Genomic DNA, 230,686 nt, shown 5'->3' with positions numbered 1-230,686 from the left:
TGGTAATGAATTGGTATTTAAAAGTTCTTAAAAACTACTCTGGGTTCCGCGGCCGTGCTCGTCGTAAAGAGTACTGGATGTTCGCCCTGTTCAGCACCATTATTACCCTGGTGCTAAGCGTTATCGATAGCGCCGCAGGATTTACTTTTTCGGAAGATGCCGGCGTGCTGTCCACTATTTATGGTCTTCTGATATTAGTGCCGACCATCGCAGTTATGGCGCGCCGCCTGCACGATACAAACCGTTCAGCCTGGTGGATACTGATAGGTCTTGTCCCGCTAATTGGCGCACTGGTGCTGCTGGTGTTCTTCTGCCTGAAAGGCTCCGATGGTGAAAACCGTTTCGGCCCCGATCCGCTGGCGGAAGACGCACAGATGACCACAGTTGCCTAATTTTCCCGACGTTTCGCAAACAGTTTAGGGATTTCACGCAGGCACCACGCTTTGGCCTCGCCCATGCTGTCCCGGCGCCAGGCCATAATAATATCGATATCGGCGGTTGACTCCGGGCTAACTACCCGCAGCCGCCCTGTCGCAATATCCTGCTCTACCAGCGAATAGGGTATCGTCGCCACACCTAGTCCGGCCAGTAGCGCCTGGCGCTTTTCTTCCATACTACTGACCGTTAAGCGCGGCTGTTTATCTAATAACTGTACCGTTAATACCGGGCGTTCACGGGCGGTATCCGCCACCGCTACCCCGCGATATTTTACCCGCGTTGCTTCGGATAATGGCTCTGGTTCCTGGTGAATCGGATGATCAGGGGCTGCGACGTAAACATTTTTAAGGGTATATAATTTGCGGAAGTTAATTTCTGTCGATGTGCGAAAGTGCATATCCGGCGCAATCACAATATCCGCTCGCCCCTGTTCCAGCCGCTCCCACGCGCCGGCTAAGACTTCAGTGATAATTGAAAGCTGAGTATCGGCTTTTTCCGCCAACCGCTCTATCAGAGGAAACAGCGCCGACGCCGGCACCAGCGCCTCAGCAACCAGCGTAAGGTGAGTTTCCCAGCCGCGCGCCAGCGCCTGCGCATCGGTAGAAAGTTTGTCGGCCGCTTCAAGCAGCAGGCGCCCGCGCTCCAATAGCATTCTGCCTACATTGGTAAATTTTGTCCGATGGCCGGAACGGTCAAACAATACCACGTCCAGTTCGTCTTCCAGCTTTTGCATGGTATAGCTCAGCGCTGACGGCACGCGCCCCAGCTCGTCCGCCGCTGCGGCGAAACTCCCGCGCCGATCGATTGCATCCATTACTCGCAAAGCTTCCAGCGTCAGGGCGCGTTCTCTGGCCATCGTTTTCTCATTCAGTAAATTTGAATATAGCGAGCAGATTAACTGGCTAACAATATCACGTCCAGATTCTTACCATAAGATGAGTAAAAAAGAAGGCTGAATGTATGATAATTCCCAGAACGGCGGGCCAGTGTGGCAAGGCCGATTACGGTTGGTTAAAAGCGCGTTATGCCTTTTCGTTTGGCCACTATTTTGATCCAAACCTTATGGGCTATTCCGTCCTGCGCGCGCTGAATCAAGAGGTGCTGGCACCCGGCGCATCGCTACAGCCTCGCACCTTTCCCCGGGTCGATATTTTGAATCTGGTGCTGGATGGCGATGCCACCTATCGCGATAGCGAAGGGCGACATACCCAAGCCGGCGCCGGTGAAGCGCTGCTGCTGACTACGCGGCCAGGCGTGAGTTACAGTGAATATAATTGCAACGCCGGTGCGCCGTTAACCCGCCTGCAGCTTTGGCTGGACGCCAGCGCCGGGCGTGAGGCACCTTCAATCCAGAAATGCCCGTTAACTGCCCACGGCTGCCAGCTTCTCGCCTCCCCGGACGGCAACCCGAATTGCCTAATGCTACGCCAGCAGGTTTGGATTTATCATTTAGCCTTCACACAGGGAGAAACGTTGGATATCGCGCTGCACGGGCCGCGCGCCTGGTTGCAGTCCATTCACGGCACCTTTCGGGTAAGCGCCGGGGAAAATAGCGCTCGGGAGGTGCTTACCTGCGGCGACGGCGCGTTTATTCACGACGAGTCGTTGTTAACCCTGACGGCAGAAACGGCTTTTCAAGGGCTGTTAATCGATCTGCCCTCCTGACATCGTCCTCCAGAAACGAGAACAGGAAAAAACCGCAGTGAAAACGCTGTCACAGCCGGTGCTTTCATACGTTGACGCTGACCTGTAAGCCGCGTTCTTTCATCGAAAGCGGAGTGGACAGTCATTCATCCGTACTTCCGCTACGCCTGAAAGCAAAAACCCGCCGCAGCGGGTTTTTTAATGAGTTGAAGCTGACCGATAAGCCGCGTTCTTTCATCGAAAGCGGAGTGGACAGTCATTCTCCGTACTCCTGCTACGCCTGAAAGCAAAAACCCGCCGCAGCGGGTTCTTTAATAAGTTGAAGCTGACCGATAAGCCGCGTTCTTTCATCGAAAGCGGAGTGGACAGTCATTCTCCGTACTTCCGCTACGCCTGAAAGCAAAAACCCGCCGCAGCGGGTTTTTTAATGAGTTGAAGCTGACCGATAAGCCGCGTTCTTTCATCGAAAGCGGAGTGGACATTCATTCTCCGTACTTCCGCTACGCCTGAAAGCAAAAAACCGCCGCAGCGGGTTTTTTAATGAGTTGAAGCTGACCGATAAGCCGCGTTCTTTCATCGAAAGCGGAGTGGACAGTCATTCTCCGTACTTCCGCTACGCCTGAAAGTAAAAACCCGCCGCAGCGGGTTTTTTAATGAGTTGAAGCTGACCTGTAAGCCGCGTTCTTTCATCGAAAGCGGAGTGGACAGTCATTCATCCGTACTCCCGCTTTGCCAGAAAGCAAAAACCCGCCGCAGCGGGTTTTTTAATGAGTTGAAGCTGACCTGTAAGCCGCGTTCTTTCATCGAAAGCGGAGTGGACAGTCATTCATCCGTACTCCCGCTTTGCCAGAAAGCAAAAACCCGCCGCAGCGGGTTCTTTAATAAGTTGAAGCTGACCGATAAGCCGCGTTCTTTCATCGAAAGCGGAGTGGACAGTCATTCTCCGTACTCCTGCTACGCCTGAAAGCAAAAACCCGCCGCAGCGGGTTCTTTAATAAGTTGAAGCTGACCGATAAGCCGCGTTCTTTCATCGAAAGCGGAGTGGACAGTCATTCTCCGTACTTCCGCTACGCCTGAAAGCAAAAACCCGCCGCAGCGGGTTTTTTAATGAGTTGAAGCTGACCGATAAGCCGGGTTCTGTCGTGGACAGTCATTCATCTGGGCCAGCAATCGCTCACTGGCTCAAGCAGCCTACCCGGGTTCAGTACGGGCCGTACCATGTGAACCCCTATTTGGCCTTGCTCCGGGTGGAGTTTACCGTGCCACGGACTGTTGCCAGCCGCGCGGTGCGCTCTTACCGCACCCTTTCACCCTTACCTGTGCCCGCAAGCGAGCCATCGGCGGTTTGCTCTCTGTTGCACTGGTCGTAGGCTTACGCCCCCCAGGCGTTACCTGGCACCCTGCCCTATGGAGCCCGGACTTTCCTCCACTCCGCCCGTCTCCCCGAAGGGACGACGACGAAGCAGCGACTGTCTGGTCAGCTTCAGCGCGAGAGTATAGAGGGTTTCGGCGTGGCTGTCACCCGGCGCTTTCAGTGCAAATTAGCTTTCCGCCTGGTGTTCGAGCGCATACTTATACAGCGCATTTTTCTTTACGCCATGGATTTCAGCCGCCAGCGCCGCCGCTTTCTTTAAGGGCAGCTCCGCCTGCAATAGGGTTAACGTCCGCAGCGCTTCCGGCGGCAGCGCATTCTCCTCGGCGCGGTAGCCTTCAACGATCAGTACCATCTCGCCTTTGCGCCGATTCTCATCCTCCTGCACCCAAGCCAGCAGCGCGGCAACGGGCGCGCCGTAAATCGTTTCCCAGGTTTTTGTCAGCTCACGCGCCAGCACCACGTAGCGGGCATCGCCCCAAACGGCGCACATATCCGCCAGGCTCTCAATCAAACGGTGAGTGGATTCGTAGAAAATAAGCGTGCGAGGCTCCTGCTCCAGCGCCTTCAGCACGTCGCGCCGCCCCTTCGATTTCGCAGGTAAAAAACCCTCATAGCAAAAGCGATCTGATGGCAGACCGGCGGCGCTAAGCGCGGTTATGGCCGCGCACGCCCCCGGCAGAGGGACCACGCGCACGTTCGCCTCGCGGCAGGCGCGAACCAAATGGTAACCAGGGTCGTTAATCAGCGGGGTTCCGGCATCGGATACCAGCGCAATGCTCGCTCCTTCCCGCAGTTTCGCCAGTAGCGTTTCCGCCTTTTGCTGTTCATTATGATCGTGAAGCGCAAAGAGGCGCGCTTTGATAGCAAAGTGCTGGAGCAACAGGCCGGTATGTCGGGTATCCTCGGCGGCGATAAGGTCAACGGATTGCAATACAGAAAGCGCACGCTGCGTAATATCTTCCAGATTTCCTATAGGCGTTGGCACAATATATAGCACGCCACTTAAAATAGCCGCTGAATCGTGTTGTTTCATTGTTTCATCCGTTTTACCGATTTAATATTGATAACTGCGTAAAAAAGAACACTGGATACAGTATGGTACCGTCTAAATTTATTCGTTCGAATGCCGGACGCTGCTTGCCCGTATTACTGGCAGCGCTGATTTTCTCCGGCTGTAGCCTGCAGCCGCCAGATAAGAGCGGCACTCTGCTTCAGGGTAAAATGCAGGCAAACTCTGCGTATTACCTGCAGCAGATGCAGCAAAACGCTGATGATAGCAAGACCACCTGGCAATTACTCGCCGTGCGTGCGCTGTTAAAAGAGGGGCAAATTCAGAAGGCCGACGAAATTTATCGTCAGTTGCCCGGGCAGTTAACGCAGGCGCAGCACCAAGAAGCGCTGTTGCTCAGCGCCGAATTTGCCGTTATTAACCGCGATCCGGTGACCGTTGAAGACCGCCTTGGCAAACTGGATCCCGAGTCGCTTTCTCCCGAGCAGCGCGCGCGTTACTGGCAGGCCCGCATCAACGCGGCCCAGGGTAAACCCTCGCTGGCGCTGCTGCGCGCGCTAATCGCGCAGGAGCCGCTTCTGCCCGCAGCCGACAGGCAAAAAAACATCGATGCCACATGGAACACGCTGGCGACCATGACGCCTGCCCAGGTTAACGCACTGGTCATTAACGCCGATGAAAATATCCTTCAGGGTTGGATAGATCTCCAGCAAACCTGGAGCAGCCAGCGCGGCGAGCCGCAGCAGTTAAAATTCGCTATTACCGACTGGCGCACTCGCTATCCGAATAATCCCGGTGCAAAAATGCTGCCCACTGCGCTGAAAAATATTCAGAATTTCACGCCATCCTCAACGGACAAAATCGCACTTATGCTGCCGCTAAACGGCCAGGCGGCGGTATTTGGCCGGGCTATCCAGCAGGGTTTTGAAGCGGCGAAAAATATGGGTGTGGTGCCGGTGGTACCGGCCGGCGGAGCCGCCGCACCTGCGCAGGAAGGACAAGCGACAGATATAGATAACGCTGCCGGTACGGATAGCAACGACGGCGCGGCCACGCCCAATGACGATATCGTCAGCCCATCCAGCGCCGATACCGATGCGCTGACCGGTGAGCAAAAAGCCGCGGCCACGCAGGAAACCGTTGCCCAGCCGCAACCTCAGCCCGCAGCGCCGATTGCGGATGCCGCACAGGCCAAACCAGCGGCCCAAATTACGGTTTACGATACCAGCACGCAGCCTATCGAACAGCTATTAGCGAAAGCGCAACAGGAAGGCGCATCTATCGTCGTCGGTCCACTGCTAAAGAACAATGTCGATGGCATGTTAGGCAGCGGCACGCCGCTTAACGTACTGGCTCTGAATCAGCCGGAACACATTAGCGGTCGCGCTAATGTTTGTTACTTCGCACTTTCCCCGGAGGATGAAGCACGCGATGCCGCTGCACATATCTGGCAGGAAGGGCATCGCGCGCCGCTGCTGCTGGTACCGCGCAGCGCGCTGGGCGATCGCGTCACTAAGGCCTTTAGCGAAGCCTGGCGTGACCAGGGCGGCGGAGCCGTATTGCAGCAAAAATTCGGTTCTGAAAATGAACTACGCCAGGGTATTAACGGCGGCGGTATCGCCTTAAGCGGAACGCCGGTGAATGATATGCCTGCTCAAAGCGCCGATAACGGCCTCGATCAGCAGTCACCTGACGCTATCGCTCAAAATCAGGGCGGCGTCGACGCCGTTTATATTTTGGCGACGCGCGCGGAAATCGCGCTCATTAAGCCAATGATCGCAATGCGCGCAGGCAGCCGGGGGAGTGCCGCACTGTATGCCAGTTCGCGCAGCGCGCAGGGCAGTGGCGGTACCGATTTCCGTCTGGAAATGGAAGGGCTGCAGTTCAGTGAAATACCGATGCTGGCAGGCGGTAACCCACAGCTTATGCAGCAGGCGCTCGGGGCATCGCACAATGATTATACGCTGGCCAGACTGTACGCGATGGGCGTAGATGCCTGGGCGCTGGCGAGCCACTTTACGCAGATGCGTCAGGAGCCGGGCTATCAAATTAGCGGTAATACCGGCACGCTCACGGCATCTCCCGACTGCGTCATTAGCCGGAAAATGTCATGGCTGAAATACCAGCAGGGCCAGGTAGTTCCCGTGATGTAACGCCGCAGGGGCGAGGCCGGCATTATGAAATGCTGGCCCGCCGCTGGCTGGAAAAAAAAGGCCTGCGTTTTATCGCCGCTAACGTGCGCTTTCCCTCCGGCGAAATCGATCTCATTATGTCGCACGGTGAGATTATCGTTTTTGTTGAAGTCCGTTATCGCAATAATGCGCGCTACGGCGCGGCGGCGGCCTCTATTACCTACAGCAAGCAGCGTAAAATATTACGCGCGGCCCAGCGTTGGCTCGCCGGCCACAATGGGAGTTTTGATACTGTGGATTGTCGATGCGATGTGGTAGCCTTCACCGGCAATGAGGCTGAGTGGATAATAGATGCCTTTTCCCTTAATGAATAATTTTGCAATTCAGTGAAAGGATAATCGTGCTCGAACGAATCAAAGCCTGCTTTACGGAAAGCATTCAAACTCAGATAGCCGCCGCCGAGGCGCTGCCAGACGCCATCGCGCGCGCTGCGGATACGCTGGTGCAGTCCTTACTGAACGGCAATAAAATTCTGTGCTGCGGCAACGGGGCTTCTGCGGCGAACGCGCAGCATTTTGCCGCCAGCATGATCAATCGCTTTGAAACCGAGCGTCCGGGCCTGCCGGCTATCGCCTTGAATGCAGATAATGTCGTGCTAACCGCTATCGGGAATGACAGGCTGCATGAAGAAATGTACGCCAAACAGGTACGGGCTTTGGGCCACGCCGGCGATGTGCTGCTGGCTATCTCGACCAGCGGCAATAGCCGGGATATTGTTAAAGCGGTAGAAGCTGCCGTTACCCGGGACATGACCATTGTTGCGCTCACCGGCTATGACGGCGGCGAGCTGGCCGGGCTGCTGGGGCCCCAGGATGTGGAAATTCGCATTCCCGCCCATCGCGGCGCCCGCATTCAGGAGGTCCACATGCTTACGGTCAACTGTCTGTGCGATCTGATTGATAATACGCTTTTTCCAATACCAGGATAATGAAAGGAGCAACCATGAAGGCGATGACGCCACTGGCAGTCCTGTTGGCTGCATTATTACTGCAAGGCTGTGTCGGCGCTGTTGTCGCCGGCAGCGCCGCCGTTGCCACCAAAACGGCCACCGACCCCCGCACTGTGGGTACCCAGGTAGATGACGGTACGCTGGAACTGCGCGTGAGCAACGCGCTGGCCAAAGATGAGCAACTGAAAAAAGAGGCGCGCGTCAGCGTTACCGCCTGGCAGGGTAAAGTTCTGCTTACCGGGCAGGCTCCTTCTTCGGCACTCTCAGCCCAGGCAAAACAAATCGCTATGGGCGTTGACGGCGCGCGTGAAGTCTATAACGAGATCCGCCAGGGGCAGCCGGTCACGATGGGCACGGCGTCTTCCGATACCTGGATTACCACTAAGGTGCGCTCCCAACTGTTGACCAGCGACCAGGTGAAATCGTCGCGCGTGAAGGTAACGACTGAAAACAGCGAAGTTTTTCTACTGGGCCTGGTGACCGAAAGAGAAGGTAAAGCAGCGTCTGAAATCGCCAGCCGCGTCAGCGGCGTGAAGCACGTTACTACGGCATTCACCTATTTGAAATAACGTTGCTTTCCATGTGCGCAGGCAATGGCAGAGGCGTAAAACTCGCGTATTGTGAACATTTTATTCGCGTCTGGCGTTCAGTATAAGCCCCTTTAGGGGGCTTAAATACGCCCTTCTAATGCTGGCCGCATTTACCTTTTCTCTTCCTCTTTCGCCATTCCGTCCTGGCGTCGCGCATAGCTGCGAATTATTTCTTCGTTTGTGCCTGCCGAGTCCACACTATACCCAGCTGGCCAAAAGTAATTGCCCCCAAAGTTTGTGCTTTCTGAGATAAGGAAATGTCGCAAATAATCCAATCGCTGTTCGTTCTTTCACAAATCCTACTAGTTCCGAGACATTTAAGCCGGGCGGCGCTCCACTCTTACTATCAGACATATATGATCTAACTGCACATTTAGCACAACTACTTTGCATATTGCCGTAAATATTGATGCTAAGGTAAAACTCTTTACCGAGGTTGCCTTTGAGCATTTTGTATCTGCACTGCGGTGACCCATACGAGATGATACTGACAGCGATAAAATGCGTAGGACGCGAATTTATATCTGCCCCTGCTATTAATTCATTAATTTACTAGTGAAATACCAAGGCGTTACTTAGTACAGGCATTCTTCATGCTACAGCCCCACAGGATCCATCGCCACCTCCCAGGAGATGGTTTAGGTTTAGAGATAGCAGTAAAAACGACGGTCGGCAGACGTAGTTATCATTGGCCTGTGGTTCTGACTTATTGTCTTAAGATTTAATGCCCCACAGGGCTGACCGTGAATTTTTTAAAAGGTTTATAACGCCAGCGACGGAGTTGGGGGTTTATCGTCTATGCCTGAGAAGAGGATATTTTACTCCAGCACTAATGCATTCATTTTTCCGTCACTCAGGTTTACTCAGGCCCCCTTATCATGCGATTTAAAGAAATCAATCTGGCGCTATTGATTGAACGCTCCGTCATCCAGCGGCGCTAACGCGCGTTGGGCAAACAGTCATTGCTGCAATCCAGTGATTCCTCCCGCTGCGGGGCACGCGAGCAATTGATTAGCAAAAGAACCACAGGATCGCTGGAAGTAGACGTATCAGGAAACTTTATTTAACACTTGGTTAATCATGGATGACAGTTCGTTAGCCTCAAATTTAGCGACATAACCATCCGCCTCGACTTTTTGAACGTGCGCTTCATTAGCACTTCCGGATAATGAAGAATGGATTACAACGGGAAGCCGTCGCAGCTTTTCATTGCTCTTCACCAGACGAGTTAACGTAAATCCGTCCATTTCCGGCATTTCCAAATCCGTGAGAATAAACGAAATTTTATGGTTTATCGGCACACCTTCGCTTTCCGCTTCGCTGGCAAGATCCTGGATCTTCACCCATGCTTCCTGCCCGGTGGTGCACATTTGGTGGGGAATTTGTAGGTTATTCAACATATTTTCCAGCATGCTGCGGGCAACCCGGGAATCTTCAGCCACAATCGCCGTTGTGCCAGGGCGAACATTAACGTGACCGGAAGGTAAATCATTGGTCCGTAAATCATGCTGCGGAGATGAAATATCATACAGGATTTGTTCCACATCCAGTACCATCGCCAAATTGTTGGTATCGGCGTTCTCATCCAGGCAGGCGATGCTGGTGATGTAATTGCTATTGACCGCTTTTTCCGCCGTATGCACTTGCTTCCAGTCCAGGCGCGTAATGTTTTCCACGGACTCAATGGCAAAAGCCTGCACGCTGCGTGCAAACTCCGTAATCAGTAATATATTTAAGTCCGTGGTGGGTTTGTAGCCCATTACGGCCGGCAGGTCGATAACGGGCATGACCTGATCGCGAATATTAATAACGCCCAACAGAGGAGATTTCATTCCTGCAGGTTTCGTGAACTCTTTCATTGGCAGAATTTCACGAAGCTTAAAAACATTAATTCCAAAGAGTTCCTGTTTATCATCAAGCTCAGATTTTCCCAAACGGAACAATAGCAATTCGAAGCGGTTCGAGTTGGTTAAATTAGCTCTGTCATCAATATCTTTATTAAAATTATCCATCTGAACCTCAATCTAAAAATAGCTATCTGACTTATCGGCACAGCGCGCCAAATTCTGAATAGCAATGTATGGCCAGAAGTGCGGATAACTTGGCGTCAACGGCTGCGTAACCGGGTATTATCGCCCCTCTGGCTGGAACAATCTGTGCGACTTACGGAGCATCTTTAACCACCACACTCTCATGCCTTGCGCAAAAGTGACCGGTGTTAGTGACATAAATATTTAGGTAATCGCGGCCATCCCCGCGTCGTAATAAAAAAACGCAAAGAAATTTCACCAGTGACGCCTGAACGAAAAGAAACGAAAATTATCAGTAATTCTTTGAAAAGGATAAAATTTAAAAAGATTTCCAGGTAAATTATCAACCTAATAAACTAGCCAGCATGACTGCTTATTCCGATATTATCATAAAGTGCTTTTTTATATATCACTAAAATATATATAAATAAAAATACTTTAATTTCAAATACATACTCAACAACAACAACAAAATAACGCCCCACTTCGCACTCGTATGACACCCTTCATAGATAAAGTTTTATTAATGTTTTGCAGGAATAGTCCGATATAACCACATCGTAGTTAACGTTATACGTCGGAGCATGCATCAAGTATGAAGAAGTTCACCATTAAAAGAATTTTGCTTTCCATTAATTTCATTTTCATCCTGATGTTCGCCGTATCATCCTTCATCTCGATGCATACTATTTCAGGAAATATGGATGGTCTTATTAAAGGGTTTTATCAATATAAATCTTTGTCAGATACCGTATTTATCCTTAAAGAAATAGAATTAAAACAAGAAAAAGATCCCACATTGCATATCGATCAGGCGAATGCCAGTTTCGCCAGATTCATGGAGGTCGCTCCGATAACAACCGCTGCCGGCGTTGAAAAAACAAAACAGCTAAAATTAGGGCTGGAACAGGCAATAGCAGAAATACAGCGCGGTGAGAATGCCACGGGAGCCGTCGCAAATTTGGAGAAGCTGGTTTCCGATTTTACCGGATTAATTGTGGAATATGACGTTGCGGGGAGTGCCACCTATTTACAGCAATTTAACCTTCAAAAGAATATTTTGATCGCCATTATTTTGGCGCTGTCATGCGGGCTGATTTTTGTTTCCAGCCTGGTTATCAAAAACACCATTACCTCACGTATCTTTGCAATAAATAAAGTATTGCAGGCCATGAGTCGCGGCGATTTTACAGTAAAAATGACGCAGCAGCGCAACGATGAAATTGGTGAAATGACGCTGGCGCTTAACAACGTCGCCCAGGAATTAAATACCACGATTGCCGCTATTAAGCGCAATGCCAATATTATTGATGCGAAATCAAGCGAAATCGCAGACGGAAATACTGATTTAGCCTCGCGTACCGAGGAGCAAGCCAGCGCGCTGCAGGAAACTGCCGCCAGTATGGAAGAGATCAAAACCACTGTTGCCAATAATACGGAAAACGCTCAGCGCGCCAATCAGCTGGCCTTCTCGGCGAAAGACACCGCCAGCAAAGGAGCCGAAGTGATGCAGGATGTCGCTGTGACGATGCGTCATATAGAAGAAAGTACGCAAAAAGTTTCTGATATCACGAGCGTCATTAATGGGATCGCCAGTCAAACCAATATCCTGGCTCTTAACGCTGCCGTAGAAGCCGCACGCGCCGGTGAACAGGGGCGCGGTTTCGCCGTGGTTGCCGCTGAAGTGCGAAACCTGGCCTCTCGCAGCGGCGATGCTGCAAAAGAAATTCAGGCGCTAATTAACGACGCCGTCAGAAATATCAGCCACGGTTCCACGCTGGTGGTCAATGCCGGAAACACTATGGATGGCATTGTGACGTCGGTCGATCGTGTGAGTAATATTATGCAGGAGATTACTACTGCTTCTGAGGAACAGAATACCGGAATCACACAAATTGCCGTCGCGATTAATCAAATGGATGCGATGACCCAGCAGAATTCCGCGCTGGTAGAATCGTCAGCCCTTAATACGCGCACGTTGAGCACTCAGGCGAATGAACTTGCCGCTTCTGTGGCTATCTTCAATGTTGACGAGCCAGCGCCGGTAGCCGTATTAACCACGCCAGCCGAAGTGCAAAACCGTCCTCCTGTTCTGACCTCGCCAAAGGCGAAGGATAAAGAGAGCGAGTGGAAAACGTTCTAACCGCCAGGCAGCATAGTGTTCCGGTAATGCTCCGCTTTCTGTGAAGGCGGGGCGTTGCTTATGCTGTGCGCACAGAACGCAGAAAATACTGCCTGAAAACCGGCCCCATCAATCTATCTCAAACGTCGAGCCCTCTGAGCAGCCTTAACGCCATTTACGTACCAGAGCATCAGCGCCGCGCCGGATATCATCACGCCGCTTCACGGCCTGCGAGTACCCCTCACAACCCTTTGCTACGGCAGCATTAGACAGCAAAAACCGTCATTTACGTACCACCGGAGCCATCAGCGCCGCGCCGGATATCCTCACGCCGCTTCACGGCCTGCGAGTACCCCTCACAACCCTCTGCTACGGCAGTAGCAAAAACCGTCATTTACGTGCCACCGAAGCTATCAGCGCCGACGTTAAATAAACAAAGGGGAGCATAGCTCCCCTCAATAATATTTACCCTGCTACCGAACGGCGGGCTTAGAACGCTACGCCACCGGAAATGTACAGCCCATCATACAAATTATGTCCCGGATGACCGTCTTTTCCATCTACGCCCGCATAGCGATAACCCGCCTTGAGCGTCACCAGAGGAATCGGCGCCCAACTAACCCCGGCGTTCGCTTCAGCATAATTTTTAACGCTATTATTTAAGCCTTCAGGCGCGGCATAACCTTCGCCAAAAATGGCCATGCTATCGGTGAAGTTGTAAGCGAGGCCGCCGCCAATGGGAAACGCAACGCCGTTATCGCCTTTTTTTGGCCCTAAATAGAGCGCTTTCGCCCCGGCAGAAACGGTCAATGGCCCCAGCCCCAAATTATATCCCGCGCCAACGCCACCGGCCTGTGCGCCGCTGTCCGTATTTTTCAACCAGTTACCCTGAACATACAAACCGTTAGAGGTTTTCCCCATTTCGGCTTCCATATTAGTCCAGTTTTTCCCCTGCTCCAGCGTTACACCCATCGCCAGCGCGGACCCGGATACCAGCAGCGCGGCAAGCGCAGCAACATTCATCATTTTTTTCATACAAATAACCACGTTTAGCAAATTAACAGGCCGCCATTCCCTGTATCAGACGGCCCGACATTAAAATACAGCCCCTCCAACAACCTATCCCGGGCAGGGAGGAACCAAACGGCGCCGATTTATGTCGGCGCAATTGCAGGGGGAATGTAAAAGTTTTTTGGCGGCCGGGCAACTTAAGCGTCTATCTATTTACCGCACGTTTATTTAATGCACGCCCGTGTACGATATGTCGAAGCTCGCCGGAATGCAGTACAGTTACAGGTCGCTCTGAGGCAGAAAAAGCGAGCGTTAATAGCGCCAGCGCCACGTCACGCGCCCGGATCGCATGCCAGCGACCGGGTAACAGGCGGAATAGCGGCGCAAACAGAGACTCATTCAGGCGCCGCTTATCGCGATGCCCCAATAGCATTGACGGCCGAACTATGGTCAAACGCGGCCACTCCTGGGCAATAAGCGCCTGCTCCATTTCGCCTTTAACCCGGCTATAAAAAAACGGCGAATGTGGATTCGCTCCCAGCGCGCTGACTACCAGCATGTGCTTCGCGCCCCATTTTTGCCCCACCAGTGCGGTATCCACCACCAGACTGTAGTCGGCCAGCACAAACTCCTGCTTACTGCCCGCCTCGCGACGCGTTGTTCCCAGACAGCAAAAAACAATATCGATAGGCTCATTAATTTGGCCAAGCGCATCGGTAAGTTGAGGGTCGCAGGGATTCACCAGTTTCTGCGCCGGTGGTAACGGGCGTCGGGTGGGCGCGATAAGCTGTGTAACACGCGGTTCTTCCAGCAGCAAACGTAACAATTCTCCGCCGACTAACCCCGTTGCTCCGGTCAATAAAATCCGACTCATTATCGCCTCCATGGATAGTTACCGCCTGGAAAAAATCGCAAAATGCGCCAGGCTTATCGATTCAGAAATAAGTATTTGCCATAACGCTGGCGTTTCGCCAGTTTTCTCCTCTTTTCGCTCAGTTTTCAAGGAGGCCGCATGAGCAAGAAAGTCGCCGTACTCATTACCGATGAATTTGAAGATAGTGAATTCACTTCACCCGCAGATGCACTGCGCCAGGCGGGCCATGAGGTTGTCACCATCGACACCGAACGCGGAAAAACCATTACCGGGAAACAGGGCAAGGCCACCGTGACCATTGACGCCGCTATTGATGAAAGTCGCTCTGAAGATTTCGATGCGCTGCTACTGCCGGGCGGTCATTCACCGGACAGCCTGCGCGCCGACGAGCGGTTTGTTGAGTTCACTCGTGAAATGGTTAACGCTCACAAACCGGTATTTGCCATCTGTCACGGCCCGCAGTTACTTATCAGCGCAGACGTGGTTTGTAACCGAAAAATGACATCTGTAAACGCAATTGCCGTGGATTTGAAAAATGCGGGCGTTGATTTTTACGACCGGGAAGTAGTGGTCGATGACGGGCAGATAGTGACTAGCCGCACGCCGGACGATTTACCTGCGTTTAACCGGGAAATGCTAAAACTACTCTCCTGATACCCGCGCCCAGATAAGCTTTTTACCAAAGCCTAACGTGTTATCGGTAAATTTTAGCTCATCGATTCGCAGTTCCCACACCGGCGCCGACATCGCCCGGGCCGCAGGAAAGCGGCGATACCAGGCGGCAAGCCTCATTGCCGCTTCATTGCCGCTAAGTAAACGTAGTTCGCCGCTAAACTGAACGCCGCGAATTAATGCGATGGTTTTCGGCTGCCCGTTTACCGTGCCGGCGGCAGGTGCCCGTATCCCCGCCATTTTGCCATGCCGCGTGCCGGGATCGCTGAGGAAATAAAAAGCGACGCTCTGCGCATCGTAGAGGTAAAACGCATTCGCGCACCACGGCGTATTATCCTGCGTAACGCAGTAGGTGACGACATGCTGGCGTTTTAGCCAGCGACTAATACGGTTTAAGGTATCCATCGTAGCGGCTCGCTATTCAATGTCGACGACAACGCTCGGGCAGCCCCATAAAAAGCAAGTGTGATAAAGTACCGTTTTCACACACTGGCCGCTCTCTTTGTTATGTCCAACTGGTCTCTCTATATCCTTCACACCGCAGGCAACCGGCTATATACCGGTATTACCACCGACGTTGCGCGTCGGCTACGGGAGCACCAAACCGGAAAAGGCGCTAAAGCGCTGCGCGGTCAGGGCATGCTACGCCTGGTATTCTCTCACCCGATTGGCGATCGCGCACTGGCGCTGCGCGTGGAATATCGTATTAAGCAGCTCACTCGCGTGCAAAAAGAGCGACTAATCGCCGATGAAAAATACTTCAGCGCCGTGCTGGCAGCGGTTAAAAGCGGTTAAAATGTTCAGCGTATTCTACCCGGCCGCTTACACCTTCCAGTGCATCATCCGCCAGACGATGCACCTGAAAACGCGTTTCACAATCGGGCCAGCGACAGCTTAAACCATAGCGCAATGCGGGTTCGAACCCGAGCCGGGCGTATAGCGCAGGGTCGCCAAGGACTACCACCGCGCCGTAGCCAAATTCATTTAATGAATCCAGGCCGTCGTAAACAAGCTGACGACCGATGCCCTGCCCCCGCCAGCGTTCATCAACTGCCAGCGGCGCTAAGCCCACCCACTGTCGGTCTTCACCCGCAACGCTCACGGGGCTAAATGCGACATAGCCGATAATTTGCCCTTCGTCGTCCGTTGCGACAGCGCCCAGCGTTAACTGACCGTCTTCGCGCAAGTCATGAATTAACTGCGCTTCATCGACGCGGTTAAACGCCCGGCGCAGCAAAGCGTCAATGCCGGGCGCATCAATAGGAATTTCCACACGAATCAGCATATCTCACCTACCGAGGTTTGATGTCTGTCGGGCGCTGTTTTAAGGCCCGCCTCGACAAAACCCGCAAGCTGCATCAACAGCGCGCGCAGCGGTGCGGGCATGGTATCCAGATCGATAGCATCCATCAGGTTTTTTACATATAGCCCCAATTCCGTATCACCCTCGATAACCAGGCGACGCTGGAAAAAAAGCGTATCGGGATCCTGTTTACGCGCGGCGATAAGCAGTAGATCGTTGGCATCAGCGCTGAAGCTGACATCCGCCTGCGCCGATTCGCACACTACCAGCCGGTTATTTTGTACGGAGGTGAACCAACTTAACCCAATATCACGGACATCGATATGCAGCCAGTGTCCTTCCAGAAAGTCCAGTTCGCCATCTTCCAGAGCCTGACGAAACTGCCATCCCAATACTTGCTCCAGTAACTGACGCTTGATCCCAAAGGGGGTAAGGCGCACCGGGGTTTTTATCAGCGACGGCCCTGTACGCACCAGACGAGAACGCAGTTTATCCAACACGGGCTTTACTCCTTGAGAAAATTAGTGCCGCTATTGTGCCATATCATGCGGCAGGCATAGCAGTTCAAATCAACAATTACGCTTCCAGTGCCATGAGTAACACCAATACGCGATTAACTGCCTTAAATCAAAAAGTACAGACGAATGGTTAACTAAAATCACGCTTCATTAACAATTTCGCGCCGCGCTACGGCGCACACCCTTCCCGAGAATTCAGGATACATTATGGAATTGCTTTGCCCTGCCGGAAATCTTCCGGCGTTAAAGGCGGCCATTGAAAACGGCGCTGATGCGGTATATATCGGCCTGAAAGACGATACCAACGCCCGCCATTTTGCCGGCCTGAACTTCAACGAAAAGCGCCTGCAGGAAGCCGTTAGCTTCGTGCATCAGCATCGCCGTAAATTGCATATTGCGATTAACACCTTCGCACACCCGGATGGCTATGCGCGCTGGCAGCGCGCCATCGATATGGCTGCGCAACTGGGCGCCGATGCGTTAATTCTTGCCGATCTCGCCATGCTGGAATACGCGGCAGAACGTTACCCTAATCTGGAGCGCCACGTTTCCGTGCAGGCCTCTACCACCAATGAAGAAGCCATTCGTTTCTATAAAAATCATTTTGACGTCGCGCGCGTTGTGCTGCCGCGCGTGTTATCGATTCATCAGGTGAAGCAACTGGCGCGCGTCACGCCGGTTCCGCTGGAAGTATTCGCTTTCGGCAGCCTGTGCATTATGGCGGAAGGGCGCTGCTATCTGTCATCTTATCTTACCGGTGAGTCGCCGAATACCGTCGGCGCCTGCTCCCCGGCGCGCTTTGTGCGCTGGCAGCAAACGGGTGATGGTCTGGAATCACGCCTGAATGATGTGCTTATCGATCGCTACCGAGAAGGGGAGAATGCAGGCTACCCCACGCTATGTAAAGGTCGCTATCTGGTGGACGACACGCCCTATCATGCGCTGGAAGAACCCACCAGCCTGAACACGCTGGAACTGCTGCCGGAGCTTCTTAACGCCGGCATTGCTTCGGTAAAAATTGAAGGGCGCCAGCGCAGCCCGGCTTATGTAAGCCAGGTTGCAAAAGTCTGGCGCCAGGCTATCGATCGCTGTATTGCCGATCCCCAGCGCTTTACGCCACAGCCGGCCTGGATGGAAGCGCTTGGCGCTATGGCTGAAGGCACCCAAACAACTCTTGGCGCATATCACCGAAAATGGCAGTAGGAGATCTCATGAAATACTCTATGGGGCCGGTGCTCTGGTACTGGTCGAAAGAGACGCTATCCGATTTCTATAGCGCCGCAGCGCGCAGCAGCGCCGACATTATCTATCTGGGCGAAACTGTGTGCAGCAAGCGTCGTGCGACAAAAACCGGCGACTGGCTGGAAATGGCCGCAGCGCTGGCGGCGGCCGGTAAGCAGGTAGCCCTTTCCACGCTGGCGCTGGTGCAGGCATCTTCGGAGCTCGGCGAGCTAAAGCGCTATGTTGAAAACGGTGAGTTTTTGATTGAAGCGAACGATCTTGGCGTCGTGAATATGGCCGCCGAACGCCACCTACCCTTTGTCGCCGGCCCCGCGCTAAATTGTTATAACGCAGTGACGCTGCGCCTGTTGCTCAAACAGGGAATGACGCGCTGGTGCATGCCGGTAGAATTATCTCGCGACTGGCTGGCCAATATGCTCGCACAGTGCGATGAATTAGGCATCCGCAATCAATTTGAGGTGGAAGTCTTCAGCTATGGGCACCTACCGCTGGCCTACTCCGCGCGCTGTTTTACCGCACGCTCGGAAAATCGGGCCAAGGATGAATGCGAAACCTGCTGCATCAACTATCCCAACGGGCGCCCTATGCGCTCTCAGGAACAGCAGCAAGTTTTTACCCTCAACGGCGTTCAGACCATGAGCGGCTACATTTACAATTTGGGCAATGAATTAACTTCAATGCAGGGGCTGGTGGATATCGTTCGCATTTCGCCGCAGGGGAAAGAGAGCCTGGCCGTTATTGACGCATTTCGCGCCAATGAGGCCGGTCAGGCTCCGCTACCGCTCACCGCTCAGTCGGAATGTAATGGCTACTGGCGGCGCGTGCCGGGGCTGGAGCTGCAGCAGGCGTAATCTGCGGGAAAGCGCCCTATCTCTCACGGGCACTTTCTCTGTCGATATCAGCGTATTGTTACGCCCGGCGCATAATTTTTTCTAACGCGCATCGCCCGGTGCGCTAAAGGAAAATGACTGCGCCGGGCGCTTGAAGGCTGAAGCGTAAAGGCTCGCCCTGTTAACGTTATTCCCTGCCATTTCATGCACTATGGTCTATTCTGCCAGGCGAGCCTGGAAAAATGACTCGGTTGAATCCACAGGGAGCCACTATGCCTAACACCACCGCCATTCCCTTTTCCGTGCTGGATCTCGCCCCGATCCCGCAAAACGCTGACGTACAGCACGCCTTTCAGCGCTCGCGCGATTTGGCGCAGCGGGCGGAAAAACTCGGTTATCACCGCTACTGGCTGGCGGAGCACCACAACATGACGGGAATTGCCAGCGCGGCGACGTCTGTGCTTATCGGCCATTTAGCCGCTCATACGCAAACGCTGCGCCTCGGCGCAGGTGGTATCATGTTACCCAACCACGCGCCGCTTATTATCGCCGAACAGTTTGGTACCCTGGAAGCGCTGTATCCGGGGCGTATCGATCTGGGCATTGGCCGTGCGCCAGGCAGCGATCGCCGCACCATGATGGCGCTACGCCGGCACATGCATCAGCCGGAAGCGGACAATTTTCCGCATGATGTCGCACAGCTGGTGGAATGGTTCGATGCCCTGGATCCCCAGCCTGCGGTGCGCCCGGTGCCGGGTTACGGCGCGCGGGTTCCCGTCTGGCTGTTGGGATCAAGCCTGTATAGCGCTCAACTAGCCGCGCAAATGGGTTTACCCTTCGCCTTTGCCTCGCACTTTGCTCCGGATATGCTACTTCAGGCGCTGGCGATGTATCGCAGCCAGTTCCGCCCTTCCGAGCGTCTCGAAAAACCCTATGCCACGGTGTGTATCAATATTGTCGCCGCGGATACCCGCCGTGAAGCTGAGTATTTGTTTACCTCAATGCAGCAGGCCTTCGTTAAGCTGCGCCGAGGGGAAAATAATCAGCTGCCGCCGCCGTGCGGCAATATGGCCGATATCTGGAGCCATGCCGAACAGTATGGCGTTGAGCAAGCGCTGAGCATGTCGCTGGTGGGTGATAAAGTACAAATCGCGCACGGCCTGCAGGCGGTGCTGAATGAAACCGCCGCCGACGAGATTATGGTCAACGGGCAAATATTCGATGATGAAGCGCGCCTGCGCTCGTTTGAACTGGCCATGCAGGCGCGAGAGATGCTGTTAGATTAATCAACCCGCAGCGCCCTGCCCGCCGCTCTGTCCCTGGCGCCGCGCGATAAAATACCGGCCGGAGATAGCCTTTCTCCGGTCAGTTCACGGCTTCGCGAATTTAGCAATCCCGACAGAGGGCGTAACGTTTCCCTGCCCCACTCGCAGCGTTTTCCTGCTAACGGGCTTTTTGGCGTTCATTAATGCAAGGCGCGTCGCGTCGGTGTCTAAAAGCGGCTCAGAGAGTCCATCGCCACCGTTTTAAACTCCGCAAAATCGCGGCAGTCGCGCAGGCGCGCGGTGGCTCGCTCACGTAAAAAGGTAACGAACAGATCGTAGATAGCAATCGCCTCTTCATACTCGCTTTTACTGATCGCCAGCAGGAAAATGACGTGCGCAATTTCGTCGCCCCAGGCAATGCCCTGCGGCGCAAGTACGGTGTAAACCACCGTGCGCTGTGCCAGCAACCCCAGCGAGTGAGGCAGCGCAATGCCTTCACCCAGCATGGTGCTGACGATGGCTTCGCGCTCCACGACGGAAGGTAAAAAGGCGTCATCCACGTAGCCTTCGGCTTTAAGCTGCGCGCACAGTTCACTAAATAGCGCTTCCTGGGTTATTGGCTGGTTGATGATGCGAAAATGCTGGGCATCGAAGTACTTTTCCAGCATCCACGGGCGCGTGCGATCCACCAACACCAGGCGCCCGATTTGCTCCAGCTGATACTCCGTTGGAAACGGAGACATGATAACCACCGGTTTATCTTTTTCAGACACCCGCGCCGTTGAAATCACAAAATCTTCTTCTACGCTCGTCAGTTGTTCATAGTCGCGCAGGGAGATAATGCGGGTAACTTCAAGCTGAGGATATTTGCGCAGCAGCATTGCCTGTATCATTCGCACCGTCGAGTTACCGGTGTCGCACACCAGCACCACGTGCGGCTGACGCTGATAACCAATATTGTAATGGCGCTCCAGCCCCACGCCGATGTGCAACACCAGAAATCCCACTTCATTTTCATTAATGGTGTACGGCGTATATTTACCCCAGCTTGAAACGGCGGCCAGCGTCATATCCCAGGCCAGTGGATAATGCTGTTTGATATTGTCGAGCAGCGGATTGGGCAAATTAATTTGATAGCGAACCCGGGTAATCATCGTTTTAATATGGGTCAGCAGATCCGCCCGCAGTTGTTCATCGGTCAATAAATTGTAGTTATAGTGGGTATTGATATAGTTCAGGATGTACTCCACCAGCGCTTCATCGTCATCCGCATTTATCGCACTGGGTGCTACTTCCTGAATTTGACGCGCGGCGATATGCACGCACAGCCAGTTTTTCTCCGATTTTGAAATCGGTTTCCCGGCCATATCCTGAATGACGCCCGCAATGGCATAGGCGGCATCCCGCACCGATGGCTCTACTTCATCGGCTTTAAAGCCGGAAAGCGGATAGCCTTCGCTGATTCTACGCACCGCAACCGCGCAGTAAAGGCAGATAAATTGCTCTCCCTCATCGGTCATGCGGATATGATAGCGGCTAAAATTCTCCTGTACCGACAGCGCTACCTGTGCCAGCGCGCCCGGCGTTAGCGCCTCTTCCGTCAGCAGCGTATTGGCGTTGTCTAGCTGCCAAATTTGCCACAGCAAATCAGTCAGGCAGGCGCGGATCGCCATTTCGCTGCCAAATAGCTTCATTCCGTGTCGCGGGCGCGTCTCAATGGTCAAATTGTAGCGGTTGAAGTGCTCACGAACCTCCGCCATATCATTCTGCAACGTGGCGCGGCTGACGAACCAGGCTTCGGCCAAATCTTCCAGCTTGAGCGAAAAGGCCGAGGTTAAAAAGCGCACCAGCAGATGCTGAACCCGCTCGGATGCCGTGCGAGGGATACGCTGCTGCCGGGCAGGCGCGGCCCGCAGCGCAGCGAAGCGCTGTTCATCCTCAACGTTGAGTCGATAACCTTCGCCACGGCTTAGGATGAATTGCGCACCGTGATGCTGCAACAGCGCGTTCAGGGCAGTGATATCCGCACGCACGGTTCGGGTAGACACGCCGAGCCGACGAGCCAGCTCGTCCTGAGGCAGGGGCTCATTTTGCAGCAGCTCAAACAGGTGAGCCAGGCGTTGATTCGGGAATCGCACTTCTGTTTCCTCTGATAAAAACCTCTTAGCGCAGCGGCGTTATCACCATCTGAGAGGGGCCTCCGACAGGCGTATAATCGTTAATAAAGCGGAGTTTGCCGCTCTCCGGCAGAACCCGAAAACGCGTAATGTTGTCACTGCGCTGATTCATGGCATATAGCCAGCGCCCGCCGGGAGCCAATGTTATCGTGCGCGGGTAGTCGCCACGCGTCCATATTTCTTCCTGATAGACTAGCTTATCGCCGTTAACGCGAAAATGCGCAATGCTATTGTGTAATCGATTAGCAACATAGAGCTGTTTTCCATCGTCACTCAGCGCCAGGCCGGCGGCAAAGCTGGTGCCTTTGAAGCGCGCCGGCAGGGTATTCCAGCTTTGCTCTTCATGCAGCTTTCCCGTCGCTCTGTCCAGGCGATATCCCGTCAGCGTTGATGCTTCCTCATTAACCAGCCAGAGTCGGTCGCCCTGCGATGAGAATACAAAGTGGCGCGGGCCAGCTCCCGCCGATGAGGCCGGGATCCACGGCGGCGAGTTTGGAATAAGTTTGCCGGCGGTATCGTCCAGACGATATTGATAAATACGATCCAGGCCTAAATTAGTGGCAAACACATATTTTCCCTGCGGGTCGGCGGCTATCATGTGCGCATGCGGCCCGTTATGATCGCTAACGGCAAAGCTGCCTTCAGCCGCCGCTGCGGGTTTCGCCGCGCCGGGTTCGCCCTGATGCTGCTGTACGTCGGTCGCGTCACCCAAACTGCCATCCGCCTTCACCGGCAAAACCGTAACGGAGCCGCTGATATAGTTGGCGACCAGTAGATGACGGCCATTCGGCGTTAATGTGAGATATACCGGACCATCGCCTTTGGAAGAGACCTGATTCAATGCGCTAAGCGCGCCGTCTGCGCCGATACGCCACGCCTGAATAATGCCTGGTTTGGCCTCGCTGCCTGCGTAAAGTGTGCGCCCGTCGGCAGAGGCGGTTAGCTGCGCGGCGTTAGGAAGTTGACTGACCAGCGTGCGATGGCTTAGCGCGCCGGTTTTTGCATCCCACTGAAAGCGGTAAACGCCTTCGCCGTTAGGTTGATATGTTCCTACCCAGGCAAATTGCGTTTGCGCCATAAGCGGCGCGCTGGCTGCCAGCGCCGCAGTCAGCAATACTGTTTTTAATAGCATCGTCAGTCTCCTTCCCGGGCTGGAGGCTCGGGTAGCATAGGGTGAAGAAGCGAGTAGCCCGCCTGATTCAGGCAGCAGCACGGCGCTCAGCGTTAGAGTAAACGGCGGAATATCAAGAAGTCGGTCGGTTAGCCTGACACAGTTTGCCAATCGATTATTGATCTATACTGGATTTTTTACTTTCTGCAAAGAGAGGAACGCTGCGCTATCTCACACAACCGTTCCTCTTCCGTTTTTAACGCAGGCCACTTTCCCCACGGAAGATGGCCTTTAAACACCGCGTTTAGCCTACCAGTTGTTTGGTGATAGCCAGTAGTTTACGTACATCTTCCGGGCGCGTATCGCCGCTCGCTTTATCAATGATAGAGCTATAGATATGCGGGATCACTTTGCTTACGCCAGCATCAAGCGCGATCTTCAGAATCTCACCAAAGTTTTCCAGATCGATACCGCCGGTCGGCTCCAGCCAGAAATCGTGTTTTGCACACGCCTGCGCTACGGCGACGTACTCATCACGATGCTTCAGACCACCCATTGGGAAATATTTAATTGAGCTGCCGCCCATGTCTTTCAGCAGCGCAATCGCAGTCTCGACAGGCACGATGCCGTCCGGCGCGCCAGAGCTTAATGGACCCGTGGAGATTTTCACCATACCCACGGTGCCGGTCGGTGAAACCAGGCCGTTAACCACGGACTCATTCTGGCCAAGCAGCGCGCGGCTCGGACCCACGCCGGTGAACACCTGATTCACGTGCTGCGGCTGCACCTGACGTGAGATTTCGCTAACCATCGCAGACTGATTCGGATCGCCGGCACCCAGCCCTACGGACAGCGCGTTATCGATAAGTTTGGCATATTCGCGCATATCGGTCACCGCGCTCGGCACGTCCGGATAGCTTTTCGATAACACGCCAACCAGCACGTGACCTTCCGCTGCTTCATAAACGGCCTGAGCATTGGCTTTAGAACCTGCCAGTACGTTAAGGCATACGCGATCGCGATAAAAATTAGGGGTCAGTTTCATGCTGTTTCTCCTGCAGTCAGTTCTTTAATACGGCGATAGATAATGTCCAGTTGCTGCGCGCTAACGCTGCGCACGTCCGCTTCAATAATGCCTTCATTGGCCTTATAGCCGCGGAAATAGATGGCGTACTCGCCCTGTTTCAGCGCCTGAACCAGATCGCCGGTCGCAATGCCGGTCGCCGCTTCATCAAATTTAATTTCGGTACGCGCAATATCGCGCCCTGCCGCATCCCAAACTACCCGAGCGCTGACGCCTTTCAGAGTATTTAGTGATTCAATAAACGGCGTCATTTTATCGACCATCTGCTGACCGCTCTCTTTCGTCGCAGTCAAATAATGCTCGATAGCGCAAGTCAGACCAAGGATCCCCTCTTTGCCCACTTTCATTGCGCGCCCGATGCCATACGCCTGACGTTTTACCCACTCGACGTACTGTTTCTTACCGATAACCAGCCCGCTGGTCGGCCCTTCGATGGCTTTCGCGCCGCTGTATATCACCAGGTCGCCGCCGTCGTGATAATAACGCTGCAGATCTTCTTCCGCCGCCGCATCAACAATCAGCGGTAGATTATGGCTACGCGCCACTTCTGCCGCCTGTTTCACATTAAGCATGCTTTTCTGCACGCAGTGGTGAGATTTAATGTACAGAATCGCCGCCGTGCGCGGCGTAATTGCCGCAGCTAGCTGTTCAGGAGAACATTCATTGGCATAGCCCGCTTCTACCAGTTTGCCGCCGCCCAGCGCCACCATCGTGCCAACCGGCGCGCCAAAATTCACGTTGTGCCCTTTCGGCAGCACAATTTCATTATTTTCTACCGGCGTAACGTGCAGGTTTTCCAGCAGCCAGTCATCGTCTTTTACCAGTACTGCCGCGATAGACTGGGCAATGCCTGCCGAGGCGCAGGCGACCACGGTCGCGCCTTCTACGCCCAGTAATTTTGCGATGTACTCACCGGTTTTATTGACCAGATCTTTCATTTCGAAATAGTGGTTCATGCCGGTATTCACCGCTTCCACCACCTCAGGGCGCGGCGTAGAGACGCCGAGGATCGTCATACGTCCGGATGCGTTAATAACCTGTTTTAAATTATATTTCTCATAGATTGAAGACATGTTCGGCTTTTCCTTGTTCGGTTGTAAACCACTTCCCGGCACGCATGGCAGCCAGCGGCAGGATCTGCTGCTCTGCCTGCAGCGTCTGGTTTTCCGCGTCGGTCATCAGCACCGGTTGATGCTGCAGCGTGAAGAGCGTCAGATCGGCATCCGCGCCAACTTCCAGGCGGCCTTTGTGCGACAAATGCAGCCCTTCAGCGGCATGCAGCGTAACGCAATCAATAATTTGCGGCAGCGTCATCCCTACGACGAGGAACTTCGACATGACGGCAGCCAGGCTGTGTACCGGCCCGTTAATACGGTTCTTACAATAAATGTCAGAACTGATGGTCTGCGGCAGGATGCCCATGGCGATCGCTTTTTCCGCCACGGCAAAGCTAAAGCTGGCGGTACCGTGCCCAACATCAAGCCGAACGCCGCGCGCCAGAGCCTGTTTTACCGTCGCGCGCAGTTGGCCTTCCGGCGTAAGAATGCGGTTAGGCTTGCCATTGTAACAGTGGGTAATAATATCGCCCGAGGTTAACAGCTCGGCGATTTCATCCAGGTTGGGCGGATTATTGCCAATATGCACCATCAGCGGTAATCCGCCGGTTTCTTTCTGGATGGCTTTCGCACGCGCCAGCGGCGCCACGCCGTTTTCGCCCACCACGCTGCTGCTCATCCGCGCTTTTAAGCCCACGATAAAATCGGGGAAACGCTTCACCGCCGCTGCGGCGGCTTCAGCATCAATATGCGACATATCGGCGAGTTCATTTTGCGCGATGAGCCCGACGCGAGAAATATTAAGCAACGCATAAACCTGCGTTGTCGCAGCACGGGTTAATTGATAAAAATCATCCACATCGTCGGCGCCGGTGCTGCCGGCATCAATAACCGTGGTCACACCGCTGGCTACGCCCACGCTGTCTGGTTCGTCGTGATAAATCGGCGATTTAGGATAGCAGTGGACGTGAGAATCAATCCAACCCGCGCTGATATAGCCTTTATTGGCAAGGCTTATCTCTTCACGAGCCGGTCCCGTTACCTCACCCAACGCGGCGATTTTCCCGTCCTGGATAGCGATATCGACGATACGCTCATCCACCAGGCGGGCCTGACGAAGGATTAAATCAAACATGGGTTACTCCTGAATTAACCGGGCGCCGAAGCGCCCGTGATACTTAGATAGCGACTGGGAAGAAATAACCGAAGAGCATTGCGCCCAGAATAGCGCCGCCGGTGATAGGCTTCTGCCAGATATAGAACACCAGTGCGCCAAACAGCGATCCCAGCCCGATAGGAATAGATGCCGTCATCGCGCTCAGAATAATCAACGGCCCCAGGAAACGCCCGGAAGCATTACCCGCGCCCATCATTACGTCGGCACCGTAGGTAGTGCCGCCTTGGTTAACCGTAAATTTACGCGCCAGAATGATGATATAACCGGTGGCCAATCCCAGGATTAAGCCGGTCACCAGCGAGGCCGCAAAATTCGCAACGGGGAAAACAAATCCTGCTCCCAGCAGCAGCGCTGGAACGCCCAGCCCGATACCGGTTTGAATAGCACCGCCGATATCCAGAATCCCAACCAGTGAACCTTCAATGATACGAGCAAACAGGAAGCTTGCCCCAAATGCCGCAACGGCACCGTAAACGCCGGTATCAATACCGGATTTCAGCATGGCGACGAAAGCCACCTCGTTAAACGCCCCGATCCCATAGAGGTAGTACATATGGGTACCGGCAAAAATCCCGGCTGACAGCAGGCCGACAAAGAACGGAAACGACCAGTCGGCATACCAGAAACCTTTTTTCTCTTCCATTTCTCAGCTCCTTATTTGCCGCTCATCGCGTTATGAATCAGGTCAAGCCAGTTCGGCACGCCCATATGGAACGATTCCAGCATTTTCATATCGAAACCGCGGAAGAAGGCGCTCAGCACAAACAGCGCAATAATTGCACCCATCATGATTTTGGTGACGCGATTCCAGCCGCTCTCTTCGACGCCTTTACCGATGAGGATCCCCAGCACCAGGCCCGGTACGGCGTTCCCCATAATGAGTTGCGCAAGGCCGCCAAAAATAGTGCCCCAGAAGCCAGAACGTTTACCCGCATCAATCGCCGCCAGCCAGAAAATCACCGGCATCACCGTGTTGACCAGCAGGTTCGCCGCAGGTACCAGCACTTTTACCGCCGTCACCTGAAGTGCTTCAGGAACGGATGAAGCGGTCATATTCAGGAAGGTCACGACTATCATGCCGATAATGCCGCCAGCCAGCGCCATTTTTCTCGGATCGTGCAGGGTTTCCGCTACGTTGCGATTTTTAATCATCAGAACCGCAGCCGCCCAGTGCGGAATTACGCGGTGATCGACATCCTGCGTGAATGCGCCGGCAGCAACGGAAGAAGCCCAGGCATTAAAGAAGAAACCTAGGCCGAAAGAGAAGTGAGAAGCGGGATCGCCTTCACAGGAATTAAGTTCCCCAAGTGTACGAAATGCGCCCATACCCTGGGTCGTCGGGGCATGGAACATACGTGCCGCCCCTGCGCCCACACCTACGCCGACCAGCGCGCCGATGATGAGCGATTTTATTAAAATTATTAAGAACATCACTCTGCCCTTGTATGAATGTTATATGGTTACTGTGCGACAAAATCCACGCTGTCGAGGTTAATGGCCGTTACCTGTACGGTAACATCCAGTTCGACGCGGTATGCTCGTCGCTCCCGGCGTAAAAAGAAGAAAAGAAAGGCTTCTTTACGCACCGCTACGTGCGCATGAACAACCGCCACATCCTGTGGCTCGATGCGCAGTAAAATATGGGGAGAGGCTTTCATCACCGCGCCCTGTACGTGGCTCAGGGCATCGGCAAAGGCTTTCGCTTTCGAATCACCTTTGCCAGAGACTCTCACCGTCTTGGTGAAGTGCTCTTTCATTATGCGCTGCCGTACTTCTTCTTCCAGGCTTCAACCAGGCGCTCGCCCAGCTCTTCTTTGTCCATAAAGCCAAAGCCCATAACATTACAGCCTTCGTTGATGGCCGTTACGCCTTCATCTACTGAGCGCATACCGTATTTAGCTTTGTAGCCGTATTTAGTCTGAGCGGTGATAGCGCCCGCGCCGCCGCTACCGCAGAAAGAGATCCCGAAAGTCGCGTTTTCTGCTTTCATGACATCGCCCAGTTTCATATCTGCTGCTACGCCCGGGATAACAATGGCGCGGCCGCCCGCTTTTTCTACGCCTTCAGCCACTTTCTGACCTTTACCCAGACGGTCACCAATCACGACTAAAATCTGTTCCATTTTTTCACTCCTTCACTTAAATATTGTCTTTTGCTACTTCGAAATGCACCGATAGCAGCCAGGATTCTTCAACGGGAAGGTTGCCGAATTTCGCCACAACCTGCTTCGCCAGATTCATTGAATCTTGTGAAATTTCTTCAAACAGGCTGGCATCCACTTCAGGTAACGGCTCACCGGTGATAGAGCGAAGCGCCATAGCCCGCACGTGGGAACTCAGCATTTGCTCTTGAACGGCGTTAGGGACAATGTCGTGCTGCTTGAGCAAATCTTTCGTCCAGGCCAGCATCTTTTCGCCTAACTCCGCGATTTCCGCTGTCCGATCGACGGTATCGTTGTTTGTTACTGTTCCGTTTTCCACGCTACATACCTTGTTATCTTGGGATGGCTATAAAACTATCGGGAACCGATAAAGGTTTGTAGCGAGTTGTTTTCCACTTCAAAGTGGAAATGGGGCGGCTAAGAGTGATCTAGTCCACATAATTCACAGGTATTAACCGTAAATACGCCTTTTGTGTGAAGTTGATCACGCTGAATCGAGAAAACAGACCGCACGAGTCGCTAAAAAGCGCAAAGCAGGTTTTGCGACCCGGCGCACTTTTCCTGCTACCATGAGCGCCAAATTACCGGTGTGTATCCCTGATGATGCAGATAACTAACGACATTACGTTTCGAAAACTGGCGGTATTTACGCTTTTTATGGAAAAAGGCAATATCGCGCGCACGGCAGAAGCGCTGGGAATAAGCGGCGTCAGCGTACATCGCGCGCTTCACTCTCTGGAAGAAGAGGTTCGTTGTCCTTTATTTCATCATAAGGGGCGAAATTTGGTACCGCTACCTGCCGCCCACACGCTGCTGGAATATGTCAACGAGATTACAGAAACGCTGGCGCGCGGGCTGGAAGAAACCCGACGCATCGCAGGCATTGACCAGGGGCGCTTACGTATCGGCACGCTCTATTCGCTTACGCTCGAAACCATCCCTCAACTCATCATGGGAATGAAGCTGCGCCGCCCCCAGTTAGAGCTGGATTTAACAATGGGCTCTAACCAAATACTTCTCAGTATGTTAGATGAAGGCTCTCTTGACGCAGTATTAATCTCTCTGCAGGAAAACGATGTCGATCGCGCCCATCTGGAAGTTCTGCCGCTATTTGAAGACGATATTTGCCTCGCAGCGCCGGCGAGTCTGACGCTGGATACCAGTGAGCCCGCCGATTTGCGGAAATTTAACCGCCATAAATTTGTTTCTCTGGCGGAAGGTTTCGCCACGTATGCGGGGTTTCAGGAAGCTTTTCACATCGCCGGTTTTGAACCGGATATCGTGATGCGGGTGAATGATATATTTTCAATGCTAAGCCTGGTGCAGGCTGGCGTGGGGCTGGCGCTAATGCCGGGAAGGATGAAAAAAGTGTATGAAAGCGATGTTCAGCTTTTGCCACTGGCTCAGCCTTATCAAATGCGCCAGCGCATTGCGATTGTGTTTGCACGTAACCGCGAACACGATCCTAATTTGCTGGCACTGGCGGCAGAAGGGCGAATGTACGCACGCAGAAGGCTTGCCGCTGATAAAGCATAACGCTGGCAGACCCGCGCAGGTTGCCACCATTACTGAGCCAGGCGGCTGGCAACTTACACCATATCTTGTAACAACCATACTGTAATAGTCAGTAAAACTTCTTTATTAAATTATTCATCTAAAACAATTGACGTGAGATTTTTGCACGTTTTATTACGCACCCTAAAATCATGAATCTTGTACTATGTGAATTTAATTCATAATGCCTAACATATGAACGTAAGCATATTTATCACACAAGTATTGATATTGCAGACCTGTCAATCAGGTATTAACCCAATTTGGATATCGAAAAACAGCAATTAATATATTATACAAACATAAACCCAGCGTTCATTAATATCATCTATAATAGTTAACTCCTATCATGCAGATTCTATCGATCGATATAAACATTATACGCACCGTTTGACCAGGGAGAAACAAATCCATATACTCCCGGTGGTTTTTTAACCTAGAAATGCTTCTGTTTTTCCTACATAAAATTATTACAGGCATAATAATGTTGAATATACAACTCATCTCTGATGATCAATATTTTTTGATGGGCATAAATGCACTACTGCACAAGGAATACAATTTATATAATTTTATATTAACCAAACCCCAAGATATAGATTCATTATCTATACCTGCCACCACCGATTTAATCATTGTTATTATTGATAATTCAGCACACCTTTCAGAACTATTCAAACTTGTTAACTCAACAAATATAAAAACACTTTCTATATCCAGGAATGATATTGATGGTGATATTGTTCTTAGAAAGAATTCATTATTCTTTTCTAATAAACGCCAGTCGCAGAATAATATAAAAAATAACATCCAAAGAATTATTAACAATGAAAACATAATAAATATAAAAATAACACCTGCCCAGAAGGTAATTATCAACTATATACTACAGGGGAGAGATATAAACTTCATTGCACGAAGGCTTGGGTTATGCCATAAAACCGTCAGTTCACATAAATGTTTATTCCTTAATCAGTTCAGGGTAGACAATATCTACCAAATATTAAGCATACTCATGTTAATATTCACTGAAAGAAATAAAGTTATCACTCATAAAAGACAAATAATGAATCTCCAACACCGATATTAAAAACGTGCCAACCAGCAACAGCGGTTATCCTTCTTCAGGAAGGCCCCTGAAATTTCACCATCAATTTATGATTGTTGCCAATAGCTCCCACACGTAATCATCCACTTATTTTTTTATGAACCGGCTTATTCAACGAAGAATGGTACTGACGCGGCGATTAACGCCACGTCGGAGCAGGAAGGAATCAGCGCCGGGCGCGAAGCTGACGCGCGAGATGGACCGCGACATCACAGCCGCTGCGTTCCAGGGAGATAGACTCTTCGCCACGCACTATGGCCTGGCGCGTCAGGCAAGTAAGCACGCCGCCGGGCGGCATCTCAATCGACAGCCCGACATCGCGCTCTTCCGCCGCAGCCATCGCATCATGCCAGTGCACGGTACGCGCCATATTAAAGGCCAGATCGTCGGCGATACGTTCGGGCTGCCAGAGCACGCGCGCAGTGCTCCCGCTGAGATATGCACAGCGCGGACGCATCAGCGTGACCGAGGAAAAGGCCTCGTTAAGCCGCTGCGCGGGCGCATCGAGCAGCGCGCAGTGCGACGGCACGCTAACCGCAAGACGGCGAACTTTATTCGCCCCTTTCACCAGCGCACGTTCGCCGACCTTCGCCATTAATTCATCACGCCCGGCGATAACAATCTGGCGCTCGGCATTAAGATTGGCAATGAAGGTTTCCGGCTCCAGCAGCGGCTCTACCTGCTCGCGCGATAATCCCATGATAGCGGTTAACCCGTAACCTTCGGGATACGCCTGTTCCATTAAATCGCCGCGCAGCGCCACCAGACGCAGCGCATCGTCAAAGCCCAGCGCGCCAGCCACCACGGCGGCAGGAAACGCGCCTATCGATAATCCACTCACCATATCCGGCGTGACGTCACGTTTAATTAGCTCTCGCGCCCATGCAACGCCGGCAATTAATAGTGAGAGCTGTACCGCGCGCGTATGATGCAGGGCCGATTCCGTATCCAGCCGCTCTACGTCTGCATCACCTAATACCGCACGCGCCTGCGCCAGGGTTTCATCACCAGCGGGCAACTGATGCAGCATGCCCGGATACTGAGTTCCCTGCCCGGGAAAAGTAAAAAGAATCTTCATTATTATTCCGCCTCCTGCACCCACGGATCGGCGACAAGACGCGGTCCGCGTGCGGTTTTCAGTAGCGCGCGCCCTTCCCGAAGCCATTCAGTCAGCGCGAATCCGCCGAGCGGCGTTTCAATCTGTGTGTCCGCACGACAGGGGAGTTGCGTTACCATCGCCTGCCAGCGCGCCAGTTCACTCGCTTCAGGGCGCTGGGGGGCGCGTATCAGTAAATCGAGATCGCTATCAGCGTGTATTACGGGAATCTCCGTCGCCAGCGCATAGCCTACGCTACCGGCGATCCCCCAGCGCCACGGCCATGCGCGCTGTATCAACTGAATCGCCGCCTGTAACGGCGGCGAGGAAACAAAAGCCGAGCGCTGTAGCGTTTGCATATCCACCAGCATTTCTGGCGTTACGCTACGCAAAATACGCGCCGGGTTAACCCAACCTGCGGCGCGCTCTGAGCGCCGCAGGCCGCGAACCCCAACCGGCACCAGCCCCTGAGGGTGAACATCGCGACGCACCACCACCGGCAGCGCAGGACGCCACTGTTGGGCGACCCAGGGGGCATTGATTCCCTGTAGCGCATCGTTATCATCCAGCCAAAGCAGCGTGTGCGGTTGAGGCAATTTCATGGCATTACATTCCTGACGTCAGCGAAATAAACAGCGGCAGCGTCAGAATACAAAGCACGGAGCTTATCAACAATACGGCTTCCGCATCCGGTGACTGCACGCCAAAACGGTTTCCAAATACCACCCCAAAGAAACCGGCTGACAGCGCTACCATCAGTACAGCGGTAATTGCCACCGAACCGTGCAGACCCAGAATGGCAACCACGCCCCAGGCGATCAGCGGCTGTACCAGCATGGTAGCGATGCTCGCGATGATAACCATCGTGTTGATTTTCAGGCGACGCGCAGACAGGATGACCCCGGTCAGGAACAGCGCGGCGGCGGTTGCTGCCAGGCCGAGCGGCTTGATTGAGGCCAGCAGCAGATCCGGCATTTTGATTCCGCAGGCTGACAGAACAACCCCTAACAGCGGTCCGAGAACAATCGGTTTTTTCACGGAGCGCCACATCAAAACGGGTAGCATCGCCAGAGAAGAACCGCTGTTTCCCCCTGCGGCGCGCGCTTTCTCACGCTCCAGCACCAGCAGGCAGAAAGGCGTCATTAATACGGAACCACAGGCAATAGATACCGCGACGGAAAGCGACGTAGACGGCCCTTCACCCAATACGCTACCGAGGATTGGCAGACCGAGCGCGGCGTAGTTCGGCAGTGCCACGGTCAGCGTTAATACCGCGGCGTCCTGCGGTGATTTATGGAATACACGGGTCGCCAGGAAATAAATTGCGCCCCAGGTAATCCACATGGAAAGCGCCAGCACGATGATCAGCGGAGACTGATGCACAATACCGGCCCATGGAGTCTGCACTGTCGCACTAAACAACGCCGCGGGCAGCGCAAAATCCATCACAAAAATATTCAGTAAGGAGACATTTTGGTTATCAACCATTTTCGCCTTACCCGCCCAGAAGCCCAACAGCATAATGACAAAAATAGGCGCGAGGGCATGAACAATCACATAAGTCATATATTCACCTGTAATGTAGAAAAATCAGCACCAGAACGATGATTATTATTTTCAGTATCAGTACGCCGCCGGCGTGCGCTACGCGGCGGCTTTCCCGGCAGTGCCGGGAAACCATCGCAGAGTGCGCGCCTAAAACACGGGCAACGGCGTACTGTCTGGCAGGTCTGTCTTAGTCTTTTTGAGTTTTACCAGCTGGCGCGCATGCGTTCGCGCACCAGGGCAGAACTGCGTCGATTGTCTGCGCCGAGACGGTTTTTCAACATCTTGTCCTGGCGCGCCTCGCCAATCGCCTGCTGCAGCGTGCGATTAACCAGCGCTAAGTCATCCGATGACGGCGCATCTGGGTTAGTGATATCCAGCAGGCTGGACAGCAATCCCAGCGTTTTATAGTTCTCGATGTCATACGCCATTGGCGGGATAGTAGAGGCCAGTTTCTCCAGTTCCTCTACGCTGCGCAGCGTAATACGCGCCGCCGATTCTTTCCCCATCGCATGGATCTGCACGCCGCTATCGTTGAACGCGATAAGCTGATTTGCCTGATAGCCGTGCGCCAGGAAAGCACCGGACATCGCCTTACCGACAATTAGCCCAATAACCGGATGCCCGGCCAGCCGCGCATTGGCATAAGCGGCAGCGGCGCCTGCCAGCGCCTGGTGAATACCAAACGCTTCTTCGCGGCGGCCATAGGCCTGGCTCGGTACATCAATGACGGCAATGATGGCGCGCTTATGCACGTTATCTTTGTCTTCGGCGATAGTTTCACTGACTACTTTTGCCAGCGTCCAGCCTTCCAGTAGCCCTACCTCGCCCTGCGCTGCGCGAGGATAGTGGTTGTGGGCATCCGGTACGACGGCGATGAAGCGCGCGCTTTCGCCCGCGATGTCACCATCCGCCACCTGGACAGAGGGACACAGGCCACTCATACGCTGCGCGCCTGGCACCAGTTTTTCTAGCCATAAGGCACCGCGGCTTTGTGTCTGGCTCATGATTTCACCTCCCCAAAAAGCTGTTTAATCTGCTCGCTGTCGGCCTGCTTACGCGTATCGAACTGGCTCAAACGCTCCAGATACCACGCGTAGTTATCAGTGCGCACGCGCTCCGGCACGCCTTTCGCCAGTGCATCGTTCACCGCCTGTTTCACCGCGTTAATGCCATCCGGTACCAGTGCGTCAACCAAACCACTGGCGTAGCGTACTTCGCCGCCGGTCATGCTCCAGATAAACGGACGATTGCGAGAGTCATATTCTTCAATGCCGGCTTCCTGTTCGATAACCTGAGGTCCATTGAGCCCCAAACGCGCTTCGCGAGTCACGATGAGATGACTGCAAAGAGCGGCGGCAATGGACATTCCGCCGAAACAGCCTACTGTCCCGGTCACAATGCCGATAACCGGCGTGTAGCGGCGTAAATCGACAATAGCTGCGTGGATATCAGCGATAGCCGCCAACCCCAGGTTCGCTTCCTGCAGGCGCACCCCACCCGTTTCGAGGCTTAATACCGCCTGAGTTGGAATTCCGTTACGGTTATCCTCCGCCGCCAGCTCCAGCGCTGCCGCCATTTTGGCACCGGACACTTCACCCATACTGCCGCCCTGGAAGGCACCTTCGATGGCAACGACAACAGCCGGTTTACCGTTGATAGTGCCTTTTGCTACTACCATACCGTCATCCGCCTGAGGAACAATGCCCTGCGGCCCTAACCACGGAGAGATAATGCCTTCAAAAGGGTCGAGAAGTTCACGATAGCTACCGTCATCCAGCAGCGCGTGGGCGCGCTCACGCGCTTTTAGCTCGATAAAACTACGATCGTCACGCATGGCTGACCTCCTCAAACACCTGTTCGATGCGAATACGCGCCACGCCCGGCGTCGCGCCAAAATCGTGGATTTGCATATGCCCGGCGGGCAGATTGCCCGTCAAAGCGATTCGGTCAAACAGCGCCTGCCAGCGCACTTTGCTGTTATCCACTGAGGTGATGATATCGACGGTCAGAGATTTCCCCTGGTCGGCGGTAAACAGCACCTCCATATCACCGGAACCCACAACGCCTGCCAGCGATTTTCCGCTAACGGTGCGGGTTGCCGGGAATGACAAACTCATCTGTTCCATAACACCCTCTTAATCGTGTAAATGTGGCTCTGAGATACGCTCCAGCAGCAGCGTGGCTGCCAGCAGGTCGGCAGCGCCGCCCGGCGACGCGTTAAGCGCCAGCATTCGCGTATCCAGTTGTGCAAGCGCGGCTTTACCCTGCGGGCAGCGACAGCCGCCAGCCAGCAGTACCGCGCGCGCGCCGTTTTGCATCGTCTCCAGCCCCGGCAGACCGGCCCGTGAAAGTACGCAGGTGTCGCTCAGCGAAGTCATAATTGCCATTAGTGCGTCGATCCGGGCTTCGTCTTCGCTCGCCCCCTGACGGCGACTGCGCAGAAGCTGCGGCAGCGCGAGACGCATAATGTGCGGGAAACCGTTTTGCGCTTCTTCCCGCGCGCCGGGAACCTGATAACGCCGCGTCGCCCGCAGACCTTTACTGAATACTTTCGGAGCCGCCGTATCCGGCAGCGCCGCCAGACTTGCCGCCGCATCAGCGATAGCCTGTGCGTTCGCAGCGCCGCCCAGCATCGCGACAGCACTAACTAACAGCCCCAGCGCCCAGATAGCGCCGCGGTGCGTATTCACACCGCCGGTGGCCGCCATCATCTGCTGCTCACCTTCGCGCCCCAGACGCCCGATGGTCTGACGCAGAGCGATATCTGCCGGACGCTGCCAGCTTTGCAGCGCCAGCGCCTGAAAGGTGGAGGTCAGGCTATGTGCCGAACGCTCCATCAGGGCGAGTGATAAATCGAGATGCGCGCCGTTGCCACGGCTATCCACCAACCCCGGTTTCGGGCTTAAGCGCGCTTCGTCTATCAGGCTCTGCGTAGCCATCTGCGCCAATATACGCGCGCGGGCCAGGCTCTCTGTCTGCGGCTGGAGTCTCATTACCAGCTCCGGAATTTTGCCGGTGGGTTATACAAACCGCCCGACCATTCCACCAGATCGGCGACGCTGCTGGCGGCCAGCAGCGAGCGACTGGCGTCAGTGCGGCGGATGCCCATATCTTCCGGATACACAACTTTGCCGCTGCGGCGCAGGTCTGCGACGCGTTTAGCGTCTACGCCCAGCCCGATATCGGTGATCCCGGCGACTGCAGCAACCATGGCGCGGCGCTCTTCGAGATCTTTGGCGCGATACAGGTAGGCAATCCCTTCTTCCGTCAGTACGTGGGTAACGTCATCGCCATAAATCATGACCGGCGCCAGCGGCATTTTGGAGGCTTTCGCCACGTCTACCGCATCCAGTTTTTCGACGAAGGTTGGTTTTACGCCGGCCTGGAAGGTTTCCACCATTTGAACGACCAGTTTGCGCCCACGCTGCATTGGATCCGGCTCGGTTATCATGTCAAGCCAGGCTGGCGTAGCGTGACGGCGCCCGTGCGGGTCATGCCCCATGTTCGGTGCGCCACCGAAGCCGGATAAACGGCTGCGGGTTACCGTTGAGGAGTTAGCGAGGCCGTCTACCTGCAGCGTCGAGCCGATGAACATATCTACCGCATATTGCCCAGCCATCTGGCAGAATGCGCGGTTCGAGCGCATAGAGCCGTCTGCACCGGTAAAAAAGACATCGGGGCGCGCGCGGATATACTCTTCCATCCCCAGCTCACCGCCAAAGCAGTGCACGCTTTCGACCCAGCCGCTTTCAATCGCTGGAATCAGGGTTGGATGCGGGTTCAGCGTCCAGTGTTTACAGATTTTGCCTTTCAGGCCCAGTTTCTCGCCGTAGGTCGGCAGCAGCAGCTCAATCGCGGCCGTATTAAAACCGATGCCGTGGTTCAGGGATTGCACCTGATGTTCAGCATAAATCCCTTTAATCGCCATCATCGCCATCAGGATATGTTCCTGTTTGATCAGGCGCGGATCGCGGGTAAACAGCGGTTCAATAAAGAATGGCTTGTCTGCGACAACAACGTAATCAATCCACGAGCCGGGGATATCAACGCGCGGCAGGTCGCACTCATCGTCAACCAGTTCGTTAACCTGCGCGATAACGATGCCGTCGTGGAAAGCCGCGGCTTCAACCAGCGCAGGGGTGTCCTCGGTGCTCGGCCCGGTATAGAGATTGCCTTTACGGTCAGCTTTATAACCCGCGATCAGCGCGATATTTGGCACCAGGTCAACATACAGGCGGGAATACAGCTCGATATAGGTATGGATTGCACCAATTTCCAGAACGTTATCTTCCAGAAGCTGGGCAATACGCAGGCTTTGCGGGCCAGAAAATGAGAAGTCGAGTTTCCGCGCGATCCCTTTTTCAAAAATATCCAGGTGTTCACTACGTCCTACGCTCGGCATGATCATATGCAGATCGTGGACCTTTTGCGGGTTCACTTCCGCCAGCATGCGCGAAAGAAAATCCGCCTGTTTCTGGTTGTTTCCTTCCAGAACTACCCGATCGCCGGGCGCAATTAGTTTTTCCAGCATTTCGACAAGGTGTTCTGTCGGAATCACCTTACCTTCAACCGGGACGGACGCCACTCGCCGCTGTTTTTCCGTGCGGCGCGTGTTCCAGACCCTTGCTGGCGTTTGGCAAGTCGTCATTATTAACCTCCAGATTCAGCAAACCAATGTGAGTTGCTTAGCACTGCAATAAGTCTGGACCAACCAGTGAACGCTATCAATTAACTACCCGGGTAAATCATTAGCCTGAAAGTAATAATCAATGTAAGGTTTTGTGAGCTCACTCGCAGGCAGCATGCCGAAATTAAGTGCGGAAGTTTTTTGGCGGTTAGCGTCACAAAAGGCGGCACGACTGCTAAGCATTGGGTGCGTTTTATTCACCCGTGCCACTTTTGGCTTCTTTTCAGAAAGGCATATCTCTTGTTAATTGAAACGTAATATTTCTGTTAACAATAGCCAACTATAAACGTTGCAGAAGATTGTCTGTAACAGGTACAAAATAGTTATTCTGTGCTGTTTTTCTGCGTGACGAATGCCCGCAGAAGGCGATACTGACTGCCCATCCGGGCAAAAACAAAAAATAGCGTTAATCTGAAGCCATTAATACAGAAATAAGACCGTTTGATGTGATGACTCAATCAGCAGGACGTCATTATTTATTGGCAATCAATCATCGTCTTTTCTGGAAGAGGTTAAGGAAGAATAGTAAATATTCGCCTTCATAGAAGGCGGCCTTAATTTCACCCCGCAGGGGCGAACCAACGTCCCTGAAAAGAAGTCCCTGCAGCCTATAAATTTTAAATCCCCGGACAATAATCAGGCAGAGCCAAAAACTGTTGATGACCATGCCCACAGAACGTAGTGCAATAAAAAACGCCGGGCTTTGTTGCACGACGTTTTTAAGCGGCGCGGCGTTCTCGCGCTAATGGAATCTGTTATTGACCAGCAATTTTCATTTCAGGCAGCAGCACAGAACCGCACTGAATATTGCTGCGGGTTTCAATATCGTCGCCCACGGTAACAATATCGCGCCACATTTCTTTCAGGTTGCCGGCAATGGTTATCTCGCTGACCGGATACTGGATTTCACCGTTTTCTACCCAGAACCCGGCAGCGCCGCGTGAATAATCTCCGGTGATACCGCTGACGCCCTGCCCCATCAGTTCAGTGACCACCAGCCCGCGCCCCATTTTTTTCAGCATCCCGGCAAAGTCCAGCCCCTGACCGGCAATACGCCAGTTATGAATGCCGCCCGCATGACCGGTGCTTTGTAGCCCAAGCTTACGCGCAGAGTAGCTGGTTAACAGCCACTGCTGAAGAATGCCGTCTTTGACAATATCACGCCGCGCGGTGGCAACGCCTTCGCTGTCAAATGGCGTTGAGGCCAGCCCTTTTAAAAGATGTGGATGCTCTTCGATAGTGAGCCACGAGGGCAGGATTTGCTGCCCCAAGGCATCAAGAAGAAACGTGGATTTCCGGTATACCGCACCGCCGCTGATGGCACCAACCAGATGGCCGAACAGCCCGGTTGCCGCTTCTGCTGCAAAAATTACCGGCGCTTTCATGGTTGACAGCTTGCGCGGCGCGAGGCGCGCCAGCGTACGCCGCGCACACTCTTCGCCGACCTGTTCCGGGCTTTGCAGTGCATCCAGTTCGCGGGAGATAGTGTACGCGTAATCCCGCTCCATGCTGCCGTTCTGCTCGCCGATAACGCAGCTTGATAAGGAGTGGCGCGATGAGCAATAGCTCTGCAGCATGCCGTGGCTATTACCAAACACCTTAATGCCGTAGTGACTGTTAAAACTGCCGCCTTCGGTATTGGTAATGCGCTTATCTACGCCTAAAGCCGCCATTTCCGCCCGCGCGGCCAGCTCTATCGCCTGCTCCGGATCGATTTCAGCCGGATGGAACAGTGAAAGATCGGGTGCATCAAAGGCCAGCAGATCTTTCTCCGCCACGCCGGCGCACGGGTCAGGAGAGGTATAGCGGGCGATATCCACTGCCGCCTGCACGGTACGCGCAATCGCCTCCGGGCTGAGATCGGTGGAAGACGCGCTGCCTTTACGGTTCTGCTGATAGACGGTGATACCCAGCGCGCCGTCGCTATTAAATTCAACGTTTTCAACGTCGCCGTTGCGTGTGCTAACGCCAATACCGGTGGTGCGCGTTACCGCAACCTCCGCACCGTCAGTGTGCCGTTTTGCCAGCTCCAGCGCCGTCGCGACGGCCTGTTCCAGCGTTTTGCGCTGTTGTTCAACTTGTGTCATTACTTTCATTGCGATGCCATAATGTCTGGTATGGATGAAACGCCAGCGCCGTATACGGCCTGCCTGGACCACCCAACGGTAAGAAAAAGAACGCAGCCTGGAGTGAGTCTAACAGAGAATCCTTTCTCCGCGCGCGCCTGAACTGCTAGTATTAGCCTCTTTTTTGAGGAGCCTGAGATGATAAAGCAGCCTGAAGAAGACTGGCTCGATGATACGCCCGAGAATGTTACCGACGATGATGATGAAATCATCTGGGTCAGCAAAAGTGAAATTAAGCGCGACGCCGAAGAGCTAAAGCGCCTTGGCGCCGAGCTGGTTGCGCTGGGTAAAAACGCGCTGGATAAAATTCCGCTGGATGAAGAACTGCGCGATGCCGTCGAGCTGGCGCAGCGAATAAAGAAAGAGGGACGCCGGCGCCAGTTGCAGCTTATCGGAAAAATGCTGCGTAGCCGCGATGTCGATCCGCTGCGCCAGGCGCTGGATAAACTTAAAAATCGCCACAATCAGCAGGTTTCTCTGTTTCATAAGTTGGAAGCACTGCGCGACAGGCTTATTGAGCAGGGCGATGATGCGATGCCAGAGGTGCTTACACTGTGGCCAAATGCGGACAGGCAGCAGCTACGCGCGCTGATCCGCAACGCTAAAAAAGAGCAGGCAGGCAATAAGCCGCCGAAATCCGCGCGGCAGATTTTCCAGTATCTGCGCGAACTGGCCGAAGCCCAGTAAATTGAGTTAGCCTGAGCGCCCTGAATATTCCGGGGCGTTTCCTTTTCTGCCCCGCGCCATAGCGCGTTGTGGCCAGTTTATCCAGATTCAATTACACGAAAAATAGCGGCAATGCCGCCCTATTCCGCCGACTCCGCCCGGCAAAAGCGGTGAAGAATAGCCGCTACCGATACGCGCCGCGACAAACCCGCCGCCAGTTTATGGAATGCAAATTTAAAGACAGTCAGGCGGGGTGAAAGCCCATAATGGCCGCCTCCGGAAGATATGGTTTTTAGCAGGCAGCAAATATTGGCCGGAGCACCGCGCCGGCCTAATAACAGTTTTATGCCTGAGATTTTCTTGCCGCCAGCGCGTCCAGCAGTTTTTGGTGGATGCCCCCAAAGCCGCCATTGCTCATCACCAGGATATAATCCCCCGGCTGCGCGGTTTTCATCACCATCTCCACCAGCGCATCAACGTCAGCGCTCCAGTGCGCCGGCTGTACGCAGGCGTCCGCTACCTCTGATACCTGCCAGGAGATATGCGGCGGTTGGAACAGAAACACCTCATCGGCTCGCCCCAGCGCCGGCGCCAGATCCTCTTTGCTGATCCCCATTTTCATGGTGTTAGAACGAGGCTCCAGTACCGCCAGAATGCGCGCGGTACCGCCAACTTTGCCGCGCAAAGCCGCTAGCGTAGACAGAATCGCCGTAGGATGATGCGCAAAATCGTCGTACACGCTAACGCCAGAAACTTCACCGCGTAGTTCCAGACGCCGACGGGCGTTAATAAAGGAATCCAACGCCTGCGCCGCCTCCGCAGGCAACACGCCAACGTGGCGCGCGGCGGCGATAGCCATCAGGCCATTATGCATATTATGCTCGCCCACCAGGTTCCAGTTCACTTCGCCCACGCGCTGATCGTCGAGATAAATTTCCCAGCGGGCGGCATCCGGCGTCAGTTTTTTCGCCTGCCAGCGCCCGTGCTCACCGGTCAGTTCCTGTTCGCTCCAGCAGCCCATGCTCAGAACCTGCTTCAGGTTAATGTCATGTTCCGGGGAGATAATGCGCCCTTTACCAGGCACGATGCGCACTAAATGATGGAACTGTTTCTGGATGGCTTTGAGATCGTCAAAAATATCCGCATGATCGAATTCAAGATTATTCAGGACGAGCGTACGCGGGCAATAGTGTACAAACTTAGAGCGTTTATCGAAGAACGCACAGTCATATTCATCCGCCTCAATCACGAAGAAATTGCTGTCACCCAGGCGCGCAGATACGTCGAAATTGCCAGGCACGCCGCCGATAACAAAGCCCGGCTGATAGCCACAGCGTTCGAGAATCCAGGCCAGCATCCCCGCAGTGGTGGTTTTCCCATGCGTTCCCGCCACGGCCAGTACCCAGCGATCGCGCAGTACAAAATCGTGCAGCCACTGCGGACCTGACATATACGGAATATTATCTTCCAGCACCGCTTCAACGCAGGGGTTACCGCGCGTCATCGCATTGCCGATAATCACTAAATCGGGGCGCGGATCGAGCTGAGCCGGATCGTAGCCTTCTGTAAGAGAGATACCCTGTTCGCTGAGCAGCGTGCTCATCGGCGGATAGACGTTATCGTCTGAACCGGTGACTTCATGCCCTAACGAACGCGCCAACATCGCCAGCCCGCCCATAAAGGTGCCGCAGATCCCCAGAATATGAATGCGCATAATTTCTACCCTTTAAAATCCCGGCGTTCATTCTACCTATATGTCCGCCGGCAAGGTAACACCCTTTCATCTTTTTCTGTATTTTGCTGGCGCGATTCACCTGAGCGCGGCGTTTTGAATGTTTGTTAATATTGCCGTAACTTTTTTAATAGGTAACGGCAGGGACTGGTTTATGAAGACGTTAGGTGAATTTATTGTCGAAAAGCAGCATGAATTTTCCCAGGCTACCGGGGAACTGACCGCGCTGATTTCAGCCATTAAGCTTGGCGCGAAGATTATCCATCGCGATATTAATAAAGCCGGTCTGGTTGACATTCTGGGTGCCAGCGGCACGGAAAACGTCCAGGGTGAAGAGCAGCAAAAACTCGATTTATTCGCCAACGAAAAACTTAAAGCTGCCCTCAAAGCGCGCGACATCGTTGCCGGCATAGCCTCGGAAGAAGAAGATGAAATCGTGGTGTTTGAAGGCTGCGAGCACGCAAAATATGTGGTTCTGATGGACCCGCTCGACGGTTCATCAAACATTGACGTTAATGTCTCGGTCGGCACTATTTTTTCTATTTATCGGCGCGTTACGCCTGTGGGCACCCCGGTGACGATGGAAGATTTCCTGCAGCCGGGCAATAAACAAGTGGCGGCAGGCTATGTGGTTTACGGTTCATCAACCATGCTGGTTTATACTACCGGCTGCGGCGTCCACGCTTTTACTTACGATCCTTCTCTTGGTGTATTCTGCCTGAGCCAGGAGCGCATGCGCTTTCCGGCGCGGGGAAAAATGTATTCAATCAATGAAGGGAATTACATCAAATTCCCAATGGGCGTGAAAAAATACATTAAATATTGCCAGGAAGAGGATGCGCAAACCGATCGCCCGTACACTTCCCGCTATATTGGTTCGCTGGTCGCTGATTTTCATCGCAATTTGCTCAAAGGCGGTATCTATCTGTATCCGCGTACCGCCAGCCACCCGGACGGTAAGCTGCGTTTACTCTATGAATGCAATCCGATGGCCTTTTTAGCGGAGCAGGCGGGCGGCAAAGCCAGCGACGGGAGCCAGCGCATTCTGGATATTATTCCTGATAACCTGCATCAGCGCCGTTCATTCTTTGTCGGCTCCGATCATATGGTCGATGACGTTGAACGTTTTATCCGCGAAAACCCGGATAACTAACCAAAACCGCGATGCTTCGCGTTTGCCCGGTGCTGTTTTCCTGGTTTCAGGCGCCGGGGCCGTTTAGCCGGCCAATAAGCCCCCGCACAGGCGCTTACTCAAAGCGTGCTCTGCTTTACCCCATCTAGCGCCATTTACGGTCTATTTGTTCAGCCCTGAGCGAGTAAAATCAGGCGAAGACTTTCCGCCCAACTCCCGGCTATAATGTCCGGCACTTGTTTGCCACACAGTTAAAGGAAACAAACATGAGCTTACTTAACGTTCCTGCGGGTAAAGATCTGCCGGAAGATATCTACGTTGTTATTGAAATCCCGGCGAACGCTGACCCTATCAAATATGAAGTTGATAAAGAAAGCGGCGCGCTGTTTGTGGATCGCTTTATGTCCAGCGCCATGTTCTATCCGTGCAATTACGGCTACATCAATCATACGCTCTCTCTGGATGGCGATCCTGTTGATGTGCTGGTCCCGACGCCCTATCCGCTGCAGCCCGGTGCCGTTATTCGCTGCCGCCCGGTTGGCGTGCTGAAAATGACCGATGAATCCGGTGAAGATGCCAAACTGGTCGCCGTTCCGCACACCAAGCTGAGCAAAGAATACGATCACATCAAAGATGTGAACGATCTACCGGAATTGCTGAAAGCTCAAATTACCCATTTCTTTGAACACTACAAGGATTTGGAAAAAGGAAAATGGGTGAAAGTAGACGGTTGGGATAACGCAGAAGCCGCAAAAGCTGAGATCGTGGCTTCTTTTGAGCGCGCAGCAAAGAAATAAATCATCGCCGCCAATGTATTTAACCGCACCGCCAAAACCGGCGGTGCGTTTTTTACATGCGCTTATTAGCCTATCATCAGGCTGCATCCCCGCCCCTTCACGGCATCATCATCGGCGTTTAACCCCGTTTTATTGCCAGAACGGGATTAAACGCCGGAAACCACGTTGTATACCTAATGCGTAAAGATGTTAAACCTCACTGGCGTCAAATAGCGGGTAGACTTATCCCGGACTAAACCGAACCCAGTGTTAATCTTTAGGCTCTACCCATCTTTCATTTGCAGCATTTCTGGTATTGGCGCTGCGCGCCGCTGAAGAAAATCACTGAATCATTTCAGCATTGGCACAGCAAAGCATCCGCCCTTACCTGGCGCGAGGCCAATACGTTTCAAATGATAGCGAGCAAATACGTCTTTTCTCATATCCAGCCGGTGCCGGTAACGCTGTGATAAAGCCACGCAAAGGAAAGAGCTTTATCGTAAACTTAGGCGATAAATTATCTGAAAGCGACTAACTTTTAGAATAAACGACAAAATATGAGGATTCTCAAATTTATTACGTCTCCAACTTTAAATAAAGAAATAAAACGTCATTTCTCAGCCAAGACAGCGTTATATTATTTCTGTGAATGATGTTTTATCAGCAAATAATTCCTTTCCTGGAAATATAAACAAAACTTCATCCAATTATTATAATAAATAAAACAGCTAGTGTCGCTAACCTTATCCCTTTATACTACAAGAACTCTTTATTCTGCTATAAGAACGCATGCAGCGTTAAATCATAATAATCAATCATAAACAATTGTAACAAGTAAACTGGTAACATAATGCGTAGATTTCTTTTATTTTCGTTTATAAACATACTATTTTCGGCCATTATATCTGTGAAATTCTTTATCGTTCCCGGAACGGCCATTACTCCTCCCGGCGCCTTTTTCTCTTTCTTTGCGATATTAGGTAACTTTTTCTTAATATATTTGCTACTTTTTCTTCTCTGTCTCCCGCTGCTGCTGCTACGGGAAAAAACCAGAAACATACTACTCGCATTGATCTTCAGCTGCGCACAGATAGCGCTATATGTAGATATACTCGTCTTTGAGCAGTACCGCTTCCATATTAATGAATCCGTTCTGTCCATGGTACTTTTTGGCCAGGTCGTCGATTTCTCCTGGGCGACCTGCGCCATTATGGCCTTGACGGCGCTGATAGTTTTTGCCTTAGAATACCTTATTATTAACCTAATAAGAAAACTGTCGCAGCACCGGGAAAAAGCGTCAAGCGGACTTTGGTATGCCAGTTTATTTTTCGTTTTTACGATACTGGTTAATAATATTGGCTATATGGTGGCATTTTATTACTCATATTCCCCTATCATGGTGGTTAAAGAGTATTTGCCAATGTACTATCCACTCACTTCAAAGAAAATTATGGGGTTCTTTGATAAAGATGGGCAAAAAAGAAATATTTATGCGAACAGTGCGAAGAAAAGCCATGTCACTTATCCGCTAAAAGAGCTGGAAATTACGCAATCAAATAAGAAACCCTACGATATTCTCTTTTTAGTTATCGACTCATGGCGCTATGATACTTTTAATGAAGAGGTATCCCCTAATACCTGGCGCTTTGTAAAACAGCATAGCGGTGTGGCTTTTCACCAGCATTATTCCACAGGCAATGCAACCCGCACCGGGATTTTTGGGTTGTTTTACGGGATTCCTGGCACATACTGGGAATCATTTCTGAATAACTCACTGCCTTCTCCGCTTATCACTACTATGCAGAAAGAAGATTACAATATTGGTATATTCTCCTCTGCAAAAATCACGTTTCCGGAATTCGATCGCACAGTATTCGCTACCGTAAAAGATCTGAGAATTAAAAGTGAAGGCGCGTCAGCACCAGAACGCGACGCTAACCTGACCAAAGACTGGATCCAATGGTATAAACAGCGGGACGTTAGCCGCCCTAGCTTCTCATTTTTGTTTTACGATTCGGCTCACGCCTATGATTTCCCACCCGATTTCGAGGTTAAGTTTAAGCCCGTGGGAGATATCAACTATATGACGTTGAAAAATAATACCGATCCCACGCCGATGTTTAATCGCTATAAACAAAGCATTTACTTTATCGATCGCGTTTTACAAAACGTCTATGACACACTGCAAGCGTCTAATAACCTTGAAAACACGCTTATCGTCATCACCGGCGATCATGCACAAGAGATGAACGATAATCGCCTCGGCTTTTGGGGCCACAATGGCAACTTTACCGACGCACAAACAAAAGTACCTTTTATTATTATTGGCGCAAAAGACGCACCGCTGCTGGCAGATAATGTGGATAAAATCACCAGCCATGAAGATGTACTGCCAACGCTAATGAAGCATTATCTCAATGTTGCTAATAACGCCCGCGATTACTCCACGGGATACGATTTATTTAGCAATATGCCGCAGCGGAATTGGCTGCTGCTTTCAAACTACAGCTCCTGGGCGCTGCGCACGCCTGAAAACATCTATATGGTTAATGGTGTGGGAATCAGCCACTACATGGATAGCCATAATCGTGAAACGCGCGAGAAACCCAATTATCTCTATCTGCGTGAAGCGATGGAGCAAATGACCCATTTTGTGAAAACACAGTAGTCCCTCTTGCCAGGCGGAGCGGAGCGCTTTTCGCCTGGCGAATAATTTTCATTAATCACCACCTGAGACATCGCTATCAACTGTAATGTATTTCAAGTGCACTCTCCTGGTCACGGCAATTCTTTTGGAGTTTTTATAACTTCTACTTGATTATTCGCCAATTCCTTTTTTTAAACTTCTAAACCCCACATTTAAAATTAAAAAAATTATTAAAATTAGAATTAACCATATTGCGTGCTTATTCACATCCATAAGCCATCCAAATAGGACTGGTGATAGTGTCATCCCCAGAGACCATGTCATTTGAAAAGCCGCCATATAACTTCCATTATTTTTCACAGGCGCTAAATTGATACAAAGCATATTCATGGTGGGGATAGATAGCGTTTCTGCCAGACTATATATAATCATGGCGCCTACCAATACCGCTCCGGTAATCATCTGATTCTCGACTGTTATACTAGCGCACCAAAAAAGAGTAAATGCTAAAATATTTAAAAGATAAGAGCATTTTATAGTAGATAAAGAATTGTACTTCTTGGCCCAGGATGCCATATGAATACTTAATATCGCTATAATAGCTGTATTAAGTATTACTAACCCGCCAGAAAATAATGGGGGTAAACCAAGTTGCTCGGTAGCATAGATAATAATCACAAGAGGTATTACCATCGCCGCCAGCACCAATCCAAAATTAACTATAAGTAGCTCACGATAACGGTTATTCAGAAGAACATCTTTTAACCCTTTATTTTCTTTACTATTTACATCATCTATCTCATCGCATATTTTTTTAGGTTGCCAAACAAATAAAGCAATGCAAGATAGAAAAAAAAGTAACGCTGAAAAAGCAATAGTATAATTTAAACCGGTAGTATCATTTATTGTTAGCGCTAGCGATGTGAAAATAGCACCAATTCCTAAACCTATATTTCTTATAGACGCGATTAGGCCAAACCAGGTTTGTGTTCCTTTTACTTCTGATGCTAATAATACCAGTCCACGATTACTCGTCCAATAAATATGGGAGCCAGCCTGTATTAGAAATTGAGTAAACATTATTGTGAAAGGATCTCTGGCGAAAAGGCATATGATAAAACCGATGCCGCTTATAAAATCTCCATAAATTGATAACTTTCCAGGCCCAAGCTTATCTAATAGCTTCCCAATAAAAATTGGTATTAATGATGAGGTGGCGCGGCCTATCGTAATAGCTAAACCGATAACTGATAAGCTTATAGTTGTCATTCTGGTGAAATAGACCATCATAAAAGCCATAGTTAAACCGCTACCTGTGGCATTAAGAATCGTTGATATTAAAAAAGTTTTGATTGTTTTATATTCGGCACTTTAACTCTGAATATATTATTCACATAGACACCATTTAATAGCATATAAATAACTCAAAGTTTAATTCACCATGAGTGATAACAACCTAAAAGTAGGAAAAATTCATTATCAGCATAATATAGATATTATTATCCCTCATTAAAATAAGTCACAACCAATTCATCATTACGCCCTGCTAAATAACATTAAAAATATAGGGCAGAATATATCTAAAAAATTTTCTCAACACACCTAAATTAATATAATAACTATAATATTAAAATATATCTTTGATATTTAATTATTCACCCTATAATCCTATCTAATAAACGACAGGCCCTGAACATTAATTAACACCACTATTTCCGATAAGAGTAAAACACCAACTTCTCGTTGTAAATATAGGTCTGGCTACTTACACTAAAGAAAAAAATTCATCAATAAGGTAATGACATGGAAAGTTTCCGGAGTATCAATGCCTTTGTACATGCAGTTGAACTTTGTAGCTATGCGGCGGCTGCCAGAGTATTGGGCGTATCCCCATCTGCTATTGCCAAAAGCGTAGCGAAACTTGAAGACGATCTCGGGGTTAGACTGTTTCATCGAACTACTCGTAGTATATGCCTGACTAAAAAAGATGATATTTTTTACGAAAGGTGTAAGTTCATTTTAGGCGAAATTAGAGATACAAAAGCCTTACTTGCAGAAATGCGCACCAACCCTAAAGGGAAATTGCATATAAGCGTACCACAGATTTTTGGTCATTCTATCCTAATACCTTTACTTCCTAAATTTTTAGATAAATATCCCGATATTCAGCTTGATGTGGATTTCGAAGATAGAGTTGTTGATCTTATTGCTGAGGGTATTGATCTTGCTGTTAGAAGTGGTGAACTTGCCGATAATCGACTTGTTGGAAGAAAATTAGGTGAACAACATTTTGTCGTCTGCGCAAACCCTAACTACTTAAACATGAAGGGAATTCCTTCTCATCCGAGCGAATTAGTAAACCACCATTGCATTCATTTCAAATATCCCACAAGTGGGCGAATTGCTTCATGGTCTTTTGTTAAGCCCTATGAAAATCTGGACCTTCCTAAAAATATTATATTTAATAACACTTATGCAGGATTACGTACTGCAATAGCCGGTTTGGGCATTGCACATCTCCCAATATATGTGGCAGAGGAGGCTTTTAAGAATAAGTTACTTATTCCAGTATTAACTCAATATATGTCGCCTTTAGGATCTCTGTCATTAATCTGGCCTTCAAATCGGCATTTATCGCCAAAAGTTAAAGCATTTGCGGACTTTTTGAATAACGAGTTAGCTACTGGAAAATTCCTTTTTAATAAACTTCAATAAGCCCGGATTAATCATTGGAAAGATCATATGCAATAGCTGATGCAAATCCGCGTTTATTAGAGATGAGTACCTGAAGAACCATTCTTATAAATTCTATTTTAGAAATAGATAGATATATACAGTTGCTTAATACACAGTGCATTGTATCTATTTTAAAGTGAGACATTTAACCTCCTTCCAATCTATTGCACTAATAATCACGCTGAATGATTATTTACCTGTTTCAGAGGTATCGTCTTCTGGTGGCCAACAAAAAAAGCAGCCGCAATAATTTGCGGCTGCTGTAGGGTGAGAATTGACTCCAAAGAGAAAAACAGTGCGTTATCCTTTCTCCCTGTCGCTCCAGTCACCGCTGGTGATAAGCGTCAGCAAATCAACCGGGCGCTGGTAAACATACATCCAGGCGCCGCCATAGGGGGTTTGTATCAAGCGCCGCTGATACTCTCCGCCTTTTGTACGCAGCGCGTCCAGCTCAGCAAGCGTCGACGCGTCGATTCGGTAAACCTCTCCATAGACCGAACCCGCGCCCGGCACCGCGCCTGGGTAATGACCAAGACTATATAACTGATAGCCTTCTTCACGGTGGTCCCCCAGTAACTGAGCGTTCGTCATCCAGTGGCTGTTGCCCTGTTTGCGCCGTAAACTGCCATAGACAAATATTCGCATTGCTAAAACTCAAACTGATAGAGCAAATCGAGTGCCTGATCGATACCAGACACCGCTTCCAGGTACAGTTTAGGCATTAAACGATAGCGTAGCGTTAACGTTGCCAGCGAATCAAAAATACCCATCCCATATTTTACCTGGAGACCAGGCAGTACGTATCCGCTGACCACAACCTGAGATGAATCCCCCACCCCTTCGGTGTCCAGGGCCAGATTACTTACGCCAAATGTCTCGCCGATTTTACCCACAACCTGCCCACTTTGCGCAACCCCCAAGCCAATTAACATGGAAGTCATCGCCTGGCTATCTGAGCCACCCGCATCCAGCCCCTGCCCACGCAGTAAATAAGACAGCGCCTCCTGCTGCGATAGCACCGGATCGGAGAACACTTCAACCTTCGGCTCATCGGCCTGACCCGTTACGCGCACGCCGGCGGTAACGTCATCCTCAGTAGCGTCCGGATTGCGTATTGCTTCGATGTTGAGTAAAGGCTGGTCCGGCGGACCGGAGAACAACAGTTCCCCTTTGCGCACCAGAAGATCCTGCCCATAAGCGTGGAAGCGGCCCTGTGGGATATTAATCTGCCCGTTTAACCCCAGCCCCTGCTTATCTTGGGCTACTTTAAGGTCGCCGTTTAGCTTCGCCTTCAGGCCAAATGCCTCCATACGCACATTGTTGCCGATATGGATGTTCAAATTGCTGTTGATGGGAATAGCCGCCGTTTTCTTTTCTTTTGGCTGTAGGTTCTCATCCAGCATCACTTCGTCGCTGGAGACGCCCACCGCGCTTTCAGGTAGATCATGCACAATGATCCGCGCCCAGGGCACATCGACATTACCATCCAGCGAAAATAACGACGGCGTCGCTTCAAAGGTGACATCCGGAGACACGTCGAGACGCACCATCGGCGGCACGGTAACGCGCACGCGGTTGCCTTTTGCCGCAATACGCGCACGCCAGTTATCCAACTGGCGCCAGTCTGCATCACCATTCAGGTTAATCTGCCCATGTAGCGTTCGTACCACGCCCTGTAGCTGCGAAGTCATACCATTAAATGCCAGGCCCAGCTCGCTCGGCTGCATATCAAACGGCATAAAGTTTCCGTCAATATCCAGCCCTGTGAGTTTCAAGTCGCCAAAGAGCTGCGGGCTTGCGGCGTCGCCGCCCAGACGCAGATTAGCGTTAAGCAGACCTGCCGCCTTTTCCCCGCGAGAGAAAATCGCGTTTGCGATGGCCAGCGAGAAATTATGAATATTCACATTTCCGGCCAGTCCGCGCCGCCCCTGCGGATCGCTGATCTGCAACTTACCGTCAAGCTGCCCGTTATTGGCAACTCGGATAAGCCATCCCAACTGCGCGCGATTATTGCGTAATTCCGCCTCCAGATTCAGGGCGTCAAACGCAACCGGCAGCGTATTACGATTAATCACCTGCGATACTTTTACGCCCCGCCCCTGCAGTGCTACTTTTCCCTGAGGTAGGCCGCCATCGCTGGTCCAGCTCACGTCCGCGTTGCCGGTAAACACACCGCTGGCTTTCGTTTCTGCCGGTAAGAATGATTTCAACATTGCCAGGTCAAACCGCTTCAAATTGATCTGCGCATGCCCGCTGGCACCGGCATCAATAGGCTGCGGGACACACAATTCGGCGTCAGGGTTGGTCCAGCAGTGTGGACCGATTGCGATGCGCTGTTCCGTATTCCGATAGTACAGTGATACGGGACGCGAAAGCGTCACCGGACCGACCGGTGTTTCAAAACGAGTGTCGCTAAGCTGCCCGCGCCAGCGCTCCGCGCTACGATCGAAGCTACCGCTTAATGCGAGGTGGCCAGCGACCGGTTTACCCTGGATACGTAACTGGAGCTGATGCTGTTTTTCGCTGCCTTTCGCATCCAGCAATATATCGCGGATATCCACGCCGGGCTGTCTGATACTCTCTACGCGAAGAGCCAGGTTGCCTGCAATTTGCTCGCCGGATTTTACGTCGCCCTTTAACAGTACTTTCGCAATGGTAAGTTCCTGCCAGCGTAGCCCATTGGCGCTGAGATCGGCCGTCAACTGCGGCGCTTTCAGGTCGCCGCGCAGGTTAATCACCCCCTTCGCGGCTCCGCCCAAACCCGGCAGCGCGTTGTCGAGGTTTGGCGCATCGATATTGGCATCCAGCGCCAGCGATTTTTCTCCCAGCTCGCCTTTCACTTCGATGTGATTGCGGCCCAGGGCCAGGTTCAAACCGGGAATAGTCCACTGCATGTAGCTATTGCCTTTCAGCGAACCTTTCACGTCCAGCGCGTTTTGTTTCACTCTGCCGTTGATGTTCAGCGTCGGCACATCCATCTGCCAGCTGCCGCCATACAGGCTACCGCGCGTTTTTATCACACCATCAAGTTTCGCCGGCCAGTCGGGGGTTTGCTGGGCGGTATTGATTCCGTCCAGCGTCAACTCACTGCGCCAGCTAATCGCTTTTTCCCAGTCCAGCAGCGCTTTCAGGCCGATAGTTCCCTGAAGCGCAGCGACGCGCAGGGCGTCCAGATTTATTTGCCGCTCATTGCCTTTCGCATTCAGCGTAATGCTGGCGGCAGGAATTTGTTCCCCTTTCACCGCGGTGCGAAATGCCAGCGCGTAATCCGTTGCTTTACCGCCAAGCGATAACTGTAAATTATCGGCCTGATACTGTTTTTTGCCGCTTAATGGCCAATAGAGCTGCTGGCTTTTTACATCCAGGTTAAACGGCAGCCCCGCCTGCGCCAACTGCGCCCGGGCATCAAGCGTTATGCCTACCGGCCCGGAGAGATTAACGCCCAGCGTTAGCGTATCGCGCAGCGCACCGCCGATGCTAAGGCGGATCTTTTCGCCTTTCAGCGGTTCGATGTTCAGCGCACCGTTGAGGGTGAGGTTAACCGGCCATTTATCTTTAAGCTGCGCGGCTCCCGTCGCCTTAAGCTGCCCGCGATCGGTGTCGACGTCTAGCGCGTCGATTTTCATTTGCCCATCATCGCTGCGGACCTTCAAAAGTAAGCTACGCACCATCAGTTCAGTATCGCCAGCCAGGCGCAGCCGCTCGCCGCGAAATTCTTCAATGTTTAAGTTGACCGGCAAATGAACGTCGGCCATCTCCGGCAACAGCGGTTTAGCAAAAAGCTGATGTAAGGTTTCCCCTAGCGATGGCGCATTGGGATCCGGTTTCTCTATCTTCGGTTCAACGACTTGCTTCTGCGCGATGTCAGCCGCTTTCGGTAGCGCGACTAATACCCCCTGAAGTTGGGTCGGCGTAAGCGTTAAATTACGCTCTTTCCAGTCCAAACCCGATGAGAAATGCATGAGAGAAACGGTGGTGTCATCGATTTTAACGCTGACGTTATCAATGGCGACATGCCGCAGAATAAGGGGATAAGGCGTGCTTAAATTGAGCGGCGCACTCTCTTTTTTCTCCGGCTCTGGCGAAGACGGCGGCATTTTTTCCGAATCCACCGTGACGCTGACATCCTTGAGAGAAAGATCGTTAACGCACAGTCTACTGTCGCGCAGGCAGCTTAATTGCACGGCGAGATGAAATTCGCCGGCCCTGACATTGACGCCCGGCTGGGCGTAGGTAAGCCCTTTTACGCGCAGATCGCGCCAGCCGCCGGTCACCTGTTCAATATGCAGCCCGGGCACCCACCGATTCGCCCCCTTGAACATTAAATGCAGACCAGTGGTGGTCCCGATTAAAAAACCTAGCGCGCCGATGAGTAAAATTACCAGAGCGAGTATAATCAGGCTTATTTTCTTCCAGCGGCTCATAGCTCTGGCCCCAGACCGATATAGAACTGCAAACCGTGCTCCTCGTCGTCGCCCACCGGTACCGCAAAGTCAAGTTTGATCGGGCCTACCGGTGATTCCCAGCGCACGCCAACGCCTGCGCCAGTTTTGAGATTACTTTGTTTGATATCACTTACCGCCTCACCGGAGTCGATAAAGACCGCGCCCCACCATTTGCCGGTCACATTGTATTGATATTCCAGCGAACCGGTGGCCAGTTTCGAGGCACCGGTCAGTTTGCCTTCACGGTCTTCAGGTGAGATGGATTTGTAGTCATAGCCGCGAATACTGCGATCGCCCCCGGCAAAGAAACGCAGGTCGGGCGGTACTTTTTTAAAGTCGTTGGTTTCGATCCACCCCAAATTACCGCGCATAACAAAGCGGTGGCGATCGAAGAGCGTGCGGATCCAGACGTTTTGTGCCTGTAATACAACAAAATCTACGTCCGAACCCCAGACAGTATTCGAGTAATCAATAGAGTAGCGCTGCGAATCCCCCCAGTTCGGCATCAGACCACCGCGAGAACGGGTGCGGCTCAAACTGGCACCCGGGTACAGCAGCATTGTGGTGTGCGTTTCGATGCCCTGGGTAAAGTGGTCGAGACTCCAGCGTAAATTCAGCGCCCGCTGCCAGCCGCTGGACATATCCCAGTTGCGCGACAGAGCAAGCGTGGTGGAATCCGCTTCCGTATCGTTAAGGTCGGTGCGTTTAAAGCCGCCCTGAACGGTGTAGTATTGCTCAATAGGGTTTTTGAGCAGCGGTATTTTATAGCTGAAATCAAGCTGCTGCTCGGGTGATGAAATGCTGGCGCTGCTGGTAAAGCTATGCCCCCACGCATTCACCCACGGCTTCTTCCAGGTCGCTTTTACGCGCGGCCCTACGTCAGTGGAATACCCCACCCCGGTTTCAATCGTATTCGGCGTACGCGGCGATACCACGCCATGTAACGGTAATATCTTACTTTGCCGCGACTTTTCAAATTCTGGCGCAACGACAACGGAATTAAACCATCCGGTTGCTGCCAGCCTGCGGTTTAACTCAGCCAGGTCGGAAGAATAGTAATAATCGCCTTTTTCAAAAGGCACCAGCGCGTACAGATACTCTTCCCGTATTTGCGAACCTTCAAAGCTAACATCGCCGAAACGATAGCGCGGCCCACTATCGTAATCGATATCCCAAAACGCCTGGCGTCGCTCCAGGGAGACGCCTAATTGACTCTTTTTAAATTCACTGTCGAAATAACCCTTACGCAGCGCAACGCTGGTCAGGCCTTTTTTAAAGCTTTCATAATCACTGTGATTCAGGATAGTGCCTACCTTCGGCCGCTTCCCAAGAAGCGCCAGATAGTCACTATCGGTACGTGCACCGCCGCGTAAAATAACGTCGGTACCTCCAAGCCGCACCGGTGGACCGGCCTGGACCTGGGCGTGCAGAACCTGCCGCCCTTTACCTGCGGGAGGAGGCTGAAGCGTAAAATCAATTTTTGGTTCGTAGTAGCCGAGTGGTTTTAGCCCTTCACGAATGGCATCATCCACCCGAGCCTGAAAGCGCCGGTCAGGAGTAACTTCGTCGCTTTCGATAGTAGAAAGCTGAGCGCGCACGTTTTTCTCCAGCGCTCCCGTAAGTCCGTCAACTTTTAATCTTACGCTGGCCGCCGCGGCCATTTCGCTTACCAGCCAGAGGCTGGCCAGACAATAAATTCGGATTCGTGGCACGTATTCTCCTGATATCCCTAGATTATCCTCCCCTGGAAGGAAACATTCGCCGCTTCGCGATAAACAACCCACAAATAACAGGGTTGAAAAATAAAAGTTGCTCCAAATAATTCTTATCGTTAAATCTGATCTTTATTGGCGCCCGTATTGTCCGCAAATACGCCCGCCGTGACAACCTCGTAACGGCTTAACCGGCCAATTCTGGATAATTTGGGAGAATACGTCGTGAAATTTTTTGATAAATCCCACCTGGTCACTGCCGTTGACGCCCTGCCGGGCCGCAGCACGCCTATGCCAGTCGCAACATTGCATGCCGTAAATGGCCATTCTATGACGAATGTCCCGCCGGGTATGTGCGTCGCGCTATTTGCGATGGGCTGCTTCTGGGGCGTCGAGCGGCTATTCTGGCAGCTACCGGGCGTATACAGTACTGCGGCAGGCTACACGGGCGGATATACGCCTAACCCAACTTACCGGGAAGTTTGCACCGGTGAAACGGCGCACGCCGAGGCAGTGCGGGTGGTATACGATCCTAAAACGGTTGGCTATGACCGTCTGTTGCAGGTGTTCTGGGAAAATCACGATCCGGCACAGGGAATGCAGCAGGGTAACGATCGCGGCACACAATATCGCTCTGCGATTTATCCCCTTACGCCAGAGCAGGAAAAAGCCGCAATCACGAGCCGGGACAATTACCAGGCAGCGATGAATAACGCCGGCGATCATCGAGAAATTACCACTGAAATCGCCAGCGCCACGCCGTTTTATTATGCTGAAGATGAGCATCAGCAATATCTCCACAAAAACCCATATGGCTATTGTGGCATCGGCGGTATCGGAGTTTGTCTGCCTCCGGCCGGGTGATAAGCGATAGTTTTAGCGCTCGCTTTAAAGTGAGCGCTACTCTTTATTAATAGCAGTGAAGCTCATTGAGAACGGCGGATAGCATTAGGCTAACAGCATAATAAATAGGCAGTTATATTCCCTTACCTTTAGTTTCATTTCACATCAAAATCATCACGCTATTAAATAGCACCCTAATATATTCTGTTGTTTCACTTACTCTTTGAAGGGATATCAGATGGAATGTAAACGCCTGCCCGCAGTCATTATCGCCTGCATGTCGCTATATGTTGCCGGGGCCAGCGCTGCCAGCGCGCCTGGATTTCTAACGCCACAAAGCGCACCAGACAGCCTGGCGATTCTACCGCCGCCGCCGCCGGAAAATAGCGTAACGTTTCTTGCCGATAAGGCGCAGTATGAAACCGGGAGGACATTAATAGATAAGTTCCGCCAGCAGCTTGCCGCCAGCGATGCCGACTATAAAAATTTTGCAACGGCGTTTTCCAGCGCGTTTGGCGTTCCTATCTCGGAAACACAGACTCCGGCACTTTACCATTTGCTACAGAATGTGCTGCAGGATAGCCACGACTTCGCCATGCGTGCGGCAAAAGATCACTATCAGCGCGTGCGCCCATTCGTCATGTATAAAGACAGCACCTGCACACCGGCTAAAGATAAAAAAATGGCGAAAACCGGTTCTTACCCCTCAGGCCACGCCTCTTTCGGCTGGGCGACAGCGCTGGTGCTGGCGGAAATCAACCCGGCTCGCCAAACCGCGATTCTACGCCGGGGGTATGAATTCGGGCAAAGCCGCGTCGTGTGCGGAGCGCACTGGCAAAGCGACGTCGATAGTGGCCGTATTATGGGAGCAGCGGTGGTGGCCGCCCTTCACGCCAATGAAAAATTTGCTCAGGAGATGGCGGCGGCAAAACGCGAATTTGCTTCCCTGAATAGGGGGACAGGGGCGGTGTCTGGTTCATCGCTGCCCCGCCAGTAAATATTCGCTTTCAAAAATAGCCAATAGCGTTAGCTTCTCACTCGGGGCGTTATTTGTCCCGTATAGCTTTCGCGGCCCTGCCCGCTCGCTTTAACGCACGGGCAGGATAAAGATGAGTTACAGGCTGGCGTTTACTGCATTTACTTATCGCCGTGTTCAAATTGCCGTCACGGTAAAATACCGGCGCGGGCGGGAACGTTTTATTACGCTTAATAATATCCAGCCCAGCTAATTTCCACCTAAGACAAAGCGTTATTCAGCCGTAGCACTAATGCGCCAGACGCTCCCTTTCTGGCTTAGTTATCTCTTAAGAAGCTATTGTTTTACTCTCCCTATACGTGCCACTGGCAGCCCGTAGGGAGCTTACGCTATACTGACGGCGAATTTATCGGCCTAACGTCTTCGGGCCGGTTTTAGCGTATTCCACGCAAGTTATCCACTTCCCTTCCGAGGATCTGGCCTCCGGCCGGATAAGATATGTTAAACAGTATTTTGATAATACTTTTGCTGATAGCCATCAGTGCCTTCTTTTCAACTTCAGAGATCTCACTGGCGGCCTCGCGCAAAATCAAACTTAAACTGCTCGCCGATGAGGGCAATATCAACGCCGAGCGCGTACTTAAAATGCAGGAAAACCCGGGGATGTTCTTTACCGTGGTGCAAATTGGGCTCAACGCAGTAGCTATCCTCGGCGGTATCGTTGGAGATGCAGCGTTTTCTCCCGCATTTAAGAACCTGCTTTCTAACATTATGCCCGCACCGCTTGCAGAACAAATCAGTTTTATCCTGTCGTTTACGTTGGTCACCGGCCTGTTCATTCTATTTGCCGATTTGACCCCGAAACGCATCGGTATGGTCGCTCCGGAAACCATCGCGTTACGGATAATCAACCCGATGCGCTTCTGCCTCGTTGTGTTTCGCCCACTGGTCTGGCTATTCAATGGAATGGCTAATGCGATTTTTCGTTTGTTTAAATTGCCCATGGTGCGTAAGGACGATATCACCTCGGATGATATTTATGCCGTGGTGGAGGCAGGCGCGCTGGCGGGCGTACTGCGTAAGCAAGAGCATGAGTTGATTGAAAATGTGTTTGAGCTGGAATCCCGCACCGTTCCGTCGTCGATGACGTCGCGTGAAAATATTGTCTGGTTTGATTTGCATGAAGATGAGCAAAGCCTGAAAAGTCAGATAGCGGAACACCCTCACTCCAAATTTCTGGTTTGTAACGATGATATTGACCATATTATCGGCTACGTCGACTCCAAAGAACTGCTGAACCGCGTGCTTGGGAACCAAAGTTTGGCGCTAACCAGCGGGGTACAAATTCGTAACGCGCTCATCGTGCCTGATACGCTGACGCTTTCTGAAGCGCTAGAAAGCTTTAAAAGCGCTGGCGAAGATTTCGCCGTCATCATGAACGAATACGCGCTGGTCGTCGGGTTAATTACCCTGAACGATGTGATGACGACACTGATGGGGGATTTAGTCGGCCAGGGCATGGAAGAACAAATTGTAGCCCGCGATGAAAACTCATGGCTGGTAGAGGGTGGAACACCTATCGATGACGTAATGCGCGTGCTGGATATCAGCGCATTTCCACATTCTGACAATTATGAAACCATCGGCGGCTTTATGATGTATATGCTGCGAAAAATTCCGAAGCGGACGGATTCAGTGAAATATTCTGGCTATAAGTTCGAAGTAGTTGATATTGATAATTACCGTATAGATCAACTCTTGGTCACCCGGCTGGTTGAGAAACCTTCTCCGCTAATCCCCAAACTGCCGGATAGCGACACCGACGAAGCTTAATTGCCGGCCCTGAAACGCCAACGGCCCCGAATGGGGCCGTTTTTGCTATTCCGAATTATGCAATCTCTGTTTGCAGACGCATAACCTGTCGGTTGACCTCGGACATCACGGATAAATGCTGCTTATCTTTCACTTTCGGGATCAGGATTTTTCCTTTATCAAACTCGAAAGCGCCAACGTCCTTGATATACAACCGTCCACGGAACAGGATCTTCACGTACTTCGCCACCTGAAGCGGGTTGTAACGTTGGAAAATTTTCATTCTCAATCTTCTCCTGCTAAGTGATTACGCCCTACAGCCCTACATTTAGGCTCGTAAAATAGGCGTAAAATATGTTGCCAGAAAACTATAGACCAGAAATCCAGGAATCCCCACCCCTTGCAACTTTATTTACGTTTTTCTTACAATCTTTCAGAGCTTTCTTTTAAGTTCTCCATACTAGTTAGTATAAGTATTCAAAATTGTGTGGATATGTGCACCGGCCCACAAACTGGCATTAACATTGCGTGAAAGCGCGACTAACTCTGCATAAGCTGTAGATGAGACAGGATTTACATCAGCCCATAAGCTCAAACACTTAAGGAGTTTTCATGACTTTACGCGCCATACTGGCAGGCTTGTGTCTGCTATCGCTCCCCGTCTTCGCGCATAACCTGATTTCTGGCCAACGCGTTGCCCCGGTTGGCATATCTGACCGGGGCGAACTGGAGCTAGTACAGGATACGTTTAGCTATAAAAACTGGAATAGCGCCCGGCTTGAGGGAAAAGTGCGCGTATTACAGCACATCGCCGGCCGCGCATCGGCAAAAGAGAAAAATGCTGCGCTGATTGAGGCGATCAAGACAGCAGATTTGCCTCGTCAGCTTTACCAGACCACTACGATTGTGAATACCGACGATGCCATTCCCGGTACCGGCATGTTTGTCCGCACCAGTATTGAGAGTAATAAAAAGCAGTATCCCTGGTCGCAGTTCATTGTCGACGACAAAGGCCTGGCGTCTAAAGCCTGGCAGCTTGATGCCGGTGGCTCTGCCATTGTCGTGCTGGATAAAGACGGCCGCGTACGCTTTGCTAAAGACGGCGCGCTCACTCAGGAAGAGGTGCAGCAGGTCATTGCCCTACTGCACGAGCTGGTTAAAAAATAGAGACGCGAAAACCGGGATTAAGAAACGACTCTCTGGGCGTGTAGTCCAGCGTGCGCCCCTGCCAGTCATGGACCCGTGCGCCAGCGGCTGCGGCTACCGCGTGCCCGGCGGCGGTGTCCCACACATTGGTTGGCCCAAAGCGCGGGTATAATTGCGCTTTGCCTTCGGCCACCAGACAAAATTTAAGGGAAGACCCTATCGACGTTGTCTGGTGTTCGCCAAGTTGATGCAGGTACTCCACCAATTCAGGATCGTCGCCGTAAGAACGGCTAATCACAACCAGCGGAGGGCGGGCATCCAGAATATGAATTTCGTGGCGCGTACCCCCCTCTTCTTTCCACGCTTTTCCTTCGCTGGCACCGTACATGACCTTCAGTGCAGGAGCATACACTACGCCCAATACAGGTTTGCCATCATCTATCAGCGCAATATTGACGGTAAATTCATCGTTACGTTTAAGGAACTCTTTAGTGCCATCCAGCGGATCGACCAACCAGTAGCGCCGCCAGTGCTGCCGCTCACTCCAGGAGGGAGGATCTTCTTCTGATAATACGGGAATATCCGGAGTGAGGCCGTGCAGCCCTTGCGCAATAATTTTATGCGCCGCGATATCCGCTGCCGTTACCGGAGAGTTATCCACTTTCTGATAGGTCTCAACCGGACTCTTGCCGTTGTAGGCTTGCATAATGGCCTCACCGGCCGTCATGGCAAGCTGGCAAATATTTTCTATCATGGTCCACCTCATTATGTCGTGCCGAACGACAGACTCATCCGTCTTCCTGAGTGTATTGTTCTGGCTGTCGCTCAAAGCGCAGCGGCTTCAGGTGCTACTGCACATTTGTGACGTGCGCACTAAATACGATGCAATCAAGTTTAGCGTAACGCAGGCAACCTCTGAGATAAACAGCCCGGATACCCTAAATCAGAGAAACCAGCTCAGGCTGACAGGCGCTATTTCCTGTTTATAGTCAGGCATACATGACATCGTTAAACATTAAAATCGCAGCGGCCTATCACCCTAAGCGCCGTATACAGCAGCACCTCAGGTTTTACGCCTTAACATACTCCTGAAGGGTTATATCACCCACAAAAAGATGCATCTAAAATGCATCTTAAATTTTATCGATAAGGACACACATGATGCTGTATCGCAATCAACCGTTAGGCGAACTGGCTTTAACAATCCCTCGGGCATCCGCGTTGTTCCGTAAGTACGACCTCGATTTTTGCTGCGGCGGACGGCAAACTTTGGAACGTGCGGCGGCTCGCCGCGAGCTGTGTCTGGATACCATTGAAGCAGAACTGGCCCTATTAGCGCAGGAAGCGCCTGAAAAAGAATGGCGCACCGCCCCGCTATCCGAGATTATCGACCATATTATCGTGCGCTACCATGACAGACACCGCGAACAATTGCCTGAACTCATCTTACAGGCCACCAAAGTTGAACGCGTTCACGCCGAAAAATCGAGCGTTCCGCGCGGTCTGGCAAAATACCTTACGCAGCTCAATGAGGAACTTTCCAGCCATATGATGAAGGAAGAGCAGATCTTGTTCCCCATGATCAAGCAGGGTTTAGGTACTCAAACAGCAGGGCCTATCAGCGTTATGGAAAGCGAGCACGATGAGGCTGGCGAGCTGCTGGAAGTGATTAAGCACATCACTAATAACGTTACGCCCCCTGCCGAGGCGTGCACCACCTGGCGCGCGATGTATAACGGCATTAACGATATGATTGACGATCTTATGAATCACATCAGTCTGGAGAACAATGTGCTGTTCCCACGCGCGCTGGCGGGCGATCGGTAAGCACGGCGATACAGCAGAGATTACCCCGGTTATTCGCCCTGCTACCGCTGCTATGTTCGGGTGTGACAGGCTCAAAACGCCACGATAGCTATCGATTCACGACGCAATAGCTATCGCTGGCGGAAAACCCGTTGTACCAATGTTTTGGCACAGGCTTCCGGCCGTTTTCCCTAACGTCGTGATATATCCTACGGCACGCGGCTATTGTTTTAAAAACAGATAAAAAACCGGCCACTTTTACATGGCCGGTACTGAAAACACGGCAAATTATCATCACCCGGTTAACGTTTATTAAGCGTTCGCCTTTTCCCAATGAATATCCAGCATATCCCCAGCAGAATAAACCACACTGGCGTCACAATAAGCGCCTGGCGCGTATCAGCTTCCAGCGTTAGTAGCACCACTACAAAAGCAAAGAACGCCATACATACCCAGCACATCGCTTTACCAAGCGGCATTTTATAGACGGATTGCGCATGTAATTGTGGGCGTTTGTTACGATAAACCAGATAAGAACACAGAATAATAGTCCAGACGAACATGAACAAAATCGCCGATACGGTAGTAATCATCGTAAAGGCGGCAATTACGCTGGGGTTAATATAAAGCATCACCACACCGCCCAGCAGGCACATACAGGAGAAAGTTAACCCTTTCGCCGGCACGGAGCGTTTTGACAGTTTGGCAAACGCCTGCGGGGCAACCCGGTCCTGCGCCAGGCCATACAGCATGCGGCTGGTTGAGAATACGCCGCTGTTCGCTGAAGAGGCGGCGGAGGTTAATACCACAAAGTTGATAATGCTGGCGGCAGCGGGTAAACCCACCAGCATAAACAGCTCAACAAACGGGCTTTTATCCGGCACCACCGACGCCCATGGCGTCACGGACATAATCACTATCAGTGCAAAAACGTAAAACATAATGATGCGGATGGGAATTGAGTTAATTGCCCGCGGCAGCGATTTCTCAGGATCTTTCGTTTCTGCCGCCGCAGTGCCCACCAATTCAATGCCTACAAACGCAAAGACGGCTATCTGGAACCCGGCAAAAAAGCCGCTAACGCCTTTTGGAAACCAGCCACCATTATTCCAAAGGTGAGTAAATGAGGCTTCGACGCCGCCCGGCGACTGGAAGTGCATGAGCACCATCCCTAACCCAATAACAATTAGCGCAACGATGGCGACGATTTTTATCATCGCAAACCAGAATTCCATCTCGCCAAACATTTTTACCGTCGCCAAATTCAGGCTGAGCAGTAATACAATCACCGCAAGCGCAACCACCCAGTCAGACAGGCCGGGAAACCAAAACTGTGCGTAAGCGCTAATCGCCACGACGTCCGCCATACCGGTGACAACCCAACAAAACCAGTAAGTCCATCCGGTAAAATAGCCTGCCCACGGGCCGAGTAAATCGGCGGCGAAATCACTAAAAGATTTGTATTCCAGATTAGAGAGCAACAGCTCCCCCATCGCCCGCATAACAAAGAACAGCATGAAGCCAATTATCATGTAGACGAAGATAATTGAAGGCCCGGCAAGGCTAATGGTTTTCCCCGATCCCATAAACAAACCGGTGCCAATGGCGCCGCCAATGGCGATCAGCTGAATATGACGATTGGTTAAATTGCGCCGCAGCGAGCGCTCGGCGGGCACCTCAACCTCCTGCGTGACTTTTATCTGGTCTACCATATTTTTATCCTGTAAGCGTGTTGTGTTGTTTGCAGGCTCTGTTGGCCTTTTTCGCGTGTGTTTGCGCCTGCGGCGAGGCGGAGACTGCCCGGCAAACCGCTGGATATGAAAATGTTCATATCCTATCTTGAATGAAATGTTAATTAATTGTTTTATTAAAGTGTCATCTAATTCGTAAACCGAGAATCGACTCACAAAAATACCCTTCCTTCTTCTCTTTGCAAGATAAAGTTATTTATTGGATTACTTTTGCAGAGAATTATTACTGAACTTAATGACTCTGTTGATATTCCTGCCGATTATGACTTAAGAAGCGGTGTATCAGGCATTAATGACGCTTCGAGCCCGCAGGGTAATCGGCGGGTTTTGCAAATGTAGCGGTCGCGTGAATATCAACGGCGTATCGGAAAAAATAAAAACCACCATTGGGAGAAGTAAAACGACTCAGCGATGAATACGACGCCACGCTCGGCCAGACAGGGAAAATCGACGCCTTAAAAATCGAGCACCAGGCTTATGTATCTAATTTCACACGGCGGGCTTCGCCAAAATGCATCTGTGGGAAGGCAGGCTTAAGCAGGTAATAAAGGAGCGAACAAAACAGCATTGCAGCGCTCCTTTCTTTCAACTATCGATTACAGAATATCCAGCAGTTCCACTTCAAAAACCAGCGTGCTGAATGGAGGAATAGACGCGCCCGCGCCGCGCTCTCCGTAGGCCAGCTGGTAAGGGATTGTTAATTCCCACTTGGAGCCAACCGGCATCAGCGTCAGCGCTTCGATCCAGCCGGCGATAACGCCACTTACCGGGAATTCTGCTGGCTCACCGCGCGCCACAGAACTGTCAAACACCGTGCCGTCAATTAGCTTACCGGTATAGTGAACGCGCACGCGGTCCTGGCGTGAAGGAATTGCGCCTTCGCCTTGGGTAATAACGCGAAATTGCAGACCAGATTCCGTACTGCTAACGCCGTCTTTTTTCAGGTTTTCTTCCAGATATTTCTCGCCTTCCGCCGCCAGCGTTTTTTGACTCTCGCGACGCACAGCCTCTGCGCGCTCATGCACTTCACGCAGCGCGCGATGCAGAACGTCAACCGGCACAGCCGGGGCATTCCCTTCCAGCGCATCGCGCAACCCTGCCAGCAGCGCCTCAGGCTGAAGCCCTTCCAGGCCAGATTCACTTAGCTGCTGACCGACCTGTAAACCGATCCCGTAGCTTGCCTGCGCCTCAATGCTATCAAAAGAAGGGGTTGTCATGGATTTTCCTTACATTGCTTTTAAGAGTAATGGGCAGCATAACAGCCCCGATACGTCAGGTACAATGCTCATCGCGGTGGTAAACCGGCGTGAAAAGAAAACCATAGCGTGTTAACGTTTCATATGCCGGGAACGCCACATTCATCAAGATGTTAGCGTCTATACTAAACAGGATATCGCGTGTATCGCCCGCCCCGGCTGCGTGCAGCTATACACACGATAACGATGATGGGGGTTCCCCATTTTAAATGGAGCAGGAGGAATGCATGCCAACGCGGTTCGTAATGACACCTTTACTGGCGCGGATTTGGCACGCGCCGGCCAATATTCGGTTAATGGATCCTTTACCAATTATGCACCGCCGGGGGATTATACTGGGCGCTTTGCTGATTGTTATTGGTGTGTTACTGCCTTCTGACGAAGATACCCGCCACTCCAGAGCACCCGTGAACGCGCCCGCCCGCTCAGCAGCTACGCCTGATACTCCACAACAATCTCACCAGGCTCCCGTTCCTTTTCAGGATAATGATATTCAGGCTCAGTGGCGAGCCTATCAGGTTGAACCGGGGAAAACTCTTGCGCAGATTTTCCGCGATCACAATCTTCCGCCTGCTGATGCCTACGAAATGGCGAAAATCGATGGTACAGGAAACCCGCTCAGCCATCTGCAAACCGGGCAGTGGGTGAAAATTCGTCAAAATGCCAGCGGCATAATAACAGGGCTAACGCTGGAAGGCAGCGGCGAAAATGCGCTGTTTACCCGCCAGCCGGAAGGGCATTTTCTGCGCGTGCATTAATTTTCTGTCTAATGCTTTCTTTTGCTTTATGCGCCGAACCCTGTTCGGCGGCAGGATATCTTTGAAACCCTATATCGCAATCGGAGTATTGCCCCCATCCGTTGACGAGCTCATGCCAATACCTTTGCACGCTGTTCCGCTATGTTGAAATAACAGCGGTGTTTCTCTATTAGCTCAACGCTGGCTCCGGCGTTAATGATGCGGTTTGATACGTTGCATATTCCGCTGGCGCATATCCGGCTATGAAGGGAAATGGCGCAATATTACGGCACCGTATGCAAATAGACCGCTGAGGTTTTGAGGTTTTGAGGTTTTGAGGTTTTGAGGTTTTGAGGTTTAGCGGTTTAGCGGTTTAGCGGTTTAGCGGTTTAGCGGTTTAGCGGTTTTGCAGTTTTGCAGTTTTGCAGTTTTGCAGTTTTGCAGTTTTGCAGTTTTGCAGTTTTGCGGTAGCTCATTAGAGCAGAACACGCGGGCGAATAGCGAATAGCGAATAGCGAATAGCGAATAGCGAATAGCGAATAGCGAATAGCGAATAGCGAATAGCGAATAGCGATGATAAACCATAATACTCCGCGCCATTTGTAAGATTTCGCCACGATAAGCTCAGTCTAATAGCGATTATCCATGTATTACGGCAATAAAAAAACCGGCCCAAAGGCCGGTTTTTTCTCAATCCAAACGTAGTTACTTACTGAGGAACAACGTTTACGATCAGTTTTGCGAATACTTCGCTGTGAACCTGGAAGTCCACTTCGTGTTCACCGGTAGTACGCAGAACGCCGTTCGGCAGGCGAACTTCGCTCTTCGCTACGTCAACGCCTGCTGCAGTAACAGCATCAGCGATGTCACGAGTACCGATTGAACCAAACAGTTTACCTTCATCGCCTGCTTTAGACGCGATAGTAACGCTGTTCAGCGCGTTGATTTTCTCAGCGCGGGCTTCAGCGGCTGCCAGAACGTCTGCCAGTTTGGCTTCAAGCTCTGCGCGGCGCGCTTCGAAATATTCAATATTTTTCTTGGTTGCCGGCACAGCTTTGCCCTGCGGAACCAGGAAGTTACGAGCATAACCCGCTTTAACGTTTACCTGGTCGCCCAGGCTACCCAGGTTTGCTACTTTATCAAGCAGAATAACTTGCATTACCTTATCCTCTCAAAGTCGTATTAATGGACCGTGGCCGATTACTGATGACGATCAGTGTACGGCAGCAGAGACAGGTAGCGCGCGCGCTTGATAGCACGGGCCAGCTGACGCTGATATTTTGCACGAGTACCGGTAATACGGCTCGGGACAATTTTACCGCTCTCGGTGATGTAGTTTTTCAGCGTAGCGATATCTTTATAGTCGATCTCTTGAACGCCTTCTGCGGTGAAACGGCAGAATTTGCGACGACGGAAGTAACGTGCCATTTGGCTAGTCTCCAGAATCTATCAATTCAATCTGTTCGGCATGCAATACCAGTTTCGTCAGCCCGTTTCGCGCCTGATGGCTACTCACGAACCCCTGAACTTCAATATGCGCACCGACCGTTATACTGTGAGTAACGGCCTGGTTTTCATGCCCGCTAATGATAACCGGCATTCTGCACCACGCCTGCCGGTGAAAACCGGCCTCCTCCTGCACTGAACGATGCTCAAGCACGAACTGGCAGTGAGGAATTCCCGATGGACTGACCTTTCGCAGCGGCGTCTTGCATACAATGCCGGACAGCGCCAGACGGTTGGCCATCAGTGATTACTCTTCAGAATCCCCAGCATTGTTGGAGGAATCAGCACTATCGCTGGATGCGAAATCGTCACGACGCTCGCGGCGCTCGTCTTTCGCTTTCACCATCGGAGAGGCTTCAGTTACTGCGTGTTTAGTACGCATAACCATGCTGCGGATAACGGCGTCGTTGAAACGGAAGCTGGTTTCCAGTTCATCGATCGCTTCCTGCGGCGCTTCTACGTTCAGCAGAACATAATGCGCTTTATGCAGTTTGTTGATCGGGTATGCCAACTGACGGCGGCCCCAGTCTTCCAGACGATGGATCGTACCTTCCGCACCAGTGATGATGCCGGTATAACGCTCGATCATGCCCGGAACCTGTTCGCTCTGGTCAGGATGGACCATAAAAACGATTTCGTAATGACGCATCGATTTGCTCCTTACGGATTATTCAGCCTCCTGTCTGGGTCAGCCGGGCCCGGGGAGGCAAGGAACGTGTTTAAGACGGCTGAAAAATTGACGCGCCATTCTACGGCCAGGGGACGGTAAACACAATCATTAATGTACGTTAAACGCGGTAGCCGAGGGGGATTCTGGCAGGATGCTGCCAAAAATTATCCTTAATATACGGGCGCAGCGGTGAACTGATGTTGCATGCGTCACAATCAGATAGAGTAAAAAGCGGCTAATTGTGGCAAAGAGATACCCATTTGCCACGAAAAAGAGCGACAGGAAGTATATCCTGGCACGGCGTGAGTTTCACGCAACCGGTTCGTTCTTTCCGCTCAATAAGAAAGTAGAAAATACCAAGAATTTTCAGATGCGAGCACGCCATCTCAACGATAAAAGCAACCTCGCTCACCTCCCCTCAGACTGCCTGATAAAAGAATTAATCGGTATCCCTTCTATTATCGGACACATTCGCTTTGAGGAATCGACTGAAAAAGCGGCAGGTTGCCGCCAGCGCGTCGGGCGTAATGCGGTGCCTTACGCCCGCTTCCTGCCGCCAGGTGAGGTTCTCGTCAAGCCCCTGCGTCCGCAGCGCCTGCTGCAGGCGCTGACTTTCTGCCGCCGGAACCACATCATCATCTTCACCGTGCCACAATAGAAGCGGTCTATCGGCAATATCGGCTACCCGATGCGTAATGTCATACTCTTTCAAAGGAGCCAGATATGCATCGATTTGCGCTCCCTGCTGCGCACTGGACATACCGGCAGGAGGAAAAAGCGTGTGGCCTAACGTCAAATAATATCCTGACCCCATCAAACTTGCCGCACAGCGGATATTGGTATGACGCGCCATCAACCCCAGCGCCGTCATTCCGCCCATCGAGGCACCGCCAACGCCAAATTGCTTATCCTTAATCCAACCCCGCTCGGCTATCGCCCGGGATAACACAGGGAATTCCTCAAAATTTTGGCGCAGAATTTCCCAAAAGCGCCGCAAACGCCCAGCAGCATCCCCTGTAAAACGCGCGCCATGTTCCGCAATGTCAGGCATAACAACCCGCATCCCATTTTGCGCCAGCGCAACGGCAAAATAGCTATAAACCAATTTCGATGAGGTAAACCCGTGGTAAAACAGCACTGTTGGCAAAGGGACCTCGCGTAATGCTGCCGGCGTGGCGTGCAGGATCTCAATACCGTCAAGCATTTGCGTTTCGATTTCTATCATATTTATCCTTATCTGACCTTCTGCAAAACCCGGCAAATAATAAATAGCGCTCCCGGAATAACACGATATTTGAGCAACCCCACACTTTTTACGCGCATAACGTTATAAAAGCGCGGCGTGCGTAACAAAATAAAAAGTTTTCCACGCCCAGGACCGCCGCGCTGACTACACTGTCCCTTACAGAAAAATCGCAATGCAAGCGGAATAAGCACACCTAATTGAAGCCGTGTGTGCCCGTAGCAAGCGTCAGGCTGAAGACCGTATATTAGCGTAATCGCCCATATTTGAAGCCCATAGAAAATACGCCGTCTTTATTTCTGAAAAATAAATACCCGCGCTATTTTCTTTGCTGGCCTAAGGAAAAACCCAGACGATTCTGTATATATAAAGAAGGGCTGATTGTTATTTTCTTGATATTTATATGTCTTTGCGCACGCCGGTCATTTCGTGTGCAGAATGGATGCAATACCAGCGCTAAACGGATGAGGTAATGCAACGGACGCCCTAATAACTGGTGGGGTATATTGTAAAGGAGCTGCTTATGACACAGATGATCGCGCTTTCCTCTTCTTTATTGTTATCTGAACAATTCGCCACGCCTGCTGCCCGCCCGGCAGAAGAGGTAGCGGCAGATTGTGTCACTGGCTTAAACGAGATGGATTTTCTGTCTTTTACTATGCCGGATAGGGAGATTCAGGATCTCGACCGGGTAGTTGCCTGTAAGGCCGACGAACAGGGCGCGGCCTACTATCGCATTATTCGCGTCCAGGAAAATACACCTCCCACAGGCTGGCACGTGCAGGCAATTATTTATGCGCAGACTTTAATTGCCTAAATTGCTTAACCTCATTAGGGCAATAGGCACTATTGCCCTCCAGAATGTTAGCGCGTGCATGTTCCCCGGCTAATGCACGCCGCCTGAAGCCCGAAGAAAAAGCGTCTCAAGCACACGTTCATTCAGCACCACATCCCCCCGAGGATCCAGCATTAAACGGCACCACGCCTCGGCAAGCGGCGGCGTCAAATTCAGTAATAGCTCCGCCCCCGCTGCCAGCAAAGCAAGCTGAGAGGTTATCTCCATTCCCAGCGCTTCCTGCGGCTTGCATAAACGCCGCTGGAGCTGTCGCCAGGCGCGATCAAAGTGACGGTTACGCCCTTTCACCGCATCAAAACGCGTATTTAGTAACTCAATCGCCGCCGGGAATTTGGTTAGTGCGCGTAGAACATCCAGGCACATGATGTTCCCCGCCCCTTCCCAAATGCTGTTTACCGGCGCTTCACGATATAAACGAGGCAATTCGCTCTCCTCACAGTAACCAATTCCCCCCAGCGCCTCCATCGCCTGGCCGACAAAAGGCGTGCCGGCACGGCATATGGTAAATTTTGCGGCGGGCGTCATCAGGCGCTGCCACAGGCGTTCTTCTTCATTGCGATGTCCTTCGCATGCCCGGGCCAGACGTAATAAAAATGCGGTTTGCCCTTCCAGACACAGTGCCATTCTTCCCAATTGTTGGCGCATCAGGGGCTGTTCAATGAGCGTTTTACCGAATGCCTGCCTGCGCCAGGCGTGATAGAGCGCGATGGAAAATGCCCGGCGCATTAATCCGTGGCTGCCTAGCGCGCAGTCCACGCGGGTTAAACTGCCCATTTTCAAGATTTGACGTACACCTTCACCCTCATCGCCTATCAGCCACCCGACGGCGTCCTGAAATTCAACTTCACCGCTGGCATTCGAGCGATTTCCTAACTTATCTTTTAGGCGTTCAATGCGTATCGCATTTCGCTGGCCGTCGGGTAAAAAGCGCGGTAGGAAAAAACAGGCAATGCCGCCTTCTGTCTGTGCCAATACCATATGCGCATCGCTTTGCGGCACGGAGTAAAACCATTTATGCCCCACTAACCGGTAAGGCTCGCCCGGCCCCCGGCGCCCAAGAGCCCTGGCGCGCGTAGTATTGCTTAATACATCAGACCCTCCCTGTTTTTCAGTCATCCCCATCCCAATGAGCAATCCGCGCTTCTCGCTTCCCGGTACCAGGCGAGCATCATAGCGATCGCTTAACAAAGCCGGCATCCAGTTTGAAAAAGAGGAAGGTAATGATTGTGCAAGTAACGGGATAGCGGCAAAGGTCATCGTTGGCGGGCACAGCGTACCGGACTCGACCTGCGCATGCAGAATAAAGCGCGCCGCCCGTGCTACAAAAGCACCTTTCCGCGATTCTTCCTGCCAGGGGAGATTATGCAAACGGCTGGCGCAAACGCCCTGCATCAGGAGGTGCCAGGCAGGATGAAAGCGGATATCATCCAGCCGCTGTCCTACGGCGTCGTAGCGTAATAATTCCGGGGAGTTGATATTCGCCAGCCGCCCAAGCTCCAGCGACTCGGCGGATCCCAACTGCTGCCCGATACTGGAGAGAAAATCGAGATCCCATTCGGCGCCTTCACGCCGGACGGCTTCGCAGAGCGCACCGTCCGAGAGAAGTAAATTACTATTATTTAACGGAAGTGGTTGATTAAAAACGGTGTGGGTTTGCCAGTGCATAAGCCCGCGTCCCTCTCTTAATGACAACGCATCTAAGTATGGACGCTGACGAGCACTTTACACGGCAACAGCGCACAAAACCGCATTCTCATCGAAAAAGAGTTACAGATTATCAGCGAACCAGACAAGCTGTTGCGCAATCACCGCTTCAAAATGTGTGCCACGATACACGTCATAATGCCGCGCGCCCTCCTCGCGGTATAGCCGCTTATTGGCGGCTCCCACGGCCTGGAACAGCGCCTCGCCCTGCGCTGGCGGATTCACGGTATCTTCGCCGGCTACCACAATCAGAGTTGGGCAGGTCACCTGACGGGCATTTTCCTGCGGCTTATATAGCAGCGTCTCGCGCACCGTCAGGAATGGAATTTTTATATCCATGGCCGGCCAGTCCGCTTTGTGTGAGTCAAAAAAGGCTCGCGATTCTTCATCGTTCAATACTCGCGTGATTGAAACAAACATCTCTTTACCTGTCGCGGCTTTTTTCTGCGCCATTTTATCCAGCGACTCCACAAACCCCCGCTTCTCTTCATCGGTCATAGCACCGGTGACTATCGCTTCACCATCGGCAAACGCCAACTGGCTAATAATGCATTTTACCTGGGGATAAAGCCGCGCCGCCCCGAAAACGTGAGCGCCGCCCAGCGATGTTCCCCATAAGCCAATACGCGACTCATCCACCTCCGGGCGTGCGCTAACCCACTGAAGCACACTGACAATATCGTCAATTTGCAGCGCCGGAACTAAACGCCCACGTTCGCCTTCGCTGGCGCCAAACCCGTGATAATCAAAAGTTACGGATAAATAACCGGCCTGCGCAAAAGCCTGAGCAAACGCCGGCAGAAGTAACCCCTGAATCCCGCAGAATCCATGGCATAAAACTACGGCCGGCTGCGGCGTATCGCACGGTGCCGGGTGATATACGGTCAGGGAAATTCCATTATCTAATTGATGAGTCGTCGTGGTCATAGCGCATCCTTTTTGATTTTTCTTAGAAAGATCATCAGTAACGGCTGTGTTTATACTGCGCGGACGCATTAAGGAAAAGAGAATAATTACATTATGTAACTATTTAGCTAAGTGAAAGAAACTTTGCCAGCTTACTTCCGCTAATGGATCGCTTGCCGCGTGGATGGCACCGCGTCAATAGGGGCCAAAGCGTATCTTTACCGTTAGCGTGCGGGTTTAGTCATAAATAAATCCGCAGTTACGCGAACAAGAAAAAACTCAAAAAGCGTGAGAGGGTAATCCAGGCAGGCCGGGCGGCCTGCCGGTGGCTCGCGGGTACGAGCAGGATAAAATGCTTAGCTGCGCTGACGCACTGCTTCAAACAGGCAAATACCGGTCGCGACAGAAACGTTCAGCGATGAAACGCTGCCAGCCATAGGAATGCCAATTAATTCATCGCAGTGCTCTCGCGTCAGGCGTCGCATACCTTCGCCTTCTGCCCCCATAACCAGCGCCAGCGCACCGTTAAGCTTGCTTTGATATAACGTATGATCGGCTTCCCCCGCCGTCCCGACAATCCAAATATTATAATCCTGCTGCAGCATGCGCAGCGTGCGCGCAAGATTCGTCACGCGCACCAGCGGCACCGTTTCCGCAGCGCCGCACGCCACTTTTTTTGCCGTCGCGTTCAACTGCGCCGATTTGTCGCGCGGCACAATTACCGCATGAACGCCCGCCGCATCGGCCGTACGCAGGCAGGCTCCCAGATTGTGGGGATCGGTAACGCCGTCAAGGATTAGCAGGAATGGCTGCGCGTGTTGTTCCAGCAGCGCCGGTAAATCGTTTTCCTGATACTGTCGACCGGGCTTCACCCGGGCGATGATCCCTTGATGCACCGCACCTTCACTTTTCTCATCAAGAAACTGGCGGCTGGCGACCTGGATCACCACGCCCTGGGCTTCCAGCGCATGAATGAGTGGCACCAGACGTTTGTCTTCACGCCCTTTAAGAACAAAAACATCCTGAAAACGCTCGGGCGCACGCTCTAACAGGGCCTGTACAGCATGGATGCCGTAAATCATTTCACTCATTTTTTTACTCGTTTTATCAGGTTACGCCGTTCTCCCCCGGCTCCGTGCCCACAAGAGAATAAGAACGCTCGTTACACTTTATTGCTGATTGAATATACATCCTGCGGGCAGGAGCACCCATCGCCTCGGCGCTCTATGATTATCGTTAACGCCGGTTTCATCGCGCAAAGTAAAAACGCGTTAGCATTTAAGCCTGCCCCTGCGGGGCAGACTTCGTGCCACCTGCCAAAAAAGGGTTTAACCTCCTTCAGGCCAGCACAGGCTCTCATGCTATTACTGACACTATTGAGCACTTTTTTTCGCAGCGCGCTTCGCCTTGGTTGCTGCCGCTATTTTCTGGGTCTTCTCAGAGGGTGGCTTCGCTTTTTTCGGCTTCTTCGCAGGCTTATCGGTTTTAGCACTCCCCTTTTCCTGCGCTTTGGCTTTTGCGCCTTTTGCCGGGCGGAAAGCGCTGTCAGGCTCGAAATTCACGCGCTTACCCGCCTGTCGGCGACGCCCGCCTTTCGGTGCTGACTTATCCTTTTTCCCTTTAGCTTTATCGCGCGCAGTTTTACCTGCTCCACGAGGCGCTCTCTCACTAGAGATTAGGGAAAAATCTATTTTGCGCTCATCCATATTAACGGCTTCAACGCGTACCGCGACTTTATCGCCTAACCGATAAGTCTGCCCGCTGGATTCGCCCGTCAGCCGCTGGCCTACCTGATCGAAGCGATAATAGTCATTATCGAGCGAGGATACGTGTACCAGCCCATCGATAAATAGCTCATTAAGACGGACAAAGAAACCAAACCCGGTTACGCTCGCAATAACGCCGCTAAACGTCTGCCCAACCTGGTCAAGCATAAAGTCGCACTTCAGCCAGTCCGTCACTTCCCGCGTGGCTTCATCTGCCCGACGCTCCGCCATTGAGCAACGCGAACCTAATTGCAGCATCTCTTCCATGCTGTAATGCCAGCCGCCGTTACCTTTAATCTGCGTTTCGTCGCCCGCCTGCTTCGCCAGCAAATATTTAATGGCGCGATGCAGCAGTAAATCAGGATAACGGCGGATTGGTGAGGTAAAGTGGGCGTAAGACGCCAGCGACAGGCCAAAATGACCGCGATTTTCCGGATCGTAGATAGCCTGCTTCATTGAACGCAGCAGCATAGTTTGCAGCATCTCGCTATCCGGGCGATCGGCAATGGAACTCAGCAGCGCGGCATAGTCCCGAGGCTGTGGTTTATTGCCACCGGGCAGCTCAAGCCCCAGTTCTGCCAGTACCGAGCGAAAAGCGGTTATCGCTTCCGTAGTCGGTCTGTCATGCACGCGGAACAGCGCTGGCTCATCGTGCTTTTCAACAAAACGTGCCGCTGAGACATTCGCCAGAATCATGCACTCTTCAATCAGCTTATGCGCCTCATTGCGCTCCGTTTGTTCGATACGCTCAATGCGCCGCTCCGCGTTAAAGATAAATTTCGCTTCTTCGCTTTCAAAAGAAATACCGCCGCGCTCGCTGCGCGCCTGTTCCAGCGCTTTGTATAAACGCTGCAGCTCTTCAATCGGCTTCACCAGCGGCTGATAGTGCTCCCGCAGTTCCCTGTCGCCCTGCAGCATATGCCATACTTTAGTGTAGGTCAGGCGCGCATGTGAGCGCATGACTGCTTCATAGAACTTCCACGTTGAAAGATTACCGCGCGCGGAGATGGTCATCTCACACACCATACACAGGCGATCGACCTGTGGATTAAGCGAACAAAGCCCGTTCGATAATACTTCCGGCAGCATTGGCACTACCTGGGAAGGGAAATAGACCGAAGTACCGCGGTTTAACGCTTCTTTGTCCAGCGGCGTGCCTGGACGCACGTAATAGCTAACGTCAGCAATCGCAACCCATAAACGCCAGCCGCCACCGCGTTTCTTTTCGCAGTAGACTGCATCGTCAAAATCTCGGGCGTCTTCACCATCAATCGTCACCAGCGGCAGTGCACGTAAATCAACGCGCCCGGTCTTAGCCGATTCGGGCACTTCCTCGCTCAGCCCCTCAACCTGCGTTTCGACTTCAGGCGGCCAGACGTAAGGAATTTCATGGGTGCGCAGCGCGATATCTACCGCCATACCTGTTCCCATATTGTCGCCCAGCACCTCGACAATTTTTCCCACCGCTTTGCTTCGCCGAGTTGGGCGTTGCGTTAGCTCAACCACCACCACAAAGCCCATACGCGCGCCGAGCGTCTCTTCCGGCGGAATCAAAATATCAAAACTTAACCGGCTATCGTCAGGCACTACGAAACCAACGCCGGCGTCAGTAAAGTAGCGGCCAACGATTTGGCTGGTTTTAGGCACCAGCACGCGCACAATACGCGCCTCGCGCCGCCCTTTGCGATCCGCGCCCAGCGGCTGCGCCAGCACTTCATCGCCGTGGATGCAGGTTTTCATCTGCTCGGAAGAGAGGTAGAGATCGTCTTTTTTACCTTCAGCGCGCAGGAAGCCGAAGCCGTCGCGATGCCCGATCACTATACCTTTAACCAGATCCAGCCGTTCCGGCAGCGCGTAGCATTGCCTGCGCGTGAAGACTAATTGCCCGTCACGCTCCATTGCCCGCAGCCGACGGCGCAGCGCTTCATGCTGTTCCTCGCCGTCAATCTGTAACGCCTGCGCTAATTCATCGCGGCTGGCGGGTTTTTCCCGCTTTGACAGTAGGTCGAGAATAAACTCCCGGCTGGGGATCGGATTTGAATATTTCTCCGCCTCTCGCGTCAGGAAAGGATCTTTTGACATGACGGTTCCTCCGTTGTCACCCGCTGGCGCTACACGCGTTCTTCCACCAGCAGCAATTTGTAGAGTGGCTGATTATCTTCCACTAAGTCCGCAAGGGTATAGTTATCCAGCTCTTCAAGGAAAAGGCGTACCGCTTTAGATAACGCGGACTTTAACCGGCAGGCAGGAGTAATATGGCAAAACTCGCTGCTACAGTTAACCAGCGTTAGCGGTTCTAGCTCACGCACCACATCACCAATACGCACTGACTCCGCCGGTTTACCTAAGCGAATACCGCCGTTTTTACCGCGGATAGCGGTAACAAAACCGGCCCGGCTCAGTTGATTGATTATTTTCACCATGTGATTACGGGAAACGCCATAAACCTGGGTTACTTCGGTAATATTGGTCATCTCGCCTTCGGGTAAAGACGCCATATAGATTAAAGCCCGCAGACCATAATCTGTAAAACTCGTTAACTGCACATCAACCTCGGATAAAAAGGAGGGGAAAAGCCGTTCGCCGTAAAGCGAGAATATACTGATGATAAACCAGCCACCCGTCAGGCGGCTAATTAATTTGATTAAGGCGGGGGATCGGGCGCCTTAACGCGCCCGATAAGTGCAGCTTAAGCGTCGTAAGGATCGCGCAGGATCATTGTTTCACTACGATCCGGTCCCGTAGAAATAATATCCACTGGAATACCCGTTACTTCTTCAATGCGCTTGATATAGTTCAGCGCAGCCTGAGGCAACTTACTGCGTTCCTTCACACCAAACGTCGTTTCTGACCAGCCCGGCAGGGTCTCATAAATCGGCTCGATACCTTCCCAGCTATCCGCCGCCAGCGGAGTAGTTGTAACTTCACGGCCATCTGGCATGCGGTAAGCGATACAAATCTTAACCTCTTTCAGGCCGTCCAGAACGTCCAGTTTGGTCAGGCAGAAGCCAGATAAAGAGTTAATCTGCACCGCGCGACGCACGGCAACGGCGTCCAGCCAGCCGGTGCGGCGGCGACGTCCAGTAGTGGCACCGAATTCATTCCCCTGCTTACACAGATACTCACCGGTTTCATCAAACAGTTCGGTAGGGAACGGGCCAGCGCCGACGCGCGTTGAATAAGCTTTGAGGATCCCCAGAACATAGTCGATATAGCGCGGGCCTACGCCAGAGCCGGTAGAAACACCGCCAGCGGTAGTATTGGAAGACGTGACGTAAGGATAAGTACCGTGATCGATATCCAGTAGCGTCCCCTGAGCGCCTTCGAACATAATGAAATCGCCGCGCAGGCGCGCCTGGTCTAAAAGCTCAGAGACATCCACCACCATGCTGGTCAGTAGATCGGCAACGGCCATCGCGTCGTCCAACACCGTCTGATAATCCACGGCGTCGGCTTTATAGAAATTCACTAGCTGGAAGTTGTGATATTCCATCACTTCTTTCAGTTTCTCAGCGAAAGCTGCTTTATCAAAGAGATCGCCCACGCGCAGGCCGCGACGCGCGACTTTATCTTCATACGCCGGCCCAATGCCGCGGCCAGTGGTGCCAATTGCTTTCGCACCGCGCGCTTTTTCACGAGCAGCGTCTAATGCTACATGATAATCCAGGATAAGCGGGCAGGCTTCAGAGAGGAGTAGACGCTCGCGCACTGGAATGCCGCGATCTTCAAGCTCTTTCATCTCTTTCAACAGCGCGGCCGGAGAGAGCACCACGCCGTTGCCGATGACGCTGATGACGTTCTCACGAAGAATACCTGAGGGGATTAAGTGCAGTACGGTCTTTTCACCGTTGATTACCAGCGTGTGGCCCGCGTTGTGCCCACCCTGATAGCGCACAACATATTTGGCCCGTTCAGTCAGAAGATCGACAATCTTCCCTTTCCCTTCGTCACCCCATTGGGTGCCCAGTACGACGACGTTGTTACCCATTTTCAAAATCACCGTTTGCTTAAAAATGGATTCTACCACCGGTTTTTGAGATATTCAGCCCTTTCAGGCGACAAAAATGCGCGCTTCTCGCCTGATTTATCTTTAACTTAGCCCTTTATGCAGCATGTAGTAAATGACAATGCCAGCCACCACAAGCCCTCCGCCGTAGCGACGCAGTGCTTTTTCTGGCAGCAGTATCATGGCACCAATCATACGACGCCAGAGCGTAGGAAAGAGCATTGGCCCAAGGCCTTCCAGTACCAGCACCAGCGCCAGCGCGCTCCAAATTGTTGTATTCATTTTCTATCCAGTTGTTTTTTACTCGGCCAGGCAGCACCAGCAACCACCGGCCACGCGCGAGCTTCTTAAAGATAAAAAAAGCCGGTCATCATTCATTCTGACCGGCATAGTTTTTCGAATGCCGATACTTCATCTATCGGCATGCACCAGGGAAACGTTAACGAGCGCTGCTGTTTGGCGCTTTCATATAACGGAAAAAGTCATTTTCCGGGCTAAGCACCATAACATCCTGTTTTGAGTTAAAGCTCTGCTCGTAGGCGCGCAGGCTGCGAATAAATGCATAGAAGTTAGGATCCTGACTAAACGCGTCAGCAAATAGCTTCGCCGCCTCTGCATCTCCTTCACCGCGAACTATACGCGCCTGCCGCTCTGCTTCCGCCAGCGTACGAGTCACCTGATAATCCGCCGCCGCGCGCAGCTTCTCGGCCTCTTCCTGACCCTGAGAACGATGGCGACGTGCTACTGCGCTGCGTTCCGCGCGCATACGGTTATAAATAGCTTCAGAGACTTCCGCAGGCAGGTTAATTTGTTTAATCCGCACATCCACGACTTCAATACCTAACGCCGCCATACTGTTTGGATTAATAACCGGCACTTTCCCGTTAGTTTCCTCTGTGATCCTCTCTGCGGCTTTCGCTATCGCATCGTCCGCCGCCGGCGTTTCCACTTCGTCCTCCGTCCCGGCAGAGCCTGAGTTCAGCGCTTCACGAACTTCAAGCGTCAAGCGCCCGCGCGAATCAGTAACGATATCTTTAACATCCAGACGTCCAATCTCCGAACGCAGACGGTCGCTGAATTTACGTTTCAGCAGTACCTCAGCCTGTGAAACATCGCCACCGCCGGTCGCCAGGTAATAGCGACTAAAATCGCTGATGCGCCACTTAATGTACGAATCGACGATCAGGTCTTTCTTTTCTTTAGTAACAAACCGGTCAGCCTGGTTGTCCATCGTTTGAATACGGGCATCCAGAGTTTTAACGGTTTCAATAAACGGCACTTTGAAGTGCAGACCCGGTACATACACCTTTGGTTTATTGTCATCGTCACGAACCACTTTGCCAAAGCGCAGCGTAATACCGCGCTCGCCTTCTTTAACCACAAAGACTGAGGCATATAGCGCGACCAGCACGATAATAATTACTGCAATGACTGATTTACGCATTGTTATTCACTCCCCCGGCGCTGTGCATTCGCGCGACGTTGATCCATGATATCGCCGCGGCTGGACGTCGTTGAACCGCTGGCGCGATCGTCTGACGGCGACGCGGGTGGCAGGCGCAGAAGATGTTCATTATCAGCAGTAGTGCTGGTATTAGCTGGCGCCGGAGTACCGCCTTTTAACATTTGCTCTAAAGGCAGCACCATCAAATTATTGCCGCCCTTATCATTCACCAGGACTTTACGGGTATGACTCAGCACTTTTTCCATCGTTTCAATATACAGGCGCTCGCGCGTAATTTCCGGCGCGGCTTTGTATTCAGGCAGGATCTTCGCAAAACGCGCTACCTCCCCTTGAGCCTCCAGTACGGTCTGAGTCTTGTAGGCGCGAGCCTCTTCAAGAATACGCTGCGCCTGACCGTTCGCGCGCGGCTGTACTTCGTTCGCGTAGGCTTCCGCTTCGCGGATATACTGCTGCTCGTTTTCACGTGCGGCAATCGCATCGTCAAATGAGGATTTTACTTCCTCCGGAGGGCGCGCGGCCTGGAAGTTAACGTCTAACAGAGTAATCCCCATGTTGTAGGGCTTAATCGTCTCTTCCAGTTCACGCTGAGTATCGCTACGGATAACCGTACGCCCCTCGGTCAGGATTTTATCCATCGTATATTTACCGATAACGCCACGCAGTGCGCTATCTGTCGCCTGCCGCAGACTATCGTCGGCGCTGGTGACACTAAATAGATAACGACGTGGATCGGTTACCCGATATTGCACGTTCATTTCAACGCGCACGACGTTTTCATCCGATGTCAGCATAACCCCGGATGCCGCCAGTTCACGCACGGACTCTACGTTCACAGCACGCACGCTATCAATGAAGGTCGGTTTCCAGTTAAGGCCGGGCTCTACCATGTGGCTAAATTTACCAAACCGCGTTACTACGCCGCGCTCGGCCTCTTTGATAGTATAAAAACCGCTAGCGGCCCATATCACCACCGCGATTACCGCCACTACGCCAACGGCACGACCGCCCATATGCGCCCGAGGCCCCTGGCCGCCGTTCTTACCGCCGCCGAAGCCTCCGAGCTTTTTGCTCAATTTACGGAAAATATCGTCCAAATCCGGTGGCCCCTGATTGCGGCCGCCTTTATTGCCCCCAGAGTCGCCGCCGGGCTTATTGCTTCCCCACGGGTCGCGGTCCTGTCCGTTATTACCGGGCTGATTCCACGCCATGTTTTTGCTCCATATTGGTTGTGCAGTGATCCCCACAGCAGGGGAAAATCTTCAGGCGAACCTACCGGCATCAGATTAAATAATCCAATACGGCTGGATCTTGCTTACAAAGGCGACGCCAGTCTACTACAGGCATACGCACCTGCAATCCAACGAAGCCGTCTTCATCCATCCACTCTTTTTCTATCGACTGAAGCTGATAAAAACGGCTCCGTAATCGCCCTGCCTGGGGAGGAAGGCGCAGCGTATGCTGCACAATCTCGCCAGACAAACGCTCCGTTAGCGCCTGAAAAAGGAGTGGTAAACCGGCCCCCGTCTGCGCAGACAGCCAGACACGCACCGGAACATTTTCTTCGTCTCTGTCGATACGCGGGGTAAATTCATCCAGCATATCGATTTTATTCATTACCTGCAGCGTCGGCAGTTCCCTGGCATCAATTTCCTCAAGAACCGACTCTACGGCGTCAATATTTTCCTGTATCCGCAAATCGGACGCATCAATAACATGTAACAGCAATGTCGCCTGCCGGGTTTCCAGCAGTGTTGCTTTAAACGCCGCGACTAAATCATGCGGCAAATGGCGGATAAAACCTACCGTGTCCGCCAGCACGGTCTCGCCGACATCCGCCACGTCGATGCGACGCAGCGTAGGATCCAGTGTCGCAAAAAGCTGATCCGCAGCATACACATTTGCCGCCGTCATGCGATTAAATAAAGTGGATTTTCCCGCATTGGTATAACCGACAAGCGAAACGGTGGGTACATCAGCGCGCGTGCGGGCGCGTCTGCTTTGTTCACGCTGCTTTTCAACTTTCTCAAGGCGCGAAAGAATCTGCATGATACGATTGCGCAATAAGCGCCGGTCCGTTTCTAGCTGCGTTTCACCCGGTCCGCGCAGGCCTATGCCCCCTTTTTGTCGTTCAAGGTGGGTCCAACCGCGAACCAGCCGCGTGGCTAAATGCCGTAGCTGCGCCAGCTCAACCTGCAATTTCCCTTCATGGGTACGCGCACGTTGCGCAAAAATATCGAGAATTAAACCTGTTCGGTCAATAACGCGGCATTCGCAAAGCCGCTCCAAGTTACGTTCCTGAGCCGGCGTTAGCGCATGATCAAATAGCACGACGGAGGCCCCGACGGCCCTCACCGCGTCAGCGATTTCGACAGCCTTACCTTCGCCTACAAAATACTTAGGGTGCGGCGCCTTACGGGAACCAGTCACCACCTGCAGCGCTTCGACACCTGCGGAAGAGACCAGGGATTCAAACTCCTGGAGATCCTCCATGTCTTTATCCTGCTCAAACCAGATGTGGACCAGCACCGCCTGCTCACCGGCGTCATAACGGTCAAACAAGCGTATAACCTCTCAAAACGATCGGCGGGGAACACAGTTAGCCTGGTTCCCCGTCATAAACCTACAGCCATCAACCTTATTCAGCGCTATCGCTTTCTTGCTGGGTTGAAGTGGCCGGCGCGTTACTGCTTCCGTGATGATAGTTACCCGTACCGCCAGCGTTATTGCTATGATGAGAAACTGGACGAGACGGTACAACGGTAGAGATCGCGTGCTTATATACCATTTGGCTGACTGTGTTCTTCAGCAGAATGACGAACTGATCGAAAGATTCGATTTGACCTTGCAGCTTAATACCATTCACCAAATAAATAGAAACCGGAACACGCTCCCTACGCAGCGCATTCAGGAACGGATCTTGCAAAGATTGCCCCTTAGCCATTCTATCTTTTCCTTATAGCTTGTTGTTTATACTTAGAACCCTTAGGTCCTGAAATTACGTCTAAAAAAATGCATACGAGACGTTGTAATTGTACACATTCAGGGGTGCAACGCACCAGGAACCTGTACTTCTTGTAGAATCTTCCTTAAGGCTTGCTGTGGCGCGTCACTATCCAGCCACGTCACGCCGTTCCAACCCCGTAACCAGGTCATTTGGCGCTTAGCAAGCTGCCTTGTTGCGCAAATTCCCCGATAAACCATCTCATCGTACGTTATCTCTCCAGACAAATATGCCCACATCTGGCGATATCCTACGCAGCGAATCGAAGGCATATCCGTATGCAAGTCACCGCGAGCAAAAAGCGCCCGCGTTTCAGCTTCAAAGCCTGAAGCTAACATCTGATGAAAACGCTGCTCTATTCGCTGATGAATCAGTTCACGACTCGCCGGAGCGATGGCAAACTGATGCACCCGATACGGTAGAGCCTCTCCTGCCGTTTGCGTCAACTCTGTTAAAGTTTTACCCGAAATAAAAAAAACTTCCAGTGCCCGAGAAAGCCTCTGCGGATCATTCGGATGGATACGCATAGCCGCTACGGGATCGATTTCCTGGAGGCGGAGATGCATTGACTCCCAGCCCAATTGCGCCGCCTGCTGTTCTATCGATTCCCGCACCTCGGGAGAAGCCGGCGGCAGCGGCGATAGCCCCTCCAACAGAGCTTTAAAATAAAGCATCGTGCCGCCCACTAATAGCGGAATCCGCCCTGCGGCAACGATATCCGCCATCTCAGCAAGAGCATCACGCCGAAAATCGGCTGCAGAATAAGCCTGGGCTGGGTCCAGTATATCTAATAACCTGTGCGGCGCCTGAGCCTGTTCACGGGCATCCGGCTTTGCCGTTCCGATATCCATGCCCCGGTAAATAAGCGCTGAGTCAACGCTGATGAGTTCGACCGGTAACACGCGACGGAGCTCAATAGCTAAAGCCGTCTTGCCCGATGCGGTAGGCCCCATTAGAAAAATGGCCGACGGCAGGCCGGTATTATTATAAGAATAGCTCACGTCATTCATGCTTCAGGGCGCTTATCGCTGATTGTAAATCAATGTATTGTAACAGACCGGGCGGTGGATTTTTTATCAGCTTAGGGCATAGCCGCTCAAGATCCGCCAGCGTAGTTATTGCCTGCGCTATGCCCCACTCCGTATGGCTACAGGTAAGGCGCCCGGCGAGCCAGCGCGCGATGGTCTCCGCAGTCTCTTTTTCCTGCTGCGCCAGGTAGCCTATCAGCTCAGGAATCAAGTTTTGTAAGTTTTGTTGGCGTAACGGTAAAGGAACGGCCCGCACCGTGACAAATTGTGCGTCGATAGCAAACGTCATCCCTACCGTTTCCAGTAGATCTTGCCAGTGCGATAAAGTCTGGCGCTCCGTGGCTTCTAGCTTTAGTCGTACCGGGATAAGCAAAGGCTGGGCGCGCAATTTTTCATCCCCAGGCTGCAACTGAGCCAGCCGCAGCCAGCGATCGGCAACCGCTAATGCAAGTACAGCAAAATGACCGTTTCGCTCTACCAGTGCGATATCGGGTTTTATTACAGATAAAACCCGCCCAAAGCTCTGCGCGGATTCACCGCCATCAGCAGGATCTTTAATTGGAAGCGCGTGTTTTGACGCGTTATCGGCTTCGGCCAGCGGCGGCGTATCCAGTAACTGTTGATATAGCGCTCCCTGCTGTTTCTGATACCCCGGCGCCGCATGCGGCCAACCTGAGCCATCACGCCTCTGACAACCACCAGCACCAGCACCAGCACCAGCACCAGCACCAGCACCAGCACCAGCACCAGCACCAGCACCAGCACCAGCACCAGCACCATAGTCAATGCTGCCAGCCTCCCGTGCAACAGAAGCCTTCCTTACGGATGTCGATGTTTCAGCCCGGTGGCCTCGCCCATAGATAGCGTCCGACTCCGGTTGTGCAAACTGATTCTCGCCGGCGCTGGCGCGGTTTTCCGGCTGCCAGCGCGGCGCCGACGCTTCATCCAGCGGCAGCGTGTCTGCCCGTTGGTGCAGCACGCTGAGAACGCCCTGATAAATAAAATCGTGCACCAGCCGCGACTGATGAAAACGCACTTCATGCTTCGCCGGATGGACATTCACATCAACCTGATGGGGATCAATATCCAGATACAACACGTAAGCAGGCTGTCTGTCGAGGCCCAGTTTATCTTCACACGCCTGGCGAATCGCATGGTTGATTAACCGATCGCGCATCATACGGCCATTGACATAACAATATTGAATATCCGTCAGCGCCTGCGCCGTAGCCCGCGGCTCCGCGACCCAACCGCGCAAAGCTAAATCCCCGTGCTGCCACTCAATGGCCAGCGCCTGTTCAAGAAACGCCGCTCCGCAAATCGCGCCGAGACGGCGCTCGCGCTGCGTTTCTTTCTGAACCGCGCGGTATTGCCGGGTCAGCTTTCCATTATGAGTAAGATTGATAGTCACATCGAAGCGCGCAAGAGCAATGCGCCGCACAACCTCATCAATATGGGTAAACTCGGTTTTTTCCGTGCGCAAAAATTTACGCCGGGCGGGCGTATTATAAAAAAGATCCAATACCTCCAGCGTCGTCCCCGTAGGGTGTGCCGCAGGTTTGACCATCACGGTCATATCGCGCCCTTCCGCATACGCCTGCCATGCTTCCGAAGCGCCCTCGGTGCGCGAAGTCAGGGTTAAACGTGAAACGGAGCTAATGCTGGCCAGCGCCTCCCCCCGAAAGCCGAGACTGACGATTGCTTCCAGATCGTCCAGCGTCGCGATTTTGCTGGTAGCATGGCGCGCCAGCGCGAGCGCCAGTTCGTCTTTCCCAATCCCGCAGCCATTGTCGCGAATACGAATAAGCTTTGCGCCACCGCGCTCGATATCAATGTCGATGCGCGTCGCGCCAGCATCCAGGCTGTTTTCAACCAGTTCCTTAACCACCGACGCCGGGCGCTCGACCACTTCGCCAGCGGCGATTTGGTTTGCCAATTGCGGTGGCAGGATCTGAATAGACATACGTTCTCCTCTTACCCGCACGGCAAGCCGGCCGGGTGAAACTTTATTCGTTATCGCTACGCACGAGTGATTGACGCTTACCGCCCATTTTTCGCGGGTGCCGACTGGAGAGGATGTGCCAGAAAATAGCTGCGCAGCCCCTGATAAATCGCGTTTGCGATCCGCTGTTGATAAGCGTCGCTGGCCAGCAGACGTTCTTCAGCGCCATTGCTAATAAAACCGGTTTCCACTAATAGCGAGGGAATATCCGGCGAGCGCAGTACGCCCAGGCTTGCATGCTCCGGCAAGCGCTTATGCAATACGCCGACCTGGCGTAATTGCGTTAATACATTGCGGGCGACATCATAGCCAACCCGCTGGGAATGGCCGAACTGCAAATCAAGAACCGCCTGGCTAAGATAAGGGTCCGCCTGGTTATTTGCCAATACATCACCCGCGCCGCCTAATAGCTCAGACTGTTTCTCGTGCTGTTCCAGCCAGTTCGCCATTTCGCTGTTTGCGCGTCGGTTAGAGAGCACCCATACGGATGCGCCCTTCGCTTCACGATTTGGCGCCGAATCCGCGTGAATAGAAACCAACAAATTTGCGTTCTGTCTGCGCGCCACGTCCGAACGCCCCATCACGGAGATAAAATAATCACCGTCGCGGGTTAAAACTCCGTGGAACATGGGGTCCGCATTCAATAGCGTGCGTACTTTGCGGGCGATACCGATAGTGACATTTTTCTCACAGGTGCCACCGCTACCAATCGCGCCCGGATCCTGGCCGCCGTGCCCGGCATCAATCGCGATAACTACCTTACCTGCCGGCGCGCGCTGTGAATGCCTGGCGGCCGCAGGACGCGCAGAGCGATTACCCGCCACAACGGCCGTTGTGCGCTCACTTTGCGGCTGAAACGGATTTTTCGCCGGCTGGGTGGTGGTGGCTGTCGGCGCTGCGGCAACGCGTTCTTTCACTACAGGCCGAGGGTCTTTGATGGCTGGCGGTAACGGTTTACTTATGGCATCGATAGTGAATACCACGGAATATCCCGCATTAGTGCGTCGTTTTATCGCCTGGGTTTTCCCATCCTGAGTTAAATCCACCAGCAACCTTACGTTACCGCTCCCCTGAGGCTGCCCGGCGCGAATGCGTCGCACCATATTCTGACCATTAAAATCCAGCGGCAGTCCCTGAATAATGCCGCTTTGATGAATATCTAACGCCACGGTGCGTTTGCCAACCGGGGTGAATGTGTATTGCGGATCCCCCGTGAATTGAAAGGTAATGCGCGCCTGCGTCGCCCCATTGGAAACCCGAATATCAGAGACGTTTGCCGCCCACAGCGGCGCGCACAGCGTTAACAGCAAGGTTAACAGCCACTTTCTCATTTTCTGATTCATCTCCTCATCCTTGTAAAATGGGCTTACGGCAATTAGTCCGCCAGGCGCGCCAGTAACGCAGTACCCGCGGGAGAAACGGCGGTAATCTGCGCTTCCCGCCCTGAGGACAGGTAGGTTAGGCGCAGTTCAATATCCGGGGGCGGCAATACGCCAGCGCCCCGCTGAGGCCATTCGACAAGACAAATAGCGTTATGTGCAAAATAATCGCGAATACCCATGAACTCTAACTCTTCAGGATCGGCAAGGCGATACAAATCAAAATGATAGACAGTAATATTGCCTAGCTCATAGGGTTCGACCAGCGTATACGTTGGGCTTTTCACATTTCCCACATGCCCCAGCGCCTGCAGAAAACCGCGGCTGAAGGTCGTCTTTCCGGCGCCTAAATCACCATATAAATAAATCACTGTTGCCCCATTACAGGCCTTTGCCAGCCGGGCGCCTAATGCGAGTGTCGCGGATTCATCGTTGAGCGAAACAGCTAGCGTCATCGTCATCTCGTTGATTAATGTCTGGATTTACACAGGAATAAAGCGCAGCGATTACATCGCTCGCAAGCATACCGCGCGTGCCAAATCGGCGGGCCAGCGAATCTGCCGCTGCGCCGTGAGCCACGGCACCGGCGCAGGTGGCATCATACAGTGGCAATTTTTGGGCCAGCAGCGCACCGATAATACCAGAGAGCACATCTCCCATCCCTCCGCTGGCCATGCCAGGATTGCCAGCGTCTATCAGGGCGCAGTCCCCTTGTGAACTGGCGATAACGCTGCCTGCGCCTTTCAGTACTACACAGCCGCCATAGCGCTTAGCCAGATTACGCGCTGCCTGAATGCGATCGCGCTCAACCTCCGCCACGCTACAGTTGAGCAAACGTGCGGCTTCGCCCGGATGCGGCGTAATAACGCGATTTTGACGCGTATCCGGATTGATTGCCAGCAGGTTAAGCGCATCGGCGTCCCATAACATCGGTTTCCGGAAATTTTCCACTTTTTGCAGCGCTTTCTTCCCCCAGCTTTGGGTACCGAGGCCCGGGCCGACCGCGACAACGTCGGCCCAGTCCAGGCTAGCGCCAAGCGCAGCGGGCGTTAGCTCCTGTACCATCAGCTCCGGTCGGGCGGTGAGTAAAGGCGCGATATTTTCACTGCGCGTCAATACGCGAACTAAGCCAGCCCCGGCACGCAGCGCGGCCTCGCCCGCCATACGGATTGCCCCCGCCGTCCCGGTATCACCGCCAATAAGCAACAGGCGACCATGATCTCCTTTATGCGCGGTTGGCCTGCGCGGCGTTAACCAGCGGGCCAGGCAGCTGGCATCAAGCCGCACAAACGGCGCCGGTTTCGCGGCAAGCCAGGCAGATAATCCTAAATCGTGACAGTGAAGATGCCCGACGACATCGCGCGCCTTCCCGGTCAGTAAACCGCATTTAAGCGCAATGAACGCGAGGGTATGCTGCGCCTGTACCACCGCGCCCGGAGCCGCGCCGCTTGCCGCTAATAGGCCAGAGGGAATATCCAGCGCAAGCACCGGCGCGGGATAAAGATTTATTTTCTCAATTAGCAACTGCAACTCGGCTCGCGGAGCGTTGCGTAATCCCGTGCCTAATAGCCCGTCAATGATAAGATCGCGTTCTTCTGGCCAGGGCGCATCCGCGGCGTGGATAACGCCTCCGGCGTTCAGCCATGCGACCCGGGCGGCCTCCGCCTCGTCCGGCAAAGGTTTATCGCTCTCTGTGGCCAGCAGCGTCACATCGATGCCCTGCCCCTGCGCCAGCCGCGCAGCAACATAGCCATCGCCCCCATTGTTGCCATGCCCGCAGATAACCAGCCAGCGACGCGCCTGCGGATAGCAGCGCACGGCGAGCTGAAAGGCCGCCTCACCGGCGCGCAGCATTAATTCATAGAGCGTTAGCCCCAGCGTATCCGCCGCTTCACGCTCTGCATCGGGGAACCAGTCCGCCGGCCAGGCTTCGTATGGTATACTCTCGGCGTTCGTCTTCTTATTATGGTCCGTCATGTCTCAACCCCTCGATCTCACTCAATTAGCGCTCAATATTAAACAGTGGGGCACTACGCTCGGCTTTCAGCACGTAGGGATCGCGGATACCGATCTCAGCGCCAGCGAACCTGCGCTCCAGGCCTGGCTTGAGAAACAATACCACGGAGAAATGGCCTGGATGGCGCGACACGGCATGATGCGCGCGCGTCCGCATGAACTTTTGCCCGGCACGCTTCGCGTAATCAGCGTGCGCATGAATTACCTGCCCGCCGGTGCCGCCTTCGCCAGCACGCTGAATAATCCCCGTCTCGGCTACGTCAGCCGCTACGCGCTTGGGCGCGACTACCATAAGCTATTGCGTAACCGGCTAAAAAAATTGGGCGAAATGATTCAAACCCACTGCGCTGCGCTGAATTTTAGACCGTTTGTGGATTCAGCGCCGCTTCTTGAACGTCCGCTGGCGGAAAAAGCGGGCCTCGGCTGGACCGGGAAGCATTCGCTAATTTTAAGTCGCGATGCCGGATCGTTTTTTTTCCTGGGCGAGTTGCTGATCGATCTTCCACTCCCGGTCGATGGCCCGGTTGAAGAACAGTGCGGACGCTGCGTCGCCTGTATGACAACCTGCCCGACCGGAGCAATCGTAGAACCATACGTAGTCGACGCGCGACGCTGTATTTCATATCTGACTATCGAACTGGACGGCAGCATTCCCGAAGCGCTGCGTCCGCTTATCGGCAATCGCATTTACGGCTGCGACGACTGCCAGCTTATTTGCCCGTGGAACCGTTTTTCTCAGCTTACGGATGAAGACGACTTTGCCCCGCGTAAAGCCCTGCACGCACCGCCTTTGACCGAGCTGTTCGCCTGGAGTGAAGCAACTTTTCTCAAAGTGACTGAAGGGTCGGCTATCCGGCGAATTGGCCATCTGCGCTGGTCAAGAAATATCGCCGTTGCGCTGGGAAACGCGCCCTGGGATGAAAAGTATATTCACGCGCTGAGCGCCCGGCTGGGCGAGCATGAACTGTTGGATGAGCATATTCACTGGGCGATTGCGCAACAGATAGCCAAACGGGATGCCTGCGCCATTGAGGTACAACCGGCCAAAACGCGGCGGCTTATCCGCGCCGTTGAAAAAGGTTTACCCCGGGACGCCTGAATATTTTATGTCTGTGGATAAAAATAAAAAGCCGTTGTCATTCAACGTGGAAAAAAACGTCAAGCGATCGTATTAACGTTTCACAATTAAATTATTCTCAATAAAAACAGATGAATAAAAAAATTTGATTTGCAGCAATTTATCATTGCCAGGCGAAAGCAAATATCTACCCTGTGGATAACTCTGTTTACAAAAAGGAGAGGAATGCTAGCAAACGGGCTAAAAGTAGGTAATAGATAAGAATACTGAAGAAGGATACCTGGAGCGGGAAACGAGACTCGAACTCGCGACCCCAACCTTGGCAAGGTTGTGCTCTACCAACTGAGCTATTCCCGCATAATACGTTGCGCCTGAAGTTTACAGCTTAAGACACCTGCCGCCTATCTTTATCGGCGACAAAAATCTGGAGCGGGAAACGAGACTCGAACTCGCGACCCCAACCTTGGCAAGGTTGTGCTCTACCAACTGAGCTATTCCCGCATAATACGTTGCGCCTGAAACTTACAGCTTAAGGCACCTGCCACCTAATAACGCTACCAGCGACAAAAATTTGGAGCGGGAAACGAGACTCGAACTCGCGACCCCAACCTTGGCAAGGTTGTGCTCTACCAACTGAGCTATTCCCGCGTTGCGCAACGGCACAATTGTGTACCGTTACGGGAGGCGCATTATACGAGAAATGATTTTCCTCGCAAGCCTTTAAGCACAAAAAGTCGTGCTTTTCGTTTGAATGCCGATTTCTTCGGCAAAATGACGAGTTTCTCTGCGCCCCGCTGCTTACAGGCGGATAAAGTGCTCGCGATAGTATGCAAGTTCCGCCACCGACTCACGAATATCGTCCAGCGCCTGATGGGTATTTTTTTTCTGAAAGCCTTCTAAGATTTCCGGCTTCCAGCGGCGGGCCAATTCTTTCAGCGTGCTAACGTCCAGATAACGATAGTGGAAGTAGGCTTCCAGCGCCGGCATATAATTAAACAGAAAACGCCTGTCCTGACCAACGCTGTTGCCGCAAATCGGCGATTTCCCTTCCGGCACCCACTGGCGCAAAAACGCTAATGTCTCACGCTCTGCTGCACCATCGTCAAACTGACTGGCTTTTACGCGTGCCACCAGCCCACTGCCGGTATGGGTTCGCACATTCCAGTCATCCATTAATGCCAGCTGTTCGTCAGACTGATGCACCGCAATTACCGGGCCTTCAGCCAGAATATTCAGATCCCGGTCCGTGACTATCGTAGCGATTTCAATAATACGATCGCGCGTGGGATCCAGCCCGGTCATTTCAAGGTCAATCCAAATCAGGTTATTTTCATTTACGCTCATGGCCACGCCTCCCCAGCGTTACGCGAATTCACCCGGTAAGAATGGGTTATTTCATATAAAATAGCGTGTATCATAGAGGTTTTGTTTCTCTGGAGCGACCAGGAGCCAGCGCGATTGAGTAAAAAGAAACTTTCGAAAGGCCAGCAGCGGCGCGTCAGCGCTAATCACAAGCGCCGTCTCAAGCCTGAGTCAGGCGTCGATTATGACGACAGCCAGCTTGGTGAGCCTACCGAAGGCCGGGTTATCAGCCGCTTCGGTATGCATGCCGACGTTGAAGCCGCCGATGGCACTCTGCACCGCTGCAATATACGGCGCACCATTCGCTCACTGGTTACCGGCGATCGCGTAGTCTGGCGTCCGGCAAAAGAAACCGGTGAAGGCATTACCGTAACGGGCATTGTCGAAGCGGTGCACGAACGCTCCTCAGTATTAACGCGCCCTGATTTCTACGACGGCGTAAAACCCATCGCCGCTAACATTGACCAAATCGTTATCGTTTCAGCGATTTTGCCGGAGCTGTCGCTGAATATTATCGATCGTTACCTGGTGGCCTGTGAAACGCTGAACGTAGAACCGCTTATTGTACTGAATAAGATAGACTTATTGGATGACGAAGGGATGGCCTTCGTTGAAGAACAAATGGCTATCTATCGGGATATTGGCTACCGCGTTTTAATGGTATCGAGCCACTATCCTGAAACGCAGCAAGCGCTTGAACAGGCGCTGACGGACAGAATCAGCATTTTTGCCGGGCAGTCAGGAGTGGGGAAATCCAGCTTACTGAACGCGCTGCTGGCGCTTAAAGAGCGACAGATCCTCACCAACGATGTCTCGGGTGTTTCCGGGCTGGGGCAGCACACCACAACCGCCGCGCGCCTGTATCACTTCCCGCACGGTGGCGAAGTAATTGACTCGCCCGGCGTGCGGGAGTTTGGCTTATGGCATCTGGAACCGGAACAAATTACGCGCGGCTTTGTCGAATTTCATGACTATTTAGGCCATTGCAAATATCGGGATTGCAGCCATGATAACGATCCTGGCTGCGCTATCCGCGCCGCCGTCGAGCGCGGCGACATCGCCGAATCGCGTTTTGATAACTACCACCGAATCCTGGAGAGCATGGCGCAAATAAAAACGCGCAAAAACTTTTCCGATATTGGCGGGTAATAAAACACAGAGAGGCGAATGCCGCCTCTTTACTTACTGCAGTGCCTGGCTCGCCGCGAGCCGCCGGGCAAGGACTGGCAAAAATATTGGCCTGGAGGCTATTTTGTTCAACAACATCAAACTTTCTCTTCAATATCTCCTGCCAAAGCAATGGCTGACGCAATTCGCAGGCTGGGGTGCCAGTAAGCGCGCCGGCTGGCTGACAAAAGGGGTTATCGATCTCTTTGTCAAATATTACAAAGTCGATATGCAGGAAGCGCAAAAGCCCGATACCGCCAGCTATCGCACCTTTAACGACTTTTTTGTTCGACCGCTGCGCGACGACGTGCGCCCTATTAACCCAGACCCGACAACGCTGGTGATGCCAGCCGATGGCGTTATTAGCCAGGCAGGCGCTATCGACAATGACAAATTACTCCAGGCAAAGGGGCATTCTTTCACACTGGAAGCGCTGCTGGCAGGGAATTATCAGATGGCGGCGTTATTCCGTAACGGGGCGTTCGCTACTACTTATCTGTCGCCGCGCGACTATCACCGCGTGCATATGCCCTGTAACGGTATTTTGCGCGAGATGATTTATGTCCCAGGTGACCTCTTCTCCGTCAACCATCTCACCGCGCAGAATGTGCCGAATCTGTTTGCCCGTAATGAGCGCGTCATTTGCCTGTTCGACACTGAGTTCGGTCCAATGGCGCAAATCCTGGTCGGCGCAACCATTGTCGGCAGTATTGAAACCGTCTGGTCAGGCACCGTCACTCCGCCGCGCGAAGGCATTATTAAACGCTGGACCTGGCCCGCCGGGGACAGCGAAGGCTGTATCGCCCTACTGAAAGGCCAGGAAATGGGGCGCTTTAAGCTCGGCTCGACCGTGATTAATTTATTTGCGCCGGGTCAGGTTACCCTGATGCCACACCTGGAACATCGCGCACCGACCCGCATTGGCGAGCCGCTGGCCCGGGCGAACAATGCCGCGGCGACCGATATTCCGCCTAAGGTGGACGCAGCGCCCGTAAGCGAATCAGCCGCCGGCCCCAAAGCCCAGCCGGTTGTTGACCAGGCTCCTCTGCCGGTTTCCACAAGCGAAACCGCCATCGCAGCTCCCGACACCGCCGCACCTGAGGCTGAGCCTCAGCAACGGCCCCGGCAGCCGGGAAAAGGTGCCGCATCTGCGCCCGCACAGGCGCCAAAGCCTGACTCTGATAATGAATAACTACGCCTAACTAAGGCCGATTAATAATAAGGTAACGCGACGTGCGCCTGTTCCTCTTTTTTCTGATGGCGATAAGCCTCAGTGGGATGGCGCACGCCGCCGCCATCCCCGACGCAAAACAAATCACTCAAGAACTGACTCAGGCTAAAGAAGCAGATAAAAAGCAGCCGGGACAGATAAAAACTATTGAAGCGCTGCAGGCCGCGTTAAACGCGCTGGAAGAACGCGACGCCTCGCTGGCGCGCGCCGCCCGCTATCAAAAAGTTATCGATGACTTCCCTCGTTTGTCTCAAACGCTGCGCCAGCAGCTCAATAACTTAAATAACGCACCGCGCAAACTCCCCGTAGGTATGAGCGCCGACGCGCTAAATCAAGAGATATTGCAAACCAGCAGTCAGTTACTGGATAAAAGCCGCGAAGCCCAGCAGCAGCAGGAGCGCAACCGCGAAATCACCGACTCCCTCGCTCAACTTCCCCAACAGCAAACCGACGCGCGGCGCCAGCTCAGCGCCATTGAACACCGCCAGCCTTCGCCAAAAAACGCCAGCACTCCGCTCGGTCAGGCCCAGCAAATTTCCGCCCAGGCGGAAGCCGCGCGCCTGAAGGCACTCGTAGATGAGCTTGAACTGGCCCAGCTATCCGCCAGCAATCGCCAGGCGCTGGCGCGCCAGCGCGCCGAACTGTCGCAAAAGCAGGCCGGCCAGCTTGATGCCTGGCTACAGTCGCTGCGTAACCAGCTCAACAGCCTGCGTCAGCGCGAAGCGGAACAGGCGCTGGAAAGCACAGAGATGATGGCGGAAAATAGCGCCAACCTGCCGCCAGATATTGTGGCGCAGTTCCGCATCAATCGTTCGCTCTCTCAGGATCTTAATCAACAGGCGCAAAGAATGGATCTGGTCGCCTCGCAGCAGCGCCAGGCCACGCGTCAAATTCTGCAAGTCCGCCAGGCGCTGAACACTCTGCGCGAACAGTCGCAGTGGCTGGGCATCTCTAATGTGCTGGGCGAAGCGCTGCGCGCCCAGGTCGCACGCCTGCCGGAAACGCCGAAGCCCCAGCAGTTAGATACCGAGCTGGCACAGCTTCGGGTGCAGCGATTACGCTATGAAGAACAATTAGGCAAACAGGAGCAGCTCCGCCAGCTTCACCAGGCCAGCGGTGCTCCGCTCACCGATGAACAACGCCGTATCCTCGACGCCCAGCTTCGCACCCAAAGCGAGCTGCTCAATTCATTGCTACAGGGCGGCGACACGCTGATTCTGGAGCTGACAAAGCTTAAGGTTGCAAACGGGCAGCTTATCGACGCACTGAAAGATGTTAATGAAGCGACGCATCGCTATCTGTTCTGGACATCGGACGTTAGCCCGCTGGGGCTAAGCTGGCCGCTGGATATCATGCGCGATCTGCGCCGACTGCTCTCGCTGGATACGCTCAGCCAATTGGGTAAAGCCACGATGATGATGCTGACCAGCCGCACGACGCTGCTCCCGCTCTTCGCCGCGCTGGTTCTGGTGGGTTTTAGTATTGCTTCACGCCGCCGGTTCACGGCGTTTCTGGAACGCTGCAGCGCCCGGGTTGGTAAAGTGACGCAGGATCACTTCTGGCTCACGATGCGCACGGTGTTCTGGTCGATTCTGGTGGCTTTGCCGCTTCCCGTGCTGTGGGCGACGCTGGGCCATGGTTTGCAGGCCGCCTGGCCGTATCCGCTGGCGGTCGCCATCGGTGACGGCGTTACGGCCACGGTACCGCTGCTGTGGGCAGTGATGATTTGCGCAACTTTCGCCCGGCCAAACGGGCTATTTGTCGTGCATTTTGGCTGGCCTCGCCAACAAGTGGCACGCGCCATGCGTAATTATTTGATGAGCGTCGGCGTTATTGTGCCGCTGATTATGGCGGTCATCATGTTCGATAATTTAAACGATCGCGAGTTTGCCGCCTCGCTGGGGCGGCTTTGTTTCATGCTAATTTGCGGCGCGGTCGCTGTGGTAACACTCAGCCTGAAGCATGCGAAGCTGCCGCTTTATCAGGAAAAAGACGACGGCGGCGACAATATTATTAATCGCCTGCTGTGGAACCTGATGCTTTGCGCTCCGCTACTGGCCATTCTCGCCGCCGCCATCGGCTACCTTGCGACCGCAAAGGCGCTGCTGGCGCGCCTGGAAACCTCCGTTGCTATTTGGTTCTTTTTGCTGGTCATCTATCACATTATTCGCCGCTGGATGTTCATTCAACGACGTAAACTGGCGTTCGACCGCGCAAAGCAGCGGCGCGCTGAAATCCTGGCCCAGCGCGCTCGCGGCGAGGAAGAACCCTTCACGCACGGCACGGATGGCGGAGCCGAGGTTGAAGAGCCGATTATCGATCTGGACGCAATTAGCACCAGTTCACTGCGCCTGGTAAGAAGCCTGCTGATGCTGATAGCGCTGGTTTCGGTTATCGCACTGTGGTCAGAAATCCATTCCGCCTTTGGGTTTCTGGAAAATATTACCCTGTGGGACGTGACCTCAAGCGTACAGGGCGTGGAAAGTCTGGAGCCGATTACGCTTGGCGCGGTGCTAATAGCCGTGCTGGTCTTTATTATCACCGCTCAGCTTGTGCGTAACCTGCCCGCGCTGCTGGAACTTGCGCTGTTACAGCATCTGAGTCTGACCCCCGGGACCGGCTATGCCATTACGACTATCACAAAATATATATTGATGCTGATTGGCGGGCTGGCAGGGTTCTCGATGATAGGCATCGAGTGGGGGAAACTTCAGTGGCTGGTCGCCGCGCTCGGGGTCGGGCTGGGGTTTGGGCTACAGCAGATTTTCGCTAACTTCGTCTCCGGGCTAATTATTCTGTTTGAGAAGCCTATTCGCATCGGAGATACCGTCACTATTCGCGATCTGACCGGCAGCGTAACGAAAATTAACACCCGCGCAACAACTATCAGCGACTGGGATCGAAAAGAAATTATCGTGCCTAATCAGGCTTTTATTACTGAACAGTTTATTAACTGGTCGCTTTCCGACCCGATTACGCGCGTAGTTCTGACGATTCCCGCCCCAACGGACGCCGATAGCGAAGAAGTGACCCAAATACTGCTGACTGCCGCGCGGCGCTGCGCGCTGGTGCTGGACACCCCGGCACCGGACGCCTTTTTGGTGGATTTACAGCAGGGTATTCAACTGTTTGAGCTGCGTATCTATGCCGCCGAGATGGGGCATCGCATGCCGCTACGTCACGAAATACATCAGCTTATTCTACAAGGTTTCCGTGAGCACGGGCTGGAAATGCCCTTCCCGCCTTTTCAGATGCGCCTTGAAAGCCTGAACGGCATTAAAAATGGGAAATCACTGAGCTCTACGGGCAGAAAAGCCCGCCTGCCGGGGAGCCTGTAAGCCTGCCCGCGATCCAGCGGCGGATAAGCCTAAAGGCTATCCGCCGCAGCCACTGTAGCGCGCCCTTGTGCAAAAAGCGCGGCGACGGCAGCAATGGAGCGCTACAGCCGGTTCTCATCGCAGCGCCCGGACAAACCGGGAATTATCGCGCTTTCAGCGCGTGATGAAACGGCTATCTTACTTTCACCAGTGCGTTAAACCGCACCGCCTTCTTCGACCTGGAAGATAACGTATGACTGGACGCGGCCCACTCCGCCCCCTACCTGGAGACGATGTCCTTTCTCCTTGCTCCGCCTTCACTTAATGCGCACCCACTTCCCGCCGGATAAGCGTTTTGCTCAGCGTCGCGATTCGTATCTACTTTAACCGGCAGCGTTCCGCGTGTGCATACGCGTGATTCCGTCAGCCTTGTAGTAGGCTGAGCGATAGTAAGTTCTGGCTGCGCTCTTCCCGCTACCTGGTCGGGTTCAGGCTTCTCCCCACGGGCATATAAGGGCTGCTCCAACCGGTAATGCACATAGGCCGGCGTCCGTTCAGGGCTAGTACCCCGTGGCAGGGCGCGCGGCATCTCACCGCTGCGACTGGCAGTGGTAATGCTTTTCGGCAATACGCGCGCGGAGGTATCGCGCTGCGGCGCGAGCGTCTCATGGGTTATGCCGAGGCTGCGGCGCTTGTCAATGGCCCTGGCCCGCCCCTCTTCACCTTTGACCGTCGTTTGCCCCAACTGATAGCGGTGTACGGACCGGCCTTGCTTCCAGCGCTTGAAGCGCGCGCCCAACGTGCGATGTGGGTTGTCCGCCCGCCTGGCTTTTATCTCATCACACTGATTGCGCGATGATCCGGACACATCATATTCACTGCGCCGGGTAAAAACGCCCGGCGGAATTAAGCAATTAGCGGAAAAACACCGCGCGATACCCTTCATCAATAAACCTTCCTATTTATTAGCGACTGAAGATAAACGTTATTCACACGCTACCCGGCCTTTAACGCTCCTGGGTCGCACATAGCACAACGCAGAGTTTCGGGCGCGATAATGAATAAAGCATCAGCCAATGCGCTGACGCCTGGCCGCGTCGGCACGATATGCGCCAGCGGGAAAACAAACGCGGCTATTTTACTCATGCCCGGTGCGCCACCGGTGCTCCGGCATGGACCTGAATCCATTTTCACGCAGAGCCGATAAGGAGGTATTAGCCCTGCCTTTCAGGCCATAAGCCATAAGGCAACGACAGCGGGATGAAAAGATGAACCGCGCTAGCGGTGCGCTATATGCGTATCTTCGATGCGCGCTGCGGCGCAGAACACCTGAGCGCGAGAGGGTGACCGCCGCTACCGCGTGGGTCGATAATAGGGATTATCATTGGGGAACGGCAGAGCGCGCGTCGTCGCGCCCTGCACGGGGCATCATACTACGCGCGGTCGACCGGGAAGGCCATCACCTCTGCCAGGCTCTGTGCACCGAGCGCCAGCATAATTAAACGATCTACGCCAAGCGCCACGCCGGAACAGTCCGGTAGCCCAGCCTCCAGCGCTGCCAGCAGATGTGTATCAACCGGATATTGCGGTAACCCGCGCGCCGCGCGATTGCGGTTATCCTGTTCAAAACGCTGCTGCTGTTCGCGCGCGTCGGTCAGCTCATGGAAACCGTTCGCCAGTTCAACGCCCTTAAAATAGACTTCAAACCGCTCCGCTACCCGGTGATCTTCCTGGCTAATGCATGCCAGCGCCGCCTGGGTTGCCGGGAAGTGATAAATAAAGGTGGGGCGCTCTTTGCCAATGTGGGGTTCTACGCCGAAGGTAAATAAAAGCTGCAGTAGCGTATCGCGATCTTCTTCGTTATCCGCCACATTATTTAAATCCAGCTTAGCTGCGGCTTCCCGTAACTGCGCCTTCTCTGCGGACAGCGGGTCTATTTCCAGGTAACGCTGAAATGCCTGCTGATAAGAAAGCGTTTCCGCCGCCTCTGTTTCCAGGATTTGCTGTAACAGGTCGTCCACTTCATTCATCAGACGGTACATGTCATAGCACGGGCGATACCATTCCAGCATGGTAAATTCGGGATTGTGATAGCGCCCCATTTCTTCATTACGAAAACTGCGGCAAAGCTGATAAATCGGGCCGCTTCCCGCCGCCAGCAGGCGTTTCATATGATATTCAGGGCTGGTCATTAACCAAAGAGGCGTGCCCTCAGCGTGGCCGGGGCCAACAAAACGGGTTTCAAACGGAAACAGATGTACGTCCGTTACCGTCGCCTGGCTCATGCAGGGGGTTTCCACCTCAGGCACTCCGCGATCGGCAAAGAAGCGGCGAATTTCCGCCACAACGGCTGCGCGTTTAAGTAGCGTGGGGATGGATGCGCTCGGCTGCCAGGTTGCCGTTTCGCTCATGGTTATCTCTCCAAAAACAAATAAGGTCCGGAAGTCTACTCGTATCTCAGGATGGACACAAATCACGGGTCTTCGTTTTCAGCGGCCGATATTTCACGTGATTTCGTGACCGGATTATCATTTCTAAAATCGTATTTGTTTCAATTACCACAAAAAAATCGAACACATCAAATTTCCTTGTGAATCACCCGGATATACTCACTACCCATTAAGTAGCAGGCCGCCCGCCTGCCGCGACGCGCGTTATCTGTCAGGACGCATACCGTTCGGGGAGCCGATAGCGCAACCAGAACACTATCTCGGAGGAATGTCGTGCATACCTTTCAAGCCGATCTCGCCATCATAGGCGCCGGAGGCGCAGGCCTACGCACAGCCATTGCGGCAGCGCAGGCCAACCCGCAGGCAAAAATCGCTTTAATCTCAAAAGTCTATCCGATGCGCAGCCATACGGTCGCCGCAGAAGGAGGCTCCGCCGCCGTCACTCAGGATCACGATAGTTTCGATTATCATTTTAACGATACCGTGGCAGGCGGCGACTGGCTGTGCGAACAGGATGTCGTCGACTATTTCGTTCACCACTGCCCGCAAGAGATGACCCGGCTTGAACAATGGGGCTGCCCCTGGAGCCGCCGCCCGGACGGTTCCGTTAACGTGCGCCGCTTCGGCGGCATGAAAATCGAGCGCACGTGGTTCGCCGCCGATAAGACCGGCTTTCATATGCTGCATACCCTGTTCCAGACTTCCCTGCAGTTTCCGCAAATTCAGCGCTTTGACGAGCACTTCGTGCTCGATTTGCTGGTGGACGACGGTCGCGCATGCGGCCTGGTCGCCATGAATATGATGGAAGGGCAATTAGTGCAAATTCGCGCTAATGCGGTGGTGCTGGCCACGGGCGGTGCGGGGCGCGTATACCGCTATAACACCAACGGCGGCATCGTGACCGGTGACGGCATGGGGATGGCGCTGAGCCACGGCGTTCCTCTGCGTGATATGGAGTTTGTTCAGTATCATCCGACCGGCCTGCCCGGCTCCGGCATTCTGATGACAGAAGGCTGCCGCGGCGAAGGCGGCATTCTGGTGAATAAAAATGGCTATCGCTATTTGCAGGATTACGGCATGGGCCCGGAAACTCCACTGGGCGAGCCGAAAAACAAATATATGGAGCTGGGCCCGCGCGACAAAGTTTCCCAGGCTTTCTGGCATGAATGGCGCAAGGGGAATACGGTAGCGACCCCGCGCGGCGACGTGGTGTATCTGGATTTACGCCATCTCGGCGAGAAAAAGCTGCTGGAACGCCTGCCATTCATTTGCGAACTGGCGAAGGCTTATGTCGGCGTCGATCCGGTTAAAGAACCGATTCCAGTACGCCCTACCGCACATTACACCATGGGTGGCATCGAAACTGCGCCTGACTGCGAAACCCGCATACGGGGGCTGTTTGCCGTCGGCGAATGTTCCTCTGTCGGCCTGCACGGCGCTAACCGCCTTGGTTCTAATTCGCTGGCCGAACTGGTGGTATTCGGGCGTTTGGCCGGAGAGCAGGCCATTGAACGCGCGGCAACGGCAGGTGCTGTTAGCGACGGCGCGCTGAATGCCCAGGCGGACGATATCGAACATCGTCTGAAAGCGCTGGCTAATCAAGAAGGCAACGAAAGCTGGGCGAAGATCCGCGATGAAATGGGCATGTCGATGGAAGAAGGCTGCGGCATTTATCGCACGCCAGAACTGATGCAGAAAACTATCGATAAACTGGCCGAACTGCAGGAGCGTTTTAAGCGGGTGCGGGTTTCTGATACTTCCAGCGTATTTAATACCGGCCTGCTTTATACGCTGGAACTTGGCCATGGCCTGAACGTTGCTGAGTGCATGGCGCATTCGGCGATGGCGCGTAAAGAGTCGCGCGGCGCGCATCAGCGCCTGGATGAAGGCTGTACCGAACGAGACGACGTTAACTATTTAAAACATACGCTGGCATTCCGCGATGCGGGCGGCACCACGCGTCTGGAATATACCGACGTCAATATTACTAAATTGCCGCCGGCTAAGCGCGTTTACGGCGCCGAGGCGGATGCCGCCGAGAACAAGGAGACGGCTCATGGCTGAGATGCTTACCCTCAACGTCGAGATCGTACGCTACAACCCGGAAACGGACAGCGCGCCGCGCAGCGTATTTTATCCGGTTCCTTACGATGAGCAAACCTCGCTGTTGGATGCTCTCGGTTATATCAAAGATGAATTGGCCCCGGATTTAAGCTATCGCTGGTCTTGCCGGATGGCGATTTGCGGCTCCTGTGGCATGATGGTGAACGGCGTCCCCAAACTGGCGTGTAAAACCTTCCTGCGCGAGTATACCAACGGGATGAAAGTCGAAGCGCTGGCAAACTTCCCCATTGAGCGCGACCTGGTTGTCGATATGACGCACTTTATTGAGAGCCTGGAAGCTATCAAACCGTATATTATCGGTAACCCACGCACGCCCGAACAGGGCCCCAATGTGCAAACGCCCGCGCAAATGGCGAAGTATCATCAATTTTCCGGCTGTATCAACTGCGGCCTGTGCTATGCCGCCTGCCCGCAGTTTGGGCTAAACCCCGAGTTTATTGGCCCGGCAGCGATTACGCTGGCGCATCGCTATAACCTCGATAACCGGGATCGCGGTAAACGGGAGCGCATGCCGCAGCTTAACGCGCAGAATGGCGTCTGGATCTGTACTTTTGTCGGCTTTTGCTCACAGGTTTGCCCTAAACACGTCGACCCGGCGGCGGCAATCCAGCAGGGCAAAGTTGAAAGTGCGAAGGACTTTCTTATCGCCACGCTAAAACCACGCTAAGGAGTGCAGCATGACGACAAAACGTAAACCGTATGTCCGCCCAATGCCGTCAAACTGGTGGCAAAAACTCGGCTTTTATCGCTTTTATATGCTGCGTGAAGGCACCGCCGTCCCCGGCGTCTGGTTCAGCCTGTTGCTACTATGCGGGCTATTTTCACTGAAGCATGGCCCAGAGTCTTGGGCAAACTTTGTCGGTTTTTTACAAAATCCCATCGTGATTATTTTAAATATTATTGCGCTGGCGGCAGCGATATTGCATACCAAGACCTGGTTCGAACTTGCGCCAAAAGCGGCAAATATTATTGTAAAAGACGAAAAAATGGGGCCGGAGCCTGTGATTAAAGGCCTGTGGATCGTCACCGCTTTGGTCACGATTGCTATCTTTTGCATCGCCCTCTTTTGATAAGGAGTGAGTCTATGATAAATCCAAATCCCGTGCGTTCTGATGAGCCTATTTTCTGGGGGCTTTTTGGCGCAGGCGGTATGTGGAGCGCCATTGTCGCACCTGTGGTTGTCTTGCTGGTGGGGCTAATGCTGCCGCTGGGGCTATATCCCGGCGACGCGCTAAGCTATGAGCGCATCCTGACGTTCTGCCAGAGCTTCATCGGGCGGCTATTTTTGTTCGTAATGATTGTTCTGCCTCTGTGGTGCAATCTGCACAGGCTGCATCACGGGATGCACGATCTTAAAATTCACGTGCCTTCTGGCAAATGGTTTTTTTACGGCCTGGCCGCCATTCTCACTATTATCACGCTTATCGGCGTAATTACCCTCTAGCCGTTTTTCGCGGGCCCGTGCGGGCCCGCACGCCTCCGTTCTCTGCCGTTACGCTACACTCTTTATCACCTTCTCTTTTTATCAGGAGCGTTCATGCGCCTGTGGCCTCTAACATTGATTACCGCAACCGCGTGCCTGCTGGTTGCCTGCAATACTCCTCGCCCGCCCGAGGGCGTGAAAGTCGTGAATAATTTCAATGCGGCCCGCTATACCGGGGTATGGTATGAAATTGCGCGGCTGGATAATCGGTTTGAGCGCGGCCTGATAAATGTCACCGCTGAATATGGTATGCGTAAGGATGGCGCGATAAGCGTTACCAACCGGGGCCAGGATAAAGCATCGGGACGCTGGAAAGCCAGTAATGGCGTGGCGCGATTTACCGGCAGCCCGCAGCAGGCCGCACTGAAAGTCTCTTTCTTTGGCCCATTTTACGGCGGGTATAACATTATTGCGCTGGATGAGGAGTATCGACACGCGCTGGTTTGCGGGCCTAATCGCGATTATCTGTGGCTGCTGTCGCGCCAGCCGACGCTGCCGGAGTCGGTTAAGCAGGCGTGGTTAAAACAAGCCGCCGCCGCAGGGTTTCCGGTGCAGCGGCTCATTTGGGTCGACCAGGCGGATAATCTGCGCCGACTTAATGGGCGCTAAACTTCAGGCCAATAATACCAGCCGCAATTAGGCACAGGCAGAAGATACGCATCGGGTTAGCCGATTCGCCAAGCAATACAATGCCGGTAATCGCCGCGCCAACCGCGCCGATACCGGTCCATACCGCATACGCAGTCCCTACTGGCAGCGTTTTCATCGCCCATGCCAGCAGCCCCATGCTGGCGACCATCGCCGATACGGTAATAAGACTCGGCGTAAGGCGGCTAAAACCATGGGTATATTTCAGACCAACGGCCCAGACAACTTCAAGAAGGCCCGCAATAACTAATACAATCCAGGACACAGGAGTTTCCCTATACGACTGGGGTCGTCCCCGAAATTAGACGCGCTTGCAGGTCGTCCTACAAGGCTTAAAGATAAGCGCTAAGTCTGCAGCAATGATAATGATTTGCAACCTTTTTATTCACACTACCTTAAAACGGGAGAGTAGCGGCACGGCCGGGCGCCGCTACTCACTTAAACAGTTATTGCTGATCGTGATTGGCAGCGCCAGAAATAGCCGAGCCGCCGGCCTGGATGTCTTCACCCACGCCGCGCGTGGTATTGCATGCGCTCAATAAAGAAGATAAAAGCAAAACGGAAAACAGGGCTGCTACGGTTTTCTTAATCATAGTGATTTCCTTTTTATCTCCGTCATTTTCTGTCGACAGTCGCTTTTTCAGCCCACACTGGGCCACATATCGATCGCCGCGTGAATGAGCGAAGGTTGAGTTATCAATAATGGTGGGGTTAACCCACTAAAAGCATAGCCAGGTTTATCAAATGTGGGAGGAAAGTACGCCAACTGCGTCCTTCCAGGGCTAAACGTCCGCTCCCAGTCTGTACCGTTAAACGCCGTTTGCCTTTACAGGGTGCGCAGGCGCGCGAAATATTCTTATCGTGAATAAGGTTTCCGGGCACCGCCCGATATCACCGCAGGAGCAAAACAGCCTGGCTTTGTAGATCATAAAAAGTAGAATTGAGTTAAGGGGTAAAGAAGCCGGGCGGGAGTATATATGAGTCTACGGCGTGGACGCGCCACGCCGCAAATGCGTGGAGGGCTTATTTCACGCGGGAGACGTATTCGCCAGAGCGGGTATCAACTTTAATGACTTCACCAATCTGTACAAACAGCGGTACTTTAACCACGGCACCAGAACTGAGAGTAGCGGGTTTACCGCCGGTACCTGCGGTATCACCTTTCAGACCCGGATCGGTATCAACCACTTCCAGCTCTACAAAGTTCGGCGGAGTTACTGAAATTGGATTGCCGTTCCACAGCGTCACAACGCATTCAGCCTGGTCGAGCAGCCATTTCGCGTTTTCACCCACGGCTTTCTCATCGGCGGCAAGCTGTTCGAAGGTTTCATTATTCATGAAATGCCAGAATTCACCGTCGTTATACAGATACGTCAGGTTAACATCCATGACGTCCGCACCCTCTGCGGTATCGGTGGATTTAAAGGTTTTTTCAAGACGAGAGCCGGTCAGCAGACGGCGCAGTTTTACGCGCGCAAACGCCTGGCCTTTACCTGGTTTAACGAATTCGCTGGACTCCACCGCGTAAGGTTCGCCGTCCAACATGATTTTAAGACCGGAACGAAAATCGTTGCTAGAATACGTTGCCATAAGGCCCTCTAAAAATAGTTAACTGGTAGCTTAGCCAAAAAAATGGCACACATTGTAACCCTAAACGCCCCCTCCAGAGAAGATTGGTTATCGCAACTTGCCGATGTCATCACCGATCCCGCTGAACTGCTGCATCTACTCAATATAGACCCGGATACGCGGCTATTAGCCGGATATGACGCCCGGCGCCTATTTCCGCTGCGCGTTCCGCGCGCCTTTGCTGCGCGCATGGAGCCGGGTAATCCTGACGATCCACTGCTGCGTCAGGTACTTACTTCACAGCAGGAGTTTATTCAAACGCCGGGTTTCAGCGTCGATCCGCTGGAAGAGCAGCAGAGCGTTGTCCCCGGATTACTGCATAAATACCGCAATCGCGCGCTGCTGCTGGTAAAAGGAGGCTGTGCGGTTAATTGTCGCTATTGCTTCCGTCGCCATTTTCCCTATGCGGACAATCAGGGCAACAGGCGCAACTGGCAGGCAGCGCTGGAGTATATCACCGCCCATCCCGAGCTGGACGAAATAATCTTTTCCGGCGGAGATCCGCTGATGGCAAAAGATAGTGAGCTGTCGTGGCTTATCGAAAAACTGGAGACTATCCCCCATCTAAAACGACTGCGGATCCACAGCAGGCTGCCGGTGGTTATTCCAGCCCGGATCACCTCAGCGCTGGTACAGCGGCTTAGCGCATCCCGGCTGCAAGTCTTGCTGGTCACCCATTGTAATCATGCCAACGAAATCGATAATGCGTTTCGTGAGGCGATGGCGCACCTTAAACAGGCTGGCGTAACGTTACTTAACCAGAGTGTATTACTGCGCGGCGTGAACGATAGCGCACAAACGCTGGCTGCGTTAAGTAACGCGCTGTTTGAGGCAGGTGTACTGCCCTATTATTTACACGTGCTGGATAAAGTGCAGGGTGCGGGCCATTTTCTGGTTAGTGACGATGAGGCCCGCCGCCTGGTTAGCGAATTACTCCCGCTGGTTTCCGGTTATCTGGTGCCTACACTGGCGCGAGAAACCGGCGGAAAACCCAGTAAAACGCCGCTCGATTTATATCTCATCTAAAAGAGCCAGCCGTCGGGCTGGCCTTTAAATACCTTACCCTTCAGAAAGTTAAACTTCTCTGCAACTTAACGCCTCACGTTACATTATTTGCTTTTATGCAATTATTTTTCATAGAAACGATTCAGTTACCTGAAAAAAAATAAACAACCGTGTAAAAATTCGCTTTTGTATGACATATTTTAATAAGCGCTATTTAGCCAGGGAGCTGTATGCAGGAGTACCTGACATTTTTAATGGGTGTTTTCCCACTGTTTGTAATGATTGTCCTGATTTTAAAACTCAAAACCCCTATTCATTATGCCGTTATTATCACGCTGATTCTGACGCTGCTGGTGGCCGTCTTTATGCAGCATACTCCACTGTTAACACTGGGATCTGCACTTGGATATGGTGTCGGCAAAGGTCTGTGGCCGATTGTTATCGTCATCCTTGGGGCGATTTACAGCTACAACCTGATGCTGAAGACCGGCAGCATGAACGTGCTGCGCGATATTTTGGCCAGTATTAGCGACGATAAACGCATTCAGGTACTGCTAATTTCCTGGTGCTTCGGTGGTTTTCTGGAAGCAGCCGCTGGCTACGGTACCGCCGTGGCCATCCCTATCGGTATTCTTATCGCGCTAGGGTTCGATCCGCTAAAAGCGGCGATTGCCTCGCTGGTGGCGAACACGGTGCCAACTGCCTTCGGCGCAGTCGGGATCCCGGTCTCGATTCTGGCAGAGCAGCTTAACCTGCCGGTGACGACGCTGAGCGCCACGATTATTCTTCAGCTCGCGTTATTTAATATCCTACTGCCATTTGTCATTGTCACTATTGTAGGCGGCAGCCTGAAAGCAATACGCGGCGTATTTGGCCTGACGCTGCTTTGCGGTATAGCCACGCTGATTCCGCAATACATTGTGGCCGCCCATCTTGGCGCCGAGCTTCCCGCATTTGCCGGAAGCCTGGTAAGCCTGGTACTGGTCGCGTTACTGGCGAAGCGCCGTAAAGCACCGACGGAGGAACGCTGGCGCATCGCCGTTCAGGCCGATACCTTCACGCATCGTTACAGCGCAGGGCAAATCGCCCGCGCCTGCGCTATTTACGCGCTGATTTTCCTGTTCATCATTCTGTGTTCGCCGCTCTTCCCCGCGGTGAAGAGCTATTTATCGCACTTCTCCAGCGCCTTTGCGTTTCCGCTGGCAGACGGCGGCAATCTGTTATTAAAAATCGACTGGATAGCCACGCCTGGCGTGCTCATTATCATCGCAACGCTGCTGGGTGGTGCGATTCAGGGCGCTTCGCCGGGTAGCATGTTCCTGGTATTTTTCGCCACGCTGAAGCAACTGCAAAAATCTATCGTCGCCATCGTGGTTATTGTCGCGATGGCGACCGTTATGGATATCAGCGGGCTTATCGCTGCGATGGCGCAGACAATGGTTAATCTCACCGGCGGCGGCTATCTGTTCATCGCCCCGGTGATTGGCGCGCTGGGAACGTTTGTTACCGGCAGCGACACCAATTCAAATGTCTTATTCGGTAAGCTGCAGGCAATGGCGGCTGAAAAACTGCACGTTGATCCTAACTGGCTGGCAGCGGCCAATACCACCGGTGCCACCGGCGGGAAAATGATCTCACCGCAAAGTATTGCTATTGCGGTATCTGCCGCGCGGATGGAGGGGCTGAGCGACAAAATCATGTCGGGCACCATGAAATACTGCTGTGCTTATATCGTGATTCTGGGTCTGAAAGTCGGCCTCATTTGGTATCTGATAATCGCCTAAAACTATAAGAATATTGCACTGATTTTACTGGAGAAATATCGTGGATGTTAATTTCTTTGTCACCTGTATTGGTGACGCTCTGAAATCGCGTATGGCGCGCGATACTGTGCTGCTCCTGGAACGGCTCGGCTGCCGGGTGCATTTCCCGGAAAAACAGGGCTGCTGCGGTCAGCCCGCTATCAACGGCGGGTATGTACAGGATGCGATCCCCGGCATGAAAAAGTTGATTACCGTGCTGGAGGAAAATGACTTTCCGATAATATCTCCCGCCGGCTCGTGTACTTACGCAATAAAAAGTTACGCGAATTGGCTAAGCGAAGAGCCAGAGTGGGCGGAACGCGCTAACCGCATCGCAGAGCGGATGTTCGATTTGACGACGTTTATCGTGAGGCATTTGGGCATGACTGACGTTGGCGCGCGTTTACCGGGTAAAGCGGTTTACCATCCCTCCTGTAGTCTGTTTCGCAAACTGGGCGTAACGGAAGAGCCAATTATGCTGCTCAATCACGTTGAGGGGCTGGAACTGCTGCCCTTCCATGCGCAGGAAACCTGCTGCGGCTTTGGAGGTACATTTTCCGTCAAAATGGCGGAAATATCAGGGGAGATGGTAAAAGAAAAGGTCAGCCATATGATGGAGGCCAAACCTGATTACCTGATAGGCGCCGATGTAAGCTGCCTGATCAATATAGGCGGCCGTATGCACCGTGAAGGTATACCGGTCAAAGTTATGCATATCGCCGAAGTTCTGATGAGCCGTTAAGGGGGAAACATGTATCTGAAAACCAGCGAGCTTCAATTTAAAGAGCGCATTCGCGAACAGATTAATAATCCTATTATGCGGCATGCGGTGGCGAATGCTCAGGAACGCATTGGCGCGAACCGTCAGAAAATGGTCGATGAACTGGGTAACTGGGAAGCCTGGCGCGATCGCGCCGAGCAGATCCGCGATTACGTTTTGGATAATTTAGACGCCCTGCTTTATCAGCTTTCCGAAAAGGTTACGGAAAATGGCGGTAAGGTCTATTTCGCCAGCACTAAAGAAGATGCGACCAACTACATTCTGAGCGTGGTTAAAGAAAAGAAAGCGCGCAAGATCGTGAAGGCGAAATCGATGGTCACGGAAGAAATCGGGATGAACGCCGCCCTGCAAAACGCCGGCGTCGAGGTAATTGAAAGCGATCTCGGTGAGTATATTCTGCAGTTAGATGAAGATCCTCCATCGCACGTAGTGGTGCCGGCTATCCACAAAGATCGCCGTCAAATCCGGCGCGTTCTGCATGAAAAACTCGGCTACGACGGGGCGGATACGCCCGAAGAAATGACGCTGTTTATTCGCCGCAAGATCCGTAAAGACTTTCTCAGCGCCGAAGTCGGCGTCACCGGGTGTAATTTCGCCGTCGCGGAAACCGGCTCGGTCTGCCTGGTCACCAATGAAGGCAACGCGCGCATGAGCACGACGCTGCCTAAAACGCATATCGCGGTAATGGGAATGGAACGAATTGCTCCCACCTTCGAAGAAGTGGATGTATTAATCACTATGCTGGCCCGCAGCGCCGTCGGCGCACGGCTCACCGGGTATAACACCTGGCTTACCGGCCCGCGCGAAAGCGGAGATGTGGACGGCCCGGAAGAGTTCCATCTGGTGGTGGTGGATAACGGGCGCTCGAAGGCGCTCGGTTCAGAATTCCGCGATATTCTGCGCTGCATCCGCTGCGGTGCCTGCATGAATACTTGCCCGGCGTATCGCCACATTGGCGGCCACGGATACGGTTCAATTTATCCAGGCCCGGTAGGCGCGGTGCTCTCGCCGCTGCTCGGCGGCTATCAGGATTTTAAAGATTTACCGTATGCCTGTTCGCTATGCACCGCGTGCGATAGCGTATGCCCGGTCAAGATCCCTCTCTCAAAACTGATACTGCGTCACCGCCAGGTCATGGTGGAAGAAGGCATGACGCCCAAAAAAGAACAAACAGCCACCCGTATATTCACCTGGGCCAATAGCCACCCCGGGTTATGGAAAGTGGGCATGGTCGCCGGCGCCAAAGCGGCAAGCTGGTTTATTAAAGGCGGCAAAGCGCCTATTAATATTGGCGCACTCGGCGAGTGGACCGAGGCCCGCGACTTACCAGAAGCCGATGGCGAGAGTTTCCGTTCCTGGTTTAAAAAGCATCAGGACCGGGGGGAGAAATAATGGAAAATAGAGATGCATTTTTAGCCAATATCGCCCGTCAGTTAGGCCGCGAAGCGCGTAAGCAGCCGCTTCCTCCCGACGTGCCGGTCAATGATTATGCGCGCACACGGCTAAGCGAGCTGACTGCGCAGCAGCGCTGTGAAGCGTTTATCAAGGTGGCTTCAGAAGTAATGTTGACTCACTGCGAGCTGGTTGAAGAAGCCGATGCGGGATCTGCAGCACAGCGGCTGTGTGAGCAATACGGCGGATCGCCGGCGATCGTTAGCGGTGACAAGCGTCTTGAAGAACTGGGGATCACTACAAAGCTTCGCGATGTTTTCCAGGCCGATGTTTGGGATCCCAGCGCAGGCGCTGAAAATATTGCGCGCGCCGAGCGGGCAAAAGTCGGTGTTGTTTACGCAGAGTATGGGTTGGTAGAGTCCGGCGGCGTAGTGTTGTTTTCCAGCGCCGAGCGCGGGCGTTCTGTAAGTCTGTTACCCGAATCTTCGCTCTTCGTACTGCGCAAGAGCACGATTATACCGCGCGTCGCCCAGCTAGCCCAGGCGCTGCACCAGAGAGCATCACAGGGGGAAAGGATGCCTTCGTGCATTAATTTGATTAGCGGCCCCAGCTCTACGGCGGATATCGAACTGATAAAAGTCGTCGGCGTTCACGGCCCTATCAGCGCCGCCTGCCTGATTATTAACGACTGCTAAAAACGCAGGAGCCAGCGCTAGTCAACGCTGGCTCCTTACAATACTGGCGTAGAATATTCCAGCTCATGCCGCTATTGAGGACATTTCCAGACCTGCCCAACCATCTTACTGGCGGTCGGCACGAAGCTGGATAACATGTTCTGCGTCGGGCTGCTAACGCCATATAACACATTTCCGCCCATCGCTGCGGCCTGGTTACGTAACGCATTTGCCGCTCCGCGCATGGAGCCTCCCTCTTCACCCTGCGGGCCAGAGAACCAGTTGCTTTGTTCGCCACTGGCGTTTCCTAACAGCGTACATTCGCTACCGGGCTGTTGTTCGACGAAACGAACGCCCTGACCACCGGCGGTAAGATGATTACTGGCGCTACAGCCGGCCAGCAACAGTGCCGCCACAGCCATTCCTGCTGAAAGTTTTACGCGCATGTTATTCCTCATTGTTATGAAGCGGACACGAGCTGCCCAAGTGCTATGACCTTATATCATGTCATATCGATCAATTATACAGGCTGCCTGCCGCGCCGCAGCCGGGATATCTCTGTTTTTCAGGTGGTAACCCCGTACATTATCTTGCAAGGGATCGATAATCCACCATCCCCGCGGCTTTCCCCACGCATTTTAAGCGCCTGGGTTTCTCATTTCTCAACACCAAACGCCCACTGCTATTCTAAGTCAGTAGCAACAGAGGACAGTATCAGGCAGTTACGTTGTTTAAACACTCAACGGGCGAATACAGACGGTATTCCTTTTCAGGATGAATGTAATTGGCGACACCGCCAGCACGGCCCCATAAAAATAAGACCGACGAACATTTTCAGAACAGATACTAATTCTTTGCCTATATTGGGTGGCTATCAGTAAGCGCATATTTCCCGATGCTAATACTGCACCGCTATTCCATTAGGCTATATGAATAATTGTCTTACAGGATGGGGATGAAACGTCTTTTATATAGCTTCGCTACGAAATACCGCAGGTTCAAAAGAGAGGCAAGAAATACTGCTTAAGAAACAACAAAGCGCCGAACGATATCACATCCGGCGCTTCGCTTAATCACTGTCGGTGGGTTACGGAGCGAACGCGACTGGCGCGCTAGCTCCGTAAGCGACGTTACCTGACGCCGCTTAGCCCGGGCTGGCTTACATCATACCGCCCATGCCACCCATGCCGCCCATACCACCAGCGGCGCCTAAGTCAGCTTTATCATCTTTAGGCAGATCGGTAACCATACACTCGGTCGTGATCATCAGACCAGCAACAGAAGAGGCGTACTGCAGCGCAGAACGGGTTACTTTCGTCGGATCCAGAATACCCATATCGATCATGTTGCCGTATTCTTCCGTCGCCGCGTTGTAGCCATAGTTGCCGTCGCCCGCTTTCACGTTATTAGCAATAACGGACGGCTCTTCACCGGCGTTAGCAACGATCTGACGCAGAGGAGCTTCCATCGCACGCAGTGCGACTTTGATACCCACGTTCTGATCTTCGTTCTGGCCGGTCAGAGAAGCGATTTTCGCCGCTACGCGCACCAGCGCAACGCCGCCACCGGCAACCACGCCTTCTTCAACCGCTGCGCGGGTCGCATGCAGGGCATCTTCAACGCGCGCTTTCTTCTCTTTCATTTCAACTTCAGTCGCTGCACCAACTTTGATAACGGCAACCCCGCCTGCCAGTTTCGCTACGCGCTCCTGCAGTTTTTCTTTATCGTAGTCAGATGTCGCTTCTTCAATCTGCTGACGAATCTGCGTTACGCGGCCCTGAATAGCGGACTCTTCGCCAATACCATCGATGATGATGGTGGTATCTTTGTTAATAACCACGCGCTTCGCCTGGCCCAAATCTTCCAGCGTCGCTTTTTCCAGCTCCATACCGATCTCTTCAGAGATAACGGTACCACCGGTCAGAATAGCGATATCCTGCAGCATAGCTTTACGGCGATCGCCAAAGCCCGGCGCTTTAACCGCAGCGACTTTTACAATACCGCGCATGGTGTTGACCACCAGCGTCGCCAGCGCTTCACCTTCAACGTCTTCAGCAACGATTAACAGCGGCTTGCCCGCTTTCGCTACGGCTTCCAGCAGCGGCAGCAGTTCGCGAATGTTAGAGATTTTCTTATCGGCCAGCAGGATAAACGGATTTTCCAGCTCTACGGCGCCCGTTTCCGGCTTGTTGATGAAATACGGAGACAGGTAGCCACGGTCGAACTGCATACCTTCAACTACGTCCAGCTCGTCTTGCAGACCGGTGCCTTCTTCAACGGTAATAACGCCTTCTTTACCGACTTTTTCCATCGCTTCTGCAATCAGTTTACCCACGGTTTCGTCGGAGTTCGCAGAAATAGTACCTACCTGAGCGATGGCTTTAGAATCAGAGCACGGAACAGACAGCGTTTTCAGTTCTTCAACGGCGGCAATAACGGCTTTATCGATACCGCGCTTCAGATCCATCGGGTTCATACCCGCAGCAACGGCTTTCAGGCCTTCGTTAACGATAGACTGCGCCAGTACGGTCGCGGTGGTGGTACCGTCGCCTGCAGCGTCATTCGCTTTAGAGGCCACTTCTTTCACCATCTGCGCGCCCATATTTTCGAACTTATCTTCCAGCTCGATTTCACGCGCTACGGACACGCCATCTTTTGTGATGGTCGGAGCGCCGAAGGATTTATCAAGGACCACGTTACGGCCTTTCGGACCGAGGGTTACTTTTACCGCATCTGCCAGAACATTAACGCCGCGCAGCATTTTCACACGTGCGTCATTACCGAATTTTACGTCTTTAGCTGCCATAATATCTTTCCCTTAAATTCGTACGTTTTTCACGTGAGATTAAGCTTCAACAATCGCCAGAATGTCACTTTCAGACATAATCAACACTTCTTCATTGTCGATCTTTTCAGCTTTTACACCGTAGCCATCGTTGAAAATAACGGTGTCGCCAACTTTTACGTCCAGCGGCTTCATTTCGCCATTTTCAAGGATGCGGCCATTGCCTACCGCCAGCACTTCACCGCGGGTCGATTTACCCGCCGCAGAGCCGGTCAGAACGATTCCGCCAGCAGATTTGGATTCAACTTCTTTACGCTTGACGATCACGCGATCATGCAATGGACGAATTTTCATTGATAGCTCTCCTATGAGAAAGTCCGTATCAGTTTATGGGTTACACCGGCATACCAGGGTTTCCGGCGGGTGACGATGTAATGGGGTCGCCTTTTTCCGCTTCAAGGGGAAAGAGGAAATTTTTTTTGTTTTTTTATCGCTCGTCGCGATCGCGGTCTTCCAGACGCGAGGATGTATCGCCCTTGCGCTGGAATTCACCGTCATAGGTTTGACCATTCTCTCCTCCCGGACCAAAGCCGCCCGGCGCGCGGGAAAAACGCAGGTAAGGCAACAGGCGCAGAGTGATTAATTTCTGCACGGGTGGCAGTAGCAAAAGTAAGCCGAGGAAATCGGTAAAAAAGCCCGGTAGCAGTAATAACCCGCCGGCCAGGATCAACGACACACTTTTAATCATTTCCGCTGCTGGACTTTCTCCCGCCGCTATTTTCTGCTGCATCAGGATAAGGTTGCGAAAGCCCTGATTACGGACCAGCGACATGCCGATGACTGAGGTAAAAATTACCAGCATAAGGGTAAGCAGAACGCCAAATACGTGGGCGACCTGAATAAAAATCGTCATCTCTATATAGACATAGAGGAAAAGAGCAAGTAAAGGGATCCAACGCACTGACAGAGCTCCTGAGGTCATCTCCGCCGCAAAGCGGCTCTCGTGTACTTCGTTCAACATGAATTCATTTCACATACGGGCTAGAGATGGAGGCGCTACCGCCAAAAATCAATGCGAAGCCTTCTCTTTTCTCTAATAATTATCAGGCAGTGATACTGCTCACATATTAGCAATCCTGATACTACATACGAGGTAATAAGTGATCCAGATTACGGCTTTTCGCTGATAACAGCATATGATCGGGGCAAACGCGTCTTGCATGGACATAATCGTCGGCTCGACCAATAAATAACCGCATATCCTTAGCGTGTTCTGATGTAATTAACTGGCAGCTTGCAAAAGAAGGTTCACATGCTTAATCACATTCGTATCGAAGAAGATTTATTGGGTACCCGTGAAGTACCGGCGGATGCCTATTATGGCATTCACACTCTGAGAGCGATTGAAAACTTTTATATCAGCAACAGTAAAATCAGCGATATCCCTGAATTCGTCCGGGGTATGGTGATGGTGAAAAAAGCCGCAGCGCTGGCGAATAAAGAGCTTCAAACGATTCCTCGTAAAGTTGCTGACGCCATTATCGCCGCCTGTGATGAAGTGCTTAATAACGGCAAATGTATGGATCAGTTTCCAGTTGATGTCTATCAGGGCGGCGCGGGTACCTCCGTGAATATGAACACCAATGAAGTCCTGGCAAATATCGGGCTGGAGCTGCTAGGGCATCAAAAAGGGGAATATCAGTACCTAAACCCGAACGACCACGTCAATAAATGCCAGTCCACTAACGACGCTTATCCCACCGGGTTTCGTATCGCAGTGTACGCATCCATCCTGAAACTGGTCGATGCTATCCATCAATTAGGTGAAGGTTTTCAGCGTAAAGCCGCCGAGTTTGAAAATGTTTTAAAAATGGGCCGCACGCAGCTTCAGGACGCCGTACCAATGACGCTGGGCCAGGAATTTCACGCGTTCAGCGTGTTGCTCAATGAAGAAACAAAAAACCTTATGCGCACGGCTGAATTACTGCTCGAAGTAAACCTGGGAGCTACCGCTATCGGCACGCGTTTGAATACGCCAGATGGCTATCAGCAGCTTGCGGTACAAAAGCTGGCAGAAGTCAGCAATCTGCCCGTTGTACCAGCGGAAGACTTGATTGAAGCTACCTCAGACTGCGGGGCGTATGTCATGGTACATAGCTCTCTGAAGCGCCTGGCGGTGAAATTATCAAAAATTTGTAACGATCTGCGCCTGCTCTCCTCCGGACCACGCGCCGGTTTAAATGAAATTAACTTGCCAGAACTGCAGGCGGGTTCTTCCATTATGCCCGCCAAGGTAAACCCTGTGGTGCCGGAAGTGGTTAACCAGGTTTGCTTTAAAGTTATCGGCAACGACACAACCGTGACCATGGCCTCAGAGGCCGGACAGCTTCAGCTTAATGTCATGGAGCCGGTGATAGGCCAGGCGCTGTTTGAGTCCATCCACATTCTGACTAACGCCTGCTATAACCTGCTGGAGAAAACCGTTATCGGTATTACGGCCAACAAAGCCGTTTGCGAGAGCTACGTGTATAACTCTATCGGCATTGTGACCTATCTGAATCCATTTATCGGCCACCATAACGGCGATATCGTGGGTAAAATTTGCGCGGAAACGGGCAAGAGCGTAAGAGAAGTCGTCCTTGAACGAGGGCTGCTGACAGAAACCGAATTAGACGACATCTTCTCCGTTAATAACCTTATGCATCCGGCCTACAAAGCGAAACGCTACACCGATGAAAGCGAACAATAACGCGAGTACGGCGTAACAATGCAAAAAGGCACGTCCACAGTGACGTGCCTTTTTTCTTTTCATTAGATACGAATAAATAACATATTCATTTCAGTTTTGTAATATTTTAAGGATAACCACTATGTTTGGTGCTGAACTCGTCATCGTTTTGCTGGCTATCTATTTAGGAGCCAGACTCGGCGGCATTGGCATTGGTTTCGCCGGCGGGCTAGGTGTTCTGGTATTAACGCTCCTGTTCCAAATCACCCCCGGCTCGATACCGTTTGATGTGATTGAAATTATCATGGCGGTCATCGCAGCCATCGCCGCCATGCAGGTCGCGGGCGGCATGGATTACCTGGTGAGCATTGCCGAGCGCCTGCTCAGGCGCCATCCCAAATACATTACGTTTATCGCACCGCTGGTCACTTGGTTTATGACTATTCTGGCAGGTACCGGCCATACGGCGTTTTCAACGATGCCGGTGATTACCGAGGTAGCGAAAGAACAGGGAATACGCCCGTCACGCCCGCTCTCCATCGCCGTGGTGGCTTCGCAAATCGCCATTACCGCATCGCCGATTTCCGCCGCCGTAGTATTTTTCGCCGGCATCCTCGAACCTTTGGGAGTGAGCTACCTGACGCTACTCGCCGTATGCATCCCTTCGACGCTGGTTGCCGTCATGCTGACCGCCGTTGTGTGTAACTTTCTCGGCTGTGAACTGAAAGACGATCCGGTTTATCAGGAACGCCTTGCTCTGGGCGAGATTAAGCTGCGCGGAGAGCAGGTTTTCGAGATAAAACCGCACGCGCGCCGCTCGGTCCTGCTCTTTCTCATCGGGATTATCGCCGTGATGTTTTATGCCACGGCAATCAGCGATACCGTCGGCCTTATCAGCAACCCGGTGTTGCCGCGCAATGAAGCGATTGTGGTATTTATGCTGACCATCGCCACGCTTATTTGCCTGACCTGCAAAGTGAATACTGGCGAGATACTGAACGCGGGCACATTTAAATCCGGCATGAGCGCCTGTATTTGCGTACTCGGCGTCGCCTGGCTTGGCGATACCTTCGTGAAACATCATATCAGCGATATCCAGCACGTCGCCGGGGAGCTACTGCATAACTACCCATGGCTGCTCGCCATCGTGCTTTTCTTCGCCGCGACGCTTCTGTATTCGCAGGCTGCGACAACCAAAGCGCTGATGCCCGCTGCGCTAATGCTTGGGGTTAGCCCTCTCACCGCCGTCGCTTCGTTCGCAGCGGTTTCGGCGCTATTTGTACTGCCTACTTACCCCACCCTGCTGGCCGCAGTGGAAATGGATGACACCGGCTCTACGCGTATTGGGAAATATGTGTTTAACCACGCTTTTCTTATTCCCGGCGTAATTGCTATCACCCTGTGCGTGATGCTGGGTTTTGTGCTTGGCAGCCTCATTATTTAGCGCCAGACCTCGCGGCCGCCCCCGCACGGTGGCCGCTTTACTCAGCCGCCTTACGCCCGCTTACATCTCATCCTCCCTCCACGCGCGCTACGCATGATATAGTCTGCGCTGATTGCCGATACGGAGGTTCGCTATGACAACGCCCGATGCGGTTGTGGTACTCTGCACCGCTCCCGATGAATCAACCGCCCAAGAGCTGGCCGCGCACGTCCTGAACGAAAAACTCGCTTCCTGTGCAACGCTACTGCCTGGCGCAACATCTCTGTACTACTGGCAAGGAAAGCTTGAACAGGAGTATGAAGTGCAAATGATCGTTAAAAGCGATAAAGCGAACGTCAATGCCTTGCTGGCAGCGCTTAAGGCAAGGCATCCTTATGAGACACCCGAATTGCTGGTGTTGCCCGTTCTTCAAGGAGACAGTGAATACCTCTCATGGCTGTACGCGTCTTTACACTAATTCTACTGCTACTTAGCACCCCGGCTTTCGCTGGCTTATTCGATAAGCCCGGCCAGCCGCAGTTTGCCTCATCTGCACAGGCCTTCGCGTTTGATTTCAGCCAGCGAGGGCATAACGTCACGCTAAACTGGCAGATAAAGCCCGGCTATTATCTCTACCGCCAGCAAATTCGCGTTGTCCCGCAGCAGGCGACATTAGAGAACTTTGAGCTTCCCGCCGGAACCTGGCACGAGGACGAGTTTTTTGGCAAAAGCCAAATCTACCCTCAGCCGATCGCGCTGGATTTGAAGCTCATTTCTGCACAGAAAGACGGGGTACTACAGGTGACCTGGCAGGGCTGCGCCGAAGCGGGCTTTTGCTATCCACCAGAAACGCACAGCGTACCGTTAAGCGCCGTCGCGCCCGTGCAGCAGCAACCGGCTGCCGCGTCCACACCGGCCCTGACGGCCCCCCTGCCTTCTTCTGAAGCACCATCGGCGCAGCGCCCGTTCACTATGCTATGGGCGCTACTGATCGGCATCGGCGTCGCTTTTACGCCCTGTGTTTTACCGATGTATCCCTTGATTTCAGGTATTGTTCTCGGCGGCCAGCGCCGGCTTTCCAGCGCGCGCGCATGTATACTGGCACTGATTTACGTGCAGGGGATGGCGCTCACCTATACGGCATTGGGGTTGATTATCGCCGCGGCCGGTATGCAGTTTCAGGGTGCATTGCAGCAGCCCTGGGTGCTGATTGGGCTATCCGCACTCTTTATTTTACTGGCGCTATCCATGTTCGGCGTTTTTACGCTTCAGCTTCCTTCTTCGCTCCAGACCCGGCTGGCTTTAATGAGCAATCGCCAGCGGGGCGGATCGGCCGGAGGCGTATTTGTTATGGGTGCCATCGCCGGGCTAATCTGCTCACCGTGCACTACCGCACCGTTGAGCGCCATCCTGCTATACATTGCGCAAAGCGGTAATGTATGGCTTGGCGGTAGTACGCTTTACCTGTACGCGCTGGGCATGGGGCTCCCCCTCATCCTCATTACGGTTTTTGGTAATCGACTCTTGCCCAAAAGCGGCCCGTGGATGGAAAACGTCAAAATTGCGTTTGGTTTTATCATTCTGGCGCTGCCCGCTTTCCTTCTTGAGCGTGTTATTGGCGACGTCTGGGGAATGCGCCTGTGGAGCCTGCTGGGCCTCGCCTTCTTTATTTGGGCATTTATTACCTGCCTGCGCAGCGAGCGCCGCATCGCCAAAGTGCTACAAATTATTCTGTTAGGCGCCGCGATAATTTCCGCCCGGCCGCTACAGGACTGGGTCTTTAGCCGTTCAACGGCGCAGCCCGCCCAAAAATCACTGCATTTTTCACGCATTTCTAATATCGCGTCTTTTCAGCAGACGCTGGCCAAGGCACAGGGAAAACCGGTGATGCTGGATCTCTACGCCGACTGGTGCGTCGCCTGTAAAGAATTTGAAAAATATACGTTCAGCGACCCAAGGGTGCAGACCGAGCTGAAACACGCCGTATTGCTACAGGCGAACGTTACGGCAAACAGTGCGGATGACGTGGCATTGCTAAAGCACCTGAAGGTGCTGGGGCTGCCTACTATTCTCTTTTTTGACACCGAGGGCAGGGAAATTCCGCAATCGCGCGTGACAGGTTTTATGAAAGCAGAAGCTTTCCGCACGCATTTGCACAATCACTTACGGTAAACAACACTTGATACGGTCGAGTCGCCGGGAATAGGTAAGGAGAACATGGTGCAACGCGAAGATGTGTTAGAACAGGCTTTACAGTTGCTGGAGCGGAACGGGCTTGCCAGCACTACGCTGGACATGGTTGCAGAAGCGGTTCAGGCTAAACCAGAAGCGCTAATCCGTTTTTGGCCCGATCGCGAAGCGCTTCTTTATGACGCCTTACGCTACCATAGCCAGCAAATTGACGCCTGGCGCCACAAACTGATTCACGACGATACGCTAAACCCGCAGCGTAAGCTGCTGGCCCGCTACGATACCCTCACCGAATGCGTCGCCAACTCGCGCTATCCCGGCTGTCTATTCATCGCAGCCTGTAGCTTTTTCCCGGACGGAGAACACCCAATACATCAGCTCGCCACGCACCAAAAGCGCGTCGCCCGCGAATATACGCACGCTCTGTTGAGCCAGCTCGACGTTGACGATCCTTCAATGGTGGCTGAGCAGATGGAGTTAGTTCTGGAAGGCTGTTTAAGCCGTCTGTTGGTCAATCGCAGCGCCGCCGACATTGATACCGCCCGCCGGCTGGCAGAAGATATTTTACGTCTGGCCCAGTGCCGCACCGCCGGTGCATTAACCTAAAATAGGGTAACGCAGGGCCAGCCCGCTCACCCGGCCTAAATGCCTAAATAAGGCAAGTCGGAACGGCCTGTACATGGCGAATCCCCCGGCGCCCGACGCGCCGGAACCTACACTCCCCGGCCGCGATAGCTCATTTTTATTCACCTGACGCAGGATTTGTTGCAAAGTTGAGCAAACAAATCGTTTTGCAGGAAATTTCATTGACGCCATGAGCGCTTTACGGTTTAATGCGCCCCGTTGCCCGGATAGCTCAGTCGGTAGAGCAGGGGATTGAAAATCCCCGTGTCCTTGGTTCGATTCCGAGTCCGGGCACCACTATTTAGAAAAGCCAGCCTACGGGCTGGTTTTTTGCTTTCTGAGATACCGGTAGATATACGATCACTTTGAGTGCTGATATCACTACCCTGCTTTTATCATCCAGTATGAGCATTTATCTTAAGCGCTACAAGCTGGCGACAGAAAGCAGGATGTATTCGGCGTGATATTTCTCGATAACCGGAATTACGTCCTTTGCTATCAGGAAATGTTCCACGACAGCCTACCGACAACTCCTTTCCCCCTCCGTCCACCTTGATAATGCCATCTATTTTTACTTTTGAATCATGAGTGTGATGCAGGTAAATTTTGAAATATTGTTCTTCTTTATTCCCTCACATATAGCAAGGATACTCATTGATATTGGGTATGACTATGGAGGTTCCTAGTCATTTTCTAATGGAGATAACAAACGTGGCAACATGTCAAAAACCTCACCGCAATAATCCTTACTTTTCTCAGTTCCCTAAGGATCAGGGTGATTTCAGCCGCCATAAATGTGCTGGTTGTGCATACGAGTTGGGATATCAAGCAGGCTACGTTAAGCAAACAGTTTTGGATATGAAAGAAGCCATCGATTCCATTCAAGAGAGCCAGGCGAGTGAAGTTCGCCACATCAGCCCACTGGCTGCATATGCTCAAGGATATGTGAACGGTTTGATGCATTACTATCATGAGCACCCGGAAAAAAGTAACTAATTACGTTGGTCGTACTAAATAGTATTACCTTCGGAAGCGTAAAAGTAATTTACTGTTATTAGGTGATTTCGTTGTTATAGAAACGAATCCTTGGTTCGATTCTAAGTCCGGCACTGCTTCTTCTAAGAACCCGCCTATAAGACGGGTTTTTACTTCTTGCAGCCCACCAATGGCGCACACAGCCGCTAAAAACCACGCGGCTAAAACGGATGAAAACCTTATAAATCTGCCGATAGCAATAGCATGTTTTTACTCATGTCCCTAATGGTTCCATTCCTTACAACCGCACACCCAATTTCAGGACAAAGAAAAAATGCTCGCTTTCGTTCAGGTATTTACCCGTTGAAAAGCAGCCCCTGAGATCAGGAGGCCGCGTTATCATTTATTCCTTTATAGTTTCCGCCGACACCCGGGCTGCAGGCTGTGAGTATTCATTATCCTCCTGCTGGCTGTCGCGTATATTTTTCTGTACCGCGATGGCACCGAACAGACACAAGAAAAAAGCAATAGCATAAAAACCTTTCTCACTCGGCAGTAACGTAGCGTTCCATAAACCAACCGCCAGCAGAATAATAGAGATCACAAAAGAAACCACACACGAAACGTAATAAATATGGCTCGTGGGAATGGCTTCCATACGATCCCGCACCGTTTTTTGCAGCGATACGGAGGCAAATAACCCGAGTAGCATTACGGCAAAGTAATACCCTCTTTCATTAAGCGCCATATCAGATCGCCAAAGACCGACCAGATAAACCACAATACCCCCAACCAGCGCCAGCCATGACATAGCATTAAATGCAGAAGAAGTTTTTGCTGTATTTGTTTTCATTAATTATTTCAATCCTTATTTATATAACTCCGGGCTTTCCCGGTATTTGTGATAATCGCTGGCGTTTGCATACCAACATAACTTTCCGGAATAAATTTACTCTAGAAATTATTTACAATAATGATATTCAGTGTCTAACTAATAATTAGGTTATCAAAGTAACAGAGTCAGACCATAAACAGTCAAGGCAGCCACCCTACTAAAGAGATATAGCGGAGACAGAGCAACATCAGTTGCTACAGCGACCGGGTAAGTGGCCGTTCAGCCGATAAATTATTTTTAGTATAAAACCCTATTATAATGAGGTTATCAAACCAAAAAATATCTTCGGCATTCGCTTTATTAATTATTCCCGCCAGATTACTGATGCTGATCTCACACTCACGCTGCTGTTATTTCGAACAATATCAGAAGGAAATCTTCAATATGCTGGGAATACGCACGCGCTTCGTTGCATCGTGATAATGATATTGTAATGTATTTCCCCTGTGAACCCGCTCTTATCTTTATTGAATGTAAATTCACCACGCCTCGATGCTCTGATTCACGATTTATCGATTTTTCCGATCACCCATGCGCGCATAAATCGTCATCACCGGCGGTAAGGGCATAATCGAAATGCTCGACAACAAATATCCAGTTATATTTACCTTGCTCTATTTCAGTAACAGCTACTGCAGAAATTACATCGCTACTATATAAGGCTTCTCCACTTTCATGATTTTTAATTACATTCGAAATGCTTCTTGGTGGCACAAACAGATAGAACGGATAAAGATAAAATTACGCGAAACCTAATGCTAATTTATTAATGACATTTCTTACATACATTCCTTTTAATTAATAGCTCCATTTAACTATTTGAGATCGCACTAAAATAGCGTTGATGCATCATACCTCGCTCCAGAATCAGGCATTCTGACATAAAATCGGTGGCATAACGCATTAGATCAATAGTCGTGAATCTGGCATCAATGACGTAGCGCGCCGTAGATGTTCAGTTACTGCAGATCAGAGTTTATTATTCAGACATAGCTCATATTTGAGCAAAGTAGCAGACAGGCTCCCAACAGTTTATGAGCCGTTCCCGGCATCTATTAAGAATATTTATCGCATCAGGCCACGCCCGATCAAATGCGACAGTGCTCCGGCGCGATGGTTAAGATTGCGCTGCATATTATCCGGCCCCGGCAGGATAACCTACTGACTTTCAATGGCCAGGCTGAGGGTGAAGTCAGCGGTAAAACTACCACGGTACACTGCATACTGCCCGCAGACGCTATATCCCTGAATATCAGTCGTCTTTCAGCGGCTGTAGCGTCAGATGGTTGCTACCGGCTTCCAGAATGCGCGCCTTATCCGGCTCCAAATCGTTGCGTTTGATAACCTGCTTCCAGGTATTATTGACCAGGTCAGGATCTCGAAATAGCCCGACGATGGCCACAAACTGCGCCGCCTCTTCCATCGGCATATCAAGGTTCTCATCGCCGCCCGGCTTCACCACCACGTCACGGCTAGCCAGCAGGTCTTCCTTCAGAATATTTTCTCCGTCTTTAAGCAGTTGCTGATAGACCATTTTATCGAAGGTTTTGCGATCTCTCAGTTGATAGACACGGACTACCACCGGCTCAGACAATGAGTTACTCTCATGAGAGTCCGTATTCAGCGCTTCACGCGCGGTAAAATCCAAGTGTAGCACCTTAATCTTTTTATAGAACACGGCATTAAATGCCGATTTAGTACCATCGGTGACGCTCTGCGTCACTCCGCACCCTGCCAAAGTGAACACCATCAGCGGTGTTAGCCAGCGCGCGGTCTTAAGTAAATTTGTACGTAACACGTCGGTTTCCTTGTTGTGGTTTCGCAGGCTTAAGCCCGGTGTAATAACCTAGTTCTGTCGTAAAGGTTTCAGGGATATCATCCGAAAGGCTATCACTCTCAGCCCCCAGCACCCCGTTCATACCCAGCCAGAAAGGCCCTTCTCCCAGCGCGGGCGCTGCCAGCAATCGGGTTGAAGTGGTCAAGGTAATCCGGGCTTTAAAGCGCCAGCCCAAATACACACGCAGCATGACCAGGAAATCCTGATATAACAGACCATCCGGCTTCCAGCCCCGCGCCTCCAGCTCGTTATCCGTTGTGAGCGCAATCAGTAGTTGGCTGTTGGCATCCATCGCTTCATCACCCAGCGGCATATTGCCATCCAGCAAAAAATCAGCCTCATCATAAAAACCCAGCGGCTGGCTGACTGCCACCGGTCGCATACAGTACGGACTGACTTTTACGCGGGTATTCGGTGCCAGCAAGTGTACCAGCGCCTGCATACCCTCCTGCGTTTTGCCTGGCTGCTGCAGCACACTGAGTAACGCCAGAAAGCGCGAAACCGGCGTAGCAATATGATTTGCGGTACCGGGAATTCCCAGCCCAACCAAGCCCAGCAGTGACTGTGAAATGCTGTCGGTACCGCCGGGCTCAAACGTAGCCGGATAGGAGTACTTACGCCAGATGCGGTAAAACTGCGTCAGGATGCGATGGCTGAAGATATCCAGAAACCCCTGCAGCGCCTCATGCCCTTCTCGCCGCTGGGTAATGTCATCGAGATACACCGTTGGTAACGGTGAGTCGACACCGTACATCCCCATAAATGTGGTACGGATGACGGGGGGTTTGCTGTCATCATCTTCATCGTATTCAACGGCTTTCAGCTCACTGGCCGGAAACCCCATTCCCGGATGTGAGGCAAAGCGCACTAGGTCGTCGGCAGGGTGGCTGGTCGCCCCCAGTAGCGGCTTACTCGGATTGCGCTTTTCCAGTAACTGGCAGAAACGATAAAAGTTAATGCGATGCAGGTCGGCGTTCAGCCGCGCGGTCAGCCGGGAATGCGGCGGTTGTGCTTCTCTTCCCATTCCAGGCGCTCTCCAGTTGGTTGCAGAATGATAATCAGGCGGTTAAACAGATAAATATCGGTGTAAAGCGCAAAAAACCGGCTCAGCATCTCACCAAACAGGCAGATATCTCCGCGCCCGGCAAAGCCGTGGCTATCAAGAGTCACCTCAATTTGCACACCGCGCACCAGATATCCCTGCTCAAAGCGTTCGGTTTCGCCGTGTTTCACATCGATGATAGCCTCAAGTCGACGGCGATTCATCTCACTGTTAGTCCATTCATACAGCGCCAGCGTGCCGCGCAGTACTTCCGCGTTATCCATCATCGAGAGGAAACTGCTGCCAAGATGGCTCAGTACTCGCCAGTGGAAGCGATCTTGAGCAGGTGGATAACAGGGCAGGGTTGGCGCACAGAGATTACGCACGGCGATGCTGGCTGAGGTGGTTTTCATCACCGTATCGAGCACGGTACTCTGCAGTGCACGGCGCGGTAACTGCCCGTTGGTCCCGGTCAGCGTCAGCGTCAGCGACAGGCTCTCATCTTCCGGCACGGTATGATTATCAAAAGCCTCACCGCCCAGTATAAGCCAGGTGTTATGAAGCCCCGATGGACCACGGCGGACGCGAGTGTGATAGTAATACTCCGGTGCCTCATGCCGCATCATCCCACCTTTGTGGCGGAAGCTTGAGAACGGCACATACGTATGCTGGCTTGAGGACATCACCGAATCCACGGAGTAAATCTCGGTATGGCCATCCTGCACGCGCATCGGGCGCAGCATATACTCCGTCTGCAGGGAATTCAGCGTCAGCGGATCCGACTCCAGCGGGAACAGATTAATCACCGGGACACAGTTCATCCGCAGATGCTTTTCAGTAAAGCTGAAATCATGTTCCCAGCGCTCACTCAGCACCACATCAATTTCAAACCAAGTCAGTTCTGCCGGAAAGTCTACGGACTCTAGCCCGCGCAGACCGGTGAACATGAACTTCTCACGGAAAGTGAAATACTCCAGTAATAGCTGGTAACCACTGAAGCTGCTACCTTTCGGCCAGAGAACATCGTCATCGCCAAACCCGAGCGCGGTAAAGTGCCCTTCCAGCGGTCTTTTGTCCACATCTCCAGGAAGCCGTAGCCACATGCGCGCCACGTTCATGGTAAAGGCTTCATGCATGGCGCAGGCCAGCGGTGCATCCGCATTAAAATAGAGCGGAATATGGCTGAGATCGAGGCGGCTCCAGTCCGCCAGTTTGCTGCAGTTGAAACGCAGAGTAATGACCGAACGACCATCGGGGTCGGTCACAAGACTTGCCTGATCCAGCGACAGCGGCTGGAGATCGATTTCCTTTGTGGTGGTGTAACGGCAGCGCGTTCTCTTCTCGCCGATAGGCCGGGAATGCACCTCGAAGCCTTTCACTATCCGCATCGGCTCTTTCATTTCCCGCCAGTCGGGAGAAAACTCGACCACGGATAACGACGGAATAGTACGCAGGTAATGCGGCCACAGCAGGCTGACCAGCCCCTCGGTCAGTTCAGGCAGATCGTCATCAAGCTTTTCACGCAGGCGGCCCATCAGGAAAGCAAAGCCTTCAAACAGCCGTTCCACATACGGGTCACGAGCGCCCGCTTTATCGAGATTGAGCATGGCCGCCTGCTCGGGGTGAGCCCGGGCAAATTCTTCACCGGCTTCCAGTAAATAGCGCATTTCAGCGTCGTAGTAACGCAGGGTTAAGTCATCCATAATTCTTTCTGTTTAGTTAATTACTGCGTGTTAAGTACGGAGGCAGACTTTGGGAGTCTGGCAGGGTTAAGCAAAAAAAAGAAATCCATCCATGCTGAATACAAAGATTCAATATCGATGCCGACAAGTTTGTTAACCTCCTGCCGGATACGCTGAAAATTATCGTCATCTCCCGGACCTTCTCATGCCAGGCGGGCATCACTGATGTGGATAAGCCAGCAATACCCGCTTTCCGTACATGGCTGCATGTATTTTCACCGCAGCGGTTTGACCGCCTGACAGCCGGCCGCCGGAGCCTGCAAAATGCCGGTTATTCAATCTCGTCCCGCTCGCTGCCTTCCCTGCCGGCTACCAGCGCCCGGGCCATGGCCGCGCTGTCGACGCTGAATATCTGCTCCGGCAGCGTAAAGCCCCGCAGCTCCAGCAGCGCCAGCGGACCTTTACCCAGCTGGGAGCGCAGCACCCACTGCAGCGTGCGGCCATCCGCTGCGGTGAAACTCATCATCCACTGGCTGCGGTCAAGCTGCTGACGCCTGCCCTCATCCAGCCAGCGAATAAAGCCCCAGGTCCCGCTGTAGTCACCAAACAGGCGCGCACCCGCACTGACCGTGGTCCAGGTCAGCATGGTGCCCGGCCTGTACGTGTCTCCCGGCCAGCGAAAGGGCTGCCAGTCGGCCATCTGGTTGAAGTAGCGCAGCTTTTGACCATCAATGGTCAGCTGTGTTTCCACCACGTGCGGCACCGGGCGGGCCTGCAGTTCGAAGCTGATACCCTGACCGCCATCGGTAAACAGAATGTCCGATATCTGGCTCAGCCGGTTAATGGCCCTAAGGAACGCCGGGTTAAAGCTCAGCCCCTGGCTGTTGACCTTATCCGGCACCCACTGACTGCCCTCTTTATGCAGCACTCCGCTGAGCTCCGTGGTCAGGAAGCGCTCTATTCTCCCGCTGTCCTTACGCACAAATTCAGCCAGCATCGGCAGGGAAGCATCGCTTTTACTGACGGCAAACGGAAAACGTCCGTCAAACGCGGTATGCCAGTTCGCAACAATCGAGCGGCTCCACCGGTCATTCAGGCTGGCTGCCGACGGCTGCAAAACGGTTTCCCATGCCTGATTCAGCGGCTGTACAAACATCGTGTTGCCAAAGCCGTTCCACTCTTCGCCGAGGCTTGCCGAAATCAGGCTGCCGTACTGCTGGGTGTCGGTCAGGTCCACGCTTTTGCCCTGGAATACGGTCTGCGCCAGCGCCTGCATCATCTCCTGCGGGTCGGAGGCGCTGGCCACCTGCTGCAAACGCAGGCGCACGCGGGTGATGCGGGTCAGATACGTCTGCAGGCTCAGGGAGTTGTCAGCCGACATAACGTTGCTGCCCTTATTTTTGCCCACAAGCTGCAGCAGCGGGCCAAAGGTTTCATCCAGTGGCCCCTGCGGCCCGGAGGCAGACTGGTCAATCGCCGGTTTATCTTTTCCGCCCACCAGGTCTTTCGCCGATTTGATGAGGGAGTCCGACAGCCTCTCGCTCCGCTGTCCGGTCTGCCCCTGCCAGGCGACGGTATTCACCAGCGCTATTAGCGGGGACTGGCGGACATCGCTCATCAGCGTCAGCTGGTCCGTCACATCGGCAATAGTGTTTGCCGGGTTAAGCCGCAGACCGTTGAGGAAACTCAGCCAGCTGCCGGAAAAATCGGTGAAGTAACGCTGCGTCAGGCGGGCCTTCAGGGCTTCCGGCGACAGGTCTGAGGAGACGGTTTTTCGGCTGTCGCTCAGCACCCAGTCAATTTCATCCCGCCGCGACCTCGCGGCCTTTTCGATGGCCTGCTGAATACCCTCTTCCCACGCCTGGCGGGTAAACATGCCGGGCACAACTTCATCTGTCGTGAACAGCCGCCGCGCATCGGTACCACTGGTCATGTCCTCCAGGGACACATCGGCGAAATTACGGCGCACGGATTTAAGCATATTCTCATACAGGGTGCTTTCCGCGTTACTCCGCCCTATCTGCTGCAGCAGCACCTGGCGACTCTGGCTGACCAGCTGCGCATCCGGCGTGATTTTCCACTGCGGCTGCTCCGGCAGCACGGCGATGTAAAAGGCCCACAAATCCGGCGACAGGCTCTGCCACAGGCCGGCTGAGATACCCGGGTGCGCCGGCTGCACGGTTTTCATGGTCTGCGCGTAATACGCGCCGTCGGCTTTATCCGGGCGCGCCATCATCAGCCAGGCCTTCAGCTGGTTATAGCCCGGTTTTGCCAGCGCAGCCCGCTGGTCGCTGTTCGGGGCCGAGTTGGCCAGCGCGCTGAGCTTCTGCATCAGGGCGGCATTTGCCGGGTCGCGTATCAGACGATTGTTCGCCACGCCGTACCAGGGCAGCAGTGCGTCAAGTAGCTGCGGGTTATGGTCCAGACCAAAGCGCTGATACCACGGTGAGCCGTTCTGAATACGATGCTGCAGGCGTCCGGCATCGTTGCGCAGGGCGTGCAGGGCCGTCAGCTGGCTGTCCGAGACGGAAGGATGTTCCACCAGGGCATGCGCCTGCTCTGCAACAGAAACTATCTGTGACCGGTTGAGCGCAAAAGAGAGCAGCATTCCCGCCGCCCAGACGCCGATAATCGCCGTCAGCGCCCAGGCCAGCGCCTGCTCCCACGGCATTCCGACCCGGCGACCGCGTACGCGGGTGCAATCGTCCACAACCCCCTGCCAGGTAACAGATAACGTCAGGGCATGGCGCTGTGATTGCGGGATATATTTTTCGGCCCCGGCAGGGGCAGAGAGTCCGGCATCCTCAATGGCGCCGGATGACTGCCCCTGTGGCAGGCTGAACATCAGGCCACGCAGCGGAATGCGCTGCTGAGAGGCAAACAGCCACGGCGCCAGTTGTTCTGCCCGGCGGGCAATACCGCCCTCTGCAAGGTGCTGACCCAGGCGCAGCAGGAAGTCGTGACCGTTGTTCTCAGCGACCTGGCTCACGCCCTGCGCCCGCAGGGCCGGCAGCATCAGCTCAAGCTGGCGGATAATATCGTCTTCGGCTGCGCGCAGCGGGAAAGCGGCCCCCACCGCCTGCTCAGTGCGGCCGCTCTGCGACCAGCCGCTGTCGCATAATTGCCACAGCCAGACCGGTGCGGAATAGCGGAGCAGTTCGCTGATTTTTTCCAGCCCGCGCAGGTCGCTGTCGCTGATTTGGGGTGTCAGGTTAAACGAGGCAGGCATGACGCGCACAATGCCATCCAGAGGGCGGCCGCGCCGCAGTTTACGCAGCGCGGCGTATTTTTCGCGGTCAGGCTCCGAGGCCAGGCTGCCGCCGTAAATCAGCACGGTACGGCTGCCCTCAAGCCACTGCTCCTTCTGCAGGCCGGGCACCAGTTGCTCAATGGCTGCCTCATCGCCGGTAATCAACAACAGGCGGACTTTGTGGCGCCAGAAAAAGCCAAAGCGAGAATGCAAATGACGGCGAAGACTGTCACACATCGCGACGGCCAGGTGAACAGCTATCTTCTCGTTTTCCTGTTTCTTCTTTTCATCATCACCGTTTGTGCCATCAACGAGATCATCAAATTCAGCCTTCCCGGCGTTTCGAACCACGACCAGAAGCAACAATGAAGCGAGAAATGCACATCCTGTGATACAGCCACCGGCAATAAGCCAGTAAGTCTGTTGCTCACTTTCAGGCTGAAGACCTGCTATATTCGGATGTTTCCAGATAATAAATGTCATGGCGGCCAGCAGGAGTAAAAAGAATACTGCGGCAGCAAAATAGCGGCCTTCCGTCGTTTTCGGTAATAAAGCTTTCAGCCTCACGCATCCATCTCCTGTCGGGAAGCAATTGGGGTAACGAGTGTGCTCCATAGCACATCCTGTGCGGTGTCGCCGCTGATTATCATCTGGGGTAACTGTGTTTGTCGGGCTATTTCAGTGGCGGCAGCGATGGCCAGCCAAGGGGCTGCAGCTCCGGCATGCCCCATTGATACGTCAAGGTTTGCTACAGCGTCGTCTTCAACTGACTGGGTGGGGTGTTTATTCTGGCACTCGACCACCTCTGCACGTTGTTCTTTCGTCAATCCAGCAAGCCACAGGTGTTTGACGATATTTTCTTTGAGCGGAACATTATAAGCGGCCATTCGCATACCTGCCTCCAGTCCTCCTGGTGGGGTCGGGTCAGGGCGGTGCAGCAGTGCGACAGGTTCGAGTGTCTCCTGCGTCATACGGTTGCCGAGGAGAATGGCCACTGCCGCTTCAGCTGAGTTATTGGAAACCGTTGGGGCGATCTGAAGCGAAACAATCAACAACATTGCTGAATCTTTAATGCGGTGATCCAGCCAGTGGTTAATTCCTTCTACGCCATTGCTGTCTTCATATTCAACAGCGCAGGCTATACCACTTTCCTGCCATTTTTGCTGCCAAATATCACGAACAGCAGCGAGGGACAGTGATGACGAAACATTAAGAACAACAACCAGTGAGGCATGCTCGGGGAACTTATCGATAGGCAGATCGGCAATAAGTTCTGAAAACAAGTGTGAGATAAGCGACTCAGGTGTATCTTCTGGTTCTACCAAAATGCGGCTCATCCTTTTACTTTTCTCGCCCTTCCAGTCAGCCTGAGAGGCGATGATGCCTTGATTGTTCATCATCGCAGCAGCGGCAACATCCTTATCCATCTCATGATAAGCAGTTATAAATGTCGTATTCAGCACCTGGAGCGCTCGTCTTGCTCTGCGGGTTTCACGTAAAATCCATTGTTCCCGACGTCTGTCAAAACCATTCGCTTTGCTGTCCTGTAATGACCAGACCCACATACGAATACCGAAACTCACAACCCACATAACGACTGGCGTGCCAATAGCAATAAACCAGAAATGCCTGTTATCGATGTAGCGTCCGAATATACGCATGAGGATCACACTAATGACTAACATTGCCGCCAGAACAGCAAACCAGCGGAATGTTTTTACCGGGACTGGTCGTGGATAACGTTCAGGAAGGTGTTTAAGGGAATACGACATTCAAACTCTCATACCTCAATATTTATAAAAATTAACTATAATAGAAAGATCGTTCGGTTTTCTCAGGGTATCTATCAAAGAGCACCTTATCCTTTTTATAATTTCTATTTTTGATTTCAATAAATGCAACATCACCATTTCGATCATAAATCACATAAACGCCTTCCTCTATATAGTTTCCTTTTACATAAACATAATTAATATCTTCATTAAGACGGCCTTTCTCAATGCCTGACTCATAATATCTTCGGCATTACATTGCTTTACCATTAAGTGAGCAAACTCCAAATTTCGAAAATGCAATCCCATATTTTTCAAATATATAAATAGTGGTTACACCTCCTTTGTAAAAGAAAAATTTATTTTCCGAGTAAGGTTTGTAATTATAACCCAAATATAAATTGTTGTTTTTGTCATTATCTATACTTGCTGGAGGTATACCATACCCAGCCCTGTCAATTCTTGAAACATAATTTTTTACCGGTTTCTTTCTGGCTTGAGTAAGACTTTTCATTTACAAATTCAATTTTTGTAATCCCGCGAATGTATTCTTCATTATCATATTTATAAGACATACAACATACGAATACTTTTCCTACATCAATCGCTTATATTCCTTGTTCATTTCAAATTCTTTAATATCGCTATCGGTATAAAACAAAAATGCCTCACCTCCTACATTGAATAGTACACCACATGACCTTTTCAGATTATCGGCTGAATGAGCTAACAAAGAAAAAATCAAGAGTAAAAGTAAGCCTAAAGTTTTAAATACATTATTCTTCCATGATAAAATCAATTAATGCACTAATAACAAAACAGCTGTTTGCAAAAATATCATTTCATATTGATGAGCTTTCCACTTAGCTCATTTAGCGTTTTAATCCCTGAAAACAGTTCTTTACATTTATGGTCAATTACCGCATCATCCTTATCTTCCAAGAACGCGACTTTCATTTTATTTTCAATATCCCATACACCAGGAAATAAATCCATAGTACAATCTAAATCATTTGGCGCAACGTATTTCCCATTAATAGATATTTTGCCAATATATATCGTATCTCCGGGATAAAACACATTATCATCATCTGATTCATTTATTGAGTCACTCCAAAAACCTTTTCCTGCCAACAGATTTTTAGTCCCGTTAAAATTGGAAACGATCACTTGATATGCTCGGAGGTGAGCATCAACCACAACCAATGCCAGAACTAATTTTTTTCAAAACTCACATCTATAATAGAGGAGATCCCCTCATTAAAGTATGGAATAAAATGAATGTTGATAGGATTTCCTTTACAATTTACAATATCATTATAAAATCCTGACAGCTCGCCTGCAATTAAAGATATCGGAATGAAACACATTAAAAAGATGAAGGCTTTAATGATTGCTCGATGTAGTCTTCCAAAGACGCAGTTGTATTTTTTTGCTCACGGGATACTTTCGCATTTCCTAACAAAATTATTAAATAAATGTAATACACATTATTTTGTAGAGATCAGTTTACCACCTAATTCCTTTAAGGTTGCTTTTCCAGTAAAAAGATCCTTACATTTGCTATCTGCGTCCGAACTATCCTTTTCTAAAGGAAGAACAACTTTCATTCTTTTTTCTATATCCCATACACCAGGAAAAGAATCTACAGAACAATCAATATCGTTAGGAGCAACGTACATTCCATTAGCTGATATTTTCCCGATGTAAAAGTCATCAGTTACAGGAAATGTATCATCCGAAATATTCACATCCTTTACACGTGGACTCCAAAAACCTTTCCCAGAGATAACATTCTCTTTCCCATCAAAACTTGATATTATCGCTTGATGCGCCCCTGATTGGGCATCAATGGGAATTAAAGCGAGAATCAGTTTTTTATCGAAGTTAACATCGACAAGAGTAGATAATTCTTGGTCTAAATAATCTACGCTATATAAATTTACGAATTCGTTATTACAAGCCTCCAACTCCTTTGTTTTTAAAAACATATTGCTTCCAGCAACAATCACACCAACCTTATCACTTGTCAAAGAGAGTATTCCAGCCCCTAAATAGTACTTGCTATTCCAATTTTTAATTTTACATGAAGCGGAAAATTTCGAGGCGTTACTATGTACATCAACCACCCCTTGGCTATTTTTATTGAGACCAATCATATAACCATCAACTTTAATGGTATTGTAATATGCCCCCCAAGAGCTAAACGTAGCCATAAAGTACATAATTGAAGTTAAAAATGCTTTATTAAACGTCATCACCAATCGCCTCCTTAGCTCTTTTCGTAAAGATTTTTCTCTCTGCAAGACCTTTGTCAGCACCATTTATTGCAGAGGTAACATTTTCAATAACCTGATCATCATCTGCTTTGCCATTTTTATCCCCATCCATTATTTTCACCGTTTTACCTTTAAACCCAACGATGAAGAAACCGCCAGTATCAATGCAATTATAACTACTTTCTGTTATTTTTTGTGGTGAGTCTATCTGAGGACTACGTTTTTTCATTTTTGCTGCATTTTTCTTTTTGTATTGAGGGTCATCCCACCAATATCGATCAAAGTCACTTACTGAGAGCCACCCTCGATATACCCAATAGCTAGAATAAGTATCGAGCCCAGTGAGCATTTTAAAACCACGCCCTCTGTATTTCTGGGCATCAACATCACCACAATTCCCATTAATCCAGCTGTAGGACCCTGTGATAACATTTCCTTTTGAATTGTATTTTTTACCAGAAAAATAATCGTCTTTCTCTTTTGTCAACTCTCCATACCAATGCCCGAGCTCCGCTTCATTTTTGGTTGATAGGTCAACAATCCCACCACCTTTGTGGACACCATTTTCTATCAGTTGTTGCTGACTAACCTCCTGCATTGACAGCAAACTTCCGGATTCAACAGCCCCCTGCCCAAGAAAATGACATTTTCTATTGGCACTATAAAGATTGTATTTATTAAGTATGGCATTTATATCACCGTAATATTCAGTTACCTTCTTACTTATCTTACTGATTTGCAACTTTGCCGTTGGCTTAGTATTTGCCACCATTATTTTTTCAATTACTTCACTATCAAGCCAGCCACATTTTCTAAATTGCCGAATAAATGCCTTTGGCTCAAAGTGCCACAACCGTCCCGATGCCAAAGAACCAGAATCAAAACACAGCGCTTCAGCATGAGCCTTAAACTTTGCATAATCTTCTTCCGACATCGGATCATGCTCATCACTGCCCGTTTTTAGCCATGCAAAACGGGTGTCGAGCGTACTTCTTTCCCACTCGAACGGAAAATGACAAATCAGTTTGCCGCACTGGTTATCGAACTCGCCATCTTCCTGCAGCTTCTTGATTATGGCTGAATTACACTGGCTATTGGAATCCGCGTCATCGTCAACCAGTTGCCAGCCTGTCCAGTGTGGAAAATCCGCGTCACTGAACTTTTTAATACTCGGAACAGCCAGATTGACCACTCCTTTCCCGCCGGGGTAGTTGACCGTCATCCACAGTGGCGCATCCGCCGGCACCAGAGTCTCATGTGCGGTATTAATAACGCGACCAAACCGGAGCAGTTCAAACCCCGCGCTCGGGCTGTCCTGGTAGTTGGCCATGGCGGTTTTATAGAGGTTGTACTCGTAGTCCTCCCCATCTGCGTTCACCAGGGGCTCTCCCACCAGGAGGTATTTCCCTTCAATTTGAGTATCCTTCTGTCGGGTCACCAGGGTGCAGCTCCTCTTCTCAAGGGTCATGCTGGCATACAGAGGGACAGTGCTGGTAAAGCGCTCGGTTAGACCGTCTGTGGACGTGCCGTTATGTGCCGGGGCTTTGTCGTAAAATTTAGTTCCGGCAGGAAGATAAAAATGAATATCCCCGTATACGGCATCGGTTCGGCCATCTTTCGACACGTCAAGTTCGCGGGTATTCCTGCCCGTCAATTTGCTGATATTGTCATCGTCGCAGAATATCTGGAAATGGAAAGCATTCACCGCATCGACCATCCCGGAGGTACCGAGCGGATCTTTCCGGTACACCTTCTCACCAGCTTTCACTGTCGGTTCAAGCGATTTCAGATGCATGTAAAGCGAATAAAAGACCACTTTCGCCTCGTCACCACTGCCGATCTCAGTTTCGTGCTTCACCAGTACATAGCCGTCATCACTGCCTTTAGCGTCTGGCTTATCTGCATTGAGGTTCAGGGGGGCCTGGTCCCGTTTACCGATACCCGAACTTTGACGCAAGGACACCACTGTGCCATCTGCTATCGCCCGCACCCTTTCTGCAGGCCTGCCGCCATCGGTATGCCGGATATGGATCCCGCCGTGCCACGAACCATGCCCATTGGCGGGAAAACCGCGGCGTTCAGCCACGGCCATCACTCTTTCAATCCACGCCGCATCGGTTTCAGTCGCGTTTTTCGCTTTCAGGAGCGGAGGGCTGATAATCATGTTAGGACTCCTTGTCAGGAAAAGCTGAATTTGCGGGAAGGTTCGGTGGTTTCCGGGGCGATGCTCGGGAATTGTTCGGGGTTATTAGCCTTCTCTTTGCGCCCGTAGAAACCGGCTTTTGTCCGGTATTCGCCCAACGTGGCGGATTCTATCCCGTTGGCATCCAGGGTGATATAACTCCCTCCGCCATTGATCACTACACGTTTATTAGCAGTAATGTGGATCTCATCTTCAGTGCTGGTAATACTGAGCTCCCCACGCGCCACCAGTTCCATCAGGTCATTCTGCGCCTGTATTTTCACCGGTCCCTGGTTCGCAATGAGCTTAATGCCAAGTTTGCGCACAAACACACTCAGCGCATTACCAACTCCTACAAACAGATTTTTCACTACGCTGACGTCCGCATTTTTTCCGGCCGTGGCAATCAGGTTCTGGCTGGCTGACATCTGCAGGTGCTGTCCACTGGTCAGTGCCATGCCGTCCGGCGCACTGAGCAGCAGCACCGATTTCCTGAGCTCCGTCAGCTGTTGTTCCAGTAGTTTGATTTGCGCCTGCAGATCGGCCGGGTTCGCTGTCGCCTTTCGGGCATCATCTGAGATGGATGTCATCTGCTCCCGGGCATCACCCAGATTGCTGACTGCCGCCCCCATCTCCAGCACCTGGCCCTGCGCCTGCGGCTGGCCGTCCGCGCTGATAAAAATCCCTTTCTGTGCCCGTATCGCGCCCCGCTCGTCGGTTCTGAGCTCAAAGCCCTCGCCGCGCCGTTGTTTTTCGCTGTCGACAAGGTGCCCCAGATTCAGCTGGCTCTTGCCGCCGTACTCGGTGCTGACCTTGATGTGCTCCTTCCCGCGCTCGTCGTCGAGGCGGATTTTGTTGTTCGCCGGTGTGCGCAGCACGTTGCGTTTGTAGTTGCGGATAGTGACGTGGTCGCCGTGCGCCGAGTCGTGCAGCACGCCGGCAATGTACGGCCGGTCCGGATTGCCGTCCTCAAAGCCAATCGCCACTTCGGTGCCCGCCAGCAGCGGCAGGTGCAGCCCGTAGGTATCCCCCGCATACGGGCGCGACTGGCGCACCCACAGGCTCTCAAACCCGGTCTCCCGGCTGTCCCGGTCAAACAGCATGTTAACCCGGTAGCGACCGTCCCTGTCGATGTGGCCGTAGATGTCATTTTCGGTGGTGCTGGTGACCCGGGCCGGCAGGGTCCCCGCCATCACCGGGCGTGCCCCCGGCTCAGGGCTGAAGCTGAAGTCCGCGCTGTCCGGGATACCCTCAAAATTCACTCCAAAATCTTCGTCACGACGGGCGTGCGTGTGCATTGCGGTCACAACAACGCCCTGACCAAAGACCTCCGCCACTTCGTCTCCGCCCGTCACTTTCAGCAACATACCCGGTACCAGCGTCGGGCAGCTGGTGACGGCTCGGGTCTGCGTCTGACCGTTCAGGTAGCGCTCATGCCGGATACGGGCGTAGAACGCGCCGGACTCCGGCGCCGGGCTGCGCTCATACGCACTGCCCGCCGTCAGGTAGTTATCGGCATAGTGGTAGGCATCACCGTAGGTGGTGACATCCCCGCGCGTCACATCCACCCGGGCGTTCATGTCCTGCGTGGCCTGCCGGTAGTTGTAATCGCGGGTGCTGACCTGCTTCTGCACCACGCTATGATGACTCTCCATTCCCCACACCGCGTCCGCGCCCTGCGAGTGCTGCCCCGACGGCGGCACCGACGGCAGCGTCAGGCCTTTCTCATAGCCCTGCGGCCCGTCACAGAACTCCGCCACGTCAATATTCAGGCGCGTGTCGGTGGTAAAGCGGAACCAGATACCCACCTCTCCCAGCAGGCGGGTGATAAAGTGCAGGTCATCCTCACCGTACTGCATGACCTGCTCGCGGCGCGGGTATTCCTGGCTCAGCGAGAACAGAAAATCCTGCCCGCGCATGCCGTGGCGCTCGCGCAGAATTTTTTCCACGATTTGCGGGACGCTCATGTCCTGGTAGATGGCGTTCTGATGCGAACGGTCCAGCAGCGCCAGGCGTGGCTGCAGCGTCAGGGCGTAACGGGTTTCATCTTTTGATGTGCCGAGGCGTTCAAAGCCGCTCACCACCCCCTGCAGGGTGCGCACCGCCTGCTGGATTTTGATGCCAAAGCCCTGCTCCACCGGCGCCTGCAGCGTCAGGGCAGCGGCTTTCATCAGCATCATTTCCTGACCGAGGGTATGGTCAGCGCTGGTGAACTCAATGCGGTAGCTGAACGGTTTGCTCAGGGCTTCATGGCCTTCAAACGCCAGCACATCAAGCTCTGCTTCACACCCCTTCACCGAAAGCCGGTGATGGCTGTGGCTGAATCTTATCGGAGGATTACCGTTCATGCGTGCACTCCCTGTGGCAGGTCAAACGTCATTCCGACGCCCTCTTCTTCACTCCAGCCGAGCGTCAGAGCCTGCGGTTTCTGCTTCGCCGCCATGTGCGTGAGCAACTGCCGGCTCAGCGCCGGCAGGATTTGCTGGTTCAGCAGGCTGTCGACGTTGCGCGCGCCGGTGTCCGGCAGCAGGCAGGCGGCGGTCAGGGCGTCGTACAGGCTCTCTTCAATATGCGTGCTCAGGCCGTAGTGGCGGCGCAGGCGCTGACTCACCTGCGCGAGCTTCATTTCCACGATGGTGCGCATCGCCGCCTGCGCCAGCGGCCGGTAAATCACGGTCTGGAAGCGCGCCAGCAGCGCCGGCTGGAAGTGGTCACGTAAAATCGGGCGCAGCAGTTCCTGCAGGCTGGCTTCGCCGGCATCCGGCTGTTCATCCAGCAACTGCATGATGTGGTCGCTGCCGAGGTTCGAGGTCATCAGAATGACCGTATTACGGAAGTCGATTTCGCGCCCTTCGCCGTCGCGCATAAAGCCGCGGTCGAACACCTGATAGAACAGGTTCATTACGTCGCGGTGCGCTTTTTCCACTTCATCCAGCAGCACCACGCTGTACGGGCGCTTGCGCACCGCTTCGGTCAGAATACCGCCCTGCCCGTAACCGACGTAGCCCGGCGGTGAGCCTTTTAGCTGGGAAACGGTGTGCGGCTCCTGGTACTCCGACAGGTTGATGGTAATCAGCGATTTCTCCCCGCCGTACAGCACGTCGGCCAGCGCCAGCGCGGTTTCAGTTTTCCCAACGCCGCTCGGGCCAACCAGCAGGAATACGCCCTGCGGGCCGTTTTCTGGCGTCAGCCCGGTCTTCGCCGCGCGCAGGCGCTGAGCGATGGCGTTAAGGGAGACGTCCTGCCCGACCACGCGCCTGCCAATTTCCGTCTCCAGGTTCAGCAGTTCCGACTGCTCGTCTTTCATCAGCGAGGAGAGCGGCACCCCGGTCCAGTCGGCAATCACGCTGGCGACGGTGCGCACATCCACATCCACAGACAGCAGCGGGCTGGTGTGCTGCAGCCCGCTGAGCTGCTGCTGCAGCGCGTAAGCCTCTTCCCGGCGGGCGATATCCTGGCGGCTGGCCAGCAGTTGTTCAGTCAGCTTCTGTTCCTGATGGTAACGGCTTTCCAGCCCGCCGAGCTCCCCGCTCAGGCGCGCCTCTTCCTGCTCAATAGCGGCCAGCCGTTCACCCTGCGCGCCGTCACCGACGGCGACATCTTCCAGCAGCGCCTGTTTTTCCATTTCCAGCGCGGTCATTTGCGCACGCACCCGGGTCAGTGGCTCCGGCACGGTATCAAGGCTCATACGCACCCGCGCGGCGGCGGTATCCAGCAAATCGACGGCTTTATCCGGCAACTGGCGCCCAGTCAGGTAACGGCGGGACAGCGTGACGGCGGCGCGCACTGCCTCATCGGTGATGTGTACATGATGGTGTTCGGCGTAGCGCGATTTCAGGCCCCTGAGCATCAGGCAGGCGGTCTCGTCGTCCGGCTCGTCCACTTTTACCATCTGGAAGCGGCGCTCCAGCGCGGCGTCGCGCTCAAAATACTGCTTATATTCGCTCCAGGTGGTGGCGGCAATGGTGCGCAGCTCGCCGCGCGCCAGCGCCGGTTTCAGCAGGTTGGCCGCATCGGCGCCCCCGGCCTGGTTGCCCGCGCCGATGATGGTGTGCGCTTCGTCAATAAACAGCAAAACCGGCACCGGCGACTGCTGCACCGCATCAATCACGTTTTTCAGGCGCTGTTCAAATTCACCCTTCACACCCGCCCCGGCCTGCAGCAGGCCAAGGTCAAGCGTGCGCAGCGCCACGGGTTTGAGGGAGGCCGGCACATTGCCTTCGGCAATGCGCAGCGCCAGCCCCTCCACCAGCGCGGTTTTCCCGACGCCCGGCTCTCCGACCAGAATCGGGTTGTTCTTGCGGCGGCGCGACAAAATATCCACCATCTGGCGGATTTCCGTGTCCCGGCCAAATACCGGGTCGATTTTGCCTTCCTTCGCTCTGGCGGTCACGTCGAGGGTGAATTTATCCAGCGCGTTCTGCAGGGCCGGGTTCAGCTCACCGGCCTTCAGCCCGTCAGCCCCTGCTTCAGCCCCTGCCGGGCGCCCCACCATTTCCACATCGCCACCCGCGCAGGCGAGCTCTGCTTCCTGCTGCACTTCCGGGCGCTCATCCGACTGCGCGTCGAGCAGCGGCGTTAAGCGCTCAAGCTGGCTCTGCGCCAGGGTCAGCATCGGCCACAGGCCGTCGCAGCGCAGCAGTTTTGGCTTACCGGTCAGCGCCGTCAGCAGATGCAGGCTGCGTATCTGCGCTTCACCACTGAGCGAGGCCAGCAGCCAGGCTTCCTGCAGCAGGCTCAGCATGTTGCCGGAAAGCTGCGGTCGCCCCCGCACCGAACGCGGCAGATTGTCGAGCCAGCCCAGCAGGTCCTGCCACAGCGCATCCATGTCCCATTCGTAGCGGCGCGCCAGCACCGTCAGGTCGCCTTCGCCCTGCTCCAGCAGCTTCAGCAGCCAGTGCTCCGGGTAAATTTCCGCGTGGGCGCGGGTCTGACACAGGGAGGCGGCACCTTCCAGCGCACGGGCGCAGTAAGGATTCAGGCGACGTAACAGAACGGCTGGATTTTCCATGAGTTTCATTCCCTCTCTTTTTGACACGCTACCGCCCCTGGCCGCTAACCGATGCCCATAAGGTCAGTACTGATAAAATGTGTGACTGCTTTGCAAAACGCCCGCAGGGCAGACGTTGTGAAAAGCAGAAAAACGGGCAGGACGCGCTGCCCGTCAGGCGGTTACGCTCAATAGTTCGTGTTGCAGCGAGGCGGCAGGCGAGTGCCTCCCCGGGCGCACAGATAACCGTGTGACCGGGGTGCATGAACACCGCCCGCGCCGCTACGGCGCGAAATATGGCGCATCACTTACGCGGTGGCGCGCTCGTTCCAACTGTCGGAATGAACGATGTTGCCGTCTTTGTAAGACCAGGTGATTTTTTCGTAGCGCAGTTCTATCTGCTCCAGATGGTTATGTTTCTCGTAGGAAGGGTCCTTGATGTCGTGCATTACCGGGTTTACTTTCACCACCTTCACGTTTTCCAGTTTGGTGTTGAAGTACTCCACTTCCTGGCCCGCGTCGTTGATTTTGTACCACTTGAACTCGGCAGACTTCAGTGTCTGGCCGGTGGTAACCGCCTTGTACAGATACGGGCTGGAGGCGTCGATTTCCTTGGTGAACAGGAACGGGGTGTGGATACGGGTACCGGTCAGCTTGCCGGTGTTGTTATCGGTCGGGATGTACAGGTTGTGCTGCTGTGCAACCACTTCAATACTGCCTTCACGATCCTGAACGTCTACAGAGCCTTTCAGGTCCGCGCCGCCGTCGTCTTTCAGCCAAAGATAAACAGGAATTGCCATGTATTACTCTCCATTGTGTTGTGATACGTCATCATCCTGCGATGACGCTGAGGGGGCGCCCGGTAGCTGGCAGGCATCGGCCTGCGGCACCAGACTGATTTCGACACGGCGGTTAAGCGTGCGCCCTTCCGGTGTGTCATTGGTTGCGATGGGGCGACTTTCGCCATAGCCCTGCACTGCAAAACAGCTTTCCGGCACGTCGCCGGTATCCCGCATCCAGTCACGCACAGCCTCAGCGCGCTTCAGGGACAATGTCTGATTCAGTTTCGGATTACCGGTGTTATCGGTGTGGCCACTGACCACAATCAGCCAGCCCGGCTTCGCTTTGATGCCCACCAGGGAGTTGACCAGCATTTTGGTGGAGCCGGTTTTCAACACGAACTTGCCGGAATCGAACAGCGACATGCTGTCGAGGCGGATAATTTTCGGTACCGGTTTGGGTTTCAGCTGCGGTTTTGGCGGCGGTGGCGGAGGCACATATGAGCGGATTGCATCCAGCACTGGCATTCGCAGACGCTCGCCCTGATATAAACCGAGGCTCATCCGGGCCGGTACACCATTGCGTGCCCAGCCATCCAGCTGCGCCGCATCATCACGCAGGACAGCAACGGCATCGGCTTTTGGTACAAAATTATTCATCGGGATACGGTCATAGCGGGCAATATCAAAGCTCACGCGCTGCAGTAACTGACGATTGTTCCAGCCACTGCAGAGCAGCGCTGCAATCGCCGCCAGAGTGAAGAGCCCAAGCGCACAGCGCCAGGTTCGCCCGCCGGGCGTGAGACCCCGCCCTTCCGGTAGCAGCGGCAGGATAAAATCCGGGAATAGGGAAATCACCGTACTGTCCGTTCCTACCGGCTGCCAGCCAGTCACCTGCTGCATAGCGGTGTGACGGGACAGCCACGCCGTCCAGGCCGATGTAGCCAGACTTTCGGCAAGGATAGGCCCCATTCCCCAAAGCACCGCAGTAGGGGCGATGACAGGAATATCGGGGTTCTCATCTATAAAAACGGCTTTAACGTGCTGATGGAACCAGCTCATCAGGCTGTTCATCAGCACCTGTTGCTGCATCGCAGCCGCTCCACCGGTAGTGACCCACGCAGCGATTGAGCTCGGTGCTGAAGACTCACGCCAGACCTTCACCCCCTCCCCCAAGATCGCGGCCTGCCAGAGCATATCATTCGTCATCGCACTACCGATCTGACCATTCAAAATCAGCGGCACAGAATGACCGGTCTCTTTACGCAACTGGCTGACCTGCCAGCGCAGGGCCAGCAGGCGACTGGTAAGCCGCTCGCTGTCAGCATGCTTTTGAGGACAGACGCTGACCATCACCGACAGCTGACATCCCCAGTCAGGGCGCAGCCACAGTACGTGGCGGGCAACCTGCTCAAGATCCAGATGGCTCTCCACGCGGATCCAGCATCCCTGAGTGACAGTGAGTACCGGTGACTGATGCGGCCAGGCCAGCGGCAGATCGCCACAGACCAGCACCACAGGCTGACGGTAAGTAGCTTCCGGGAGATCATCCAGGCTCAGGGTGACATCGTGCTCCGGGCGACGACTGGCAACATACCAGCACGCCATAATAAGCCCCAGCATCGCCAGCAAAACGAGCACGGAAGCCAGTCGGGTGATCGGCAGAAAACCAAGGCAGACCACTGCACTCAACAGGGCGGCCCATAGCGCAAGCCCGCGCCGTTGTGCAGGACTCATTTCGCGGCCCCCGGCAACAGTGTCAACAGCGTCTGGTCGAGCCAGCGATCCAGCCCCCACCAGAGTGCGGCAACCACTATTAAGCTCAGGCCAATACGTGCGGGCCACGACGCCAGCCAGCCCCCCATTCCCTGTCCGGCACGACTTTCTGCCAGTACTGGGTGAGTTTGTGGATAGCTGAACGGCGTGACATGTTCACTGAGTGCGTTGACAAGTTTCTGGCGCTCCGGGTCGTTCAGAGAGCGGAAACTGCCAAGGAACCCTAGCATCATGATGCGCTGGAAGCAGGTCACGACAGCCAGTTCAGGAGCCGGTTCACGCAACACATCGCGCATGCGATCGCACAGTGTATCACCAGCGTCCATAGTGCCAAGGAAGTGCCCTTGCAGAGGAATATCGTACCACTGCACACAGGCGTCATCCTCCACACCGCGACCTTTGACCGCCTCATCGAGCAGCGCACACTGCGCTGTAAGAATATGCTGACAGCTAGCTTCATCGAGTTCGCTTGCTTTTAGCTCACGCTGCACACGCTCGACATCAGCAATGCAGCGCTCCCATAGTCTGCGCCCTTCCCCGTCCTGGAATTTTGGACCATATCGCAGGCTTATCACCTGCAGCCAGGTGTCCTGAAGCAGGGCATCAATATCAATAGATGCGGCAGCGCCGCGTTTAGGCTCACTCATGTTCTCAGTACCGCAAAGAGTTCAAGTTCAATCTCACCGAGCATTCCAGGAACGTAAAACATACAGGTGCCGCTCTGGAGCATTTCGGTAGCCAGAGGATGAGAGACATCAAGGCTGAAATATTGGTTTTCCAGACGCAGAGGGATAGCTGCCGGCACATGACGCAGCGCCGTCAGTGGTACACCCACCCGCGATGAATTGACGATACTCCTGACATGATCGGGGCTGCCGACCTTGCACTGGCGCGGAAATTGTTCCTGTAGCTGTGCCACCGGTAGCGGTGAGCGTACGGAAAGGTAGTAATCAGCGCCTTCGCGCAGGCGTGGGTCATGCAGACGAGCCTGCCAAAAGTGGAGACGGTCATCACGCTCAAGCTCAATAGCCACCACGCGTGACGGCAGACTGGCTTCCAGCAGATCGCCGAGCAAATCAAACAGGGGTGGAAACACGGCATTCAGCTGCTCATGCTGCCAAGCAGGAATGGCGTTTACCTGATGCTCCAGCGAGAAGGTCAACAGGCTGCCAGCAAGCCGTGCCAGCTCAGGGTACAGACGCTCCGGCGGGCTTTGCGGATGACGCTGAAACTGCCCCAGCACGGGCTCAGCGCTGTTCAGGGCATTAAGCAACCAGAACAGTGACACATCGGCCACGGCAAAATCCGCCATGCGTTCGTTACTTTCCCGGCGCATAGCCATCAGGCGGCTCAGACGGGCGCGCAGTTGCGTCATCAACTGTTCCAGCTGTGTGATTAGCCAGCGGCTGCCCTGCAGAGTCAGCAGTGGCGGAAGATACGTCTCATCGAGTGTCCAGCCCCCCTGAGAATCCTGCTGGAGGCGGGCAACCGGGCAGGTCAGATAATCGCTATTGTTCTGATGGGCGAAGCGCAGCGTCAGCTCAGGCTGCATCACCGCAATCTGACGGGTATCCTCCCCAAAGGCATTGCGGACATCCCGCCAGCGCTGGCGATAGCGGACAGGACGCTCAGCTACTTCATCGGGTTTGATGCAGTTGCCACCATTGGCTCGTAACAGCGGAAGTGCCAGTACCACTACCGCCTCCTGCGATTCACTCTCAAGCGATAGCGCCGGTGGCAGATTATCCGCATTATCCGTATCGATAAGCGTCCCGTCGGGAAATCGGATATGTAGATGACGAGCCTGTAGGCGGCTCAGCTTCAGCGCATCCGGTTCAAAAGTAGCTTCAATCATCCCCCAGGGATGAGAGAGGCCCAGCCGGGCAATACATTCCGTAGTCCAGGCCGCATACGCGGCCTGTTGCTGGAAGTGCTGGGGAGAGACCATAATGCCCCTGCCCCATAGCGGTTGTTCCGTTTTCATCAGCTATCCGCCTTAAGACTTAGCTTTTGGCATCTGGGAAACCAGCGATAAATTCACGTCCATACCTTCCACCTGGAAATGCGGTACCGCGTACAGTTTCACGCGGAAGAAGCCCGGGTTGTCCTCGATATCTTCCACCACCACTTTCGCATCGCGCAGCGGGTGCGATGCCTGCAGCTCATCGCCCGGATCGGTCATTTCCGTTACCAGGCTGCGCACCCACGTGTTCAACTCCAGTTCCAGCAGCCGGCGGTCTTTGGTGGTACCGATGTTTTCACGCTGGATAAGCTTCAGGTAGTGCGCAATACGCGACAGCAGGAAGATATACGGCAGGCGCGCGTTGATGCGGCTGTTCGCCGTGGCATCGGCGGTGTCGTACAGCGCCGGTTTTTGCGCCGAGTTGGCAGAGAAGAAACACGCATAATCGCGGTTTTTGTAATAAGACAGCGGGATAAAGCCCAGGTTAGCGAACTCAAATTCGCGGGTTTCCGGGATCATTACCTCTGACGGGATTTTCACCTGGTTGCCGGTGCCTAAATCATACAGATGAATAGGCAGGTCGGTAACCGCGCCCCCGGCCTGCGGGCCGCGGATTTGCACGCACCAGCCGTTATTGATAAAGCTGCGCACCATGTTGGATGCAAAGGCGAAAGAGGCGTTGGTCCACAGGTATTTATCGTGATCCGGGCCTTTCACTTCTTCGACGTAGTTAAAGCTGCGCACCGGCACGGTATCCGGCCCGTACGGCAGGCGCCCTAATACGCGCGGCATGGTCAGCCCGATATAGCGGGAATCATCGCTGTCGCGGAAGGACTTCCACTTAATGTATTCCGCCCGGTCAAAATAGTTGCCAATATCTTTAATCGCCGCAACGTCTTCCATGGTTTCTTTCAGGAAGAATTTCGGACCCACCGCGCCAATGAACGGCATATGCGCCGCAGCCGATACGCGGGAGATATTACGCAGCAGCGCCACGTCCTGCGCAGAGGCATCGAACTCGTAAGCGGAGATAAGCGCGCCAATCGGTTCACCGCCCGGGGTGTCGTATTCCGCCACGTAGGTTTGCAGATACAGCCCGCTCTGGATAGTTTCCGGAGAATCTTCAAAGTCCTGACGCAGGTCTTCTTTAGACAGGTCAAGCACCTCCAGGCGCACGTTCTGACGAAAATCTGTTTTATCAACCAGCGATTTTAGCCCGCGCCACAGAGACTCCACTTTCTGAAACTCTTCGTGATGCATGACCGCATCAAGCTGCCGGCTAATCTGGTAGTCCAGCTCAGCGATATGCTGGTCAATCAGATTTTTGTCGAGCTTTTCCACTTTCGAGCCAGATTTTTTCAGGCATTCCAGGAACACCTGCATTCCGGCGGTTAAACGCTCATCGGCCGTTGCATCGGACATCGCCTGTGCATCCTGCCAGATATCCAGCGTGCTTAGCTCTGAAACCGGGTTCAGGCTGATTTTTTCAAACAGGGAGGCATAAACTCCACCAGCCGCAGGACGTTCAAGCACCACACTCTCGCTACCGGCGGCATTCTCATTTTTTACAGACATCAGCATCTTCCTTATTAATCCGTTAAAGCATCGTGACCGCTATGGCTGTTTAGGCGCCAGGGCTGACAGTTCGGCTCTGAGTTCATCACTTAATGCCGGGTCGAGCAGAATTTTTTCCAACTCTTTTCGGAAAGTCTGGTTATCCAGCAGGTTTGCCTTTAAATCACGAAGCAAGTTACGCATGGAAAGCATTGATTTAAGCTGTGGTATTTGTCGGGCAACCTGCTCGGGAGAAAAATCTTTCATACTCTGGAACGTCAGACTGATGCTGTCTTCACTGCCGTCGTCAGCAAGGGTATTTGGGAAGGTAAGATTTACTTTTGGAGAATATTCAGAAAGCACTGAGTCAAAGTTATTTTTGTTCACATTAACTTTTTCACGCTCTGATACCGGTGCGCTCTCCTGTCCATTACTAAAGTCGCCCGCAACGAGTAATTTCAGGGGGAGTTCGGTTTTCTTACTTGCGCCCCCCGTATGCAGGTCAAGTTTTAAATTAATACGTGCCTTTGGCACTTCATTTTGAAAACTGTCAGCCATTTCATCATCCCTCAGTTTATCGCTGCACGCGCTTTTCATACTTCGCTTATTGACGCACGATAATAGGATAATGACCGCCTGAATATCAAATTTACGGTTTTTTAATCCATAAAATAAAAATTAATAAGAATTTTCCACTAGCCACAAATAGCAAATCACATCCAAATATCAGCAAAAATAACTAGCAAAAAAGCAATAAATAGGGAATTTGTGCCGAGAAAGCAATAATGCCCGGAGTATTGTTAATTGAAATATTAATTATTGATTAAAATCAATATTAAAAATAAAAATATCTATACCTCATCAGAGTTAGGATTTTCAGAAAGGCGGCCATTAAATAGAGTAGGAGCAATAATAAAGTCACCCCACTGGAACCATTTCTTTACGTCAATTAAATAATGGGGCAATAGGCCAGAAATGTTACGAAGGAGCGTGTGGAAAGTGAACGGTTCTCTTTCCCGGGAATCGGAGTTGGATTGACAGCCAGGGCAATTAAAGTAACCCGAACGGCTTCAGCGTAACCGGCGGGGAAATCTATAGGGTACGCACCGACCGACAAAGCCTCCCGGCCCAAAAGCAATGAGTGCATCCAATTTATTACCCATGCCAGAATCCACGTTAGCGACGTCGTCAATAAAAATGGATGTGGGCTTTAATTCAGCCCACTGGGTGCTATAGGGTGATGACTCTGTTCGCAGAATTAATGGTTGATGGCCGATGAGCGATAATAATTCGCGTAATGTTCAATGAGGAAATCGACTGATTAATAAACGCTTCGTTGTCCAGATCCAGGTGGCTGGTTGCCTCATCCATAAATAGAATGCTCGGGCGTCGATACAGCGCGCGGGCAATAAGCAGGCGCTGTTTTTGCCCGCCGGAAAGGCCGGTTCCCAGTTCGCCAATCAGCGTCTCATACCCCATCGACATCTGCATTATTTCCGCATGGATATTACTGTATATAGCGCAGGCGGTGACCAACTCGCGATCGGGGCTGGCATTAAAACCGCTAATATTGTCGGCTATTGAGCCGGAAAAGAGTTTATCTTCCTGCAATACGCAGGCAATCCCCTCCCGGTAATTATTTAGCCCCACTTTTTCGACATTAATGCCGCCCACCAGCACTTCTCCCTGGGTAGGCGGCAGCAATCCGCACATGATTTTCATCAATGTGGTTTTTCCCTTCCCGGAAGGCCCGACGATCGCCACGCTTTCACCGGGATCAATAGTCATATTCAGCTCAGAAAATAACGGTTTAGCCTGTGGATCATACTGGAAGGTCACGTTTTTTAGCTCCAGCGGCGCAGGGTGACCGGCAGGAAACAGCCGGCGCGGTGGCAGTTCCTGCTCCGGTTCGGTGAATATAATATCGGCGATACGTTCGCTGTGCAGCCCTAGCATGCGCGTTTTCATGACCAGGTTAATAAGATTGCTGGCGCGATCGGAAAATTGCCCGCGGTACGCGTTAAACGCCATAAACATACCCAGCGTCATCGTATTATCCATCACCATTACCGCGCCTAGCCACAGTACGGCAACCTGATCGATAGCATTAATAAAGGTGTTTACCCCGGTAAAAAACATATCAAAGCGGGTTTGTCGGATACCGGTATTCGCCGCGTCGATATTGAGGTTAAGCCAGCCGGAAGAGCGTTTTCCGTTCAGTCCTAAAGCTTTAATCGTCCCGATACCGTACAGTGATTCCATAAAGTGCGAGCTGGCTTTCGCACCTTTAACAATAGATTCCTCGGTGATGCGCCGGTAAATACCGTAAGTGGCGAATCGCAGGCAGGTATAAATCACTGTAAATCCAACTACTACCCAAGTCAGCCAGCCGCCATACATCGCCATCATCACCAATACGCCAACGCTCATGATGATGTCCATTAGCCCGCCGATTAGATCCTGAGTAAACAGGCGGCGAATCGCATCCAGCGATGAAAAGCGAGACTGAATGTCGCCCAGATGGCGCTTTTCAAAGAAGTGCAGCGGCAATTTTATGAGATGATCGAACAGCGCGTTTTTCCACTGCACGTCAATAAGCGTCCCCATGACTAATGATACCCAGCCGCGAAGCGTGCCCATAAACGTTTTAAACAACATAAATAGCAGCAGGCCAGAGCCGATTACCGTCAACAATCCACGATCTTTCGCCTGGATCACATGGTCCGTGACTAACTGCATGCCAACGGGCAGCAGTAAATTTATCGCCTCTATTACCACCGAAAGGCAGGCGATTTTTAGCAGCGCCCCTTTAAGCCCGCTGACGTTACGCGCGAGTTCAAGCAGCTTTACGCGCGTTTTGACCGTGCCTTTCTCAAAATGGCTGTCCGGCCAGAACTCCACCGCCACGCCGGTAAAATGCTCCGAGAGCTCTTTGATGCCGATTATCCGTTTGCCGGTCGCCGGATCGTGAATAACCCAGGAGGAGCGGCGCCGAGCCGCCAGAACCACAAAATGATTCATATCCCAGTGCAGCACGCAGGGCAGTTTCAACTGCTTTACTTCATTTAAATCCAGCGACAGGGAACGGCATTTCAGCCCCACCGCGGAGGCTGTGCTTAACAGCGTCTTCAACGTCGCACCCTGCGTTGAGACAGAAAAGCGCTGGCGCAGGCTAAGCATATCAATATCCAGACCGTGATAGCCGCAGATCATCGCCAGGCTCGCCAGCCCGCACTCCGTGGATTCAACCTGCAGAATTTGCGGCACTTTTTTACGCAGGCCGAAGTGCAGTCTTTTAGTAATAAGATTGAAAATCGCTTCAGACATCGACCTGCCCCGTTACGCTATTTTTAATGTTGTAGAACGGCTTAAACATCCACTCCCACAATTTTCGGGTATCCAGAAATACCACCGTTTTCGCCTGCAGGCCGCCCGAGAGATGTAATGTTTTCCCTTTATCGCTAATGTCTTTGTGTTTTAAAGAAACCAGAACCTTGTAATAACTCTCGCCTGCTCCCGTATTATCTTTGGGCGCACTGTTATAGCCGGCCATTTCTTCACGCGAAGCAGGCACATATGAAATTGATTCGATAACTCCCGGGAATTGACCGTACTTCTCGGACGGGAAAGCGGCATAGCGAATATTCACGCGATCGCTAACTTTAATATAGGGAAGACTGCTGTCAGGCAGCCAGATAACCATATACCAGCTTGCTTCTTTTAAGGGTTGGATCTGAGCCAGCACAGCGCCATTATTCACCATCTGACCGGGAGTGACGCTCAGGGAATCAACCCGACCGGCGGACTGAGACGCAATAATAATAGAATCGCTGGCATCGGACTCAATAAGCTTCCGCTGTAGCTCATTACGCTGGTAAATATTCTGCGTAATATCATTATCAAACTCTGCTGCCCGAGTAAGAATTTGGCTCTTTAACTGGGATATTTGTACCTGCTGTTGAATTGCCTGGCTATTTAATGACTGATAGCCGCTTTGCTGTTGATAGAACATAAAGCGCTGGCTATTAAGCTGATCGTTAGTAATAAGTCCTTTCTTATGATAATTCTCATAGCTGGACATCCCGCGCTGCATAGTCGAAACGCCGCTTTTGGCGCTGGCTAATAATCGCTGAGTCTCACGATCGTTTTTCTCATATTGCGCTAGTTGCTCCTGCAAGTTCTCAATAGTTTCTTGCTTATTGCTTTTTAATTTATTAATGATTTCATCTATATTTTTAATCTGGTTACGTATTACAGTCAGTGTTTCCTGACTGACATTTCCGGACGTGGTTTGCCGTGAAATAGTAAGGCGATAAAGCGGCGCACCTGCTTCAACAACATCACCGACTTTCACAAAACTCTTTGTGATATATCCCTGCTGTGGCGTATAAATATTCATTGCATGAGGCAGTGAGATCACTTCTCCGCTGACCTGAATACGCCGCGTGTAGTTAGAAAAAAACAGGAAGGCAATAAATAAAACCATAAAAAACACGGTAGCCGCGGCTAATAACCCGGGCGGAAACCCACGGAGTAACAAAGCCTTTCCCTGCCACTCTGCTTTTTGGCGCTGTATGGCCTGCAGGCGGAAAATACCTTTTTTACTCATGTCTCTCTCTAAAAATAACTATCCAAAAAAGGAAGGAGAAATTCTCCCTCCTCATTATTAGTATATTAAAATTACGGAATCAGAGTACCGCTGGCGAACCCTTTAATGACTTCGTCAGTCGCAGCCCAGGTTTTATCCCAGCCCACTGCAGCTCCGCCGAGCGCACATGCGATCCCGCCGGTAATTCCACCGTAAATCATCCCTACGCCCTGACCAATCGCACCAATGCCCAGGAAACCGCCGCCGTCACCGCCGTGTTTACCACCGATGATGCTACCTGCACAGAAACCTGCCGCACCACCCACTACCGCACTGCGCATAGCTTCACCAATATCGGCAAAAAAACCGTTGCCGTAGGCACCGGCAACTTCTTCAATTTCTATTACGCTTAATTCACGCATTGTTTATTTCCTTATTTAACCTAACGGATTATTAACCCCTGTAATATCAATATAAATATGACAGAGATATCTTCTCAAATTAATGAGCAAGATTCTTTATATGCAGAATTAACTAATTTTTAATTCTGCGTAATGGTAAATGTCATGGTGGCATTTGCGACACCAGCCGTAATTTTTTTATTGGTTTGCACGTAGGCTGCTTTTAATGGTATCGAAATAGACGGTTCATGATTTAAGTGATAACGCGTCGGCATATTGAATTGCAGCGGCGAACCATCGTTATTCATCACTTTAATTGCGACGCCCGTCGCAGAACCTTCTACATTATCCAGCGGTATCACACCGGTTTCTGGCGAGGACGTTCCCGCCATCACATCATAAGAGACATCAACCGGTAGGCCATCGCCCTGGCACGTCATATCAAATTTAAAGCTTTTTACCGGCGAGGTGCTGCCTACGCCGTTAAACACATTCCGCTGCACCTGCCCCATCGGCACAATAATATTGGGTGATTTGGCATAGCAGCTTTTAATTCTCACGCTTCCGCTGACGACCTGCAGCGTTAATAAATTACCCAGCGTGCCGTTCGTACCCTGGAGCTGAAAGCGTGCCACAATTCCCGCGGGGAAATTACCCGGCTCAATATCTCCCGTGCGGTAAAACAGCAAACGGACATCTTTACCCATAATGGCCAGCGCCTGGTTCGGCGGAATTTGTTGGCTAAGAGGCACAAATCCATCCAACACGAAATCATCAATTCTTACACCAATCCCAGGCACTCCGGTTTCATAAACGCCAGGGATAGAACTTAACGTTGCCCATGGCCCCATCATCATGGATTTATACAGCGGGCTACCGGTTGGACACACCGCAGCAGGACCTTTGGCGCTAAATGTTCTGGCCAGCAATACGCTGCCAACTGGAACATTCGGCGCTACCGCCAGCTCCGGGATTTTCAACTGCAAAGTCTTTGGTGAAAAACTGCATCCAACCGCCCAAACATTTTTCGTCCATATCAGCGCCAGGCCAAGAAGCAACAGCTTCTTCAAATGCTTTTTATCGTATTCTGATGGCATATCTGTCCCTTTATATTCGCAATTGCTCGCCAGCTATTTGCTACCCTGCGCTACCGGCAGACGGTATTAATTTCCTGAACGGCCTGTTTCACTGCTGTATTAAGCTGATAATGGGCCTTGCAGCGCGCATCCGGCGCTTTCCCCCAGGAAACATCAATGGTGCCGTTTGATTGCAGGCCGCTCAGATACACTTCGCCGCTATCGCCTACGATGCTGCTCCAGTTTTTATCCTGTGCGCCCCCTTGCGCCTGACTCAGCGCCGCAACTGCTCCGAACGGCACCGGCTGGCCGTTGGTACGCAATAGTGTCACCAGCGCACGCTGCCCAACCCGGCCGCTGAAGTTCGCCCTAACCACCGCGCCGCGTGTAGGTACAACTTTCTGTGTAGTTTGCGCAATTTCTACATCCTCCGGCAGAGACTCGGGGTTCAGCGTCACCTCGCTGCTGCGATAAGCGCTTAAATAAGGCACTACCGTATAGCCGCGGAAGTCGGTTCTAACGCCCACTTCATTTTGCACAGAGGCTCCCGATACGCCCGGCGCTTTTACCAGCGCGATGGTTTCGCCCAGCGGCTGACTCAGAGTAACGCCATCGCGGTGTACAACTATGCCGCCCGCCACGCCATAATTCGTCCGGCGCGAGCTACGATCCCAGGCATAACCACCGCTCAGTTCACCGTAGGTTCCCTGATAGTCCGCATCCATATTGCCGCTGCTGCCGCTGTCGCTTTCGTTGTGATTAGTAAAGCCTTCCTGAATGTTCCAGTTCAGGTTTCTGTCGGACAGCGCCGTGCCGCTTAGCCCTACGGTATGCGTCGTATTGCCGTGCCGCGCCGTATTCATGCTGTAATTTGCCCAGGTATCGTTTAACCAGCGGCTTAATGGGATGCTTACGTTGAAGGCAAGCACCTGATCCTTGTCATAAATTTTGTAACTCTTCGACTCAGAAACATCGACACGGGATGAGTTACGGTTATAGCTGTAGTTCAGGCTGTAAGTGATACCCTTCCAGCTATTGTTGTAGCCCACGTTTAGCGAGCGCATATGCTGCGCATCGTTCCAGTAATCCTCGCTAACAAAACCAACCGAAAGCGCGCCAGCGCCCTGCCACAAGTTTTGGCTCATGGTTAGTTCCGCACGATTGCGACGTCGCTGATTCAGATACGTAGACATATCATCACGCCAGGTATCCATCACTTCATTCAAGGTGTAATAGCCGCGCGTGGAGTAGCGATAGCCTGCAATCGAGAAATTGGTGCCGGTTTCCACAAAGTTCTTACTGTAGCGAATACGCCAGGACTGCCCGCTCTTGTGCCCCCGGTCTTTCGGTTCGCTCCATGCCTGCGTAAAATCAATCGATACGGCGCCCAAATCACCCAGGTTTTTACCCATACCGCCGACAGCAGAGTGATAGCGATTTGCCTGCTGGCTGCCGCCATAAATCGTAAACCCATGCGATAAACCATATATCCCTGTGGCCTGGCTAAAAAAATCCCGATCTGAGTTATTGCGATACCCACGATATTCCCCGCCGGTAACGCTATATTTGAATCGACCTTCACGCTGTAATACGGGTACCGATGCAAAAGGCACAATCATATTTTGCTCGCTACCGTCGGCTTCTTTGACGGTCACGTATAAATCACCGCTGCCGCCGGTGGGATACATATCGCTAATTGTGAACGCTCCCGGCGCCACATAACTTTGATAAATAATGTGCCCATTTTGGCGAATAATGACCTGCGCATTGGTTCGGGCAATGCCTCTGACTACCGGCGCATAACCTTTTAAACTATCTGGCAGCATTTCATCATCTGAAGCGAGCTGCGCCCCTCGATAAGAAACACTATCGAAAATATCGGAAGGTGAGTTACTTTCCCCCAGCGTCAACTGTGCCTTTAATGCGGCAATATCACGCTCTAAATAGGTATAAATAGTGTCCCAGCGCGAGCCGCTCGTCGAATCTCGATTCCACGTTGTGTAATTCCGCAAACGCCATGGGCCAATATTTAATGCGGGGCGAATATTTAAATATTGATAGTCGCTATTTTCTCCGCCGCGCCACCTGGCTTCGTTATTTGAGCCAGTAAAATTATAATTAAGGATAAAAGCGTTAATGCCTTCATCCCACAGGGAAGCATCTATAGCTCCCCTTGCACTTGTTTTAAGCGCTGCCTGAGGAATGCTCAGCAATAATTGTTGCGTATTAAAGTCCAGCGTTGCATCTGCCTTCGGGATTTGTGCGATATCGGCACATTTACCTGAGGTTTTTAATTCGGGAAAAGCGTCAATATTTACGCCATAGCGCGAAAGCTCTTCCGCCGATAAACAAGGAAGTAATGTCTGCTGGCGTGTTTTATCTTTCGGCATATAAAACCCAATATCCCGGGTTTCTTGAATTTGGCCATTCACAATGACATCAACGTGATATGTGCCTGGCCCCTGCCCCCCGCGTTCAAACGCAGATAAATCAACTGCAGAAGTATTTCCCGGCTGTCTCTCCAGTAACGCAGGGTTAAACTCCATTTCTGCATGACTCCCCACTGAATATCCAGAGGTGAACAAAATGCACATCAATGCCGATGACAATTTTTTATATTCAGCCCGCTTCATTATGATTACTTCCATGTGTTAGAAATTTACCGGCATACCACCGATTGATATAACAGGCGCTAGTAGTTTGCGCTCCATGCCTGGCTTACTGCGCCATAATCATTAATTATTTTCCAACTCACCTTTCCGGCCCCGGGGGCGCCATTAAGTGAATAATTTTTCGTTGAATAAGGCGCAACCCAGGCGGGTTTGGCTATATTTTTTCCGTTCGCAGTAATCGCCTGAAAATTCATGTAAAAAGGAGTTGGGTTTTTTACCTGAAGCTGTTGCCCTTGGCTGCTCCATTGAAGCTTATCCGCCACATCGACAGGATTTTTATCTTTTATATTCTGTGGACGAAAGATTAGCTTGATTCTGGTTTTAATCGCCACCTGAAGCACATTTTTATCTTTAGCCGCCTGCGGGATGGATTTAATATTAACCCAGTACATACTCTCACGATCTTCAGGCTGTCTCCCGCCGGCACGTACAATGCGCATAACATTCTGCTGCTTACCATCCAGCCGATATAGCGGCGGAGTAATAATAAATGGCGCTTTACTTTTATCAGTACTTTCTATCCAGCTCTGAATAAGATATGGAGTGCTATCCGGGTTATCTACACTCAGTGAAGCCTCTTTTTTATCACCAGGAAATATAACGCGCGTCCCGCCAATAATAACGCCGGCATTTGCGACAGGAACAAACATGCATATGCTTAGCAATAAAAATACTTTTCTGGAGTCCATGATGATAATTCCAATTAAATGCCGGGCGAATACCGCCCGGCGGTATAACTTTAGTTATAATTCATAGTAAAAGTGGCAACAGAGTTTGCCGGACCAGCCGTTACGGTGTCAGATTTAGCGATATAGCGCGCATAGAAATCAAGATTGTTTTCTACTGTTTCTTTGAGCGGATATTCGCTGGAAGCCGTATACAGCGGCAGGACTTTCTGAGTACTATCGGCAAGCTGGATACCTACGCCAGTAGCCACTCCCGTTTCCTGAGTAAGCTGCAGCACATTGTTATCGCCTTCATATGCATCACCGTCAAATTTCACAGTCGCCGTTGTGATATTTGAAGGGCAATCTTTTACCTTAATAGTAAATTTAGTAGGATCGGATTTTGAACCAGCGCCTGTAAACGTGCTTTTATTAACGCGCCCCATATTTACCGTCATGGTATTACCGGCACCAATATCAACGGTACAAGCCGCATCTAAAACCTCACCTTCGAACTTCACCGTACCATCATAAGCCATTGCTGATACAGAACCTGTTAACAACAAAGCAGCCGCAGCAGATGCCATTACAGTCTTTTTCATATTCATTGACTATTTTCCTTAATATTAACGTATATAGTGGCAAAACCTTATATTTGGTATTTACCGTGCTTACTCCATGTATAGCAATATAACTGCCTGGCTATGCTGCTATACCAGAGAAATAGAGTGCCAGTCTGTAAGACGAGCGTAACCACATAACCACTTATGAACGTGTTTTCTCTGGGCGAACATACAATATAATCATAATGATATTTAAAGAGACTATTTCTTCCGATGTTTTGTATTTGAGAAATAGCTTATATGGTAATTTCACACAGCAAAAGTGAATACGCCTCTATTCATTAAATAGTCAATAAATTTCATATAACATAGCGATTACAAGACCATATATTCATGACTATTAAGAGAACATCACAAATGCCGTTCAGTCAGGTAATGTCTATGCCATTGAGAAGAAGAAAAGTAAGAAATCTACTAGCCTGGATGTATTTTAACACCTCCCCTGACCGCTACTTTATAAGCCAAAAATGTAAAAGAAACTTAGCCCATAAAGTCATAAGAATGCGTTTCATGTTTCAATCACGGCAGAAGCTATCTGCTTCACATAAAATACAGGCCCTATCGGTACAGCATTGAGTAGAATTTATGCTATGTGAATATGAAACTATCACCATGAATTAACCGGGTAGCGAATCTAGCCACCACGTGCTGTTCAGGTCGGTAAGCAGCACGGGTTTGTGTATGCTCTTTAATCAAAACAAAATGCTTTTACGTGCATGTTATCACCATCCAGGCGGGTTACTTCCTGAATCAGGCAGCCTGCGCACTTCACGCATTGGCGTAGCAAGGCCAAAACATTGATTAATGTATTGTGGTGACAACTGTGGCGATTGCTCAAGGATGGGAAAGGTATTTTGGAAAAATATTAGAGACAGATAAACAGAATGCTTCTGGCCGCTTTAAAATATCGTTATCTTTCAATCCGCTTACACGCGAAGGTGGTTACCGGATCCGCATAGAAGAAATATTGCCCGCTGCGTTGGTAGACAATTTTCATAAATATGTCTTTTCCGCCTTCCAGATAAAATTGAGGAAGATAATTATCTAAGGGCACATCTTTGGTATCATCATTCGGAAAAATTATATTTTTAGTAGAATGCATAAAGTAGTTATCATCTTCATTATAGTAGCTAAAAAAAATGCGTCGGGAGATGGTATGTGATATCTCCCCTCGCTGCTCAATATTTCCATCAACGCCCAAATAGCCTATATCTTTTCCAAAAACATAACTCATAATAAGGTTTATCGTGGTTTCTTTATTGTGCTGTATAACGTTGGCAATACAGCTAAAGTTATCCTGGCGCCTTTGCTGCTGGATCCAGGCATAGAGAGCCAATAGTAAGATCAGTAACAGCCCGACTCCCACTATTTTATATATTTTTGGCATCATGGTTTATTACCTTCAATAAAATAATCGGACACACACATTCCCGCGTATCCTTTCTGGTGTGGGCAACGTAGTACAGATACCTGGGTAAATTGTGGAAGTGTGTCGACGTATATCCATGGATAGGCATTACATTCCGTATAAAATCTCTCAGCAAACTTTAATGCGTTACGCTTTAAATCCGGCGTTGTAAGTATTGGCGATAACATAACCCTGCAAGCCCCTTGTCTGGTAACCAGAACATAGCTATGTAACCGATCGGCTGGCTGCCAAAAACTAAAGAGCCCCCATAGCGACATCATATATAGTGAAGAGACGACTATAACAACGATTACACTAAAGGATTTTAATCCAAAGTGATTGTGATGTTTTCTGAATGCGCTTTGCGTTTTCTTACCAGCTCCCTTAAACCTACGGGCTAGCGTAGTTCGCCATCCATGATGAGTACCGTATTTCTGAGAGCCACTTTGCTCATTATTCTCTTTTTTATCATCCCCACCAGATATTACGTGTTGAATAGGCTCAGGTACACAATCAAGGATTCGGATTTGACACTGACTATCCAGCGTCAGGCCTACGCGAGGAATAGTAACGATAATGTCTTCCTCAATGCCTATTCTTTTTAACCCTTTACGTAAAATCGATATATTTTGATAAAACGTATTCGATGACACCAAAACTTTGCTCTTTTTCCAGACTTCATCCATGAACTCTTGCTGGCTGACAACGCTGCCTATACGCTGAATTAATAGGAGAAAACAACGGCTGGCCGGTGAATTTAAAACAACAACATTCTCAGGATTATTTAATTCTCGCAATAAACTTGTCGCAGGATAGAACTCAATACGCTCGTTAATAATATAATGGTTGTGCATATAATTTCCCTTTGTGAATTCTCCTTTGCGTCTGGATAATTTCTCAACACAAATATAGAAGAATCTTACTCGCTTTTTATTTCAAAGAGAATATATACTAAACATGATCTATTATATGTTTTATCTTAGTTGGAGAAAAAATAGTTCGCAGATAACATCTATATTTTCTTCATAAAACTTAAGGACAATAAATTAGGAAATATATTCTTAAGCTTAGTTTACTATTGGCAAATAAACGCTTCTCATCTTAAATGAAAGATTAAGTTAAGTATTAATTTTATACTAATCACTTATCAACATTCATCAGAAATGGGAACGCCATAAAAAAATTCACAAAAAAAGGTGACGATATCAATTGATAAGCAGCAGGGATATCTCTATTTTATTTATTGCAAATATATAGCACATTAAACTCCACTCTGGGTTAAAGCAACCTCTATGATGTGGACCTTTAAGAACAAATTTGAGGTTAGGGAGTTGGTTTATGAAGCCACACCTTTATTTATTCTTCATAGCTTAATTCATCGTTCTGAAATAAGTTAACATAAGGATATGCTATGGTTTTCCACATCTATTCAAAAAACTGGTTCTTATTTAATGGCATAAAAAATCACATACAAAACGATCTTAATGCTATCTGTATAAGTCACAGGGAAGTTAGTGCTGAAAAGATTATAGCTCTGGACAGAGCGCCACCGGGTAACGAAGAGAGGCATATATTGGTGGTGAGTGACGGGCTATGGCGCTATTTATGCGCAAATATGAACTTTCAGCATATTTATATCATTAATGAATCCGTACATACTTTACCACCGTCAGAAGTGCTGCTTTCAGGAAAAACCGGGCCGGCTGATACTAAAGAAAATCAACTTATTTTTAGCACTTATGAACTCAAGGTACTTCACTACTTATGGGCTGGATTTTCACTTCAGGAGATAAGTTCAATTTTTAATATATCCTACAAAACTCTACATGCCAGAACCCATAAGCTAATGATCAGGGCGGGCTGTTCGAATAGGATCCAGTTTCAGAAAGTCATTGTCTCGATTTTTAAATATCAACCTATCGCCGAAGGCGGTATACATAAAATGTATCCAACGATATAAAACAGGTACGTATGCACGCACCTGTTCAATCATTTTCTTTGGCTGGAAAAGAAAACTACGGTGTGGTGATGATACTAAAATCAATTACATCACTATAATTTCCACCGCGCAGCATCCCCTGGTGTTTAATAGAAAACGTCGGTGTATAGCAAAGCTGTGAAATCGTCTCATCAGTGGGGAAGTTGATGGTCACATTATTACCCGGAAAAATGAACGGAGGTGTGCGACCATCATCCAGCTTGAGAGTATAAGCAATTTTACGCATAGCATTACCATCATTCACCAAATTAAAACGCCCATCTGCCATGGATGTGCTCTGTGCTCGCAGCTGATAACCGGTGCTATTACCCCTAACCAAACCAGGAAAGCCAATACAAAATCTATCCTGCGGCTGCGCTAACGTAATCTCCTGATCGGGCGCGGTGATCTCCCCTAAATCCCAGTCTGGGACGTTAAGATCAAAAGTCACTTCCTGAGGCGGTAGCGGTGGAACATTTGGCCCCAGAATTTTGCATTCATTAGATACTGCAGTAATAAGAACAGGGCCTGCTTTATCTAAGTTAAAATCACTAAAATCACCGTAGCCAGGCCATAGCGCAATATTTTTCGAAGGCAAATTCGCAAGATTAGTTTCAACTACGACACGATAAGACTGCGCCGTGAGATCTTTCCAGTATTGGCACGGCGCATTACTGGCCCCACAGGTATAGCTAATACTCCCGGAAAGCAGCCCTTCCTGGGCACCTCTAAGGTAACCTGTAGAACTTATACCCTCAATTCGTACTACGAATTTGTGATAATCAGTCTTCACTGTTAACGGTTGCTTCACCCCTTTATTATTAAAAACAAAAATATTCATTGTCTTTCTATGTGGTAAGCCACTAAAGGGGGTCTGGGCGTTGTAATACATCGTCGTTTCAAATCGGACTCTGTCTCCCACCTGTATGTAGTTACAATCAGCATAACGTGCAATTAAATCAGCGCTGGTCTGTAAATATGCTTCAGCAGAGGAAATACTGCCAACTAAAAGGAAAAGGCCTGTCAGGCTGCGTATCAGCCCCAAAATTCGTTTATGTACCATAAATCATTCCTTTGAAATCATTTAACCCGCTATCGATTTATCGGTAAAACAGCGGTTAACAATATGATTTTCCGTCTATCATTAGCGGACCGCCGCTAAATCGCCAGGGCGTTTCAGGATAAACATTGAAGGGCTCTAATTGTTGACGACGCAGTTCAACATTGGTGAAGTGGTAATGTTGATTCCCGGTCGCGCGAATCACTTCCTGCCCTGGAGTGCAGATAACCAAAAATGTTTTGCGCTCTGTGGCGGGCAATACCCGGATAATTGCCTCATAACTGATATTCAGCGCCACCCCGCCGCGCGGCTGCGTTAACTCTTTTTGAATTACCGATAACTGTGGTCGAACGCTGAGTCGATAAACTTCTTCATGCATAAGGGCAGTTAATTTTTTAATTTGCAAAGGTTTCGACTGTCCGGGTTTTAACATCATTTTAAAAGGCGAAACCAGGATAGAAGGAGAGTCTATATCCTGGATCGGCACACGCTTCTCATGTTCATAATCAACGCCGGGATTCATAAGCCGCGAGAGAGAGATTTCAATATATTCAGTCCGTTCGCCTTTATTAGTTAATACTACCTGGCTTGAATCACGTGATAAGGTAATATTTTTTGGCTCCATATCTACATAGGCATGAGCAGATGAAAAAAATAAAAATATACCTATAAGAGCACTTTTCCTCATGGCTCTATCTCCGGCTCAAAAGTCAACGACATTTCACCAATGTATCCACCGGCAGCGCCATTTTCTGGCGGGAGGGCGTTAATGTTAATAACATAAACTTCACTGGATTCTATATTTTCGCTAGGTTGAATGGTATTAACGAATAATGTCGGCGTCGATGACAGGACTTTAGCAGAATGATCGCTATTACCCATACGGACCTGCACATCACGAAACACAAATTCCGGTGATTCCTGATGTGTTAAAACAACCGGGGAATCTAAAGAAACGACAAATGCACCAGTCGTTGTCTCAACCTTTATAGGAATATCAAGCTCGAAGCGAGTATTCTTTGGCCCGACAGGCTGTAACTCAAGCGGCTGATTATACCAGCCACCATCGGGTGCAGTGACCTGAACTCGCTGATTATTATTAACAAAAGCAGTTACTTTGCTGCTAGTTTTACCTGTAATTTTTATCGCATGCGATGTCCATGGTATGAAAGCACAAACCAGGATAACCATATTTCCGAGATTTTTTATCTTCATTATCGTCCCTGTAAAGCTGCTTCATCACCGTCGTGGGCATTTGGATAGTGATAAATAACAGCCCCGTAGTTGAAGTTGATATTCAGATAGCTAAGCTCACGCTCTGAAGCCGACATCAACGCTCCTCTATTCACGAAGGTTACACGCCATACCTGCTTTTCATGCGGCGATGAAATCACCTGAATAGGAATCTTTTTTATTTGCCCTGGGGCCAGGGATATTTTACTAAGGGGTAGAAAAATATCAGGATCAGACAGTGCTTCTACGCGCGCCCTTAATTCTGGTTGTTTTCCAGGATTAATAACGCGCTCCTGAATAATCTCCAGATAGAGCATTTCATCACCAGAATTACTTACCTCCAGAGCAAAATCACGCCCTACTTTCTTTATATGAATAATATTATTTTTTAGCGAAAGTTTTCCGCCAGCATTGCAGACAATCGGCAACACAAAAAGTAGCGCAGTAATTAATCGCATTTTACTATTACTGATTTATTATCTACTTTAGCGATGAAAGCCGTACTATTAATTTGCTGCGGCGTTCCGGGAAACACTGCGATAGATTTATCTATCTTTGCTGACTTATTACCAGCCTGAACCGAGCTAAACAATACTCGCGTATTACCTGTATTAGTCAGTATCATTCCCTGCCCGTTACAACGCGCACTCCAGTCCTGAACTTGTTTAGCAACCTCAGGGGTATGCCGGATTAAAGCCCCGTAACCAAGCGCAAAAACCACCGGAGCATTTATTTTATCTGACGTCTCTTCAACCACCTGATAGTTTCTGACTGGCAGAATATATAGACGATATACTTCTTCTTTCTCTGGTGAATAAAGAGGATTTATCGTTAACTTTTTACTTTGGTTCGGACCTAATGCCAGTTTTGCCGGGAAAGCAATTAAGCCCGGAGAAGGCAGAGATGACACAATCACCTTCTTTTCATTTTTATCGCCAGGATTAAGTACCTTCTGCAACTCAACTTTGAGATACATTGCCTCATCTCCCGTGTTCTTAACAGTTACAGTATGAGGCGATTCATCCGAGACAGACATGCTAATTGGTAAAACCATAAGTGCGCCATCTGCATAGGAGGAATTTATATTACTGAAAATCAACCCAATGGAGAGTAATGCATAATACTTGAGTTTCATATTAAACCTTTTCACATCTATAAATACTTTTCTTCGCACGAGTAAGATCACATTTCCATGTATTATTCTGCTTACGAACGGTAATACTGGTTAGTGGTTTTTGACTAGTAATAGAAAAAAGCCCATTATTAAAAGAGCATTCTTTTACTTCATCCATGCATCCTACAACAGGACGCCCGGCTTTATCTTTCAGGAATCCACTGTATTGCGCCATAACATTCACTTTAGCCTGCGTATAATAAACCTGCCCAGGGTGTGCTTTAAAAATATAAGCGGGGATTTCCACATTCATATCCCAGCTACTCTGTCTTGTATTAACTTTTGCAAAAGGGATACTTTGGTAAAGACTCACAGGAACTGAATACAGCCCATTATTGCCTACCGGCGATCCTTCTACATCAAAGCCATATTCGAAAGCATCAATCTGTGGTGTATCAACAAGCATCGCTGAACCTGAAGTACTATAGCGGCCTAAAGCAATGCCTTTTTCATTCGCCGCCAACATGCCGCGATAGTTTGCATCAAAAGTTGTAGCCCGGCTGTTTTTTCCCAAATTAAGCGTAACATCCCCTCGCGTCCCTTCACGAGAGGCGTAGCCATTTAAATTGTTTTGATTATTAATATGGCTCGCTGAAACCCCAAGTGAAGTAACGCCCTGATAATCCTGCCAGTCTTTCTTTATATCACCGCTAATTTGGCTGTGCCCATTCGACCAACTTGAATTTAAACTTGCCGTAATCTCAGGGAAAGAAAAGGACGCATTAAAATAAATGCCATAGTTATCGTCTGATGAAAAGACGCCGCCTTTTTGTACTCCGGTGGAGAAAGTAATAAAAGTTTGTTTTAGCTTATGGCTCCATTGGGTATCTATCTGATGACGTGAATTCCCTGAGTACTGAGTGAAGTTATAAGAAACCAGCGCGTTCCCAATATTTCGCCCATAGTAAAAACTCGTACTTGCATTTGCGCGATAGAACCATGAAATATCATTATTGAGGTATTTGCTCGCCGTTAAGGTACCAAAATCGCTTCTATTTATTGACAGGCTGGCATATCCTCCAACCCCTCTCTCGCCAGAAAGCACCCCAATAGCCGGGCTAACAGCAAACTGGAATAACTCACCCGGGCGAGTGGCATTAAGTTCAGAAGCCCAGCGCCCTCTATTGCCTGTCAGAAATTCGCTATTTAAATAAAAGGCATTAAATCCTTTACTCAGAGCTCCCTCAATCAGCGCGTCACCGTCCTCTAAAGCCTTACCATATGTTAGATGCCATGCTAATCCTTCGGAATATTGATTAAAGTTAATATTACTTATTTCTTTGATTTCACTATGAATAGTACGTCCTGTGCGATCTACAAGACGAATTTCAGCCGTGTAATAGCCACCAGGAAGGTCATTGAGGTCAAGTTCATTACGCCCTAACACCGCTGGGCGTTTCAATATTAAACGCCCACTGCGATAAATTTCAAAATTACCCTCATCGGAGGTATAAAGTACTAATGGACGACGGCCCTGCGTGTCCAACATATGCGTCTGGCTTCCCCAAGTGATAAATTTATCGAACCCTGGAGATAGCATTGTACTGACTGCCCCAGATTGATAATCGATACTATTTTGCTTACCGGCTCTTAAATAGGTGCTCTGGAAATTCTTTTGGAAATGCCAGGATGAGATATCTGCGCTACGATTAACATTGCCATGGTATTTATTATAATTTGAGAACCAGTTAACGTATCCAAATGACTGGAAAGGAAGACCTAACCAACCATTACCGTGCGAATTGAATGCTGTGTAATCATTAGAAGCATGCCCTAAATCCAAGCTGTGGCTATGCACAAATCCCAAATGTGTTTCTGGGATAAAATAATCCTGGCTTGCATCTCGGATATTAATAATTTTCTGAGTCTTATCTAAAGATATATATTGACCCTTAAAAGTATAATCACACCCTTTAAGACATTGTTTTGATGCTAATGAAGAAAGTAATTCCTTCAATAACTCAATATCTGTTTCGCCTATGCCTGAACTACGATAACGCTCGCTATCAAAATCATAACTCTTTTTCACGGGAGAAAATCGTGCAAAATCCGGTAATATCTTTCCGTGGAAATTAATAATGTATTTCACATCATCATTGAGTTGCTCATCACCAAATCCATCGGGTACTTTATAAGAAAATTGGACTTTAGCCTGAGCGCAAGGCGATAGCATCATCATTATTAATACAGAATGAATACTTAAAGATAAATATGAAATAGGGCAATGCATATAATTATGGCTCTTTTTATTTATTTTTAGTAGTTATTCTATATGCAATAATTGTCTGGCCATAATATGGCCAGACAATAAGAACATATTAGGGAGCTGTAGTTACCGGCTCAAAAACCATTACCAGATCGCCAGTATAAGTGCCATTGATTGGGGTCTGCGGCGCATCTACATTGATAGTCAAATCATAGATATTGTCATAGCCATTTGTCGCATCACCGCTTACCTGAGTTACCGTTTCAGCCTGAGCGGTCGTCAGTGCTTTAGCTCCCGCAGCTGAATTCCAGGTGACCATTGCATTTTCCATTGCGGTTCCAGAATTCGTCATCATCAGCGGCTGAGCAAGGGAAACTTTAAAAGAATCATTCTTGCTCCAGACGCGCACCGGCAGAGTTTTAGAAAACTTCTGCTGTTTGTAATCTTCTGCATCCAGCTCTTCTGTGGTGTACCAGGTAGAGCCATCTGGCTTAGAAACGAACAGGCTGTCATTAATCTGTGCAGTCAAAGTGATCTTTTTAGAAACATTGTTTGAAGGCACAGCCTGTGCAGTTGAAGCAAAAATACCAGCGATCAGTGCAGTCAAAATAATTTTTTTCATATATATACCATTAGTTTATTTAAATAGAAAACAACTTTGCTTTAAGGAATCTGACTATTAAGATATTAGTAATATTCTATCTGGATTATCTCCTCCATTTATAAGCAGATAAATCATTAAAATTACCAGGAATGGCAAACCAATTAATCATTGCTGAATGGCACATACCCAGCAGCTGTGACTTCACAACCAACTCCTGTGTATTTTTCACATTAAAACGCCGCATTGCCATTCGCTTATAGTTGCTAACTGTTTTTTCGCTGACATTATTTATTTCAGCAACATCTCGGGGGGACAAACCCGATAATAATAAGCTAAGCGTTTTTCTTTCCCCGGGAGTAAAGCTATATCCCCGGAAAGCAGAAGAGATAGGCTTAATTCTCGGATAAATATCCCGCCGGCTCTCCCTAAGAAACATTCCAAGTTTGTTTTTAACTTCGTGAAAAGAAGCATGTATTGGTACAAATAACATATTAGTAAACCCTGGCACGCCAGAGAAAATACGCTGATGCAATGAAGTACCAAAGATAATACAGGGTCTACCGGTATATTTTTCTTTTACGAATGGAACGATGTTAGTTAGTACGTTCTCAGTAAAAATCCATATATCAGGTACAAGCGCCATTTCATGTAATGAGCGATCTTCATTAAAGATCTCTTCCAGGGCCATCTTCACACCAAAAGAGAAATAGCGGTCTAACCCCTGCACATTTGGTATGGTTTTACATTCCATATGAAATTCCATTTTCCAGGCGACACTTCATTTTACTAAGGAAGATAATTCATGCTTCAGGCTTAAGGCTTAATTTCAAAACTGCCTAATTCTTCATAAAATCGATATCTAAAATAAAGAGTAACCGGCAATTACTTATTGGTAAGCAATTGTGCTTTAGTATTATAAGTGTATGTGTTATTTTTTTTAATGAAGGGCAGTGATAAATCCCTTTTCATACATAATTTTTATTATGCCATGCATAGTTGTTAATCCTTTAACAATCGCGATCTATAAATTATGTTCATCCAGCTATAGCAAATATAGTTACCTTTCCATACCATAACTCATCAGGTTATAATGATGCATTCAATATGCATATATTTCCTGCATGCCATACGGCACCATTCATTGATTGAGCTTATTATTACCATTAGCTTAAAAAAATTAAAGCGTAATTATGTCAATAAATTTAAATACGTAAATTTGAATTGCTAACTAGCTCTACAACGACATGGGAAGCTACAGTTATGGCATCCTCCTAGTTAATCAAGCTAGAAATAAGCGAAAAAATAGTGATACCACCAAGGATAAGCAAAATTAACCCTATGAAATTACAAATAGAAACCGAATATTCTCAAGTAATAAATAATACAAAACCACTGATATCAAGCGCTGCCACAGTTAGCACAAATCATTACATGAAAACTCTTACAAACAAAGGACAGCCATATCTATTAGCGCTGTATTCTAATTTATTCTCTAATGCTCTGTGGCAAACAAAAAAAATATATTTTAGCCACCTCTCTCACCATAAATTAATCAAACGGCTAACAAATTGCTATTACAATATCCGCTAACGTCTTTTGACACAGGTTTTCTTATAACAGGAAATCATGAATCATTAAAATAAATAAGATTCTTCCGTCGAATAGTGTCTACAATACGCCTGTCAGAGTAAGAGATAATGAAAACATGCGCAGAGAATGAGTTCACACGCTAAATTTAAACTCTCAGATAAAGCAAAACGCACTTGATGCAATCGGTTATTTACACGACAAGAACCTCATCTTCTTTGCTGCTTCTTTCAACAGGAGCAATAGATAGCGATAGACTTATTCAAACATCAGGCTACTCTGGCATGACTGTTCACCATTTCTTATGGTAATTCTATTTTAATGAATCAGGAGCGCGTATGAATAAAGCATCTCTACTTCTCACGGTATTAGCCCTATCGGTCACAACAGGAACACTCGCCCACGCAGAAACCGTTCCGCAGCGCGACATGAGCCAACAATCTCTTGAGAAAATAGCGCCTTATCCTGGCGCACAGGCGGGAATGACTCGGCAGGCTATCTTTCTGCCGCCGCGTGAACATGAAGAAAACTTTCGCGTGGAGTTGCTTATTGGCAAAATGCTGGACACCGACTGTAACCATCAATCCTTTGGCGGCAAGTTAGAGAACCATACGCTTTCCGGCTGGGGTTATGACTACATTACGCTGCCCGCGCTGTCAGGTCCGACGTCAACAATGATGGCCTGCCCTAATAAAAAGACGCAGCGACGTTTTATCACGGCAAACCTTGGCGACAATGCCCTGCAGCGCTATAACAGCCGCCTGCCGCTGGTTGTTTATGTTCCGGAAGGAGTACAGGTGAAATATCGGGTTTGGTCAGCGGGTTCGGCTATTCAGGACGCACTGCAAAAATAATATCGACCTGGAGTACATGTGCGCGCCGGCAAGCGCGCATACACCTTTGTATATCTAATTTGATAAAGCTGCCTGCCCCCCATCGCGACCACGATTAGCGGTAGTCTTGCGCGCAACTCTCGTTAATGGGACAGACATGGCAATAAGAATCCATATACCTGCAGACCTGGCGCCCCAGCCATTCCTGTAAATGACTGTGCGCCTGCGTCCCGGCTAACAGTTACTCCAGCTTATTGATAGACAACCCCGGTTTTATCCCTGAGAAATTATCATCTCACTTGCCCGCCCTATTTACATGGCATCCGAGGGCGATTCGTCATAAACGGTTTCTTGTGACGCACGTAAAACTTATCGCTACGTTTACGGACCTGATAAAGGGCTGTGTTTACCCGCTACGCCGCGAAAGTTATCTACTTAACCTCTGCGGGCATTGCGGCCTCTTTGTTCAGCCTGCGCGCAGATTTTAGGATATACTTCGCCTTACTGCGCTTTTCGCTACAATATGCTGCGAAAGCCCTATTTAGATAACTTAACGAGGACGCTCATGTCACTGCCAAACTGCCCCAAATGCCATTCAGAATATACTTATGAAGACAGTGGCATGTATATATGCCCCGAATGTGCTTACGAATGGAGCACCGCCGCCGATGAAGAGAAAAATGAATCCCAGGTGGTAAAAGACGCAAACGGTAACCTATTACAGGATGGCGACAGCATTACTATTATCAAAGACTTAAAAGTGAAAGGCAGCTCATCCATGCTAAAAATAGGCACAAAAGTGAAGAATATCCGCCTGGTCGAAGGCGATCACAACATTGATTGCAAAATAGATGGTTTCGGGCCAATGAAATTAAAATCAGAATTTGTGAAAAAGAACTGATAGAGATTGGCGCCAGCTCAGTGGGCGCCGTCTAACAAAGGCATCAACCAGCCAGCCATACTCTTTAGCACCAGGCACCCGCCACCGTTTTATGGCCGTAATCCGTTGCCTGCAGTGCCGCATCCGGCCAGTTAAATAACCAGAACTCAGTGCTCTTCTCTGTGACGCAGCGCTGACAGCGCCGTCTGTTCACGTCGCTGCCGGGCCGTCATCTCAACGGAATCTCGCGATACCTTCTCCAGCGCGGCGGTAGGACATACGGATACGCAGGCCGGGCCGGTTTCGCGCCCCACGCATAAATCGCACTTAATTACCGACACGGGCTGAGGCTCACCCCGCCCCGCGAGAGAAATCACGCCAAATGGGCAGGCAACAACGCAGCCTGCGCAACCAATACAGCGCGTTTCATAGATTTCGACACGCTCTAGCCCCTGCACCAGCGCCTGCGTAGGGCAGGCCGCAACACAGGGCGCATTCTCACAGTGATGGCACATGACCGGCACGCTAACGTGCGCCTGCTTAACCACATGCAAACGCGGCAAAAAGTTTCCGCCGCTGAGGGGTTTATCGGTATGCGCCGCCGCACAGGCGACTTCACAGGTGCGACAGCCGATGCAGCGCGCCGGGTCGGCGCGCAGGAAGCTGGTCATATCACTCTCCTTGCGTTAATGCGGCATCAAACTGCGTCAACATTTCCCGGGCAGCCTGCCGCCCTGCGGCCATCGCCGTCACCACTAAATCCGCGCCGTGCACGGCGTCGCCCCCCGCATAAACTTTTGGATTGCTGGTTTGAGTAGACGCCCGGTTTTCTTTACCCGTTTCAATTAACCCCCAGTCATCAAAGCTCACGCCGTGCTGACGCAGCCAGGGCATTGGATGCGGCTGAAAACCAAAGGCCATGATCAGCACATCCGCCGGTAACTCAAACTGCGAGTCAGGAATACGCTGCGGTCGACGCCGCCCGTCTGGCCCCGGCGCACCCATTTGCGTACGCACCATGCCAATTCCCGACACCCGTCCTTTACGCTGGCGCGCGATGTACTCGGGCTGTACATTAAACTGAAATACCGCCCCTTCTTCCCGCGCATTGAGCACCTCTTTTTTCGAGCCAGGCATGCTGGCCTCATCGCGGCGATAGGCGCAGGTCACGCTGGCAGCTCCGCGACGTAAAGAGGTACGCACGCAGTCCATCGCCGTATCACCGCCGCCTAAAACCACCACATTTTTTCCTTCCAGATCGATCCATGGGTAGCGCGGATCGTCCTCCAGCCCCATAACCCGGCGGGTGCTGGCTATCAAAAATGGCAGAGCCTGAACAACGCCCGGCGCATCTTCATGTTCAAGCCCCGCGCGCATTAACCCATACGTACCTACACCGAGAAAAACTGCATCGTATTCCGCCAGTAAACTATCAAAATTGATATCTTTACCCACCTCGCAGCCAAGCCGGAAACGTATCCCCATTTCGCTAAACAGCTCGCGCCGCCGGGAAAGGATTTGCTTATCCAGTTTGAAGGGCGGGATGCCAAAAGTGAGCAGGCCGCCGATTTCCGGATGCGTATCAAATACCTCAACCTGCACCCCGCTGCGAGCCAGAATATCCGCACAGCCCAAGCCAGCCGGCCCGGCGCCAATGACGGCAACCTTTTCGGATCGCGCAGCGGGAACCGCCGTTGCAGGGTGCCATCCGCGCGCCAGCGCGGTATCGGTAATATAGCGCTCCAGATTACCGATAGTTACCGCCCCGCCCCGGTCATGCAGCGTACAGGCGCCCTCACATAATCGTTCCTGCGGGCATACGCGTCCGCAAATTTCCGGCAGCGAACTGCTCTGATGGCAAAGTTCGGCCGCCGCTTCTATTTGTCCCTCTTTCACCAAACGGATGAAATCAGGAATGGCGTTATGCAGCGGGCAGGTCCAGTTACACCACGCGCGTTCGGCGCAGTAAAGGCAGCGTTCGCTCTCCTGCTGCGCCTGCGTATCGCTCAGCGCGTGATAAATTTCGTCAAAATGCGCGCGCCGCTCATCTGCCGGAAGCTTACCGGCGCCTTTTCGAAGCGGCTTATCCAGCAGGGCCACGCTGCGTCGCGCCGGGCGCGGATATTCTCCGGTCGCACTGGCGCGCTGGCGCGTCTGACGGAGCCGGGTTATCGCCGATACATCCATCAGGCTCAGCGCCTGCGTTGGGCAATGGGCCACGCAGGCCGGTTCGCCGCTTGACGTCTGCTCACACAGGTCACATTTCTGCGCCAGGCTCCGGGTTTGACCAGGCTCCGCAGGCACCATATCAATAGCGCCAAACGGGCAGGCAAGAACGCACTCTTTACATCCAATACACAGCGCGGCGTCCAGTTTCACCTCGCTATCGCGGAACGTCAGCGCTGAAACCGGGCAACTGCTGACGCAGGGCGCGTCGTTGCAGTGCCGGCAGGTGACGGCAACGTTTTCGTTGCCCCGGCCAATCACCCGAATACGCGGGTGAAACGCCGAGCGTTCAGGCCAGATACCGTGATTATGTGCCACCGCACAGGCCAGCTCACATGCATGACAGCCGATACATTCTTGCGCATCGGCAACGATAAATTTATTCATGACTCATCCCTTTTTATTATTTTGCCATGGCGCATTTCTAAAAAGCATGCAAAAACGGGGGCATCCAAAGTGTCAGTTTATTCCGGGCATTCTATTTTGTGAGCTATTTCAAAAATTTGCCGCCATCATTAGTCTCACCGCAGCTCGTTTTCTCAGTGAGAAAATCTCACTTTGAGAAAAATGCGTCACTGTGACACTGCATATCGGCATATAACGTTCTCGGATCCCCATCTTGCGGGCCATCCTCTTTTTTTACGCTTCTGGCATATCCCTTGCTTTTATCTTCATCAATAAAAACACCGAACTCCATCCTGAGGGAGAGATTGTTAATGGAAACTTCAACCGTGGGCAGTGAAGTGCCGCGTACTGACGGCATGGCGAAAGTAAAAGGACTGGCGATATACGGCGACGATATCGTAATGAAAGATATGCTGTATGGCGTATGCCGCTATTCCGATATCGCTGCCGGTCGTATCGAATCGCTCGATCTTTCCGAGGCGGAAAGCGTTCCAGGCGTGGTCCGTATCGCAACCTGGGATGATATCCCGGGCGAGCGGCGCATCGGCGTCGTGATCCCCGACTATCCACCTATCGTCGATAAAGAAATCGCCTTTCGCGGCGACGTTATCGCCGTAGTCGCCGCTGAAAGCTATGAAGCCGCCTGCCTGGCCGCAGAAAAGATCAAAATTAACTACACGCCGTGGGCGCCGATAACGTCGGTCCAGGAATCGCTGCGGCCTGGCGCCCGGCTTATTCACAGCGACAGAGATAATAACATTATCAACCATCACCATACGGTGAAGGGCGATATCGAAGCAGGCTTTGCCGCATCAACGCATATCTTCGAGCGCGAATTTAGCGTCGGCTTTCAGGAGCATGCCTATATAGAACCGGAGTCCATTACCACCTGCTTTGATGAAAATGAACAGATTATTACGGTATATGGATCAATCCAGAACGCCCACCGCGTGCGCGGATTCGTAGCGAAATACCTCGGTTTGCCACAGTCTAAAGTCAACGTCAGGCGCTCTATTTTGGGCGGATCTTTCGGTGGTAAAGACGATATTATCGATCATTTGGCCTGCCGCGCCGCGCTCATGACTTGGCTGACCTCGCGTCCGGTTAAAATTACCTATAACCGCGAACAGTCCATGCGCGAGAGTTATAAACGCCACCCCTATACGATGAAATATAAAATCGGGCTGGATGAAAACGCGCGTATTCTGGCAATGAAAATCGACGTACTGGCCGATGGCGGCAGCTATGCCGGGCAAACTGTGTTCGTCACCTGGCGCAGCTCCGTGCAGGCGGCTGGCCCCTATAATATTCCCAACGTGCGGGTTGATGTCACTGGCATCTACACCAACAATAACTACACCTCGGCCTATCGCGGCTTTGGCGCACCGCAGGTTATCTTTGCCAACGAATCCCTCATGGATGAAGTTGCGGAAGCGCTGGGGCTAACGCCTACCGAACTGCGGCTGCGTAACATTCTGAAGCAGGGCGATACCAGTATAGCCGGGCAGGCGTTTACCGAACATACGGTCTCTGCCACTGAAGTGCTGGAAAAGGCAACCAACAGCGCCGAATTTGAGGCAAAAAGAAACCACTATGCGGAATTAAACGCTAAAGGCGGACCGCTGCGCTACGGTATTGGCCTCGCGCTCAGCCATCGCGGCTGCTCGCTGGGCGCCGAAGGTCTGGATGCATCTTCCGCCCTGATCCAAATTAACGCTGACGGCAGTATCAACATTTCTACCTCAGTGTCTGAAAACGGTCAGGGCCTGCAGACTACCATGTCACTCATTGCCGCTCAGGCATTCGGCGTCAGCCTGGATACCGTCATGTTTAGCGAGCCAGATACCGCCATGATAGCCGACGGCGGCTCGACCGTGGCTTCGCGCGGTACGCTAATGGGCGGTCAGGCCATTCTCAGCGCGGCCAATAAGCTGAAACAGCGCATGGCCGATGCGATTGCTGAAAAACTGGACGCGAAGAGTATCGACGATCTGGTCTGGGAAAACGGCAAAGTCTTTAATCGCCATCACCCCTACAATCGACTGGCATTCCTTGACGTGGTCAACATGACGCGCGCCACCGGTGCCAACCTTTCAGCCTATGGCTGGCACGTAGCACCACCCATCCACTGGGATGAAGAAAAAGGCTGCGGCAGCCCGTACTTTACCTGGGTATATGGATGTCAGATTGCCGATATCGTTATCGACACCCGTACCGGGAAAATTCATATCAACCACGTCACCGCCGTGCATGACGTAGGTAAAGTCATCAACAAAGTCGGCTTTGAAGGCCAGGTGAGCGGCGGGATTGCGCAAGGCATGATCGGCTATGGCATGCTGGAAGAGTTCAATACTGAAAACGGCGAAGTGAAGTCGGAAAACTTCGATACTTACTTGTTACCTACAATTAAAGATATTCCGCCCATCACGGTCATTCCGGTTGAAAACCACGATAAAGCCGGGCCATTAGGGGCGAAAGTGCTGGGTGAGCCGGTATTAGAACTGGGCGCTGCGGCGCTAAACAACGCCGTAAGTTTCGCATTGAATAAACCAACTATGCGCTACCGCTCACCCTGGAGCAGGTCAAACTGGGCTATGCGCTGAAAAAACCGGTGCGCCAGAGCGAGTTAATGGTCGAGTCCGGCGAGAAAAAACAGGTACTGCGCCTGAATACGCTGGCGCTTAAGCGGGCGAAAACGCTGGACGACGCGCTGCAACTGCTGGCCGAAGATCCTAATCGGCGGGTTATCGCAGGCGGTACGGACATGCTGGTACAGGCACGCCTGACCACCGCGCCGGTGCCGCTGGTAGATATTTCCGGCGTGCGGGAAATGCAGGGCGTGGAAGTACAGGCGGACGGAGGCGTGCGCATTGGCGCCGGCATCTGCTTTAGCACGCTCACCGCCCATGAACATATCCAGGCGCATTATCCGCTGCTGGTAACCGCCTGTAATACCATTGGTTCACTTCAGCTTCGTAACCGGGCAACGGTGGGCGGCAACCTGATTAACGCCGCGCCGTGCGCGGATTCAATGCCACCGCTGATTATCTATGACGCACAGGTGGAATTGCAGCGTCACGGTGCCGCGCCGCGCACCATGCCGCTAAGCGACTTCATCACCGGCGGTTACAAAACGCAAATTGCACAGGGAGAACTTCTCACCGCCGCGATCTTGCCGCCTCCACCGCGACATGAAGGGCTGCAGCAGCGCTATTTACAACTGGGCCGCCGCAACGCGCTGAACATCACGCGTCAAAGCTTCACCGGCCAATTTGTCGTCAACCCTTCTGGCGAATTAACTTACTGCCGGCTGGTCGACGGCGCGTTATTCAGCAAGCCGCAGCGCCTGATCCCTATCGAAAAATGTCTGACGGGCCGCCGCCTGAACGCCGCGCTAATTCAGGAAGGCGCAGCGTTATTACAGAAAATGCTGGACGACGCCATCGGGAAACGCTGGTCCGCACCGTATAAAATCCCGGCGGGAGTGGAAATGCTGACGCAGATGCTGGAAGAAGTTCTGGCGAATAAAAGCGGTAAGGAGGATGTATGAACCGGATTGAACTGAAAGTTAACGGCGTGCGCGTACAGCGCGACGTTGAAGATAACCAGCGTCTGATCGACTTTTTACGTGAAGATATGCGACTTACCGGCACCAAAGAGGGCTGTTCCGTGGGGGAATGCGGTGCCTGTACCGTGATCCTGGACGGTAAAGCAGTGTGTTCCTGCCTGCTGCTGGCGGCCCAGTGCGACGGTGCGGAAGTTTTCACCGTTGAATCGCTGCGCCACGATAAAGTAGGCCAGCGTTTGCAAACCGCCTTTGTTCGCCACGGCGGCGTGCAGTGCGGCTTCTGTACGCCCGGTGTGTTAATGAGCGCAAAAGCGCTGCTGGATAAGAATCCAACGCCGAGCGACGCGCAAATCAACGAAGCGCTGGAAGGCAACCTGTGCCGCTGCACTGGCTACGTACCTATTATCAAATCGATAAAAGCGGTACTTAAGTCAGCGTAAGCCTGGAAGGAGCAGGGTGCGATGGAGATGAAGCAGTGTCTGATATTAGCCGCTGGGCTCTCTTCCCGCATGGGGCAGTGGAAAATGATGCTGCCCTGGCGCGAAGGCACCGTGCTGGATAGCACGCTGCGCAATGCGCTCGCTTTTTGCGATCGGGTGATCCTGGTAACGGGGTATCGCGGTGAAGCGCTGCGTCAGCGCTATGCCGGTCGCGATCGCATCCTGTTATGCCATAACCCTGTCTACACGCAGGGGATGTTTTCCTCGCTGCAGCGCGGCGCTCGCCGCCTGCAGCCCGGGCACTTTTTTATCATTCCCGGCGATATGCCCGCCGTGACGCCGGATATTTACGCCGCGCTATGGCAGCATCGCTCCGCACGGGTACTGGTTCCCTTTTGCGAAGGCGGGCGAGGCCATCCGGCCCTGCTGCCACCTGATATGCGCAGGCGTATTCTGGATGCGCCCGCTAACATCACCTTAAAACACTTGGTATCAACCTGCGGGCGGGACGCAGTGCCCGTACAAAGCGCGGCGATACACTGGGATGTGGATACCCCGCAGCAATACGCACAGCTACGGGAACGCGTTATACCAGACCGTATTTCTTAATTTTGCGATACAGCGTCGCAACGCCAATCCCCAGCTCATCCGCCACCTGCTTTTTATTCCGAGTACGCTGCAGCGCTTCTTCAATAATCGTACGCTCCATTGACTTCAGATTGGGCTGAGTGCCTTCCGGCGAGCATATCTTCAACGCATCCAGCTCTGCCGGGCGCGGTATATCAATATAAGAAGAGTGGAATACCGGCGGTAGCAGCGCGCTGTCGATCAGCTCGCCCTCCGGAACAATATTAATTAAGTACTCCATGAGGTTGCTTAACTCCCGCACATTGCCTGGCCACCGATAGTTCTGTAGCAGCCGCATCACCTCCGGGCTCACGCCGGGGCGCTGGCGGCCAATACGCTGCGCATGCAGAGACAGGAAATGATTTACCAGCAGCATCACGTCGTCGCCGCGTTCGCGCAGCGGAGTGAGCATCAACGGCACCACATTGAGTCGGTAGAATAAATCTTCCCGAAAACGCCCGTCGCGAATGTGCGCTTCAAGATTTTGATGCGTTGCGGAAATAATGCGGATATCAATGGCCACCGGCGCGCTGGCCCCGATTGGCATCACCTCACGGTTCTCAATGGCGCGCAGCAAACGCGCCTGCAAACCTAATGGCATATCGCCTATTTCATCCAAAAATAGCGTACCGCCGCTGGCGACCTGCATTAATCCACGCTTTCCGCCCGGCGCCGCGCCGGTAAACGCGCCTTTGGCATAGCCAAATAGCTCGCTCTCCAGCAAATTTTCCGGTATTGCCGCACAGTTTATCGCAACAAACGCCTGCTCGTGCCGGGGGCTAAGACGGTGAATCGCTCGCGCCACAACTTCTTTCCCGGTTCCACTTTCCCCCATAATCATGACGCTGGAAGGGCTACCGGCAATGCGCCCTACCAGTTCGCGCAATTTCCGCATACCCGGCGACTCGCCGATGAGATTTTTAATGGTCGGATAGCGCCGGAGCTTCTCTTCATCTTCATCGCACGCCCCTGGTCGCGCTGCCGACAGCAGCATCAACGACCCGTTTTCCGTATCGCGGCGCTGGCCGCTGACGCGCCAGGTTTGTTCATCAATACTCAACTGAAAAACGCCGCTTTTCTCCGGCAGTTCCAAAATACTTGCCGAACGCCACAGCAGCCCTTTATCAGGGGAAAGCATGGCCTGCGCGCGCTCGTTGATTAGCACTATCTCGCCTTGTTCGTTGCAGAGAACGACGCCGCGCTCAACGCTATCTGCCAGGAACTGCTGGAGCGGGTCAATATGCAGGTCCGGCGCATGTGAAACTGCAAAATTCTCTGCCAGTAATGTCGATATATGCCGGATGTACTCAATGAACATGCTGGTATGTTCGCGCAGGTGGCGTAATTGCTCGATATTTACGGCAACCAGGCTTATCACACCCAGACAGCGCTGCTGGTAAATAATAGGGACGCCGACAAATCCCCGCTCCCGGCAGCTATCGCGCTGCATACACGCCTGACAGAGTGAATTCTGCCGGGAATCAAAAATCACCACTTCCCGGGCGTTATCCAGTACTTCCTGGAGTAATAGCGTATTACTCTCCGGCACCTGCCCGAAACGTTTTCCATATGGCCCGGTACCGGCTATACGCAGTAAACGGTTATCGACGACTTCAACTTCGAGATGAAGCACATTCGCCAATAGCGTGGCGAAATGCTGAATAGTGTGTTGAATAGGCATTAGCAGAGAGGGAGACGGCGAGGCATTATCAATCCGGGGAGGTTCAGATGCCCGATTCGTGCATAAATTCTCTTTTTGCTCATCTCTCATTTTGATAACGGTATTACCCTTTCTCATTTTGACCTCCCTCACTGTGTCCAATATCACCTCCCCGTTTGCTTCCCATGGAGAGTAACCCCTGCAAGGGATCAAAAAGTATGACTCACTGCAAAGATTTAACACTGCTACGCAACCTGGCATAAAACTTGTTTATTCCTTTCAGCGCGCCTTCAGAAATTAGGGAGTCGCTTCCTCTCAACACTCAAGTATTTAATTAGCGTTCGTAAGGGATCTCATAAATGAAAGAGATAAAACGTCTACTGGACATCATTGAAGATAAGCCGTCAAAACTGCATGAAAAGGACTTTCTCCTGACCTGGGAGCAGAGCCGGGACGAACTTGAGAAGGTGCTCTATCTGGCGGAAGCATTAAAAAATATGCGCGCCGGTAATATCGACACACGCGTATTCAATAACGGGCTGGGAATTTCGCTATTCCGCGATAACTCAACCCGTACGCGCTTCTCTTATGCCTCTGCGCTGAACCTGGTAGGGCTAACTCAGCAGGATCTGGATGAAGGAAAATCACAAATCGCCCACGGCGAAACGGTGCGTGAAACCGCCAATATGATTTCCTTCTGCGCAGAAGCTATCGGTATCCGTGACGATATGTATCTGGGCGCCGGTAATGCCTACATGCGTGAAGTAGGCGAAGCGCTGGATGAAGGCTTCGCCAGCGGCGTGCTTCCGCAGCGTCCCGCCATCGTCAACCTGCAGTGCGATATCGATCACCCGACGCAGGCTATGGCCGATCTGGCGTGGCTGAAAGAGCACTTCGGCGGCCTGGAAAAACTGAAAGGCAAAAAAATCGCCATGACCTGGGCTTATTCCCCCAGCTACGGTAAACCGCTCTCTGTACCGCAGGGCATTATCGGCCTGATGACCCGTTTCGGGATGGACGTCACGCTGGCGCATCCTGAAGGATACGGCCTGCTGCCAGAGGTTATGGATATCGCTCGCCACAACGCAGAGGCCTCCGGCGGCCGCTTCAGCCAGGTCGCTACTATGGAAGAGGCATTCCAGGATGCCGATATTGTTTATCCCAAATCCTGGGCACCCTGGCAGATCATGCAGCAGCGTACAGAGCTGCTGCGCCGCAACGATGGCGACGGCCTGAAAGCGCTCGAAAAAACCTGCCTGGCCGAAAACGCCCGTCATACCAACTGGCACTGCACCGAAGAGATGATGGCCCGCACGCGCGGCGGTAAAGCGCTGTACATGCACTGCCTGCCTGCAGACATCACCGGCGTTTCTTGCGAAAAAGGCGAAGTGGAAGCCAGCGTATTCGATCGCTATCGCATTGAAACCTATAAAGAAGCCAGCTGGAAACCGTGGATCATCGCCGCCATGATCCTCGCTCGTAAATTCCCGCACCCGGGCCAGATCCTGGCCAAACGCCTGGAAGCGGCCACACCGCGTATTTATCGCTGATAGCCCCCGGAATGCCCGACGGAAACCGGGCATTCCGGGTCGTAAGGAAACTAACGTATGTCACAGTTCGCATTAAAAATGGACATTGTCGACAATGCCCGATTCAACCCGCGCCCGGAACCCGTTTTTGGCGTCAGTGCGGCGCGCGAAGCCAGAAAGTTCCATCGCAGCCTGGCGGGTTATAGCCCGACGCCGCTCTACGCGATGAACGATTTCGCTCGCGCGCTGGGCGTCGGCAGCGTTTTAGTGAAAGACGAATCGCAACGCTTTGCGTTGAACGCCTTTAAAATGTTGGGCAGCACCTGGGCCATCGCCCGCCTGCTGTGCGAGAAACTGGGCCTTGATATCGCCCATTTCTCCTTTGAACAATTCCGTTCGCAAAAACATCCTCCCATGACATTTGCCACCACAACTGACGGCAACCACGGCCGCGGCGTGGCTTGGGCGGCACGGGCGCTAGGGCAGAACGCCGTGATTTATATGCCGAAAGGATCTGCGGCATCACGCGTAAAGCACATCACCGATCTTGGGGCCGAATGCATCGTCACCGATATGAACTATGACGACACGGTGCGTTTAACGATGCGCACTGCGGCGGAAAAAGGCTGGATCGTCGTACAGGATACCGCGTGGGAAGGCTATACCGACATCCCGACCTGGATTATGCAAGGTTACGCCACGCTTGCGGATGAAGCCGCCGAGCAAATGGACGCCATGAAGGCTGCCCCGCCAACGCATATCTTCCTGCAGGCTGGCGTAGGCGCAATGGCCGGCGGCGTTCTGGGCTATTTTGCCGATTGCTACGGTGCGGAAAACTTCAATGCCATTGTCGTTGAGCCTGACGGTGCCGATTGCCTGTGGCGCTCTGCGGAAAAAGGCGACATCGTAAATGTTTCCGGCGATTTAAATACCATTATGGCAGGGCTGGCCTGCGGGGAACCTAACCCGCTCGGCTGGCCGCTACTGCGGAACAATACCCGCCAGTTCATCTCCTGCGAAGACGGCGTTGCCGCGCTGGGGATGCGCGTGCTGGGTAACCCGTTGGGCAACGATGCCCGCGTTATCTCCGGCGAATCCGGCGCCGTCGGTATGGGCATCCTGGCCGCGATTCTTTTCCACCCTCAGCGCGCCGCGCTAATGCAGAAACTCCAGTTGTCAGAAACCTCCCGCATTTTAGTGCTGAATACGGAAGGCGACACCGATCCGCTGCACTATCGCGAAGTCGTCTGGGAAGGCAAAAACGGAATTACAAACTGAAATAAAAGAGGATTTCATCATGGCTAAAGCAATTCCTTTTAACGAAATTTTAAAACTGGCCCAGCGCTATCAGCCGGAAATGACGCGCTTTCTGCGCGATATGATCGCCATTCCCAGCGAAAGCTGCGATGAAAAACGCGTCGTCCATCGCATCAAAGAAGAGATGGAAAAAGTCGGTTTCGACAAAGTAGAAATCGACCCGATGGGCAACGTTCTCGGTTATATCGGCCACGGGCCTCGCCTGCTGGCAATGGATGCGCACATTGACACCGTCGGCGTAGGGAATATCAATAACTGGAAATTCGATCCCTATGAAGGCATGGAAGACGACACGCTGATCGGTGGACGCGGCGCTTCCGACCAGGAAGGCGGGATGGCCTCAATGGTTTACGCCGGGAAAATCATCAAAGACCTCGGCCTTGAAGACGAGTATACGCTGCTGGTCACCGGCACCGTTCAGGAAGAAGACTGTGATGGCCTGTGCTGGCAGTACATTATTGAACAGTCCGGCATTCGTCCGGAATTCGTGGTCAGCACGGAGCCTACCGACTGTCAGATTTATCGCGGCCACCGCGGGCGCATGGAAATCCGCGTTGAAGTTGACGGCGTAAGCTGCCACGGTTCTGCGCCGGAGCGCGGCGATAACGCCATTTTCAAAATGGCGCCGATCCTCATGGAGCTGCAAACGCTGGCGAAAAACCTCGGCAACGATCCTTTTCTCGGCAAAGGCACGCTTACTGTCTCAGAGATCTTCTTTACGTCACCCAGCCGCTGCGCGGTTGCAGATAGCTGCGCCGTTTCAATTGACCGCCGTTTGACCTGGGGTGAAACGTGGGAAGGCGCGATTAAAGAGATTGAATCGCTCTCCTCGGTAAAAGATGCCAAGGCGCGCGTACTGCTTTATCGCTACGATCGCCCATCGTGGACCGGGCTGGAATATCCTACCGATTGCTACTTCCCGACTTGGAAAGTGGAAGAAGATCACTTTACGGTGCGCAGCCTGAGCGCCGCTTACCGCGGTCTGTTCAATAAAGAGCCTGTCGTCGATAAGTGGACGTTCTCCACCAATGGGGTTTCAATCATGGGCCGCCACGGTATTCCGGTAATCGGCTTTGGCCCAGGTAAAGAACCCGAAGCGCACGCTCCTAACGAAAAAACCTGGAAGGATCATCTGGTTACCTGTGCGGCAATGTACGCTGCAATTCCGCTGAGCTGGCTGAACGAACAGCCGTAATCTCACCCGCACGCACATACGCGTTTTTGCGTAAGCGCGACGCGGGGTTGTCATCCCGACACGGGAAAGCCGGGCCCGGCTTTCCCTGATTATCAACGCGGACAAGCGGGAGTCATCCCGCTTTCTCCGTTATCGGGGCGCCTTACAGCAGCGCCCGGGAGCCGAACCATGAAAGTGTTAATCAAGGGCGGCACGCTAGTGGACGACGCGGGAGAGTATCGTCAGGATCTACTGATAGATGGGGAGCTCATCTCACGCCTGGCACCGGATATTTCCCCCAGCGAAGCCGACAGTGTCATTGACGCTCGCGGGTTACTCGTCATGCCCGGCGGCATCGACGTCCATACGCATTTTAATATTGATGTCGGTATTGCACGTAGCTGCGATGACTTTTTCACCGGCACGCGCGCGGCGGCCTGCGGCGGCACCACGACAATTATCGATCATATGGGCTTTGGCCCGGCCGGCTGTAATCTGCACCACCAGCTTGGCGTTTATCATGACTATGCGCAAAACAGCGCCGTTATCGACTACAGCTTTCACGGCGTAATACAGCATATTGATGATGCAATCCTCGAAGAACTGGCTTCAATGGTGCACGACGAGGGTATCAGCAGTTTTAAATTTTATCTCACTTATCAATACCATCTTCAGGATCGGGACACATTGCGCCTGCTGCAACGCCTTAAAGAGGTTGGCGCGCTGGCCACGGTCCACCCGGAAAACGACGCCGTGGTGAATTTCAACCGCCGCCGTTTTATCGCTGAAGGCAAAGGCGCGCCTATCTGGCACGCGCTGAGCCGCCCGGCAGCCTGCGAAGCCGAAGCCATTGGGCGCACCTTGAATCTGGCGCATCTGGCAGGCGACGCGCCGCTGTATATCGTTCATCTGTCTAACGGACTGGGGCTGGATTATATTCGGCTGGCCCAGGCGCAAAATCAGCCTGTATGGGCGGAAACCTGCCCCCAGTATCTGCTGCTTGATATCAATCGCTATCTGGAACCAGACGGCCTGAAATATATCTTAAGCCCCCCGCTTCGTCCGCGCACGGAGCAAGACAAGCTGTGGGTAGGGCTGGTCGCGGGCGATATCGACACCGTCGCGACCGATCACTGCACCTTCCCGCTCGCCCAGCGCCGTGAAATGGCCAGCGACGATTTTACGCGCTGCCCTAACGGCCTGCCCGGCGTAGAGAACCGCATGGCGCTGCTATTTTCTGAAGGGGTTGCTACCGGGCGCATTAGCCGGTCGCGCTTTGTCGCCCTGACCAGCGCCAATCCAGCGCGGCTGTTCGGGCTATGGCCGCAAAAAGGCAATCTTAACCCCGGCAGCGATGCGGACCTGGTCCTGTTCGATCCTGAATGCACGCGCGTGATTCACCATGCCGATCTGCATGACAGCGTCGACTATTCGCCCTGGGAAGGATTCACCTGTCACGGCTACCCGGTGATGACCCTGTCGCGCGGCAACATTATCTACCAGCACGGCCGCTTTACCGGCCAGGCGGGTCGCGGGCGCTTCCTGCACCGCAAGCCTTTTACTTGTCAACGGAGTGTACAAATATGAAAAAAAGAATCGTGCTGGCGTTGGGCGGCAACGCGCTTGGGAAAGGTCTCGCCGAGCAGATGCAGGCGGTGCATACCACGGCCAGCGCGCTTGCCGACCTTATCCAGGAAGGGCATGAGCTGGTGATTACGCACGGCAACGGGCCACAGGTTGGAATGATCCATCAGGCGTTCGAGGCCGCCTCAGCGACCCCGGCCCATTCCCCCGTGCTGCCGATGTCTGTCTGTGTCGCTCTGAGTCAGGGTTACATCGGCTACGATTTGCAAAACGCGCTGCGCGAAACGCTGCGCGCGCGCGGCATCAACAAAACGGTCACCTCGTTAATTACCCAAGTGCGCGTTGATCCGCGCGATCCGGCGTTCAACAATCCGGATAAACCGATTGGCTCCTTCCTCTCGCCGGAAACGGCACAGAGGCTGTCGCAGGAGGGCGTCAACGTGCGCGAAGAAGCCGGTCGCGGCTGGCGTCGCGTAGTGGCATCGCCAATGCCGCAGGAAATCATTGAAATTGAAAGCATCAAGGCGCTGCTGGCTGCTGGCCAAATTCCGGTCACCGTGGGAGGAGGCGGTATCCCGGTAGTCGCCGACGGCAATCAACTGCACGGTGCCAGCGCGGTTATCGATAAAGACCGAGCGAGCGCCGTACTGGCGCAGGCGCTGGATGCAGATATGCTGATCATTTTGACCGCCGTGGAAAAAGTCGCCATTGGGTATAACACCCCTTATCAGAAATGGCTCGATCGTATGTCGCCGAAGGAAGCGCGCGACTATATCGAAGCCGGTGAATTTGCTCCCGGCTCCATGCTGCCTAAAGTGGAAGCAGCGCTGGCGTTCGCCGAGTCGCGCCCTGGACGGCAAGCGCTGATTACCTTGCTTGAGCACGCCGCGGACGGCATTGCGGGCCGCACGGGTACCGTTATCAGCCAGTAACCTCTACCAAACGTGCCGCCGCTACTGCGTCGGCACGTTGTTCGCACCAGTCCCTTTTGCCCCTTTCATTTCCATCAGGTAAGACAAAAAGCGCTGAAACACGCAGACAAACACCTGTAAATCAGCGTCACTCAACCGCTGCGATAATCAATGTCCAGCTCACGCGCCCATTTGCGCCGGGGCTTGCAGCACATTGCGCCACCAGATTACTGGCGGGCAACCCGTTACCGAAATGCACGCCGGCTCGGCAAACCGGCGCGGCGTGAGGCGCACTGCAGGCGTCAAGCATGCAGAAATGGCGGTTAGCTGGCAGCCTCAACCCGCGGATTTGGTACCGCCGTTAACGCGCCTGACTCCTCCTGCTCGCCGCGCGCATTCAAACGCGCTCCCCCGCCGCGATGAAGCTGGGTAATTTCACCCAGAATACTCACCGCTATTTCCGCCGGCGTCTCCGCGCCGATATCCAGCCCTAATGGCGCGTGCAGGCGCATAATGTCATCTTCCGACATGCCATATTCTTTGCGCAGCAAATTACGAAAGTGATGCGCTTTGCGTCGGCTGGCCAGTAGCCCTAAATAGCGTACCGGATAGCCAATTAATTCGATAAGCGCCTCTTTGTCTTCGTGGTTAGTCGCTATCACTACGTAGCTATAACTATCCAGCCCCAGTTGCGGAATAATTTGCGCATAACTGTCGCCACCGACGCGATGACAGTCGGCAGGGAGTTCTGGATGGGTCAGGTTCGCCGGCCAGGTATCGGCAACGGTCACTTTAAAATCAAGCATTGCTGCCATACGCGCCACTTCGCGATTAACGTGCCCGCCGCCCAGTAGGAAAAGCGCAGGCCGCCGGGGATAGACGGCGATATGTACCGTTACCGCGCCGCCGCAGTCTGAACCGACCGCGTTTTCTCCCTGTCGCGCCAGCTTGCCGTAAAACAGGCAGGAGGCACCTTCAATTAACGCTTCTTGCGCGCGCTCAATGGCTAACCGCTCCAACATCCCGCCGCCGATAGTGCCTTCCGTAGTGCCGTCTTCCATAACCAGCATGCAGGCAGAATGACGCGGCGTTGAACCACGGCTTTCAACAATTTGCAGTAGCGCAAAACTGCGATTCTCTGCCTCAAGGTGAGCCATAAGCGAAAAGATATTCATGACAGTGTCCTTCTCCAGATGTTCAGGATGCTGCATTTTCTAAGCAAGTCTTATGCCGCTTTGCGAGGTAGAAAACCGGCCCGGAGAGCCATTTATTCATACTGTGCGCCAGGCGGGATAACCTAGGCCTCTCTCATTAAAGCTGTAATTAACCCGCTGATCTTTTCGGAAACTCTCGTGAATAGCGGCCGCGAAAGCGACCAGTGATAACGGCGCATTCTCATTTTGATAGCCTGCAGCCGCGCGAAATTCTCACCCTGACGCTTTTGCGATAACCCGAGAGAGACTTTTCTGCATTTTTATTAAAGAGTGAGAAATCAATCACGCTAACGGACAGAAAATCCGCGGGCTTTTTCTCACTGGCTCAGATGTTGCTTTGTATCACGCCTTCCGGTCATTCAGCGCTCAACCGCATTCCGAGCCGCGACGGTGACCGCCACAACTCAAAAAAAATGAAGCAAGGAGCAATGTCTATGGCCGATATTATGCGTCCGATCCCCTTCAGCGAGCTGTTAACGCGTATTTGCGCTGAATATGAAGAAAATCGTTCGATTTTTGGCATCCCTGAGAGCGAGTTTTATCAACGCAATCCCGAACGCCAGCTTACGCTGTTCGGCGAAACGTGTGATACGCCGGTCGGCCCTGCCGCCGGGCCGCATACGCAATTGGCGCCGAACATTATCGTGGCCTGGCTCACCGGCGGTAGCTTTATCGAACTTAAAACCGTGCAAATCCTCGATAGGCTGGAACTGGAAAAACCCTGTATCGACGCCAGCGATGAAGCGTTTAACACGGAATGGTCCACGGAACTCACGCTGGAAAAAGCCTGGGATGAATATCTGAAGGCATGGATGGCGCTCTGGCTGCTGGAAGCCATCCTCTCACCACGGAACGCGCAGCACCAGCGCTCCTTTATTTTCAATATGAGCGTCGGATACGATCTAAAAGGCATTACTCAGCCGCCGATGCAGAAGTTTATCGACGAAACCCTGGACGCGGGTAAAAACGAAAAATTCACCCGCTATCGCCAGGAGTTAACGCAGTTTATTAGCCAGGGACACTGGCAGTTGCTGGCGAAAGCCAACCCCGGTCGCCTGCAGGCGCTGCCGGAAAGCATCTCGCCGCATATGGTACGCAGCGTCACGCTTTCCACCATGCACGGCTGCCCGCCGAATGAGATTGAATCCATTTGCCGCTATATGTTGGAAGAAAAAGGCATTCACACCTACGTGAAGCTGAACCCTACGCTGCTCGGCTACCAGCAGGTGCGGGATATCCTCGATGGCAACGGTTTTGATTATATCGCCCTTGATGAGGCCTCTTTCGAGCACGATCTGCAGCAAGAAAAAGCCTTTGATATGCTGGAGCGATTAATGGCAATCGGGAAGCAGAAAGGGTTGCTGTTTGGCGTGAAGCTCACCAACACGCTGGGGACACGCAACCATAAAGGCAAACTGCCCGGCGATGAAATGTATATGTCCGGGCGAGCGCTGTTCCCGCTTTCCATTAATGTCGCTGCCATGCTGTCTCAGCGCTTTGATGGCCTGCTTCCTATCTCCTATTCCGGCGGAGCCAGCCAGTTTAATATCGCCGATATTTTCGCTACCGGCATTCAGCCGATTACCATGGCGACCGACCTGCTCAAGCCTGGCGGTTATTTGCGGATGGCCAAATGCGCCCGCCTGCTTGATGACTCAGCGGGCTGGGGGCGGACGCGCATTGACGTAGAGGCGTTAAACGCGCTTGCCGAGCGCGCGCGCAGCGCCGACTGGGCGCAAAAATCATGGAAAAGTAAAGAAGAAATCGACACCGGCGAGGCGCTGCCGCTCACTGATTGTTACGTCGCGCCCTGTGTCACCGCCTGCGCTATCCATCAGGACATCCCGGAGTATCTGCGCCTGGCGGGCGCCGGGCGCTACGCCAACGCTCTGTCGCTGATATACGAGCGCAACGCGTTACCGTCAATTACCGGGCATATTTGCGATCACCAGTGTCAGTACAACTGTACGCGTCTCGACTATGACAACGCGCTGAATATTCGTGAGATCAAAAAAATTGCGCGTGAAAAAGGCTGGGAAGAGTATCGCCGCCGCTGGCACCGCCCGGCCGGTTCCGGTAGTCGCCATCCCGTTGCCGTTATCGGCGCCGGCCCCGCAGGCCTGGCCACCGGCTATTTTCTGGCGCGCGCCGGTCATCCGGTAACGGTATTTGAACGCGAAGCCGACGCGGGCGGCGTAGTCCGCAACATTGTGCCGCGTTTTCGTATTCCCGCCGAACTGGTACAACAGGATATCGACTTTATTGCCGATCACGGCGTGAAGTTTGAATACAACTGCCCGCCGGATTTAACTATCGATACCCTGAAGCAGCAGGGCTTCCAGTATGTGTGCATCGGCATTGGCGCCGGGAAAACCAACTCGCCGGCCCTCGAAGGCGACAACCCCAACGTCTGGCGCTCGTTTGATTTTCTGCGCGCCTTTAACCAGACCCCAGCCCCCGCGCTGCGCGGCGATATCGCCGTAATGGGCGCGGGCAATACGGCGATGGACTGCGCCCGGGCGGCGCTACGCCTGCCTGAAGTTAATAGCGTGACGCTGATTTATCGGCGTGACCGAGCCGCAATGCCTGCCTGGCCAGAAGAAATAGCCGAAGCCGAGCACGACGGCGTGCAGTTTATGACGCTGGTGAACCCTGAGCGCTACGATAGGGACGGCACGCTAACCCTGCGCGTTATGCAACTTGGTGCCGCCGACGCCAGCGGACGCTGCCGCCCGGTTGCTACCGACGAAACGCACGAAGTGCATTTTGACGCGCTGATTACCGCCACCGGTGAAAACCCTGACGACGCCGTGCTACAGGCCATGGGGCTGCCCTGCGCCGCAGATAAGCGCCCGACGGTCAATCCACAAACGTTGGAAACGGCTATCCCAAACGTGTTCCTGATTGGGGATGTGCAAAGCGGTCCGGCATCTATCGTCGGGGCTATCGGCGGCGCCCGCAAAGCCTGCGACACCATTCTGACGCGTGAAAATATTCCGTCATCCGCCGTGCGCGAACGCCCGCTTAATACCGACCCGCTGGAGGTATATACCCGGAAAGGCACGATTGCTATTCATCAGATTAGCCCGGAAGCGCCGGATGCCTTTGCTCGCCAGGAGGCGGAGCGCTGCCTGTCCTGTAACTATGTGTGCAGCAAATGCGTCGATGTCTGCCCGAACCGCGCCAACATTGCCGTTCCTGTCCCCGGCTTCAGGAGCCGCCAGCAGATCCTGCACCTCGATGCGCTGTGCAACGAATGCGGCAACTGCGCGCAATTCTGTCCGTGGCAGGGGAAACCGTATAAAGACAAAATTACGGTATTTAGTATGGAAAGCGACTTTGAACACAGCAGCAACCCAGGCTTCTTGCTGCAGGGCAATACGATTCGCCTGCGCCATAACGGCCACACATGGCGCTTCCCTCTCGATAAATCAGGCAACATCACCGGGCTTCCGGAGGAGTTGGCAGAAATGAACCTCATTATTAATTACACCCGTCAGCACTATGGCTGGCTGCTGGGTGCGGTGGAGGAATAATTATGCTACTGCTGAAAAACTGTACTGCCGTAGAGCTGAGCCCCGCTCAGGTTAGAACCCGGCTGGATATTGTGATTGACGGTGCGACTATCGTCGCCACTGGCCGCGATCTGGCCAGAGAATATCCGCAGGCCACCGTCAAAGATATGCAGGAAAAACTGGTGATGCCAGGAATGGTATGCGCACACAACCATTTCTACTCCGGGCTTTCGCGCGGCGTCATGGCGCCCATCCCGCCCTGTCCGGATTTTATTTCCACGCTGAAAAACCTATGGTGGCGGCTGGATCGGGCGCTGGATGAAGAGTCACTTTATTACAGCGGTCTGATTTGTGCACTGGAGGCCATTCGCAGCGGCTGCAGCGCGGTTATCGATCATCATGCCTCGCCCACGTTTATTGAGAATTCGCTGGCGCTACTGCGCGAGGCGTTTCTCAACGCCGGGCTGCGCGGTATGACCTGTTTTGAAACCACCGATCGCAATCAAGGACAGGCCGAGCTGGAGGCCGGCGTAGCGGAGAATATCCGCTTTGCTGAGCTGATTGATAATGAAAAAGCGCGTTCACCGGAGCAATATCTGGTGGAGGCGCACATCGGCGCACATGCGCCATTCACCGTCTCTAACCCCGGCCTAAAACTGCTGGCCGAGGCGATTCAGAAAACCGGGCGCGGGCTACACATCCACGTTGCGGAAGACAGCTACGATGTGTCACGCAGCCGCGACCGGTATGCGCAGGAGCCGCTGGCGCGGCTCGACGAATATGGGCTGCTTAATGAAAAAACCCTGATAGCGCACGGCCTGTGGCTTTCCCAAAGCGATGTGGATCTGTTGAACAAGCGCGGTGCGTTTTTAGTCCATAACGCGCGCTCAAATATGAATAACGGCGTGGGCTACAATCCGCATTTACCGGCGCTGCAGCACGCCGCGCTGGGTACTGACGGTATCGGCTCCGATATGTTTGAAGAGCTAAAATTCGCCTGGTTTAAGCACCGCGATGCGGGCGGGCCGCTAGGGCCAGACGCATTTTTGGGGATGCTGGCAAACGGTAACCAATTGCTTGAGCGCAATTTTAATCAGCGCTTCGGGCGCCTGGAGGCGGGCTATACCGCAGATTTGACCATTTGTGATTACAGCGCCCCAACGCCGCTGTGCGCCGAAAATCTGGCCGGCCACTTTACGTTTGGCATCAACAGTAGCGCAGTACACAGCGTGATGATCGCCGGGAAAATGGTGTATGAAGACCGTGAATTCGGCAGAGAAACGGCTCACCTTTACGAAGAAGCCCGCCGCGCTGCAGAAAAAATGTGGCATCGAATGGCCGCACTATAATCTTTCACGCCCCGGTGGATATACATCGGGCCTGTGATAGCAAAGCGGGAGGGCGCAGGCTCCCCCCGCTTTCTTTTAAGCTATAACTCGCGTATTTCATTCCACGACGTCTCGCGGCGGCTTCTTTCCCCGCCGGTCATTATTGTTAACTTCCTGGAAGGGTGGCTGATGCAATTGGCGTAGGGCAATCGCACAGCAGGGATAGCTTTCCCTAGCGCGGGAACTCTCAGAATGTGAGCCGCCATATCTGGTTTGGCTTAATCGCTTGCTGGCTGACAGGCAATGTCTCGCAGGATAGCAATGTATTATGTGGATCTCAGGGCTCCCCCCGCGGCAAAAGCACCGACCCGGGTATCGTCGTGATATTCATCTTATCAATTATTGCTACGCCAGAGCGTTTCAATTAGAAATCATTACTTATTACGCTCTTACCTGCCGTTGGTGCTTTGCCAAAAAGCCGCTTCACACCAAGTATCATACGAGTTTCGACTCCCTGCGCACCGCTTTTTTATCAAAGAAATGCATTAATAATCAATATGTTTTTATTTTCTCATTCTGAGAATCAAAAATGAGAATTTCCCTCGCTGGCGGCGGTGAAAAAAAGCGTGTCAGACCAGACAATGAGTGATTACGTGATGTTTTTCACATTTCCCTGCCTTAACTGCTTCGCTCACCACATTTTGGCACCCCTTGAGCATTATCTCTTCGCTTTCAGGCATTACGACCCTTCACTGGAAGAGGGCGTATCGAGAGGGAGGCTACCGCCTTCGAATCGTAGCCCGGCGTCACCGTTATCCGCCGGGCCGTACAGGAGAGATATCACATGAAAGAGTCTGTACCCGGCCAGTCTCACGCCAGACCGGCTACCAATCCGGTCGACGAAATCCTGCCTGCAGGACAAATGATCCTCTACGGTCTCCAGCACGTACTGGTGATGTACGCGGGGGCCGTTGCGGTGCCTCTGGTGGTCGGTACCGCCGTTAACCTGCCAGTTGAACATATTATTTTACTGATAAGTACGGATTTATTCGTGTGCGGATGCGCCACCATCGTACAGGCGCTAGGGTTGGGAAAATGGATCGGCTGCCGGCTTCCGCTGGTACAGGGCTGCACTTTCGCCGCGCTGGTTCCTATGGTGCTTATCGGTAAAGAATACGGGCTGGGTGGGATTTCCGGTGCCGTAATCATCGCCGGGCTGGTCGCACTGGTGTGTGCCCCGTGGGTGTGTAAGGTCGTTCATCTGTTTCCAAAAGTGGTTATGGGGTCGATTGTCACGCTAATCGGGCTGTCTATTATGCCCGTCGCGGGCGGCTGGATAGGCGGCGGCAGCTCCGATATGCATGGGTTTGGTAGCTGGATGGCGCTTATCATGGCGGCGCTGACACTATTCATTATTCTGAATATCTACACCTTTGCTTCCGGGATGATTAAAAATGTCGCCGTACTTATTGGCCTTATTATCGGCACGGCTTTGTGGGGGTTCTTTAACCCGCTGGATTTTCATCAAGTCAGTGAAACGCCGTGGCTTAACTATCCGCGGTTGATGCGTTTTGCCACGCCTGAGTTTCATTTGTTACCCATTCTGCTGCTCTCGTTAGTCATGATTGTGGTCATGGTGGAAACCCTTTCTTCCATGATGGCAACCGGCGATATTGCGGGGAAAAAAGCCAATCCGACGATGTTACGCAATGGATTGACCGCCTGCGGCCTGGCGACGTCCATCGGTGGTTTCTTTAATCTATTCCCCTACTCCGCCTTTGCCCAAAACGTCGGTCTGATCGGGCTGACCGGCGTGCGCAGTCGGTTCGTGGTCGCGGTCTCCGGCGGTATTCTCATTTTGATGGGCGTATTCGCCAAAATGGCCGCGCTGGTGGTAATGATCCCTAAACCGGTACTCGGCGGCGCGGGGGTGGTGATGTTTGGGATGGTGGCCGTTTCTGGCATCCGCACGCTGGGACAGGTGAATTATCGCAATAACAATAACGGTATGGTCGTCGCTCTTACCATTGGGTTGGGCCTGATGCCGGTACTGGTCCCGGGGTTATTTAATCAGTTGCCAAAAATGATGCAGCTTTTTTTACACAGTGGGATTACCGTCGGTACCGTTACCGCTATTGTCGCCAACCTGGCGCTCAACGGCGTGGTACACCCGGCAAAAGCGCCTGCGCCAGAAGCCCCCGCCCCCGATCCACAGCCTTCCAGCACCGCCGCGCGGCGCGTTGCGGTTCGCACCATGCGTATGTGGTTGCTGCTACGGAAGTTACAGGAATCAGAAAAGAAGGCCGGATAACATGAGTATACTATTGCTGCGTATTTTCACCGCCTGCGGGCTGCTCGGCGTCATCTCCATTCCCGCTATCTCGGAGGCAATTGCCTTTGGGCTGGAAAGCCGCTTTCAGTGGCTTCTCTTCGGCTAAAACCGAGCTTTAGGCAGGCTGCCGCAGCGGCGGCCTGCCTGAGCGTCAGGAGACGACTAACAGCGCGCGTAGCTGCGCGCGTTCGTCCGGGCCGATGCCGAGTGCCTGCTGTAAAAATGCGTCGCTGTTGCCATAAAGTTTATCAAGCGCCTGGAAGGATGCGCGCAAATAGCTTTCCTGCACCTCAAGCAGCGTCAAAATATCCTCGGGTTTCTTTTCAGGCGCCAGCGCGCTGAACTGGGCCAGAAGGCGTTGATTAATCGCCTCGCGGTAGCGGTTACTCAACAAATAATCCGCCATAATCACCTCGCGATCGGCACCCAGAGCCATTAGCACCAGCGCGGCAGCGAATCCGGTACGATCTTTTCCAGCCGAGCAGTGAAAATAGAGCGCACCCTGTTCCAGCGTCAACAGCGCCTGAAAAAATCCGCGCCAGGCGTCAAGGCATCCGCTTTCCTGCACGAAGTCCAGATAGATGTCCTGTAATATTTGCGCCGGGCTGTGCCCCTGCAGGCGCGCTACCATCTCTTTCGGGCTGGCGCTATGTTCTTTTAATACATTACGCAGTACGTCCAGGTGCACAATTGGCGCCCCTTCCGGGCTGTAATCCGGGCGCTCGTCTACTTCAGCGCGCGTACGTAAATCAACCACTTTCGTCACCGGGATTTGCGCCAGCACGTTCACTCCTTCAGGCGTAATCGCGTACAAATCTTCTCCGCGCAGTAATTTACCACTCCGAAGATGCCCGCCAGCAACAGGATAGCCTCCCATATCGCGCACATTATTAACGCCTTCCAGGGTCAGAGGGCGAGGCGTAATTAATTCATCCATATCGTTACCGTTCCTTCATTAATTATGTGAATGTTGCTGCGTATACCATTTAACCCACGGAGCCGAAAACACCATACCTCAATGATAATAAATCATATTTATCCGGGACCAGATCGCACTCACGCGGCAAATCACGGCTTCAGGTAATCTCAAGCACTGCGGCGTAGCTCAAGCGTTTCGCACAGGCAGTTTGCTATGATGCCCAATTATAAGACCATTTGCATGGCACAAATTCTGCATTAGCCATTGCTATTGCCGCACCAACATGGAGCGAGAAATAATGGAAAAAGTCATTACTGTTTGCCCGTACTGTGCCTCTGGCTGCAAGCTCAACCTGCTGGTTGAGGACAATCGCGTAGTCGGCGCACAGGCGGCCCCGGGTAAAAATAATCAAAATACGCTGTGCCTGAAAGGCTATTACGGCTGGGATTTTCTTAACGATACGCAGATCCTAACGCCGCGCCTGAAGACGCCAATGATTCGCCGCCAGCGCGGCGGCAAGCTGGTTTCCGTAAGCTGGGAAGAGGCGTTAGATTTTGTCGCCGACAAATTTCGCGCCATCCGTGAGCAGTACGGGCCGGATGCGATTATGACCACCGGTTCGTCGCGCGGCCCAGGCAACGAAGTGAACTATTTAATGCAGAAGTTCGCGCGGGCGGTGCTGGGAACGAATAATGTAGATTGCTGCGCGCGCGTCTGACACGGCCCCTCGGTTGCAGGTCTGCACCAGTCGGTCGGTAACGGCGCAATGAGCAATGCTATTACGGAAATTGACGGCACTGATTTACTGCTGATTTTTGGTTATAACCCGGCGGATTCGCATCCTATTGTTGCCAATCACGTCATTCAGGCGAAGCAAAACGGTGCCAAAATTATTGTGTGCGATCCGAGGCGCATTGAGACAGCGCGCATCGCCGATGTACATTTGCAGTTGAAAAACGGCAGCAATATCGCCCTGCTTAACGCCATGGGACACGTCATTCTTGAAGAAGGCCTGCATGATACCGGGTTTATTACGGCGCGCACCGAAGGCTTTGAGGAATATCAGAAGATCGTCGCTGGCTATACCCCGGAATCCGTCGAGGCGATAACCGGCGTGCCCGCCGCACAAATCCGCGAAGCGGCGCGCCTATATGCCAGTGCAAAAACGGCCACTATCCTTTGGGGCATGGGCGTTACGCAGTTTTATCAGGGCGTGGAAACCGTTCGCTCATTAACCAGCCTGGCGCTGCTAACCGGCAATTTAGGCAAAGCCCACGTTGGCGTAAACCCGGTGCGCGGGCAGAACAACGTGCAGGGCGCATGCGATATGGGTGCGCTGCCGGACACTTATCCCGGCTATCAAAGCGTTTCAGTCCCCGAGAACAGGGAGAAATTCGCCCGCGCCTGGGGCGTGGAATCCCTCCCGGAAAAAGCCGGTTATCGGATCAGCGAATTGCCGCATCGGGTTGCCCATGGCGAAATCCATGCCGCCTATATCATGGGTGAAGATCCGCTGCAAACCGACGCGGAGCTTGCCGCCGTCCGGCAGGCGATGAGCGATCTTTCGCTACTGGTGGTTCAGGATATCTTCATGACCAAAACGGCTTCAGTAGCGGACGTTATTCTGCCCGCGACCAGTTGGGGCGAGCATGAAGGCGTATACACCGCCGCCGATCGCGGTTTCCAGCGCTTCTTTAAAGCCGTGGAGCCGCAGTGGGACTTAAAAACGGACTGGCAAATCATCAGCGAAATCGCCACTCGCATGGGCTATCCCATGCACTATAACTGCACGCAGGAGATTTGGGATGAGATGCGCCATCTGTGCCCTGCTTTCTACGGCGCGACTTACGAAAAAATCGGCGAAATGGGTTACATTCAGTGGCCCTGCTATAGCGAAGATCCCAAAGATCAAGGCACCTCCTGGCTGTATAACGGGCGTTTTGACAGGCCAAATGGCCTGGGGCAATTCTTTACCTGCGACTGGGTTGCGCCGCTGGATAAACTCAGCGACGACTATCCCTTAGTGCTGTCTACCGTGCGCGAGGTAGGCCACTACAGTTGCCGTTCAATGACCGGTAACTGCGCGGCGCTCACCGCGCTGGCGGATGAGCCGGGCTATGTGCAAATGCATACTGACGATGCCGCACGCACTGGGATCGTAAACGAAGCGCTGGTGTGGGTAGTCTCACGTAAAGGGCGCGTTATCGCACGCGCTCAGGTAAGCGATCGCCCAAATAAAGGCGCCGTGTATATGACATATCAGTGGTGGATTGGCGCCTGTAACGAGCTGGTCAGTGAGAATCTTAGCCCGATAACCAAAACGCCAGAGTATAAATATAGCGCAGTGCGGGTTGAGGCTATCGCCGATCAGCAGGAGGCAGAACGGTACGTTCAGCGTGAATATACGGCGTTGAAAGACCGGCTGCGTGAGAGCGCCGTTGGCTGAGGCTATCGCCGCTCGGCAGGAGGCAGAACGGTACGCTCAGCGCGAATATACGGCGTTGAAAGACCGGCTGCGTGAGAGCGCCGTTGGCTGAGGCTATCGCCGCTCGGCAGGAGGCAGAACGGTACGTTCAGCGTGAATATACGGCGTTGAAAGGCCGGCTGCGTGCGAGCGCCGTTGGCTGAGGCTATCGCCGCTCGGCGGCAGGCAGAACGGTACGTTCAGCGTGAATATACGGCGTTGAAAGACCGGCTGCGTGAGAGCGCCGTTGGCTGAGGCTATCGCCGCTCGGCGGCAGGCAGAACGGTACGCTCAGCGTGAATATACGGCGTTGAAAGACCGGCTGCGTGAGAGCGCCGTTGGCTGAGGCTATCGCCGCTCGGCAGGAGGCAGAACGGTACGTTCAGCGCGAATATACGGCGTTGAAAGACCGGCTGCGTGAGAGCGCCGTTGGCTGAGGCTATCGCCGCTCGGCAGGAGGCAGAACGGTACGTTCAGCGCGAATATACGGCGTTGAAAGGCCGGCTGCGTGAGAGCGCCGTTGGCTGAGGCTATCGCCGCTCGGCGGCAGGCAGAACGGTACGTTCAGCGCGAATATACGGCGTTGAAAGACCGGCTGCGTGAGAGCGCCGTTGGCTGAGGCTATCGCCGCTAGGCAGGAGGCAGAACGGTACGCTCAGCGTGAATATACGGCGTTGAAAGACCGGCTGCGTGAGAGCGCCGTTGGCTGAGGCTGAGCGGTAGGATAAAGTCAGGCGGCAATGTCGCATGATACTATCGCGGCCTTAAAATACAGGCGAAATATGCGTTTGTCGCCTGTACGCTTCAGGGCACACGATACTGCCGCGCCGATTCACCGGCGGACTAAAACAGGCTGAAAATGTAATTTTACATCTTCCTGTTTTTACTCTTCTCCCACAGCGCCGCAGGCTGCCCTTAGCGGCAGAAGCGGGTTGCCAAACCTGGCTGTAACTGAAGAAGGAGGCGCCAAATGCGCCTGTTCCGAGATAATGGGTAATTCAAGGCGGTAACACAGCCGCCGATGCGCAGCGGCTGTAGACGCGCTTATCTTCGGGCCGCCTGGTCAAAATGCCCCAATATTTCCCGCTCATATTCCCGCGCTTTTTTCTTATCAAACTGGTGTTCCCATTTGGCTATCACCAGCACCGCCAGCGCATTACCGACCACATTCAGCGCCGTGCGCGCCATATCGAGAATACGATCGACGCCCGCAATAAACGCCAGCCCTTCCAGCGGAATACCCACACTGCCAAGCGTCGCCAGTAGTACCACAAAAGAGACGCCCGGCACGCCGGCAATACCTTTTGAAGTCACCATTAGCGTCAGTACCAGGATAATTTCCTGCCCCAGCGACAGTTCAATCCCATAGAGCTGGGCGATGAAAATCGCGGCGATGCTCTGATACAGCGTTGAGCCGTCCAGATTGAATGAATATCCGGTCGGCACTACAAAGCTGGTGATGGAGGACGGCGCGCCGTAAGCCTCCATCTTTTCAATAATACGTGGCAGAACGCTTTCGGAACTGGCGGTCGAATAGGCGAGAATGAGCTCATCTTTCAGGATACGAATTAGTGTCCAGACGCGCAAATTGCAGAGACGCGCCACCGCCCCCAGCACCACCAGCGCAAAGAACAGAATGGCAAAATGCACCAGAATCACGAGCTTCGCCAGAGGCCAGAGCGAAGCGAAACCGAAGTTCGCTACGGTTACAGAGATTAGCGCGAAGACCCCAATCGGGGCATAGCGCATGATCATGTGGGTGACTTTAAACATCGTCTCCGAGACGCTGCGAAACACTGTGACCAGCGGCTCGCGGTGCGCGGCGGGCAGCGAAGAGAGCCCCAGACCAAATAACACCGAGAAGAAAATAACCGGCAGCATGTCGCCTTTTGCCATCGAAGCGAAAATATTCGTCGGCACCAGCGACAGCAGGGTTCCCATCAGTCCATGAGAATGGCTCGCAACCTCTTGGGTAGTGTGTTCATATTTTGAGATATCGACGGTAGCCAGTTGAGACATGTCAATGCCGTGGCCCGGCTGCAGAACATTGGCCAGCGTAATACCGACAATAATAGCGATTGTGGTAATAATTTCGAAGTAAACTATCGTTTTAACACCAATACGTCCTAGCTGCTTTGCATCCCCAACGCCGGCAATACCGACCACTAGCGTAGAGATAACAATAGGTACCACAATCATTTTAATCAGGTGGATAAAAATATCACCGGCGGGCGAGAGAAGGTTCTCTACCAGCCACACGCGGGCATCAGGTTGATAATGGAGGATGCTTCCCAGCACAATACCCAATACCAATGCCAGCAATATCTGCCAGGCAAGGCTGAATTTAAAGTTTTTCATAACAACAAACTTCCTGAATACGGGCGGGATTCCTGCTTTTAAGGGCATGAACGCCGCAATCTGAAGGGCTATAGCCACGGTTTATTATGGTGTCGTGTTTTTTACTCCTGTAATCAGTACCATTTGCATGCCCTTTTGCGCAACCCTTGAAAATCTATGCAATTCATATAATTTCCTGAGATAACCGGAAATTTCTAGCGCTATACTTACTTAATCCACTGTTATTAAACAAATTAAAATATCCATTTTTTAAATAATCATAATTCGTAATTATTTCTCAAGACGGTTCTGTTTGTTTATTTTTTAACCCATTTAGAATGCGTGATCTCTCGCCCAAAAAATAAACAAAACCCTTCCCTCGCCTTTATTTAACGTTTACTTGACATAGTATTAACACTTTCAAGGAGTAATAATGCTATGAGCCAAATACATAAACATGCGATTCCTGCGAATATTGCGGCACACTGTCTGATATCTCCCCAGCAGTATCAGGATCTCTATCAGCAATCTGTCTGCAATCCGGACGAGTTTTGGCGCGATCGGGGACAAATTCTCGACTGGATGACGCCCTACACCCGGGTAAAAAACACCTCATTTGCGCCTGGCAATATTTCAATCAAATGGTATGAAGATGGCAGCCTCAATTTGGCCGCTAACTGTCTGGATCGACACTTAGCAGTGCGGGGCGAACAGCCTGCCATAATTTGGGAAGGCGACGACGCCAGCCAAAGTAAAACGCTGACCTACCGGGAGTTACATGCGGAAGTGTGCCGCTTCGCCAATGTACTGGAAGCGCTCGGGATTAAAAAAGGCGATGTGGTCGCTATTTATATGCCCATGGTGCCAGAAGCCGCTATTGCCATGCTCGGCTGCGCTCGTATCGGCGCGATCCATTCGGTGATTTTCGGCGGTTTCTCACCGGAGGCCGTCGCCGGACGTATTATCGACTCCAGCGCGCGACTGGTCATTACCGCCGATGAAGGCGTCCGCGCCGGGCGCGCTATTCCACTCAAAAAGAATGTCGACGACGCGCTTAATAATCCTAACGTCACCAGCGTAGAACGCGTCATCGTGCTGGAGCGCACTGGCAGCAATACTCACTGGCAGGAAGGGCGCGATCTTTGGTGGACCACGCTCATGGACGAGGCCAGCGTCGAACATCAGGCTCCGCCAATTAACGCCGAGGATCCGCTATTTATTCTGTACACCTCGGGTTCAACCGGCAAACCCAAAGGAGTATTGCACACCACCGGCGGCTATCTGGTCTATGCGGCGACCACATTTAAATATGTGTTTGATTACCAGCCCGGCGAGGTTTACTGGTGCACCGCCGACGTCGGTTGGGTAACCGGGCATAGCTATTTACTATACGGACCGCTGGCCTGCGGTGCGACGACGCTGATGTTCGAAGGCGTGCCAAACTGGCCGCAGCCGAATCGTATGGCGCAGGTCGTCGATAAGCATCAGGTAAATATTCTGTACACCGCACCCACCGCAATCCGGGCGCTGATGGCCGAGGGAAATAAAGCGATTGAAGGAACACAGCGCACCTCTTTACGCATTTTAGGCTCCGTCGGCGAGCCAATTAACCCAGAGGCCTGGGAGTGGTTCTGGTCCAAAATCGGCAATGAAAAATGCCCGGTAATGGATACCTGGTGGCAGACAGAAACCGGCGGATTTATGATTACGCCGCTGCCCGGTGCCACAGAACTGAAGGCCGGTTCGGCGACGCGCCCCTTCTTTGGCGTTCAGCCGGCGCTGGTTGATAACGAAGGCAATATTCTGGAAGGTGCAACCGAAGGCAATCTGACGATTATCGACTCCTGGCCCGGGCAAGCGCGCACGCTGTTCGGCGATCATGCCCGCTTTGAGCAAACCTATTTTTCAACGTTTAAAAACCACTATTTCAGCGGCGACGGCGCGCGGCGCGATGAGGACGGCTATTACTGGATAACCGGGCGGGTGGACGACGTACTTAATGTCTCCGGCCACCGTCTCGGTACGGCGGAAATTGAATCGGCGCTGGTATCGCATCCCAAAATCGCCGAGGCCGCCGTGGTTGGTATTCCGCACGCGATTAAAGGCCAGGCGATTTATGCCTACGTCACGCTTAACCACGGCGAAATTCCCACCTCAGAACTGTATGCCGAGGTGCGCGGCTGGGTGCGAAAAGAGATAGGCCCGCTCGCGACGCCGGATATTCTGCACTGGACCGATTCACTGCCGAAAACCCGCTCCGGTAAGATTATGCGGCGTATTCTGCGCAAAATCGCTGCCGGCGACACCGGCAATTTCGGAGATACGTCTACGCTCGCCGATCCCGGCGTGGTGGAGAAACTGTTGGAGGAAAAACAGGGCATCGCCATGCCTTCCTGACACCTTCCCCCACGGCGGGAGGACTCCGCCGTGTCATCTCTTTCCAAAGGATTCATTGATAACGCACGCAGTAATGTGTCGATGCAACGTTTTCCAGGCCAATGCCGGAAAACGATCCGGCGCCGGGTGGCGCTGCGATACGCCGCCCCGCGACGATAACTATAAAACGTCGTGTTTAACCTCTGGAGATGCTGTGATGAATGATGACATTAATACCCGGTTAGCCCATATTGAACAAAGCGCGCATTTCAGGGAGCTGGTTGAAAAACGCCAGCGTTTCGCCGGTACACTTTCGCTCATCATGCTGGCGGTTTACGTGGGCTTCATCTTACTGATTGCCTTCGCGCCGGGCTGGCTGGGTACGCCGCTCTACGCGGGCGCCAGCGTTACGCGCGGGATCCCCATCGGCATTGGGATCATCGTATTCTCATTTATGCTCACCGGCGTCTATGTCTATCGCGCAAACGGCGAATTCGATCGTCTGACGAAAGCCGTGCTGCGGGAGGAAACCCTACAATGAAAACCCCCTATTTTTTGGCATTGTTCGCGCTGCCGGGCAGTGCGCTGGCGGCAGATGCGCTTAGCGGGCCGGTCGCCCGTCAGCCGACCAACTGGCAGGCGATTATTATGTTCGTTATTTTTGTAGCCCTTACGCTGTGCATTACCTGGTGGGCTTCGCGGCGCACCCGCTCGCGCAGCGACTATTATACGGCAGGTGGTAATATTACCGGCCTGCAAAACGGGCTGGCTATTTCGGGCGATTTCATGTCCGCCGCGTCATTTCTGGGGATCTCGGCGCTGGTCTATACCTCTGGCTATGATGGCCTGATCTATTCCCTCGGCTTTCTGGTCGGCTGGCCCATTATTCTTTTCCTGATAGCGGAAAGGCTGCGTAACCTGGGACGCTACACATTTGCAGATGTCGCCTCGTATCGTCTGCGCCAAAGCCCAATTCGTATGCTCTCCGCCTGCGGCTCTTTGGTAGTGGTCGCGCTATATTTAATTGCGCAAATGGTTGGTGCCGGCAAACTGATCGAACTGCTATTCGGGCTTAATTATCATATTGCCGTTGTGCTGGTCGGGGTCTTAATGGTGATGTACGTGCTGTTTGGCGGCATGCTGGCGACAACCTGGGTGCAAATAGTTAAAGCCGTGCTGTTACTGTTTGGCGCCTCATTTATGGCATTTATGGTGATGCGCCACGTCGGGTTTAATTTTAATACGCTGTTTTCAGAGGCGATGGCGGTTCACCCGGGCGGAGATGCCATTATGCGTCCCGGCGGGCTGGTAAAAGATCCGATTTCCGCGCTATCGCTTGGCCTGGGGCTGATGTTTGGCACCGCGGGGCTGCCGCATATCCTGATGCGTTTCTTTACCGTTAGCGATGCGAAAGAAGCGCGAAAAAGCGTGTTTTACGCCACCGGTTTTATGGGCTACTTCTATATTCTGACGTTTATTATTGGTTTCGGCGCCATTATGCTGGTCGGTGCTAACCCGGCGTTTAAAGACGCCGCGGGCGCGCTCATCGGCGGCAGTAATATGGCGGCGGTGCATCTGGCCAACGCCGTCGGCGGCAATTTGTTCCTGGGCTTTATTTCCGCCGTGGCTTTCGCCACTATCCTGGCAGTGGTGGCTGGATTGACGCTCGCCGGTGCCTCAGCCGTATCGCACGATCTCTACGCCAATGTATTTCGTAAAGGCGCCAGCGAACAGGCCGAGCTTAAGGTGTCTAAAATCACCGTGCTCATTCTTGGCGTGGTCGCCATCCTGCTAGGTATTCTTTTCGAAAATCAAAATATTGCGTTTATGGTTGGGCTGGCGTTCTCTATCGCGGCAAGCTGTAATTTCCCGATTATTTTGCTGTCGATGTACTGGTCGAAACTCACTACGCGCGGTGCCACTATTGGCGGCTGGTTGGGGCTGCTCACCGCCGTGGTCTTGATGGTGCTCGGCCCGACGATTTGGGTACAGATATTAGGGCATACAGCGCCCGTTTTCCCTTATGAATATCCAGCGCTGTTTTCTATTCTGGTGGCGTTTATCGGTATTTGGATTTTTTCTATCACCGATGGCAGCCCGCAGGGGGCGAGCGAACGCGCGCAGTTCCGCGCGCAGTTTATTCGTTCTCAAACCGGGCTGGGCATCGATACCGGGCGCTCCCACTGATTTTCAAATCAGGCGCGGTATGCCTCAGGGCATACCGCTATCCATCGGTTCGCTTCACGGCCTGCGGGAAAAATGTCACTGACGGTCACGCGTCATTAGCGATAAAACAGGATAAGTACAGTGAAAGTGACGATATTCGAGAGCGCATGCAGTAGCACCGGCGTTATCAGACCGCCGGAATAACGCCGGATTTGGCAAAGTATCATCGAGAAAATAAACAGCCACAAAAACGTTGCCGGTTCGCGATATTGCACGTGCATCAGAGAAAAGAGCAGCGAGCTTAGCAGCATCGCGGCATATTCCCCATAGCGACCAAAACCAACGCCCATGTTATATAAAAAACCGCGAAAGATTATCTCTTCCGTCACGGGCGCGATAAAACACCCGATGACTACAAACAGCCACCAGGCCCAGAGGGAGTAACTCTTTAGCGACGCCACCCACTGCGTTTCACCTTTCGAGAAATAGACGTAGATAGCCGTCAGGGCAATTAGCGCCAGGGCGCCATACCATAGCGCCGGTTGGTGCAATTTCCCCGCCGGCATTAACCCATAAAGCGACTGATAATATCGCCAGGCCAGCAGGGAAAAGGGCAGCCAAAACAGAAATTCAACCACCGTAGTTCCCATACCGGCGTGATATAAACTGCCCGCTGCGGGAAACAGGAAAAACAACAGGCTCAGCAAATACCACAGGCTCCAGGCCATAAAGCAGAACAGCGCGTGCATCACGCGGTCGAGAAGAGTCATTATGATTGCGCCAAAATTAAAATACGGGCGTTTTCACGCCGAAGACCGTTCCTTGTTTCAACGGCGCGCCGTCTCCTGGCCTGCAACCGTTTGCCGTACAGCAAGCACAACGTCCGCCTTCGATATGAATAACGAAAGCAGACAAAGCAAGCGGGATACGAACATCCATGAATAATAAAGGCCTTTAAATACCGGCTTACTGTAAAGACCCCAAAACACGATAAGCCACGGTTCATGTGTGGGAAAACGCTTTGAAAGCGTATTACCGAATGCCAGACTATAAGCCGGCGTGAATAAAACATTTTCTGAAAGAAACCATTGGATCCAGCTCCACTACATTTCCCCTGCTTCTTTGCCACAATTAGCCGAAGCGGAACCGACGCTATTTTACCCAGTTATTATCATCACCCTATAAAGAATTGATTTTTTGAGAATTTCACTAAAGCCGGGCGACTAACCGTGGACAGCGATCTGAGTAAAAATCAGCCGCTATCGCAGGGGCGCTGTCTGCGCATTAAAGCGGCGTAACAGAAACGCAAAAAAGAACGCACTGCGGAAGATTACAACCCAAAAGCCCAGGCGAGGCCAAAGCCTGACGCTGCTCGCGGCTACCGGACATGGTGTTGAGTTGACCGTGAAAAAGCCCCGCCAAAGACGGGGCTTAATACGCTTGAGGGCCATCGCTATGCATTACACTTTTTCAATAAGTAACGCTTCAAGCAAATCAAGGTCATGCAACATTTTCTGCAGCGTTTCGTTACTTATCTGCTGCGTAGCGCGCAAATGATACAGTTCCGCGCGTTCGGATCGTAACGCGGTGAGACGGAAACGGCGTTCCAGGTTTTCTGCCATTTCAAGGCTGTCCGCATCGTTATCGCCCTTAATTCGCCTGCGCAAATTGCCAATAACTCTGGCGCTAACTTCTTTAAGTAACTGATCGTCTATATTTTCTTCGCTGTTGGCCGCCAGCCGCTCTTCCATTTTTTGGATAGCGACAATCGCCACCTCTGCCGTTACCGAACGCGCTAATCGCTCCTCTTTATGGGCCTGCGATTTATCCGTGGTATCTACGTGGCGCAATAGGATGGGAAGCATGATAACCCCGACGAACAGCGAAAACAGGATCACGCCAGCGGAGAGGAAAATCAGTTCATAGCGCGCCGGGAAAATATCGCCATTCGGCAGCAGCAAAGGTATGGAGAGCACGCCGGCGAGCGTAATCGCACCGCGTACGCCAGCGAAAGAGGCGATAAGCATTTCACGCATCCCCCATGAGCCAAACTCCATGGGGCGCTTTTTCAAAAAGCGCAGGCTAAAGCGCTTCATGCACCACAGCCAGAGGAAGCGTACCAGGATGAGCGCAAAGTAAATAAGCGCGATATCCATGCACAGGATCCATGTTTCAACGTTCGGATCGGCTTCAGCCGCCGCCAGCGACATTTTCATAATCCCCGGAAGCTGAAGCCCCAGCATCAGGAATACCATGCCGTTAAACACAAATTCCAGCATCGCCCATACGCTATTTGCGCGCAGACGCATTGCCAGTGGTGCAGTACGCATCACACCGGAACGGGTGATGGTCATCCCTGCGGCAACCGCGGCCAAAATACCTGAGACGCCAATGTGTTCTGCAATCAAATACGAAGCGAAAGGTAACAGGAACAACAGCACGATTTGCGTTGCCGGCTCATCGCCGCTCCAGCGGCTCATTAAACGCAGCGATCGCCCGTATAGCCAGCTCACGGCGATACCGGCCAGCAGGCCGCCAATGGCGACTTTAAGGAACTCTAGCGTGGCGCCGCCAACGGTGAAAACCATAGTCCCCATAACGACTGCTACGGCGAACTTAAGCGACACCAGGCCAGAGGCATCATTCATCAGGGCTTCCCCCTGCAGGATGCCCATAATTTTCTTCGGAATGCGGCCTTCGCCGACAATACCGGAAAGCGCGACGGCGTCGGTAGGTGAGAGCACTGCCGCCAGCGCAAAAGCGGGAATCAATGGAATGCCGGGTACCATCCAGTAAATCAGGAAACCAATACCGGCCACGGTTATCAGCACCAGCACCAGCGCGAGCCCGATTATCTCTCGCCCATGGTGGATAAATTCCCGCGTTGGCGTTTTCCAGCCGTCGGCAAACAGCAAGGGAGGAATAAACAGGACCAAAAACAGCTCAGGATTAAAATCAACGTGCAAACCGAATTGAGGCCAGGCTAAAAGCGCCCCCATGGCGATTTGCATCAGCGGCTGCGGCACCTGAAAAGGTAAAATGCGCGTAAATACGCCGGAAAGAGACACTACCAGCGTCAGAATTAGAATTGTAAAAAAGTTTTCCATGCTTTCCTTAGTCGCAGAGTTTTTTTGTGACCGAAAATATTACCCCGATAATAGAACAACTTTTTTAACGCAAAGGGAACAGGAAGTGATGTATATCGGATTAAATCACAGCCGGACGGGCGCCCGGCCGTATGACGGCAGTCAGATAGCCCAGCCGCCAGCGTAAAAAACCACCAGGATAATGGCGATAATGACCGTGCCAATATTCAATTTACGCCATTCGCCGGCGATAATGCGGCCTATCGTCAGCGACGCAAAGCCCAACATAATACCCGTGACAATATTGCCGGTAAAAACAATAAACACCGCGGTGATAAGGCCAGACATCGCATCAACGAAATCACTAAAATCAATTTTCGCCACATTGCTCAGCATTAATAGCCCAACATACATTAACGCCGGGGCCGTGGCATAAGCCGGCACCAGCCAGGAAAGCGGCGAGAGAAATAAAATAAGCAAAAAGAGCACGCCGACCGTGACAGCCGTCAGCCCGGTTCTACCACCAGCCGCCGTACCTGCGGCAGATTCGATATACACCGCCGCAGGAGAAGCCCCCAATAGACTGGAGAGCACGCTGCTCATGGAGTCCGTGGTTAGCGCTTTCCCGCCGTCAATGATTTGCCCGTCTTTATCCAGAAGGTTTGCCTGCCCGGCTACGGCGCGAATTGTTCCGGTCGCATCAAACACTGCCGTCATTACCAGAGCCAGTACGCTCGGCAATACCAGCGGGTTCAGCGCGCCGGCAATATCCAGCGTTCCAATCAGCGAAGCGCTCTGTTCATCATGCAGAGAAGGCATAGCGAAGATACCGTGAAAATGGACCGCCGGATCGAACGCCAGCCCCAGCAGCGAAATAACCACAATGGTGAGCAGGATGCCACCCGGTACGCGGCGTTTCTCAAGCCCAACGATTGCCGCCAGCCCCAGTAATGTCATGATGGTTGGAAAGCTGGTGAAATTGCCCAGCGCAACCGGCAGGCCGTCCTGCGGGTTTTTTACCACTAAATCAATGCCGTTCGCCGCAATCAGTAACAGGAAGAGCCCAATGCCAATTCCGGTACCGTGCGCGACGCCCATCGGTAAATTACGCAGGATCCAGCCACGAATGCCGGTCGCAGAGATTAGCGTAAACAGCACGCCCATCAAAAAAACGGCGCCCAGTGCAACCGGGATGCTCATGTGCTGCCCCATCACCAGGCTAAATGCCGTAAATGCGGTGAGAGAAATGGCGCAGCCAATCGCCAGGGGTAGATTGGCCCATATCCCCATGGCGATAGATCCAACGCCGGCGACCAGGCAGGTGGCGACAAAAACCGCGGCAGGAGGGAATCCCGCTTTCCCCAGCATGCCTGGTACTACGACCACCGAATAGACCATCGCCAGAAAGGTGGTCAGGCCTGCCACCATTTCCTGACGAACCGAGCTGCCGCGTGCGGAAAGATGAAACCAGCGTTCAAATACACCGCCGGTACGCGCGGTTGGCGTTGTCATAAAGAATTCCCCTGAATGAAGATTACAGTGCTGCACAGCATGCAAAAGCGCCATGCATTTTATTCGCCATGCCATCGCTTCTGGCGTCAACTTCAGCCGACGCAAACGATTAACTCGATGGTTAAAAAAACGCGTTAACGCGAAGGCAAACGATTATCTAGCGTTACGGTAGCGATTTTCAACTTAACTTTGCCGGTATTTTGCAAAAAGTCGTACGCCTGATGATTTTGTCACCGCTAGTAACGCAAACGTTCTCTTTTATGGAATCCGGCCGATGTTTTGGGGTAATCACTGTCCCTTTAGCGACAAAATAACTTCCAGGTGAAATTCATTAATTCTTTATAGGGATTAGCGATTAATTATCGATATCTTTTAGTAAACGCGCGCCCGTTCCCTGGCTGCCCAGCGTGTCGTCAGGGTTACGCAGCGGACAGTCGCGCCGCGAAAGGCAGCCGCAGCCAATGCACCCATCCAGCTCATCGCGTAACGATATTAGCGTATGAATGCGCCGCTCCAGCTCATCCCGCCAGCGTGAAGAGAGCGCTTTCCACTCTTTTGCGCTGAGCGTGTGGCCTTCCGGTAACATGCTGAAAGCCTCGCCCACCGTGGCTAACGGAATGCCTATTCGCTGCGCTATCTTAATGATCGCCACATAGCGTAATACGTCGCGCGTATAGCGGCGCTGATTCCCGGCGTTACGCTGGCTGCGAATAAGCCCTTTACTTTCATAGAAATGCAGCGCTGAAACGGCGACGCCGCTGCGCTGCGCCACTTCGCCCGGCGTCAGCAGCGCTTTCAGGCGGTTTTTAGGGCGGGATAATTTATTTTCCAAAATTAACTTTACCTCAAGTTAGCTTGAGGAATTATACTCCGCCCCTGTACCTGTTGGAAACCTGATGAGAGGATAATAATGTCACATCATGAAATTATTCAGACGTTAACCGAATGGATCGACGATCATATCGACCAGCCTATGAATATTGATGTGGTTGCGAAGAAATCCGGTTACTCCAAATGGTATTTGCAGCGTATGTTTCGCACCGTGATGCATCAAACGCTGGGCGAATATATCCGCCAGCGGCGCCTCGCGATGGCCGCCGAAGCCTTGCGGACCACGCAGCGACCTATTTTTGATATCGCGATGGATTTTGGATATGTGTCGCAGCAGACTTTTTCACGCGTTTTTCGCCGCGAATTCGATCGCACCCCTACCGATTACCGTCAACGCGCCTAATTCTGTGGGCCGCCCTCAACTGAACTTCTCTTTTAGGCCTAAAAGTCGCGCTGCCATCTGGTGAATTAATCGACAAATGTGATATAGTTCACATGTTGAATGCAACATAAACTGATATTACATTTTTGTAACGACTTATTCCCCACGCGGCCTCAGGTCATTGATGCTCCGGTATTCGGAAGCAGGGCTTTGCTATATGTCGCGTATCCGTAATAAGTTCGCTTTGAGGATTAAGCCCCATGGCTACGCTTACCACTGGCATTGTTCTAATGCGCTGGCAGTTAACGAGTGCGCTATTGATGTTTATCGCAAGTACGTTAAATATTCAGCTTCGTAAATTTGATCACGGTGTAATGGCGTTTTTCGCCAGCGGTATTGGTATCGCCGCTTCATGCTGGTTCGCTACCGGGCTATTGGGAGTCAGTATCAATTTCCCGCTTATCTGGGTGCATCTTAAAGATTTATTGATTGAATCCATGAATAATATGCCGCCCGAGTGGCCGGCAATGATGGCTTAAGAGTAGTTATCGCATCACGCTCCCTCACGAACAGGGGGAGTAGCTCAGCAATACTTTTATACGCTGGCCGATACAGAGCCTTTTGCGACGTGCCTGAAGCGCCTTTCCACCGCCGCGCCGGGTGCCATTAACCGCTATGCCCGAGCGCAGCTAGCCGCGCCTTACTACCCGGCGAAGTTCGCCGTCCCGCAATCTGCCAATCAGCGTACCGACGATGGTATAAAATGCCCCTAGTAAAATCAGGATGAACACATCATTTAGGGTGTTTTGCCAGGGAAGCTCCATTTGATTTACACCGGCAATCGCTTTGGTCGCCCACGTGGACGGTAGCATCGACGATACGGCTCTGACCCATCCCGGCATTGACTGCAGCGGCCAGATGGTCCCGGAGATGTAAAAAACCGGCATCGTAATAAAGGAGAGCGTTAGGTAGATCATCTCCACGCTGCGCAAGCACTCCGTCAGTAATTTTCCCAGGCCCAGCACGGCGAGTAAAAAAGGAAACGTTAACAGTAAAATTTCCGGTATCGACGCCGTTTGCCGGTAGCCCAACACCCAGGGCCACAGCACAAACAGCACGATTGATAAAAATAGCCAGATGGGTAAAAGCGCAGATAAACCGCCCAGATACACGGGCAGCGGCGGCTTACCCTGCGCACGCAGCATAATGCTGACGCGCACGCTCGCTATCATCAGCGAGTGCTGTAGTAGCATGACCAACAGGCCCGGAAATACAATAGCCGCAAAACTAATTCCGGGATTAAATAGCCCTTCCGTCTGCCCGATAATCGGCGTCAGCAGAACATTCGCCTGGCTGCTACTAAAGCCATTGCGCAGTAAGAGCTGCTTGTCATAGTGATTTAGTAGTTCCTGATAAGCGGCCATGACATCCTGCTGGATCTGCCCATTCGACATGCGATTGGTGGCATCGCCGTAAACCGGCACGGTGACCGATTTACCGGCTAACAGTTTCTTTTCCAGGTCAGTTGGGATAACCACCACGGCAAATAATTTCCGCCAGCCTAGATCTAAACGCGCCTCATCCAGATTGTCATAAGCGCGCGTGCTAACCTTAGAACCAGCATCTAGCTGACGAATAAGCAGACGGCTGGCCGGGCTGTGATCCTGATCGATAACGGCCACCGGCAGATCCCACACGGTGCGATGCGCATAGATGGTACTCATGACGCATAGAGACACCAGCAGCATCATCCACATTGGGCGCTCCAGTAGCCCCATCAATACCTTCGTGAAGGTCGCCCAGTAACTTTTCATAACACGACTTCCTGCTTACGCAGACGCTCCGGCAGCCGCCGACGCACTAATAGCCCGGCAATCAGCGGGTACATGAGCAGCAGCGCGCAGACGCTAAATACCGGCCGCCCCGGAACCTTACGCAAAAAGAGGTCAAACATGGCATATAGCGCATGCGTGAGCGGCTCAATATTGGAAATAATTTGCGCAGGCAGAGACATTGACAGTTCGGGTACGACGATTCCGGAAAACGCCAGCGCGATACTCACCATAATTCCCATTAGGGTGTACGCCGTTATCTCGCTGCCGGTAAACGTGAAGAGCAGCAAACCAATGCTTTGCGCCGCCATCACGTAGAAAAAGGCCACGCACAGCATATAAAACAGGTTTCCTACCACGCGCGCGTCAAAAACCCACACTAATAGCGCAATCTCTGCCATTAGCAGCGTGGTGTAACACAGAGTATAGGGCGCCAGTTTTCCTAAAAGCGACATGCTAAACGAACTGGAATAAATCAGAGGTTTGCTACGTGCAAGTACATAAATCATGCACGTCACTACAAAAAGCTGCACCAGATGGATAGTCGCGGCAAATTGCTGGTAATACACATAGCTTCCGCTGGCGTTGAATAAGCTGTCGTAAGAAAGCTCCACCTGCGCCAGCGGTGGCGGTGTCTTGCCCATTTTGGCCGCCAGAATAGAGCGATAATTCGCATTCAGCTCGCTAATCAGCCCGCCGAAGTCCTGGGTAGAATAAAATCCGGCACCGTAGAATAACGCATTGTAATAAAAGGTAACGCGCGGCTGGCGGCCAGCCAGCGCATCCGCCTCAAAATCGGCGGGAATATACACTAGCCCATAGTCCTGTGCGTCACGCATTCGACGCATCGCTTCGGAAAGGCCACCTGACGCTGGCGTAAGCTGCGCATGGGAGCCGGCGTCCAGCTTACGAATAAGCGTGCGCGAAAGTTGGCTATGATCGTTATCCACTACGGAAACCGGCAATTCCTGCAGCGTGCCTTCCGAGAAGTTACTGCCGATAAGCCCGAATAATAGCAGCGGAAAGCACCAGCTCAGCCAGTGAAATACCGGCTTACGCAGCGCGGTTCGCACTTCTCTGCTGAATGATAAGCGAAAGCAGTGCCAGCCAATCTTTATTCCTTCCATTGCCATAACGCGCTCATCCCCTGACGAAGCCCAGCCACCGGCGCCGTAGGCCACAGGCGAACTTCAAAAGTTTTTAGATCAAAATCTCCCGTCGCGCGCGTGGCGCGCTTCGTCGCGTAATCTCCCAGCGGGGCAATATAGTGCACTTCCGCTTCGATAATTTGATTATTGAGCGCGGGAACGCGCAGCCGCACTTTATCGCCTTTTCGCACGTGCGCCAGGATGTCTTCGCGAAGGTTAAATACGAACCAGGCCTGCGGCTGGCGCACCAGGGTTAGCAGCGGGCTGGAGGCATTTAACAACTCACCAACTTCCGCAGGGATCGGCCCAACTTCCCCATCGACCGGCGCCTTAACATTTAGGTCGTCGGCCTGCACTTTAATTTCCTGGAGTTCATGCTCAGCCTGCCGAAGCTGGGCGGCATAAGACGCCCGCTGTTCTACGCGATCGCCATTTTTACCTTCATCGAGATTGGCTTTTGCCGCCAGCACTTTTTGCCAGGCCGCGTCGCGCGAAGCGCGCGCATTTTCCAGTTCCTGAGCGGATACATAGCCGCGCGCGGCGACCTGTCGGTTGCGCGCATAGGTGTCCTGCGCGTTGCGATAATCAGCCTCAGCCTGAGCCAGCGTGGCTTTCAGGTTGCGGATACTCTCCTCACGGGTGCCGTTTACAGAAAGGTCGAGCTGCGCCTTTGCCCGATCGCGGGTGGCCTGAGCGGCCTGTAATTGCGCAATCAGCTCAGGCGCTTCGAGCCGCATCAAAAGCTGACCGGCTTTTACATCATCACCGCGTTCAGCGAAACGCTCAACGACGCGCCCCTTCGCTTTTGATGTCACAATCACTTCTGAAGCGTCAACTTCCCCTTGCAGTAATATGTCCTGATTTTGCGCGCGAAATAGCACGGCCAGCGAGATAACTATCACGACCAATAGTAGCGTAAACAGCGTTTTCTTCTTCACTGAAACGGTCTCCCTATCCTTTCCACAGTATGCACCCCGGCTCCATGTTCATAATTATGGTTAACAAGCGTAACACAGGAAAAACAGGATGATTAAACACCGGACCACATCTACACGCTGACAAGGCCTTTTAAAAGAAGTTTGGTCAGACTTACAGGGAAGGAACCGCTGCACCGCCATACGACAGTGCTGCTTAAGAGGATAAAACTATGGCTCACACGGTACCGGCTTACCAATGTGGTAGCCCTGAAACCAGGTCACGCCGAGGCGGCTTAAGCACTGGCGCTGTTCTTCGGTTTCCACATATTCTGCGACGATTTCCATGTTCTTTTCTTTAGCAATATCGCAGATGGATCGTACTATTTTTTGGTCGACCACGCAGGTCAAAATATCTTTTATAAATACGCCGTCTATTTTGAGGATATCTGCTTTCAACTCTTTTAGCCGCTGATAATTCGCCATGCCAGTGCCAAAATCATCAATCGCGATTTTAACCCCGTGACGCGATAAATAGTCAATATTTTCACGGGCATTATCGGAGTGCAGCAGCTCCTGCTCTTCCGTAATCTCAATGACAGCACACGACGTGGCAACCCGGTAGCGCGTAAACAACGCAATGACTTTCATCCCCAAACCACGTTTTACCAGCGTGGCTGGCATAATATTGATGGAAAGCCGCTTACGGGTTTCACCCGGGAAATGTTTACTCAAAAAGCACAGGCTTTTTTCCAGAACCAACAAATCGAATTTTTCACACAGGTTAAATTCACGTATTACTGGCAAAAAGCGATCCGGCGTCAGGATTTCATCACCGCAGCGCAAGCGGCTCAGTATCTCGCGATACTCCTCGCCCTGCTCGGTTCGAATCGGTTGACCATACAGTAAAATATCGCTGTGTTTCAGCGATTCAATGACTTTCGCATGCAATGTCCACTGCCGATCAATACTGGCGGCAAGCTCGGCTTCCCGTTCGTCCAGCGCCACAACAATATCATCTTCCGGCGCGCTTTCCGCCAGGCGTGCGAGTTTGTTGATAAAACGGTTGAACTCTTCCGACGGGTGATAGTGCCCCCATGCAAGCTGGTAGTTCATTTCATACACGCGCCCTTTCCAGCTTAGAACTAAATCACGCAGCACCTGCTGTAATGCCAGCAGTTGACTCTCTCGATGTTCCGTATCCAGTAAAAACAGAAGGTCGCAGCCAGGTATAGTATGAATCCGATAGGCCAAGTCGGGACGGCCGCCAAACGCGGCGGCAATAATACGCTTGATATGTAAGCGCATACTCAGCCCGTAATGCTTATCCAGCAAATACAGATTGTGCATATTGATGTAGCACAGCGCGCCGCCGTTCTGCTCAATTAGGCGTTTCTCAAGTGAACGGATATTCGGTAACCCCGTTAGCGGATCGGTTGCCGAAATGGCGTGGACGATACCAAGCATGGCACGGTGGCTACGTTTAATGAAAGTCAGCCAAAAGTTAGCAATGGTAAATACCACAATAGTCGACATCAGCCATACCAGCAGCGGGGCATAATCGCTGCTGGAGATAAAATTCTGATTGAATTGCAGCAGCGCGAAAATGGTAGCGCTCCAGGCGTATTGCATTAGCTCACTGTTAAATTGCACTATGCCATAAATAAATATCAGAAATAAAAACGGCACTAAATAACCCGCGAAGAATGAATTCCTAACGGGGTAGCAAAATAGCGCAACGGTCGTAATTAATAGTGCGCTCCACGCTATACCTCGGCTCCCGGGGCAGCGTAGCGTATTCAGCGCAGCGCTGATTTGGCGCTTAAAGCGACGGCGCACGCCCTGTGACGAAAACAATAGGCGATTAAACGAATATAGCACCGGCGTAAAGGCGAGCGCTGGAAGGGTCATGCTTAAAATCGCCGTAAAGAGATAAATTTCCGTGCCGGAGTAAAAATAGTGCGCCAGTTGAGGAGTGTCCGTATATAGCAGGCCTGCCCCATACGTCATCAGCTTTGTCAGTAGCGGGCTAACAAAACCCAACAGTACAATACGCGAACGGCTGGTGCGCAGGAAAAAGCCGCCGTTCCAGCGGGAGCCTTTAATATTGCGCATCAACGTACAGCTCAATATTAACGGCACCAGAATACTGAGTGTGAGTATGAAAATAGCCGATAGCGGTAGCTGAACGAATACTAAGCCAAATAGCGTTAATACCGCGCCGGTCAGAGGGAGCCAGCTACGCCGGTCCAGCGCGATAAGTTGAGCAATGATAAAACTATAAGGCAGCCAGGCGATGTGACTAACCTGGCCCTCTATTACCGCCTCGGGCGATAGCAAATTCAGCAAGTACAGGCTTATCACATCAATAAAGTAAATCAGTGCCGTATTCCTGGCCGAAAACAAGTAAGACATGGCAGTACCAATTACGCGGTAATATTTATCGGCATATCTGTTTTGCCGGCCCGTTTTGCCTGATACATTTTTCTATCGGCGTGCGCGATGGCATCGCTTAATGCCATACCTGGTAGCACCTTACACACGCCATAACTAATCGAAAGCGGAATTTGTGCGCTAAACAGATTAATGTCATGTGCAATGCGCTTCATGCACGCATACACCTGCTCTTCACAATCGTTACTAAATAGAATAAAAAACTCATCCCCGCCCATTCGTACCGCAAAATCAATGCCAGGAATTAAGCGACTGCTGATGGCACGAGAAATATGCGTCAACGCATCGTCTCCCGCCGGATGCCCCCATGTATCATTAATTCTTTTAAAATTATCGCAGTCGATCATTGCTACCGTCATCGCACCCGGCGCGCAGCGTTTTTCAAACTGCTTTAACCAACCACGGTTATATAAACCCGTTAACGGATCGCGCAGCGATTCGTTACGGCGCGCTCTTGCCCTCCCGTCGTGGATGAGGTAGACCACCACAAAGCACAGGGAAAGCAGCATCAGGACAATTAAATCACCGCGCCCGCTGCGGGTCAGGTAATAGCGCAGCGGATTCACTGTCGCAATGACGTCGTAGCGATCATTAATCGCCGAGTGAATCTCTTTGCTGTCGCCTTCCTTACTTTCACCTACAATGCGGAAACGCGTGTTTGTTTGTCTATCCAGTAAAAAGATGTTCAAGAAGTTATTTCGGTCCGAAAGCCCAAGACTTGATACCAGAGACTGCAATTCATTTTGCTGGTAATCAAAACACAGGGAGCCTAATACCCTATCTTTCATTCCCTGGCTTTGGTCGAAAACGATATGTTGCACGGTAATGACCGGCGCGCCCGACAGTGAATCTATATAAACCGGAGAGACTTTGTTTGCCTGTGTATGCGGGTCATCGCGCAGTTTAAGATAGAGATACCCCTCAGAGCGGCTATGGGGGAAAATACGGTAGCCTTTTTGTTCGCCAGATTTAAAGATGTAGGTAGACAGCGGTGTTTTACCAACAAAATACACGTAAGCATTATCTTTCGATAAGAAATAGCGACGCCCTATTTTACTGTAATGAGAGGTTTTACTTTCGATTCCTGCTGCAATATCAACGGCCTGAGCGATGAGAATAGCATCATCATTCATCGGAATATCAGACTGCAGCGTACCGCGAAAATTATGATTAGGGCGATCCGCATACAGGTTAAAACCATAAATACCGCTGCGGGAATCATATTCCGGCATTAACTGCGGCCAGCGGCGATTTCCGCTTTTCAGGCGCAGATAGAGTACCGATACGGCATCGGTAAAATTTTCATTGTGATAAAGGTCGCTTTCAATCACGCGCGAAAGCTCATGGGCCGTCATTTCAGCTATTGAAAGCTGGCGCCGGTATGAAATATAGCCTAATAGCGCCACGGCCAGCATAAAGACCAGCAGCGTCGTTGTAATCACGAAAAGCTTTGAGTCGAACCACGATCGATGAATAGCCGGGGCCGCTTGTTCTGTGCTAATCACAGTCACTGTTTTAACTCCAGAGGAAAAGGCCGCGTACGCGATCCTTTAAAACCGTAATACCATCATATGGGCGTTGCCCCAGCCGTCAGACGCTTTCTAATAGGCAACGATGATGAGTCACTACTGCATCCCTGCCTGTCAGAAAGTCTGGCCGACTTACGAGCCGGTTTTCTCTCTCCAGATTAAAATCTCGCGTCTCTTCCCGTGATGCGACTGGCGATCGGTATCGCCTGGTTAGCGCAGCAGAAGCCCGATGCGCCAAATGGTCTTTTCATGCGCAGGCGGCCTGTATGAACTACGACCGCCCTATGGTGTCGTTGCGCCGGTGGCAATAAACCCCGTCCACAGACATTCCATAGCCGATCAATATCCATGCCGGATAGGGGCTTAACCCCGTAACTTCTGCAAAATAAAATGATTTTCGGCCATGCTTCACATCCACCTTTTTGAACCATGGCACCCGGCCACGGTAAATATCAGGAGGAAAGTTTCAGGCTCTGCGAGTAAACCCGTTGTTTGCTTAATCTACTATTTCTTTGCTTTGTGTAAATGTGTACTACGGTAGATGGTTTTATTTTGTTAATTATTCGTTTAAGAAATGCAGTTATCAGAAGCTGGCATCTGTCTTTAAGTTGCGCACAGATTATCATTTATTGCTTAAAATACAATTCGTTTGCATATAATTTATCAGACAAAAACATATGATCATGATTTCATGATAAAAAAAATAATCGAACTCGCTATTTTTTCTGCCAATAAACAGCGCAAATTGTTGATAATATTGTGACTTAACACAAGAAGTATTTTATATTTTTTATAAAAATGTTTTGTTGTTGTTTCTTATTTTACATGATGACCCAGAGTATAGTTCATATGTTAAATAATACTCCCTTTAATTACGGTTCATTAAAATGAGTATTATTTAACAGCTGTGGTGACAGGCTTAGTTACCCTTATTTATATTATGGTCATCGCCACTATGAATTATAGAAATAATATATTTATAATGACTCTCATCATCATTCGTTTTATTGCCTATTTTATTCTTCCTGTTTAAAAATAAATTCTTTTCACTGGCAACATCCATGCAGACATGCCCATACGATACAGCGTAACCAGCGCCCAATGCTGGAGAATAATCTCGCTTCAGATAATCTGTTTAACGGATGATATTTCGGATGCCAACTGTATAGATAATTTTAGTGTGAGTGCCCGACAATCCATGCCAGGAAATCACCACGGGAATGAGGAGAGGATGCGGTCGATATTATGATGGAGGCATTATGCGCGCTGAATAGCCGCCTGCTAGAGCGCACGCTGACAGGCAGCCCATTGAATTTATATCAAAAAACGTAACAAATAGCCCTGCAGGATGGTATGACGATGAACATTATTAGATAACATGACTCCAGCTGAACTCAGCCTGAGTCTTCAGAAAGGCGAAAATTTCTTGTTTATCAATCTGGGGCGGGCAACCAGACACCTTTATCACTGATATCTAGCGCCTGCTCACGTATGCCACCCAAGCTGCTGATAGTAAAGGTGTAATGACCGGGTGCCTGTTGTAGTGTGGCAAAACTACTGCCTGCGATCACCGGCGCCTCTGGTTGACCATTGAACCGAGCGCACTCGCCCTGCTGCAGTTTAATGTAGACCTGCGCCACACGGCTGGCGATGGAACAAACAAATTCTGGCTCCGGCTCAGGTTCGCGCAGGGCGAAACGGAAATTTACTGTGATACACCCCATTCAAGTATGAGTGACAAATACAGTCCACCTCCACGCCTGGCAGAGCTGGCTATATCCGGCAAGTGTTATCCATCTCTTCAGCCGTAGTAGGGTGAATTGGTTAATGACAAGAGCTGGCACTGAATGCAATGCGGGTGGTCGTATAGCAATGAAAACAAGAAGTATAGCTATCTTTCATTCAGGCTCGGCCAAAACAGGCAGTACGATAGCGAAGACTGGCAATGCTTCATTCAGATCGACCATATGGTGCCAAATATGAGTCACCACAACTACGGTCAGATGAAAGGTGAAGAAGCCATTTTCAAGCCGCTGAAAAAGGCAAATTCGTAAGTGGATATCTTAAATACGAGCCATAGCCATGGCCGCTATTTGCATTGCAATCCATAAACCAACCGGGACCACAATTACTACGGAGGTTTAGTCCAGAGACCTGCAAGCAGGCCTCTCACTAAACGTAGTTTTGATTAGAACGGAATGTCGTCGTCAAAATCCATCGGAGGCTCGTTGGAAGGCGCGCTCTGCGGTTGAGGCTGCGCCTGCTGGGGTCGGGACTGCGCGCCGCCGCTAAACTGGTTACCGCCGTTCTGAGGCTGCTGTGACTGCCCCCAGCCGCCACCCTGGCCCTGCTGCTGGCCGCCGTTGCCGCCCATGCCCGCACCTGCTCCGCCGCCCTGGCGACCACCCAGCATTTGCATGGACCCACCAACGTTAACCACAACTTCCGTCGAGTAGCGATCCTGCCCGCTTTGGTCCTGCCATTTACGCGTACGTAGCTGACCTTCAATATAAACCTGAGAGCCTTTACGCAGGTATTCGCCAGCCACTTCTGCCAGCTTGCCGAACAGGACGACTGAATGCCATTCGGTGACTTCTTTCATTTCACCGGTCTGCTTATCGCGCCAGGATTCAGACGTTGCCAGCCGTAGGTTCGCCACAGCGCCGCCGTTTGGCATATAGCGGATTTCCGGGTCCTGACCCAGATTACCGACGAGAATCACCTTATTTACGCCTCTGCTGGCCATTTTCGTGTCTCCTGAGATGATATTCAGATAGTTTAAGGCTCGGGATTCTAACACGCCAGTCGCACAGATAATACCTGCTGTCCACATTCCAAGAATCTCGCACTGGTTGCATCTATTTGCACGGAAGACTGGATATTCATCCAGCCTGATTTGTGTCATAATTAGCCGCTTCGGGCCGCCAGTTTCGTCGTTCTCCGTACTGGCCTACGCGTTTATTCCGGGATAGGTGAATGGATAAGATCGAAGTCAGGGGCGTACGCACCCACAATCTCAAAAACATCAGTCTTGTTATTCCACGAGATAAGCTCATCGTCGTTACCGGCCTGTCTGGCTCAGGTAAGTCTTCGCTAGCCTTTGATACGCTATACGCAGAAGGGCAGCGCCGCTATGTGGAATCCCTTTCCGCCTACGCCCGACAGTTTTTGTCGCTGATGGAAAAGCCGGACGTCGATCATATTGAAGGGCTATCTCCGGCAATCTCCATCGAGCAGAAGTCCACATCGCACAACCCGCGTTCCACCGTGGGTACCATTACGGAAATCCACGATTATTTACGCCTGCTGTTCGCCCGCGTCGGCGAGCCTCGCTGCCCGGATCACGATATTCCGCTGGCGGCGCAAACGGTAAGCCAAATGGTGGATAACGTACTGACCCAGCCGGAGGGCAAACGCCTAATGCTGCTGGCGCCGGTCATTAAAGAACGTAAGGGCGAACACGTTAAAACGCTGGAGAATCTGGCGAGCCAGGGCTACATCCGCGCCCGCATCGACGGTGAAGTGTGGGATCTCTCCGATCCGCCAAAACTGGAGCTGCAAAAGAAACACACCATTGAAGTCGTGATTGACCGGTTTAAAGTCCGCGACGATCTGGCACAGCGCCTGGCGGAATCGTTTGAAACCGCGCTGGAGCTCTCAGGCGGCAGCGCGATTGTCGCCGACATGGACGATCCTGATAGTGAACCGCTGATTTTTTCCGCCAACTTCGCCTGCCCGGTCTGCGGCTATAGCATGCAGGAGCTGGAGCCGCGCCTGTTCTCGTTTAATAACCCGGCCGGTGCCTGCCAAACCTGCGATGGGCTAGGCGTCCAACAATATTTCGATCCTGAGCGTGTGATACAAAATTCCGAGCTGTCGCTGGCAGGCGGTGCCATTCGCGGCTGGGATAGGCGCAATTTTTACTATTTCCAGATGCTGCGATCGCTGGCGGAGCACTATCAATTTGACGTGGAAGCGCCCTGGGAAAGCCTGAATGACGAGGTTAGAAAAGTTATTCTGTACGGTTCAGGGAAAGAAAATATTGAGTTTAAGTACGTCAACGATCGCGGCGATACCTCGGTGCGCCGCCACCCTTTTGAAGGGGTACTGCATAATATGGAGCGGCGTTACAAAGAGACAGAATCCAACGCCGTCCGCGAAGAGCTGGCAAAATTCATTAGCAATCGCCCCTGTACAAGCTGTCACGGCACGCGCTTACGCCGTGAAGCTCGCCACGTTTTTGTAGAAAACACTTCGCTGCCGACGATTTCAGAAATGAGCATCGGCCACGCGATGGATTTTTTCAACGGGATGAAACTTGCGGGCCAGCGCGCAAAAATTGCGGAAAAAGTATTAAAAGAAATCGGCGACCGCCTGAAGTTTCTGGTCAACGTCGGGCTGAATTATCTAACGCTGTCCCGCTCGGCGGATACCCTTTCCGGCGGCGAGGCCCAGCGCATCCGGCTCGCCAGTCAAATTGGTGCCGGGCTAGTCGGGGTAATGTACGTACTGGATGAACCTTCAATCGGGCTGCATCAGCGCGATAATGAGCGCCTGCTCGGCACGCTTATCCACCTGCGCGATCTGGGTAATACCGTCATTGTGGTCGAACATGATGAAGACGCCATTCGCGCCGCGGATCATATCATCGATATCGGCCCAGGTGCCGGCGTGCACGGCGGTGAAGTGGTCGCCGAAGGGCCGCTGGAGGCGATAATGGCGGTGCCGGAATCGCTTACCGGCCAGTTTATGAGCGGCAAACGCCAAATCGCCATTCCCGGGCAGCGCGTTAAAGCCGATCCGCAGAAAGTGCTCAAACTCATCGGTGCACGCGGCAATAATCTGAAAGATGTTACGCTCACTCTGCCGGTCGGGCTATTTACCTGCGTCACCGGCGTTTCCGGCTCCGGGAAGTCGACGTTAATTAACGATACGCTGTTCCCACTGGCCCAGCGCCAGTTAAACGGCGGTACCAGCGCTGAAGTAGCGCCTTATCGCGATATTCAGGGGCTGGAACACTTCGATAAAGTCATTGATATCGATCAGAGTCCCATCGGGCGCACGCCGCGTTCAAACCCTGCCACTTATACCGGTGTTTTTACCCCCGTTCGTGAATTATTCGCCGGAGTTCCTGAATCCCGCTCGCGTGGATATACGCCGGGACGTTTCAGCTTTAATGTGCGCGGCGGGCGCTGCGAGGCCTGTCAGGGCGATGGCGTGATTAAAGTCGAAATGCACTTTCTACCGGATGTCTATGTCGCCTGCGATCAGTGCAAAGGAAAGCGCTATAACCGCGAGACGCTGGAAATCAAATATAAGGGTAAGAATATCCACGAAGTTCTGGATATGACTATCGAAGAGGCGCGTGAATTTTTTGACGCCGTGCCAGCGCTGGCTCGCAAGTTACAAACGCTCATGGATGTCGGGCTGTCGTATATTCGCCTCGGCCAGGCCGCAACTACGCTTTCCGGCGGTGAGGCCCAGCGCGTAAAACTGGCGCGCGAGCTGTCAAAACGCGGTACCGGGCAAACGCTCTATATTCTGGATGAACCGACTACCGGCCTGCACTTCGCGGATATTCAGCAGTTGTTAGAAGTGCTGCATCAGCTTCGGGATCAGGGCAATACTATTGTCGTCATTGAACACAACCTGGATGTGATTAAAACCGCGGACTGGATTGTGGATCTCGGCCCTGAAGGCGGGAGCGGCGGCGGTGAAATACTGGTCTCCGGTACTCCGGAAACCGTCGCCGAATGTAAGACATCGCACACGGCACGCTTTCTGAAGCCACTTCTGAAGAAAGCATAACTCACCGCAATAGGCGTCTTTACCTGAACAGTCCGCTGCGGGCTGTTCAGGCGATTAGCTTCAAATACTCCTGAAGTTAGCGGGCGAGCATGCTAAGCAAGCGCTCACTTCTTATCGGTTATACCTACATAATTTTAAGCATTCGCGCTTTTTGGCAGCCGTTCGTACTCGCTGACGCCCGTAATTTTGCTTTCCCTCGCGCGAGGCTGAAAATCCAGTTTCAATTTATCAACGTATTGGCGTATCAGAAAACAATCCGAGCTACGCCCCCATTATCTGACGACGCGTTTGTTCCGGCAGCAGCGCCAGCGCCTGCTGCCAGGAGTCGTCCACCAGATAATAGATCTGCGAATCGGGAAGATCGCCATCCAGATATAGCGTGCTCCAGTGTGCTTTATTCAGGTGGCGGCTGGGTGTCACATCACGGTGTTCTTCACGCAGTAATTCAGCCAGCGCGGGGCTGGTTTTAAGCGAAACTGCCTGACGCCCGTTCTGTTCATGAACCATAGCAAAGAGCACATCCGCCACTTTAATTTGCGTCGCTTTCCAGTCTGAATGGACGCTTTGCCGGGCGCCGTTTTTGCTCATACAGTACTGCAATAACTCCGAATCAGTCATGGTATTTATTCCCCCTGTAATGTAGCGATAATACGGCGCTGCCCGCCGTGAATACGATGCTCACCCAGCCAGATACCCTGCCAGGTGCCCAGCGCCAGGCGCCCATTCCGGACAGGTAACATCAGCGATGCGCCAAGCAGCGACGACTTCACATGCGCCGGCATATCATCTGGCCCTTCATCAGCGTGATGCCAGCCGGCGTTTTCCGGCACCGCCTCCAGAAAATAGCGCTCCATATCGCTTCGCACCGAGGGATCGCAATTCTCATTAAGCATCAGCGACGCAGAAGTATGTTGTAAAAGCAAATGCAGCAGCCCCGTTTGCACATGGGATAGCGCGTGCAGTTGCCCGGATATCTCATCGGTTACCAGGTGAAAACCACGAGTTTTCGCAGGTAACATTACCGTTTGCTGATGCCACATAACCGTTCGCTCCTGTATTAACCATAGCGCTTTAAGTATGTAGCTTGCAGAAGAAAGGTAAAATTCAGCGTGGAAATAGTTACGTTAGCGGCGGAAATAATGCTTACCTGTCGTCTTGTAGCATTCGCCGATCGCTAAAAGACGACGCGGGCTGATAATCCGGGATAAAGCGACTCAATATTCTGAGTTTACTACCACCTCTTCCCCAAGAGATCCTGCGCGAGGCAGAGGGCGGTTAGTGGAGTTTCCCGCACGCAGAATGCGGATGCCCCGGGCGCCTACCGCGCGCGCAGCGCGAATATCTCCGTCAGCGTCACCGTAAAAAATGCCCATCCGCTTTTCTTTCAGCCACTGCGTTTTGGCATTGCGTCCCACATCTTCACCGGCAAATACCACCGGATTCATACTCGCGTCTGGGATTTGAAATACGCTCTGCAGCGTTTGCGAAACCGTCTCTGTTTTGGTGTGCGTGCGGCCGGTTACAAACCAGATACTGTCTCCGCGCCTGACGTGCATGGCGATCAGTGCCTGCGCCACGGCTTTTGGCATGCTAAATGCGTCCCAGCCGTTGTTCATTTTTTCCCAGAACGCTGGATTATCCAGATACGCATTGCTGCCCGGGGAAAACTGCGCTTTTCCGCGCCAGAAGCCCGCGCTGGAGAACAAGACAGTGTCATCGATATCAAACCCTACTGCCATTGGAGGTTTTCCTGCCAGGCTGTGCTCAATTTGCGCCACCGAAACCCAGTGTATCGGCGCCTGCGCCGTAAGTTGTTCTATCGAGGCACCGGGCCATAGCGGTGCCGGTGCGGGCTCTTGCGCCCGTGCGTGCCACGACAGCGCCACCGCCAGGCAGCCCGCGCCCCAAAGTGACAAATATCTACGCATCTTTTTTCCTTAATGTGTGTTTAATTTAATCCACCTCAGCCAACGCTGTACCCCATATTTAAGGTCACCGTTGCCTGGTTATGCAGAACATTATCCCGGCTTACCCGCTTGCTCTTACAGGCAATGGCACTAATTACGCCTCTTAATGGGCATTCATTGTCGACGCTTTTTCACGCAAAGCCGCAGCCCCGCCGTCTGCAATTGACATCCACACCCTGGCCTTAGCCATAACGTAGCTCCCAGCGGGGAACAACACCGCAGTGGAAAACCTGCGGTGTTGCGTATGAATAGAGCCTTATATTGCAAGTAAGCGCTTACATCACAGCCGCAAAAGCGCGCGCAACATAGTGAACATTACTGCGATTTAACCCTGCCACGCACATACGACCACTGGCTATCAGGTAAACGCCAAATTCCTCTCGCAGTCTATCAACCTGTGCCGCGCTGAGGCCGGTGTAACTAAACATCCCGCGCTGGCGCATAAAATAGCTAAAATCCCTGTCAGGGATTTCACGACTTAACAACTCCACCAGCGCGGATCTCATATCCAGAATACGCTGGTGCATTGCTGCTACTTCAGCCAGCCAGTCCGCCTTTAACGCCGCGTCATTTAATACCGTCGACACTATATGCGCGCCATAGCTCGGCGGGCTGGAGTAGTTGCGACGCACCGTCGCTTTGAGCTGCCCCAAAACCCGGGCGGCAGCGGCGGCGTCCTCGCACACAACAGAAAGCCCACCAACCCGCTCACCGTATAGCGAGAATATTTTAGAAAATGAGTTGCTGATAAGGCACTGCATTCCCGCCTCGGCGACAGCGCGTATCGCGTAGGCGTCTTCTTCCATACTGCTGCCAAAACCCTGATAAGCGATATCGAGGAACGGGATCAGCGCGCGCGCCTTCAGGACAGCAATCACGCGGTCCCAGTCATTGGGGGTTAAATCCGAACCGGTTGGATTATGGCAGCAAGGATGGAGCAAGATAATGCTGCGCGGCGGAAGCTGGTTCAGGGTATCCAGTAGCGCCTCCAGCCGCACGCCTTTCGTCGCATCATCAAACCAAGGGTAAGTATTCACTTTGAATCCAGCCCCTGAGAATATGGCAACATGATTTTCCCAGGTAGGATCGCTGACCCAAACCTGGGAATCAGGGAAGTAGCATTTCAAAAAGTCCGCGCCGATTTTCAAAGCGCCAGAACCGCCCAGCGTTTGCAGCAAAGCGATACGCCCTTCACGCAGGGCCGGGTGATCGGAACCAAACAGCAGCGGCGCCATCGCGTTACGGTAATCTTTCAGCCCTTCCATGGGTAAATATAGCGACGCACCGTGTGGTTGAGCGTTAATGCGCGCTTCAGCCTGCGCCACGGCGCCCAGCTGTGGCACAATGCCCTGCTCGTTATAATAAAGCCCGATACTAAGATTAACTTTATTATCTCGCGGATCTTCTTTGAAACGCTCCATTAGCGAGAGAATGGGATCACCTGCATAAGCCTCAACGTTTTGAAACACGCCGTTATCTCCTGGTTATGTTGTTCATCATTCATTAATGAATTATGCACATCACAATAACCGCTCCGGCAGGGTAAATCGAGAAGCAGCGTAACAGAATCGTTAACACAGGCAGGCGCCGACTGTAGTTAGGTATGCGAAATGTTTTCAAGAGAGTAGGTCTACTGCGCGCAGCGGCGGCGCCTTCCCCGCTGCGGGATAACGATATTTACTGAGATGCCCGTGAGGCCGTGCGGGATTTCACATATGATGTGGCTTAAACCTGCGCCAGAAAAGAGGCATCATTACCGAAGCGTCTTCTCAGGCTTGCATATCAATCTGATTTTCCATTAAGGCACCGCGCCTGGTACCGATCTCAGTCGATATAGGCTAACGCTACCCGGGACGTGAGCCGGGTAATCAGCTCATAGGCGATGAGGCCAGTCGCTTCAGCAATACGCTCAACCGGCAGCGCATCGCCCCATAAAGTTACCGCATCGCCGGCGTTCTCCTGCCCATCCGGCCCCAAATCGACGCACATCATATCCATCGCGACGCGTCCGACAATCGGCACTTCGCGATCATTGATTAACACCGGCGTACCGGAAGGCGCATCGCGCGGATATCCGTCGCCGTAACCCATCGCTACAACGCCCAGCCGCGTATCACGCGGGCTTACCCAGCTACCGCCATACCCTACCGGCTCCCCAGCCTTATGTTCCCGTACCGCGATTAATGTCGACATCAGCGTCATCACGGGCTGGAACCCTAAATCACTTCCCCAGGGCTTACCCGACATTGGGGAAACGCCGTACAAAATAATGCCGGGCCTTATTTGTTCAAAATGCGCGTCCGGCCAGAAGAGCACACCGCCGGATGCCGCCAGCGAGCGCAGGCCCGGCTTTCCTTCGCAAAATTGCCGAAACAGCGCCATCTGCCGCTGCGTGGCATCAGACTCCAGTTCATCGGCGCGCGCGAAATGGCTCATAATATTCACCGGCTGACGCACATTTTTACAGCGGCAAAGACGCGCATAAAATGTTTCGGCCTCTTCCGGGCGTATGCCAAGCCGGTGCATGCCCGTATCCAGCTTCATCCATACGGTGACGGGCGCGCTCAGCGTTGCCTGCTCTAATGCTGCAAGCTGCTCCCAACAA

192 protein-coding genes, 4 tRNA genes, 1 other RNA gene and 3 pseudogenes (1 of these 200 cut by a window edge) are annotated in these 230,686 nt (G+C 52.2%); 70 read left to right on the top strand and 130 right to left on the bottom strand.

Annotated elements, in window-relative coordinates; genetic code table 11:
- Positions 1-5: 5 nt before the first annotated feature.
- Positions 6-392, top strand: a complete 387-nt coding sequence (locus SFA31_RS06150; RefSeq protein WP_322837186.1) for a DUF805 domain-containing protein — start codon at positions 6-8, stop codon at positions 390-392.
- On the opposite strand, the gene SFA31_RS06145 is transcribed toward SFA31_RS06150, so the two are convergent.
- The gene (locus tag SFA31_RS06145) at positions 389-1,294 is read right to left on the bottom strand and encodes a LysR family transcriptional regulator (RefSeq protein WP_322837185.1); all 906 of its coding nucleotides are present in this window, start codon (positions 1,292-1,294) and stop codon (positions 389-391) included. The two genes, SFA31_RS06150 and SFA31_RS06145, sit on opposite strands and share 4 nt — an antisense overlap.
- Positions 1,295-1,398: 104 nt before the next feature.
- Between SFA31_RS06145 and SFA31_RS06140 the strand changes: the two genes are divergently transcribed.
- The gene (locus SFA31_RS06140) at positions 1,399-2,103 is read left to right on the top strand and encodes a pirin family protein (protein WP_322837184.1); all 705 of its coding nucleotides are present in this window, start codon (positions 1,399-1,401) and stop codon (positions 2,101-2,103) included.
- A 1,089-nt stretch (positions 2,104-3,192) separates the two neighbouring features.
- Here SFA31_RS06140 and rnpB read toward each other — a convergent pair.
- Both rnpB and rsmI read right to left on the bottom strand, forming a co-directional pair.
- Positions 3,193-3,567: RNase P RNA component class A (rnpB, locus tag SFA31_RS06135), an RNA gene on the bottom strand.
- Positions 3,568-3,623: 56 nt separating this feature from the next.
- Positions 3,624-4,490 carry a 16S rRNA (cytidine(1402)-2'-O)-methyltransferase gene (gene rsmI, locus SFA31_RS06130; RefSeq protein WP_322837183.1) on the bottom strand — a complete coding sequence of 289 codons (867 nt, stop codon included), beginning with the start codon at positions 4,488-4,490 and terminating at the stop codon, positions 3,624-3,626.
- 62 nt (positions 4,491-4,552) lie between these two features.
- Between rsmI and SFA31_RS06125 the strand changes: the two genes are divergently transcribed.
- Genes SFA31_RS06125 through dolP form a run of 4 tightly spaced genes read left to right on the top strand, consistent with a single transcriptional unit; the run spans position 4,553 to position 8,176 of the window.
- Complete coding sequence (locus SFA31_RS06125) at positions 4,553-6,619, top strand: penicillin-binding protein activator (RefSeq protein ID WP_322837182.1); 2,067 nt, start codon at positions 4,553-4,555, stop codon at positions 6,617-6,619.
- A complete protein-coding gene (locus SFA31_RS06120; RefSeq protein ID WP_322837181.1) occupies positions 6,577-6,972 on the top strand; it encodes a YraN family protein in 396 nt (131 codons plus the stop codon). The genes SFA31_RS06125 and SFA31_RS06120 overlap by 43 nt, the downstream gene beginning before the upstream one ends.
- A gap of 26 nt (positions 6,973-6,998) precedes the next feature.
- Positions 6,999-7,586: a DnaA initiator-associating protein DiaA gene (gene diaA, locus SFA31_RS06115; RefSeq protein WP_322837180.1), complete on the top strand. Its 588-nt coding sequence runs from the start codon at positions 6,999-7,001 to the stop codon at positions 7,584-7,586.
- A 14-nt stretch (positions 7,587-7,600) separates the two neighbouring features.
- Entirely contained in the window at positions 7,601-8,176 is a 576-nt protein-coding gene (gene dolP / locus SFA31_RS06110; RefSeq protein ID WP_322837179.1) for a division/outer membrane stress-associated lipid-binding lipoprotein, read from the top strand.
- Between the two features lie 131 nt (positions 8,177-8,307).
- Here the strand turns inward: dolP and tnpA are convergent.
- Positions 8,308-8,738, bottom strand: a pseudogene (gene tnpA, locus SFA31_RS06105) (IS200/IS605 family transposase).
- Between the two features lie 508 nt (positions 8,739-9,246).
- Entirely contained in the window at positions 9,247-10,209 is a 963-nt protein-coding gene (locus tag SFA31_RS06100; protein WP_322837178.1) for a chemotaxis protein, read from the bottom strand.
- Between the two features lie 613 nt (positions 10,210-10,822).
- Between SFA31_RS06100 and SFA31_RS06095 the strand changes: the two genes are divergently transcribed.
- Positions 10,823-12,370, top strand: coding sequence for a methyl-accepting chemotaxis protein (locus SFA31_RS06095; protein WP_322837177.1), 1,548 nt, complete (start codon positions 10,823-10,825; stop codon positions 12,368-12,370).
- Positions 12,371-12,838: 468 nt separating this feature from the next.
- On the opposite strand, the gene SFA31_RS06090 is transcribed toward SFA31_RS06095, so the two are convergent.
- Together SFA31_RS06090 and SFA31_RS06085 are read right to left on the bottom strand one after the other, a co-directional pair.
- Complete coding sequence (locus tag SFA31_RS06090) at positions 12,839-13,384, bottom strand: YfaZ family outer membrane protein (RefSeq protein ID WP_322837176.1); 546 nt, start codon at positions 13,382-13,384, stop codon at positions 12,839-12,841.
- A 181-nt stretch (positions 13,385-13,565) separates the two neighbouring features.
- Positions 13,566-14,234, bottom strand: coding sequence for an NAD(P)H-binding protein (locus SFA31_RS06085; protein ID WP_322837175.1), 669 nt, complete (start codon positions 14,232-14,234; stop codon positions 13,566-13,568).
- 138 nt (positions 14,235-14,372) lie between these two features.
- On the opposite strand from SFA31_RS06085, the gene SFA31_RS06080 reads away from it, so the two are divergent.
- On the top strand, positions 14,373-14,888 hold the full coding sequence (locus SFA31_RS06080; protein WP_322837174.1) for a type 1 glutamine amidotransferase domain-containing protein: 516 nt from the start codon (positions 14,373-14,375) through the stop codon (positions 14,886-14,888).
- On the opposite strand, the gene SFA31_RS06075 is transcribed toward SFA31_RS06080, so the two are convergent.
- A complete protein-coding gene (locus tag SFA31_RS06075) occupies positions 14,877-15,311 on the bottom strand; it encodes a YhbP family protein (protein ID WP_322837173.1) in 435 nt (144 codons plus the stop codon). The two genes, SFA31_RS06080 and SFA31_RS06075, sit on opposite strands and share 12 nt — an antisense overlap.
- Positions 15,312-15,413: 102 nt before the next feature.
- Between SFA31_RS06075 and SFA31_RS06070 the strand changes: the two genes are divergently transcribed.
- Positions 15,414-15,701, top strand: coding sequence for a GIY-YIG nuclease family protein (locus SFA31_RS06070; RefSeq protein ID WP_322837172.1), 288 nt, complete (start codon positions 15,414-15,416; stop codon positions 15,699-15,701).
- On the opposite strand, the gene SFA31_RS06065 is transcribed toward SFA31_RS06070, so the two are convergent.
- Both SFA31_RS06065 and ubiT read right to left on the bottom strand, forming a co-directional pair.
- Complete coding sequence (locus SFA31_RS06065) at positions 15,688-16,191, bottom strand: N-acetyltransferase (RefSeq protein WP_322837171.1); 504 nt, start codon at positions 16,189-16,191, stop codon at positions 15,688-15,690. The genes SFA31_RS06070 and SFA31_RS06065 overlap by 14 nt on opposite strands.
- Positions 16,185-16,709 carry a ubiquinone anaerobic biosynthesis accessory factor UbiT gene (ubiT, locus tag SFA31_RS06060; RefSeq protein ID WP_322837170.1) on the bottom strand — a complete coding sequence of 175 codons (525 nt, stop codon included), beginning with the start codon at positions 16,707-16,709 and terminating at the stop codon, positions 16,185-16,187. Before ubiT ends, SFA31_RS06065 begins: the two co-directional genes overlap by 7 nt.
- Positions 16,710-16,934: 225 nt before the next feature.
- Between ubiT and ubiU the strand changes: the two genes are divergently transcribed.
- The 3 genes from ubiU (at position 16,935) to SFA31_RS06045 (ending at position 20,085) form a co-directional block, all read left to right on the top strand.
- Entirely contained in the window at positions 16,935-17,930 is a 996-nt protein-coding gene (gene ubiU / locus SFA31_RS06055) for a ubiquinone anaerobic biosynthesis protein UbiU (RefSeq protein ID WP_322837169.1), read from the top strand.
- A gap of 8 nt (positions 17,931-17,938) precedes the next feature.
- Positions 17,939-18,820, top strand: coding sequence for a U32 family peptidase (locus SFA31_RS06050; RefSeq protein ID WP_322837168.1), 882 nt, complete (start codon positions 17,939-17,941; stop codon positions 18,818-18,820).
- A gap of 251 nt (positions 18,821-19,071) precedes the next feature.
- A complete protein-coding gene (locus SFA31_RS06045; protein WP_322837167.1) occupies positions 19,072-20,085 on the top strand; it encodes a luciferase-like monooxygenase in 1,014 nt (337 codons plus the stop codon).
- 206 nt (positions 20,086-20,291) lie between these two features.
- Here SFA31_RS06045 and SFA31_RS06040 read toward each other — a convergent pair whose 3' ends face one another.
- The 10 genes from SFA31_RS06040 to SFA31_RS05995 all read right to left on the bottom strand — a co-directional run bounded on the left by SFA31_RS06040 (position 20,292) and on the right by SFA31_RS05995 (position 29,148).
- Positions 20,292-22,202 (bottom strand): BglG family transcription antiterminator, encoded by a 1,911-nt coding sequence (locus tag SFA31_RS06040; protein ID WP_322837166.1) that lies wholly within the window; start codon positions 22,200-22,202, stop codon positions 20,292-20,294.
- A gap of 25 nt (positions 22,203-22,227) precedes the next feature.
- The gene (locus SFA31_RS06035; protein ID WP_322837165.1) at positions 22,228-23,373 is read right to left on the bottom strand and encodes a lactonase family protein; all 1,146 of its coding nucleotides are present in this window, start codon (positions 23,371-23,373) and stop codon (positions 22,228-22,230) included.
- Between the two features lie 283 nt (positions 23,374-23,656).
- Positions 23,657-24,397: a 2-dehydro-3-deoxy-phosphogluconate aldolase gene (gene dagF / locus SFA31_RS06030; protein WP_322837164.1), complete on the bottom strand. Its 741-nt coding sequence runs from the start codon at positions 24,395-24,397 to the stop codon at positions 23,657-23,659.
- Positions 24,394-25,509: a DgaE family pyridoxal phosphate-dependent ammonia lyase gene (locus tag SFA31_RS06025; RefSeq protein ID WP_322837163.1), complete on the bottom strand. Its 1,116-nt coding sequence runs from the start codon at positions 25,507-25,509 to the stop codon at positions 24,394-24,396. The genes dagF and SFA31_RS06025 overlap by 4 nt, the downstream gene beginning before the upstream one ends.
- On the bottom strand, positions 25,493-26,626 hold the full coding sequence (locus SFA31_RS06020; RefSeq protein WP_322837162.1) for an amidohydrolase/deacetylase family metallohydrolase: 1,134 nt from the start codon (positions 26,624-26,626) through the stop codon (positions 25,493-25,495). The genes SFA31_RS06025 and SFA31_RS06020 overlap by 17 nt, the downstream gene beginning before the upstream one ends.
- 43 nt (positions 26,627-26,669) lie before the next feature.
- Entirely contained in the window at positions 26,670-27,311 is a 642-nt protein-coding gene (locus SFA31_RS06015) for a DUF4310 family protein (protein WP_322837161.1), read from the bottom strand.
- An 11-nt stretch (positions 27,312-27,322) separates the two neighbouring features.
- Positions 27,323-28,099, bottom strand: coding sequence for a DUF4311 domain-containing protein (locus SFA31_RS06010; RefSeq protein WP_322837160.1), 777 nt, complete (start codon positions 28,097-28,099; stop codon positions 27,323-27,325).
- Between the two features lie 29 nt (positions 28,100-28,128).
- Positions 28,129-28,425 (bottom strand): DUF4312 family protein, encoded by a 297-nt coding sequence (locus tag SFA31_RS06005; protein ID WP_322837159.1) that lies wholly within the window; start codon positions 28,423-28,425, stop codon positions 28,129-28,131.
- Complete coding sequence (locus SFA31_RS06000) at positions 28,425-28,790, bottom strand: SFCGS family glycine-rich protein (RefSeq protein ID WP_322837158.1); 366 nt, start codon at positions 28,788-28,790, stop codon at positions 28,425-28,427. The genes SFA31_RS06005 and SFA31_RS06000 overlap by 1 nt, the downstream gene beginning before the upstream one ends.
- 16 nt (positions 28,791-28,806) lie before the next feature.
- Positions 28,807-29,148, bottom strand: a complete 342-nt coding sequence (locus tag SFA31_RS05995) for a glycine dehydrogenase (RefSeq protein WP_322837157.1) — start codon at positions 29,146-29,148, stop codon at positions 28,807-28,809.
- 284 nt (positions 29,149-29,432) lie between these two features.
- On the opposite strand from SFA31_RS05995, the gene SFA31_RS05990 reads away from it, so the two are divergent.
- Positions 29,433-30,365 (top strand): LysR family transcriptional regulator, encoded by a 933-nt coding sequence (locus tag SFA31_RS05990; protein ID WP_322839308.1) that lies wholly within the window; start codon positions 29,433-29,435, stop codon positions 30,363-30,365.
- 502 nt (positions 30,366-30,867) lie between these two features.
- Complete coding sequence (locus tag SFA31_RS05985) at positions 30,868-31,473, top strand: hypothetical protein (protein WP_322837156.1); 606 nt, start codon at positions 30,868-30,870, stop codon at positions 31,471-31,473.
- Positions 31,474-31,657: 184 nt separating this feature from the next.
- Here the strand turns inward: SFA31_RS05985 and mdcH are convergent, their stop codons facing one another.
- From mdcH to pmbA, 9 genes are all read right to left on the bottom strand, one after another.
- Positions 31,658-32,569, bottom strand: coding sequence for a malonate decarboxylase subunit epsilon (gene mdcH, locus SFA31_RS05980; RefSeq protein WP_322837155.1), 912 nt, complete (start codon positions 32,567-32,569; stop codon positions 31,658-31,660).
- Between the two features lie 2 nt (positions 32,570-32,571).
- Positions 32,572-33,189, bottom strand: coding sequence for a malonate decarboxylase holo-ACP synthase (locus tag SFA31_RS05975; RefSeq protein ID WP_322837154.1), 618 nt, complete (start codon positions 33,187-33,189; stop codon positions 32,572-32,574).
- 4 nt (positions 33,190-33,193) lie between these two features.
- A complete protein-coding gene (locus SFA31_RS05970; protein WP_322837153.1) occupies positions 33,194-34,153 on the bottom strand; it encodes an AEC family transporter in 960 nt (319 codons plus the stop codon).
- 185 nt (positions 34,154-34,338) lie between these two features.
- Entirely contained in the window at positions 34,339-35,139 is an 801-nt protein-coding gene (gene mdcE, locus SFA31_RS05965; protein WP_322837152.1) for a biotin-independent malonate decarboxylase subunit gamma, read from the bottom strand.
- The gene (locus SFA31_RS05960; RefSeq protein ID WP_322837151.1) at positions 35,136-35,969 is read right to left on the bottom strand and encodes a biotin-independent malonate decarboxylase subunit beta; all 834 of its coding nucleotides are present in this window, start codon (positions 35,967-35,969) and stop codon (positions 35,136-35,138) included. The genes mdcE and SFA31_RS05960 overlap by 4 nt, the downstream gene beginning before the upstream one ends.
- Positions 35,962-36,261 carry a malonate decarboxylase acyl carrier protein gene (gene mdcC / locus SFA31_RS05955; protein WP_322837150.1) on the bottom strand — a complete coding sequence of 100 codons (300 nt, stop codon included), beginning with the start codon at positions 36,259-36,261 and terminating at the stop codon, positions 35,962-35,964. Before mdcC ends, SFA31_RS05960 begins: the two co-directional genes overlap by 8 nt.
- Positions 36,262-36,270: 9 nt before the next feature.
- Entirely contained in the window at positions 36,271-37,128 is an 858-nt protein-coding gene (locus tag SFA31_RS05950) for a triphosphoribosyl-dephospho-CoA synthase (protein WP_322837149.1), read from the bottom strand.
- A complete protein-coding gene (gene mdcA / locus SFA31_RS05945) occupies positions 37,128-38,783 on the bottom strand; it encodes a malonate decarboxylase subunit alpha (RefSeq protein WP_322837148.1) in 1,656 nt (551 codons plus the stop codon). The genes SFA31_RS05950 and mdcA overlap by 1 nt, the downstream gene beginning before the upstream one ends.
- Before the next feature lie 794 nt (positions 38,784-39,577).
- Positions 39,578-40,918 (bottom strand): metalloprotease PmbA, encoded by a 1,341-nt coding sequence (gene pmbA, locus SFA31_RS05940; protein WP_322837147.1) that lies wholly within the window; start codon positions 40,916-40,918, stop codon positions 39,578-39,580.
- Positions 40,919-41,086: 168 nt separating this feature from the next.
- On the opposite strand from pmbA, the gene yjgA reads away from it, so the two are divergent.
- Positions 41,087-41,635: a ribosome biogenesis factor YjgA gene (gene yjgA, locus SFA31_RS05935; protein ID WP_322837146.1), complete on the top strand. Its 549-nt coding sequence runs from the start codon at positions 41,087-41,089 to the stop codon at positions 41,633-41,635.
- 322 nt (positions 41,636-41,957) lie between these two features.
- Here the strand turns inward: yjgA and mpl are convergent, their stop codons facing one another.
- Positions 41,958-43,328: a UDP-N-acetylmuramate:L-alanyl-gamma-D-glutamyl-meso-diaminopimelate ligase gene (mpl, locus tag SFA31_RS05930; RefSeq protein WP_322837145.1), complete on the bottom strand. Its 1,371-nt coding sequence runs from the start codon at positions 43,326-43,328 to the stop codon at positions 41,958-41,960.
- A 172-nt stretch (positions 43,329-43,500) separates the two neighbouring features.
- Between mpl and fbp the strand changes: the two genes are divergently transcribed.
- The 3 genes from fbp (at position 43,501) to SFA31_RS05915 (ending at position 47,922) form a co-directional block, all read left to right on the top strand.
- Positions 43,501-44,499, top strand: coding sequence for a class 1 fructose-bisphosphatase (gene fbp, locus SFA31_RS05925; protein ID WP_322837144.1), 999 nt, complete (start codon positions 43,501-43,503; stop codon positions 44,497-44,499).
- Positions 44,500-44,744: 245 nt separating this feature from the next.
- On the top strand, positions 44,745-45,275 hold the full coding sequence (gene ppa, locus SFA31_RS05920) for an inorganic diphosphatase (protein WP_322837143.1): 531 nt from the start codon (positions 44,745-44,747) through the stop codon (positions 45,273-45,275).
- An 829-nt stretch (positions 45,276-46,104) separates the two neighbouring features.
- On the top strand, positions 46,105-47,922 hold the full coding sequence (locus SFA31_RS05915) for a sulfatase-like hydrolase/transferase (protein WP_322837142.1): 1,818 nt from the start codon (positions 46,105-46,107) through the stop codon (positions 47,920-47,922).
- A 150-nt stretch (positions 47,923-48,072) separates the two neighbouring features.
- On the opposite strand, the gene SFA31_RS05910 is transcribed toward SFA31_RS05915, so the two are convergent.
- Positions 48,073-49,230 (bottom strand): MFS transporter, encoded by a 1,158-nt coding sequence (locus SFA31_RS05910; RefSeq protein ID WP_322839307.1) that lies wholly within the window; start codon positions 49,228-49,230, stop codon positions 48,073-48,075.
- A gap of 474 nt (positions 49,231-49,704) precedes the next feature.
- Between SFA31_RS05910 and SFA31_RS05905 the strand changes: the two genes are divergently transcribed.
- On the top strand, positions 49,705-50,616 hold the full coding sequence (locus tag SFA31_RS05905) for a LysR family transcriptional regulator (RefSeq protein ID WP_322837141.1): 912 nt from the start codon (positions 49,705-49,707) through the stop codon (positions 50,614-50,616).
- Between the two features lie 321 nt (positions 50,617-50,937).
- Here SFA31_RS05905 and SFA31_RS05900 read toward each other — a convergent pair whose 3' ends face one another.
- From SFA31_RS05900 to tamA, 3 genes are read right to left on the bottom strand one after another with little or no spacing between them, the layout of a single operon-like run.
- A complete protein-coding gene (locus SFA31_RS05900) occupies positions 50,938-51,282 on the bottom strand; it encodes a gamma-glutamylcyclotransferase (protein ID WP_322837140.1) in 345 nt (114 codons plus the stop codon).
- Positions 51,283-51,284: 2 nt separating this feature from the next.
- The gene (tamB, locus tag SFA31_RS05895) at positions 51,285-55,061 is read right to left on the bottom strand and encodes an autotransporter assembly complex protein TamB (RefSeq protein ID WP_322837139.1); all 3,777 of its coding nucleotides are present in this window, start codon (positions 55,059-55,061) and stop codon (positions 51,285-51,287) included.
- Positions 55,058-56,794, bottom strand: a complete 1,737-nt coding sequence (tamA, locus tag SFA31_RS05890) for an autotransporter assembly complex protein TamA (RefSeq protein ID WP_416208321.1) — start codon at positions 56,792-56,794, stop codon at positions 55,058-55,060. The genes tamB and tamA overlap by 4 nt, the downstream gene beginning before the upstream one ends.
- A 225-nt stretch (positions 56,795-57,019) precedes the next feature.
- Between tamA and msrA the strand changes: the two genes are divergently transcribed.
- The 3 genes from msrA to SFA31_RS05875 all read left to right on the top strand — a co-directional run bounded on the left by msrA (position 57,020) and on the right by SFA31_RS05875 (position 60,446).
- The gene (gene msrA / locus SFA31_RS05885) at positions 57,020-57,658 is read left to right on the top strand and encodes a peptide-methionine (S)-S-oxide reductase MsrA (protein WP_322837138.1); all 639 of its coding nucleotides are present in this window, start codon (positions 57,020-57,022) and stop codon (positions 57,656-57,658) included.
- Between the two features lie 217 nt (positions 57,659-57,875).
- Positions 57,876-58,634 carry a phosphatase PAP2 family protein gene (locus tag SFA31_RS05880; RefSeq protein ID WP_322837137.1) on the top strand — a complete coding sequence of 253 codons (759 nt, stop codon included), beginning with the start codon at positions 57,876-57,878 and terminating at the stop codon, positions 58,632-58,634.
- Between the two features lie 477 nt (positions 58,635-59,111).
- On the top strand, positions 59,112-60,446 hold the full coding sequence (locus tag SFA31_RS05875) for a hemolysin family protein (protein ID WP_322837136.1): 1,335 nt from the start codon (positions 59,112-59,114) through the stop codon (positions 60,444-60,446).
- Positions 60,447-60,501: 55 nt separating this feature from the next.
- Here SFA31_RS05875 and SFA31_RS05870 read toward each other — a convergent pair whose 3' ends face one another.
- Complete coding sequence (locus tag SFA31_RS05870) at positions 60,502-60,708, bottom strand: DUF1107 domain-containing protein (RefSeq protein ID WP_047740980.1); 207 nt, start codon at positions 60,706-60,708, stop codon at positions 60,502-60,504.
- A 329-nt stretch (positions 60,709-61,037) separates the two neighbouring features.
- On the opposite strand from SFA31_RS05870, the gene SFA31_RS05865 reads away from it, so the two are divergent.
- A complete protein-coding gene (locus SFA31_RS05865; protein WP_322837135.1) occupies positions 61,038-61,592 on the top strand; it encodes a YtfJ family protein in 555 nt (184 codons plus the stop codon).
- Here SFA31_RS05865 and cysQ read toward each other — a convergent pair.
- Positions 61,582-62,325, bottom strand: a complete 744-nt coding sequence (cysQ, locus tag SFA31_RS05860; protein ID WP_322837134.1) for a 3'(2'),5'-bisphosphate nucleotidase CysQ — start codon at positions 62,323-62,325, stop codon at positions 61,582-61,584. The genes SFA31_RS05865 and cysQ overlap by 11 nt on opposite strands.
- Before the next feature lie 407 nt (positions 62,326-62,732).
- On the opposite strand from cysQ, the gene ytfE reads away from it, so the two are divergent.
- Entirely contained in the window at positions 62,733-63,398 is a 666-nt protein-coding gene (gene ytfE, locus SFA31_RS05855; RefSeq protein WP_322839305.1) for an iron-sulfur cluster repair protein YtfE, read from the top strand.
- A gap of 281 nt (positions 63,399-63,679) precedes the next feature.
- Here ytfE and cycA read toward each other — a convergent pair whose 3' ends face one another.
- Together cycA and fklB are read right to left on the bottom strand one after the other, a co-directional pair.
- On the bottom strand, positions 63,680-65,089 hold the full coding sequence (gene cycA, locus SFA31_RS05850) for a D-serine/D-alanine/glycine transporter (RefSeq protein ID WP_322837133.1): 1,410 nt from the start codon (positions 65,087-65,089) through the stop codon (positions 63,680-63,682).
- Between the two features lie 635 nt (positions 65,090-65,724).
- On the bottom strand, positions 65,725-66,345 hold the full coding sequence (gene fklB, locus SFA31_RS05845; protein WP_322837132.1) for an FKBP-type peptidyl-prolyl cis-trans isomerase: 621 nt from the start codon (positions 66,343-66,345) through the stop codon (positions 65,725-65,727).
- Positions 66,346-66,611: 266 nt separating this feature from the next.
- On the opposite strand from fklB, the gene SFA31_RS05840 reads away from it, so the two are divergent.
- The gene (locus SFA31_RS05840) at positions 66,612-67,142 is read left to right on the top strand and encodes a LysM-like peptidoglycan-binding domain-containing protein (RefSeq protein ID WP_322837131.1); all 531 of its coding nucleotides are present in this window, start codon (positions 66,612-66,614) and stop codon (positions 67,140-67,142) included.
- A 360-nt stretch (positions 67,143-67,502) separates the two neighbouring features.
- Here SFA31_RS05840 and SFA31_RS05835 read toward each other — a convergent pair whose 3' ends face one another.
- The 6 genes from SFA31_RS05835 to yjfP all read right to left on the bottom strand — a co-directional run bounded on the left by SFA31_RS05835 (position 67,503) and on the right by yjfP (position 70,522).
- On the bottom strand, positions 67,503-67,721 hold the full coding sequence (locus SFA31_RS05835; RefSeq protein WP_322837130.1) for a hypothetical protein: 219 nt from the start codon (positions 67,719-67,721) through the stop codon (positions 67,503-67,505).
- A gap of 109 nt (positions 67,722-67,830) precedes the next feature.
- On the bottom strand, positions 67,831-68,280 hold the full coding sequence (gene rplI / locus SFA31_RS05830) for a 50S ribosomal protein L9 (protein ID WP_322837129.1): 450 nt from the start codon (positions 68,278-68,280) through the stop codon (positions 67,831-67,833).
- A 41-nt stretch (positions 68,281-68,321) separates the two neighbouring features.
- Positions 68,322-68,549: a 30S ribosomal protein S18 gene (rpsR, locus tag SFA31_RS05825; protein WP_000135199.1), complete on the bottom strand. Its 228-nt coding sequence runs from the start codon at positions 68,547-68,549 to the stop codon at positions 68,322-68,324.
- A gap of 4 nt (positions 68,550-68,553) precedes the next feature.
- Positions 68,554-68,868, bottom strand: coding sequence for a primosomal replication protein N (priB, locus tag SFA31_RS05820; protein ID WP_322837128.1), 315 nt, complete (start codon positions 68,866-68,868; stop codon positions 68,554-68,556).
- 6 nt (positions 68,869-68,874) lie between these two features.
- Positions 68,875-69,276, bottom strand: a complete 402-nt coding sequence (gene rpsF / locus SFA31_RS05815; protein WP_322837127.1) for a 30S ribosomal protein S6 — start codon at positions 69,274-69,276, stop codon at positions 68,875-68,877.
- Between the two features lie 460 nt (positions 69,277-69,736).
- Complete coding sequence (gene yjfP, locus SFA31_RS05810; RefSeq protein WP_322837126.1) at positions 69,737-70,522, bottom strand: esterase; 786 nt, start codon at positions 70,520-70,522, stop codon at positions 69,737-69,739.
- A gap of 541 nt (positions 70,523-71,063) precedes the next feature.
- Here yjfP and SFA31_RS05805 point away from each other — a divergent pair.
- Positions 71,064-71,357 (top strand): DUF1471 domain-containing protein, encoded by a 294-nt coding sequence (locus tag SFA31_RS05805; protein WP_322837125.1) that lies wholly within the window; start codon positions 71,064-71,066, stop codon positions 71,355-71,357.
- A 69-nt stretch (positions 71,358-71,426) separates the two neighbouring features.
- On the opposite strand, the gene SFA31_RS05800 is transcribed toward SFA31_RS05805, so the two are convergent.
- The 16 genes from SFA31_RS05800 to nnr all read right to left on the bottom strand — a co-directional run bounded on the left by SFA31_RS05800 (position 71,427) and on the right by nnr (position 90,630).
- On the bottom strand, positions 71,427-73,061 hold the full coding sequence (locus SFA31_RS05800; protein WP_322837124.1) for an isovaleryl-CoA dehydrogenase: 1,635 nt from the start codon (positions 73,059-73,061) through the stop codon (positions 71,427-71,429).
- 102 nt (positions 73,062-73,163) lie between these two features.
- On the bottom strand, positions 73,164-74,027 hold the full coding sequence (gene uilS / locus SFA31_RS05795) for a UilS family quorum-quenching N-acyl-homoserine lactonase (protein ID WP_322837123.1): 864 nt from the start codon (positions 74,025-74,027) through the stop codon (positions 73,164-73,166).
- Between the two features lie 335 nt (positions 74,028-74,362).
- Positions 74,363-75,097: a 23S rRNA (guanosine(2251)-2'-O)-methyltransferase RlmB gene (rlmB, locus tag SFA31_RS05790; protein WP_322837122.1), complete on the bottom strand. Its 735-nt coding sequence runs from the start codon at positions 75,095-75,097 to the stop codon at positions 74,363-74,365.
- A gap of 282 nt (positions 75,098-75,379) precedes the next feature.
- Entirely contained in the window at positions 75,380-77,854 is a 2,475-nt protein-coding gene (gene rnr, locus SFA31_RS05785; RefSeq protein WP_322837121.1) for a ribonuclease R, read from the bottom strand.
- Positions 77,855-77,883: 29 nt separating this feature from the next.
- On the bottom strand, positions 77,884-78,318 hold the full coding sequence (gene nsrR, locus SFA31_RS05780; protein ID WP_322837120.1) for a nitric oxide-sensing transcriptional repressor NsrR: 435 nt from the start codon (positions 78,316-78,318) through the stop codon (positions 77,884-77,886).
- Positions 78,319-78,461: 143 nt separating this feature from the next.
- Positions 78,462-79,760: an adenylosuccinate synthase gene (locus tag SFA31_RS05775; protein ID WP_322837119.1), complete on the bottom strand. Its 1,299-nt coding sequence runs from the start codon at positions 79,758-79,760 to the stop codon at positions 78,462-78,464.
- A 102-nt stretch (positions 79,761-79,862) separates the two neighbouring features.
- Positions 79,863-80,060 (bottom strand): DUF2065 domain-containing protein, encoded by a 198-nt coding sequence (locus tag SFA31_RS05770; protein WP_322837118.1) that lies wholly within the window; start codon positions 80,058-80,060, stop codon positions 79,863-79,865.
- 157 nt (positions 80,061-80,217) lie between these two features.
- The gene (gene hflC, locus SFA31_RS05765; RefSeq protein WP_322837117.1) at positions 80,218-81,222 is read right to left on the bottom strand and encodes a protease modulator HflC; all 1,005 of its coding nucleotides are present in this window, start codon (positions 81,220-81,222) and stop codon (positions 80,218-80,220) included.
- Between the two features lie 2 nt (positions 81,223-81,224).
- Positions 81,225-82,451, bottom strand: coding sequence for an FtsH protease activity modulator HflK (gene hflK / locus SFA31_RS05760; protein WP_322837116.1), 1,227 nt, complete (start codon positions 82,449-82,451; stop codon positions 81,225-81,227).
- Positions 82,452-82,521: 70 nt separating this feature from the next.
- Positions 82,522-83,802 (bottom strand): ribosome rescue GTPase HflX, encoded by a 1,281-nt coding sequence (gene hflX / locus SFA31_RS05755; protein WP_322837115.1) that lies wholly within the window; start codon positions 83,800-83,802, stop codon positions 82,522-82,524.
- A gap of 76 nt (positions 83,803-83,878) precedes the next feature.
- Positions 83,879-84,184, bottom strand: a complete 306-nt coding sequence (hfq, locus tag SFA31_RS05750) for an RNA chaperone Hfq (RefSeq protein WP_322837114.1) — start codon at positions 84,182-84,184, stop codon at positions 83,879-83,881.
- Between the two features lie 98 nt (positions 84,185-84,282).
- A complete protein-coding gene (gene miaA, locus SFA31_RS05745) occupies positions 84,283-85,254 on the bottom strand; it encodes a tRNA (adenosine(37)-N6)-dimethylallyltransferase MiaA (protein WP_322837113.1) in 972 nt (323 codons plus the stop codon).
- Entirely contained in the window at positions 85,247-87,235 is a 1,989-nt protein-coding gene (gene mutL, locus SFA31_RS05740) for a DNA mismatch repair endonuclease MutL (protein WP_322837112.1), read from the bottom strand. The genes miaA and mutL overlap by 8 nt, the downstream gene beginning before the upstream one ends.
- 77 nt (positions 87,236-87,312) lie before the next feature.
- Entirely contained in the window at positions 87,313-88,617 is a 1,305-nt protein-coding gene (gene amiB / locus SFA31_RS05735) for an N-acetylmuramoyl-L-alanine amidase AmiB (protein ID WP_322837111.1), read from the bottom strand.
- A gap of 32 nt (positions 88,618-88,649) precedes the next feature.
- Positions 88,650-89,108, bottom strand: coding sequence for a tRNA (adenosine(37)-N6)-threonylcarbamoyltransferase complex ATPase subunit type 1 TsaE (gene tsaE, locus SFA31_RS05730; protein ID WP_322837110.1), 459 nt, complete (start codon positions 89,106-89,108; stop codon positions 88,650-88,652).
- A complete protein-coding gene (nnr, locus tag SFA31_RS05725) occupies positions 89,080-90,630 on the bottom strand; it encodes a bifunctional ADP-dependent NAD(P)H-hydrate dehydratase/NAD(P)H-hydrate epimerase (RefSeq protein WP_322837109.1) in 1,551 nt (516 codons plus the stop codon). The genes tsaE and nnr overlap by 29 nt, the downstream gene beginning before the upstream one ends.
- On the opposite strand from nnr, the gene queG reads away from it, so the two are divergent.
- Positions 90,629-91,768, top strand: a complete 1,140-nt coding sequence (gene queG / locus SFA31_RS05720) for a tRNA epoxyqueuosine(34) reductase QueG (protein ID WP_322837108.1) — start codon at positions 90,629-90,631, stop codon at positions 91,766-91,768. The two genes, nnr and queG, sit on opposite strands and share 2 nt — an antisense overlap.
- 260 nt (positions 91,769-92,028) lie before the next feature.
- Here queG and SFA31_RS05715 read toward each other — a convergent pair.
- The 4 genes from SFA31_RS05715 to orn form a co-directional block, all read right to left on the bottom strand.
- A tRNA-Gly gene (locus SFA31_RS05715) sits at positions 92,029-92,104 on the bottom strand.
- Between the two features lie 68 nt (positions 92,105-92,172).
- A tRNA-Gly gene (locus SFA31_RS05710) sits at positions 92,173-92,248 on the bottom strand.
- Positions 92,249-92,319: 71 nt separating this feature from the next.
- A tRNA-Gly gene (locus SFA31_RS05705) sits at positions 92,320-92,395 on the bottom strand.
- A gap of 150 nt (positions 92,396-92,545) precedes the next feature.
- Positions 92,546-93,091 (bottom strand): oligoribonuclease, encoded by a 546-nt coding sequence (gene orn, locus SFA31_RS05700; protein ID WP_322837107.1) that lies wholly within the window; start codon positions 93,089-93,091, stop codon positions 92,546-92,548.
- Positions 93,092-93,205: 114 nt separating this feature from the next.
- Between orn and rsgA the strand changes: the two genes are divergently transcribed.
- The 3 genes and pseudogenes from rsgA (at position 93,206) to mscM (ending at position 98,845) form a co-directional block, all read left to right on the top strand.
- Complete coding sequence (gene rsgA, locus SFA31_RS05695; protein WP_322837106.1) at positions 93,206-94,258, top strand: small ribosomal subunit biogenesis GTPase RsgA; 1,053 nt, start codon at positions 93,206-93,208, stop codon at positions 94,256-94,258.
- Between the two features lie 103 nt (positions 94,259-94,361).
- Positions 94,362-95,312 (top strand): annotated as a pseudogene (asd, locus tag SFA31_RS05690) (archaetidylserine decarboxylase); the annotation flags it as partial.
- A 197-nt stretch (positions 95,313-95,509) separates the two neighbouring features.
- Entirely contained in the window at positions 95,510-98,845 is a 3,336-nt protein-coding gene (gene mscM / locus SFA31_RS05685) for a miniconductance mechanosensitive channel MscM (protein WP_322837105.1), read from the top strand.
- 259 nt (positions 98,846-99,104) lie between these two features.
- Here the strand turns inward: mscM and SFA31_RS05680 are convergent, their stop codons facing one another.
- A complete protein-coding gene (locus SFA31_RS05680; protein ID WP_322837104.1) occupies positions 99,105-99,770 on the bottom strand; it encodes a hypothetical protein in 666 nt (221 codons plus the stop codon).
- A 111-nt stretch (positions 99,771-99,881) separates the two neighbouring features.
- Here SFA31_RS05680 and SFA31_RS05675 point away from each other — a divergent pair, with 111 nt between their 5' ends.
- Positions 99,882-100,031, top strand: coding sequence for a hypothetical protein (locus SFA31_RS05675; RefSeq protein WP_322837103.1), 150 nt, complete (start codon positions 99,882-99,884; stop codon positions 100,029-100,031).
- A gap of 226 nt (positions 100,032-100,257) precedes the next feature.
- On the opposite strand, the gene epmA is transcribed toward SFA31_RS05675, so the two are convergent.
- Positions 100,258-101,235 (bottom strand): elongation factor P--(R)-beta-lysine ligase, encoded by a 978-nt coding sequence (epmA, locus tag SFA31_RS05670; RefSeq protein ID WP_322837102.1) that lies wholly within the window; start codon positions 101,233-101,235, stop codon positions 100,258-100,260.
- Positions 101,236-101,547: 312 nt separating this feature from the next.
- On the opposite strand from epmA, the gene frdA reads away from it, so the two are divergent.
- The 5 genes from frdA to blc all read left to right on the top strand — a co-directional run bounded on the left by frdA (position 101,548) and on the right by blc (position 105,490).
- Entirely contained in the window at positions 101,548-103,338 is a 1,791-nt protein-coding gene (gene frdA, locus SFA31_RS05665) for a fumarate reductase (quinol) flavoprotein subunit (RefSeq protein ID WP_322837101.1), read from the top strand.
- Complete coding sequence (locus SFA31_RS05660) at positions 103,331-104,065, top strand: succinate dehydrogenase/fumarate reductase iron-sulfur subunit (protein ID WP_322837100.1); 735 nt, start codon at positions 103,331-103,333, stop codon at positions 104,063-104,065. Before frdA ends, SFA31_RS05660 begins: the two co-directional genes overlap by 8 nt.
- Before the next feature lie 10 nt (positions 104,066-104,075).
- A complete protein-coding gene (frdC, locus tag SFA31_RS05655; RefSeq protein WP_322837099.1) occupies positions 104,076-104,468 on the top strand; it encodes a fumarate reductase subunit FrdC in 393 nt (130 codons plus the stop codon).
- A 14-nt stretch (positions 104,469-104,482) separates the two neighbouring features.
- Entirely contained in the window at positions 104,483-104,842 is a 360-nt protein-coding gene (gene frdD, locus SFA31_RS05650; RefSeq protein WP_322837098.1) for a fumarate reductase subunit FrdD, read from the top strand.
- 93 nt (positions 104,843-104,935) lie between these two features.
- The gene (gene blc, locus SFA31_RS05645; protein ID WP_322837097.1) at positions 104,936-105,490 is read left to right on the top strand and encodes an outer membrane lipoprotein Blc; all 555 of its coding nucleotides are present in this window, start codon (positions 104,936-104,938) and stop codon (positions 105,488-105,490) included.
- Here the strand turns inward: blc and sugE are convergent.
- From sugE to efp, 3 genes are all read right to left on the bottom strand, one after another.
- Positions 105,477-105,794, bottom strand: a complete 318-nt coding sequence (gene sugE, locus SFA31_RS05640; protein ID WP_322837096.1) for a quaternary ammonium compound efflux SMR transporter SugE — start codon at positions 105,792-105,794, stop codon at positions 105,477-105,479. The two genes, blc and sugE, sit on opposite strands and share 14 nt — an antisense overlap.
- A gap of 181 nt (positions 105,795-105,975) precedes the next feature.
- On the bottom strand, positions 105,976-106,122 hold the full coding sequence (ecnB, locus tag SFA31_RS05635) for a lipoprotein toxin entericidin B (protein WP_322837095.1): 147 nt from the start codon (positions 106,120-106,122) through the stop codon (positions 105,976-105,978).
- A gap of 430 nt (positions 106,123-106,552) precedes the next feature.
- Positions 106,553-107,119: an elongation factor P gene (gene efp / locus SFA31_RS05630; RefSeq protein WP_322837094.1), complete on the bottom strand. Its 567-nt coding sequence runs from the start codon at positions 107,117-107,119 to the stop codon at positions 106,553-106,555.
- A 42-nt stretch (positions 107,120-107,161) separates the two neighbouring features.
- Between efp and epmB the strand changes: the two genes are divergently transcribed.
- From epmB to SFA31_RS05605, 5 genes are all read left to right on the top strand, one after another.
- Positions 107,162-108,184, top strand: coding sequence for an EF-P beta-lysylation protein EpmB (gene epmB / locus SFA31_RS05625; protein ID WP_322837093.1), 1,023 nt, complete (start codon positions 107,162-107,164; stop codon positions 108,182-108,184).
- Positions 108,185-108,393: 209 nt separating this feature from the next.
- Complete coding sequence (locus SFA31_RS05620; protein WP_322837092.1) at positions 108,394-109,947, top strand: L-lactate permease; 1,554 nt, start codon at positions 108,394-108,396, stop codon at positions 109,945-109,947.
- A gap of 40 nt (positions 109,948-109,987) precedes the next feature.
- Positions 109,988-110,707, top strand: a complete 720-nt coding sequence (locus SFA31_RS05615) for a (Fe-S)-binding protein (RefSeq protein WP_322837091.1) — start codon at positions 109,988-109,990, stop codon at positions 110,705-110,707.
- A gap of 9 nt (positions 110,708-110,716) precedes the next feature.
- Positions 110,717-112,138, top strand: coding sequence for a LutB/LldF family L-lactate oxidation iron-sulfur protein (locus SFA31_RS05610; RefSeq protein ID WP_322837090.1), 1,422 nt, complete (start codon positions 110,717-110,719; stop codon positions 112,136-112,138).
- Complete coding sequence (locus SFA31_RS05605; RefSeq protein ID WP_322837089.1) at positions 112,138-112,833, top strand: lactate utilization protein C; 696 nt, start codon at positions 112,138-112,140, stop codon at positions 112,831-112,833. The genes SFA31_RS05610 and SFA31_RS05605 overlap by 1 nt, the downstream gene beginning before the upstream one ends.
- Before the next feature lie 71 nt (positions 112,834-112,904).
- Here SFA31_RS05605 and SFA31_RS05600 read toward each other — a convergent pair whose 3' ends face one another.
- The 4 genes from SFA31_RS05600 to SFA31_RS05585 all read right to left on the bottom strand — a co-directional run bounded on the left by SFA31_RS05600 (position 112,905) and on the right by SFA31_RS05585 (position 116,558).
- Entirely contained in the window at positions 112,905-113,276 is a 372-nt protein-coding gene (locus SFA31_RS05600) for a DUF4156 domain-containing protein (protein ID WP_322839304.1), read from the bottom strand.
- A gap of 695 nt (positions 113,277-113,971) precedes the next feature.
- The gene (gene groL / locus SFA31_RS05595) at positions 113,972-115,618 is read right to left on the bottom strand and encodes a chaperonin GroEL (RefSeq protein ID WP_322837088.1); all 1,647 of its coding nucleotides are present in this window, start codon (positions 115,616-115,618) and stop codon (positions 113,972-113,974) included.
- Positions 115,619-115,657: 39 nt separating this feature from the next.
- Entirely contained in the window at positions 115,658-115,951 is a 294-nt protein-coding gene (locus tag SFA31_RS05590) for a co-chaperone GroES (protein ID WP_322837087.1), read from the bottom strand.
- A gap of 133 nt (positions 115,952-116,084) precedes the next feature.
- Positions 116,085-116,558, bottom strand: a complete 474-nt coding sequence (locus SFA31_RS05585; RefSeq protein ID WP_322837086.1) for an FxsA family protein — start codon at positions 116,556-116,558, stop codon at positions 116,085-116,087.
- Positions 116,559-116,909: 351 nt separating this feature from the next.
- On the opposite strand from SFA31_RS05585, the gene aspA reads away from it, so the two are divergent.
- The 7 genes from aspA (at position 116,910) to SFA31_RS05550 (ending at position 123,558) form a co-directional block, all read left to right on the top strand.
- On the top strand, positions 116,910-118,346 hold the full coding sequence (gene aspA / locus SFA31_RS05580) for an aspartate ammonia-lyase (RefSeq protein WP_322837085.1): 1,437 nt from the start codon (positions 116,910-116,912) through the stop codon (positions 118,344-118,346).
- 121 nt (positions 118,347-118,467) lie between these two features.
- Positions 118,468-119,769, top strand: a complete 1,302-nt coding sequence (locus tag SFA31_RS05575; protein WP_322837084.1) for an anaerobic C4-dicarboxylate transporter — start codon at positions 118,468-118,470, stop codon at positions 119,767-119,769.
- A gap of 133 nt (positions 119,770-119,902) precedes the next feature.
- Positions 119,903-120,226: a divalent cation tolerance protein CutA gene (cutA, locus tag SFA31_RS05570; RefSeq protein ID WP_322837083.1), complete on the top strand. Its 324-nt coding sequence runs from the start codon at positions 119,903-119,905 to the stop codon at positions 120,224-120,226.
- Complete coding sequence (locus tag SFA31_RS05565; protein ID WP_322837082.1) at positions 120,202-121,920, top strand: protein-disulfide reductase DsbD; 1,719 nt, start codon at positions 120,202-120,204, stop codon at positions 121,918-121,920. The genes cutA and SFA31_RS05565 overlap by 25 nt, the downstream gene beginning before the upstream one ends.
- A gap of 48 nt (positions 121,921-121,968) precedes the next feature.
- The gene (locus tag SFA31_RS05560) at positions 121,969-122,544 is read left to right on the top strand and encodes a transcriptional regulator (protein ID WP_322839303.1); all 576 of its coding nucleotides are present in this window, start codon (positions 121,969-121,971) and stop codon (positions 122,542-122,544) included.
- A gap of 239 nt (positions 122,545-122,783) precedes the next feature.
- A tRNA-Phe gene (locus SFA31_RS05555) sits at positions 122,784-122,859 on the top strand.
- A 414-nt stretch (positions 122,860-123,273) separates the two neighbouring features.
- Positions 123,274-123,558, top strand: a complete 285-nt coding sequence (locus SFA31_RS05550) for a hypothetical protein (RefSeq protein WP_322837081.1) — start codon at positions 123,274-123,276, stop codon at positions 123,556-123,558.
- A 382-nt stretch (positions 123,559-123,940) separates the two neighbouring features.
- Here the strand turns inward: SFA31_RS05550 and yiaA are convergent, their stop codons facing one another.
- The 27 genes from yiaA to SFA31_RS05415 all read right to left on the bottom strand — a co-directional run bounded on the left by yiaA (position 123,941) and on the right by SFA31_RS05415 (position 161,825).
- Positions 123,941-124,390 (bottom strand): inner membrane protein YiaA, encoded by a 450-nt coding sequence (gene yiaA, locus SFA31_RS05545; RefSeq protein ID WP_322837080.1) that lies wholly within the window; start codon positions 124,388-124,390, stop codon positions 123,941-123,943.
- A 1,294-nt stretch (positions 124,391-125,684) separates the two neighbouring features.
- Complete coding sequence (tssJ, locus tag SFA31_RS05540) at positions 125,685-126,230, bottom strand: type VI secretion system lipoprotein TssJ (RefSeq protein WP_322837079.1); 546 nt, start codon at positions 126,228-126,230, stop codon at positions 125,685-125,687.
- Positions 126,208-127,293, bottom strand: coding sequence for a type VI secretion system baseplate subunit TssG (tssG, locus tag SFA31_RS05535; RefSeq protein ID WP_322837078.1), 1,086 nt, complete (start codon positions 127,291-127,293; stop codon positions 126,208-126,210). Before tssG ends, tssJ begins: the two co-directional genes overlap by 23 nt.
- On the bottom strand, positions 127,257-129,014 hold the full coding sequence (gene tssF / locus SFA31_RS05530; protein WP_322837077.1) for a type VI secretion system baseplate subunit TssF: 1,758 nt from the start codon (positions 129,012-129,014) through the stop codon (positions 127,257-127,259). Before tssF ends, tssG begins: the two co-directional genes overlap by 37 nt.
- 310 nt (positions 129,015-129,324) lie before the next feature.
- Positions 129,325-132,804, bottom strand: a complete 3,480-nt coding sequence (locus tag SFA31_RS05525) for an ImcF-related family protein (protein ID WP_322839302.1) — start codon at positions 132,802-132,804, stop codon at positions 129,325-129,327.
- 2 nt (positions 132,805-132,806) lie between these two features.
- The gene (locus tag SFA31_RS05520) at positions 132,807-134,015 is read right to left on the bottom strand and encodes a hypothetical protein (RefSeq protein ID WP_322837076.1); all 1,209 of its coding nucleotides are present in this window, start codon (positions 134,013-134,015) and stop codon (positions 132,807-132,809) included.
- Positions 134,016-134,268: 253 nt separating this feature from the next.
- Complete coding sequence (locus SFA31_RS05515; RefSeq protein WP_322837075.1) at positions 134,269-134,529, bottom strand: hypothetical protein; 261 nt, start codon at positions 134,527-134,529, stop codon at positions 134,269-134,271.
- Positions 134,530-134,852: 323 nt separating this feature from the next.
- Positions 134,853-135,215 (bottom strand): hypothetical protein, encoded by a 363-nt coding sequence (locus SFA31_RS05510; protein ID WP_322837074.1) that lies wholly within the window; start codon positions 135,213-135,215, stop codon positions 134,853-134,855.
- 290 nt (positions 135,216-135,505) lie between these two features.
- Positions 135,506-136,276, bottom strand: a complete 771-nt coding sequence (locus SFA31_RS05505; protein WP_322837073.1) for a hypothetical protein — start codon at positions 136,274-136,276, stop codon at positions 135,506-135,508.
- On the bottom strand, positions 136,263-138,458 hold the full coding sequence (locus SFA31_RS05500; RefSeq protein ID WP_322837072.1) for a M23 family metallopeptidase: 2,196 nt from the start codon (positions 138,456-138,458) through the stop codon (positions 136,263-136,265). The genes SFA31_RS05505 and SFA31_RS05500 overlap by 14 nt, the downstream gene beginning before the upstream one ends.
- Before the next feature lie 14 nt (positions 138,459-138,472).
- A complete protein-coding gene (locus SFA31_RS05495; protein ID WP_322837071.1) occupies positions 138,473-140,824 on the bottom strand; it encodes a type VI secretion system tip protein VgrG in 2,352 nt (783 codons plus the stop codon).
- Positions 140,821-143,487, bottom strand: coding sequence for a type VI secretion system ATPase TssH (tssH, locus tag SFA31_RS05490; RefSeq protein ID WP_322839301.1), 2,667 nt, complete (start codon positions 143,485-143,487; stop codon positions 140,821-140,823). Before tssH ends, SFA31_RS05495 begins: the two co-directional genes overlap by 4 nt.
- Before the next feature lie 287 nt (positions 143,488-143,774).
- Positions 143,775-144,266: a type VI secretion system effector Hcp gene (gene hcp / locus SFA31_RS05485; RefSeq protein ID WP_322837070.1), complete on the bottom strand. Its 492-nt coding sequence runs from the start codon at positions 144,264-144,266 to the stop codon at positions 143,775-143,777.
- A 3-nt stretch (positions 144,267-144,269) separates the two neighbouring features.
- Positions 144,270-145,982 (bottom strand): OmpA family protein, encoded by a 1,713-nt coding sequence (locus SFA31_RS05480; RefSeq protein WP_322837069.1) that lies wholly within the window; start codon positions 145,980-145,982, stop codon positions 144,270-144,272.
- A complete protein-coding gene (gene tssL / locus SFA31_RS05475; RefSeq protein WP_322837068.1) occupies positions 145,979-146,668 on the bottom strand; it encodes a type VI secretion system protein TssL, short form in 690 nt (229 codons plus the stop codon). Before tssL ends, SFA31_RS05480 begins: the two co-directional genes overlap by 4 nt.
- Positions 146,665-148,008, bottom strand: a complete 1,344-nt coding sequence (tssK, locus tag SFA31_RS05470; protein WP_322839300.1) for a type VI secretion system baseplate subunit TssK — start codon at positions 148,006-148,008, stop codon at positions 146,665-146,667. Before tssK ends, tssL begins: the two co-directional genes overlap by 4 nt.
- Before the next feature lie 9 nt (positions 148,009-148,017).
- A complete protein-coding gene (gene tssC / locus SFA31_RS05465) occupies positions 148,018-149,565 on the bottom strand; it encodes a type VI secretion system contractile sheath large subunit (protein ID WP_322837067.1) in 1,548 nt (515 codons plus the stop codon).
- Between the two features lie 33 nt (positions 149,566-149,598).
- Complete coding sequence (gene tssB / locus SFA31_RS05460; protein ID WP_322837066.1) at positions 149,599-150,096, bottom strand: type VI secretion system contractile sheath small subunit; 498 nt, start codon at positions 150,094-150,096, stop codon at positions 149,599-149,601.
- Positions 150,097-150,768: 672 nt separating this feature from the next.
- Entirely contained in the window at positions 150,769-152,865 is a 2,097-nt protein-coding gene (locus tag SFA31_RS05455; RefSeq protein ID WP_322837065.1) for a peptidase domain-containing ABC transporter, read from the bottom strand.
- Positions 152,858-154,147: an HlyD family secretion protein gene (locus SFA31_RS05450; RefSeq protein WP_322837064.1), complete on the bottom strand. Its 1,290-nt coding sequence runs from the start codon at positions 154,145-154,147 to the stop codon at positions 152,858-152,860. Before SFA31_RS05450 ends, SFA31_RS05455 begins: the two co-directional genes overlap by 8 nt.
- A 71-nt stretch (positions 154,148-154,218) precedes the next feature.
- On the bottom strand, positions 154,219-154,548 hold the full coding sequence (locus SFA31_RS05445; protein ID WP_322837063.1) for a hypothetical protein: 330 nt from the start codon (positions 154,546-154,548) through the stop codon (positions 154,219-154,221).
- A 119-nt stretch (positions 154,549-154,667) separates the two neighbouring features.
- Positions 154,668-155,624, bottom strand: a complete 957-nt coding sequence (locus SFA31_RS05440; protein WP_322837062.1) for a fimbrial protein — start codon at positions 155,622-155,624, stop codon at positions 154,668-154,670.
- Between the two features lie 50 nt (positions 155,625-155,674).
- Positions 155,675-158,236: a fimbria/pilus outer membrane usher protein gene (locus SFA31_RS05435; RefSeq protein WP_416208320.1), complete on the bottom strand. Its 2,562-nt coding sequence runs from the start codon at positions 158,234-158,236 to the stop codon at positions 155,675-155,677.
- A gap of 59 nt (positions 158,237-158,295) precedes the next feature.
- Positions 158,296-158,925, bottom strand: coding sequence for a molecular chaperone (locus tag SFA31_RS05430; RefSeq protein WP_322837060.1), 630 nt, complete (start codon positions 158,923-158,925; stop codon positions 158,296-158,298).
- An 89-nt stretch (positions 158,926-159,014) separates the two neighbouring features.
- Positions 159,015-159,542 carry a fimbrial protein gene (locus SFA31_RS05425; protein ID WP_322839299.1) on the bottom strand — a complete coding sequence of 176 codons (528 nt, stop codon included), beginning with the start codon at positions 159,540-159,542 and terminating at the stop codon, positions 159,015-159,017.
- A 931-nt stretch (positions 159,543-160,473) separates the two neighbouring features.
- A complete protein-coding gene (locus SFA31_RS05420) occupies positions 160,474-160,953 on the bottom strand; it encodes a hypothetical protein (protein ID WP_322837059.1) in 480 nt (159 codons plus the stop codon).
- The gene (locus SFA31_RS05415; RefSeq protein ID WP_322837058.1) at positions 160,950-161,825 is read right to left on the bottom strand and encodes a winged helix-turn-helix domain-containing protein; all 876 of its coding nucleotides are present in this window, start codon (positions 161,823-161,825) and stop codon (positions 160,950-160,952) included. Before SFA31_RS05415 ends, SFA31_RS05420 begins: the two co-directional genes overlap by 4 nt.
- A gap of 557 nt (positions 161,826-162,382) precedes the next feature.
- Between SFA31_RS05415 and SFA31_RS05410 the strand changes: the two genes are divergently transcribed.
- Positions 162,383-162,931, top strand: coding sequence for a LuxR C-terminal-related transcriptional regulator (locus SFA31_RS05410; RefSeq protein WP_322837057.1), 549 nt, complete (start codon positions 162,383-162,385; stop codon positions 162,929-162,931).
- A 55-nt stretch (positions 162,932-162,986) separates the two neighbouring features.
- Here the strand turns inward: SFA31_RS05410 and SFA31_RS05405 are convergent, their stop codons facing one another.
- The 8 genes from SFA31_RS05405 to SFA31_RS05370 all read right to left on the bottom strand — a co-directional run bounded on the left by SFA31_RS05405 (position 162,987) and on the right by SFA31_RS05370 (position 169,977).
- Positions 162,987-164,012, bottom strand: a complete 1,026-nt coding sequence (locus SFA31_RS05405; protein WP_322837056.1) for a hypothetical protein — start codon at positions 164,010-164,012, stop codon at positions 162,987-162,989.
- Between the two features lie 55 nt (positions 164,013-164,067).
- Positions 164,068-164,697, bottom strand: coding sequence for a hypothetical protein (locus SFA31_RS05400; RefSeq protein WP_322837055.1), 630 nt, complete (start codon positions 164,695-164,697; stop codon positions 164,068-164,070).
- Entirely contained in the window at positions 164,694-165,224 is a 531-nt protein-coding gene (locus tag SFA31_RS05395; RefSeq protein ID WP_322837054.1) for a hypothetical protein, read from the bottom strand. Before SFA31_RS05395 ends, SFA31_RS05400 begins: the two co-directional genes overlap by 4 nt.
- Complete coding sequence (locus tag SFA31_RS05390; RefSeq protein WP_322837053.1) at positions 165,224-165,700, bottom strand: hypothetical protein; 477 nt, start codon at positions 165,698-165,700, stop codon at positions 165,224-165,226. The genes SFA31_RS05395 and SFA31_RS05390 overlap by 1 nt, the downstream gene beginning before the upstream one ends.
- A complete protein-coding gene (locus tag SFA31_RS05385; protein WP_322837052.1) occupies positions 165,691-166,377 on the bottom strand; it encodes a hypothetical protein in 687 nt (228 codons plus the stop codon). The genes SFA31_RS05390 and SFA31_RS05385 overlap by 10 nt, the downstream gene beginning before the upstream one ends.
- 1 nt (position 166,378) lies before the next feature.
- Positions 166,379-168,646, bottom strand: coding sequence for a TcfC E-set like domain-containing protein (locus tag SFA31_RS05380; protein ID WP_322837051.1), 2,268 nt, complete (start codon positions 168,644-168,646; stop codon positions 166,379-166,381).
- 88 nt (positions 168,647-168,734) lie between these two features.
- Complete coding sequence (locus SFA31_RS05375) at positions 168,735-169,244, bottom strand: CS1 type fimbrial major subunit (RefSeq protein WP_322837050.1); 510 nt, start codon at positions 169,242-169,244, stop codon at positions 168,735-168,737.
- Positions 169,245-169,329: 85 nt separating this feature from the next.
- Positions 169,330-169,977 (bottom strand): helix-turn-helix transcriptional regulator, encoded by a 648-nt coding sequence (locus SFA31_RS05370; protein WP_322837049.1) that lies wholly within the window; start codon positions 169,975-169,977, stop codon positions 169,330-169,332.
- 1,174 nt (positions 169,978-171,151) lie between these two features.
- On the opposite strand from SFA31_RS05370, the gene eco reads away from it, so the two are divergent.
- Together eco and SFA31_RS05360 are read left to right on the top strand one after the other, a co-directional pair.
- The gene (gene eco / locus SFA31_RS05365; protein WP_322837048.1) at positions 171,152-171,667 is read left to right on the top strand and encodes a serine protease inhibitor ecotin; all 516 of its coding nucleotides are present in this window, start codon (positions 171,152-171,154) and stop codon (positions 171,665-171,667) included.
- A gap of 544 nt (positions 171,668-172,211) precedes the next feature.
- Positions 172,212-172,547, top strand: coding sequence for a zinc ribbon domain-containing protein YjdM (locus SFA31_RS05360; RefSeq protein ID WP_322837047.1), 336 nt, complete (start codon positions 172,212-172,214; stop codon positions 172,545-172,547).
- A 146-nt stretch (positions 172,548-172,693) separates the two neighbouring features.
- Here the strand turns inward: SFA31_RS05360 and SFA31_RS05355 are convergent, their stop codons facing one another.
- Both SFA31_RS05355 and SFA31_RS05350 read right to left on the bottom strand, forming a co-directional pair.
- Positions 172,694-173,197, bottom strand: a complete 504-nt coding sequence (locus SFA31_RS05355; protein ID WP_322837046.1) for a 4Fe-4S dicluster domain-containing protein — start codon at positions 173,195-173,197, stop codon at positions 172,694-172,696.
- Between the two features lies 1 nt (position 173,198).
- On the bottom strand, positions 173,199-175,139 hold the full coding sequence (locus SFA31_RS05350) for an FAD-dependent oxidoreductase (RefSeq protein ID WP_322837045.1): 1,941 nt from the start codon (positions 175,137-175,139) through the stop codon (positions 173,199-173,201).
- A 329-nt stretch (positions 175,140-175,468) separates the two neighbouring features.
- Between SFA31_RS05350 and SFA31_RS05345 the strand changes: the two are divergent.
- The 3 genes and pseudogenes from SFA31_RS05345 to SFA31_RS05335 all read left to right on the top strand — a co-directional run bounded on the left by SFA31_RS05345 (position 175,469) and on the right by SFA31_RS05335 (position 179,774).
- Positions 175,469-178,707 (top strand): annotated as a pseudogene (locus SFA31_RS05345) (molybdopterin cofactor-binding domain-containing protein).
- Positions 178,704-179,165, top strand: coding sequence for a (2Fe-2S)-binding protein (locus SFA31_RS05340; RefSeq protein ID WP_322837044.1), 462 nt, complete (start codon positions 178,704-178,706; stop codon positions 179,163-179,165). Before SFA31_RS05345 ends, SFA31_RS05340 begins: the two are co-directional and overlap by 4 nt.
- A gap of 21 nt (positions 179,166-179,186) precedes the next feature.
- Positions 179,187-179,774: a nucleotidyltransferase family protein gene (locus SFA31_RS05335; RefSeq protein ID WP_322837043.1), complete on the top strand. Its 588-nt coding sequence runs from the start codon at positions 179,187-179,189 to the stop codon at positions 179,772-179,774.
- Here SFA31_RS05335 and SFA31_RS05330 read toward each other — a convergent pair.
- On the bottom strand, positions 179,752-181,473 hold the full coding sequence (locus tag SFA31_RS05330) for a sigma 54-interacting transcriptional regulator (protein WP_322839298.1): 1,722 nt from the start codon (positions 181,471-181,473) through the stop codon (positions 179,752-179,754). The genes SFA31_RS05335 and SFA31_RS05330 overlap by 23 nt on opposite strands.
- A 338-nt stretch (positions 181,474-181,811) precedes the next feature.
- Here SFA31_RS05330 and ygeW point away from each other — a divergent pair, with 338 nt between their 5' ends.
- The 5 genes from ygeW (at position 181,812) to arcC (ending at position 187,988) form a co-directional block, all read left to right on the top strand.
- Positions 181,812-183,002, top strand: coding sequence for a knotted carbamoyltransferase YgeW (gene ygeW, locus SFA31_RS05325; RefSeq protein ID WP_322837042.1), 1,191 nt, complete (start codon positions 181,812-181,814; stop codon positions 183,000-183,002).
- A gap of 57 nt (positions 183,003-183,059) precedes the next feature.
- Entirely contained in the window at positions 183,060-184,259 is a 1,200-nt protein-coding gene (gene dpaL / locus SFA31_RS05320; RefSeq protein ID WP_322837041.1) for a diaminopropionate ammonia-lyase, read from the top strand.
- Positions 184,260-184,278: 19 nt separating this feature from the next.
- A complete protein-coding gene (locus tag SFA31_RS05315) occupies positions 184,279-185,493 on the top strand; it encodes a YgeY family selenium metabolism-linked hydrolase (RefSeq protein ID WP_322837040.1) in 1,215 nt (404 codons plus the stop codon).
- A gap of 168 nt (positions 185,494-185,661) precedes the next feature.
- Positions 185,662-187,059 carry a dihydropyrimidinase gene (hydA, locus tag SFA31_RS05310; RefSeq protein WP_322837039.1) on the top strand — a complete coding sequence of 466 codons (1,398 nt, stop codon included), beginning with the start codon at positions 185,662-185,664 and terminating at the stop codon, positions 187,057-187,059.
- The gene (gene arcC / locus SFA31_RS05305; protein ID WP_322837038.1) at positions 187,056-187,988 is read left to right on the top strand and encodes a carbamate kinase; all 933 of its coding nucleotides are present in this window, start codon (positions 187,056-187,058) and stop codon (positions 187,986-187,988) included. The genes hydA and arcC overlap by 4 nt, the downstream gene beginning before the upstream one ends.
- Before the next feature lie 302 nt (positions 187,989-188,290).
- Here the strand turns inward: arcC and SFA31_RS05300 are convergent, their stop codons facing one another.
- Positions 188,291-189,142, bottom strand: coding sequence for an XdhC/CoxI family protein (locus tag SFA31_RS05300; RefSeq protein WP_322837037.1), 852 nt, complete (start codon positions 189,140-189,142; stop codon positions 188,291-188,293).
- 473 nt (positions 189,143-189,615) lie between these two features.
- Here SFA31_RS05300 and ygfK point away from each other — a divergent pair, with 473 nt between their 5' ends.
- The 4 genes from ygfK (at position 189,616) to SFA31_RS05280 (ending at position 196,462) form a co-directional block, all read left to right on the top strand.
- Complete coding sequence (gene ygfK, locus SFA31_RS05295; RefSeq protein ID WP_322837036.1) at positions 189,616-192,717, top strand: putative selenate reductase subunit YgfK; 3,102 nt, start codon at positions 189,616-189,618, stop codon at positions 192,715-192,717.
- Positions 192,718-192,719: 2 nt separating this feature from the next.
- Positions 192,720-194,045, top strand: a complete 1,326-nt coding sequence (gene ssnA, locus SFA31_RS05290; protein WP_322837035.1) for a putative aminohydrolase SsnA — start codon at positions 192,720-192,722, stop codon at positions 194,043-194,045.
- Positions 194,046-194,868: 823 nt separating this feature from the next.
- A complete protein-coding gene (locus tag SFA31_RS05285; RefSeq protein ID WP_322837034.1) occupies positions 194,869-196,335 on the top strand; it encodes a nucleobase:cation symporter-2 family protein in 1,467 nt (488 codons plus the stop codon).
- 1 nt (position 196,336) lies between these two features.
- Entirely contained in the window at positions 196,337-196,462 is a 126-nt protein-coding gene (locus tag SFA31_RS05280; protein WP_322837033.1) for a hypothetical protein, read from the top strand.
- A gap of 45 nt (positions 196,463-196,507) precedes the next feature.
- Here the strand turns inward: SFA31_RS05280 and SFA31_RS05275 are convergent, their stop codons facing one another.
- Positions 196,508-197,293, bottom strand: a complete 786-nt coding sequence (locus SFA31_RS05275) for a tyrosine-protein phosphatase (protein ID WP_322837032.1) — start codon at positions 197,291-197,293, stop codon at positions 196,508-196,510.
- A gap of 280 nt (positions 197,294-197,573) precedes the next feature.
- On the opposite strand from SFA31_RS05275, the gene fdhF reads away from it, so the two are divergent.
- Positions 197,574-199,721, top strand: coding sequence for a formate dehydrogenase subunit alpha (fdhF, locus tag SFA31_RS05270; protein ID WP_322837031.1), 2,148 nt, complete (start codon positions 197,574-197,576; stop codon positions 199,719-199,721).
- Between the two features lie 1,062 nt (positions 199,722-200,783).
- Here fdhF and gltP read toward each other — a convergent pair.
- Positions 200,784-202,097, bottom strand: a complete 1,314-nt coding sequence (gene gltP, locus SFA31_RS05265) for a glutamate/aspartate:proton symporter GltP (protein ID WP_322837030.1) — start codon at positions 202,095-202,097, stop codon at positions 200,784-200,786.
- Positions 202,098-202,514: 417 nt separating this feature from the next.
- On the opposite strand from gltP, the gene acs reads away from it, so the two are divergent.
- The 3 genes from acs to SFA31_RS05250 all read left to right on the top strand — a co-directional run bounded on the left by acs (position 202,515) and on the right by SFA31_RS05250 (position 206,639).
- Positions 202,515-204,473, top strand: coding sequence for an acetate--CoA ligase (gene acs / locus SFA31_RS05260; protein WP_322837029.1), 1,959 nt, complete (start codon positions 202,515-202,517; stop codon positions 204,471-204,473).
- 196 nt (positions 204,474-204,669) lie between these two features.
- Positions 204,670-204,993, top strand: coding sequence for a DUF485 domain-containing protein (locus SFA31_RS05255; RefSeq protein ID WP_322839297.1), 324 nt, complete (start codon positions 204,670-204,672; stop codon positions 204,991-204,993).
- Positions 204,990-206,639: a cation acetate symporter gene (locus SFA31_RS05250; protein ID WP_322837028.1), complete on the top strand. Its 1,650-nt coding sequence runs from the start codon at positions 204,990-204,992 to the stop codon at positions 206,637-206,639. Before SFA31_RS05255 ends, SFA31_RS05250 begins: the two co-directional genes overlap by 4 nt.
- Before the next feature lie 95 nt (positions 206,640-206,734).
- Here the strand turns inward: SFA31_RS05250 and SFA31_RS05245 are convergent, their stop codons facing one another.
- The 4 genes from SFA31_RS05245 to soxR all read right to left on the bottom strand — a co-directional run bounded on the left by SFA31_RS05245 (position 206,735) and on the right by soxR (position 212,048).
- Positions 206,735-207,388 (bottom strand): type II CAAX endopeptidase family protein, encoded by a 654-nt coding sequence (locus tag SFA31_RS05245; protein ID WP_322837027.1) that lies wholly within the window; start codon positions 207,386-207,388, stop codon positions 206,735-206,737.
- 690 nt (positions 207,389-208,078) lie between these two features.
- Positions 208,079-209,725, bottom strand: a complete 1,647-nt coding sequence (locus SFA31_RS05240; protein WP_322837026.1) for a Na+/H+ antiporter — start codon at positions 209,723-209,725, stop codon at positions 208,079-208,081.
- Between the two features lie 141 nt (positions 209,726-209,866).
- Positions 209,867-211,216: an NCS2 family permease gene (locus SFA31_RS05235; RefSeq protein WP_322837025.1), complete on the bottom strand. Its 1,350-nt coding sequence runs from the start codon at positions 211,214-211,216 to the stop codon at positions 209,867-209,869.
- A gap of 355 nt (positions 211,217-211,571) precedes the next feature.
- Complete coding sequence (soxR, locus tag SFA31_RS05230) at positions 211,572-212,048, bottom strand: redox-sensitive transcriptional activator SoxR (RefSeq protein WP_322837024.1); 477 nt, start codon at positions 212,046-212,048, stop codon at positions 211,572-211,574.
- Positions 212,049-212,126: 78 nt separating this feature from the next.
- Between soxR and soxS the strand changes: the two genes are divergently transcribed.
- Positions 212,127-212,450, top strand: a complete 324-nt coding sequence (gene soxS / locus SFA31_RS05225) for a superoxide response transcriptional regulator SoxS (protein WP_322837023.1) — start codon at positions 212,127-212,129, stop codon at positions 212,448-212,450.
- Positions 212,451-212,689: 239 nt separating this feature from the next.
- Positions 212,690-212,968: a YjcB family protein gene (locus SFA31_RS05220; RefSeq protein ID WP_322837022.1), complete on the top strand. Its 279-nt coding sequence runs from the start codon at positions 212,690-212,692 to the stop codon at positions 212,966-212,968.
- A gap of 150 nt (positions 212,969-213,118) precedes the next feature.
- On the opposite strand, the gene SFA31_RS05215 is transcribed toward SFA31_RS05220, so the two are convergent.
- The 7 genes from SFA31_RS05215 to ssb1 all read right to left on the bottom strand — a co-directional run bounded on the left by SFA31_RS05215 (position 213,119) and on the right by ssb1 (position 223,052).
- Complete coding sequence (locus tag SFA31_RS05215) at positions 213,119-214,243, bottom strand: ABC transporter permease (RefSeq protein WP_322837021.1); 1,125 nt, start codon at positions 214,241-214,243, stop codon at positions 213,119-213,121.
- Positions 214,240-215,394, bottom strand: coding sequence for an ABC transporter permease (locus SFA31_RS05210; RefSeq protein ID WP_322837020.1), 1,155 nt, complete (start codon positions 215,392-215,394; stop codon positions 214,240-214,242). Before SFA31_RS05210 ends, SFA31_RS05215 begins: the two co-directional genes overlap by 4 nt.
- Positions 215,376-216,347 (bottom strand): HlyD family secretion protein, encoded by a 972-nt coding sequence (locus tag SFA31_RS05205; protein ID WP_322837019.1) that lies wholly within the window; start codon positions 216,345-216,347, stop codon positions 215,376-215,378. The genes SFA31_RS05210 and SFA31_RS05205 overlap by 19 nt, the downstream gene beginning before the upstream one ends.
- Before the next feature lie 207 nt (positions 216,348-216,554).
- Complete coding sequence (locus tag SFA31_RS05200; RefSeq protein ID WP_322837018.1) at positions 216,555-218,738, bottom strand: EAL domain-containing protein; 2,184 nt, start codon at positions 218,736-218,738, stop codon at positions 216,555-216,557.
- 11 nt (positions 218,739-218,749) lie between these two features.
- On the bottom strand, positions 218,750-220,288 hold the full coding sequence (locus SFA31_RS05195; protein WP_322837017.1) for a GGDEF domain-containing protein: 1,539 nt from the start codon (positions 220,286-220,288) through the stop codon (positions 218,750-218,752).
- Positions 220,289-221,739: 1,451 nt separating this feature from the next.
- Positions 221,740-222,030 carry a hypothetical protein gene (locus SFA31_RS05190; protein ID WP_322837016.1) on the bottom strand — a complete coding sequence of 97 codons (291 nt, stop codon included), beginning with the start codon at positions 222,028-222,030 and terminating at the stop codon, positions 221,740-221,742.
- Between the two features lie 464 nt (positions 222,031-222,494).
- Positions 222,495-223,052: a single-stranded DNA-binding protein SSB1 gene (gene ssb1 / locus SFA31_RS05185; RefSeq protein WP_322837015.1), complete on the bottom strand. Its 558-nt coding sequence runs from the start codon at positions 223,050-223,052 to the stop codon at positions 222,495-222,497.
- 230 nt (positions 223,053-223,282) lie between these two features.
- Here ssb1 and uvrA point away from each other — a divergent pair, with 230 nt between their 5' ends.
- The gene (uvrA, locus tag SFA31_RS05180; protein WP_322837014.1) at positions 223,283-226,114 is read left to right on the top strand and encodes an excinuclease ABC subunit UvrA; all 2,832 of its coding nucleotides are present in this window, start codon (positions 223,283-223,285) and stop codon (positions 226,112-226,114) included.
- 261 nt (positions 226,115-226,375) lie between these two features.
- Here uvrA and SFA31_RS05175 read toward each other — a convergent pair whose 3' ends face one another.
- From SFA31_RS05175 to alr, 5 genes are all read right to left on the bottom strand, one after another.
- Entirely contained in the window at positions 226,376-226,732 is a 357-nt protein-coding gene (locus SFA31_RS05175; protein WP_322837013.1) for an MmcQ/YjbR family DNA-binding protein, read from the bottom strand.
- A 5-nt stretch (positions 226,733-226,737) separates the two neighbouring features.
- Positions 226,738-227,154, bottom strand: coding sequence for a secondary thiamine-phosphate synthase enzyme YjbQ (locus SFA31_RS05170; protein WP_322837012.1), 417 nt, complete (start codon positions 227,152-227,154; stop codon positions 226,738-226,740).
- Positions 227,155-227,328: 174 nt separating this feature from the next.
- Positions 227,329-228,042, bottom strand: a complete 714-nt coding sequence (aphA, locus tag SFA31_RS05165) for an acid phosphatase AphA (protein ID WP_322837011.1) — start codon at positions 228,040-228,042, stop codon at positions 227,329-227,331.
- A gap of 314 nt (positions 228,043-228,356) precedes the next feature.
- Complete coding sequence (locus SFA31_RS05160; RefSeq protein WP_322837010.1) at positions 228,357-229,550, bottom strand: amino acid aminotransferase; 1,194 nt, start codon at positions 229,548-229,550, stop codon at positions 228,357-228,359.
- Positions 229,551-229,905: 355 nt separating this feature from the next.
- Positions 229,906-230,686 carry the 3' portion of an alanine racemase gene (alr, locus tag SFA31_RS05155; protein WP_322837009.1) on the bottom strand. It continues 299 nt past the right edge of the window, so only the last 781 of its 1,080 coding nucleotides appear in the window; its start codon lies off the right edge, out of view; it ends in the stop codon at positions 229,906-229,908.

Source organism: Erwinia sp. HR93 (genome assembly GCF_034555055.1).
GTDB lineage: Bacteria > Pseudomonadota > Gammaproteobacteria > Enterobacterales > Enterobacteriaceae > Apirhabdus > Apirhabdus apintestini.
The sequence above is the reverse complement of the archived record's forward strand: the minus strand, read 5'-3'. Positions and strand labels throughout refer to the sequence as shown.

What these genes read in the sequence shown, in the direction of transcription:
- SFA31_RS06150 (WP_322837186.1), top strand. Translation starts at nt 6, where the DNA reads ATGAATTGGTATTTAAAAGTTCTTAAAAACTACTCTGGGTTCCGCGGC.
- SFA31_RS06145 (WP_322837185.1), bottom strand. Translation starts at nt 1,294, where the DNA reads ATGGCCAGAGAACGCGCCCTGACGCTGGAAGCTTTGCGAGTAATGGAT.
- SFA31_RS06140 (WP_322837184.1), top strand. Translation starts at nt 1,399, where the DNA reads ATGATAATTCCCAGAACGGCGGGCCAGTGTGGCAAGGCCGATTACGGT.
- rsmI (WP_322837183.1), bottom strand. Translation starts at nt 4,490, where the DNA reads ATGAAACAACACGATTCAGCGGCTATTTTAAGTGGCGTGCTATATATT.
- SFA31_RS06125 (WP_322837182.1), top strand. Translation starts at nt 4,553, where the DNA reads ATGGTACCGTCTAAATTTATTCGTTCGAATGCCGGACGCTGCTTGCCC.
- SFA31_RS06120 (WP_322837181.1), top strand. Translation starts at nt 6,577, where the DNA reads ATGGCTGAAATACCAGCAGGGCCAGGTAGTTCCCGTGATGTAACGCCG.
- dolP (WP_322837179.1), top strand. Translation starts at nt 7,601, where the DNA reads ATGAAGGCGATGACGCCACTGGCAGTCCTGTTGGCTGCATTATTACTG.
- SFA31_RS06100 (WP_322837178.1), bottom strand. Translation starts at nt 10,209, where the DNA reads ATGGATAATTTTAATAAAGATATTGATGACAGAGCTAATTTAACCAAC.
- SFA31_RS06095 (WP_322837177.1), top strand. Translation starts at nt 10,823, where the DNA reads ATGAAGAAGTTCACCATTAAAAGAATTTTGCTTTCCATTAATTTCATT.
- SFA31_RS06090 (WP_322837176.1), bottom strand. Translation starts at nt 13,384, where the DNA reads ATGAAAAAAATGATGAATGTTGCTGCGCTTGCCGCGCTGCTGGTATCC.
- SFA31_RS06085 (WP_322837175.1), bottom strand. Translation starts at nt 14,234, where the DNA reads ATGAGTCGGATTTTATTGACCGGAGCAACGGGGTTAGTCGGCGGAGAA.
- SFA31_RS06080 (WP_322837174.1), top strand. Translation starts at nt 14,373, where the DNA reads ATGAGCAAGAAAGTCGCCGTACTCATTACCGATGAATTTGAAGATAGT.
- SFA31_RS06075 (WP_322837173.1), bottom strand. Translation starts at nt 15,311, where the DNA reads ATGGATACCTTAAACCGTATTAGTCGCTGGCTAAAACGCCAGCATGTC.
- SFA31_RS06070 (WP_322837172.1), top strand. Translation starts at nt 15,414, where the DNA reads ATGTCCAACTGGTCTCTCTATATCCTTCACACCGCAGGCAACCGGCTA.
- SFA31_RS06065 (WP_322837171.1), bottom strand. Translation starts at nt 16,191, where the DNA reads ATGCTGATTCGTGTGGAAATTCCTATTGATGCGCCCGGCATTGACGCT.
- ubiU (WP_322837169.1), top strand. Translation starts at nt 16,935, where the DNA reads ATGGAATTGCTTTGCCCTGCCGGAAATCTTCCGGCGTTAAAGGCGGCC.
- SFA31_RS06050 (WP_322837168.1), top strand. Translation starts at nt 17,939, where the DNA reads ATGAAATACTCTATGGGGCCGGTGCTCTGGTACTGGTCGAAAGAGACG.
- SFA31_RS06045 (WP_322837167.1), top strand. Translation starts at nt 19,072, where the DNA reads ATGCCTAACACCACCGCCATTCCCTTTTCCGTGCTGGATCTCGCCCCG.
- SFA31_RS06035 (WP_322837165.1), bottom strand. Translation starts at nt 23,373, where the DNA reads ATGCTATTAAAAACAGTATTGCTGACTGCGGCGCTGGCAGCCAGCGCG.
- dagF (WP_322837164.1), bottom strand. Translation starts at nt 24,397, where the DNA reads ATGAAACTGACCCCTAATTTTTATCGCGATCGCGTATGCCTTAACGTA.
- SFA31_RS06025 (WP_322837163.1), bottom strand. Translation starts at nt 25,509, where the DNA reads ATGTCTTCAATCTATGAGAAATATAATTTAAAACAGGTTATTAACGCA.
- SFA31_RS06020 (WP_322837162.1), bottom strand. Translation starts at nt 26,626, where the DNA reads ATGTTTGATTTAATCCTTCGTCAGGCCCGCCTGGTGGATGAGCGTATC.
- SFA31_RS06015 (WP_322837161.1), bottom strand. Translation starts at nt 27,311, where the DNA reads ATGGAAGAGAAAAAAGGTTTCTGGTATGCCGACTGGTCGTTTCCGTTC.
- SFA31_RS06010 (WP_322837160.1), bottom strand. Translation starts at nt 28,099, where the DNA reads ATGTTCTTAATAATTTTAATAAAATCGCTCATCATCGGCGCGCTGGTC.
- SFA31_RS06005 (WP_322837159.1), bottom strand. Translation starts at nt 28,425, where the DNA reads ATGAAAGAGCACTTCACCAAGACGGTGAGAGTCTCTGGCAAAGGTGAT.
- SFA31_RS06000 (WP_322837158.1), bottom strand. Translation starts at nt 28,790, where the DNA reads ATGGAACAGATTTTAGTCGTGATTGGTGACCGTCTGGGTAAAGGTCAG.
- SFA31_RS05990 (WP_322839308.1), top strand. Translation starts at nt 29,433, where the DNA reads ATGCAGATAACTAACGACATTACGTTTCGAAAACTGGCGGTATTTACG.
- SFA31_RS05985 (WP_322837156.1), top strand. Translation starts at nt 30,868, where the DNA reads ATGTTGAATATACAACTCATCTCTGATGATCAATATTTTTTGATGGGC.
- mdcH (WP_322837155.1), bottom strand. Translation starts at nt 32,569, where the DNA reads ATGAAGATTCTTTTTACTTTTCCCGGGCAGGGAACTCAGTATCCGGGC.
- SFA31_RS05975 (WP_322837154.1), bottom strand. Translation starts at nt 33,189, where the DNA reads ATGAAATTGCCTCAACCGCACACGCTGCTTTGGCTGGATGATAACGAT.
- SFA31_RS05970 (WP_322837153.1), bottom strand. Translation starts at nt 34,153, where the DNA reads ATGACTTATGTGATTGTTCATGCCCTCGCGCCTATTTTTGTCATTATG.
- mdcE (WP_322837152.1), bottom strand. Translation starts at nt 35,139, where the DNA reads ATGAGCCAGACACAAAGCCGCGGTGCCTTATGGCTAGAAAAACTGGTG.
- SFA31_RS05960 (WP_322837151.1), bottom strand. Translation starts at nt 35,969, where the DNA reads ATGCGTGACGATCGTAGTTTTATCGAGCTAAAAGCGCGTGAGCGCGCC.
- mdcC (WP_322837150.1), bottom strand. Translation starts at nt 36,261, where the DNA reads ATGGAACAGATGAGTTTGTCATTCCCGGCAACCCGCACCGTTAGCGGA.
- SFA31_RS05950 (WP_322837149.1), bottom strand. Translation starts at nt 37,128, where the DNA reads ATGAGACTCCAGCCGCAGACAGAGAGCCTGGCCCGCGCGCGTATATTG.
- mdcA (WP_322837148.1), bottom strand. Translation starts at nt 38,783, where the DNA reads ATGACGACTTGCCAAACGCCAGCAAGGGTCTGGAACACGCGCCGCACG.
- pmbA (WP_322837147.1), bottom strand. Translation starts at nt 40,918, where the DNA reads ATGAAAGTAATGACACAAGTTGAACAACAGCGCAAAACGCTGGAACAG.
- yjgA (WP_322837146.1), top strand. Translation starts at nt 41,087, where the DNA reads ATGATAAAGCAGCCTGAAGAAGACTGGCTCGATGATACGCCCGAGAAT.
- mpl (WP_322837145.1), bottom strand. Translation starts at nt 43,328, where the DNA reads ATGCGCATTCATATTCTGGGGATCTGCGGCACCTTTATGGGCGGGCTG.
- fbp (WP_322837144.1), top strand. Translation starts at nt 43,501, where the DNA reads ATGAAGACGTTAGGTGAATTTATTGTCGAAAAGCAGCATGAATTTTCC.
- ppa (WP_322837143.1), top strand. Translation starts at nt 44,745, where the DNA reads ATGAGCTTACTTAACGTTCCTGCGGGTAAAGATCTGCCGGAAGATATC.
- SFA31_RS05915 (WP_322837142.1), top strand. Translation starts at nt 46,105, where the DNA reads ATGCGTAGATTTCTTTTATTTTCGTTTATAAACATACTATTTTCGGCC.
- SFA31_RS05905 (WP_322837141.1), top strand. Translation starts at nt 49,705, where the DNA reads ATGGAAAGTTTCCGGAGTATCAATGCCTTTGTACATGCAGTTGAACTT.
- SFA31_RS05900 (WP_322837140.1), bottom strand. Translation starts at nt 51,282, where the DNA reads ATGCGAATATTTGTCTATGGCAGTTTACGGCGCAAACAGGGCAACAGC.
- tamB (WP_322837139.1), bottom strand. Translation starts at nt 55,061, where the DNA reads ATGAGCCGCTGGAAGAAAATAAGCCTGATTATACTCGCTCTGGTAATT.
- SFA31_RS05880 (WP_322837137.1), top strand. Translation starts at nt 57,876, where the DNA reads ATGGAATGTAAACGCCTGCCCGCAGTCATTATCGCCTGCATGTCGCTA.
- SFA31_RS05875 (WP_322837136.1), top strand. Translation starts at nt 59,112, where the DNA reads ATGTTAAACAGTATTTTGATAATACTTTTGCTGATAGCCATCAGTGCC.
- SFA31_RS05870 (WP_047740980.1), bottom strand. Translation starts at nt 60,708, where the DNA reads ATGAAAATTTTCCAACGTTACAACCCGCTTCAGGTGGCGAAGTACGTG.
- SFA31_RS05865 (WP_322837135.1), top strand. Translation starts at nt 61,038, where the DNA reads ATGACTTTACGCGCCATACTGGCAGGCTTGTGTCTGCTATCGCTCCCC.
- cysQ (WP_322837134.1), bottom strand. Translation starts at nt 62,325, where the DNA reads ATGATAGAAAATATTTGCCAGCTTGCCATGACGGCCGGTGAGGCCATT.
- ytfE (WP_322839305.1), top strand. Translation starts at nt 62,733, where the DNA reads ATGCTGTATCGCAATCAACCGTTAGGCGAACTGGCTTTAACAATCCCT.
- cycA (WP_322837133.1), bottom strand. Translation starts at nt 65,089, where the DNA reads ATGGTAGACCAGATAAAAGTCACGCAGGAGGTTGAGGTGCCCGCCGAG.
- fklB (WP_322837132.1), bottom strand. Translation starts at nt 66,345, where the DNA reads ATGACAACCCCTTCTTTTGATAGCATTGAGGCGCAGGCAAGCTACGGG.
- SFA31_RS05840 (WP_322837131.1), top strand. Translation starts at nt 66,612, where the DNA reads ATGCCAACGCGGTTCGTAATGACACCTTTACTGGCGCGGATTTGGCAC.
- SFA31_RS05835 (WP_322837130.1), bottom strand. Translation starts at nt 67,721, where the DNA reads ATGGCGCGGAGTATTATGGTTTATCATCGCTATTCGCTATTCGCTATT.
- rplI (WP_322837129.1), bottom strand. Translation starts at nt 68,280, where the DNA reads ATGCAAGTTATTCTGCTTGATAAAGTAGCAAACCTGGGTAGCCTGGGC.
- rpsR (WP_000135199.1), bottom strand. Translation starts at nt 68,549, where the DNA reads ATGGCACGTTACTTCCGTCGTCGCAAATTCTGCCGTTTCACCGCAGAA.
- priB (WP_322837128.1), bottom strand. Translation starts at nt 68,868, where the DNA reads ATGGCCAACCGTCTGGCGCTGTCCGGCATTGTATGCAAGACGCCGCTG.
- rpsF (WP_322837127.1), bottom strand. Translation starts at nt 69,276, where the DNA reads ATGCGTCATTACGAAATCGTTTTTATGGTCCATCCTGACCAGAGCGAA.
- yjfP (WP_322837126.1), bottom strand. Translation starts at nt 70,522, where the DNA reads ATGATAGAAATCGAAACGCAAATGCTTGACGGTATTGAGATCCTGCAC.
- SFA31_RS05805 (WP_322837125.1), top strand. Translation starts at nt 71,064, where the DNA reads ATGACACAGATGATCGCGCTTTCCTCTTCTTTATTGTTATCTGAACAA.
- SFA31_RS05800 (WP_322837124.1), bottom strand. Translation starts at nt 73,061, where the DNA reads ATGCACTGGCAAACCCACACCGTTTTTAATCAACCACTTCCGTTAAAT.
- uilS (WP_322837123.1), bottom strand. Translation starts at nt 74,027, where the DNA reads ATGACCACGACGACTCATCAATTAGATAATGGAATTTCCCTGACCGTA.
- rlmB (WP_322837122.1), bottom strand. Translation starts at nt 75,097, where the DNA reads ATGAGTGAAATGATTTACGGCATCCATGCTGTACAGGCCCTGTTAGAG.
- rnr (WP_322837121.1), bottom strand. Translation starts at nt 77,854, where the DNA reads ATGTCAAAAGATCCTTTCCTGACGCGAGAGGCGGAGAAATATTCAAAT.
- SFA31_RS05775 (WP_322837119.1), bottom strand. Translation starts at nt 79,760, where the DNA reads ATGGGTAACAACGTCGTCGTACTGGGCACCCAATGGGGTGACGAAGGG.
- SFA31_RS05770 (WP_322837118.1), bottom strand. Translation starts at nt 80,060, where the DNA reads ATGAATACAACAATTTGGAGCGCGCTGGCGCTGGTGCTGGTACTGGAA.
- hflC (WP_322837117.1), bottom strand. Translation starts at nt 81,222, where the DNA reads ATGCGTAAATCAGTCATTGCAGTAATTATTATCGTGCTGGTCGCGCTA.
- hflK (WP_322837116.1), bottom strand. Translation starts at nt 82,451, where the DNA reads ATGGCGTGGAATCAGCCCGGTAATAACGGACAGGACCGCGACCCGTGG.
- hfq (WP_322837114.1), bottom strand. Translation starts at nt 84,184, where the DNA reads ATGGCTAAGGGGCAATCTTTGCAAGATCCGTTCCTGAATGCGCTGCGT.
- miaA (WP_322837113.1), bottom strand. Translation starts at nt 85,254, where the DNA reads ATGAATGACGTGAGCTATTCTTATAATAATACCGGCCTGCCGTCGGCC.
- mutL (WP_322837112.1), bottom strand. Translation starts at nt 87,235, where the DNA reads ATGTCTATTCAGATCCTGCCACCGCAATTGGCAAACCAAATCGCCGCT.
- amiB (WP_322837111.1), bottom strand. Translation starts at nt 88,617, where the DNA reads ATGAATCAGAAAATGAGAAAGTGGCTGTTAACCTTGCTGTTAACGCTG.
- tsaE (WP_322837110.1), bottom strand. Translation starts at nt 89,108, where the DNA reads ATGACGCTAGCTGTTTCGCTCAACGATGAATCCGCGACACTCGCATTA.
- queG (WP_322837108.1), top strand. Translation starts at nt 90,629, where the DNA reads ATGTCTCAACCCCTCGATCTCACTCAATTAGCGCTCAATATTAAACAG.
- nnr (WP_322837109.1), bottom strand. Translation starts at nt 90,630, where the DNA reads ATGACGGACCATAATAAGAAGACGAACGCCGAGAGTATACCATACGAA.
- orn (WP_322837107.1), bottom strand. Translation starts at nt 93,091, where the DNA reads ATGAGCGTAAATGAAAATAACCTGATTTGGATTGACCTTGAAATGACC.
- SFA31_RS05680 (WP_322837104.1), bottom strand. Translation starts at nt 99,770, where the DNA reads ATGAAGGGTATCGCGCGGTGTTTTTCCGCTAATTGCTTAATTCCGCCG.
- SFA31_RS05675 (WP_322837103.1), top strand. Translation starts at nt 99,882, where the DNA reads ATGAATAAAGCATCAGCCAATGCGCTGACGCCTGGCCGCGTCGGCACG.
- epmA (WP_322837102.1), bottom strand. Translation starts at nt 101,235, where the DNA reads ATGAGCGAAACGGCAACCTGGCAGCCGAGCGCATCCATCCCCACGCTA.
- SFA31_RS05660 (WP_322837100.1), top strand. Translation starts at nt 103,331, where the DNA reads ATGGCTGAGATGCTTACCCTCAACGTCGAGATCGTACGCTACAACCCG.
- frdC (WP_322837099.1), top strand. Translation starts at nt 104,076, where the DNA reads ATGACGACAAAACGTAAACCGTATGTCCGCCCAATGCCGTCAAACTGG.
- frdD (WP_322837098.1), top strand. Translation starts at nt 104,483, where the DNA reads ATGATAAATCCAAATCCCGTGCGTTCTGATGAGCCTATTTTCTGGGGG.
- blc (WP_322837097.1), top strand. Translation starts at nt 104,936, where the DNA reads ATGCGCCTGTGGCCTCTAACATTGATTACCGCAACCGCGTGCCTGCTG.
- ecnB (WP_322837095.1), bottom strand. Translation starts at nt 106,122, where the DNA reads ATGATTAAGAAAACCGTAGCAGCCCTGTTTTCCGTTTTGCTTTTATCT.
- efp (WP_322837094.1), bottom strand. Translation starts at nt 107,119, where the DNA reads ATGGCAACGTATTCTAGCAACGATTTTCGTTCCGGTCTTAAAATCATG.
- epmB (WP_322837093.1), top strand. Translation starts at nt 107,162, where the DNA reads ATGGCACACATTGTAACCCTAAACGCCCCCTCCAGAGAAGATTGGTTA.
- SFA31_RS05620 (WP_322837092.1), top strand. Translation starts at nt 108,394, where the DNA reads ATGCAGGAGTACCTGACATTTTTAATGGGTGTTTTCCCACTGTTTGTA.
- SFA31_RS05610 (WP_322837090.1), top strand. Translation starts at nt 110,717, where the DNA reads ATGTATCTGAAAACCAGCGAGCTTCAATTTAAAGAGCGCATTCGCGAA.
- SFA31_RS05605 (WP_322837089.1), top strand. Translation starts at nt 112,138, where the DNA reads ATGGAAAATAGAGATGCATTTTTAGCCAATATCGCCCGTCAGTTAGGC.
- groL (WP_322837088.1), bottom strand. Translation starts at nt 115,618, where the DNA reads ATGGCAGCTAAAGACGTAAAATTCGGTAATGACGCACGTGTGAAAATG.
- SFA31_RS05590 (WP_322837087.1), bottom strand. Translation starts at nt 115,951, where the DNA reads ATGAAAATTCGTCCATTGCATGATCGCGTGATCGTCAAGCGTAAAGAA.
- aspA (WP_322837085.1), top strand. Translation starts at nt 116,910, where the DNA reads ATGCTTAATCACATTCGTATCGAAGAAGATTTATTGGGTACCCGTGAA.
- SFA31_RS05575 (WP_322837084.1), top strand. Translation starts at nt 118,468, where the DNA reads ATGTTTGGTGCTGAACTCGTCATCGTTTTGCTGGCTATCTATTTAGGA.
- cutA (WP_322837083.1), top strand. Translation starts at nt 119,903, where the DNA reads ATGACAACGCCCGATGCGGTTGTGGTACTCTGCACCGCTCCCGATGAA.
- SFA31_RS05565 (WP_322837082.1), top strand. Translation starts at nt 120,202, where the DNA reads ATGGCTGTACGCGTCTTTACACTAATTCTACTGCTACTTAGCACCCCG.
- yiaA (WP_322837080.1), bottom strand. Translation starts at nt 124,390, where the DNA reads ATGAAAACAAATACAGCAAAAACTTCTTCTGCATTTAATGCTATGTCA.
- tssG (WP_322837078.1), bottom strand. Translation starts at nt 127,293, where the DNA reads ATGGGAAGAGAAGCACAACCGCCGCATTCCCGGCTGACCGCGCGGCTG.
- tssF (WP_322837077.1), bottom strand. Translation starts at nt 129,014, where the DNA reads ATGGATGACTTAACCCTGCGTTACTACGACGCTGAAATGCGCTATTTA.
- SFA31_RS05520 (WP_322837076.1), bottom strand. Translation starts at nt 134,015, where the DNA reads ATGTCGTATTCCCTTAAACACCTTCCTGAACGTTATCCACGACCAGTC.
- SFA31_RS05515 (WP_322837075.1), bottom strand. Translation starts at nt 134,529, where the DNA reads ATGAAAAGTCTTACTCAAGCCAGAAAGAAACCGGTAAAAAATTATGTT.
- SFA31_RS05500 (WP_322837072.1), bottom strand. Translation starts at nt 138,458, where the DNA reads ATGATTATCAGCCCTCCGCTCCTGAAAGCGAAAAACGCGACTGAAACC.
- SFA31_RS05495 (WP_322837071.1), bottom strand. Translation starts at nt 140,824, where the DNA reads ATGAACGGTAATCCTCCGATAAGATTCAGCCACAGCCATCACCGGCTT.
- tssH (WP_322839301.1), bottom strand. Translation starts at nt 143,487, where the DNA reads ATGGAAAATCCAGCCGTTCTGTTACGTCGCCTGAATCCTTACTGCGCC.
- hcp (WP_322837070.1), bottom strand. Translation starts at nt 144,266, where the DNA reads ATGGCAATTCCTGTTTATCTTTGGCTGAAAGACGACGGCGGCGCGGAC.
- SFA31_RS05480 (WP_322837069.1), bottom strand. Translation starts at nt 145,982, where the DNA reads ATGAGTCCTGCACAACGGCGCGGGCTTGCGCTATGGGCCGCCCTGTTG.
- tssL (WP_322837068.1), bottom strand. Translation starts at nt 146,668, where the DNA reads ATGAGTGAGCCTAAACGCGGCGCTGCCGCATCTATTGATATTGATGCC.
- tssC (WP_322837067.1), bottom strand. Translation starts at nt 149,565, where the DNA reads ATGCTGATGTCTGTAAAAAATGAGAATGCCGCCGGTAGCGAGAGTGTG.
- tssB (WP_322837066.1), bottom strand. Translation starts at nt 150,096, where the DNA reads ATGGCTGACAGTTTTCAAAATGAAGTGCCAAAGGCACGTATTAATTTA.
- SFA31_RS05455 (WP_322837065.1), bottom strand. Translation starts at nt 152,865, where the DNA reads ATGTCTGAAGCGATTTTCAATCTTATTACTAAAAGACTGCACTTCGGC.
- SFA31_RS05450 (WP_322837064.1), bottom strand. Translation starts at nt 154,147, where the DNA reads ATGAGTAAAAAAGGTATTTTCCGCCTGCAGGCCATACAGCGCCAAAAA.
- SFA31_RS05445 (WP_322837063.1), bottom strand. Translation starts at nt 154,548, where the DNA reads ATGCGTGAATTAAGCGTAATAGAAATTGAAGAAGTTGCCGGTGCCTAC.
- SFA31_RS05440 (WP_322837062.1), bottom strand. Translation starts at nt 155,624, where the DNA reads ATGCCATCAGAATACGATAAAAAGCATTTGAAGAAGCTGTTGCTTCTT.
- SFA31_RS05435 (WP_416208320.1), bottom strand. Translation starts at nt 158,236, where the DNA reads ATGAAGCGGGCTGAATATAAAAAATTGTCATCGGCATTGATGTGCATT.
- SFA31_RS05430 (WP_322837060.1), bottom strand. Translation starts at nt 158,925, where the DNA reads ATGTTTGTTCCTGTCGCAAATGCCGGCGTTATTATTGGCGGGACGCGC.
- SFA31_RS05425 (WP_322839299.1), bottom strand. Translation starts at nt 159,542, where the DNA reads ATGAAAAAGACTGTAATGGCATCTGCTGCGGCTGCTTTGTTGTTAACA.
- SFA31_RS05420 (WP_322837059.1), bottom strand. Translation starts at nt 160,953, where the DNA reads ATGATGCCAAAAATATATAAAATAGTGGGAGTCGGGCTGTTACTGATC.
- SFA31_RS05415 (WP_322837058.1), bottom strand. Translation starts at nt 161,825, where the DNA reads ATGCACAACCATTATATTATTAACGAGCGTATTGAGTTCTATCCTGCG.
- SFA31_RS05410 (WP_322837057.1), top strand. Translation starts at nt 162,383, where the DNA reads ATGGTTTTCCACATCTATTCAAAAAACTGGTTCTTATTTAATGGCATA.
- SFA31_RS05405 (WP_322837056.1), bottom strand. Translation starts at nt 164,012, where the DNA reads ATGGTACATAAACGAATTTTGGGGCTGATACGCAGCCTGACAGGCCTT.
- SFA31_RS05400 (WP_322837055.1), bottom strand. Translation starts at nt 164,697, where the DNA reads ATGAGGAAAAGTGCTCTTATAGGTATATTTTTATTTTTTTCATCTGCT.
- SFA31_RS05395 (WP_322837054.1), bottom strand. Translation starts at nt 165,224, where the DNA reads ATGAAGATAAAAAATCTCGGAAATATGGTTATCCTGGTTTGTGCTTTC.
- SFA31_RS05390 (WP_322837053.1), bottom strand. Translation starts at nt 165,700, where the DNA reads ATGCGATTAATTACTGCGCTACTTTTTGTGTTGCCGATTGTCTGCAAT.
- SFA31_RS05385 (WP_322837052.1), bottom strand. Translation starts at nt 166,377, where the DNA reads ATGAAACTCAAGTATTATGCATTACTCTCCATTGGGTTGATTTTCAGT.
- SFA31_RS05380 (WP_322837051.1), bottom strand. Translation starts at nt 168,646, where the DNA reads ATGCATTGCCCTATTTCATATTTATCTTTAAGTATTCATTCTGTATTA.
- SFA31_RS05375 (WP_322837050.1), bottom strand. Translation starts at nt 169,244, where the DNA reads ATGAAAAAAATTATTTTGACTGCACTGATCGCTGGTATTTTTGCTTCA.
- SFA31_RS05370 (WP_322837049.1), bottom strand. Translation starts at nt 169,977, where the DNA reads ATGGAATGTAAAACCATACCAAATGTGCAGGGGTTAGACCGCTATTTC.
- eco (WP_322837048.1), top strand. Translation starts at nt 171,152, where the DNA reads ATGAATAAAGCATCTCTACTTCTCACGGTATTAGCCCTATCGGTCACA.
- SFA31_RS05360 (WP_322837047.1), top strand. Translation starts at nt 172,212, where the DNA reads ATGTCACTGCCAAACTGCCCCAAATGCCATTCAGAATATACTTATGAA.
- SFA31_RS05355 (WP_322837046.1), bottom strand. Translation starts at nt 173,197, where the DNA reads ATGACCAGCTTCCTGCGCGCCGACCCGGCGCGCTGCATCGGCTGTCGC.
- SFA31_RS05350 (WP_322837045.1), bottom strand. Translation starts at nt 175,139, where the DNA reads ATGAATAAATTTATCGTTGCCGATGCGCAAGAATGTATCGGCTGTCAT.
- SFA31_RS05340 (WP_322837044.1), top strand. Translation starts at nt 178,704, where the DNA reads ATGAACCGGATTGAACTGAAAGTTAACGGCGTGCGCGTACAGCGCGAC.
- SFA31_RS05335 (WP_322837043.1), top strand. Translation starts at nt 179,187, where the DNA reads ATGGAGATGAAGCAGTGTCTGATATTAGCCGCTGGGCTCTCTTCCCGC.
- SFA31_RS05330 (WP_322839298.1), bottom strand. Translation starts at nt 181,473, where the DNA reads ATGCCTATTCAACACACTATTCAGCATTTCGCCACGCTATTGGCGAAT.
- ygeW (WP_322837042.1), top strand. Translation starts at nt 181,812, where the DNA reads ATGAAAGAGATAAAACGTCTACTGGACATCATTGAAGATAAGCCGTCA.
- dpaL (WP_322837041.1), top strand. Translation starts at nt 183,060, where the DNA reads ATGTCACAGTTCGCATTAAAAATGGACATTGTCGACAATGCCCGATTC.
- SFA31_RS05315 (WP_322837040.1), top strand. Translation starts at nt 184,279, where the DNA reads ATGGCTAAAGCAATTCCTTTTAACGAAATTTTAAAACTGGCCCAGCGC.
- hydA (WP_322837039.1), top strand. Translation starts at nt 185,662, where the DNA reads ATGAAAGTGTTAATCAAGGGCGGCACGCTAGTGGACGACGCGGGAGAG.
- arcC (WP_322837038.1), top strand. Translation starts at nt 187,056, where the DNA reads ATGAAAAAAAGAATCGTGCTGGCGTTGGGCGGCAACGCGCTTGGGAAA.
- SFA31_RS05300 (WP_322837037.1), bottom strand. Translation starts at nt 189,142, where the DNA reads ATGAATATCTTTTCGCTTATGGCTCACCTTGAGGCAGAGAATCGCAGT.
- ygfK (WP_322837036.1), top strand. Translation starts at nt 189,616, where the DNA reads ATGGCCGATATTATGCGTCCGATCCCCTTCAGCGAGCTGTTAACGCGT.
- ssnA (WP_322837035.1), top strand. Translation starts at nt 192,720, where the DNA reads ATGCTACTGCTGAAAAACTGTACTGCCGTAGAGCTGAGCCCCGCTCAG.
- SFA31_RS05285 (WP_322837034.1), top strand. Translation starts at nt 194,869, where the DNA reads ATGAAAGAGTCTGTACCCGGCCAGTCTCACGCCAGACCGGCTACCAAT.
- SFA31_RS05280 (WP_322837033.1), top strand. Translation starts at nt 196,337, where the DNA reads ATGAGTATACTATTGCTGCGTATTTTCACCGCCTGCGGGCTGCTCGGC.
- SFA31_RS05275 (WP_322837032.1), bottom strand. Translation starts at nt 197,293, where the DNA reads ATGGATGAATTAATTACGCCTCGCCCTCTGACCCTGGAAGGCGTTAAT.
- gltP (WP_322837030.1), bottom strand. Translation starts at nt 202,097, where the DNA reads ATGAAAAACTTTAAATTCAGCCTTGCCTGGCAGATATTGCTGGCATTG.
- acs (WP_322837029.1), top strand. Translation starts at nt 202,515, where the DNA reads ATGAGCCAAATACATAAACATGCGATTCCTGCGAATATTGCGGCACAC.
- SFA31_RS05255 (WP_322839297.1), top strand. Translation starts at nt 204,670, where the DNA reads ATGAATGATGACATTAATACCCGGTTAGCCCATATTGAACAAAGCGCG.
- SFA31_RS05250 (WP_322837028.1), top strand. Translation starts at nt 204,990, where the DNA reads ATGAAAACCCCCTATTTTTTGGCATTGTTCGCGCTGCCGGGCAGTGCG.
- SFA31_RS05245 (WP_322837027.1), bottom strand. Translation starts at nt 207,388, where the DNA reads ATGACTCTTCTCGACCGCGTGATGCACGCGCTGTTCTGCTTTATGGCC.
- SFA31_RS05240 (WP_322837026.1), bottom strand. Translation starts at nt 209,725, where the DNA reads ATGGAAAACTTTTTTACAATTCTAATTCTGACGCTGGTAGTGTCTCTT.
- SFA31_RS05235 (WP_322837025.1), bottom strand. Translation starts at nt 211,216, where the DNA reads ATGACAACGCCAACCGCGCGTACCGGCGGTGTATTTGAACGCTGGTTT.
- soxS (WP_322837023.1), top strand. Translation starts at nt 212,127, where the DNA reads ATGTCACATCATGAAATTATTCAGACGTTAACCGAATGGATCGACGAT.
- SFA31_RS05220 (WP_322837022.1), top strand. Translation starts at nt 212,690, where the DNA reads ATGGCTACGCTTACCACTGGCATTGTTCTAATGCGCTGGCAGTTAACG.
- SFA31_RS05215 (WP_322837021.1), bottom strand. Translation starts at nt 214,243, where the DNA reads ATGAAAAGTTACTGGGCGACCTTCACGAAGGTATTGATGGGGCTACTG.
- SFA31_RS05210 (WP_322837020.1), bottom strand. Translation starts at nt 215,394, where the DNA reads ATGGCAATGGAAGGAATAAAGATTGGCTGGCACTGCTTTCGCTTATCA.
- SFA31_RS05200 (WP_322837018.1), bottom strand. Translation starts at nt 218,738, where the DNA reads ATGTCTTACTTGTTTTCGGCCAGGAATACGGCACTGATTTACTTTATT.
- SFA31_RS05190 (WP_322837016.1), bottom strand. Translation starts at nt 222,030, where the DNA reads ATGGGGTGTATCACAGTAAATTTCCGTTTCGCCCTGCGCGAACCTGAG.
- ssb1 (WP_322837015.1), bottom strand. Translation starts at nt 223,052, where the DNA reads ATGGCCAGCAGAGGCGTAAATAAGGTGATTCTCGTCGGTAATCTGGGT.
- uvrA (WP_322837014.1), top strand. Translation starts at nt 223,283, where the DNA reads ATGGATAAGATCGAAGTCAGGGGCGTACGCACCCACAATCTCAAAAAC.
- SFA31_RS05175 (WP_322837013.1), bottom strand. Translation starts at nt 226,732, where the DNA reads ATGACTGATTCGGAGTTATTGCAGTACTGTATGAGCAAAAACGGCGCC.
- SFA31_RS05170 (WP_322837012.1), bottom strand. Translation starts at nt 227,154, where the DNA reads ATGTGGCATCAGCAAACGGTAATGTTACCTGCGAAAACTCGTGGTTTT.
- aphA (WP_322837011.1), bottom strand. Translation starts at nt 228,042, where the DNA reads ATGCGTAGATATTTGTCACTTTGGGGCGCGGGCTGCCTGGCGGTGGCG.